Origin of the sequence: Rhizobium sp. 57MFTsu3.2 (genome assembly GCF_012932765.1) — a bacterium.
GTDB lineage: Bacteria > Pseudomonadota > Alphaproteobacteria > Rhizobiales > Rhizobiaceae > Rhizobium > Rhizobium altiplani.
The window spans coordinates 335677-510921 of the sequence record NZ_JDWI01000001.1 but is presented as its reverse complement, the minus strand read 5'-3'; the positions used below and the strand labels follow the sequence as shown (position 1 = coordinate 510921).

167 protein-coding genes, 3 tRNA genes, 1 other RNA gene and 1 pseudogene (1 of these 172 only partly in view) are annotated in these 175245 nt (G+C 60.8%); 86 read left to right on the top strand and 86 right to left on the bottom strand.

Annotated elements, in window-relative coordinates; genetic code table 11:
• Window positions 1–279 precede the first annotated feature (279 nt).
• The 4 genes and pseudogenes from AF71_RS02515 to AF71_RS02500 all read right to left on the bottom strand — a co-directional run bounded on the left by AF71_RS02515 (window position 280) and on the right by AF71_RS02500 (window position 3784).
• Complete coding sequence (locus AF71_RS02515; RefSeq protein ID WP_169679603.1) at window positions 280–1308, bottom strand: IS110 family transposase; 1029 nt, start codon at window positions 1306–1308, stop codon at window positions 280–282.
• A gap of 85 nt (window positions 1309–1393) precedes the next feature.
• Window positions 1394–2977: pseudogene (locus AF71_RS02510) on the bottom strand (IS66 family transposase); the annotation flags it as partial.
• Between the two features lie 53 nt (window positions 2978–3030).
• Entirely contained in the window at window positions 3031–3384 is a 354-nt protein-coding gene (tnpB, locus tag AF71_RS02505) for an IS66 family insertion sequence element accessory protein TnpB (RefSeq protein WP_169679590.1), read from the bottom strand.
• Window positions 3365–3784 carry a transposase gene (locus tag AF71_RS02500; protein ID WP_169679587.1) on the bottom strand — a complete coding sequence of 140 codons (420 nt, stop codon included), beginning with the start codon at window positions 3782–3784 and terminating at the stop codon, window positions 3365–3367. The genes tnpB and AF71_RS02500 overlap by 20 nt, the downstream gene beginning before the upstream one ends.
• 356 nt (window positions 3785–4140) lie before the next feature.
• Here AF71_RS02500 and AF71_RS02495 point away from each other — a divergent pair, with 356 nt between their 5' ends.
• The 10 genes from AF71_RS02495 (at window position 4141) to AF71_RS02450 (ending at window position 13714) form a co-directional block, all read left to right on the top strand.
• Window positions 4141–4617 (top strand): Gfo/Idh/MocA family oxidoreductase, encoded by a 477-nt coding sequence (locus AF71_RS02495; protein WP_169679584.1) that lies wholly within the window; start codon window positions 4141–4143, stop codon window positions 4615–4617.
• A gap of 2 nt (window positions 4618–4619) precedes the next feature.
• Window positions 4620–5174 (top strand): Gfo/Idh/MocA family oxidoreductase, encoded by a 555-nt coding sequence (locus AF71_RS02490; protein ID WP_169679582.1) that lies wholly within the window; start codon window positions 4620–4622, stop codon window positions 5172–5174.
• A 4-nt stretch (window positions 5175–5178) separates the two neighbouring features.
• On the top strand, window positions 5179–6195 hold the full coding sequence (locus AF71_RS02485; protein WP_169679580.1) for an NAD-dependent epimerase/dehydratase family protein: 1017 nt from the start codon (window positions 5179–5181) through the stop codon (window positions 6193–6195).
• A gap of 8 nt (window positions 6196–6203) precedes the next feature.
• Window positions 6204–7352, top strand: a complete 1149-nt coding sequence (locus AF71_RS02480; RefSeq protein ID WP_246733561.1) for a DegT/DnrJ/EryC1/StrS family aminotransferase — start codon at window positions 6204–6206, stop codon at window positions 7350–7352.
• Entirely contained in the window at window positions 7339–7830 is a 492-nt protein-coding gene (locus AF71_RS02475) for an acyltransferase (protein ID WP_018859728.1), read from the top strand. The genes AF71_RS02480 and AF71_RS02475 overlap by 14 nt, the downstream gene beginning before the upstream one ends.
• A complete protein-coding gene (locus tag AF71_RS02470) occupies window positions 7827–8948 on the top strand; it encodes a DegT/DnrJ/EryC1/StrS family aminotransferase (RefSeq protein ID WP_169679576.1) in 1122 nt (373 codons plus the stop codon). The genes AF71_RS02475 and AF71_RS02470 overlap by 4 nt, the downstream gene beginning before the upstream one ends.
• Window positions 8945–10597, top strand: coding sequence for a glycosyltransferase (locus AF71_RS02465; protein ID WP_169679574.1), 1653 nt, complete (start codon window positions 8945–8947; stop codon window positions 10595–10597). The genes AF71_RS02470 and AF71_RS02465 overlap by 4 nt, the downstream gene beginning before the upstream one ends.
• Window positions 10598–10709: 112 nt before the next feature.
• A complete protein-coding gene (locus AF71_RS02460; protein ID WP_169679572.1) occupies window positions 10710–11207 on the top strand; it encodes an acyltransferase in 498 nt (165 codons plus the stop codon).
• 711 nt (window positions 11208–11918) lie between these two features.
• Entirely contained in the window at window positions 11919–12623 is a 705-nt protein-coding gene (locus tag AF71_RS02455) for a GntR family transcriptional regulator (protein ID WP_018859731.1), read from the top strand.
• Window positions 12624–12751: 128 nt separating this feature from the next.
• A complete protein-coding gene (locus tag AF71_RS02450; RefSeq protein ID WP_018859732.1) occupies window positions 12752–13714 on the top strand; it encodes a dihydrodipicolinate synthase family protein in 963 nt (320 codons plus the stop codon).
• A gap of 76 nt (window positions 13715–13790) precedes the next feature.
• On the opposite strand, the gene AF71_RS02445 is transcribed toward AF71_RS02450, so the two are convergent.
• The gene (locus AF71_RS02445; RefSeq protein WP_169679570.1) at window positions 13791–14828 is read right to left on the bottom strand and encodes an Ldh family oxidoreductase; all 1038 of its coding nucleotides are present in this window, start codon (window positions 14826–14828) and stop codon (window positions 13791–13793) included.
• Between the two features lie 150 nt (window positions 14829–14978).
• Here AF71_RS02445 and AF71_RS02440 point away from each other — a divergent pair, with 150 nt between their 5' ends.
• The 9 genes from AF71_RS02440 (at window position 14979) to AF71_RS02400 (ending at window position 25236) form a co-directional block, all read left to right on the top strand.
• Complete coding sequence (locus AF71_RS02440) at window positions 14979–16496, top strand: aldehyde dehydrogenase (NADP(+)) (protein WP_169679568.1); 1518 nt, start codon at window positions 14979–14981, stop codon at window positions 16494–16496.
• Between the two features lie 184 nt (window positions 16497–16680).
• On the top strand, window positions 16681–17490 hold the full coding sequence (locus AF71_RS02435) for a transporter substrate-binding domain-containing protein (protein WP_018859735.1): 810 nt from the start codon (window positions 16681–16683) through the stop codon (window positions 17488–17490).
• A gap of 69 nt (window positions 17491–17559) precedes the next feature.
• Window positions 17560–18225, top strand: a complete 666-nt coding sequence (locus AF71_RS02430) for an amino acid ABC transporter permease (RefSeq protein ID WP_169679566.1) — start codon at window positions 17560–17562, stop codon at window positions 18223–18225.
• A 12-nt stretch (window positions 18226–18237) separates the two neighbouring features.
• Window positions 18238–18891, top strand: coding sequence for an amino acid ABC transporter permease (locus tag AF71_RS02425; protein WP_018859737.1), 654 nt, complete (start codon window positions 18238–18240; stop codon window positions 18889–18891).
• A complete protein-coding gene (locus AF71_RS02420) occupies window positions 18884–19606 on the top strand; it encodes an amino acid ABC transporter ATP-binding protein (protein WP_018859738.1) in 723 nt (240 codons plus the stop codon). Before AF71_RS02425 ends, AF71_RS02420 begins: the two co-directional genes overlap by 8 nt.
• Before the next feature lie 7 nt (window positions 19607–19613).
• A complete protein-coding gene (locus tag AF71_RS02415; RefSeq protein WP_018859739.1) occupies window positions 19614–20864 on the top strand; it encodes an FAD-binding oxidoreductase in 1251 nt (416 codons plus the stop codon).
• A gap of 84 nt (window positions 20865–20948) precedes the next feature.
• Window positions 20949–22640, top strand: coding sequence for an aconitase X (locus tag AF71_RS02410; protein ID WP_018859740.1), 1692 nt, complete (start codon window positions 20949–20951; stop codon window positions 22638–22640).
• A 9-nt stretch (window positions 22641–22649) separates the two neighbouring features.
• Complete coding sequence (locus tag AF71_RS02405) at window positions 22650–23678, top strand: proline racemase family protein (protein ID WP_112668097.1); 1029 nt, start codon at window positions 22650–22652, stop codon at window positions 23676–23678.
• A 100-nt stretch (window positions 23679–23778) separates the two neighbouring features.
• Window positions 23779–25236: a lytic transglycosylase F gene (locus tag AF71_RS02400; RefSeq protein WP_018859742.1), complete on the top strand. Its 1458-nt coding sequence runs from the start codon at window positions 23779–23781 to the stop codon at window positions 25234–25236.
• Window positions 25237–25316: 80 nt separating this feature from the next.
• Here the strand turns inward: AF71_RS02400 and AF71_RS02395 are convergent, their stop codons facing one another.
• Genes AF71_RS02395 through AF71_RS02375 form a run of 5 tightly spaced genes read right to left on the bottom strand, consistent with a single transcriptional unit; the run spans window position 25317 to window position 30768 of the window.
• On the bottom strand, window positions 25317–26300 hold the full coding sequence (locus tag AF71_RS02395) for an oligopeptide/dipeptide ABC transporter ATP-binding protein (protein ID WP_169679564.1): 984 nt from the start codon (window positions 26298–26300) through the stop codon (window positions 25317–25319).
• Complete coding sequence (locus tag AF71_RS02390; protein WP_113471369.1) at window positions 26293–27300, bottom strand: ABC transporter ATP-binding protein; 1008 nt, start codon at window positions 27298–27300, stop codon at window positions 26293–26295. Before AF71_RS02390 ends, AF71_RS02395 begins: the two co-directional genes overlap by 8 nt.
• Before the next feature lies 1 nt (window position 27301).
• Entirely contained in the window at window positions 27302–28219 is a 918-nt protein-coding gene (locus tag AF71_RS02385; protein WP_062375524.1) for an ABC transporter permease subunit, read from the bottom strand.
• Window positions 28216–29139: an ABC transporter permease subunit gene (locus tag AF71_RS02380; protein ID WP_169679562.1), complete on the bottom strand. Its 924-nt coding sequence runs from the start codon at window positions 29137–29139 to the stop codon at window positions 28216–28218. The genes AF71_RS02385 and AF71_RS02380 overlap by 4 nt, the downstream gene beginning before the upstream one ends.
• Before the next feature lie 48 nt (window positions 29140–29187).
• Entirely contained in the window at window positions 29188–30768 is a 1581-nt protein-coding gene (locus tag AF71_RS02375) for a peptide ABC transporter substrate-binding protein (protein ID WP_169679560.1), read from the bottom strand.
• A 665-nt stretch (window positions 30769–31433) separates the two neighbouring features.
• On the opposite strand from AF71_RS02375, the gene AF71_RS02370 reads away from it, so the two are divergent.
• On the top strand, window positions 31434–31889 hold the full coding sequence (locus tag AF71_RS02370) for a GFA family protein (RefSeq protein WP_018859749.1): 456 nt from the start codon (window positions 31434–31436) through the stop codon (window positions 31887–31889).
• Between the two features lie 63 nt (window positions 31890–31952).
• Here AF71_RS02370 and lepA read toward each other — a convergent pair whose 3' ends face one another.
• Window positions 31953–33785 carry a translation elongation factor 4 gene (gene lepA, locus AF71_RS02365; RefSeq protein WP_018859750.1) on the bottom strand — a complete coding sequence of 611 codons (1833 nt, stop codon included), beginning with the start codon at window positions 33783–33785 and terminating at the stop codon, window positions 31953–31955.
• Between the two features lie 140 nt (window positions 33786–33925).
• Between lepA and AF71_RS02360 the strand changes: the two genes are divergently transcribed.
• Together AF71_RS02360 and AF71_RS02355 are read left to right on the top strand one after the other, a co-directional pair.
• Window positions 33926–34492, top strand: coding sequence for an XRE family transcriptional regulator (locus tag AF71_RS02360; RefSeq protein ID WP_169679558.1), 567 nt, complete (start codon window positions 33926–33928; stop codon window positions 34490–34492).
• 21 nt (window positions 34493–34513) lie between these two features.
• Window positions 34514–35035, top strand: a complete 522-nt coding sequence (locus AF71_RS02355; protein WP_018859752.1) for a GNAT family N-acetyltransferase — start codon at window positions 34514–34516, stop codon at window positions 35033–35035.
• Between the two features lie 8 nt (window positions 35036–35043).
• On the opposite strand, the gene AF71_RS02350 is transcribed toward AF71_RS02355, so the two are convergent.
• From AF71_RS02350 to AF71_RS02340, 3 genes are all read right to left on the bottom strand, one after another.
• Window positions 35044–35511, bottom strand: coding sequence for a truncated hemoglobin (locus AF71_RS02350; protein WP_026372130.1), 468 nt, complete (start codon window positions 35509–35511; stop codon window positions 35044–35046).
• Window positions 35512–35605: 94 nt separating this feature from the next.
• Window positions 35606–36442: a carbon-nitrogen hydrolase family protein gene (locus AF71_RS02345; protein ID WP_169679556.1), complete on the bottom strand. Its 837-nt coding sequence runs from the start codon at window positions 36440–36442 to the stop codon at window positions 35606–35608.
• 97 nt (window positions 36443–36539) lie between these two features.
• The gene (locus tag AF71_RS02340) at window positions 36540–37253 is read right to left on the bottom strand and encodes an LssY C-terminal domain-containing protein (protein WP_026372131.1); all 714 of its coding nucleotides are present in this window, start codon (window positions 37251–37253) and stop codon (window positions 36540–36542) included.
• A gap of 158 nt (window positions 37254–37411) precedes the next feature.
• Here AF71_RS02340 and recF point away from each other — a divergent pair, with 158 nt between their 5' ends.
• The 3 genes from recF to AF71_RS02325 are packed head-to-tail and all read left to right on the top strand — an operon-like array spanning window position 37412 to window position 39827.
• Window positions 37412–38536: a DNA replication/repair protein RecF gene (recF, locus tag AF71_RS02335; protein ID WP_169679554.1), complete on the top strand. Its 1125-nt coding sequence runs from the start codon at window positions 37412–37414 to the stop codon at window positions 38534–38536.
• Window positions 38533–39357 carry a molybdopterin-synthase adenylyltransferase MoeB gene (locus AF71_RS02330; RefSeq protein ID WP_025659714.1) on the top strand — a complete coding sequence of 275 codons (825 nt, stop codon included), beginning with the start codon at window positions 38533–38535 and terminating at the stop codon, window positions 39355–39357. The genes recF and AF71_RS02330 overlap by 4 nt, the downstream gene beginning before the upstream one ends.
• A complete protein-coding gene (locus AF71_RS02325) occupies window positions 39354–39827 on the top strand; it encodes a GNAT family N-acetyltransferase (RefSeq protein WP_025659715.1) in 474 nt (157 codons plus the stop codon). The genes AF71_RS02330 and AF71_RS02325 overlap by 4 nt, the downstream gene beginning before the upstream one ends.
• Here AF71_RS02325 and AF71_RS02320 read toward each other — a convergent pair.
• Window positions 39824–40825 (bottom strand): D-glycerate dehydrogenase, encoded by a 1002-nt coding sequence (locus tag AF71_RS02320; protein WP_018859759.1) that lies wholly within the window; start codon window positions 40823–40825, stop codon window positions 39824–39826. The genes AF71_RS02325 and AF71_RS02320 overlap by 4 nt on opposite strands.
• A 181-nt stretch (window positions 40826–41006) precedes the next feature.
• On the opposite strand from AF71_RS02320, the gene AF71_RS02315 reads away from it, so the two are divergent.
• Entirely contained in the window at window positions 41007–41546 is a 540-nt protein-coding gene (locus AF71_RS02315) for an SH3 domain-containing protein (RefSeq protein WP_018859760.1), read from the top strand.
• On the opposite strand, the gene AF71_RS02310 is transcribed toward AF71_RS02315, so the two are convergent.
• From AF71_RS02310 to AF71_RS02295, 4 genes are all read right to left on the bottom strand, one after another.
• A complete protein-coding gene (locus AF71_RS02310; protein ID WP_018859761.1) occupies window positions 41539–42531 on the bottom strand; it encodes an adenosine kinase in 993 nt (330 codons plus the stop codon). The genes AF71_RS02315 and AF71_RS02310 overlap by 8 nt on opposite strands.
• Before the next feature lie 170 nt (window positions 42532–42701).
• The gene (locus AF71_RS02305; protein ID WP_062375539.1) at window positions 42702–42941 is read right to left on the bottom strand and encodes a hypothetical protein; all 240 of its coding nucleotides are present in this window, start codon (window positions 42939–42941) and stop codon (window positions 42702–42704) included.
• A gap of 352 nt (window positions 42942–43293) precedes the next feature.
• Window positions 43294–43833, bottom strand: a complete 540-nt coding sequence (locus AF71_RS02300) for a hypothetical protein (protein WP_018859763.1) — start codon at window positions 43831–43833, stop codon at window positions 43294–43296.
• Window positions 43834–43885: 52 nt separating this feature from the next.
• A complete protein-coding gene (locus tag AF71_RS02295) occupies window positions 43886–44095 on the bottom strand; it encodes a cold-shock protein (RefSeq protein ID WP_018859764.1) in 210 nt (69 codons plus the stop codon).
• Between the two features lie 298 nt (window positions 44096–44393).
• Between AF71_RS02295 and AF71_RS02290 the strand changes: the two genes are divergently transcribed.
• Window positions 44394–44630 (top strand): hypothetical protein, encoded by a 237-nt coding sequence (locus AF71_RS02290; RefSeq protein WP_156828811.1) that lies wholly within the window; start codon window positions 44394–44396, stop codon window positions 44628–44630.
• The gene (locus tag AF71_RS02285; RefSeq protein ID WP_018859765.1) at window positions 44588–45535 is read left to right on the top strand and encodes an AEC family transporter; all 948 of its coding nucleotides are present in this window, start codon (window positions 44588–44590) and stop codon (window positions 45533–45535) included. The genes AF71_RS02290 and AF71_RS02285 overlap by 43 nt, the downstream gene beginning before the upstream one ends.
• Before the next feature lie 59 nt (window positions 45536–45594).
• Here AF71_RS02285 and AF71_RS02280 read toward each other — a convergent pair whose 3' ends face one another.
• Complete coding sequence (locus AF71_RS02280) at window positions 45595–46170, bottom strand: cytochrome c family protein (protein ID WP_018859766.1); 576 nt, start codon at window positions 46168–46170, stop codon at window positions 45595–45597.
• 154 nt (window positions 46171–46324) lie between these two features.
• Here AF71_RS02280 and AF71_RS02275 point away from each other — a divergent pair, with 154 nt between their 5' ends.
• Window positions 46325–47080 (top strand): 3-deoxy-manno-octulosonate cytidylyltransferase, encoded by a 756-nt coding sequence (locus AF71_RS02275; RefSeq protein WP_018859767.1) that lies wholly within the window; start codon window positions 46325–46327, stop codon window positions 47078–47080.
• Window positions 47081–47090: 10 nt separating this feature from the next.
• A complete protein-coding gene (locus tag AF71_RS02270; protein ID WP_018859768.1) occupies window positions 47091–47951 on the top strand; it encodes a prephenate dehydratase in 861 nt (286 codons plus the stop codon).
• A gap of 35 nt (window positions 47952–47986) precedes the next feature.
• On the opposite strand, the gene AF71_RS02265 is transcribed toward AF71_RS02270, so the two are convergent.
• The 5 genes from AF71_RS02265 to AF71_RS02245 form a co-directional block, all read right to left on the bottom strand.
• On the bottom strand, window positions 47987–48355 hold the full coding sequence (locus AF71_RS02265) for a VOC family protein (RefSeq protein WP_018855404.1): 369 nt from the start codon (window positions 48353–48355) through the stop codon (window positions 47987–47989).
• 103 nt (window positions 48356–48458) lie between these two features.
• Window positions 48459–48683 (bottom strand): hypothetical protein, encoded by a 225-nt coding sequence (locus AF71_RS02260; RefSeq protein ID WP_246733558.1) that lies wholly within the window; start codon window positions 48681–48683, stop codon window positions 48459–48461.
• Between the two features lie 72 nt (window positions 48684–48755).
• Window positions 48756–49439 carry a YafY family protein gene (locus AF71_RS02255; protein WP_169679550.1) on the bottom strand — a complete coding sequence of 228 codons (684 nt, stop codon included), beginning with the start codon at window positions 49437–49439 and terminating at the stop codon, window positions 48756–48758.
• An 18-nt stretch (window positions 49440–49457) separates the two neighbouring features.
• Complete coding sequence (nudC, locus tag AF71_RS02250; protein WP_018855401.1) at window positions 49458–50426, bottom strand: NAD(+) diphosphatase; 969 nt, start codon at window positions 50424–50426, stop codon at window positions 49458–49460.
• A complete protein-coding gene (locus AF71_RS02245) occupies window positions 50423–50833 on the bottom strand; it encodes an HIT family protein (RefSeq protein ID WP_026371535.1) in 411 nt (136 codons plus the stop codon). The genes nudC and AF71_RS02245 overlap by 4 nt, the downstream gene beginning before the upstream one ends.
• 88 nt (window positions 50834–50921) lie before the next feature.
• Here AF71_RS02245 and ffs point away from each other — a divergent pair.
• The 4 genes from ffs to AF71_RS02225 all read left to right on the top strand — a co-directional run bounded on the left by ffs (window position 50922) and on the right by AF71_RS02225 (window position 53963).
• Window positions 50922–51018, top strand: an RNA gene (gene ffs / locus AF71_RS02240) — signal recognition particle sRNA small type.
• Window positions 51019–51064: 46 nt separating this feature from the next.
• Entirely contained in the window at window positions 51065–52933 is a 1869-nt protein-coding gene (locus AF71_RS02235) for a DNA polymerase III subunit gamma/tau (RefSeq protein WP_169679548.1), read from the top strand.
• Window positions 52934–52955: 22 nt separating this feature from the next.
• Complete coding sequence (locus tag AF71_RS02230) at window positions 52956–53279, top strand: YbaB/EbfC family nucleoid-associated protein (RefSeq protein ID WP_018855398.1); 324 nt, start codon at window positions 52956–52958, stop codon at window positions 53277–53279.
• 72 nt (window positions 53280–53351) lie between these two features.
• A complete protein-coding gene (locus tag AF71_RS02225) occupies window positions 53352–53963 on the top strand; it encodes a LysE family translocator (protein WP_018855397.1) in 612 nt (203 codons plus the stop codon).
• Window position 53964: 1 nt separating this feature from the next.
• Here the strand turns inward: AF71_RS02225 and AF71_RS02220 are convergent, their stop codons facing one another.
• Complete coding sequence (locus tag AF71_RS02220) at window positions 53965–54492, bottom strand: DUF992 domain-containing protein (protein ID WP_169679546.1); 528 nt, start codon at window positions 54490–54492, stop codon at window positions 53965–53967.
• A gap of 83 nt (window positions 54493–54575) precedes the next feature.
• The gene (locus AF71_RS02215; protein ID WP_169679543.1) at window positions 54576–55058 is read right to left on the bottom strand and encodes an Lrp/AsnC family transcriptional regulator; all 483 of its coding nucleotides are present in this window, start codon (window positions 55056–55058) and stop codon (window positions 54576–54578) included.
• A gap of 109 nt (window positions 55059–55167) precedes the next feature.
• On the opposite strand from AF71_RS02215, the gene AF71_RS02210 reads away from it, so the two are divergent.
• Window positions 55168–55704 (top strand): alpha/beta hydrolase, encoded by a 537-nt coding sequence (locus AF71_RS02210; RefSeq protein WP_113162066.1) that lies wholly within the window; start codon window positions 55168–55170, stop codon window positions 55702–55704.
• On the opposite strand, the gene AF71_RS02205 is transcribed toward AF71_RS02210, so the two are convergent.
• On the bottom strand, window positions 55701–56324 hold the full coding sequence (locus AF71_RS02205) for an MOSC domain-containing protein (RefSeq protein ID WP_113471381.1): 624 nt from the start codon (window positions 56322–56324) through the stop codon (window positions 55701–55703). The genes AF71_RS02210 and AF71_RS02205 overlap by 4 nt on opposite strands.
• Window positions 56325–56380: 56 nt before the next feature.
• On the opposite strand from AF71_RS02205, the gene recR reads away from it, so the two are divergent.
• Together recR and AF71_RS02195 are read left to right on the top strand one after the other, a co-directional pair.
• Entirely contained in the window at window positions 56381–56986 is a 606-nt protein-coding gene (recR, locus tag AF71_RS02200; RefSeq protein WP_112642260.1) for a recombination mediator RecR, read from the top strand.
• 8 nt (window positions 56987–56994) lie between these two features.
• Complete coding sequence (locus tag AF71_RS02195) at window positions 56995–58248, top strand: lytic murein transglycosylase (protein WP_169679541.1); 1254 nt, start codon at window positions 56995–56997, stop codon at window positions 58246–58248.
• A 7-nt stretch (window positions 58249–58255) separates the two neighbouring features.
• Here the strand turns inward: AF71_RS02195 and AF71_RS02190 are convergent, their stop codons facing one another.
• A complete protein-coding gene (locus AF71_RS02190; protein WP_169679539.1) occupies window positions 58256–58711 on the bottom strand; it encodes a GNAT family N-acetyltransferase in 456 nt (151 codons plus the stop codon).
• Between the two features lie 8 nt (window positions 58712–58719).
• Window positions 58720–60351: an MFS transporter gene (locus AF71_RS02185; protein ID WP_018855389.1), complete on the bottom strand. Its 1632-nt coding sequence runs from the start codon at window positions 60349–60351 to the stop codon at window positions 58720–58722.
• A gap of 228 nt (window positions 60352–60579) precedes the next feature.
• Between AF71_RS02185 and rimP the strand changes: the two genes are divergently transcribed.
• The 11 genes from rimP (at window position 60580) to AF71_RS02130 (ending at window position 73199) form a co-directional block, all read left to right on the top strand.
• Window positions 60580–61185 carry a ribosome maturation factor RimP gene (rimP, locus tag AF71_RS02180; RefSeq protein ID WP_018855388.1) on the top strand — a complete coding sequence of 202 codons (606 nt, stop codon included), beginning with the start codon at window positions 60580–60582 and terminating at the stop codon, window positions 61183–61185.
• Between the two features lie 60 nt (window positions 61186–61245).
• Window positions 61246–62850 carry a transcription termination factor NusA gene (gene nusA / locus AF71_RS02175; RefSeq protein WP_007798988.1) on the top strand — a complete coding sequence of 535 codons (1605 nt, stop codon included), beginning with the start codon at window positions 61246–61248 and terminating at the stop codon, window positions 62848–62850.
• Entirely contained in the window at window positions 62850–63539 is a 690-nt protein-coding gene (locus tag AF71_RS02170; protein ID WP_018855387.1) for an RNA-binding protein, read from the top strand. The genes nusA and AF71_RS02170 overlap by 1 nt, the downstream gene beginning before the upstream one ends.
• 101 nt (window positions 63540–63640) lie before the next feature.
• Window positions 63641–66364, top strand: a complete 2724-nt coding sequence (infB, locus tag AF71_RS02165) for a translation initiation factor IF-2 (protein WP_169679537.1) — start codon at window positions 63641–63643, stop codon at window positions 66362–66364.
• Window positions 66365–66439: 75 nt separating this feature from the next.
• Window positions 66440–66850 carry a 30S ribosome-binding factor RbfA gene (gene rbfA / locus AF71_RS02160; RefSeq protein ID WP_169679535.1) on the top strand — a complete coding sequence of 137 codons (411 nt, stop codon included), beginning with the start codon at window positions 66440–66442 and terminating at the stop codon, window positions 66848–66850.
• 12 nt (window positions 66851–66862) lie between these two features.
• Complete coding sequence (truB, locus tag AF71_RS02155) at window positions 66863–67795, top strand: tRNA pseudouridine(55) synthase TruB (protein ID WP_018855384.1); 933 nt, start codon at window positions 66863–66865, stop codon at window positions 67793–67795.
• 124 nt (window positions 67796–67919) lie between these two features.
• Window positions 67920–68771, top strand: a complete 852-nt coding sequence (locus AF71_RS02150) for an alpha/beta hydrolase (protein ID WP_169679533.1) — start codon at window positions 67920–67922, stop codon at window positions 68769–68771.
• 157 nt (window positions 68772–68928) lie between these two features.
• Complete coding sequence (gene rpsO, locus AF71_RS02145) at window positions 68929–69198, top strand: 30S ribosomal protein S15 (protein ID WP_025659731.1); 270 nt, start codon at window positions 68929–68931, stop codon at window positions 69196–69198.
• A gap of 319 nt (window positions 69199–69517) precedes the next feature.
• Window positions 69518–71668 carry a polyribonucleotide nucleotidyltransferase gene (gene pnp / locus AF71_RS02140; protein WP_018855381.1) on the top strand — a complete coding sequence of 717 codons (2151 nt, stop codon included), beginning with the start codon at window positions 69518–69520 and terminating at the stop codon, window positions 71666–71668.
• A 75-nt stretch (window positions 71669–71743) separates the two neighbouring features.
• Entirely contained in the window at window positions 71744–72760 is a 1017-nt protein-coding gene (locus tag AF71_RS02135; RefSeq protein WP_112666343.1) for a class I SAM-dependent methyltransferase, read from the top strand.
• A 31-nt stretch (window positions 72761–72791) separates the two neighbouring features.
• Window positions 72792–73199, top strand: coding sequence for a nuclear transport factor 2 family protein (locus AF71_RS02130; RefSeq protein ID WP_169679531.1), 408 nt, complete (start codon window positions 72792–72794; stop codon window positions 73197–73199).
• A 50-nt stretch (window positions 73200–73249) separates the two neighbouring features.
• Here the strand turns inward: AF71_RS02130 and fabI are convergent, their stop codons facing one another.
• From fabI to fabA, 3 genes are read right to left on the bottom strand one after another with little or no spacing between them, the layout of a single operon-like run.
• Entirely contained in the window at window positions 73250–74056 is an 807-nt protein-coding gene (fabI, locus tag AF71_RS02125) for an enoyl-ACP reductase FabI (protein ID WP_025659735.1), read from the bottom strand.
• A 4-nt stretch (window positions 74057–74060) separates the two neighbouring features.
• Entirely contained in the window at window positions 74061–75284 is a 1224-nt protein-coding gene (gene fabB / locus AF71_RS02120) for a beta-ketoacyl-ACP synthase I (protein ID WP_018855377.1), read from the bottom strand.
• A 58-nt stretch (window positions 75285–75342) separates the two neighbouring features.
• On the bottom strand, window positions 75343–75858 hold the full coding sequence (fabA, locus tag AF71_RS02115) for a 3-hydroxyacyl-[acyl-carrier-protein] dehydratase FabA (RefSeq protein WP_016552232.1): 516 nt from the start codon (window positions 75856–75858) through the stop codon (window positions 75343–75345).
• Between the two features lie 305 nt (window positions 75859–76163).
• On the opposite strand from fabA, the gene irrA reads away from it, so the two are divergent.
• Complete coding sequence (gene irrA / locus AF71_RS02110; RefSeq protein WP_018855376.1) at window positions 76164–76583, top strand: iron response transcriptional regulator IrrA; 420 nt, start codon at window positions 76164–76166, stop codon at window positions 76581–76583.
• Between the two features lie 2 nt (window positions 76584–76585).
• On the opposite strand, the gene AF71_RS02105 is transcribed toward irrA, so the two are convergent.
• The gene (locus AF71_RS02105; RefSeq protein ID WP_025659736.1) at window positions 76586–77221 is read right to left on the bottom strand and encodes a trimeric intracellular cation channel family protein; all 636 of its coding nucleotides are present in this window, start codon (window positions 77219–77221) and stop codon (window positions 76586–76588) included.
• A gap of 123 nt (window positions 77222–77344) precedes the next feature.
• Here AF71_RS02105 and AF71_RS02100 point away from each other — a divergent pair, with 123 nt between their 5' ends.
• Window positions 77345–77827 carry a hypothetical protein gene (locus AF71_RS02100; RefSeq protein WP_018855374.1) on the top strand — a complete coding sequence of 161 codons (483 nt, stop codon included), beginning with the start codon at window positions 77345–77347 and terminating at the stop codon, window positions 77825–77827.
• A gap of 5 nt (window positions 77828–77832) precedes the next feature.
• Here the strand turns inward: AF71_RS02100 and AF71_RS02095 are convergent, their stop codons facing one another.
• From AF71_RS02095 to AF71_RS02080, 4 genes are all read right to left on the bottom strand, one after another.
• Entirely contained in the window at window positions 77833–78618 is a 786-nt protein-coding gene (locus AF71_RS02095; RefSeq protein ID WP_169679529.1) for a YdcF family protein, read from the bottom strand.
• A 64-nt stretch (window positions 78619–78682) separates the two neighbouring features.
• Complete coding sequence (locus tag AF71_RS02090) at window positions 78683–79393, bottom strand: YoaK family protein (RefSeq protein WP_169679527.1); 711 nt, start codon at window positions 79391–79393, stop codon at window positions 78683–78685.
• 188 nt (window positions 79394–79581) lie between these two features.
• Window positions 79582–79657: transfer RNA gene (locus tag AF71_RS02085), tRNA-Ala, on the bottom strand.
• A 150-nt stretch (window positions 79658–79807) separates the two neighbouring features.
• Window positions 79808–80194 (bottom strand): TIGR02300 family protein, encoded by a 387-nt coding sequence (locus AF71_RS02080; RefSeq protein WP_169679525.1) that lies wholly within the window; start codon window positions 80192–80194, stop codon window positions 79808–79810.
• A 238-nt stretch (window positions 80195–80432) separates the two neighbouring features.
• Here AF71_RS02080 and AF71_RS02075 point away from each other — a divergent pair, with 238 nt between their 5' ends.
• The 3 genes from AF71_RS02075 (at window position 80433) to rpsA (ending at window position 83600) form a co-directional block, all read left to right on the top strand.
• On the top strand, window positions 80433–81074 hold the full coding sequence (locus AF71_RS02075; RefSeq protein WP_113162079.1) for an FMN-binding negative transcriptional regulator: 642 nt from the start codon (window positions 80433–80435) through the stop codon (window positions 81072–81074).
• Between the two features lie 8 nt (window positions 81075–81082).
• Window positions 81083–81730 carry a (d)CMP kinase gene (gene cmk, locus AF71_RS02070; RefSeq protein ID WP_169679523.1) on the top strand — a complete coding sequence of 216 codons (648 nt, stop codon included), beginning with the start codon at window positions 81083–81085 and terminating at the stop codon, window positions 81728–81730.
• Window positions 81731–81896: 166 nt separating this feature from the next.
• Window positions 81897–83600, top strand: a complete 1704-nt coding sequence (gene rpsA / locus AF71_RS02065; protein ID WP_018855368.1) for a 30S ribosomal protein S1 — start codon at window positions 81897–81899, stop codon at window positions 83598–83600.
• A gap of 84 nt (window positions 83601–83684) precedes the next feature.
• Here rpsA and AF71_RS02060 read toward each other — a convergent pair whose 3' ends face one another.
• The 3 genes from AF71_RS02060 to AF71_RS02050 form a co-directional block, all read right to left on the bottom strand.
• Complete coding sequence (locus tag AF71_RS02060; protein ID WP_169679521.1) at window positions 83685–85229, bottom strand: hypothetical protein; 1545 nt, start codon at window positions 85227–85229, stop codon at window positions 83685–83687.
• Window positions 85230–85458: 229 nt separating this feature from the next.
• Window positions 85459–86082: a ribonuclease D gene (locus tag AF71_RS02055; protein WP_025659742.1), complete on the bottom strand. Its 624-nt coding sequence runs from the start codon at window positions 86080–86082 to the stop codon at window positions 85459–85461.
• 73 nt (window positions 86083–86155) lie between these two features.
• Entirely contained in the window at window positions 86156–86962 is an 807-nt protein-coding gene (locus AF71_RS02050; RefSeq protein WP_169679519.1) for a MerR family transcriptional regulator, read from the bottom strand.
• 200 nt (window positions 86963–87162) lie between these two features.
• Here AF71_RS02050 and AF71_RS02045 point away from each other — a divergent pair, with 200 nt between their 5' ends.
• Both AF71_RS02045 and AF71_RS02040 read left to right on the top strand, forming a co-directional pair.
• Entirely contained in the window at window positions 87163–88440 is a 1278-nt protein-coding gene (locus tag AF71_RS02045; protein WP_062375558.1) for a 4-aminobutyrate--2-oxoglutarate transaminase, read from the top strand.
• 32 nt (window positions 88441–88472) lie between these two features.
• Entirely contained in the window at window positions 88473–89954 is a 1482-nt protein-coding gene (locus tag AF71_RS02040; RefSeq protein ID WP_025659745.1) for an NAD-dependent succinate-semialdehyde dehydrogenase, read from the top strand.
• Window positions 89955–90026: 72 nt separating this feature from the next.
• Here AF71_RS02040 and AF71_RS02035 read toward each other — a convergent pair whose 3' ends face one another.
• On the bottom strand, window positions 90027–90470 hold the full coding sequence (locus tag AF71_RS02035) for a PACE efflux transporter (protein ID WP_169679517.1): 444 nt from the start codon (window positions 90468–90470) through the stop codon (window positions 90027–90029).
• Between the two features lie 118 nt (window positions 90471–90588).
• Window positions 90589–90798, bottom strand: a complete 210-nt coding sequence (locus tag AF71_RS02030; RefSeq protein ID WP_112658148.1) for a SlyX family protein — start codon at window positions 90796–90798, stop codon at window positions 90589–90591.
• A gap of 181 nt (window positions 90799–90979) precedes the next feature.
• Here AF71_RS02030 and uxaC point away from each other — a divergent pair, with 181 nt between their 5' ends.
• Complete coding sequence (gene uxaC / locus AF71_RS02025; protein WP_169679515.1) at window positions 90980–92395, top strand: glucuronate isomerase; 1416 nt, start codon at window positions 90980–90982, stop codon at window positions 92393–92395.
• Window positions 92392–93846, top strand: a complete 1455-nt coding sequence (locus AF71_RS02020; RefSeq protein ID WP_169679513.1) for a mannitol dehydrogenase family protein — start codon at window positions 92392–92394, stop codon at window positions 93844–93846. The genes uxaC and AF71_RS02020 overlap by 4 nt, the downstream gene beginning before the upstream one ends.
• A 245-nt stretch (window positions 93847–94091) precedes the next feature.
• Here AF71_RS02020 and AF71_RS02015 read toward each other — a convergent pair whose 3' ends face one another.
• The 7 genes from AF71_RS02015 to AF71_RS01985 all read right to left on the bottom strand — a co-directional run bounded on the left by AF71_RS02015 (window position 94092) and on the right by AF71_RS01985 (window position 102810).
• Window positions 94092–96542 carry an FAD-dependent oxidoreductase gene (locus AF71_RS02015; protein WP_169679511.1) on the bottom strand — a complete coding sequence of 817 codons (2451 nt, stop codon included), beginning with the start codon at window positions 96540–96542 and terminating at the stop codon, window positions 94092–94094.
• A gap of 1 nt (window position 96543) precedes the next feature.
• Complete coding sequence (locus AF71_RS02010) at window positions 96544–97419, bottom strand: choline/ethanolamine kinase family protein (RefSeq protein ID WP_169679509.1); 876 nt, start codon at window positions 97417–97419, stop codon at window positions 96544–96546.
• Between the two features lie 66 nt (window positions 97420–97485).
• On the bottom strand, window positions 97486–98565 hold the full coding sequence (gene ugpC, locus AF71_RS02005) for a sn-glycerol-3-phosphate ABC transporter ATP-binding protein UgpC (RefSeq protein WP_169679507.1): 1080 nt from the start codon (window positions 98563–98565) through the stop codon (window positions 97486–97488).
• 24 nt (window positions 98566–98589) lie between these two features.
• Window positions 98590–99663 carry a Gfo/Idh/MocA family oxidoreductase gene (locus AF71_RS02000; protein ID WP_018855355.1) on the bottom strand — a complete coding sequence of 358 codons (1074 nt, stop codon included), beginning with the start codon at window positions 99661–99663 and terminating at the stop codon, window positions 98590–98592.
• Between the two features lie 21 nt (window positions 99664–99684).
• The gene (locus AF71_RS01995) at window positions 99685–100569 is read right to left on the bottom strand and encodes a carbohydrate ABC transporter permease (protein ID WP_018855354.1); all 885 of its coding nucleotides are present in this window, start codon (window positions 100567–100569) and stop codon (window positions 99685–99687) included.
• A complete protein-coding gene (locus AF71_RS01990) occupies window positions 100562–101518 on the bottom strand; it encodes a sugar ABC transporter permease (RefSeq protein WP_112658130.1) in 957 nt (318 codons plus the stop codon). The genes AF71_RS01995 and AF71_RS01990 overlap by 8 nt, the downstream gene beginning before the upstream one ends.
• A gap of 5 nt (window positions 101519–101523) precedes the next feature.
• A complete protein-coding gene (locus AF71_RS01985; protein WP_025659755.1) occupies window positions 101524–102810 on the bottom strand; it encodes an ABC transporter substrate-binding protein in 1287 nt (428 codons plus the stop codon).
• Between the two features lie 200 nt (window positions 102811–103010).
• On the opposite strand from AF71_RS01985, the gene AF71_RS01980 reads away from it, so the two are divergent.
• Window positions 103011–103688: a TetR/AcrR family transcriptional regulator gene (locus AF71_RS01980; protein ID WP_169679505.1), complete on the top strand. Its 678-nt coding sequence runs from the start codon at window positions 103011–103013 to the stop codon at window positions 103686–103688.
• 156 nt (window positions 103689–103844) lie between these two features.
• On the top strand, window positions 103845–105119 hold the full coding sequence (locus AF71_RS01975) for a Gfo/Idh/MocA family oxidoreductase (RefSeq protein ID WP_018855350.1): 1275 nt from the start codon (window positions 103845–103847) through the stop codon (window positions 105117–105119).
• Here AF71_RS01975 and AF71_RS01970 read toward each other — a convergent pair.
• The 3 genes from AF71_RS01970 to AF71_RS01960 are packed head-to-tail and all read right to left on the bottom strand — an operon-like array spanning window position 105116 to window position 109013.
• A complete protein-coding gene (locus tag AF71_RS01970) occupies window positions 105116–106126 on the bottom strand; it encodes a hydroxyacid dehydrogenase (protein ID WP_113488930.1) in 1011 nt (336 codons plus the stop codon). The genes AF71_RS01975 and AF71_RS01970 overlap by 4 nt on opposite strands.
• Entirely contained in the window at window positions 106123–107979 is a 1857-nt protein-coding gene (locus tag AF71_RS01965) for a DUF2264 domain-containing protein (RefSeq protein WP_169679503.1), read from the bottom strand. Before AF71_RS01965 ends, AF71_RS01970 begins: the two co-directional genes overlap by 4 nt.
• 14 nt (window positions 107980–107993) lie before the next feature.
• Window positions 107994–109013 carry a LacI family DNA-binding transcriptional regulator gene (locus AF71_RS01960; RefSeq protein ID WP_169679501.1) on the bottom strand — a complete coding sequence of 340 codons (1020 nt, stop codon included), beginning with the start codon at window positions 109011–109013 and terminating at the stop codon, window positions 107994–107996.
• A 140-nt stretch (window positions 109014–109153) separates the two neighbouring features.
• On the opposite strand from AF71_RS01960, the gene AF71_RS01955 reads away from it, so the two are divergent.
• From AF71_RS01955 to AF71_RS01930, 6 genes are all read left to right on the top strand, one after another.
• A complete protein-coding gene (locus tag AF71_RS01955; protein ID WP_018855346.1) occupies window positions 109154–110443 on the top strand; it encodes an ABC transporter substrate-binding protein in 1290 nt (429 codons plus the stop codon).
• Window positions 110444–110624: 181 nt separating this feature from the next.
• Window positions 110625–111647, top strand: coding sequence for a LacI family DNA-binding transcriptional regulator (locus tag AF71_RS01950; protein WP_169679499.1), 1023 nt, complete (start codon window positions 110625–110627; stop codon window positions 111645–111647).
• Between the two features lie 41 nt (window positions 111648–111688).
• Complete coding sequence (locus tag AF71_RS01945) at window positions 111689–112927, top strand: sugar ABC transporter substrate-binding protein (RefSeq protein WP_018855344.1); 1239 nt, start codon at window positions 111689–111691, stop codon at window positions 112925–112927.
• A gap of 74 nt (window positions 112928–113001) precedes the next feature.
• Window positions 113002–113916, top strand: coding sequence for a sugar ABC transporter permease (locus AF71_RS01940; RefSeq protein WP_018855343.1), 915 nt, complete (start codon window positions 113002–113004; stop codon window positions 113914–113916).
• Window positions 113916–114779 carry a carbohydrate ABC transporter permease gene (locus tag AF71_RS01935; protein WP_169679497.1) on the top strand — a complete coding sequence of 288 codons (864 nt, stop codon included), beginning with the start codon at window positions 113916–113918 and terminating at the stop codon, window positions 114777–114779. The genes AF71_RS01940 and AF71_RS01935 overlap by 1 nt, the downstream gene beginning before the upstream one ends.
• Window positions 114780–114804: 25 nt before the next feature.
• Window positions 114805–116718, top strand: coding sequence for a beta-L-arabinofuranosidase domain-containing protein (locus tag AF71_RS01930; RefSeq protein ID WP_113470612.1), 1914 nt, complete (start codon window positions 114805–114807; stop codon window positions 116716–116718).
• A gap of 27 nt (window positions 116719–116745) precedes the next feature.
• Here AF71_RS01930 and AF71_RS01925 read toward each other — a convergent pair whose 3' ends face one another.
• Window positions 116746–117483 carry a type 1 glutamine amidotransferase gene (locus AF71_RS01925; RefSeq protein WP_169679495.1) on the bottom strand — a complete coding sequence of 246 codons (738 nt, stop codon included), beginning with the start codon at window positions 117481–117483 and terminating at the stop codon, window positions 116746–116748.
• Window positions 117484–117602: 119 nt separating this feature from the next.
• Here AF71_RS01925 and AF71_RS01920 point away from each other — a divergent pair, with 119 nt between their 5' ends.
• The gene (locus AF71_RS01920) at window positions 117603–117899 is read left to right on the top strand and encodes a SelT/SelW/SelH family protein (RefSeq protein ID WP_018855339.1); all 297 of its coding nucleotides are present in this window, start codon (window positions 117603–117605) and stop codon (window positions 117897–117899) included.
• A 2-nt stretch (window positions 117900–117901) separates the two neighbouring features.
• Here AF71_RS01920 and AF71_RS01915 read toward each other — a convergent pair whose 3' ends face one another.
• Window positions 117902–118264 carry a BA14K family protein gene (locus AF71_RS01915; RefSeq protein ID WP_082728676.1) on the bottom strand — a complete coding sequence of 121 codons (363 nt, stop codon included), beginning with the start codon at window positions 118262–118264 and terminating at the stop codon, window positions 117902–117904.
• Between the two features lie 243 nt (window positions 118265–118507).
• Here AF71_RS01915 and AF71_RS01910 point away from each other — a divergent pair.
• Window positions 118508–118592 (top strand) — tRNA-Leu (locus AF71_RS01910).
• Between the two features lie 240 nt (window positions 118593–118832).
• Here AF71_RS01910 and AF71_RS01905 read toward each other — a convergent pair.
• A complete protein-coding gene (locus AF71_RS01905; RefSeq protein WP_026371533.1) occupies window positions 118833–119168 on the bottom strand; it encodes a hypothetical protein in 336 nt (111 codons plus the stop codon).
• A 348-nt stretch (window positions 119169–119516) separates the two neighbouring features.
• Here AF71_RS01905 and purU point away from each other — a divergent pair, with 348 nt between their 5' ends.
• The 8 genes from purU to AF71_RS01865 all read left to right on the top strand — a co-directional run bounded on the left by purU (window position 119517) and on the right by AF71_RS01865 (window position 130234).
• Entirely contained in the window at window positions 119517–120401 is an 885-nt protein-coding gene (gene purU, locus AF71_RS01900; protein WP_169679493.1) for a formyltetrahydrofolate deformylase, read from the top strand.
• A 109-nt stretch (window positions 120402–120510) separates the two neighbouring features.
• Window positions 120511–123438: an aminotransferase gene (locus AF71_RS01895; RefSeq protein ID WP_169679491.1), complete on the top strand. Its 2928-nt coding sequence runs from the start codon at window positions 120511–120513 to the stop codon at window positions 123436–123438.
• A 521-nt stretch (window positions 123439–123959) separates the two neighbouring features.
• Window positions 123960–124154, top strand: coding sequence for a hypothetical protein (locus AF71_RS01890; protein WP_007529092.1), 195 nt, complete (start codon window positions 123960–123962; stop codon window positions 124152–124154).
• Between the two features lie 117 nt (window positions 124155–124271).
• The gene (locus AF71_RS01885) at window positions 124272–125297 is read left to right on the top strand and encodes a P1 family peptidase (protein WP_113160376.1); all 1026 of its coding nucleotides are present in this window, start codon (window positions 124272–124274) and stop codon (window positions 125295–125297) included.
• A gap of 121 nt (window positions 125298–125418) precedes the next feature.
• Entirely contained in the window at window positions 125419–126948 is a 1530-nt protein-coding gene (locus AF71_RS01880; RefSeq protein WP_192240675.1) for an ABC transporter substrate-binding protein, read from the top strand.
• 47 nt (window positions 126949–126995) lie between these two features.
• Window positions 126996–127943, top strand: coding sequence for an ABC transporter permease (locus AF71_RS01875; RefSeq protein ID WP_018855332.1), 948 nt, complete (start codon window positions 126996–126998; stop codon window positions 127941–127943).
• 1 nt (window position 127944) lies between these two features.
• The gene (locus tag AF71_RS01870; protein ID WP_169679487.1) at window positions 127945–128835 is read left to right on the top strand and encodes an ABC transporter permease; all 891 of its coding nucleotides are present in this window, start codon (window positions 127945–127947) and stop codon (window positions 128833–128835) included.
• A gap of 7 nt (window positions 128836–128842) precedes the next feature.
• Window positions 128843–130234 (top strand): amidase, encoded by a 1392-nt coding sequence (locus AF71_RS01865; protein WP_112824818.1) that lies wholly within the window; start codon window positions 128843–128845, stop codon window positions 130232–130234.
• Here AF71_RS01865 and AF71_RS01860 read toward each other — a convergent pair.
• The 3 genes from AF71_RS01860 to AF71_RS01850 form a co-directional block, all read right to left on the bottom strand.
• Window positions 130227–131084 (bottom strand): NlpC/P60 family protein, encoded by an 858-nt coding sequence (locus tag AF71_RS01860; protein ID WP_169679485.1) that lies wholly within the window; start codon window positions 131082–131084, stop codon window positions 130227–130229. The two genes, AF71_RS01865 and AF71_RS01860, sit on opposite strands and share 8 nt — an antisense overlap.
• A 10-nt stretch (window positions 131085–131094) precedes the next feature.
• On the bottom strand, window positions 131095–131445 hold the full coding sequence (locus AF71_RS01855; protein WP_018855328.1) for a MarR family winged helix-turn-helix transcriptional regulator: 351 nt from the start codon (window positions 131443–131445) through the stop codon (window positions 131095–131097).
• Window positions 131446–131560: 115 nt separating this feature from the next.
• Window positions 131561–132949 carry a M17 family metallopeptidase gene (locus AF71_RS01850; RefSeq protein ID WP_113470488.1) on the bottom strand — a complete coding sequence of 463 codons (1389 nt, stop codon included), beginning with the start codon at window positions 132947–132949 and terminating at the stop codon, window positions 131561–131563.
• Between the two features lie 143 nt (window positions 132950–133092).
• Between AF71_RS01850 and AF71_RS01845 the strand changes: the two genes are divergently transcribed.
• Entirely contained in the window at window positions 133093–133920 is an 828-nt protein-coding gene (locus tag AF71_RS01845; RefSeq protein ID WP_169679483.1) for a tetratricopeptide repeat protein, read from the top strand.
• A 2-nt stretch (window positions 133921–133922) separates the two neighbouring features.
• Here AF71_RS01845 and AF71_RS01840 read toward each other — a convergent pair whose 3' ends face one another.
• The 10 genes from AF71_RS01840 to AF71_RS01795 all read right to left on the bottom strand — a co-directional run bounded on the left by AF71_RS01840 (window position 133923) and on the right by AF71_RS01795 (window position 143430).
• Window positions 133923–134555, bottom strand: coding sequence for a LysE family translocator (locus tag AF71_RS01840; protein WP_113470489.1), 633 nt, complete (start codon window positions 134553–134555; stop codon window positions 133923–133925).
• A gap of 74 nt (window positions 134556–134629) precedes the next feature.
• On the bottom strand, window positions 134630–135613 hold the full coding sequence (locus AF71_RS01835; protein WP_169679481.1) for a type II secretion system F family protein: 984 nt from the start codon (window positions 135611–135613) through the stop codon (window positions 134630–134632).
• A 12-nt stretch (window positions 135614–135625) separates the two neighbouring features.
• On the bottom strand, window positions 135626–136633 hold the full coding sequence (locus AF71_RS01830; protein ID WP_169679479.1) for a type II secretion system F family protein: 1008 nt from the start codon (window positions 136631–136633) through the stop codon (window positions 135626–135628).
• Between the two features lie 4 nt (window positions 136634–136637).
• Entirely contained in the window at window positions 136638–138107 is a 1470-nt protein-coding gene (locus AF71_RS01825; protein WP_169679477.1) for a CpaF family protein, read from the bottom strand.
• Between the two features lie 29 nt (window positions 138108–138136).
• Window positions 138137–139414 carry a CpaE family protein gene (locus AF71_RS01820; protein WP_025659783.1) on the bottom strand — a complete coding sequence of 426 codons (1278 nt, stop codon included), beginning with the start codon at window positions 139412–139414 and terminating at the stop codon, window positions 138137–138139.
• 18 nt (window positions 139415–139432) lie between these two features.
• Entirely contained in the window at window positions 139433–140185 is a 753-nt protein-coding gene (locus tag AF71_RS01815) for a CpaD family pilus assembly lipoprotein (protein WP_210258105.1), read from the bottom strand.
• A complete protein-coding gene (locus tag AF71_RS01810) occupies window positions 140182–141687 on the bottom strand; it encodes a type II and III secretion system protein family protein (protein WP_169679473.1) in 1506 nt (501 codons plus the stop codon). The genes AF71_RS01815 and AF71_RS01810 overlap by 4 nt, the downstream gene beginning before the upstream one ends.
• 11 nt (window positions 141688–141698) lie before the next feature.
• On the bottom strand, window positions 141699–142514 hold the full coding sequence (cpaB, locus tag AF71_RS01805; protein ID WP_169679471.1) for a Flp pilus assembly protein CpaB: 816 nt from the start codon (window positions 142512–142514) through the stop codon (window positions 141699–141701).
• Window positions 142515–142619: 105 nt separating this feature from the next.
• Window positions 142620–143132, bottom strand: a complete 513-nt coding sequence (locus AF71_RS01800) for a prepilin peptidase (RefSeq protein ID WP_169679470.1) — start codon at window positions 143130–143132, stop codon at window positions 142620–142622.
• A gap of 100 nt (window positions 143133–143232) precedes the next feature.
• Complete coding sequence (locus tag AF71_RS01795; RefSeq protein WP_112824809.1) at window positions 143233–143430, bottom strand: Flp family type IVb pilin; 198 nt, start codon at window positions 143428–143430, stop codon at window positions 143233–143235.
• Between the two features lie 399 nt (window positions 143431–143829).
• Between AF71_RS01795 and AF71_RS01790 the strand changes: the two genes are divergently transcribed.
• The 5 genes from AF71_RS01790 to AF71_RS01770 all read left to right on the top strand — a co-directional run bounded on the left by AF71_RS01790 (window position 143830) and on the right by AF71_RS01770 (window position 148091).
• A complete protein-coding gene (locus AF71_RS01790) occupies window positions 143830–144243 on the top strand; it encodes a pilus assembly protein N-terminal domain-containing protein (RefSeq protein ID WP_025659789.1) in 414 nt (137 codons plus the stop codon).
• Window positions 144244–144487: 244 nt separating this feature from the next.
• Window positions 144488–145708, top strand: a complete 1221-nt coding sequence (locus tag AF71_RS01785) for a phosphopentomutase (RefSeq protein WP_018855314.1) — start codon at window positions 144488–144490, stop codon at window positions 145706–145708.
• The gene (locus AF71_RS01780; protein ID WP_169679468.1) at window positions 145705–146673 is read left to right on the top strand and encodes an adenosine deaminase; all 969 of its coding nucleotides are present in this window, start codon (window positions 145705–145707) and stop codon (window positions 146671–146673) included. The genes AF71_RS01785 and AF71_RS01780 overlap by 4 nt, the downstream gene beginning before the upstream one ends.
• Before the next feature lie 109 nt (window positions 146674–146782).
• On the top strand, window positions 146783–147412 hold the full coding sequence (gene upp, locus AF71_RS01775) for a uracil phosphoribosyltransferase (protein ID WP_018855312.1): 630 nt from the start codon (window positions 146783–146785) through the stop codon (window positions 147410–147412).
• A 160-nt stretch (window positions 147413–147572) separates the two neighbouring features.
• Window positions 147573–148091, top strand: a complete 519-nt coding sequence (locus AF71_RS01770; protein ID WP_018855311.1) for a TIGR02281 family clan AA aspartic protease — start codon at window positions 147573–147575, stop codon at window positions 148089–148091.
• A 3-nt stretch (window positions 148092–148094) separates the two neighbouring features.
• Here AF71_RS01770 and AF71_RS01765 read toward each other — a convergent pair whose 3' ends face one another.
• From AF71_RS01765 to AF71_RS01710, 12 genes are all read right to left on the bottom strand, one after another.
• Entirely contained in the window at window positions 148095–148889 is a 795-nt protein-coding gene (locus AF71_RS01765; RefSeq protein WP_018855310.1) for an ATP-binding cassette domain-containing protein, read from the bottom strand.
• The gene (locus AF71_RS01760; RefSeq protein ID WP_018855309.1) at window positions 148882–151134 is read right to left on the bottom strand and encodes an ABC transporter permease; all 2253 of its coding nucleotides are present in this window, start codon (window positions 151132–151134) and stop codon (window positions 148882–148884) included. The genes AF71_RS01765 and AF71_RS01760 overlap by 8 nt, the downstream gene beginning before the upstream one ends.
• Before the next feature lie 77 nt (window positions 151135–151211).
• Window positions 151212–152294 carry a substrate-binding domain-containing protein gene (locus AF71_RS01755; RefSeq protein ID WP_018855308.1) on the bottom strand — a complete coding sequence of 361 codons (1083 nt, stop codon included), beginning with the start codon at window positions 152292–152294 and terminating at the stop codon, window positions 151212–151214.
• Between the two features lie 267 nt (window positions 152295–152561).
• Window positions 152562–153887, bottom strand: coding sequence for a thymidine phosphorylase (gene deoA, locus AF71_RS01750; RefSeq protein ID WP_169679467.1), 1326 nt, complete (start codon window positions 153885–153887; stop codon window positions 152562–152564).
• 1 nt (window position 153888) lies between these two features.
• Window positions 153889–154665 (bottom strand): deoxyribose-phosphate aldolase, encoded by a 777-nt coding sequence (deoC, locus tag AF71_RS01745; RefSeq protein WP_112666307.1) that lies wholly within the window; start codon window positions 154663–154665, stop codon window positions 153889–153891.
• The gene (locus AF71_RS01740; RefSeq protein ID WP_169679464.1) at window positions 154665–155465 is read right to left on the bottom strand and encodes a purine-nucleoside phosphorylase; all 801 of its coding nucleotides are present in this window, start codon (window positions 155463–155465) and stop codon (window positions 154665–154667) included. Before AF71_RS01740 ends, deoC begins: the two co-directional genes overlap by 1 nt.
• Complete coding sequence (locus tag AF71_RS01735; RefSeq protein ID WP_062375681.1) at window positions 155462–155851, bottom strand: cytidine deaminase; 390 nt, start codon at window positions 155849–155851, stop codon at window positions 155462–155464. The genes AF71_RS01740 and AF71_RS01735 overlap by 4 nt, the downstream gene beginning before the upstream one ends.
• Window positions 155852–155855: 4 nt before the next feature.
• Window positions 155856–156827: an ABC transporter permease gene (locus tag AF71_RS01730; protein WP_112666304.1), complete on the bottom strand. Its 972-nt coding sequence runs from the start codon at window positions 156825–156827 to the stop codon at window positions 155856–155858.
• A gap of 12 nt (window positions 156828–156839) precedes the next feature.
• The gene (locus AF71_RS01725; RefSeq protein ID WP_169679462.1) at window positions 156840–157943 is read right to left on the bottom strand and encodes an ABC transporter permease; all 1104 of its coding nucleotides are present in this window, start codon (window positions 157941–157943) and stop codon (window positions 156840–156842) included.
• 7 nt (window positions 157944–157950) lie between these two features.
• A complete protein-coding gene (locus AF71_RS01720) occupies window positions 157951–159462 on the bottom strand; it encodes an ABC transporter ATP-binding protein (RefSeq protein WP_025659799.1) in 1512 nt (503 codons plus the stop codon).
• A 68-nt stretch (window positions 159463–159530) separates the two neighbouring features.
• The gene (locus AF71_RS01715) at window positions 159531–160523 is read right to left on the bottom strand and encodes a BMP family ABC transporter substrate-binding protein (protein WP_169679460.1); all 993 of its coding nucleotides are present in this window, start codon (window positions 160521–160523) and stop codon (window positions 159531–159533) included.
• A 262-nt stretch (window positions 160524–160785) separates the two neighbouring features.
• A complete protein-coding gene (locus AF71_RS01710) occupies window positions 160786–161103 on the bottom strand; it encodes a hypothetical protein (RefSeq protein WP_018855299.1) in 318 nt (105 codons plus the stop codon).
• Window positions 161104–161332: 229 nt separating this feature from the next.
• Between AF71_RS01710 and AF71_RS01705 the strand changes: the two genes are divergently transcribed.
• Window positions 161333–161422, top strand: a tRNA-Ser gene (locus tag AF71_RS01705).
• Between the two features lie 255 nt (window positions 161423–161677).
• Here the strand turns inward: AF71_RS01705 and AF71_RS01700 are convergent.
• Window positions 161678–164878, bottom strand: coding sequence for a multidrug efflux RND transporter permease subunit (locus AF71_RS01700; protein ID WP_169679458.1), 3201 nt, complete (start codon window positions 164876–164878; stop codon window positions 161678–161680).
• Window positions 164875–166113, bottom strand: coding sequence for an efflux RND transporter periplasmic adaptor subunit (locus AF71_RS01695; protein ID WP_051085557.1), 1239 nt, complete (start codon window positions 166111–166113; stop codon window positions 164875–164877). The genes AF71_RS01700 and AF71_RS01695 overlap by 4 nt, the downstream gene beginning before the upstream one ends.
• 585 nt (window positions 166114–166698) lie before the next feature.
• Here AF71_RS01695 and AF71_RS01690 point away from each other — a divergent pair.
• The 3 genes from AF71_RS01690 (at window position 166699) to AF71_RS01680 (ending at window position 171164) form a co-directional block, all read left to right on the top strand.
• Window positions 166699–167601: a helix-turn-helix domain-containing protein gene (locus AF71_RS01690; protein WP_245267902.1), complete on the top strand. Its 903-nt coding sequence runs from the start codon at window positions 166699–166701 to the stop codon at window positions 167599–167601.
• Window positions 167602–167713: 112 nt separating this feature from the next.
• Entirely contained in the window at window positions 167714–169123 is a 1410-nt protein-coding gene (locus AF71_RS01685) for an aldehyde dehydrogenase family protein (RefSeq protein WP_169679456.1), read from the top strand.
• 40 nt (window positions 169124–169163) lie between these two features.
• Window positions 169164–171164, top strand: coding sequence for a tyramine oxidase (locus AF71_RS01680; protein ID WP_113470614.1), 2001 nt, complete (start codon window positions 169164–169166; stop codon window positions 171162–171164).
• A 148-nt stretch (window positions 171165–171312) separates the two neighbouring features.
• Here AF71_RS01680 and AF71_RS01675 read toward each other — a convergent pair whose 3' ends face one another.
• Window positions 171313–172899, bottom strand: a complete 1587-nt coding sequence (locus AF71_RS01675) for a DHA2 family efflux MFS transporter permease subunit (protein WP_169679454.1) — start codon at window positions 172897–172899, stop codon at window positions 171313–171315.
• The gene (locus AF71_RS01670) at window positions 172896–174011 is read right to left on the bottom strand and encodes an HlyD family secretion protein (RefSeq protein ID WP_169679452.1); all 1116 of its coding nucleotides are present in this window, start codon (window positions 174009–174011) and stop codon (window positions 172896–172898) included. Before AF71_RS01670 ends, AF71_RS01675 begins: the two co-directional genes overlap by 4 nt.
• Window positions 174012–174142: 131 nt before the next feature.
• On the opposite strand from AF71_RS01670, the gene AF71_RS01665 reads away from it, so the two are divergent.
• Window positions 174143–174832 carry a CerR family C-terminal domain-containing protein gene (locus AF71_RS01665; RefSeq protein WP_113470499.1) on the top strand — a complete coding sequence of 230 codons (690 nt, stop codon included), beginning with the start codon at window positions 174143–174145 and terminating at the stop codon, window positions 174830–174832.
• Window positions 174833–174953: 121 nt separating this feature from the next.
• Here AF71_RS01665 and AF71_RS31460 read toward each other — a convergent pair whose 3' ends face one another.
• Window positions 174954–175245, bottom strand: the final stretch of a protein-coding gene (locus tag AF71_RS31460; RefSeq protein WP_246733556.1) for a hypothetical protein. 494 nt of this gene lie beyond the right edge of the window; only the last 292 of its 786 coding nucleotides appear in the window; the start codon falls outside the window, past its right edge; it ends in the stop codon at window positions 174954–174956.

The following is a 175245-nucleotide window of genomic DNA, read 5'->3' as shown; positions in this document are numbered from 1 at the left end:
GACGTGTGTGGACGCTCCCTCGAATGCAAGCAAAATCTTCACTCAGTCTTGAACATTGGTCGGGTGCTGACGTGTGTCCGGCCTCTCGTTGCGACCGTAGTACGTCGCGGGCCCATATGGGAGTTCGCAGATCAGGTCCAACACGCTCACGCGCACTCGAGGTGCCGTCCGGCAGAACTGGTTTTCCTAATCCCGTCTCTTGACCGTTTGTCCATATCCTTCGTTCGACCTGCCTACACTCGCAATGGCGGATTAGAAATCCTCTCCGCCAGAGCTGATCTATGCCGACGCTAGCCTCTTTTCCTCGTAGCGGCCGCCGTTTGTCATAAGCGCCCAGGCAATCCGCCCCATCCGATTGGCGAGTGCAACGGTGATCAGCATTGGCGGCTTTTTGCCGATCATTCGCGACAACCAGGACCCTTCAACCGCTCCGCGCCTTGAAGCCCAGCGAACAACGGCTGATGCCCCAATGATCAACAGTCGTCGAAGATCTCGCTGCCCCATCTTCGAGGTCTTGCCGAGCCGCGGTTTGCCGCCAGACGAATGCTGACGCGGTGTCAAACCCATCCACGCAGAGAAATCTCGACCTCGTGTGAATGTCTCAGCTGGCGGCGCTAAGGCTTCGAGCGCCGTTGCGATGACAGGCCCAATTCCGGGAATGCTCATGAGCCGCCTGGCAACATCATCGTGCCGAGCCCTCCGGCCGATCTCCAGATCAAGTTCCTGAACCTTATCAATGAGCGCCCGTAATGCTAAAACCAATGCCAAGCAGGGTGCCCGTGCTGCCTCCGTCAAGTTTGAGCTATCGTCTTCAACGTGGCTGATGAGAATACCGACATGCGAAGGGCCTTGTGGAACGGTGATTCCGAACTCGGCCATTAGACCACGCAGGGCATTGATGATTTGGGTCTTTTGTCGCACGAGAAGGTCTCGTACCTTGAATACCGTCGCCGCGGCCTGCTTCTCTTCGCTTTTGACTGCGACAAAACGCATAGTCGGTCGCATTGCCGCTTCGCAGATGGCTTCAGCATCGGCCGCATCATTCTTCTGACGCTTGACGAACGGTTTGACGTAAATGGGTGCAATCAGCTTCACTTGATGACCAAGCTTGGCAATCTCGCGACCCCAATGGTGGCTCCCCGCGCAGGCTTCCATCGCAACGATACAAGGATCAAAGCCGGATAGGAACGCAAGCAACTTCTTGCTCGAGATCTTTCGCCGAGAAAGCACCGAGCCATCAACGCTTGCTGCGTGAACTTGAATTATGCTCTTGGCCAAATCCAGACCGATTATGCTAACCTTTTCCATGGGCGCTCTCCCTTGTGATGGTTCAGACACAACCATTCTGGCACGAAGATGCCGTTGAGTGGGAGCGTCCACCCCATCGCTCACAGGCGGGGGATGTTTTCGAGAAGTTGATTGGTAGCAGGTCGCCGATGTCGGCGTTGTCGTCGCGCTGCGGCAACTCAGTGAGCGCGTGTCGTAGCCAGATCAGCGGGTCGACGCCACAGGCGCGGCATGTCAGCATGAGACTGTAGATCACGGCGCTGGCCTTGGCTCCGTCAGCAGTGTCGCTGAACAGCCACGATTTTCTTCCGGTCGCAAAAACTCTGATGTCACGTTCCAGAATGTTGTTATCGATGGGCATCCTGCCATCGCTGATGTAGCGCGTCAGATAATCCCACTGGTTCAGAGTGTAGGACACGGCGTCGCCGAGCTTGGTATCGGGTGCGACCTTTGGCGCGATATCGTCGAGCCATGACTTGAGGGCGTTCAGCACAGGTAAGCTGTGCTGTTGGCGGAAGCAGCGAATGCAGTCGGCCTGCGTTTCATTGGCCTCGGGTATCTTGTCTCGCGCCTGCCTTTCGATCCGGTAGAGTTGTTCAAAGAACCTGAGGGCCTGCTCAGGCGGCCCGCCACCTTTCTTTCTGGTTTTGAGGGCGTCGACGAAGCGCCGCCTGGAATGGGCCATGCATCCGACATGGGTTGGGCCATCCAATGTGCGCCAGGCAGTGTAGCCATCGCTCATCAGTATGCCGCGGTAATCGCCGAGAAAGGTCTGCGGATGGATCTGGCCACGACCGGGCTGATAATCGAGCAGTACGATTGGCTGGTCACTGTCCTCGCCGCTTCGGTACGCCCACATATACGATGTGCTGGTGGCCTCCTTGTCCTTTTCCTTGAGGACTTGGACTGTCGTCTCATCGCCATGAATGAGAGGTTGCGATCGCAACCGCAGTTTCAGAGCGTCATAGATGCGGTGCAGATGCTTCTCGCTTGAGCCGATGACCCAGTGAGCGAGAGCGCCGCGGCTGATCGGAACACCAGCACGCTCAAATGTCTGAGCCACGCGGTAAAGCGGTGTGCCGTCGACGTATTTGTGAACGAGCGCGAAGGCTAACGTCGAGGCGGTGGCGATGCTGCCAGGCAGGGGCTGCGTCGGCATCGGTGCGATCACGACGGGCGTGTTGATCCCGGTGCGGTCGCAATGGCGGCAAGCGTACTTGAACCGCACATTCTGTAGGACCTTTGCCTTGACCTCGATATGGAGCTGCTCGGTAACAGCCTCGCCCATGCGATGCATCTGACCCTGGCAGNAGGGNCAAGACTTCTGATCGTCGGGGAGGTCATATTCGACNCGCTCGCGTGGCANGTCNTCCGGCAGAGGTCTGCGTCCACGCTTCTTTCCCGTTTGACCTTCTACCGCTGGCAGGCCGGTGTCCGGAAGCTCGACAACATCGNCTGCCTCGCNGTCATCCTCGACCGCAGCCTCTTCGGCCTCGTTGAAGAGACGATCAATGTGCTTTTCACTGCGNGGGGCAAAGCGATGNAGCTTTGCCAGTGCCAGCTCTTCTTCCAGCTTGACGACCCGCTGCGAGAGCGCTTCCTTCTCGGCTTTGAGCGCAGCGATTTCGGCAGCATGGGCCGCCAACTGCGCCATCAGCTCTGCAACACTGGGNTCGCCGGTTCGAGTCATCCTAGTTTTGAATCTGAACCGCTTCTCCGCGTCAACAGCTCAATTCGCCATCCTCAGCCGGCGATCTGATATTGNCGCACNGGATGGCGGATCATNGCNTCGATATCGATGCCATCGAGGATCCAGTGCAGTTGCTCTGTCGTCAGCATGACCACCGGCACCTCGCGACGGGGCCATCGGAACCTGTCCTCGGTCAACCGCTTCAGGACCATCACAAAGCCGGACCGATCAAAAAACAGGAGCTTCATTCGGTCGTGACGGCGATTGCAAAAGGCAAAGACTGCAGGCGCAAACGGGTCAAGCTCCATCGTCTCCTGGACCAGGACCGCAAGGCTGTTGATGCCGGCCCGAAAGTCGATCGGTTCGCGATGCAGGTAAACCTTGAGATCAGCGCCAAGTCTGAACATGACCCAGCGCTCCTATTATGGCAGTCAACCCATCNACATCACTGCATTCCACCGTCACGCTCACCCCGTTCGGCAGTGAAGCGCTCAGCTTGGCCGCACAAGACAGCCTCTTGACGCTTCTATCCAAGCTGCTGTGCTGCACTGCCAGGCTCCGATCGGNACCGACCTGAACCGGAACGAACGCCGGACCCCCAGGCACAGGATGACCAAGCCGCTTGGCCCTCTGTATCCATTTCCGCAGGAGATTGACATTCACGCCGTGTTCAAGCGCAAGCCGCGATACCGAAACCCCCGGTTCAAGGCAGGCTGCAACAAGACGATCTACCGAAGCTGGGTCATANCGACGGCGGCCGTCACTACCCACAAGCCGCACCCGCAGTCTTTGCTCATCTTCTTTCATGATTTGGTGTCCACCTATTTTGGTGGACACTTCATGCCTGAGAGCACTGCGCTTCAGAAGGTGCGCAGAAATTCGCGCTTACACAGAAAGCTCCTCCGCATAGGCGTCGAGGAGCTTTTTTTTTGGACTCCGTGTCGATTTCTCAAGCCGCCAGGTTCGCCCAAATTCGCATGTGTTTCAGCAGCGACACAACGCCCAGCCGAAGCCCAACACGAAGCTTTGCCGCTGACTGCGGAGCCGGAATACAAGTTTCACCTTCGATCGAGGATTAGAGTTCGCCTCAACAGTAACCGTCAGGCTGGGGCAAGATTGCACCACGATAAGTCATGCCGATTAAGTGTGAGGGTCTTGCTGGCATGATCAAGGTGGCTTTATGCGGCGTAGGTTACTGGGGGCGCAACCTGCTACGTGTCCTTTCCAGCAATCCTGGGATTCAGTTAGCCGCAATTGTTGACACGCGGCTGGAGGTTCGAGAACGACTGGCGCAATCGTTCCCGAGCGCCGCGATTTACGAAGACGCTTCGTCTGTCATTCTCGATCCAAATATTGATGCAATGGTCATCGCAACGCCGGTGTCCTCGCACTACTCGCTTGCTAAGGCCGGTTTGGACGCCGGCAAGCATGTGATGATCGAGAAGCCCATGTGCGGTTCAAGTGAAGAGGCGGAAGACCTGGTCGCGCGGGCCAAAGCCTATGGCTTAACTCTGATGGTTGATCACACCTTCCTCTTCCATCCTGCCGTTCGAAAGCTCCGAGATCTCGTTGCAAGCGGCACGCTCGGGCATATTTCCACTCCCAGCGCGTCAATTTGGGCCTTTTTCAACCGGACGTAAATGTGCTCTGGGATCTCGCTCCTCACGACCTATCGATCCTGGACTATCTGTTTGCGGCAGAGCCGGTTTCAGTGGAGGCCAGCGGGTATTGTCACGTCAACGACAAATCGCCCGATATCGCCTACATCACCTTGCATTACGAGAACTCTATGGTCGCGCACCTCAATCTGAGTTGGATGTCGCCGGTAAAAATGCGGCGGATTGCTCTTGGGGGCAGCAAGCAAATGGCTGTCTGGGATGATTTGAACCGCGATGAGCCGGTCAAGATCTATGATTCCGGCATCACTATCCATTCCAATCAGGATCGCGAGATCAATCTTCCGAATTACAGAATCGGCGCGGTGACATCCCCGCGCATTTCCGGCCCCGAGCCGCTTACAGAAGTGGTTGAACACCTCCGTCGCTCCATCCTCGGGCAGGAGCGTTGCCAAACTGATGGTGATTTCGGACTGAGGATTGTCAGAACGCTGGAGCGGGCGCAGTCGGCACTGGAGCGCAGCTTGCAGCAGGTCGCATGCAGTAAGCGCAACAGATTCAATATCATCGCGGCAGAGTGAGACGATGGAACAAAAGGTTAAACAATCGAACGCCTCAGATTTCCTAAGAGGGAAGCGCATTTTAGTAACCGGAGGCGCCGGCTTCATCGGCTCGCACATTGTCGATCAACTCATGGGCCACGAGGTTCAGGCCGTTGTGGCTGTCGATAATATGGTGCGTGGGAGGTCTGAGAATCTCTCCTCCGTTGCCGCCGACCCGCGCTTGCGGCTTGTAAACGGCGATATTCGTGACAATGCGCTCATGGACGAGCTGGTGCGAGACGCCGATATCGTATTCCATCAGGCCGCTTTGAGGATTACACATTGTGCCGCCGAACCCGCCGAGGCCTTTGAGGTTATGGGCCGCGCCACATTCGATCTTCTGCAGCTCTGCGTGAAACACAAAATTCAGAAGATCATCGCTGCGTCGTCCGCTTCAATCTATGGCTATGCTCCAGAATTTCCGACCACGGAGGCCGCAGCACCCTACGCCGATCGAACATTGTACGGCGGCCTGAAGCTCTTCAACGAAAAGCTGCTCCGATCATTCAACGATATGTACGGCCTTAACTACTGTGCGCTTCGTTACTTCAATGTCTATGGAACGCGCATGGATATCCACGGCCGCTATACGGAAGTCTTGATCCGGTGGATGGAGAGAATTGCTGCCAATCAACCTCCGATCATCTTTGGTGACGGCTTGCAAACCATGGATTTCGTGGAGGTTCGTGACGTCGCGTCTTCGAATATCGCGGCGGCTCTCTCTTCTGCTTCGGACGAAGTCTACAATGTCGCGTCAGGGGCCGAAGTTTCTCTAAAAGAATTGGCGCAGACGCTGCTCAAGATCATGGGACGGGAAAATCTCGGAATCCACCATGAACCTGCTCGCAACGTTAACCCAGTCGAGCGGCGGTTGGCCGATCCGTCAAAGGCGCGGGCGCAACTTGGTTTCCAAGTTTCGATCGGGCTGGAAGATGGATTGCGCGATCTGGTGCGATGGTGGCGGGATGAATGTGTCTCCGTGCTGGAGACGGCCAAGTGATCCCCCTTATGCGCCCAACGGTGGGTCCAGAAGAAGCAGACGCACTCGCTTCCGTCATCGCTTCCGGCTGGTTGACCCAGGGACCACAGGTTCTTGGGTTCGAGACGGAGTTCGCTGCAATGACCGGTGCCTCATATGCGTGCGCGGTTTCCAACTGTACGACAGCGCTTCATTTGGCACTGCTGGCTGTCGGTGTTGGACCGGGTGACGAGGTGATCACGGTCAGTCACAGCTTCATTGCGACAGCGAATGCCATCCATATGTGTGGTGCCGAGCCGGTCTTCGCCGACATCGGTGCAGGTAGCTACAACATGGATCCGACCAGTATTGAGGTGCTGATATCGTCGCGGACTAAAGCCGTGTTGTGTGTGGACCAAATTGGTATGCCGTGCGATTTGCAGGCGATTTGCGCGGTCGCTCATGCGTATGGGCTGGCAGTGGTGGAAGACGCCGCCTGCGCAAGCGGATCGATGATCCTGGTCGATGACCAATGGCACCGGATCGGTGGCGTGCTCTCCGACGTGGCATGCTTCTCATTTCATCCCCGCAAGGTTCTTACGACGGGTGAGGGCGGAATGATCACCACGAACAACCCCGAAATAGACGCGAAGTGCCGCCTTCTGAGGCAACATGGAATGTCTGTCTCCGACCTCGCCCGTCATGCATCCAATCGTGTTGTGATCGAGACCTACACCGAGACGGGTTTCAACTACCGCATGACCGACCTTCAGGCTGCGGTTGGACGAGAGCAGCTAAAGCGTCTCGATGGAATTGTTGCCGAAAGGCGGAAATTGGCGAAGCGTTACGGCGAACTCCTGATGCCCGTCAACGGTATAATCGTACCGCAAGAGCCGAACTGGGCGAAATCTAACTGGCAGAGCTATTCAATTGGGTTGCCTGAAGGTGCAGATCGCGAAGAGGTCATGCAGGAGATGCTCGACCGAAAAATAGCGACCCGACGTGCAGTCATGTCCAGCCACCTTGAGGCGCCCTGGCGCGGGGCTCGGCATGCAGGGCTTTCCCGATCCGAACATGTCAGCGCAGCTCATCTCATACTGCCACTTTTCTCCGGAATGACGGATGCCGAACAAGTCAGCGTGGTGACTGCCTTGTCAGAGATCCTTGCTGAAAAGGAGTGGCCCAATGCCCATCGCTGACAATGTCGTTTTTGAAGATGACGTACTGGTTTTCCATCCAGATCTCGTCAATTTGTATGGCTGCACAATCGGCCGTGGAACACGGATCGGCACCTTCGTGGAAATCCAATCGGATGTCCATGTCGGTGCAAAATGCAAGATCCAGTCCCATAGCTTCATCTGCTCTGGTGTCATCATTGAGGACGAGGTGTTCGTGGGCCATGGCGTCATGTTCACAAACGATCGTTATCCGGCTGCGACAAACGCTGACGGTGCATTGCAGGGCTCGGAAGATTGGGTCTGCCTTCCCACCCGTATCTGCTCCGGCGCATCGATCGGAAGTAATGCCACGATTCTACCGGACATTGTAATTGGACGAAGGGCTATGGTAGCAGCGGGGGCGGTGGTGACCAAAGACGTTCCCGAATATGCCATCGTCGCGGGCAATCCAGCACGTGTGATAGGGTCTACTCGCGACATGTCGGAGAGTGGGCGATGAGTTCACAGACAACGGTACCTTTCGTCGATCTCTCTATCCAATGGGAGCAGATTCGCCATAATGTCATGCCGGAGATCGAACGGCTGTTCGATGCGAGCGCTTTTTGCCTGGGGCCATGGGTTGACGAATTCGAAAAGGCCATCGCCTCCTATCTTGAAGTCGATCACGCCATTGCCGTCAGCAGTGGCAGTGCTGCCCTGCATCTGGCGGTCATTGCAGCGGGCATAGGCCCGAGAGACAAGGTTCTGGTACCGGCCCATAGCTTTATCGGCACCTTGTGGGGGGTGATCTATCAGGGTGCTGTTCCGGTTTTTTGTGATGTGGAACGTGCTACGGGTACGATCGACTTTGCGGATGCGGAAAGGCGTCTGGATGGCGATGTGAAAGCAGTCATTCCGGTTCATCTTTACGGTCAGCCCGCAAATATGAAGGCAGCGCTGGAGTTTTCCGAGCGTCACGGACTGACAATGATAGAAGATGTGGCCCAAGCAATCGGCGCTCGTTACAACGGTCGACCGCTCGGATCGATGGGGTCAATGGGCTGTTTCAGTTTCTACCCGGGCAAGAATCTCGGTGCAGCGGGTGAAGGCGGCCTCGTCGTCACGCAAGACGCCGACCTCGCTCAGCGGCTGAGGGCACTGAGAAATCACGGGCAGACGCAGCGTTATCTCCACGAACAGATCGGCTATAACTACCGCATGGATGGCCTGCAAGCGTTGGTCTTGAACAGCAAGCTAAGGCATCTTGATGATTGGACTGATCAGCGGAAGCGGGCCGCAGAACGGTATAGGGAGGGCTTGAAAGGCACGCCCCTTACGCTCCCTGATGTCGTGCATGGCGATCATGTTTACCATCTCTACGTCGTACGCACGGATCGGCGCGACGACCTACGGTCGCACCTTGATTCAAGAAGTATTCAGACCGGATTGCACTACCCCATTCCATTGCATCGGCAGCCTTGCTTGGCGCAAGTCGAAAGCGCCCAAAGTGAATTTCTTGCAACGGAAGAATTTGCCGGCCAGGGGCTGTCTTTGCCCATGTTCGCTGGCATAACCGCGGCGCAGCAGCAACAAGTCGTCGATGCAATTTGCTCATTTTTCGAAAAGGGTGAGAGATGACGGTGGCAACACAGCGCAGACGCGTTCTATGCGTGTTGCCGCAGCTCAATACGACCACAGCTCCAGTTCTCACAAATGTGGTCGACGAGTGGATTTACGCGCTTGCTCACCACTGCGAGGTTAGTGTTGTCGACCGCGATTTCGATTTCAAAGCCGTCTGCGATGAGCTGCAGCCCGATTTCGTCATATTTTCGGCAGTGCATTCCGGCAGACCACTACGGCTTAGCATCACAAACATTCATACCTACCCAGAGATACCGCGGGCGCTGTACTTCAATTGCGATCCACACGACCCGATGCGGCCACTCACGTTGAGCGCTCTCACTGAATACGGCATTGACACGATCTTCTGCTTCGGGCTGGAACATCTGCAGCATATGCCGGAGCTCTCGCAATTTGCCTGTTTCGTCATTCCGAAATTTGTCGATCCCGAGATATTCCATGACTATAACTTGGAAAAGATCATCCCCGTCAACATAATGAGTGGGCATCTATTCCCGAGTTTCTACCCGTGGCGGGCAAAGCTGACCCACGAGATTCAACACTTCTTTCCAACGCTAATTTATACTCATCCGGGCTATAGGCTACAGGACCGCAGGCCATTTGAGGTTCGTGACGCTAGATACGCTCAGCTAATTTCTCAAAGCTACTTTTCGGCTGCCGACACGACGCGACTGGACTACGTCGTTCGCAAGCACCTTGAGATACCAGCTTGCGGTACGGTTCTTCTTGCTCCTGACTCCGATCGTCTGAAAGAATACGGCTTTGTGGACATGCAAAACTGCATCATGGGCAGCGGAAAGGAGCTCTACCAAAAGATCAACGAGGTCAGCAAAGACCTCGATCTTTATTCCGACATCCGTAAAAAGGGTTATGAACTCGTCCACAGCCGCTATACGCGTCAGGCGTGGACTTATATTGCAGATTGGTACGAGTGCCGCCGCGCCGTTCGTTCAGGCGAAGTTGTCAGACAAATCAATTGGTTCGGCAAATTTGAGATCGTTCCAATGCAATCCCCTTCCGTAGTTTTCGTGAACGCGGCCGTTCCGGACAGCCCGATGTCCGCAGTGCTTCGTTCGGCCAGATCGGCAATTCTGGAGGGAGGAGATTTCAAGGAGGTCGCGCAGACCCTGAGAGAGCTAAGTACTTGGATTAGCCATATCGCCGAGCCATGGGTTCTGCTCGGCATTATCTCGCTGCTCGAGGGAGATGCAGGAGAGGCCGCCATTCTACTTAGTCGTCGTAGCAATCTCCAGGGCACATCGTCGCCGGCCTTGGCGCAGATGGATCCGGTCGAGATCGCTTGGCTTCTCCTCCTGAGTGATATCATTGGCGACAAGGATTTGAGGGTTTTCCTGCTTGAACAAGCCAAGACCGTCCCTCACGTTTCCATTAGGCGAACCAAATGGTTGATCGAAACAAACGAGCTTACGGATCTATCCAACGACGACTCGTTTGACGGACCGTTGCCTGGGGACTGCCTCTCGACTGCTTGGATTGGAAATGAGGACTTTGATAGTTGGCTTGATTTAATGGCGCGATTGTTCCGCGCAAATAGTCGCCACGATCGCGCACTCGATATCGAAGGTCTTCTTGCCATGCGTGTGAAATCGGTGGGGCGGACGACTACCGAAGCTGCAACGGTCTAGTCTTGGGCAAGAGCGATAGGTGGTGGAATATCACACGTGCGAGGCTACCGCGTCTTTGGCCCATTGTGGTGAGTTTATCTCAACGGTCAAAGTAGATAGAGCAAGTTCACTCATGATTGAAACATTGAGAGCACTTCAAAAAACGCTGCAACTCAAGAAGATCGCGCAATTCCAGCGGCGCGTGTCCTTCGGCGATTTGATAACTGATCGTTGGGAAAATGCGCGTGAATATGGATTTGGTGAGGGTACATCCTGTTATGACAGTGCCCTCGTTATGGGAGAGGTCCGTGTCGGTTGCCATACCTGGATTGGTCCTGGAACGGTATTGGATGGGACTGGCGGGCTTTCGATCGGTGACCACTGCTCAATCTCCACTGGTGTTCAGATCTATTCACATGACACTGTGCAAAGAAGCTTAACACTGGGAAAAGCGCCGATCGAATATTCTCCAACCAAGATTGGCAGCGGCGTCTACATCGGTCCCAACAGCGTTATTTCTCGTGGCGTGACGATTGGAGATGGTGCGGTGGTTGGCGCGATGTCTTTTGTTAATCACGATGTTCCAGCTGGAAGTAAAGTCTGGGGCTGTCCTGCTAGAATCCAGACGTAGTATTGGCGTTGGACTTTGATCTGAACCCCGTGATGCAGCCACCGGCCCGCGCTAGCCTTTTGACACGCTGAGCGGCAAACACCGCGTCCCTAAGCTATTTGGCGGTCGGCCGTATCAATGCATGGGATGATGGAGAGCCGTTTGTGTCATCGCTGATACTGTCGTCAAGCAACCGAAGAAAGAGAAATCGAACTGGCTACAGGTGCCGGACCGCTGCTTCTATATTTGCTCACTCGTCTGCATCGCCCAAAGAAAAAGTGCTCGACGTCCGCGGTGACCGCGCTTGGCGCAAAGCTGAAATTGTTGCCGCGAGGGTCGGCTTGAGGCCGAGACTTTACAAGTCTCCGTCCCATCAGGCCCTGCAACCGATACCTTCCCAGATACCCGAAACAATCGCAGCCAGATATCCCCGGCGGGCCAGAACCTCCGCGGCGACGGCCTTGCTAGAGCAGGGGCAAGCGAGTCGTAAAAGGCAATCTGCGCTTCCGAAAAGTCGATGCCGCCTCCATGGGACTTTCCCTTCTCTCCCTTGCAGGAACCAGAAGTCGAAAATTCCCGCTCCGACGGCTCAGCATGACAGGCTACGTCAGAATCGAAAATCGATTCCGATTTTAGAGGCCTTGCTCCGGGCATTTCACCCGCCCGAGTTGCCAGAGCTATTGACCAGCACGCGAGAAAAAGTATTCCTTTTGTCGACAAGAGGATACCGGCATGACTGATACCGACACGAAGTCCACTCCCGAACGCAAGCGAGGGTCCGGCGTCAAGATGGTTTACGACCTCTTGCGCGATGAGATCCTGGACCTGGTTTTACCGCCCGGCAGTCCGATCGATGAGGTGCAACTGGCCGAGCGTTTCAAGATGTCGCGCACGCCGATCCGCGAGGCGCTGGTGAGGTTGGCCGGCGAGGGCCTGATCGACACGCTGCCCAATCGCTCGACCATGGTATCGAATATCGATTTCCTCAATATGCATACCTTCTTCGATGCGCTGGTGCTGATGTATCGCGTGACCACCCGTCTGGCCGCCCAGTATCATCGCCTCGATGATCTGCAGGTGATCCGCGCGCATCAGGCCGACTTCGCCGCGGCGGTCGCGGCCCAGGACGCCCTGGCGATGATTGCCACCAACGCTGCCTTCCATTCAGCCATCGCCGAGGCAGGCCGCAACGCCTACTTCTCCGGTCTCTTCAATCGTCTCCTCGATGAGGGGCGACGCATCTTGCGGCTCTATTACCAGTCCTATGAAGACCGCTTGCCGCAACGTTTCGTCGACGAGCACGAAGACATTATCGCTGTCATCGCCGCGCGCGACAGCGAGGCCGCCGACCGCTTGGCGACGATCCATGCCGAGCAGATCGTGCAGCAAATACAGAAGCTTTTCGCGCGCGGCGGAAAACTGGATATCGCCCTCTGATCTGCTGCATAATTGTTGTCGACAAATAATATGCAAGTGATATAACCGCCGTCGAAGACACGGGGACCGGTGCCGGTGGAGGCGCGCGGCGATCCCTGCCCGTCCCGCCAGGCAATAGGAGTTTCGCAATGAAGGCCAAGATTTTCTCCGGTGTAATTCCGGCCCTGATGACCCCCTGCAAGGAAGACCGTACCCCCGACTACGACGCACTCGTCCGCAAGGGCCTGGAGTTGATCGCGCAGGGCATGTCGGCTGTCGTCTATTGCGGCTCCATGGGGGATTGGCCACTGCTGAGCGATGCACAGCGCATGGAAGGCGTGGAGCGTCTCGTGAAGGCTGGCATTCCGGTCATCGTAGGCACCGGCGCCGTCAACAGCGCCTCGGCTGTCGCGCATGCTGCCCATGCCCAGAAGGTCGGGGCACAGGGTCTGATGGTCATCCCGCGCGTCCTGTCGCGTGGTTCGGTAATCGCGGCCCAGAAGGCGCACTTCAAGGCAATCCTCTCGGCTGCCCCCGATCTTCCTGCTGTCATCTACAACAGCCCTTACTACGGCTTCGCCACGCGCGCGGACCTGTTCCTCGCACTGCGAGCCGAGCATCCGAACCTCGTCGGCTTCAAGGAATTCGGTGGCGCTGCAGACATGCGCTATGCAGCAGAGAATATCACCAGCCGCGATGATGGCGTTTCGCTGATGATCGGCGTCGACACGGCCGTCTTCCATGGCTTCGTCAATTGCGGTGCGACCGGAGCGATCACCGGCATCGGCAACGTGCTGCCGAAGGAAGTGCTGCACCTCTGCAACCTCGCCCAGGCCGCTGCTGCCGGCGACGCAGATGCCCGCCAGCGCGCGCTGGAGCTCGAGCAGGCACTGGCCGTCCTCTCGTCGTTCGACGAAGGCCCGGACCTCGTGCTGTTCTTCAAGCACATGATGGTATTGAAGGGCGACAAGGAATACACCCTCCATTTCTACGAAACCGACGCCCTGACCGATAGCCAGCGCGGTTACGTCGAAACTCAGTTCAAGCTCTTCAACACCTGGTACGCCGAATGGAGCAAGCTCCCGGGTGCCGTTGAGAAATACAAGGCCTGATTTTCAAAGGCTCTCAAATCGAAAGGCCCTCCGATTGGAGGGCCTTTTTGTATTGGCGGCGATTTCTGCCGGTGGCTCAAGCCACCGCCTCCAGGCCGAGCGCGAACAAACGCTCGAGCTGCTTGATTTCGGCGTCGGTCAGCGCGATGCCGTCGGCCTCCGATTTTGCGCGCGCCGCATACCGGCGCTGCGAGGGAAGGCGGGCGCCCTGGCCGACGATGGCCTCGAACAGGGTCTCTGCCCGCGCAAACGGATTGCCTGGCCGGCCGGCGGCGAAGGCTTCCGGCGAGAAGGCGATGATCAATTCGCCGTGGAAAGGGGCCAGCGTCGTCGTGCCGAGATAGTCCAGCACCTCGGGGCTTGTCAGGTCGCCGATCATGATTCCGGCCAGCAGCTCGATCATCGTCCCGATGGCCGAGCCCTTATGCCCGCCGAACGGCAGCATGGCGCCGGCAAGCGCAGCCTCCGGATCGGTCGTCGGATTGCCGTCGGCATCGATCGCCCAGCCCTCGGGCAGCGACTTTCCAGCCCGCCGGTGCAGTTCGATTTCCCCGCGCGCGGCAACCGACGTGGCAAAATCGAAGACGTAGGGCGGCTGGCCGACGCGCGGCCAGGCAAAGGCGAAGGGGTTGGTGCCGAGCAGCGGTTTGTTGCCGCCGGTCGGCGCAACGGTTGCATAGCTCGGGCACATGACCAGGCCGGCGAGGCCCTGTTCGGTCAGGGCTTCCGCTTCCGACCAGAGCGCGGAGAAATGCGTGCAGTCGTTGATGACGAGGGCTGCAAGCCCGCAGGATCGGGTGCGCTCCACGAGAGCCGGCAAGCCGAGTTCGAAGGCGGGATTGGCAAAGCCACCCTTGGCGTTGACCTTCACGATCGCGGAGCCCTCCTGCAGCATAAGTTCCGGCACCGCGTCCGGATTCACTTTGCCCGCTTTGACGGTCCGCAGCGCACCCTCGATCCTGTAGATGCCATGCGATTTGCAGGCATCCCGCTCTCCAGAGACGATTACGCGCGCGAGTGCGCCGGCCTGGATCTCGTTGAGGCCAGCCTTGCGGAAAATCGCATCGACCCGCTCCTGCAGGGCCGGTACGGTCAGGGTGGTGTTGTCGCTCATCTCGTGTCTCTCGTGAATGGCCCGGCCGCCGACGGCGATCGAGTGTTGATGTTATAAATACATAGAGTATACAAAGATCCGACATGCGCAATTCGCCTTTGGATGGATTTTCGCGTAAAGCACCACGGGCTCTCAAGAAAGGAATCGCAGATGGTCTTCACTCCCAATGGAAAACACCTCGTCGCGGGCGAATGGCTCGACGGAGCGGGTACTTTTGCATCCGCGCCGGCGCACGGTCCAGTCCACCAGTTTGCAGTCGGTACGGTAGATCTTGTCAATCGCGCCTGCGAGGCCGCCGAAGATGCGTTCTGGAGCTATGGCTACTCCACGCGCGCAGAACGCGCGGCGTTCTTGCGCGCCATCGCCGACGAGATCGAAGCTCGCGCCGAGGCGATCACCGAGATCGGTAGCCAGGAAACGGGCCTGCCGGAAGCTCGCCTGCAGGGCGAACGCGGCCGCACGACCGGTCAGCTACGGCTCTTCGCGGACCATATCGAAAAGGGCGAATATCTCGACCGCCGTCGTGATGCGGCACTGCCCGACCGCCAGCCCGCGGCACGGCCGGAAATCCGGCTTATCCAGCGCCCGGTCGGCCCGGTCGCCGTCTTCGGCGCTTCGAACTTCCCGCTGGCCTTCTCCACGGCCGGCGGTGATACCGCAGCCGCTCTGGCGGCAGGTTGCCCTGTTGTCGTCAAGGGTCACTCGGCGCATCCGGGAACCGGCGAAATCGTCGCGCAGGCGATCGAGGCCGCTATTCGCAAGACGGGTGTTCATCCCGGCGTCTTCTCGTTGATCCAGGGTGGCAACCGTGATGTCGGTCATGCACTCGTGCAGCATCCGCGGATCAAAGCTGTTGGCTTCACCGGTTCGCTCGCCGGCGGCCGCGCACTCTTCAATCTTTGCGCCGCGCGGCCGGAGCCGATCCCGTTCTTCGGTGAACTCGGTTCGGTCAATCCGATGTTCCTGCTGCCCGAGGCGCTGAAGGCACGCGCTGAAGCGCTCGGCCAGGGCTGGGCCGGGTCGCTGACGATGGGCGCCGGCCAGTTTTGCACCAACCCCGGCATTGCAGTTGTGACCGAAGGCGCCGAAGCCGATCGCTTCGTAGCCGCAACGGTCGAAGCGCTCGGCAAGGTCGCGCCGCAGACGATGCTGACGGATGGCATTGCGAAGGCCTTCCAGGATGGGCAGTCACGCTTTGCAACTCGCAATACGGTCAAATCGCTGTTCGCCAGCGAGTCCTCTGGCCGCTCAGCCGCTCCGAACCTGTTTGAGACAACCGGCGCACAGTTCCTCGCCGATCACGCCCTGGGCGAAGAGGTCTTTGGACCGCTCGGCCTTGTCGTGCGTGTCCAGACGATCGATGAGATGGAGAAGCTCGCTCGTGGCTTCGAAGGTCAGTTGACGGCGACGATCCATATGGATGCAGGTGACATTGCCGACGCCCGTCGTCTGCGCCCCGTGCTGGAACGCAAGGCAGGACGTGTCCTGGTCAACGGATTCCCGACCGGTGTCGAGGTGGTCGATTCGATGGTGCATGGCGGACCCTATCCGGCTTCGACCAACTTCGGCGCAACCAGCGTCGGCACAATGTCGATCCGGCGCTTCCTCCGCCCGGTTTCATACCAGAACATGCCGGAAGATCTGCTGCCGGAAGATTTTCTCGGCTGATTCCTATCAAGGGTAGAAAAGCAAAGGGCGGCCACGACTTGGCCGCCCTTTTTTGTCGACGTAGCCGCTATTCAACTTATACTTTTTGCATACTTCATGTATTTTAGCATTGATTTGCGCGCGCCGAAGGGGAATAGTGCGCCTCGCTGTCAATCGACAATCCAACTCTGGGAGAGAGAATAGAATGAAACCTTCGGTCCTCGCCTTCGGCCTTCTGGCTGCCGCAACCGTTCTGACCAGCCCGGCGAAGGCCGACAAGTTGGACGACATCATCGGCTCGGGCACGCTGCGCTGCGCGGTCGTACTGGACTTCCCACCGATGGGTTCGCGCGACGAGAATAACAACCCGATCGGCTTCGACGTGGACTATTGCAACGATCTGGCTAAGGCGCTGGGTGTAACCGCCGAAATCGTTGAGACCCCGTTCCCTGAGCGTATTCCGGCGCTGATGTCGGGTCGCGTTGATGTCGGCGTGGCCTCCACCTCCGACACGCTCGAGCGTGCCAAGACTGTCGGCATGACGGTTCCCTACTTCGCCTTCGAGATGGCGGTTACGGCCAACGAGAAGTCGGGCGTGAAGTCCTTCGAAGACATGAAGGGCAAGGTTGTCGGCGCAACCGCTGGCACTTACGAAGCGATCGCACTCGAACAGCAGGTCAAGGCCTGGGGCGTCGGTGAGTTCCGTCCTTACCAGACGCAAGCCGACGTATTCCTGGCGTTGAGCCAGGGCCAAATCGATGCCACCGTTTCGACCTCGACCGTTGCCCAGGCCAACGTCAAGACCGGCAAGTTCGCCGGCATCGCTGTGGTCGGCAAGGCACCGTTCGACATCGACTACGTCTCGCTCTTCACCAACCGTGAGGAATACGGCCTGATCAACTACCTGAACCTGTTCATTAACCAGCAGGTTCGCACCGGCCGCTACGCCGAGCTCTACAAGAAGTGGGTTGGTGGCGACCTGCCGTCGCTCGCGGTCAATGGCGTTTACCGCTAACCCGCACCGTTTCTCCCGCGGCGCGAGGCATGACCTCGCGCCGCAGCTTTATGACAAGGTGAGACGGTAATGTTCAACTACACCTTCCACTGGAACCAGGCACTCAAGGCATTGCCGCAGATGCTCGACGGTGCGCTGGTCACGATGCAGATTGCGCTCCTGTCCATGGTCATCGGACTGGCTTGTGCGATCGCGCTGACCTTGTTCCGGCTATCCGGCAACCGCATCCTTGGTGGCTTCGCCACGGCTTGGGTCGAGATCGCCCGAAATACGCCGGCGCTGTTCCAGATCTACATGGCTCATTTCGGACTCGGCAACTTTGGCATTCACCTCACGCCGTTTACCGCGCTCCTGGTTGGCATTGCCTTCAACAACGCTGGCTACCTGGCAGAAAATTTCCGCGGCGCGCTGAAGGCGATCCCGGACACGCAGACGCGCGCCGGACGCTCGCTCGGCATGACCTCGATGCAGGCCTTTCGCCTGATCGTCCTGCCGCAGATGCTGCGCGTGGCGTTTCTGCCGGCGACCAACCAGATGGTCTGGGCGGTCCTGATGACGTCGCTCGGCGTAACCGTCGGTATGAACACTGACCTTACCGGCGTGACGCAGGAACTGAATGCGCGCTCCTTCCGCACCTTTGAATTCTTCGCCTTGGCTGTCGTGATCTACTACGTCATCGCCAAGGTTCTGACCCTTGCCGCCCGGGCACTCGCCTGGCGCATGTTCCGTTATTGAGAGAGGTGAGAGATGTTTAGTACTGCCCTCACCTGGAGTGATCTGGCCTTTCTGGCGCAAGGCGCGGGAATGACGCTCGCGGTCACGGCCGTCTCGGTCGCTGCCGGAACCGTTCTCGGCATCTTCTTCGGGATGATCCGCGTCGAACTCGGACCTTACTGGTCCGCACCGCTGACCTTCGCGCTCGACGTCTTCCGCTCCGTGCCTTTGTTGATCCAGCTTGTGCTCGGAAATGCGCTGCAGTCCATCATGCGGCTTGGCTGGCCCCCATTCACGACCTCCTGCGTGGTGCTGTCGCTCTATACGGCTGCCTATTGCACGGAGATCGTCCGCGGTGGCATTTCCGCGGTGCCGCCGACCACGCGCCGTGCGGCTCGCTCGCTCGGCATGACCTGGTGGCAGGACATGCGCTATATTGTGGCCCCGCTCGCAACGCGCGTTTCGCTGCCGTCTTGGATCGGACTGACGCTCGGCGTCATGAAGGATTCCGCGCTGGTGCTCTGGCTCGGCCTGATCGAGTTGCTGCGCGCCTCGCAGATTCTCGTGACCCGGCTGCAGGAGCCGCTGTTCATCCTGATGATCTGCGGCACCGTCTACTTCATTATCAGCTTCCCCATCGCCCGGATTGGCGGGTATCTCGAAAAACGGTGGTCCCCCAATGATTGAGATTGAAAACGTCCGCAAATCCTTCGGCCCGTTGGAGGTTCTGAAGGGCATCAACCTCACTGTTCCGAAGGGCGAGGTGCTGACCATCATCGGTGGTTCCGGCTCGGGGAAGTCGACGCTGCTCACCTGCATCAATGGCCTTGAGGCCATCGACAGTGGCCGTATCGTTGTCGACGGCACGGATGTGCATGCCAAGGCGACCGACCTCAACAAGCTTCGCCGCAAGCTCGGCATCGTCTTCCAGCAGTGGAACGCTTTCCCGCATCTGACGGTGCTGGAAAACGTCATGCTTGCGCCGCGAAAAGTGCTCGGCCTTTCCAAGGCGGAAGCCGAGGCGATCGCGGTAAGGCAGCTCACCCACGTCGGCCTCGGGGAGAAGCTCAAGGTCTATCCTAACCGCATGTCGGGCGGCCAGCAGCAGCGCATGGCGATTGCGCGTGCGCTTGCCATGTCGCCAGAATACATGCTGTTCGACGAGGTCACCTCGGCGCTCGACCCACAGCTGGTTGGCGAAGTGCTCGACACACTGCGCATGCTGGCCTCCGAAGGCATGACGATGATCTGCGTCACGCACGAAATGAAGTTTGCGCGTGAGGTTTCAGACCGCGTCGCCTTCTTCCACAAGGGCGTGATGGCCGAGATCGCTCCCCCGGAAGAGCTGTTCGGTGCGCCGAAGGATCCGGAGTTGCAGGCTTTCCTCGCTGCCACCCATTGAGGCGATGATGAACGATCAAATTCAGACGGATGTCATCGTAATCGGCGCGGGGGTCGTTGGGCTATCCGCTGCAATCGCGGCACAGGCAAGGGGGCTTTCGGTGGTCGTACTCGACCGGGAGGGTCCCGCTGCCGGCGCCTCGGCTGGCAATGCCGGCGCCTTCGCCTTTACCGACATCCTGCCGCTTGCTTCGCCGGGCATCCTCAAGAAAGCACCTAAGTGGCTGCTCGATCCGCTCGGCCCGCTTTCGGTGCCGCCAGCCTATGCCTTGCAGATCGCGCCATGGATGTTCCGCTTCTGGCGCGCCTGCGCGCCGGGCCGTGTCGCCCATTCGACTGCGGCGCAAACCGCGCTGATGGACCTTTCGAAGGCGGAGCTTGAGCCGTTCCTGCAGCAGAGCGGCACCGTGGGCATGCTGCGCAAGGATGGCAATCTGCAGGTCTATGAGGGCGAAGCGGAACTGAAGGCTTCGCTTCCCGGCTGGAAAGCGCGGGAGGAGCATGGGATCGAGTTCCATCACCTCGATGCGGCCGGCATCAATGAGATCCAGCCTGGTATCGCGCCTCGCTTCACCCATGGCACCTTCACGCCTGGCTGGTACTCCATCGCCGATCCCAAGCTCTATACCCTTGCCCTGGCAGACCACTTCCGCGCCATCGGCGGCTCCATCGAGCGTGCGGAGGTCATCGCACTGCGTCCTGTTGATGGCGGCGTAGATGTCGTCAGTTCCGGCGGCGCTTCGCGACGGGCAGCACAGGTGGTCCTATCGGCGGGTGCATTTTCACATCAGGTGGCCCGTACGATCGGGGAGAATATCCCGCTCGAAACGGAAAGGGGCTACAATACCACGCTCCCTCCCGAGGCTTTCGATCTGCGCACGCAGATTACCTTCGGCGGGCACGGATTTGTCGTTACCCGGCTGTCGACAGGCATCCGCGTGGGCGGCGCCGTCGAGCTTGGGGGCTTGAAGCTTCCGCCGAACTTCCGTCGATCGGAGGCGATGCTGAAGAAGGCACAGAGCTTCCTGCCCGGCCTGAAGCCTCAGGGCGGCGTCCAGTGGATGGGGTTCCGCCCATCCTTGCCGGACAGCCTGCCCGCCGTCGGTCACGCCCGCGCCACGCAGCGCGTCGTCTATGCATTCGGTCACGGCCATCTTGGCCTGACTCAGTCGGCTGGCACCGCGCGCATCGTCGCGGATTTGCTCACGGGCAAGAAGCCGGCGATCGACATTGCATCCTTCTCACCCCAAAGGTTCTGATGGAGGCGGGAGCGCGCTCATGACAGTTGGCCGCATCAGCCCCCATTGGTGAATGACTCCCTCCGCTCAAGGCTTCGTGGTGAAATGAAAACCCTCGCACTCGATCGCAGCATTCTCGGCGGTACCGCGAATGGCCCCGTCATTGTCGCAAAGGAGGCATTGAGCTTCTGGGGCGGGGTCGATCCCGCTACTGGCTTGGTGATCGACGTCCACCACCCGCTTCACGGAAGCCGCCTCACCGGTTGCATTCTGATGATGCCCTCGAGCCGCGGATCCTGCACGGGTTCCGGCGTACTCCTCGACCTCGTCCTGACGGGTCGCGCACCGGCCGCCCTGGTTTTTTCCGAAGCCGAGGATGTGTTGACGCTCGGCGCGCTGATCGCGTCCGAAATGTTCGGCAAGCCTCTGCCCGTCGTACGGCTTGGGCCGGAGGCCTTTGCGGCGCTCTCCCGCGCGAAGACCGCCGAGATCAGCGATACGGCGGTTGTCGCAGACGAGGTGGAGATTCCGATCGCTCCTCCGGCAACCGCTGCGCTCGACCTCAACGATGCAGATCGCGCCATGCTTGACGGGCAGCAGGGCATCGCCGTGCAGCAGGCCATGCGCATCATCTGCGCCATGGCGGCGCAGCAGGGCGCGCGCGGCCTCGTGGATGTCACGCAGGGCCATATCGACGGCTGCATCTATGCGAGCCCCGCCAATCTCACCTTTGCGGAAAAGATGGCTGATATGGGCGCACAGGTCCGCGTGCCGACGACTATGAACGCCATTTCCGTCGACCGCGCCAATTGGCAAGCGCAAGGCGTTCCGGAAAGCTTCGGCGACCCGGCTGCACGGCTTGCCGATGCCTATGTGCGCATGGGCTGTCGCCCGACCTTCACCTGCTCTCCCTATCTGCTGGATAGCGCACCGCAGGCGGGCGAATCGATTGCATGGGCAGAGTCCAACGCAGTGATCTTCGCCAATACCGTGCTCGGCGCGCGGACGGCAAAACACCCCGATTTCCTCGATCTCTGCATCGCGCTAACGGGACGTGCGCCGCTGTCCGGCGTTTATCTCGACGAGCATCGCAAGGCACGACGGATCATTGATGTCGAATTGCCCGAGCGCGTCGATGACGCTTTCTGGCCGCTCATCGGTTATCTCGCAGGTCGCGCGGCGCCGGATCGCATCCCGCTATTGCGCGGCCTAAGCTCCGCGCGGCCTTCGCAGGACGACCTGAAGGCGCTGTGCGCCGCTTTTGGCACCACGTCAGCAGCACCCATGCTGCATGTGGAGGGCGTTACGCCCGAAGCTGCCGGCTCGGCCCGCGACGATGCCGATCGGGTTGTCATCTCGCGCGCCGACATGGCTGCGGCCTGGACGGTTCTAAACGAGGGGCCGGAAGAGGTGGAACTCGTTGCCATTGGCAGCCCGCATGCCTCCCTGACCGAATGTCGAGCCTTGGAAGAAGCGCTTGCCGGCCGCAGCCGGCACGCGGATGTCACGGTAATCGTGACCGCCGGTCGCCAGGTCATCAGCGAAGCGCGCAACGAAGGCCTGTTGAAGAGATTGGAGGATGCAGGCGTGCAGGTCCTGCCCGATCTCTGCTGGTGTTCGATTTCCGAGCCCGTGTTCCCGACGCGAACCCGCTCCCTGATGACGAACTCGGGCAAATATGCCCACTATGGCCCCGGCCTTTCCGGTCGTGCCGTTCGCTTCGGCAGCCTTGCCGATTGCGTCACCGCCGCTCTGACTGGGCGCGTTCCGCCCCAGTTGCCCGATTGGCTTTCCTGAGGAGGTATCATGCACAGCACCAAGACCATCCATGTCGTTTCCGCCCATGCCGAGGGCGAAGTGGGCGATGTCATCGTCGGCGGTGTGACGCCGCCGCCCGGCGAAACGATCTGGGAGCAAAGCCGCTGGATTGCGCAAGACGGGACGTTGCGCAATTTCGTGCTGAACGAACCGCGCGGCGGCGTTTTCCGGCACGTCAATTTGCTGGTGCCACCGAAGCATCCCGACGCCGATGCCGCATTCATCATCATGGAGCCGGAAGATACGCCACCCATGTCGGGATCGAATTCGATCTGCGTATCCACGGTGCTGCTGGACAGCGGCATCCTGCCGATGCAGGAGCCGATCACCGAGATCACCCTCGAAGCGCCCGGCGGGCTCGTCCGTGTGCGCGCCGAGTGCCGCAACGGCAAGGCCGAGCGCATCTTCGTGCAGAACCTACCAAGCTTCGCGGAACGACTGGATGCGAAGCTGGAAGTCGAGGGCGTGGGTACGCTGACCGTCGATACCGCCTATGGCGGTGACAGCTTTGTCATCGTCGATGCGGCGGCGATGGGCTTCAGCCTGTCGCCCGACGAGGCCCATGACATTGCGAAGCTCGGCGTGCGCATTACCAATGCCGCCAACGCCGCGCTCGGATTTCATCACCCGGAAAATCCGGACTGGAATCATTTCTCCTTCTGCCTCTTTGCAGGGCCGGTGGAGCGTACCGCCGAAGGTCTACGTGCGGGTGCAGCCGTCGCGATCCAGCCCGGCAAGGTCGATCGCTCGCCCACGGGAACGGCGCTGTCGGCCCGCATGGCCGTATTGCACGCGCGTGGACAAATGACGCTCGAAGATCGTCTGACTGCGGTGTCGTTGATCGGCTCCACGTTCTCTGGCCGCATTCTAGGCACGACCGATGTTGGCGGTCGCCCGGCCATCCTGCCTGAGATCTCCGGCCGCGCCTGGATTACCGGTACCCATCAGCACATGCTCGATCCGTCCGACCCCTGGCCGGAAGGCTATCGGTTGACCGATACCTGGGGTGCCCGCTGATTGCCTGACCAGCCTTGAGCGGTACGGATAATCTCCGCTCAAGGCGCCTGCGATTGTGCAACAGACGTGGTACGCTCGCAGCATCAGCTGGGGGCAAGTCATGCGACGTCTTCTTTTCAGCATAGTGCTTGCAATCATCACCATTCTGTTCGGTCAGGTTGCTGCGTTCGCCCAAACGAATGTCGAGGTCGGCGGGATCATGCCGAAGCCGAATACGGGCGATCTCGATGCTATGACCAAGATCCGCCTCGTTCGAATCCTGGTGCCCTACAGCAAGACCATCTATTTCATCGACAAGGGACGCCAGTTCGGAACCGCGGTGGAGTTTGGGACGGCCCTGGAGGCCGAGCTCAACAAGGGCAGGAAAAAAGCGATCGAACACATCCGCGTCGCCTTCATTCCGACCGGGCGAGATCGATTGATTCCAGCCCTCAAGGAAGGGCTCGGCGACATCATCATGGCCAACTTGACGGTCACCCCTGCGCGGCTTCAGGACGTCGATTTCAGCGCGCCGATCTACAGCGACGCGAGCGAGGTGCTGGTATCAGGGCCATCCGCGGAGGCGGTTACCAACATCGCCCATCTGGCAGGCAAGGAAATCCGCGTCCGTCAGACGAGCAGCTACTACGAGCATCTTCTGTCGCTCAACGAGCAATTGAAGAAGGACGGAAAGCCGGAGATCCAAGTCAAGCCGATCGACGAGAACCTTGAGGACGAGGATCTCATGGAGATGGTGAATGCCGGCCTCCTGCCCTGGACGGTGGTCGATGGATACAAGGCCGACATATGGGCGAAGGTGTTCACGGAATTGAAGGTCCATCCTGATGTCGCCGTGGCCACTCACGGGCAGATCGCCTGGGCGATCCGCAAGAATAGTCCGCAGTTGAAAGCCGTCCTCGACAAGTTCGCCGAGCAGCACAAGGTTGGCACGACCTTCGGCAATCTGCTGCGCAACCGCTATTTCAAGAGCGATACGATTCTGCGGCGTGCCTATTCGCCTGCCGATGTCGATCGCTTCAAGGAACTGGTCGAAATCTTCCGCAAGCATGCGGGCACGTACTCGTTCGACTATCTGATGCTGATGGCGCAGGGCTATCAGGAATCCCAGCTTGACCAGTCGCGGCGTAGTCCAAGGGGCGCCGTCGGCGTGATGCAACTGCTTCCTGCCACGGCGGCGGGCAAGGAGATCGGCATAACCGGCATCGCCAAGAGCGAGAATCTCAATGTCGAGGCCGGCGCGAAATACTTACGCTATCTGGTTGAAGTCTCCATCAAGGGGGAGGGTGTTTCGCCGCGCGACCAGCAGCTGATGGCGTTTGCCGCCTACAATGCGGGTCCGGGAAATCTCCGGAAGTTTCGCGCCAAGGCAAAGGACATGGGGCTCGATCCCAATGTCTGGTTCGGAAACGTCGAGAATGCCGCAGCTGCCATCGTCGGCCGGGAAACGGTCCAATATGTCAGCAACATCTTCAAATACTACATCGCCTACAGCCTGCTGATGGAGCGGGTCGAAGCACAGCGCGCCTCGATGAGCACGACCACACCTGCCAAGAACTAGCGACTATGCCTTCGGTGTCGAATAGGTCAAACGGCCGGCTGGAAAACGGGCGGGCCGTTTGCAGTTCTGTCGATGCCGGCTTACCGGTCCATGTGATAGCAGGCGGCGGTTTGCTCGGGCCTGACCTGCTCCGTTGGCGGCATCTCCGTGCGGCAGATGTCCGTGGCCTTCCAGCAACGCGGAGAGAAGACACAGCCGGGCGGCGGATTGAGCGGCGAGGGCGGGTCGCCCTGAAGCCGGATACGCTGCCGGTTGCGTGCAAGCTTCGGATCGGGCACTGGCGCGGCCGAGAAGAGCGCCTGCGTGTAGGGATGCGCCGGGCTGTCGAACACGGTGGCGCAATTGCCAGCCTCGACCACCTTGCCGAGATAGAGCACCAGCACATCGTCTGAGATCAGACGTACGACCGAAAGGTCGTGGCTGATGAAGATCAGCGTCAGCCCGAACTCCTTGCGAAGCTTGCGCAAGAGCGTGATGACCTGCCCCTGGATCGACACGTCGAGCGCCGAAACCGGCTCGTCGCAGATGATCAGCTTCGGCCGTGTTACGACTGCGCGGGCAATGCCGATGCGCTGTGCCTGGCCGCCCGAGAACTCGTGCGGATAGCGGTTGATCATTTCAGGCACGAGGCCGACGGCACCCATGATCTCCTGTACGCGCGCCACGCGTTCCGCTTTTGTAAGCTTCGGCTCGAAGACGGTGAGCGGTTCGGCGATAATGTCGCCGACCGTCATGCGCGGATCGAGGGAGGCAATCGGATCCTGGAAGATGATCTGCATGTCGCGGCGAGCCGCGCGCATTTCCTCATCCGACAGGTCGAGCAGATTGCGCCCCTGCCAGAGAATGCGGCCTTTCTGCGATTTCAACAGACGCAGGATCGAGCGGCCAAGTGTGGACTTGCCGCAACCGGACTCTCCGACGATCCCCAGCGTCCGGCCTTCTCTGAGGTCGAAGCTGACATTGTTCACCGCAGTCAGCGTCATCGGCGGTTTGAAGAAGCTCTTCGACGGAATTTCGAACTGGGTGGTGAGGTTCTCGACCCTTAGGAGTGATCGTTCAGCCATGGTTCAAAACCTCCTCGCGGCGGGGGAAGGGATGGAAGCAGGCCGCGGAATGGCCTTTCGCCAACATCTCAAGTTTCGGCGACGCGTCGATACAATCGTTCTGGACCATTGGACAGCGCGGCGAGAAGCTGCAGCCTTTCGGCAGGTGCTGCAGATTGGGCGGGCGGCCGGGAATGACGGCGAGCTGATCGACGTCCTGGTCCGGCCGCGGGATCGAAGCGTGCAGCGCAGCGGTATAGGGATGCGCCGGTACCTCGAAGAGCTCGTCGACTGGCGCTTCCTCGACGATCCGCCCGGCATACATGACGGCCACGCGATCCGCGAGGCCCGCGACGACGCCCAGATCATGCGTGATCATGACGAGCGCCGTGTTCATTTCCGCCGTCAGGTCGTTGAAGAGATCGAGGATCTGCGCTTGGATCGTCACGTCAAGCGCCGTCGTCGGCTCGTCGGCAATGAGCAGCTTCGGTTTCGTCAACAGCGCCATGGCAATGACGATGCGCTGGCGCATGCCGCCCGACAGCTCGTGCGGGTAGAGGCTGAAGCGCCGCGTCGGGTCGGGGATACCGACGCGCTTTAGCATATCGAGCGCCTCGTTGGAGGCAGCCCGCGCGGTGAAGCCGCGGTGAACCTCAAGCTGCTCCGTCAATTGCCGGGAAATCCGCAGAGACGGATTGAGCGCGGTCATCGGGTCCTGGAACACCATGGCCATGTCCTTGCCGCGGACATGGTCGAGCTCGCGCGGCCGTAGCGCCAGCACATCCTTGCCCTCGAGTAGTGCTTGGCCGCTGGTGCGGCCGTTCTTGGCAAGCAGACCCATGACGCCGAGGAAGGTCTGGCTCTTGCCCGAGCCGGACTCGCCGACGATCGCCACGCGCTCGCCGCGCCGGATCGACAGGTTCATGTTCGAGACGGCCTTCACCTCGCCATCCGGCGTCGCAAAGGTGATCGAATAGTCCTTCAGTTCGAGAAGCGTATCGTTTTTGGTTTCGTGTTGCATTCTATCGATCCTTCGGGTCGAACGCATCGCGCAGGCCGTCGCCGATGAAAAGCAGGCTCATCAGCAGGGCGACGAGGAAGCAGGCCGGGAAGGCCAAGAGCCACGGCATGCTTTCCATGGCGTCGGTGCCCTCGGCGATCAGCGTCCCGAGTGATGTCAGCGGTTCCTGAACACCGAAGCCGAGGTAGGACAGGAAGCTTTCGGTCGCGATGATTTCAGGAACGGTCAACGCGGCGAAAATCACCACTGGGCCGACCAGGTTCGGAATGATGTGCTTGAGGATGATCTTGAACGGTTTCTGGCCGGATGCACGTGCCGCCTCGATGAACTCGCGCTGCTTTATCGAGAGTGTTTGCCCGCGCACGATGCGAGCCATGGTCAGCCACTCCAGCGCGCCGATTGCCGCAAAAAGCAGGTAGACGTTTCGGCCGAACACCACCATCAGCAGGATGACGAAGAGGATGTAAGGCAGCGCATACATGATATCGACGAAGCGCATCATGAGCGCGTCGAGTCTGCCGCCGATGTATCCGGAGATCGCTCCATAGAGCACCCCGATGACCACCGAAACGATCGTGGCAGTTGCCGCAACCGCAAGCGAGACGCGGGTGCCGTAGAGCACGCGCGCAAGCAGGTCGCGGCCATTTGGATCTGTTCCGAAATAATGGCCGCTTTCCATATCCGGCGGCATGCGAAACGCCGCCCAATCCGGTTCCTCGTAGTCGAACGGGATCAGGTACGGGCCGATGAATGCGACCAGTATCAGGAGCAGCAACACGATGATGGCGACGACTGCTGCCTTGTTGCGGGAGAGACGACGCAGCGCATCGCTGGTCAGCGAGCGGCTCTTGTGCGAAAGCCCTTCGGCCTCGAGAAGCTCGGCCGCGAGCAGCTCTCTCTTTGCTGGATTGAGGATCATCGGTTTCTCACTTTCGGATCGAGCCATGCATAGGCAATGTCGACGAGAAGGTTCAGAAAGACGATCAGCACCATGTAGAAGATGACCGTGCCGAGAACCATGCCGTAGTCGCGGTTCAGCGCTGCGTTGACGAAGTAGCGGCCGATGCCCGGCAGTCCGAAGATGCTCTCGACAACCAGCGAGCCGGTGAGAAGGTAGCTTGCCGCCGGACCGAGATAGGAAACGACAGGCATCATGGCGGGCTTTAGCGCGTGACGAATAACGGTTAGCCGTGGGCCGATGCCCTTGGCCTTGGCGGTCCGGATGTAGTTCTGGTTCATCACCTCGATCATCGAGCCGCGGGTCATGCGCGAGATGCGGCCCGCATGTGGCAAAGCCAGCACAACGATCGGAATGACGAGATAGCGGAACGAGCCGTCACCCCATCCGCCGACAGGCAGCCAGCCGAGATGGATACCGAAGACCAGCTGCAGGATAGGCGCAATCAGAAAGTTCGGAAGAACGAGGCCAACGAGAACGAGCAGCCCGAGGAGGTAGTCAGGCGCTTTATTCTGATAAAGTGCCCCAAGACAGCCGACTGTCACGCCGATAAGGATGGCAAAAATGAAGGCGAGGCCCCCGATCGTGAACGTGTAAGGCACGCCGATCATGATTTGCTGGGCAACGCTGAAATCTTCGTTGGCGAACGACGGGCCTAGATCACCCTTCAACACGTCGAAGACGTAGATCAGGTATTGTTCGACCAGCGGCTTGTCGAGATTGTAGTGAGCCGCGAGGTTCTTCAGGATCACCGGCGGCAATGGCCTCTCGCCATCGAACGGGCCGCCGGGAGCAAGGCGCAAGACAAAAAAGCTGAGTGTCACGGCGATCCACATCACGGGGATCGTCGACAGCAGGCGACGGAGTGCATATTTGATCATGGTCGTGGATCGGCCCTTCCCACATTCAGCGGGAAGGGCCGGTGTTCCTTATTCTTTGACCGACAGCCAGCGCGTGCGATGGATGTCCTGAATATTGTCGACGAAGCCCTGGACCTTCGGCGAGACCACGTTCTTCGAGACATAGTAATAAAGCGGAATGGCGGCGCTGTCGTCGAGCGCAAGCTGTTCGGCCTGCTTGAAGATCTCGGCGCGCTTCTTCAGGTCGGTTTGAGCGTTTGCTTCCTTGACGAGCTTGTCGAAGTCGGCATTGCTCCAGCGGCCATAGTTCATCGAAACGCCGGAAACGAGTAGACCCAGGAAGTTATCAGGATCGTTGTAGTCCGCGATCCAGCCTGCGCGGCCGATTTCGACCTGACCGTGCTGCATCTCGTCATAGTGGACCTTGGTTTCGGTGTTGTAGAGCTCGATCTGTACGCCGAGCGGCTTCCACATCGAGGCGATCGCCACAGCTACGCGCTTGTGGTTGTCATTGGTGTTGTAGCGGAGCTGTGCCTTCAGCGGGTGGTCAGGTCCGAAGCCTGCTTCCTTGAGCAGCTTTTTCGCCTCTTCCACCTTTTCCTTGTAGGGCATGTCCTTCCAGCTCACATAGGCCGGCTCACCATAATTCGCGGTGCCCGGCGGTACCCAGGAATAGGCCGGCAGTTCGCCGGTGCCGAGGATCTTCGGGCCGATGACTTCACGGTTGACGGCCATCGAGAGGGCCTGACGAACGCGCTTGTCGTCGAACGGCGGCTTCGTGGCGTTGAGGACGTAGTAGTAGCTGGCGAGGAACGGCGTGACATGGGCCTGGCCCGGCAGGTTCTTCTTCATCCATTCATACTGATCCGTCGGGAAGTCGGTCATGATGTCGAATTCGCCGGCGCGAAAGCGCTTCAGAGCCGCTTCCTGATCCTCGAGCGTGAAGAACTTCACGCCATCGATCTTCAGGTCCTTCTCGCCGTAGTAATGGTCGTTCTTGACTGTCGTGACGGACGCGCCCGGAATCCACTCGGTCGGCTTGTACGGGCCGTTGGTGACGATGTTGCCGATCTTCACCCAGTCATTGCCCTTGGCTTCAACCACATGCTTCGGCAGCGGATAGGCGGTGTAGTGCATCAGCGAATTGATGAAATAGGGGGTCGGGTTCTCAAGCGTGATCTCGAGCGTCTTGTCGTCGATCGCCTTGACGCCGAGCTGGCTGAAATCGGTGATTTCGCCCTTGTTGATCTTTTCCGCGTTCTTGATGGTGAATTGCAGATAGGCGTATTCCGCGGCGTTCTTCGGATCGACAAGGCGCTGGAAGGCGAAGACGAAGTCGCCGGCCGTCACCGGCTGCCCATCCGACCACTTGATGCCGTCGCGAAGCTTGAAGGTATAAACCTTGCCGTCCTGCGAGACGGTCCAGCTTTCAGCCTGTCCCGGGATCGGATCGTCCTTCGGGTCTTCGGTGACGAGGCCCTCGAAGATGTCGCCAGCAATGCGGTTCTCATAGTCGCTCGACAGCTTCTGCGGGTCGAGGGACTGCGGGTCGCCGCCATTGTGGATGTTGAGTGTCGCGGCGTGCGCGGTCACGGCCAGCAGTGAGCCAAGCACGGCTGAAGCCAGGAATTTTTTCGTGAGAAAGTTCATATGGGGGCCACCTTTCTAGGCTTTTCGCCTTTATTAGTCGTTTGTTCCCATGACCAGTTACGTTCAGGTCAGCGCACAACCTATCGTAAAGGCCTGCCGTTGCAAGTCCCCAAATGAAGCAGCGAGCGACACTCCTTGCCGCCGCGAAAATTTCTAGTCTGTAGCCGCCCGGCCTGCCGCAGAAGGAGGGATTTCGCCCGTGCTGTGCCGTTTCGTACGATGGGCAAGCTTCAATGCATTCAATCAATGATTGCATATACCGAGGGTAGCCGGCTCATCTTTTGATGCCTTTGCGGCGAATTACGTTGACTATTCAATGACGGATAGGCTCGTTTGCGACATCTTGCCGCCGTCTGTTTTTGAAATGCTGCGTTGTCCCGCGATTTCGGGGAACGACTGGATTAGGTGGCACCGGTCTTCGCCCGTGGCTTGCAGACGCTGACGGAAAACGGTGCGTTGATTCTGGTCGACAAGCGGGCCGGTGCGGAGGTGGGCCAGTGTGCACTCGATCCAAAGGTCGCTATCGCTTGGTCGCTGCCAGTGGCGCGAATATCCGCGCGATCATGGCTTTCCGATTCCTAGGAGGCGATGCCGGTTTGCCTGCAGCCGACAGTTTGACGCCGCGCCGCCTGCCGCTAGATTGAGCATGACGAAGGGAGGTCGCGATGACCGAAGTAAATCTACCTTGGACCGGTGGCTGCCGATGCGGCCGCGTGCGATTGAAGATCCGCGCCAAGCCGCTTTTGACCATGGCGTGCCATTGCACAGGGTGCCAGAAGATGTCGTCGAGCGCCTTTTCGCTGAGTGCCGCGATCCCGGCGGAGGCCTTCGAAATCACCGAAGGAGAGCCCGTCATCGGTGGGCTGCACGGCGTCGAGGCGCACCACTATTTCTGCGGCCACTGCATGACCTGGATGTTCACGCGATCGGACGGGATGGATTGGTTCGTCAACCTGCGTCCGACGATGCTGGACGATCCGCGCTGGTTCCGGCCGTTCATCGAGACCTGGACCCGCGAAAAACTGCCCTTCGCCGAAACCGGCGCGGTCCGCAGCTACGAGGCGCTGCCGTCGATGGACGCCTATCAAGGGCTGGTGAAGGAATACATGGCCTGCAGTTGAGGCAGCGCAGGATCAAAAAGCCCGGCCATGCGTCGTGCGCCGGCCGGGCTGAAAATGATGCTTTTATTCGTCGCCCATCTTGAGCGCGGCGATGAAGGCTTCCTGTGGAATCTCCACCTTTCCGAACTGGCGCATGCGCTTCTTGCCTTCCTTCTGCTTGTCCAGAAGTTTGCGCTTTCGGGTGGCGTCGCCGCCGTAGCACTTGGCCGTCACGTCCTTGCGCAGCGCCGAGATGGTCTCGCGGGCAATCACGTTGCCGCCGATCGCTGCCTGGATTGGGATCTTGAACATGTGCTTCGGGATCAGTTCCTTCAGCCGCTCGCACATGTCGCGGCCACGCTTCTCGGCAGACGCGCGGTGGACGAGCATGGAGAGCGCATCGACAGGCTCTCCATTGACGAGGATCGACAGCTTGACGAGGTTACCTTCGCGGTAGCCTTCGAGGTGATAGTCGAAGGAGGCGTAGCCCTTCGAAATCGACTTCAGCCGGTCGTAGAAGTCGAAGACAACTTCATTGAGCGGCAACTCGTAGGTCACCATTGCGCGGGTGCCGACATAGGTGAGTTCCGTCTGGATGCCGCGACGATCCTGGCAGAGCTTGAGAATGCCGCCGAGGTAATCATCAGGCGTCATGATCGTCGCCTTGATCCAGGGCTCGCGGATCTCGTCGATCTTGACGACATCGGGCATGTCAGCCGGATTGTGCAGTTCGCGCTCGCTGCCGTCGGTCATCGTCAGCTGGTAGACGACCGAAGGCGCAGTGGCGATCAGGTCGAGGTCGAATTCGCGCTCAAGGCGTTCCTGGATGATCTCAAGGTGCAGCAGGCCAAGGAAGCCGCAACGGAAGCCGAAGCCGAGTGCGGCGGATGATTCCATTTCGAAGGAGAAGGAGGCATCATTCAGGCGAAGCTTGCCCATCGCCGCGCGCAGATCCTCGAAATCCGCGGCATCGACGGGGAAGAGACCGCAGAACACGACCGGTTGTGCCGGCTTGAAGCCCGGCAAGGCCTGCGTCGTTGGGCGCTTGTCCTCGGTGATGGTATCGCCGACGCGCGTATCGGCCACTTCCTTGATGGAGGCGGTGATGAAGCCGATTTCGCCAGGCCCGAGACTGTCGACATTGACCATCTTTGGCGTCAGCACGCCGACGCGTTCCACCTGGTACTTGGCGTCCGTGCCCATCATGCGGATCGTCTGGCCCTTGGTCAGCACGCCGTCGATGACGCGGACGAGGACCATGACGCCGAGATAGGTGTCGTACCAGCTGTCAACGAGCAGCGCCTTCAGCGGTGCCTTTTCACCGCCGGGGCTCTTCGGCGCCGGTAACTTCTGAACGATTGCCTCGAGGACATCGGGGATGCCGAGGCCGGTCTTTGCCGAAATCAACACGGCTTCCGAGGCATCGATACCGATCACTTCCTCGATCTGTTCCTTGATGCGATCAGGTTCGGCGGCTGGCAGGTCGATCTTGTTGAGGACGGTGACAAGCTCGTGGTTGTTGTCGATCGCCTGGTAGACGTTGGCGAGCGTCTGGGCTTCCACGCCTTGGCTGGCGTCAACGACGAGCAGCGAACCTTCGCAGGCCGAGAGCGAGCGCGAGACCTCATAGGCGAAGTCGACGTGTCCGGGCGTGTCGATCAAATTCAGGATATAGGTCTCGCCATCCTTGGCCTTGTAGTGCAGACGCACCGTCTGGGCCTTGATGGTGATGCCGCGCTCGCGCTCGATATCCATGTTGTCAAGCACCTGCTCGGACATCTCGCGCTCTGCCAGGCCGCCGGTCGATTGGATCAGGCGGTCGGCAAGCGTCGATTTGCCGTGGTCGATGTGGGCCACGATCGAGAAATTGCGGATATGGGAAAGCGGAGTCGTCGAATTGGTGCTCATGCGCGCCATATAGCAGCGCCGACCCTTGCCGCAAAGCGGAAAAGCAGGGGTTCGTTTACGATAAGTCGCCGTTTCGCGGACCGAAACATGATACTTGATTCTATTATCAGATCGTGAAAGTCTATTATAATAGAAAATCGGATCCAATGATGGAACAAGAACTCGAAACGGCGATCGGCCTTCGCATCCGCAGACTGCGGATCGAGCGGAATTTGACGCTGGAAGACCTGGCCAACGCCTCCGGCGTCAGCCGGGCGATGATCTCCCGCATCGAGCGCGGCGAAGCGAGCCCGACGGCCCCGCTCCTCGCCAGGATTTGCGCAGCGCTCGGCCTGTCGCTGTCGGCCTTCTTTGCCGAGGACGGCGAGGTCTCGCCGCTGTCGCGCCGTCAGGACCAGCAGGTCTGGCGGGATCCGGAGACCGGTTACGTCAGGCGCTCCGTCTCCCCGCCGGGAGCCGCTTCGTCTGTCGATATCGTCGATGTCGAATTCCCGCCAGGCGGTCGCGTTAGTTTCCCGCCGCACGCAGCCAGCAACGGCATGACACAGCATGTCTGGCTGTTCGATGGCGAAATGGAAATGACGACGGGCGACACCGTCTACCGACTGCTGCCTGGCGACTGCCTGTTCTTGCCGGTCGGCGAAGGCCATGTTTTTCATAACCCCGGCAACATTCCCGCCCGCTATTGCGTCGTACTCGATCGGCGCGGGCGCTAATTCATTTCAGGAGAAAAAGTGATGACAGCTACGATCCGCCTTCTTGATGCGGCAGAAGCCCGTGCGGCGATCCCCGACCTCTGCGACGTGCTGACCGATTGCGTCAACGGCGGCGCCTCGGTCGGCTTCATGCAGCCTTATGGCAACGCGGATGCCGAGCCTTACTGGCAGGGCGTCGCCGATGCCGTCGCGTCCGGTGCAACGCTGCTCCTCGTGGCGGAGATCGACGGCAGAGCCGTTGGCACGGTGCAGGTCGGTGCCGCACAGATGCCGAATCAGCCGCATCGCGGCGATCTGAAGAAGCTGTTGGTGCATCGCTCGGCCCGGGGCAAGGGCCTTGCACGTCTGCTGATGGATGCTGCGGAACGAGAAGCCGCCGTCCGCGGCAAGACGCTCCTCGTGCTTGACACGGCAACCGGCAGCGATGCCGAGGCGATCTACCCCAGGCTGGGCTGGGAGCCGGTCGGTGTCATCCCGGATTATGCGCTGTGGCCGGAGGGCGGCCTCTGCGCCACCACATTTTTCTACAAGCGTGTCGCCTGAAGTGACGCTCAGGCGGGTTTGGCCTGGGGCGCGTCGAGTGCTGGATTGTAGAACAGCGACAGCGTCAGGCTCTTGGCGATGCGTTCAGCGGTCGTCATGAACCAGGCCTTGGCCTCAGGGTTCGGCGCGATATCGCTGAGCGTCGCGGAAAACAGTGCCAGCCATTGCGGGAAGAGATCGGGCGTCAGGTTCGCGACGCCCGTGTGCGCCTGCACCGGCTTGCCGCCATAAGCGCCGTTGCGAAAGGCAATTGATGACCAGAAGCTCTTCATCTTCTGCATATGGTCGGACCAGCGGCCGGAAAGCCGGGCATCAAACACGGGTCCAAGCGTCGCATGCTGCAGCACACGGGCGTAGAACGTCTCGACCAACCGATCGATGAACGCCTCGTCGACGCCCATCGCCTTCATCTCGGCTTCGGCACGCTCGCGTATGGCGGCGACATGTGCCGCGCGGCCCTGAATTTCTGTATCCATCGTCAACTCCGGCGCGTCGCAATCCGCGACAGCGCTCATATAGGCCATCTGCGTCTCGAGATGAAGGGACCGCGACGCAAGGCAGCATTGCGCGTCAGTAGCCGCTTCTGTCTTCGCTTCGGGGATCGTCCGCCATCCTCTCGCGATAGATATCACCCTGTCGCGCCTTGAGCCGCCACGGTCGGGCCTTCTGCAGCGGAATGTCGTATGCCGGGTCGTCTCGGTTCAACACCGCGGTTGCCAGGCCTGGTTCGGGAGTGGCAGCACACTGCGCCACCCATTTTCCATCCGGGCCGATGATGCCGGCCGGCCCCTTGGCGGCCTTCTGCACCGGCGTTGCAGCGCCGATCCAGATGCAGTTCAGCCCCGCATGCGCGCGCAGCGCAATCTGGAAATATTCGGGAATGCCATAGGAGGAGAAGAGCACGGCATCGACGCCGAGATTGGCATACTCCTGGAATACCTCCGGAAACGTAGCTTCGATGCAGATCGCGCAACCGAATCGGTAGCCGTTGATATCGAAAGTGATCGGCGCGGTGCCGGGAGAGTACCAGCCGCCAAGTTCGCTGTTCGACAGAAACCTCTTGTCATAGCGGGTAAGCAGCGCTCCGGTTTCGGAAAAGACATACAGGCTGTTGTGCGGGGGGTAGCCCTCCGCCAGCCGATGTGCTCCGCCGACAACCGCAAAGATGCGAAGATCACCACAGAGATCGGCGATTGCCCGAAGCTCGGCCTCCTGCTGCCGCCAATCGAAGCTGGCCCAGTCCTCGGGATGCAAGATCTGTGATTTCGAATATCCCGAAAGTGCGCCTTCGCAGAAATTGATGACCCGCGCGCCATCAGCAGCGGTGGCCGCAATCATGCTCCGGATTGTTCGGCCATTCGCGGTAATGTCAGGCGAAACGATGGTCTGTGCTGCGGCTATCTTCAACGGCGCACCTCTGGCGATTCGGCCCGCATTTTTCAACTATTCGACGCTATTTGGAACCGCAAATTGGCGACGATGAAGGTGCGCGAGGCGAAGCGCGTTAAGGGGCGCCGACAGCGCGCAGCACGCCGATCAGCGCCTTTCCATCGGTGAAATAGGGGTCGCCGCCACCGTTGCGGCCGGTCCTCGTGGCGCCGATGCCCGCGATCTCGTAAGTCGACGACAATTGCCCGGCTGCCTGAAGATCGCCGATAACAAGATCTCGCTCAGCGTCGACATCAGGCGCGATGTGATGGGTGATCTGGCCGGTATCGTGGCTGAAGCCTACCCCGCGATCAAAACTCGCCGATCCAAGCCACAGCGGTTGCCCATCTGCACCGCTGCTCTTGGTTTGCCAGAAACGAACGTGGTGGCGCTCGTCGGCGCTCTTGCCCACGGCCTTTTCAAATGCCAGATCCTGCTGGCGGCCCTCGAACAGCAATGGGCTCACGGGAGCGTCGAGGTCGGGCCGATCGAGCACGACGCTCAAGCCGATTTCGGCTGATGTCCGCAGCGTGATCTTGTCGGCCGGGTCCCACCCAGCCGATGCAAATGCCCGAAGCACGTTCTCCTTCGAACCGACGAGCCCAACATTGATGGGGTCGCCGGGAATATCCTGCTTGGTGGTCGTCACCATTGGACCGAATTCCGCAATACGGCTGGCGTCGCGATGGATCCATATTTCGGGAATGAGGAAATAAGTGACAAGCAGATAGGCGACCAACAAGACCGCCACACCGCCGATCGCCATCCGTGTTTTCGTCAAACGTCTCATCGAAGTCCCCCCAACCTCGACGTCATCATACGATTCTCCAGTCATGTGGCCAACATCCAGGTGCGCACCCATGCATCATCGGCATCCGACTACACCCGCACCCTTGCCATCCGGCCCCGTTGCGCTTAGCTCTCGGGCACCACGAATCCGGATATCTAATGCCGCACAAGGTCTCCCTGTCCCGTCTCAAGCTGACCGACTTTCGCAACTACGCGTCTGTCTCGCTGTCGCTCGACGGTCGGCATGTGGTGCTGACGGGGGACAATGGCGCCGGCAAGACCAATCTGATGGAGGCCGTATCCTTCCTGTCGCCGGGCCGCGGCCTGCGTCGTGCCACCTATGGCGATGTCACCCGTGTCGGTGCGACGGCCGGATTTTCGATCTTCGCGGAGCTCGATGGCATGGACGGCGAGGTGGAAATCGGCACGGGTGTCGATACCACCGACGACAGCATTTCCCGCCGCCTGCGGATCAACGGCACGCCTGCAAAGTCGGCCGATGAACTGACCGACCATCTCCGTCTCCTGTGGCTGACGCCCTCGATGGATGGCCTCTTCACCGGTGGTTCGTCCGAGCGCCGCCGTTTGCTTGATCGGCTCGTGCTGTCGCTCGATCCGGCCCATGGCCGCCGTGCCAGCGATTTCGAGCGCGCCATGCGCAGCCGCAACAAGCTGCTCGACGAGCGTCGCTTCGATCCCGCCTGGCTCTCCGGCCTCGAACAGCAGATGGCAAGCCTCGGCATTGCCATGGCGATGGCACGCCAGGAGATGCTCGGTCTTCTTGCCCGCCTCATCGACGAGACGCACGAAACCTCGCCCTTTCCCGCCGCAGCGCTGGAACTTGCCGGCTTTATGGATGGTCAGTTCTCGCGCCCCGCCGTTGATCTTGAGGATGACTATGCGGCTATGCTTGCGGAGAGCCGCTACCGCGATGCCGCGGCCGGCCGCACGCTCGACGGCCCCCATCGCGCAGATCTGCTTGTTCGCCACCGGCAAAAGCAGATGGAAGCATCGCGCTGTTCCACCGGCGAGCAGAAGGCGCTGCTGGTCGGACTGATTCTTGCCCATGCCCGTCTGGTGGCCAATCTCACGGGCCATGCGCCGATTCTCTTGCTTGATGAGATTGCCGCGCATCTCGACGAAGGCAGGCGTGCTGCGCTCTTCGACCTCATTGACGCGCTCGGCGGCCAGGCCTTCATGACAGGCACGGACTGCGCCATGTTTTCCGCTCTCGGCGAGCGCGCGCAATTCTTCACCGTTGCCGATGGAAAGGTTTTCGAATGACCGATGCCGCTTCCCCCTCAACCAAAGGCCATGCTAGCATCGCGCCCATGGAACCGCTCAGCCCGGAAGAAATCGCGCGATATCAGCGCCATATCCTGCTTCCCGAGATCGGTGGCGCAGGCCAGCAGAAACTGAAATCCGCCCGCATGCTTGTCATCGGTGCCGGTGGGCTGGGAGCGCCGGTCCTGCAATATCTCGCAGCCGCCGGCGTCGGCACGCTCGGTATCGCCGATGACGACCGCGTTTCGCTTTCCAACCTGCAGCGGCAGGTGATCCACGATTCCGGCACGATCGGCGAACTGAAGACGCAGAGTGCCGCCTTCGCGATTGCAAGGTTGAACCCGCACGTCAACGTGATCCGCTTCGAAGAGCGCTTCTCGCCTGACACGGCGCGCCGCCATCTCTCAGGCTTCGATCTGCTGATCGACGGCTCCGACAATTTTGATACGCGCTATACGGCGGCCGACGCTGCCGAGACTGCGCAAATCCCCTTGGTGACAGGCGCGGTTGGTCGCTTCGATGGCTCCGTCACAGTGCTCAAGCCCTACGAGACGGCGGAGGATGGCACACCGAACCCAACCTATCGCGATCTCTTCCCCGAGAAGCCGCCGGCTGGTCTGATCCCGGCCTGTGCGGAGACCGGCATCATCGGTGCGCTGACCGGCGTGATCGGCACGCTGATGGCAATGGAAGCGATCAAGCTCGTCACCGGCACGGGCGAACCGCTGATTGGACGGCTGCTGCTCTATGATGCGCTTGCCGCCCGCTTCGACACGATCCGCTACAAGAGGCGTCGCCAGAAACAGAGCCCGGCGTCATGAACATCATTCGGATCGATGAAGACTTTCAACGCTGGGAGGAGTTGCTGGCGCTAGTCCTATCGTCGTTCGCCTATATGAACGACCGGATCGATCCGCCATCCTCCGCCTTGAAGCTCACGCCGACGACGCTTGCCGATAAGGCGCGTTCTGAAATCGCGTATGCGGCAATGGAAGGCGATGCTTTATGTGGCTGCGTCTTTCTGCGACCAGAAGAAGCCTGCCTCTATGTCGGCAAGCTGGCGATCGCGCCCGACGCGCAGGGCCGGGGTATCGGCCGTCGGCTGCTGGCGGTCTCGGAAGAGGTGGCGCGGTCCCACTCCCTGCCATCACTGAGGCTCGAAACGCGCATCGAGCTTGTCGAAAACCACGATGTCTTTATCCGCTGGGGATTTGAGAAGACCGCTGAAAATGCCCATCCCGGATTCACCAGGACGACATCGATCGAGATGCGTAAGCCTGTTCCGGCCTAGCGGCCCGGCAGCACACGGTTCGGCGGGCGATGGCCATCGATAAAGGTGCGGATGTTGATGATCACCTTGTCGCCCATGTCGATGCGGCCTTCGATCGTCGCCGAGCTCATGTGCGGCAGAAGTACGACCTTGCCTTCATTTGCGAGCTTGACGAGCTTCGGATTGACCGCCGGTTCATTCTCGAAGACGTCGAGACCGGCGCCCGCCAGCTTTCCCTCCCGCAGACTCTTGATCAGTGCCGCTTCGTCGATCACGTCGCCGCGGGCGGTGTTGACGAGGTAGGCCGTCGGCTGCAGCAGCGCCAGACGGCGGGCCGACAACAGATGGAACGTTGCCGGTGTCGAGGGGCAATTGACAGAAACGATGTCGACGCGGGCGAGCATCTGGTCGAGGCTCTCCCAGTAGGTCGCCTCCAGCTCATCTTCGGTCGCCGGGTTGACGCGCTTGCGGTTGTGATAGTGGATCGAGAGGCCGAAAGCCTTGGCGCGGCGCGCAACGGCGGTGCCGATCCGCCCCATGCCGACGATGCCGATGCGCTTGCCGTGAATCCGTCGCCCGAGCATCCAGGTCGGCGACCAGCCGGGCCACTCGCCGGGATGGTCGGTCAGCACCCGCGCGCCTTCACCCAAGCGGCGCGGAACGGCGAGGATCAGCGCCATGGTCATGTCGGCGGTGTCTTCGGTCAGCACGTTCGGCGTATTGGTGACGGTGATGCCTTTGCGAGCCGCCGCCTCGACGTCGATGTGATCGGTGCCGTTCGAGAAGCTGGCGATCAATTTCAGCTGCGGCCCGGCCTCCTCGATCACCGTGGCATCGATCCGGTCGGTGACGGTCGGAACGAGCACGTCGGCGCTTTTGACGGCGGCGATCAGCTCGGCTTTGGAGCGCGGTGCATCGTCGATATTGAGTTCCGCGTCGAAGAGTTCGCGCATGCGCGTCTCGACCGCATCGGGCAGCTTCCGCGTGATGTAGACCTTCGGTTTTTTCTTCGTCGTCATGTGCGCCGGCGCTAACTTGTTCAGAGGTCCTTAACCAAGACGCGGGATAATTTTCCCGTTCCGGGGAATTTCTACCAGACCCGCGCGCGAAGACAAACAAAACTCGCTCAGCGTGCGCAGGAATGTCGAATTCCCGGAATCAGGCAGCAGTCCTGCCCTCCTCTGAGCAAACGGAAGTCCCATGCATAGCAAAGTCCTGAAATCTTGCCTCGCCCTTGCGATCGGTTTCGTGCTTTCTGCGGGAACGGCTGAAATGGCCTCCGCACAGGCTGCAAAGGGACCGAGTGGCCTGCCGCTGCCGCGCTTCGTCACGCTCAAGTCCAAGCGCGTCAACCTGCGCATCGGCCCTGGCACCGACTATGCGGCCTCATGGATGTATCTGAAGGCCGGCCTGCCGGTCGAAATCATTCAGGAATACGACAACTGGCGCCAGATCCGCGATGCCGACGGCACCGAGGGTTGGGTCAACCAATCGCTGCTGTCGGGCTCGCGTGCGGCAATCGCCGCCCCGTGGATGAAGGGCAAGGGTAAGTCTGTCTACGTCAACATGCGCCGCGATGCCCAGCCGTCGGCAAGCGTCGTCGCCAAGCTCGAGCCCGGCGTCATGATGAACATCGGCGAGTGCAATGGCGACTGGTGCTTTGCCAAGATAGACGGCGCCGAAGGATGGGTGGCGCAGTCGGAAATCTGGGGCGCTTATCCAGGCGAAGCCTTTAAATAAGGTTCGCCTGCTTGCCGGCCTCGGCCAGCGACTTCATCGGCCGCGGGCCGATCTGCTGGATCACGATGCCAGCCGCGAGGCAGCCGAGCTTGCCGCAGTCTTCCAGCGTCCGACCCTGTGTGTAGCCATAGAGGAAGCCGGCGGCAAAGAGATCGCCCGCGCCTGTGGTGTCGACCAGTTCCCTGATCTTGATAGCATCCACGTAGAAGCGCTCGCTGCCCTTGAGAATCACGGCGCCGTTCTCGCTCATCGTTACGGCCGCGATCTTGCAGTCCTTGGCGATAAGGATCAGCGCTTCTTCGAAGTCGTCGGTTTCATAGAGCGCCAGCGCTTCCTGACGATTGGCGAAGACGATGTCGACGGTGCCGGAGCGCATCAGGTCGAGGAATTCGCCGCGATAGCGGTTGACGCAGAAGCTGTCGGAAAGCGTCATCGACATCTCACGGCCGTTCTCGTGGGCGATACGGGCGCATTCGCGGATCGCTTCCTTGGCGCGCGGCGGATCCCAGAGGTAGCCTTCGAAATAGGTGACCTTGGACTGGGCGACGACATCGGCCTCGACGTCTTCGGGCCCGAGCTCGACGCAGGCGCCGAGGTAGGTATTCATCGAGCGTTCGCCGTCTTCGGTGACGAAGATCATCGAGCGCGCGGTCGGCGGGAATGTCCCCTTCGGCTGTGTCTGATAGTGAACACCCTGCGCATGGATATCGTGCGCGAAGATTTCGCCGAGCTGGTCTTCCGCGACCTTGCCGAAATAGGCGGCCTTGCCGCCGAAGCTCGCCACACCCGCGGCCGTGTTGCCGGCGCTGCCGCCGGAGGCCTCCACCGCCGGTCCCATGCGCGCATAGAGAAGTTCTGCGCGCTCGGCATCGATGAGGTTCATCGCGGCCTTGGTGATCTCATTGTCAATGAGGAACTGGTCGTCGCAACGCGCGATGATATCGACGATCGCGTTGCCGACAGTCAGAACATCGAATTTGGTCATGAAAGGGAAGGTCCCGGGTTAGGTGATAGCCGGTGACCGGTCTTAGCGAATTTTCGCCGCATGGGAAGCGGAAATGCCGCTGGGCCGTCTATCTCATCGCAAAAATGCACTGTGACGGGTCAAATGTCGCCGGCCGCCCCCCCGTGACCGCGGCGTTCAAAAGGCGCGTCTCAAGCAGCGGCAGCATAGATCAGGTCGGGCTTTACGAGCCACTCGTTCTTGCGCAAGGCAGTGACATCGAGCCTGCCACGTCGATCACGACGGGCAATTCCAACAAAACGATAGCGGCTGCCCCTGGTGTCGACTACGCGAGCGGGGATCGGTGTGCCGTCGATATGGCCGATAACCGGTCCGTCGGAACGTGCGCCGTTGAGGAAGAAATACTCATGGGGGAGGTTCCTGCTTACCATCCTAATTTACTATCTTTCGTCGTTTGGTCGTGTGCCCTGCGCAGCCTCGCGGGCGCGCTTTTCGTCGTCGGGGCTGGCTTTCTCCAAATGAAAGTCGCTTTTTGATGGCGACCCTGGAAAAAGACGACGTGTTTTCTTGATCTCCACGACAAATGGCTTCCTTTGGGGATGCATGTACGTTTCCTGCTGGTTGGCAAACAGGTCACGTGAATATGCCCTCGACGGGCGGCCGGAGTTCATGACCTGTCGTCACAGGATGCGGACAAAGCCATAGCCGTTCCATTCGGACGACGGGCCTCCGACATTAAAATCTCATATCATCTGATAAGGGCGCATGGCCGACGGCGGCGAGCTAGTGTTCGATCTGCTGCTCTGCCACGGTGCTGGCGATGATCTGATCGGAACCCTTTGCATAGAGCGGGAGCGTCAAAGTGATCGCCTCGCTGCGCCCGTTGATGGTGGCGGTATATCGCTTGTAAACGCGATCCTGCCCTTGCTCTTCACCCGCCGAGACAGCGTTCACCTTCTCGACCAGCGCTTTCTCGAAAACATCCGCGTCGACGTCCCCCAGTGCCACCGTGCAGCCTTCGACGGTTTTGCCGCCGACATCCGCCCGCGAGACCACCAGCGCTTGAAAGCTCTCAGCTTCGCCGCCGCTGACGATCCATCCTTCCAGCGCTTCCGGATTCTCCATCGGGGTGAAGGTCAGCGCCATATCCTCTGCCATCGAAGGCCATTCGTCGGCTTTCGCACGCTCAGCCGTGCGCTCGAAGTCCGGGCCAGAGGAAACGCAGCTGTCGTAAAAAAATGAAAGTTTGGAACTCGCGTCATCGGCAAATGATGGCCCGGCGGCAAAGAGAATGACGAGGCAGGCAGCCAAAGTACGCTTCATGTCGTCTCCGAGCGGCGGAGTCAGTGCGGCCCTTCGGCCGCACTGACCGTTTTCAAACTTGCCGGACATTGTCGGCAGACGTTCTGCCCGTTCGACGGTCCTGCGCGACTTCGAACGCTATGCCCATTCCTTCTTTCACGGTGTCGATCCCGCCTCGTTGAGCGGCCGTGATGTGAAGAAAGACGTCGGTTCCGCCGTCATCCGGAGTGATGAATCCGAAGCCCTTGTCCTGGTTGAACCACTTGACTTTACCTGTTGGCAAAATTTACCCCCATGTTGGTCTCCCCAGCCGGCATCGGACATCGCACGATTTTGCCCGTGGGCACAAGAGCATTTGAAAATACAGCGGGACACCGCGTTGCTCTGGTGGCCGTGGCCGACTTCTGAGCTTGCGCATGCCAAGACGACACGGTTGCGTCCCACCTATAAGCGTGCGGCTGGTGGTCCCTCGCATTTCATATAGCGGGAATCCGTCATCCGCATGTCATTTCCCCGTCCTATAAGCATCCTCAATGACATTGGCATGAGCGGCTTCCGAGCGGCAGCCAATGAAGAAGGGAATGACGCCCTTCGACGATACCGGAGTAACGCTGACCACGGATGAACTGGCAGCATTGCAGACCGGCTATCCGGCAGGACCGGATGCGGAAAAGCGGGCAGAGCCCGCTTTTTTTGCTTTTATGTTTTGGCGGTTTGTCATCACGGCCGTTTTGCTGCTAGGCATGCTTATTCCCTCGCAAGGCAGCCGCATTGAATGTCAGCCATCATCTTCGACGTCCTTCCCATCTTTATCATGATCCTTATCGGCTGGCTGACCGTGAAACTACGGCTGATGAAGGCGGAGATCGGCGATGCGCTGAGCGAGTTCGTCTTCAAGATCGCCGTGCCGCTGTTGTTGTTCCGCACGATCGCCAACGCCGATTTTCACGGTGCCTCGCCCTTCCGTCTCTGGATCGCCTATTTCTCGGGCGTCGGAGTGACTTGGGTCGCGGCCCATATCGCCGCGACGCGCTTCTTCGGGCGCGATGACCGCATTGGCGTGCTTGCCGGTGTATCGTCAGCCTTCGCCAACACCATCTTCATCGGACTGCCGCTCGTTCAGCGCACGGTCGGTGACAAGGGGCTCGTGCCGCTCTCGATTCTGATCGCGGTCCATCTGCCTGTGATGATGATTATCGGAACCATCCTGATGGAGCGCGCCGAGCACAAGATCGCCGGCAAGAAGGAGCGCAGCATCGCCAAAGTGGTGCGCCAGATCGCCCACAATCTCGTCAAAAACCCGCTGGTGATCGGCTTGGCCGGCGGTGCTGCCATGCACCTGTTAGGGCTCACCATGCCGGGACCGGTAGGCGCCATAATCGATCAGATCGCCGGTGTCGCCGGGCCGGTCGCGCTGATTTCGCTCGGCATGGCGCTTGAGAAATACGGCATTTCAGGCAACGCCGGCATCGCCAGCGTCACCTCCGCCTTCAAGTTGTTGCTGTTGCCGGCCTGCGTCTGGGCGGCGAGCCATCTGGTCGGGCTTGCCAGTGACTGGACGGCGGCCCTGGTGCTGATTTCGTCGGTTCCAACGGGCGTCAACGCCTGGCTGATCGCCAACCGTTTCGGTGTCGGCCACAGCCTGGCAGCTTCGACGATCACGCTAACGACGGCGCTTGGCGCCATCTCCGTTTCGTTCTGGGCCTTTTTGCTCGGCGGCTAGGCAAAGAAAAAGCCCGGCGTCAGCCGGGCTTCGATTTTCGTCTGGAACCGAGCAGCGACTTACTGCGTCGCGCTATCCGGTGCGTTCGGATCCGGAAGCGGAACCGGCGAATCGGCCAGCGTGTGAAGGTAAAGGATGACGTTGGCGCGATCCGTGTCCTTCGGAAGACCGGCAAAGCCCATTGCCGTGCCGGCAACGTACTTCTTCGGTGCTGCCAGGAAGTGGTTCAGATGATCGAAGGTCCACTTCTCGCTGCCGCCCTTGGAGAAGTCCTTCATGCCCGACGAGTAGGCAAAGCCTTCATGCGTGGCGATCGGACGATCGACGAGACCGAAGAGGTTCGGACCAACCTTGTTCGGTCCCCCCTTGGTCGCGTCATGACAGGCCTGACACTTCTTGAAAACAGCCTCGCCAGCCTTGGCGTCCGCCTTTGCAAGTAGCTGTGCGATCGGAACGGCTGCAGCCGGTGCGGCCTCGCCGCCACCAGCGGCAGCGGCCTCTTCGGCGACGATCGCGAAACCTTCCTTCTCCGGGCTCTCCGAATGAAAGATTCCCTCCGACGCGATGGAGACGGTCATCAGAACGAAAACCGTTCCGAGCAGTGCCCCCACAGCCATATTCACGTATGAATTCATCTGCAATGCTCCCCTTGCAGCCGGCAGACATAAAACCGGACCATCTTGAAATCGCGCGGAACCTATGTCTTTTGGCTATTCGTTGCAACAGTCTAAATGGCCTGTTGCGTGAGACTTTTTGACACCGTTCCGCCCGGATTAGAAGGCCCGAACAATGACCAGTCCAAATTTAGATGACGTGCTCGTGCTGATCCCGGCCCGCATGGCATCGACCCGTCTTCCAGGCAAGCCGCTCGCCGATATTTGCGGGCTGCCGATGATCGTGCAGGTGGCGCTGCGGGCGAAGGAAGCCGAAATTGGCCGCGTCGTTGTCGCGGTTGATGACCAACAGGTCCATGATGTCGTGGCCGCGGCAGGCTTTGAAGTCATCATGACCAGCAAGGATCATCAGTCCGGTTCGGATCGCATTTACGAGGCGCTCATGAAGGTGGATCCGGAGGGGAAAGCCAAGTTCGTCGTCAACGTGCAGGGCGATCTGCCGACGATCGAGCCGGAAACCGTTCGCGCCGCGCTGCGCCCGCTGGAGGATCCGAGCGTCGACATCGCAACACTGACGATCGAGATCGAGGACGAGGCCGACAAGACGGCACCGCATATCGTCAAGGTCGTCGGCTCGCCGATCTCGGAAAGCCGCCTGAAGGCGCTCTACTTCACCCGCACGACGGCACCCTACGGTGATGGACCGCTTTATCACCATATCGGCCTCTATGCTTACCGCCGCTCGGCCTTGGAGCGTTTCGTTACGCTCGGACCATCGGTCTTGGAAAAGCGCGAGTCGCTGGAGCAGCTGCGCGCGCTGGAAGCCGGCATGCGCATCGATGTCGAGATCGTTGACACGGTTCCGCTCGGTGTCGATACTCCCGCCGACCTTGAAAAGGCGCGGCGCATTCTCTCCGCAAGAACGAAGTGACGGATTTTCCATGAACATCACCACCAACAGGATCGCCTTCCAGGGTGAGTTCGGCGCGAACTCCGACATGGCGTGCCGTGACATGTTTCCGACCATGGAGCCGCTGCCGTGCCAGACGTTCGAGGATGCCTTCGTGGCGGTCGAGAATGGCGATGCCGATATCGGAATGATCCCGATCGAGAACACGATCGCTGGCCGCGTCGCCGACATTCATCACTTGCTGCCGGAGTCGCGCCTGCACATCATCGGCGAGTATTTCATGCCGATCCGCTTCCAGTTGATGGTGCTCCCGGGCGTCACCAAGGATGAGATCCGCACGGTTCACAGCCACATCCACGCCCTTGGGCAGTGCCGCAAGATCGTGCGTTCGCACGGCTGGAAGCCGGTGATCGCTGGCGACACGGCAGGTGCTGCAAAGCTCGTCAAGGAAACCGGGGACCGCTCGATGGCGGCGCTGGCGCCGCGCCTTGCCGCCGATCTCTACGGTCTCGACATCGTTGCCGAGAATGTCGAGGACACGGAAAACAATGTCACCCGCTTCGTCATCCTTTCACGCGACGAGGAATGGGCGCATCGCGGCTCGGCCGAGGAGAAGCTCGTCACGACGTTTGTCTTCAACGTCCGAAACATCCCGGCCGCACTCTACAAGGCGCTTGGCGGCTTTGCGACCAACACCATCAACATGACCAAGCTGGAGAGCTATCAGCTCGGCGGCAAGTTCGTCGCAACGCAGTTCTATGCTGACATTGAGGGTCACCCGAACGATCCGAATGTCCGGCGTGCATTGGAGGAGCTGCGCTTCTTTTCCGAGAAGGTGCGCATCCTCGGCGTCTACAAGGGCCACCCAATGCGGGGCCAACTGCAGAAATGAAAAAGGGCGCCTGCGGGCGCCCTTTTCTTTGTGATTTACTTGTCCGGCTCACACACCCGCAGGCGATGGCCGTCCGGGTCGAGCACGACGAAGGTCGGGCCGAAATCCATGTCCGTAAGGTCCTGCGCGATCGGCAACTGGCGCTTGCGCCAATCCTCGTAAAGCGTCGACACGCCGTTCTCGCCGGGAACCATGAAGGCGATCTCGGCGCGGCTGCCCGTAGCGGACGGCTGCGGGGTAACCTTGCTCAGCCGCCAGAGGCCGAGCGTGAAGCCGCCATCAAGCGCGAAGGCGACAAAGTTCGGGGCTTCGGCGACAGGCTCTCGGCCGAGCAAGGACCGGTAGAAACCGGCACTTGTGGCCGGGTCCTTGACGTAGAGAATGATGAGGTTCGGGCTGTTCATCGGGTCGTCCTCGTTGTGACAGGGTGGCAGGCGAAGAAACGCCACTGCCTCGTTGACAGCGGCGGCGGTCGGTCATGCGTCTTGGGAGTTGTGTCGTGTGCGGCTAGCCTTCGTGGCAGGGGCTGCCCCAATCGACGAAGCCGAGATCGCGTTTCTTCCACTCCGGCATGGTGTCCGGATCGAGGCGCGAACACCTGCGATGCGCCATCTGGCGCGACGCGTTCAGCATCATGCGCAGCAGCGTGGATTGCGGATATCCTGCATCGGAAGAGGTCTCGTCGACAGCATGGTTGCCGCACGTAGATCGGCTCAGGTTCAGGCTCATCATCATCGGTCCTCCTATTGGATTGGTACCGATAATAGCGCTGACCACTGTCAGTTTATGGCAGTAGTGTCGCGGTCAGGGTGCAATATCTTGCTGGTCTCGCCATTCCTTGAGCAGGACCGCGCGCCGGCGCGGATAACGGCCGTCCTGAGGGATCATTTCGACGATCCGGTCGGTGCGGAAGTGGCGGTAATCCTGACGCAATTCACACCAGGCAACGACAACCCGCACCTGCTCGAAATAGCTCAGCGCGAAAGGCCAGATATTGCGGACGGAGACGGTTCCGCCCTCATCCGAGTAGGTCAACTTGAGGATTCGTTCGGCGCGAATCGCCTTGCGAATGGCACTGAGATCAGCCTTGTCGGCAACGGGCGGTCGGAGATGGACGAGCAGCGTCGAGGTCTCGATCTCGTCTCGCATCTCCTGCGGCAGCACGTCGGCGATCTTGGCGAGGGCATCGGCGCCGGCGGCGGCAAGGCGTGGATCGGCGGCACGCGCAACCCATCGCGAACCGAGGACGAGCGCCTCGATCTCGTCCTGCGAAAACATCATCGGTGGCAGCATGAAACCCGGCTTCAACACGTAGCCGAGACCTGGCTCTCCTTCGATCAAGGCGCCCTGTGCCTGCAGGCTCGAAATATCGCGATAAAGCGTGCGGATGCTGACGCCAGTTTCGGTGGCAAGCACAGCGCCGCTGACCGGCCGGCGATAGCGCCGCAGGGTTTGCAGCAACGTCAGAAGGCGTTCGGAGCGTGCCATGTCAGGGGCCTCGTTCTGTCAGGCCTTATTGCTTTTCCACTCTATCCAATCGCGCATCAGCCGATGGGCGATCGCCCCCTTGGGCGGTGGTGCCTTGCCGGTCACGCCGGGGCGTTCAAGCATCTCAAGCGTTTCTTCACGCGTGAACCAGCGGCAGTCCTCCAGCTCCTGGGTATCGTACTTGACGTCCTTGGACTTGGCTTCGGCGAAGCAGCCAAGCATCAGCGTATGGGGCATCGGCCAGGGTTGCGAAGCGTGATAGCGGATCCGTCCGGTATGAATTCCGGATTCTTCCAGCGTCTCACGGCGCACAGCGTTCTCGATCGTCTCACCCGGTTCTACGAAACCGGCAAGACAGGAATACATGCCCGGAGCGAAATGCGGGCTGCGGCCAAGAAGGCAGAGATCGCGCTCCTCGTCGATCGTGAGCATGATGACGACGGGGTCGGTGCGCGGGAAGATTTCATGTCCGCAGGCTGTGCAGACGCGCTTGTAGCCGCCGATATGGATCTCCATGGTCGAGCCGCAGCGGCCGCAGAACTTGTTGTCGCGGTTCCAGCGGATGAGGCTCGCTCCCTGCGCAAACTCCCCGAGTAGAACCTCGTCGATCAGCATCTCGCGAAATAGCGAACGGCCATCCGAAGGCTTGTAATGGCTGGCCAACTCTTCTTCCGGAACACCCACCGGCACGGCAAGGCGCGGCTCCCCGGTTTTTCGATAGCCGAGCAGGACGGTCTCATCCCAGTTGGGCCGCAGGTCCTTCAGCTCGTAGCGTGCAAACAGCGGATCAAGCACCTGCCCGTCATGCTTCAAGACCAGCTTGTCGCCGGCAAAGGCGAAGATATGCGTTCCTTCCTTGGCAAGCGCCTTGTCGACGGATGTCTCGTCGCGATGTTCGGAATCACGGATCAGGTCATTGGCTGCGAAGGCAGTCAGGCTACTGGGTTCCGGATGCGGAACATCCGAATCGAAAAGCGAACGGCTCATGATGAAAGGGCTTCCCGCAACTTCTCTATAAGGTCATCTCTCTTATCCGCCGCGTAAGGTTCAGCCTTGCCAAAACCCCAGACGGGATTTGGCCAATTGGCATCGCCTTCGAAGCGGGCAATGACATGAACATGAAGCTGACGGACGATGTTGCCAAGGGCCCCAATATTGATTTTTGTGGCGCCGGTGATCTTCTTCAGGGCGGAGGCGACCATCTCCGTCTCGAATGTCAGCAACACCTGATCGAGGGGCGTCAGTTCGAAGACTTCGCTGATATCCGTTCTGCGTGGCACGAGAATCAGCCACGGCCAGCGGGCGTCCTTCGACAGCCTGAGATCGCAGAGCCCGGTCTGAATAACTCGGTCGCTATCGCTCTCCAGCCGACGGTCGAGTTTGAATTCGTCCAACAGGCATTCCTCCATGTTTTCCTGAGGCTAGCAGTTTTTTTTGAGCTTGGCTTGCTTTTGATGGCGATATTGCCGATATGTGCATCCGGGAGGTTGGTGGTGGACGAGCCACTCGCCAACCGGGTCAGGTCCGGAAGGAAGCAGCCCTAACGAGCCCGGCACGGGTCATCGTGCCAGCCTCCCACCTTTCTCTCCATTCTTGCTCGGGCAGTCCGGGTGATAAGCAGGGCGATGAGCGACACCGAGCGACAGTCACAAGATGCCGCCTCGACGGGCACCGGATACCGGGTGCTGGCACGCAAATACCGCCCCAAGGATTTCACGGATCTGATGGTCGGCCAGGAGCCGATGGTTCAGACCCTGACCAACGCCTTCGAGACCGGCCGTATTGCCCAAGCCTACATGCTGACCGGCGTGCGCGGGGTCGGCAAGACGACGACCGCCCGCATCCTCGCTCGCGCGCTGAATTACAAGACCGCTGACATCGACAAGCCGACGATCGATCTGCGGATCCCGGGTGAGCATTGCCAGGCGATCATGGAAGGCCGGCATGTCGACGTCATCGAGATGGACGCTGCATCCCACACGGGTATCGACGATATCCGCGAGATCATCGAGCAGGTGCGCTATCGCCCGGTTTCGGCGCGCTACAAGGTCTACATCATCGACGAAGTGCACATGCTCTCGACACAGGCCTTCAACGGCCTGCTGAAGACGCTCGAAGAGCCGCCGGAGCATGTGAAGTTCATCTTCGCTACCACCGAAATCCGCAAGGTCCCGATCACCGTCCTGTCGCGCTGCCAGCGTTTCGACTTGCGCCGCATCAGTGCCTCCGATCTCGTTGGGCTCTTTACCACGATCGCATCGAAGGAAGGCATCGAGGCGGAGCCGGATGCGCTGGCGATGATTGCCCGTGCCGCCGAAGGTTCGGCGCGCGACGGTCTCTCGCTGCTCGACCAGGCGATCGCCCATGGCGGCGGCGCGGTGCTGGCGGAAACGGTGCGCGGGATGCTCGGCCTTGCCGACCGCGCCCGCATCGTCGATCTCTTTCATCATATCGTAAAAGGTGATGTCGCAGCAGCGCTCGGCGAATTCGAAAGCCAGTATGAAGCCGGTGCCAATCCCGTTGCCGTGCTGACCGATCTCGCTGATTTCACGCATCTGGTCACGCGGTTGAAATACGTGCCGGATGCCGCGAACGATCCTTCGCTCAGCGAAATCGAACGTACCAAGGCCGCCGAATTCGCGCAGAGCGTGGCGGTAACGACGCTGTCGCGCATCTGGCAGATGTTACTGAAGGGCATTCCGGAAGCCGAAGGCTCCTCGCGCCCGGCCGGCGCCGCTGAGATGGTGCTGATCCGACTGACACATGCCGCCCATCTGCCGGCGCCGGAAGACGCCGCCCGTCGCCTCGCGGAGTTTTCCGAGGCGAACGGTGGCGGCCGTCCATCCGTCCCATCGGGCAACGGCGGTGGCGGCGCAACGGTGAACTATCAACGCAATTTGGCGGCACGATCGACCGAGTCGATCCCGCGCCCGCAGCCCGCCGGCCCGACCGCGATGCTGCGCGCCGTCCCTAATCCCGACCCGCAGAACGTGCCGGTCGGCCGCGTCGAGACGAAGCCGGCCGAGGCGCCGAAACCACTGGTTTCGGTAAACTCGATCACCGATATCGCCAATCTGGCCGGTGAAAAGCGCGATGTGAAGGTCAAGGCGCTGGTGCGCAACTTCGTACGCCCGGTTCGCATCGAGCCCGGCCGCCTCGACGTCAATCTGACCGAAGGCGCCCCCGGTACGCTGCTGAACGAACTGGCTGTCAAGCTCAAGGACTGGACAGGCATCCATTGGATCGTCAGCCTCAGCCGCGAGGAAGCTCAGCCGACGATCGTCGAGGCCGAAGCCAACGCCAAGGCGCAGCAGGTCAGCGACGCGCGCCAAGATCCGGATGTGGCGGCGATCCTCGCCCAGTTTCCGGGCGCCAAGATCATCGACGTCCGCGTAAGGGCGCCCGAGCCGGAAGAGGAAGAGGAAGTCAAGGCGCCTGCCGCTGCCGAATCCGAAGAGGGCGACATCCTGCCCGGCGACGACATAATTTTCTAGAGTATCGAGAAGGAGCGAGACGATGCGCGACATCATGGGCATGATGGGCAAAGTCAAGGAAATGCAGGCCAAGATGGAGAAGATGCAGGCGGAGATCGCCGAACTCCAGGCGGAAGGCAAGTCGGGTGGCGGTCTCGTCACCGTGATCCTCAATGGCAAGGGCGAGATGCAGAGCCTGAAGATCGACCCGTCCCTCTTCAAGGAAGACGATGTCGAAATCCTCGAAGACCTGATCGTTGCCGCGCATAAGGATGCCAAGGACAAGGCGGAAGCCGCCGCTGCCGAAAAGACCAAGGCGCTGACCGCCGGCCTGCCGATTCCTCCTGGCTTCAAGATGCCGTTCTGACCAGCCGGTAGACCAAGAGAGCGGTGTCAGCTGCGCTGGCATCGCTTCCGTCACGCAACAGGAGGATTGCCGATGACGTTGACCAGTCTGTTTGTCTTTGCCTGCGCATTGTTCGTGGCCGCCGGCTCTCCTGGTCCGAGCGTTGCCGCACTCGTCGCCCGGGTGATTTCCAAGGGCGCCCGTGACGTTCTGCCTTTCCTGTCAGCTATGTGGCTCGGCGAAGCAATTTGGCTGACCTGCGCCGTCGCCGGCTTGGCGGCGATCGCCGAAACCTTCCACTATGCCTTCGTTGCCATCAAGTGGCTCGGCGTCTGCTACCTGCTCTATCTTGCCTGGAAAATGTGGTTCGCGTCGCCCGATAGTGATGGCGAAGCGTTGCCCGAGGCGCAATCACCCACAAGGCTTTTCCTCGCCGGCATGACGGTGACGCTCGGCAACCCGAAGATCATGATGTTCTACATGGCGCTGCTGCCCTCGATCATCGACGTTCGCGGGGTAACGATCGTCGGTTGGGCAGAACTCGTGGCCACCATGCTCTTCGTGCTGATCTTCATCGACTTCAGTTGGACGCTGCTTGCTGCCAAAGCCCGGCGCTTCCTGAGGAGCCGTCGTGCTATTCGCGCGGCCAACCGCGCCAGCGCCGGAACGATGGCCGGCGCCGCTTTGGCGATCGCGATGCGCTAGGCTATCGCTGTGACACATGCCGCCTGGGAGCTGGTGGCGGTGGTGCCGGCGGCACCCAGGTCAGGATCATATTGGCAACGCCTGCCGCGATGTTGAGACCGGACGTGCCCTCAGCCGAGACAGGTTGCAGAGCAATCGAGCCCTCGAAACCGCCGATCAGGACATTCGCCCCGACGCCGAGGCCGACCGTCGCATTGGCTGCGACGCCGGAGTAGCTGCCCTGCAGGGCGCCGTCGAGCCGGTTTGTCGGCGCGTAGACGAGCCAGATCAATCCGCCGCCAGCGAGAGCGCCGATATCGACACCAAACTTGGTGATCGTGCCGGTGTAGCGTTCGCTTGGTCGATCGGGCGAGGACGGCGTGAATATGCAGTTTAGCGTCCGTTTCGAGCCGATGATGACGCCGAATCCGGGAGAAATATCACAGCCCAACGAGCCGACCTTGACGCGGGCTGAAGCCGGCGTTGCTGATAGGAAGGTAGTGGCCGTTGCGGCGATGACTGCCGCCGCGATAAGTCTTGCGATGGACATGCGAGCCTCCTTCGATTTGCACCCCGTGGATGAAAAACTAGGAGGCTCCTTCTCGTCAGCAAGTGGCAGCCGTTGAAATCACCTCAGAGGTGGTTTCGCGCCAATTTCATCAGTTCGCGACCGACGGGTTTGGTCGGCTCCCCACGCAAGACGAGCGAGGTGGTGACTGCACCATAGCGCGCGATGCTATCGACGATGACTTCAAGCTCGGAGGGCGAGGGGACGAGGACTTTCAAGACGAAGCAATCCTCTCCTGTCAGCCTGAGAACTTCGATGATCTGCGGCATGTCGGCAAATTGCTTGAGGCAGGTGCGGATATGTTCGTGGGTGGTGCGTAGCCGGATCACGGCCATCATGCCCAGCCCGAGCGCCGCGGTATTGATACGGGCGCCGTAGCCTTTGATGATCCCCCGTTCCTCCAGGCGTTTCAGCCGCTCGGAGGCTGCCGGCTGCGACAGGCCGACCTTGCGCCCCAGCTCGGAAACGGAAATGCGCCCATCAGCCTGCATGATCTCGATAATCATCATGTCAGTTGGGTCGAGTTGTCGGCTCATGAAATCGGCCATGAATGTCCGCCTTTAATCTATCGGCTGAGTGATGACTTTGCCGATGATTTCTTATGTCATTTGCGGCCCCTCTCGCGCAACTTGTCCGTCGAGCAACAGGAAGGAAGCGATGAGAGAAATCATCACGGTGCCCGGCATTGGCGGGTCTGGCGAAACCCATTGGCAGTCCCGATGGGAGACGGCCGACCGTCGCATTCGGCGCTTTTCACCCTCGAGTTGGGATCAGCCGGACCTTGAGGACTGGATTGAGGCGCTGGACAGGGCAGTCGGGCAGGCGGAGGCCGAACCGCTTCTCGTTGCCCATAGTCTCTCTTGCCTGCTGGTGGCGCATTGGGCACGGCGGGCCAGGCATCGCGCCAGCGGCGCCTTGCTCGTCGCGCCGCCGGACCCGCGCGCCGCAGCCTACCCGCCGGAAGCAGCCGGCTTTGCCGAAACACCTCTCGGGGCGCTTCCGTTCCCCTCGCTTGTCGTAGCCAGCAGCGACGACCCGTACGGTTCGCTCGACTACGCACGTGCCAGGGCTGATGAGTGGGGTAGCCAATTCACAAATATTGGTGCCCGCGGTCACATCAACGGAGCCAGTGGGCTTGGCGATTGGCCGGAGGGACGGGCGGCTTTGGCGGCCCTTGAGGTGCGCTTGCGCTAGGCGCCGGCCTGCACTTCCAGAATATTCCGAAGTTTGTAGTGGATCGGAGCCGCCAGATAGCGGTTGCGATCTTGGGCGGCGAGGGTCTTGCCAAAGGTGGCGATCATCTCCGGCATCGTAACCTTTTCGCCGTCATAAGGCTGATAGTCGACCGTTGATCTGGCGGTGATTGCTCCACCGTGAAGCACCCGGCAATAGATGCCCGGCCGGGCAGCTCGCGCGTAGCGCTTGGCGAACCGCGGGTCGCCCATCCGGGCGGCAAAGGTCGCACAGGGAATGCGCGCACTGGTAACCTCCAGAACAAGATCGCCGGCTATGAATCGATCGCCGACCGAAACGGAGCGGTTGTCGAGACCGTCGATCACCAGGTTTTCTCCGAATGTGCCTGGCACGATCGGCCGCCCAAGCTCTTTCGACCACCAGTCGAGCGTCAGCGACCCCTCGAGATAGACGGCCTGGTCGACGCCGCCATGATGCTTCCGGTTGCAGATCGCATCACCGACCACGCCCTCCGCATCGACGAGCACGCTGCCGGTGATGGGATGCTTGTAGATGCCCGTCTTGTAGCTCTTGCCGGGCAGCCGCTCGGCACTGCCGATGCAGACGGCGAGGATTTTCATCAAGCGGCGCTCCCAACATGTTTCCGTTTTTGCAGCATATGGGCTAATAACCGCTCATGGCAAAGCGAGTCACCGGCCCCGAAATCGAAAAACTGATCCAGCTTCTGGCAAAGGTCCCCGGCCTCGGTCCGCGGTCCGCGCGCCGCGCTGCCTTGCATCTCATCAAGAAGAAAGACCAACTGCTCGGCCCGCTGTCGAACGCGATGGGCGAGGCCTACGACAAGGTCAAGATCTGCTCTCTCTGCGGCAATGTCGATACGGTAGATCCCTGCACGGTCTGCACGGACGACCGGCGCGACCAGTCCGTCATCATCGTCGTCGAAGATGTCTCCGACCTATGGGCGTTGGAGCGCGCCGGCGCGCTGAACGCCGCCTATCATGTCCTCGGTGGCACCTTGTCTCCCTTGGATGGCGTCGGCCCGGATGATCTCAACATTCGCGGCCTGATCGAGCGCGTCACGGCCGGCGGCATCCGCGAACTGATCATCGCGGTCAACGCCACCGTCGAGGGGCAGACAACAGCACACTATATAACCGACCAGCTGACCGGACTGGACGTCAAGATCACGCGCCTTGCCCATGGCGTCCCGGTCGGTGGCGAACTCGACTATCTCGATGAAGGAACGCTGCAGGCGGCGCTCAGAGCCCGCACGGCAATCTAGGGGGAAGCATGAGCAAGCGCATTTTCGGGCGCCTCTTGATCGCGACGGCGGCGCTGCTGGCACTGTCAGGCCCGCCAGCTTTTTCCGCTTCCAAGGCCGATGTTGAAGCGCAGTTCGAAAAGTGGGTCAGGGCCGATCTCTGGCCGGAGGCGCAGCGCAATGGCATTTCCGAGAAGGCGTTTCAAGCAGCCTTTGCGGGCGTCGAGCTGAACTGGACCTTGACCGATCTCGCCCCTCCCGGCTTCCCACCTGCCAAGGAACAGAAGCAGACGCAGGCCGAATTCTCCTCGCCCGCGCCGTACTTCAACGAGGATCGGCTGAAGCGGCTGGGGAGCACCGGCCGCGGCTTTGCCGCGCAATATGCCTCGACGCTGAAGAAGATTGAAAAAGCCTACGGGGTTCCCGGCTCGATCGTCCTTGCCGTCTGGGGGCGCGAAACCGGCTTCGGGGCTGCCAAGATCCCGAATTCCGCCATCGAGGTGCTGGCGACCAAGGCCTTTATGTCGACGCGCAAGGACATGTTCCGCACCGAATTGCTCGCCGCTCTGCATATCATCGATCGCGGTGACGCGACGCCGGCCGAATTCAAGGGGTCATCTGCCGGCGCGCTCGGCCAGCCGCAGTTCATGCCGACCAGCTATCTGAAATATGCGGTCGATTTCGATGGCGACGGCCACCCCAACATCTGGACATCGGTTCCCGATACGCTTGCTTCTATTGCGAACTTCCTTGCCCAGAAGAGCTGGCAGCGCGGTCGTGGCTGGGGATACGAAGTGAGCATCCCCGATGGCGTATCCTGCGCGCAAGAGGGGCCGGACCTCGCCAAGCCCGTGTCGCACTGGGCCTCACTCGGTATCACGCGCATATCAGGCAAGGCTTTCCCTTCCGGCGAGGGCAAGGCGTCCGGCATGATGCTCGTCCCTGCTGGGCGCGACGGTCCGGAGTTTGTCGTCACGCCGAACTTCTACGTGCTGAAGGAATACAACAACTCCGACCTCTATGCGCTTTTTATCGGCAACCTGGCCGATCGCATCGCCTATGGGGCCGGGGCTTTCCAGGGGCCGTGGGGCGATGTCGGCAAAATGCTGCGCTCCGACGTCGCGACGATGCAGAAGGCGCTGGAGAAAAAGGGATACGACGTCGGCGGCTCCGATGGTCTCCCCGGCTACAAGACCCGCCGTTCCATCGGCCAGTGGCAGGAGAAGAACGGCTTGACGCCGACCTGCTATCCCGAGGCATCGATGATCGGAAGGTTGAAGTAGCTAGATCCTAGAGGTTGCGCTTCAACCCCTCGTGGCTCGAGACAAATCCCAGTTTCTCGTAGAAACGGATGGCGTCGCGCCGTGATTTGTCCGAGGTCAGCTGTACCAAACCGCAACCGCGCTCGGCGCAGCGTGCAACAGCCCACTCAATGAAATCGGAGCCTAGGCCCGTGCAACGCGCGCTCTTGGCGACGCGCACGCTTTCGATCTGCCCACGCCAAACACCTGTTCGGGACAGGCCGGGAATGAAAGTCAGCTGCAAGCAGCCGAGGACGCGATCGCGCCCATCCACCGCGACCGCCAGCAACTGATTGGCGTCGGCTTCGATGGCATCGAACGCAGCGACATATCTCGCATCCGGCGGATCCGAAACGATTTCGCGCGCGCTGCCGAGGTCGTCCTCGGCGAGCAAGCCAATGATATCAGCCAGATCCGAACGGCGCGCGGGGCGGAAGGAATGCATGTCTTGCCTCAATGATGCAGGTCGATCGGTGCCTTGTAGAAGACGTCATCGCTGGGCGGAATGGCCTGGCGCTCGATCAGTCGATGCACCTGCGGCAGTTCTTCGCCCCGGTGGAGCGCCCGCAACTGTTCGATATTTTCCGCATCGGCCTGCGTGCGGCGCTGATTGTGCCTGATGTATTCGACCCAGGTCGGCGCGTGGTAGGTCTCCGTCCACCGGCCCGGTTTTTCGAGATCGCGCATCAGCGCCCAATTGCGCGCGCCGTCGCGAATGCGGATGCGCCGCCGCTCGCCCATCAGGGCCAGAAAGTCTGCAATGTCCGCGTCTGCGATTTCGTAATCGATCTGGACGACGATTGGACCGCTGCGCGGCGTGATATCGAGGCCGAGCGCCGGTTCGATGAAGCGGTTCAGCGGGTCCAGGTTGAGCGAGGCAAAGGCCGGCATGGCAAAGCGCAGGCCGATGACGATGCCGAAGAGCATGACGAAGGCCGAGATGAGCAGGGCATTGGCAACGCCATAGCGGTCGGCTGCCGCGCCCCAGAGCCAGCTGCCGCCGGCAATGCCGCCGAAGGTCACCGTCTGATAGAGCGACAGGGCGCGGCCGACGACCCAACGCGGCGTCGACAGCTGCACGATCGTATTGAACAGCGAGAGCGCCAGCACCCAACATGCGCCTGCGATCACCAGCCCGGCACAGGTCAGCGCGGCAATCGGACTGGAAGCGGCGATCACTGCGCTCAGCGCAAAGCCGGTAAAGGAAATCCGCACGATCGCCTCGCTCGAAAAGCGTTCGCGCAGCCGGTCGTTCAGGATAGCCCCGCCGATGGCGCCGATGCCGAAAGAGCCGAGCATGAGGCCGTAGGTCAGCGGACCGCCGACAACAAGGTTGATCGCCACGATCGGCAGCAGTGCGAGGATCGAGCTGGCGCTGATCCCGAAGACGAGCCCGCGCAGCAGCACCTTTTGCAGGTTGGGCGACATCGACACGTAACGAAGGCCGGCAAAGACGGCGCTGCCGAGCGTCTCCCTCGGGAGGGTCGAGGCCGGCGGGGTCGGCTTCCAGCGCCGCAGCGCATAGATCAGCGCGAAGTAGCTCACTGTATTGACGGCAAAGGCTGCAGCCGCGCCGGCAGCGGCGACGATGGCGCCGCCGATCGCGGGTCCGACACTGCGGGTGATATTGAAGCCGACGCTGTTCAACGTCACCGCACCCGGCAGATCCACGCGCGGCACCATGTCGCCGACCGAGGCTTGCCAGGACGGGTTGTTCAACGCCGTGCCGCAGCCGATGAGGAAGGTGAAAAAGAGGAGCAGCCAGGGCGAAAGCCAGCCGAAGTAGGCGGAGATGCTGAGCACGGCCGAAACCGCAAACATGAAGTATTGCGCAATCAGCATCACCCGACGGCGATCAAAGCTGTCTGCAAGGGCGCCCGATGCAAGCGAAAAGAGCATGATTGGCAGTGCCGTCGATGTCTGCACGAGCGCAACCATATTGTCCGATGCCGTGATGGTCGTCATCATCCAGGCGGCGCCGACCGCCTGGATCAGTCCCCCGAAGTTCGAAGCGAGGCTTGCAAACCAGATCCTTCGGTAGGTTTCGTGCCGTAGCGGCGCCAGTGTCGACGAAGTGTAAGGCACGATCCCTCCCGATGACGGTCCTCGGAGCCAATATATGCTGAATGACGCCGCTGGCTACCTCGGGCGCCCGTTAGGCCGAAGGTTGGCGACGGACCTTGCAATTTTTTGAAAACGGGCCTATATGGCTCTCAAATCTTGATCGTTTTGATGAAGAGTGGGCCGCAAGGACCCGCTCTTTTTTATTACCGCGATCATCCAAAAAGCATGAAATTGCGAGGAGCGTATCGCTTGTCGGATCCGACGAAAGCAGACAATGAACTTGAGCCGCGGCTGATCACCGAGACCGGTCTCGACCAGCGCCTTGCCGACATCGTCGAGCCTGTGCTCATCGACCTGGGTTATCGCCTGGTCCGTGTACGCATGCTCAACCAGAACGGCGCCACCATGCAGATCATGGCCGAACGCAATGATGGAACGATGGATGTCGAAGGCTGCGAAGAGGTCTCGATGGCCGTTTCTCCGGTTCTCGATGTGGAAGATCCGATCGATAGAGAGTATCATCTCGAAGTGTCTTCGCCGGGTATCGACCGCCCGATGGTGCGGAAATCCGATTTCGTGCGCTGGCAGGGACACCTTCTGAAGTGCGAAACGTCGATCATGGTCGGCAACCGCAAGCGCTTCCGTGGCAAGATCGTTGCGACCGACGCAGACGGTTTCACGCTCGAGCGTGACCAGGTTTCCGAGGGTGAAGAGCAGAATATCGTTATTCCGTTCACGGCTCTCGCCGATGCAAAGCTCATTCTGACCGACGATCTGATCCGTGATGCCCTGCGCGCCGACAAGCTGGCGAAGGCAGAGGCCGCGAACCAGAACGAAGCGGAAGACGAAGAATAACCGATCAACTTGTGGCTCCAGGGACGGGAACCCGGGACGCCAAGACGGAGAGATAAGACAATGGCAGTCAGTGCGAACCGGCTCGAACTTCTGCAGATCGCAGATGCAGTGGCGCGCGAAAAGGTCATCGACCGCGAGATCGTACTTGCCGCAATGGCAGACGCGATCCAGAAGGCAGCGCGCTCCCGCTACGGCACCGAGTCCAACATCCGCGCCGACATCAACCCGAAGACCGGCGAAATCCGTCTTCAGCGTCTGCTCGAAGTTGTCGACAAGGCCGAAGACTATTCGACCCAGATTCCACTTGAGCTGGCCCGCGACCGCAACCCGGATGCAGCCCTTGGCGATTTCATTGCCGATCCGCTGCCGCCGATGGATTTCGGCCGTATCGCTGCTCAGTCCGCCAAGCAGGTTATCGTTCAGAAGGTTCGTGAAGCCGAGCGCGACCGCCAGTTCGACGAGTTCAAGGATCGCGTCGGCGAAATCGTCAACGGCACCGTCAAGCGCGTCGAATATGGCAACGTCATCGTCGACCTCGGCCGCGGCGAAGGCATCATCCGCCGCGACGAAATGATCCCGCGCGAGAACGTCCGCTATGGCGATCGCGTCCGCGCATACGTATATGATGTTCGTCGTGAACAGCGCGGCCCGCAGATCTTCCTGTCGCGCACGCATCCGCAGTTCATGGTCAAGCTCTTCACGATGGAAGTGCCTGAAATCTACGACGGCATCATCCAGGTGAAGTCGGTTGCCCGCGATCCGGGTTCGCGCGCCAAGATCGCCGTGATCTCGAACGACAGCTCGATCGATCCGGTCGGCGCCTGCGTCGGTATGCGCGGTTCGCGTGTTCAGGCCGTCGTCGGCGAACTCCAAGGCGAAAAGATCGACATCATTCCGTGGTCGCAGGACCCGGCGACCTTCGTCGTCAACGCCCTGCAGCCGGCTGAAGTCGCCAAGGTCGTTCTCGACGAAGATGCAGAGCGCATTGAAGTCGTGGTTCCGGACGAGCAGCTGTCGCTGGCCATCGGCCGCCGCGGCCAGAACGTCCGCCTGGCATCGCAGCTGACTGGCTGGGACATCGATATCATGACGGAAGCCGAGGAATCCGAGCGCCGTCAGAAGGAATTCAACGAGCGCACCAACCTGTTCATGGATTCGCTCGACGTTGACGAAATGGTCGGCCAGGTTCTGGCGTCGGAAGGCTTTGCGGCAGTTGAAGAACTGGCTTACGTCGATCTCGACGAAATTGCCTCGATCGACGGTTTTGACGAAGACACCGCACAGGAAATCCAGACGCGCGCCCGCGAATATCTGGAGCGCCTGGAAGCCGAAATGGACGAGAAGCGCAAGGCGCTCGGTGTTTCCGACGAACTGCGTCAAATCGACGGCATGACCGCTCAGATGATGGTCGCGCTCGGCGAAGACGGCATCAAGACGATCGAGGACTTCGCCGGCTGCGCCGCTGACGATCTCGTCGGCTGGAGCGAGCGCAAGAACGGCGAGACCAAGAAGTTCGAAGGCCTGTTCTCCAAGTTCGACGTTTCGCGCGTCGAGGCCGAGCAGATGGTTGTCCAGGCCCGCCTCGCGGCTGGTTGGATCACCGAGGAGGACCTCGCAAAGGACGCGGAAGCTGAAGAAGCTCCCGAGGCCGAGCAGGAAGTATAATGTCCGCGCGTGAGCCGAGCGTCTCTCCTGAGGACGACGATCTTGCAGGATATGACGTGAATGGTCGCATGTGCATCGTGACGCGCGAAAGCGGATCGCAGGATGAGCTGATCCGCTTCGTTGCTGCTCCTGATGGGACTGTGGTCGCCGACCTGAAGCGCCAGCTTCCGGGACGCGGCTGTTGGGTCAAGATCGATCGCTCGCTGGTCGACAAGGCCGTGGCGAAGAAGCTCTTTGCGCGTGCCTTGAAAGCGGATGTGAAGGCGGCAGCCGAGCTCGGCGAAACCGTCGATACGCTGCTCGTGCAGCAGCTGATGCAGATGATGAACATGGCTCGCAAGGCGGGGCAGTTCGTTACCGGCTCCGCGAAAGTGGATGCCGCAGTCAGGAGTGGAGCCGCGATCGCCGTGTTCCACGCAACGAATGCCGCCGAAGATGGCGTGAGAAAAATCGACCAGGCCCGCAAGGCCTGGCACCTCGGAATGGAGACCGAGGAGGAAGTACCTTCCTACCGTCTCTTCTCGGAGAGCGAAATGGAAGGCCTGATGGGCCAGAACGCTTTTATCCATGCTGCAGTGCTTGCAGGGCAGGCGGGTGAGGGTGTAGTGAAGCGCGCAAAGATGCTCGAACAGTACCGCAATGGCGGTCAGTCCCGGGCAGCGGGCGGCGCTGGCCGGCAAAAACAATGATGCGGTCACCGGACTTGTCCGGTCCCCAGATCATTGATCGACATATTTGATTGACAGGGCCTGATGACGTCATCGCTCCCTGTCCGAAGGAACGGGAACGAATGACCGATAGCAATGACGACAAGACACTGAACGGACCGGGCAAGAAGACTCTGACCCTGAAGCCGTCGGGCATGAGCCAGGGCACCGTGCGCCAGGATATGGGCCGCGGCCGCACCAAGGCGGTCGTTGTCGAGACCCGCAAGCGGCGTCCGATGCGTCCGGAAGACGAGCGCCCGATTACGCCGGGCACTGCGGCGGCGCCCGCCCGTGCCGCCGAGCCGGTCCCGGTCGCGCATCAGCCGCGCGCACCGCAGGCCCCTGCCCCACGCATTCATCCGTCCGGTGGCCAGCAGTCACGTCCGCAGCAGCCGTCTTCGCAGCCGCGCCAGCAGGATCGTCCGCGTCCGGTAGTCTTGAACCACCTCTCGCCGGAAGAAATGGATGCCCGCCGGCGCGCGCTTGCCATGGCACAAGTTCGCGATGCCGAGGATGCGGTTCGCCGCGCCGAGGAAGAAAAGCGCCGCGCCGCCGAAGAGGCTGTGCGCCAGGCCGCGGAAGCGGAAGAGGCTAAGCGTCGCGCTGCCGAAGAGGCTCAGCGCGTTGCCGAAGCTGCCACGGCCGTTGCAACTCCCGCACCCGCTGCGGTCGAGGCGCGCACTGAAGCGCCGCGTGTTCAGGCCCAGACTCCGCCCGCACGCCGCCCCGATGCGGCGCCGTCCGCGGCTCCCGCGAGGCCGTCTCCGGCCGCGGCCGCAGCGCCGGGCGCTCGTCGCCGTGACAGCGAAGATGAGGACCGCGGCGCCCCGCGCGGCGTACCCGCTCGTGGTCGCGTCGTACGCCCGGAACCGGCAAAGCCGGTGACGACACGTCCAAAGACCGACGACGAACGTCGCCGCGGGAAGCTGACGATCGGTACTGCCGGCGTCGACGAAGATGGCACGGCACGTGGCCGTTCCATGGCCGCCATGCGCCGCCGCCAGGAAAAGTTCCGCCGCAGCCAGATGCAGGAAACCCGCGAAAAGGTTGTTCGCGAAGTCATCCTGCCGGAGACCATCACCATCCAGGAACTGTCGCAGCGCATGTCCGAACGTGCGGTCGACGTTATCAAGTACCTGATGAAGGAAGGCCAGATGATGAAGCCGGGCGACGTCATCGACGCCGACCTCGCTGAACTCATCGCCGGCGAATTCGGCCACACCGTCAAGCGCGTTTCGGAATCCGACGTCGAACTTGGTATCTTCAACGTTGCCGACGAAGAGGGCGATCGCGTTTCGCGTCCGCCTGTTGTGACCATCATGGGCCACGTTGACCACGGCAAGACCTCGTTGCTCGACGCCATCCGCCATGCCAACGTGGTTGCCGGCGAAGCTGGCGGCATCACGCAGCATATCGGCGCCTATCAGGTCGAGCAGAACGGTCAGAAGATCACCTTCATCGACACCCCCGGCCACGCCGCCTTCACGGCGATGCGTGCCCGTGGTGCGCAGGCGACCGACATTGCGATCCTGGTCGTCGCCGCTGACGACAGCGTCATGCCGCAGACGATTGAATCGATCAACCACGCCAAGGCCGCTGGTGTTCCGATCATCGTGGCGATCAACAAGGTCGACAAGCCGACCGCCGATCCGCAGAAGGTGCGCACGCAACTCCTGCAGCACGAAGTCTTCGTGGAATCGATGGGCGGTGAAGTTCTTGACGTCGAAGTTTCCGCCAAGACGGGCCTGAACCTCGACAAGCTGCTGGAAGCCATCCTGCTGCAGGCCGAAATCCTGGACCTCAAGGCCAACCCGAACCGCACCGCGGAAGGCACGGTCATCGAAGCCCAGCTCGACCGCGGCCGTGGTTCGGTTGCCACCGTTCTGGTTCAGAACGGTACGCTTAAGCCCGGCCAGATCATCGTTGCCGGCGATGTCTGGGGTCGTGTCCGCGCTCTCGTCACCGACAAGGGCGATCATGTCAAGGAAGCCCCGCCGGCCATGCCGGTCGAGGTGCTCGGCCTTTCCGGCACGCCGCAGGCAGGTGACAAGTTCGCCGTCGTCGAAAACGAAAGCCGCGCCCGCGAGATCTCGGAATATCGTCAGCGCCTCGCTCGCGACAAGGCTGCCGCCCGCCATTCGGGCCAGCGCGGCTCGCTGGAACAGATGATGACGCAGCTGCAGTCTGCAGGCGTCAAGGAGTTCCCGCTGGTCATCAAGGGCGACGTGCAGGGTTCGATTGAAGCGATCGCCGGCGCACTCGAAAAGCTCGGTACGGACGAAGTTCGTGCCCGCATCGTTCACTCGGCTGTCGGCGGTGTGACGGAATCGGATATCTCGCTTGCCGAGGCGTCTGGCGCCGCGATCATCGGCTTCAACGTCCGTGCGAACGCACAGGCTCGTACGCTGGCAGAGCGCCAGGGCATCGAAATCCGCTACTACAACATCATCTACGATCTGGTGGATGACGTGAAGGCAGCGATGTCGGGCCTGCTGTCGCCAGAGCGTCGCGAAACCTTCCTCGGCAATGCCGAGATCCTCGAGGTGTTCAACATCACGAAGGTCGGCAAGGTCGCGGGTTGCCGCGTTACCGAAGGCAAGGTCGAACGTGGTGTCGGCGTTCGCCTCGTCCGCGACCACGTCGTCATCCACGAAGGCAAGCTCAAGACGCTCAAGCGCTTCAAGGATGAAGTCTCGGAAGTGCATTCCGGCCAGGAATGCGGTATGGCTTTCGAGAATTACGAAGACATCCGCGCCGGCGACACGATCGAGTGCTTCCGCGTCGAGCACATCACCCGTACGCTCTGATCGTGTGATATTGGAAATTTGGACGGGCGCCGGATCAACTGAGGCCGGCGCCCGAACCTTTTGAGGCAAAGAAAAATGGCAACAAGACCAACAACCTCCGCACCTTCGCAGCGCATGCTGCGCGTCGGCGAGCAGGTTCGCGCCGCGATCACGCAGGTTCTGCAGCGCGGCGAAGTGCGCGATGACGTGATCGAGAAGACCGTCATTTCCATCTCCGAAGTCCGCATGTCGCCCGATCTGAAGATCGCGACGGCCTATGTGACGCCACTTGGTGTGACGGATCATGATGCGGTGATTGGCGCGCTGAACCGCAATGCAAAATACATTCGCGGCCGCCTCGGGTCCCAGCTTCGGCAGATGAAGTACATGCCGGAGGTCCGCTTCCGCGACGATACGAGCTTCGACAATTACAAGAAGATCGACGAGTTGCTGCGCTCGCCTGAGGTGAGCCGCGATCTCGATCACGGCGATACCGAAGAAGATTAGTAGAAGAGACTGATGTCCAAACCACGTAAACCGAAGGGCCGCCCGATCTCGGGTTGGCTGATCCTTGATAAGCCGGTCGATTTCGGCTCCACCGAAGCCGTTTCCAAGATCAAATGGCTGTTCAAGGCGCAGAAATGCGGTCACGCCGGCACGCTTGACCCGCTGGCCTCGGGCATGCTGCCAATCGCCCTTGGCGATGCGACAAAGACCGTTCCCTACGTGATGGACGGTCGCAAGATCTACGAATTCACCGTGACCTGGGGCGAGGAGCGCGCAACCGACGATCTTGAGGGCGATGTAACGCAGAGCTCCGACAAGCGCCCGAGCGAACAGCAGATCCGCGACCTCCTGCCGAAGTACACAGGTGTGATCAGCCAGGTTCCGCCGCAGTTTTCCGCCATCAAGATATCAGGCGAGCGCGCCTACGATCTGGCGCGCGACGGTGAGGCAGTGGAAATCCCCTCTCGCGAAGTCGAGATCTTCCGCCTGACGCTGCTGTCCTGCCAGGATGCCAATACGGCGCATTTCGAAGTCGAATGCGGCAAGGGTACCTATGTGCGTGCGCTGGCGCGCGATTTCGGCCGCGAGCTCGGCTGCTATGGCCATATCTCCGGCCTGCGTCGCAGCTTTGTCGCGCCCTTTGCCGAAGAGACCATGATACCGCTTGCCGATCTCGTCGCGATCGAGGCAGTCGAAGACGCGGACGAACGGCTTGCAGCGCTGGATGCCCTGCTGATCGACACCAGCGAAGCGCTCTCCTCACTGCCGCACCTCGTTGTCAATGACGACCAGGCGCATCGTTTGAAGATGGGCAATCCGATCCTCGTGCGGGGTCGCGATGCGCCGGTTGCCGAAAGCGAAGCCTATGCCACGTCCCGCGGCAAGCTGATCGCGATCGGCGAGATCGGTCAGGGCGAGTTCCGCCCAAAGCGGGTCTTTGGCTGAGGGTCGTTAAACCTCCGGTTTTGCGGTGGGTCGGCCAAACCACAGATAGCAATTGTCAATGTTCGGCATTGGGATATGTTTCCCTGATCTGGGCCGTCGGGTCCTTCAGATCAGGGAGACAGTTATGCGCAGACTTGCAGCCGGCATCCTGATGTTCTTCTCGGCGGTTTTGATAGCCGCCAACGCTTATTCCTCGGAGCGCTGGGCAACGTTGCCAGCCTTCCCGCCAATGCCGACCGCAAAGACGAGCGGCATGGCCCCCGTCAACGACATCAAGATGTACTACGCCGAATACGGCGAGGGTGAGCCGATGCTGTTCATCCACGGCGGACTCGGCAGCGCCGATGTCTGGGGCTATCAAGTGGCCGAGTTTGCCAAGGATCATTTGGTGATCGTCGCCGACAGCCGCGGGCATGGCCGCTCGACGCGCAGCGAGCAGCCGTTCGGGTATGATCTGATGACTTCCGACTATGTCGCTCTGCTCGATTATCTGAAGCTAAACAAGGTGACCCTGGTCGGCTGGTCTGATGGCGGCATCATCGGCATCGACATGGCGATGAAGAACCCGGAGAAGCTGACGCGCGTGATCGCGCAGGCGGCGAATGTGACGACGGACGGCGTCAAAGCCGACGTCATGACCAACAAGACCTTCAGCGGTTACATCGATGCGGCCGGCGAGACCTACAAGAAGCTGTCGCCGACGCCGAACGAGTATGATGCTTTCGTCACCCAGATCTCCGCGATGTGGGGAAGCCAGCCTGCCTGGACAGCCGACGACCTCGGCAAGATCAAGGTACCCGTCACCTTGACGATCGGCGACCACGACGAGGCAATCAAGCTCGACCATACCGAGATGATGGCCAAACAAATTCCAGGTTCGAAGCTGGTGATCCTCAAGGACGCAAGCCACTTCGCCATGCTGCAGGATCCAGAGGGCTACAATGCCATGATCCGCGATGCCATAGCTGGAAAGTGACGAATCGGCCATCTGCGGCATGCCTCTTTCAATTGCAGCGCATTTGGTTTATACGCAGCGCCAGCAATCGGGCTCTGCCCGGATGCATTCGCGGCCGAAGCTGGACGACATCCCGGCTTTTGGCGACCTAATCTCCTCTCATAGAAAGGAACATCCGATGTCGATTACTGCTGAGCGCAAGACGGCTCTGATCAAGGAATACGCAACGTTCGAAGGCGACACCGGTTCTCCGGAAGTTCAAGTTGCCATCCTGACCGAGCGTATCAACAACCTGACCGGCCACTTCAAGGACCACAAGAAGGATAACCATTCCCGACGTGGTCTGCTGACGATGGTTTCCAGCCGCCGCTCGCTTCTTGACTACCTCAAGAAGAAGAACGAAGGCCGTTACACCAAGCTGATCACCAGCCTGGGTATCCGCCGCTAAGGCTTTTTTCGGCGGGCGTTCCCCTTGGGACGCCCGCCGGATTTTTTCGGGGAGAGACTTCCCCATCCCGCCACGCGTGGCGGATTGCCCGGCAGACCCGGATGGGCCGGTTCTGCTAAACCAACCGTTGACCTGTCATGGGGCAGGATTGCCGGATGCTTTTGGCCAGAGCCTCACAAGCTTTGGCCCGGTCTCTTATGGACCGATGAATGTAAAGCCTCCCGTTGTCTTGCCCATGATGCGTCACACCGATTGCGGTTGACCGTGCACCGTGCCTTGGAAGGCGAGGCGCATGTTCCCGCATTGAAGGACAAGACATATGTTCGATACTCATAGTGTGGAAATCGAGTGGGCAGGCCGCCCGCTGAAGCTCGAGACCGGCAAGATCGCCCGTCAGGCTGACGGTGCCGTTCTCGCGACCTACGGCGAAACCGTGGTTCTCGCCACCGTCGTTTCCGCCAAGGCGCCGAAGCCGGGCCAGGACTTCTTCCCGCTGACCGTCAACTACCAGGAAAAGACCTACGCAGCCGGCAAGATCCCCGGCGGCTACTTCAAGCGCGAAGGCCGTCCGTCGGAAAACGAAACCCTCGTTTCCCGCCTGATCGACCGCCCGATCCGTCCGCTCTTCCCGGAAGGCTACAAGAACGACACGCAGGTCGTCGTCACCGTCATCCAGCATGACCTTGAAAACAACCCCGACGTCCTGTCGATGGTTGCTGCGTCGGCAGCTCTGACGCTGTCGGGCGTTCCCTTCATGGGCCCGGTCGGTGGCGCCCGCGTCGGCTACATCAACGGCGAATACGTTCTGAACCCGCATCTCGACGAGATGGAAGAGTCGATCCTCGACCTCGTTGTAGCAGGTACGCACGACGCCGTTCTGATGGTTGAATCCGAAGCCAAGGAACTTAATGAAGAAGTCATGCTCGGCGCCGTCATGTTCGGCCACCGGGGCTTCCAGCCGGTCCTCGATGCGATCATCAAGCTCGCTGAAGTGGCTGCCAAGGAACCGCGTGACTTCCAGCCGGAAGACTACTCCGAACTCGAAGGCGAGATGCTGAAGCATTTCGAAGCCGAGCTTCGCACCGCCTACAAGAACACGCAGAAGGCTGAACGCTACGCTGCCGTCGACGCCGTCAAGGCGAAGGTCAAGGCACACTTCCTGCCGGAAGAAGGCGAAGCCAAGTACACGGCCGAAGAAGTCGGCGCGATCTTCAAGCACCTGCAGGCGAAGATCGTTCGTTGGAACATCCTCGACACCAAGAGCCGTATCGACGGCCGCGACCTCGAAACCGTTCGTCCGATCGTCTCGGAAGTCGGCCTCCTGCCGCGCACTCACGGTTCGGCGCTCTTCACCCGCGGTGAAACGCAGGCGATCGTCGTTGCCACGCTCGGCACCGGCGAAGACGAGCAGTACGTCGACAGCCTGACGGGCATGTACAAGGAGCGCTTCCTGCTCCATTACAACTTCCCGCCCTACTCGGTTGGCGAAACCGGCCGCATGGGTTCCCCAGGTCGCCGCGAAATCGGTCACGGCAAGCTCGCGTGGCGCGCCATCCGTCCGATGCTGCCGTCTGCTGAGCAGTTCCCTTACACCCTGCGCGTCGTCTCCGAGATCACCGAATCGAATGGCTCGTCCTCGATGGCGACCGTTTGCGGCACATCGCTTGCACTCATGGACGCTGGTGTTCCGCTCGCCAAGCCGGTTGCCGGTATCGCCATGGGCCTGATCCTCGAAGGCGACCGCTTCGCGGTTCTCTCCGACATCCTCGGTGACGAAGACCACCTCGGCGACATGGACTTCAAGGTTGCGGGTACCGCAGACGGCATCACCTCGCTGCAGATGGACATCAAGATCGCTGGTATCACCGAAGAGATCATGAAGGTCGCTCTCGGCCAGGCTCAGGGTGGCCGCGCCCACATCCTCGGCGAAATGGCCAAGGCCATCACCGAGAGCCGTGGCCAGCTCGGCGAGTTTGCACCGCGCATCGAAGTCATGAACATTCCAGTCGACAAGATCCGCGAAGTCATCGGCTCCGGCGGCAAGGTCATCCGCGAAATCGTCGAAAAGACCGGCGCGAAGATCAACATCGAAGACGACGGCACGGTCAAGATCGCGTCCTCGTCCGGCAAGGAAATCGAAGCGGCCCGCAAGTGGATCCACTCGATCGTTGCTGAACCGGAAGTTGGCCAGATCTACGAAGGCACGGTCGTCAAGACCGCCGACTTCGGCGCCTTCGTCAACTTCTTCGGCGCCCGCGATGGCCTCGTCCACATCTCGCAGCTTGCATCCGAGCGCGTTGCCAAGACGCAGGACGTCGTCAAGGAGGGCCAGAAGGTCTGGGTCAAGCTCCTCGGCTTCGACGAGCGTGGCAAGGTCCGCCTGTCGATGAAGGTTGTCGACCAGGCAACTGGCCAGGAACTCCCGGCTGCCGAAAAGTCCGACAAGAAGAAGGAGGAAGCGGCTGAATAAGCCGCGCCTTTCAAACCGTTCGAGGGCGTGGGAGTTTTCCCGCGCCCTTTTTGTATCCGAAGGCGAGAAGAGATCATGAGCCGCGAAACCCTGAAGACCCTGTTCCATCCCTTTGCCAGCGGTACCGTTGAAGCGCCCGGCGAGGGCGAGCGTGTGCTCTTCCTCGGCGCCGAGGCAGGCTTTGCCCTGCCGGAGGGCTTTGCCGCCTCGCTGAGCGCCGTACAGGGCTTCCGGCCGCTGTTTAGGCAACTCCTCTCGCAGCGGATCGAAACCACGCCTGAGATCGAAGGCGAGGACTACGATGCCGCGCTGGTTCTCTGCAACAAGCACAAGGGCGAGAACGAGGCGAACATCGCTGCCGCGCTTCAGCACGTGAAGGTGGGCGGCCTGATCGTCATCGCCGGCGGCAAGGAGGATGGCGTCCAGTCGCTCCGTAAGCGTATGGAGGGCTTCGGCCTCGAGATCGAACACATGCCGAAATATCACGGCGTGGCGCTCTGGTTCGGACGGCCGGCCGACGTTGGTGAGGTCGTCAGCAAGTTTTCCAAGCCGTCCGTGCGCGTGGATGGCCGTTTCCTGGCCGCGGCCGGCATGTTCTCGCACGACCGCGTCGATGATGGCTCGGAGTTGCTCGCCTCGCGTCTGCCTGCCGATTTCACCGGCGATGTCGCCGACTTTGGCGCCGGCTGGGGTTATCTGTCCGTCGAACTGGCGGAGCGCTCGCCGGGTGTCAGTCGCCTCGACCTCTACGAGGCCAATCACGCGACTCTTGAAGCCGCCAAGGGCAACATGGCGGAGAACTGCCCCGACGTGCCGGCGCGCTTCTTCTGGCATGACCTGGCGAGCGAACCGGTCAAGGACAGGTACGACCTCATCATCATGAACCCGCCCTTCCATGAAGGACATGCGGCGGAGCCGTCACTCGGTCAGGCGATGATCAAGACCGCTGCCTCAGCGCTGCGCGGAGGCGGGCGTCTCTTGCTGGTTGCCAATCGCGGATTGCCCTACGAGCCGGTGCTTGCAGCAAACTTCAAGGAGAGCGGCGAAACTTGCCGCAATGCGCGCTTCAAGGTGCTGTGGGCGAAGAAGTAGCCGCGGAACAGCCCAAAGGGGAGGGGGAGCTATGGATGCGGAAGCAAACAAGCAACTCGTGACGGCCTATGTCGAGGCGTTCAACCGCTTCGACATGGCGGCGTTGCGCGAGCTTTTTGCCGCCGATGCACGGATTTACGGTGTTCTGGGATATGGCGGTCTCGATGAGGTCGAGCCTATCTGGCGTGAGCTCCACGAGGGGATGAACATCAACCTCGAGATCCTCGATATCGCCGCCGAGGGGAAGAACGTCGTCGTCCGCTACCGGGAAAGCGGGCGTTATTCCGGCTTCTTCCGCGGTCTCGTGGGTCACGACCCGACTGACAAGAGCTACGAGCTCACCGCGATGGAGTGGTTTGTCGTCGAAAACGGAAAGATTGCGACCCGCTGGGGCGCCAGAGATTCGGCTGCTATTCTGCGGCAGGTCACGCATCCCTAGGGGATGCGTTTCGGAAAAGCCGGGCTCGTTTCCAAGCCCGGCTTCGGTCCTTATTCCACGTCTGCCGTGCGCAGTGCGTCCAGTGTCGGCATCGAGGTGATGTTGAAGCCTGCATCTACGAAATGGATTTCGCCGGTAACGCCTGCCGACAGGTCCGACAGCAGATAAAGGGCGGAATTGCCGACCTGATCGATCGTCACCGTCTTGCGCAGCGGCGAGTTCCGCTGGTTCCAGGAGAGGATTGCGCGTGCATCGGAAATGCCAGCGCCCGCAAGCGTCCGGATCGGGCCAGCAGAGATCGCATTGACGCGGATCCCGCTCGGCCCGTAATCCGCAGCCAGATAACGCACCGACGCCTCGAGAGCAGCCTTTGCAACACCCATGACGTTGTAGTTCGGGATGACGCGCGTCGAGCCATTGTAGGTCAGCGTCAGCATCGAACCGCCGGCATTCATGAGCGGCGCGCAGCGCTTGGCGATCTCGGTGAAGGAGAAACAGGAGATCACCATCGTGCGGCTGAAATTGTCGCGCGTGGTGTCGGCGTAAAGGCCCTTCAGCTCGTTCTTGTCGGAAAAGCCGATGGCGTGAACGACGAAGTCCAGTGTGCCCCAGCGCTCCTTGATGGCATCGACGGTGGCGTCGACCGAGGCGATGTCCTCGACGTCGCACGGCAGAACGAATTCTGAACCGACTTCGGCGGCCAGCGGCTTGACACGCTTGCCGAGAGCATCGCCCTGATAGGTGAAGGCAAGTTCCGCTCCCTGTGCTGCCAGCGCCTTCGAAATTCCCCAGGCGATGGAATGGTTGTTCGCGACACCCATGATGAGGCCGCGCTTACCCTGCATGATTCCCGTCATATTATTATCCGTTGTAGCGCTGGAAGACGAGCGTGGCGTTGGTGCCGCCGAAGCCGAAGGAGTTGGAAAGGGCAATGTCGATCTTGGCATCGTCGATGCGCTTGCGAACGATCGGAACGCCGTCGAATTCAGGGTCGAGCTCGGTGATATGCGCGCTTTCGCCGATGAACCCGGCCTGCATCATCAGCAGCGAGTAGATCGATTCCTGCACGCCGGCTGCGCCCAGCGAATGGCCCGTCAGCGACTTGGTCGACTGGATGTGCGGGATCTTGTCGCCGAAGACTTCGCGGATTGCACCGATTTCCTTGCTGTCGCCAACAGGGGTCGAGGTGCCGTGCGTGTTGATGTAGTCGACATCGCCCTTCACCGTCGCGAGCGCCTGGCGCATGCAGCGGATCGCGCCTTCGCCCGACGGAGCGACCATGTCGTAACCATCCGAGGTCGCGCCGTAGCCGACGATTTCAGCGTAGATCTTTGCACCGCGCGCCTTGGCACGCTCCAGCTCTTCCAGGACGAGAACGCCCGCGCCGCCGGCGATGACAAAGCCGTCGCGGCTGACATCATAGGCACGCGACGCCGTTGCCGGCGTCTCGTTGTACTTGGAGGACATGGCGCCCATGGCATCGAAGAGGTTCGACATCGTCCAGTCAAGGTCTTCGTGGCCGCCAGCGAACATCACGTCCTGCTTGCCCCACTGGATCATCTCTGCGGCATTGCCGATGCAGTGTGCCGAGGTCGAGCAGGCCGACGAGATCGAGTAGTTGACGCCGTGGATCTTGAACCAGGTGGCGAGCGTTGCCGATGCCGTCGAGGACATCGCCTTCGGCACGGCAAACGGGCCGATGCGCTTCGGGCTGTTGTTCTTGATGGTGATCTCGGCAGCTTCGATCAGCGTGCGCGTCGAAGGTCCGCCGGAGCCCATGATGATGCCGGTGCGCTCGTTGTTGCTGATGTCGCTCTCTTCCAGACCGGAATCGGCGATCGCCTGCTTCATTGCCACATGGTTCCAGGCGCCGCCCTGACTCAGGAAGCGCATGGCGCGGCGGTCGACCAGATCCGTCGGATCAAGCGATGGGCGACCCCAGACCTGGCACTTGAAGCCGTGCTCAGCAAAATCGTTGGAGAAGGAAATGCCGGACTTGGCGTCGCGCAGCGACGCAGTGACCTCGGCGGCATCATTGCCGATCGAGGAGACAACACCCAGACCCGTAACAACTACCCGTCTCATGTGTTTCGACCTTTTCGTTTTTTCTAACTTGGAAACCGGGCAACTACGCCCGGTGCAATCAGGCTTCTTTGTCCTTGGACAGGCCGACGCGCAGGTCGGTTGCCTGGTAGATGGTTTCGCCGTCGGCCTTCAGCCAGCCATCGGCGGTGCCGAGAACCAGGCGGCCGCGCATGACGCGCTTGAAATCGATGCCGTACTCAAGCAGCTTCGTGGTCGGGCGGATCATGCCCTTGAACTTCACTTCGCCGGTTGAAAGCGCCATGCCGCGGCCGGGCTCGCCCAGCCAGCCGAGGAAGAAGCCGGTCAGCTGCCACATGCCGTCAAGGCCGAGGCAGCCGGGCATGATCGGGTTACCCTGGAAGTGGCAGGGAAAATACCAGTCGTCGGGTTTCACGTCGTATTCAGCGCGAATGTAGCCCTTGTCGAAGGCGCCACCGGTTTCGGAAATGTCGGTAATGCGATGAACCATCAACATCGGCGGGAGAGGAAGCTGTGCGTTGCCCGGACCGAACAGTTCGCCGCGGCCGCAGGCCAGAATTTCCTCGTAGTTGAAGCTGGATTGTTTCGTCGCCATGAAAACTCTAATTCCCCCCGCAACTATGCCGATGGATGTGAACGTTTAGTCCAAGTTCAGCGGAAAATGAAGCATAAGCATGACTGAGCTTCATCCAACCTCCGGAGGACCGGCTGCGCGCCTTATTTGGTGGTCGCATACAGGAAGGCCAAGCCCCCGGCCAGCACTAATTGCGCCAAAAGCCCGATTTTGCGGCGTTTTCGCACTCTTTGTCCCCATTGAAACTATTGAAACGCTTTTGCGCAAAAGTTATATGGCTAATGAAACCTGATTGCTTGACGCTAGATTAAACCGGAGTTCGTCGGATGGTGGCAGAGGCCCCGCTTACCATTGAGGCACGGCTGAGACACGCCGGCCTTCGTCCGACGCGCCAGCGCGTCGCGCTCGGTGACCTGCTTTTCGCCAAAGGCGATCGGCACCTGACGGTCGAGGAACTCCACGAGGAGGCCGTGCAGGCGGGAGTGCCGGTGTCGCTGGCGACCGTCTACAACACACTGCACCAGTTTACCGAAGCAGGGATGATCCGCGTTCTCGCGGTCGAAAGCGCCAAGACCTATTTCGACACCAACGTCTCCGACCACCATCACTTCTTCGTCGAAGGCGAAAACGACGTGCTGGATATCCCGGTCAGTAATCTGACGATCGGCAATCTGCCGGAGCCGCCGGAAGGGCTGGAAATCGCCCACGTCGACGTCGTGATCCGCCTGCGCGCGAAGCGGCGCTGATTTCACATCACATCATCAGGATGCCGGCCGGGCTTTGCCTTGTAGGTCGGAAAGGTCCAACCGAAATAGAGTGCGCCGCCGCGCACTGAGAATGCCGCGACGACACCGACGGCAGAGGCCGCATAGAGCGGCAGGTCGAGCGCGTTCGCAGCCGTAAATATGCCGCCGCCGACCAGTGCTGCCGTGATGTAGATTTCGGGCCGCAACAGCACGGACGGCTCGTTGGCCAGTAGATCGCGCAGGATGCCACCGAAGGTCGCCGTCAACGTCCCGGTCACGATGCCGATCGTTGGCGAGCCCGTGGCGGCGAGGCCCTTCGCGGCACCCATCACGCAGTAAGCCGACAGCCCTACGGCATCGAGCCAGATCAGCAAGCGATAGCGCGATTCAACGAGGTGGGCGGTAAAGAACACCAGGACGCCGATGGCGCAGCAGACGATGACGTAAGTCGGGTTCAGAACCCAGAACACCGGCACACGGCCAAGGACAATGTCGCGCACCGTACCGCCACCCGTCCCCGTGACGATGGAGAAGAACAGGAAGCCGATCAGGTCAAGCTGTTTCCGCGAGGCCGCGAGCGCGCCTGTTGCCGCAAAAAGCGCAACGCCGGCATAATCCACATAGACGAACAGCGGCATGCAGTCCTCCAGAACCGGCGCGTATCTTTCGAATATGAATCACGGCGGCAAGGGCGGCGCAAGCCGGATCAAGCAAACTGTCCGGCCAACAGCGTCCTTATTCGACCAAAAGAGAAACCCTTCGTGAAAACGCTCCTGATCGCTCTGAACCTTGCCGCGCTACTCGTCGCCCCAGTTGCGGCCTTCGCACAGCAATCGCTTATCTCGGATCCGGAGGTCTATGAGAAGAAGCACTTTCAGGAGCAGTGCACCAAGGCGGAATTTTCGGACGGCTTCGTCCTCCGCCAGGATATCAACAATGACGGCCTGATCGACGCCGTCGTCAACGAGGGTGAGCTCACCTGCGACGGCGAGAAGGGTCCGCAGTGCAATGATGACGGCTGCACTTATAATTTCTATCTGCAGGTCGCCGAGGGTGGCTATTTCATGATCGCGACTGCCCAGGTCTACGGTTATGACTTCGTGAAGCGCTTCGGCAACATGGTGCTGGCAATGAAGATGCACCCGCGTTTCTGCGATCGTCCGGATGCCGACAAGGCGAAGGAGCCTTGTGTCGTCACAGCCCGTGTGCGCGGCACCAAGTTCGTGACGATCTCCAAGAAATAGCTAGTTCAGCCCGGATAGAGCTCTGAAGTGCGGCCGGCGAGGTAGTAGCCGACGAGCCCGAACCATTCGCGGATTGCCGTTGCCAGGTTCTGGGAATTCCGGCTCGGCTGCGTGAAATCGAAGCCAAGGCTTTCTCGCCCGTCAGTGCGGTAGTCCGTCGGCCACGGCACGACGTCGATTCCAAGTTTACGGAAGATGCCGACCGATCGCGGCATATGGTAGCCGGAGGTGATCAGCAGGCAGTTCGAAAGACCTTGGCTTGCCAGAAGCTCCTTGGTGTTCATCGCGTTTTCGAAGGTCGTGCGCGATGTCGTTTCTTCGACCAGGCGGTCTCGGCCAATGCCGAACATCGGGAAGAAGCGCGCCGATATCGCCGCGTCACCTTCGTAGATGCCGGAGATCGACCCATCGCCGCCGGAAATCAGGATTCGCGTCTGCGGAAATTTCTGCGCCAGGCGCAGCGCTTCGACGAAGCGATCGGCCCCGGCATTGAGCTCTATTCCGTGGCGGGCGGTATTCACCTCGTTCTCGAATGCACCGCCCAAGACGATCATGCACTGCAGGCTTGCCGGATCCTGCGGTTTGACAAACCGATCCTCGAGACCCTGCAGAAGGTAGTTGCCGACGGTGGTGTAGAGCGTGACGAACAAAATCAGGCCCGCAATCGCCGAGGAAACGAGACTTGTCGCACGCCAGCGGACAAGGCCCGTCACCAGGGCAAACAGGACGAAAAGGAAAGCGAGCGACAATGGCTGCCCGAAGATCCAGATGAGCTTTGAAAAGAGAAACAAGGATGTCTTCCTTCAGCGGTTTCCGCCCGCCATCTATCTGATTCGATAGGCTTCTATTGCGACTTCATTTCGTGCGCACCGCCGAACGTGGCGTGGCGTTAAAACGACGTTGCAGGCGTTTGGGGATGAGCAGAGAGGCGAGCGCAACCAGCATCGCAAAGACGGCAATCACCCACAGGGCCGCCGCACCCGCGATCTGTGTGAGCAGCGCGCCCATCACCGCGCCCGCAAACATGCCGGCCCACGGTACGATCTGGATCGTCCACTCCAATCGCTTGTCGCCGATAATCCAGCGCCCAAGGCCACGCCCAAAACGCGAGAGCGCTCCGGTCACATAGGTCAGCCCGATCGGCAGCCCCTCGATCTGCTCCACGGCCGCGTTCACCATCCCCATCGAAGCGACGATGAGATAGAAGCGCGGCATCGCCACGCTCTCGCCCATCATGAGAGAGGCGGTAGCCAGCGCGATGCTGACGCAGGAAAGCACGGCGAAGGTGCGCCGGTCCGCGAAATGCGCGATCACGATCCCGGCCGCATTGCCAAGCACGAAGACCATGATCGCCGAGAGTAGAATGGCCGCATGCCGTAGATCGCCGCCGCCGAGCGACAGGGCGGCGCGCGTTGTATTGCCCGTCATGAACGACACGAAATCACCGGTCAGCGCCAGTCCGGTCGCATCGGTCATACCCGCCAGAAAGGAAATCGCGCCGGCAAGCACCAGGCCGGTCGTCGTTCTGCGCGTGTGTATGACGCGCCGCCGTCTTTCTCGTGTCATTGAACCAAGGCTCCAGGCTGCCGATCAGTCGGCATCGGAACCATACATACCCGCAGTTGCTAAAAATTTGGCAAAGCAGTGTATGAGGAAATGACCGCGAGCGAACAGTCCTCGGGCGCGACAGCCGTTAAGACGAAAGTGGTTCCAAACGCGTCGAACAGCCAGTGTTATTCGTGTAGGGAGAAATTTGGTGGAGCTAAGCGGGATCGAACCGCTGACCTCTTGCATGCCATGCAAGCGCTCTCCCAGCTGAGCTATAGCCCCATCAAGGCGGTCCGGCTAGGCCGGTCCTGGGATGCTTCGCGAAGCGCTTGCCTCGCGGAGTGGCGGCTTCTTACTTCCGGTTTTTGGAGATAGCAAGCCAAAAAAATCGGCCCGGCGAAATTTTCTCGTCCGGGCCGAGACTTAATCCGATCAGACTTCGTCTTCGTCGCCGGTGACGCCGATGATGTCGCTCATGTCGTCGTCATCGTCGTCTTCGTCGGCTTCGAGGAAGGTGTCGTCGTCGTCGCCTTCGATTTCGACGTCGTCATCACCCATATCTGGAATCTCGTCGCCGGATGCGCCTTCTTCTGCGTCCTCGAGCGACACCAGTTCGACTTCCGTGCTTTCGGTATCGACTTCTGCCACTTCCTCTTCATCCTGGGCTTCAGCCGCTGCGGCAGCAGAGGTTTCCTCGAAGAAGGAGAGCGGATAGGACTTGCCCGTATAGGGAGAAACGATCGGATCCCGGTTCAGGTCGTAGAACTTCTTGCCGGTTTCCGGATCGGTACGCTTCGTTCCAAGTTCAGCTTTCGCCACTGTTAGCCTCGTGAGAATGGCCGAATCAAGATTCGGCAAATGCCGTGAAACCCGGCGTTCTATTCGGAATTTATAAGCCGGTCCCCATAATCGTTGCAGCACGGCATGTCAAAGCCAAACTTCATGCATCGCTCATGCGCGCCAGATGACCGGCGCCGCCATTTGTGATAGTGAGCCGGCGATTGTTCATTTGCAGGGTAGATCGGCGCGTGGCCGGCTGCCGGGATAGGTGCGAGAAATGTACCAGCCGCCGCATTTTCGTGAGGAAGACTTGGGTGTCCAGCACGCCTTGATCCGGGCACATCCGCTCGGCATGCTGATCACTGCGGGTGCTTCCGGCTTGATGGCGAATTCGGTCCCTTTCCATCTGGATGCCGCAGCCTCCGAAAAGGGGATCTTGCGCCTTCACCTCGCCAAGGCCAATCCGCAGTGGCGCGATATCGACGCCGGCGCGGATGTGCTCGCCGTCTTCCAGGGCGCCGATGCCTACATCACGCCATCCTGGTACCAGACGAAGCAGGAGACCGGTAAAGTCGTGCCGACCTGGAACTACGCGATCGTACAGGTCAGGGGCAGGGCCCGTGTCATCGACGACGCGGACTGGCTGCTTCAGCAGATCAACGCGATCACCACGCAACAGGAAGGCCCACGCGACAGGCCTTGGGCAGTGGGTGATGCGCCTGATGATTTCATCCGCGCGCAGATGAAAGGCATCATCGGCGTCGAAATCGAGATTGCAGCGATTGAAGGCAAGTGGAAGGTCAGCCAGAACCGACCGGTTGCTGATCGCGAAGGTGTTGTTGCCGGTCTCGGTGAAGAGTCCGGTCGGGAAGACATGGTCGATCTCGTCCGCCGCTACGGCGGATTGGCGGAGAAATGAACGGACAGATGAGCTCCAAACAGTTTACGATCGCCATCGATGGACCCGCAGCCGCAGGAAAGGGAACGCTCTCGCGCCGCATCGCGGAGACCTACGGCTTTCATCATCTCGACACGGGGCTGACCTACCGCGCGACGGCAAAGGCTTTGCTCGATGCCGGCCTGACGCTCGACGACGAGGCGGTGGCAGAAAAGATGGCGCGCGAGGTTGAACTGGCCGGTCTCGATCGCGATATACTTTCGAAGCATGAGATTGGCGAGGCGGCCTCGAAGATCGCGGTCATGCCTTCGGTGCGGCGTGCACTGGTGGAGGCGCAGCGGCGGTTTTCTGAAATGGCGCCCGGAACGGTGCTCGACGGCCGTGATATCGGAACCGTCGTCTGCCCGGCGGCGCCGGTAAAGCTCTATGTAACGGCAAGTCCCGAGGTTCGGGCTAAACGCCGCTACGACGAAATAACAGGCAAGGGAGGAATTGCCGATTTCGATGCCATTTTCGACGACGTCAAGCGCCGCGACGAACGCGACATGGGACGGGCCGACAGCCCTTTGAAACCAGCCGAAGACGCGCACTTGCTTGATACGTCGGAAATGAGTATAGAGGCCGCGTTTCAAGCTGCGAAATCGATCATCGATGCAGCTTTGAGCCGAAATACCTAATTCGAGCGATTTGCCCAAGCTTTGCCTGGGCTGCTTCCGAAGACTAAGCCTGAAATTCCGTCCAAGCGCCGGATTGCTTCCCGACAGGAAGCGGACTGGGTTCAGGCCCGTTCAACACGAACCAACCGGCGCATACGTATCCGGATTCGGATATGCAGGAGATTACATGTCAGTAGCTACTCCCTCTCGCGAAGATTTCGCGGCCCTTCTCGAAGAATCCTTTGCCAAGCACGACCTGGCTGAAGGCTATGTCACCAAGGGCATCGTAACGGCAATCGAGAAGGACTCTGCCGTTGTCGACGTCGGCCTCAAGGTCGAAGGTCGCATCCTACTCAAGGAATTCGGCGCCAAGGCCAAGGACGGCTCGCTCAAGGTCGGCGACGAAGTCGAAGTTTACGTCGAGCGCATCGAAAACGCTCTTGGCGAAGCAGTTCTGTCGCGCGAGAAGGCTCGCCGCGAAGAAAGCTGGGTCAAGCTCGAAGCCAAGTTTGAAGCTGGTGAGCGCGTTGAAGGCGTTATCTTCAACCAGGTCAAGGGCGGCTTCACGGTTGACCTCGACGGCGCGATTGCCTTCCTGCCGCGTTCGCAGGTCGACATCCGTCCGATCCGCGACGTTACCCCGCTGATGCACAACCCGCAGCCCTTCGAAATCCTCAAGATGGACAAGCGCCGCGGCAACATCGTCGTTTCGCGTCGTACGGTTCTGGAAGAATCCCGTGCCGAGCAGCGTTCTGAAATCGTTCAGAACCTCGAAGAAGGCCAGGTTGTTGACGGCGTCGTCAAGAACATCACCGATTACGGTGCGTTCGTTGACCTCGGCGGCATTGACGGCCTGCTGCACGTCACCGACATGGCATGGCGCCGTGTGAACCATCCGTCGGAAATCCTGTCCATTGGCCAGCAGGTCAAGGTTCAGATCATCCGCATCAACCAGGAAACCCACCGCATCTCGCTCGGCATGAAGCAGCTCGAGTCGGATCCGTGGGATGGCATCCAGGCCAAGTATCCGGAAGGCAAGAAGATTTCCGGTACCGTCACGAACATCACCGACTACGGTGCGTTCGTCGAGCTGGAGCCGGGCATCGAAGGCCTGATCCACATTTCGGAAATGTCCTGGACCAAGAAGAACGTACACCCCGGCAAGATCCTGTCCACGAGCCAGGAAGTCGAAGTCGTCGTTCTCGAAGTCGATCCGTCCAAGCGCCGTATTTCGCTCGGCCTCAAGCAGACGCTGGAAAATCCGTGGGCGGCATTCGCTCGCAACCATCCGGCTGGCACTGAAGTCGAAGGCGAAGTCAAGAACAAGACCGAATTCGGCCTGTTCATCGGCCTCGACGGCGATGTTGACGGCATGGTGCACCTCTCCGACCTCGACTGGAACCGTCCGGGCGAACAGGTCATCGAAGAGTTCAACAAGGGCGACGTCGTTAAGGCCGTCGTTCTCGATGTTGACGTCGAAAAGGAGCGCATCTCGCTCGGCATCAAGCAGCTCGGCAAGGACGCTGTCGGCGAAGCCGCAGCTTCGGGCGACCTGCGCAAGAATGCAGTCGTTTCCTGCGAAGTCATCGCAGTCAACGACGGTGGCATCGAAGTGAAGCTCGTCGACCACGAAGACATCACGTCGTTCATCCGCCGCGCAGACCTGTCACGCGACCGCGACGAGCAGCGTCCGGAACGCTTCTCGGTTGGCCAGGTTGTTGACGCCCGCGTCACCAACTTCTCCAAGAAGGACCGCAAGATCATGCTGTCCATCAAGGCTCTGGAAATCGCGGAAGAGAAGGAAGCTGTTGCTCAGTTCGGTTCGTCCGACAGCGGCGCTTCGCTCGGCGACATTCTCGGCGCGGCTCTGAAGAACCGCGGCGGCGAATAATCGCCAGCAGGCTTGAAGAACAAAAGAACCCGCCGGAGCGATCCGGCGGGTTCTTCGTTTCTGTACTGTCGTTGCAATGGCGAGCTATTCCCAGTCGACCTTGCGTCGGTAGAGCGAATAGGCTTCGTCGCCACTCACGGCGATTGGCAGGGCCGGCGCCGGGCGGTGAGGCGGCGTGCCGGCCTTGATCAGACTTTCTCGGGCGGCAATCGCTGCAGCCGCCTCACTGTCCATCAGGATGTCCGTTTCGTCGTCGTCCGACGGCTCGCCCTGCCGCTCTTCCTCTTCCGACGGCTCGCCGCCGTTGTGGTCCTCGCGGTACATCGCGTGGGCGCCACTATCGTCGGCCTCGTCCTTCGAGAACTCGTAAGGCTGCGTGGCGTACGGCACGCCCTCGACGATTTTCATGAGCACCGGCGCATAGGTCTCGTCGATCGCCTGCTGCACCGTCAAGGGTGCTGGCGGTTCCGCGGCAGGGTGTCTTTTTGCAGCCGCTGCGGCCGCTTCGGTTGCCGGTTGTTCCGCGATGAGGGGCGATTGGCGCGCAATGCCCTCCGGCAATGGATGCAGATCGGGCAGGGTGGTCAATTCTTCCGGCAGATCGGCGAGGACCGTTTCGTCGAGGATGATATCGATCTCGACCGCAGGATCGGGATCGGCGGCTTCCAGCAGCACTTCTGTTTCCTGGTCCCGAATGATTGTAACGATCAGCTTCGTGGTATCGTTCGACAGCGAGGCTGATATCGCCGGCCAGCTCTTCGGAATGATCGGGTCGCCCTTGGACGTTGTCCGAGCGGTCTCGGCTTGCACGGTTTCCCGTGCCGGATCCGCGGCGTGCCTGGGCGGCACGCTCTCCGGCACATCTTGATTAGGCTCCGCGAGCGTTTCTTCGGCGGACGCCTTGGCGGTCGGATTGACGATCGGTTCGTCAGCGACTGCATCGTTCTTGATGCGTTCGGTCCACTCGTCGCCGCCATCGATATGGGCCGCGGCAACCAGTGCGGTCTGCGGCCGTGCAGATTCCGGTTCCTGCTTTGTCGGCAGAGGTACCTGCGCAGTCCCAGCAAGATTGTCCCGATGGATGCGAATTTCCGTCCGCTGTTCCTGGCGCGTCGGCGAGGCGTCGTTCTGGCCGTAGGAGCGAACCACGGCGCGGGCGGCGAGATCGCGATCCTTGTCGCGGATCGTTTCAAGATAGGTGGCGATGCGGGCAGCCTCCGGTCCAGCCGGGTTCCGGAGCGCCTCTGCAAGCAGGCGAAGCGGAACTGCGTGGCCTTGCATCGCAAGCTGTCGCTCGACTTTTTCGATCTTCGCCGGCGGCAGCTTCTCGATCGCAGCTGCCATGCGGGAGGCAAAGGCTAGGTCGGTTTCGTCGTCCTCGCGCGGGATCGCAAGCGCCTCGCTCGTGGCACTGAGCACATCGAGAAGAGCGTCGACCATCCGCGCCCGGACAGCTAGCAGAAGAATGCTGAGCTTGCCGGAAACAGAAGAATTGAGATCGGCGCCCTGAATCTGATGCACGGGAGCAACGGCGCTGGCCGCGCGCACCAGGCCATCGGTACTGACGGCCGCGGTCTGGCTCTGGGAGGAAAGGCTTCCATTTGACGCTGCACGAACCGGAGACAACATGTCATGCTCCTTCTTTCGTAAAGTGCGGTGAAGGCAGGCTACAAGAAGGCCGCGCTCATCCGGCCCGTTGCATTCCCCGGCAGTTCGGTCTGCCTGACGCGGCGCTCCATCGCGCCGTCGAATGCATAAAAATTGGCAAATAATCTATCGAAGCGGCGTTAACGAATTACTAATGGCCGGTACGCGCATCGCCGCGCCCGGTTCAATACGTGCAAAATCCAGAAACGTCTTAGCTGTGGGCGAAAATGTCGGCTTCTTCCCAGCCGAGCAGATCGAGCTTGGCGCGCGTCGGAAGGAATTGGAAGCAGGCGTTGGCATGATCGATGCGGCCGTCTCGCACCAGCCGCTCGGTCAGCTTGTCGCGCAGCGCGTGCAGGTAAAGCACGTCAGAGGCCGCGTATTCCAGCTGCGCAGGGGACAAAGTTGCGGCAGCCCAGTCGGAGGATTGCTGCGTCTTGGAAATATCGACGTCGAGCATTTCCTTGAGATTGTCCTTCAGTCCATGCCGATCGGTATAGGTTCGGCAGAGACGTGAGGCGATCTTGGTGCAGAACACCGGCTGCATGGTGACGCCGAAGGTGTGGAACAAGACGGCAATGTCGAAGCGGCCATAGTGGAAGATCTTCTGTTGCCCATTGGCAAGCAGCGCCACGAGGTTCGGCGCTTCCTTCTGCCCGGCGGCGATGCGGATCACGTCGGCCGTGCCGTCGCCCGGTGAAAGTTGCACCACGCACAGCCGGTCGCGGCGCGGCACAAGGCCCAGCGTTTCGGTGTCGATGGCAATCGCTCCGGTATAGCGGGCGGCATCTGCCGCGGAAATATCACCTTCATGGTAACGTATGATGGCTGCCATCGATCTCATCTCACACTCGAACTGTCACTTGTGGCCTATAGCGCAAAGCCATGGCGGGCGATACCGCCAAGGCTCAGAATGTCGGCGGTGTATTGATCCAGATGAGGACGGTTTCGCCATCGTGACGGTTGCGCCAGGAGTGATAGCGACGGCTTTCGAAATAGAGCGAATCGCCGGGTCCGAGATCGAAGAACTGATCGGAATCGAGGACCAGCTCCAGCCTCCCGGAGAGTACGTGCATGAACTCCTCCCCTTCGTGTCGGTAGGCGCCTTCGCTCGCCGCACCGGGTGCGAGCACGAAACGGTGGCAATCCATCATCGTGCGGCCCTCGGCCAGAAGCTGCACCGTGACACCTGGCGTCGTTTCCGGCCATGTGCGCCAAGCGCCGGCGCGGACGACCTCGGGCATGTCGTCGCGCTCTTCCCCAGAAAGCCTGGAAACCGTGGTGCCATAATATGCCGCAAGGTCGTGCAACGTCTTGAAACTCACCCCCTGGGAGGTGCGTTCGAGCGTCGACAGTGTCGAGGCAGCAATGCCAACGTCACCGGCAACCTGATCCAGTGTCTTGCCGGCGCCGTGGCGCAGACTGCGCAGCCGCCGACCTAGATCCGAGGCGTCAGACGCATCCGAATTTTCAGATGGTTCCTCGCTTTCCAATGCCTCGCGAATGGCGGCCGGATTGAGTCCGCGCTCGGTTCGATACCAGGCTATCTTTTTTAACCGTGCGACGTCCTCGGCGCTGTATTGCCGGTGCCCGGTTTCCGACCGGTCCGGAACGACGAGGCCCTGGCTTTCCCAAAGGCGCAAGGTCGATGCGGAAACGCCTGCTGATTTTGCCGCCTCCGCCACTTTGTAGCGCACGGGCGTACCGTTGTTCATAAGCCAAATAATCCCGGTTCGTCTGTCTTCTTCAGGCCTTATCCGACCCCGATTTTTCTTGAACGACCATCGCTGAAAACGACAGCAGTTTGAAGCGGCAAATGCCGCTTGATTTCTTGCAGGAAAAATGTAGGAATTTTCTACATGTCTTGCCGAAGTTTTGCAAGATAGTTCATCCATTCCAGAGCAGGAACGCACCGATGGCCGCGACCACCCTCACAGACCGAAAGAATGCCGCAATCTCGCGTGGCGTTGGCATGACGACGCAGATCTATGCCGATCGCGCAGAAAATGCCGAGATCTGGGATAAGGAAGGTCGACGCTATATCGACTTCGCGGCCGGCATTGCCGTCCTCAACACCGGTCACCGTCACCCGCGCGTGATCGCCGCCGTCAAGGATCAGCTCGATCATTTCACCCATACCTGCCACCAGGTGGTGCCTTACGAGAGTTACGTGCATCTGGCCGAGCGCTTGAATGCGCTGACGCCCGGCAACTTCGAGAAGAAGACGATCTTCGTCACAACAGGTGCCGAAGCCGTCGAGAATGCGGTGAAGATCGCCCGTGCCGCGACCGGCCGCTCCGCCGTGATTGCCTTTGGCGGCGGTTTCCATGGCCGCACCTTCATGGGTATGGCGCTGACCGGCAAGGTCGTGCCCTACAAGGTCGGTTTCGGCGCAATGCCGGGCGATGTCTTCCATGTCCCGTTCCCGGTCGAGCTGCATGGCGTGACGCCGGATCAGTCGCTGGCCGCGCTGAAGAAGCTGTTTGCCGCCGATGTCGATCCGCAGCGCGTTGCCGCCATCATTATCGAGCCAGTTCAGGGCGAGGGTGGTTTCTACCCGGCGCCGGTCGCCTTCATGAAGGCGCTGCGCGAACTCTGCGACCAACACGGCATCCTCCTGATCGCCGATGAGGTGCAGACCGGCTTTGCTCGTACCGGCAAGATGTTCGCGATGGATCATCATGAGGTCGCACCCGACCTGATGACGATGGCAAAGAGCCTCGCTGGTGGATTCCCGCTGGCCGCCGTCACGGGTCGTGCCGAGATCATGGATGCGCCCGGACCGGGCGGTCTCGGCGGTACCTATGGCGGCAATCCTCTTGGCATCGCTGCGGCTCACGCAGTCCTCGACGTCATCAAGGACGAAGATCTCTGCGATCGCGCCAATCAGCTTGGCAACCGGTTGAAGCAGCGCCTGGAATCACTGCGCGAAAAGGTGCCAGAAATCGTCGATATCCGCGGTCCGGGTTTCATGAACGCTGTCGAGTTCAACGACAAGACGACGAAGCTGCCGAGCGCCGATTTCGCCAACAAGGTTCGCCTGATTGCGCTTGAGAAAGGCCTGATCCTGCTGACGTGCGGCGTGCATGGAAACGTCATCCGTTTCCTCGCCCCGATCACGATCCAGGATAGTGTCTTTGGCGAAGCGCTCGACATTTTGGAAGCATCGATCCTCGAAGCAAGCGGTAAGTAGGGCCAGCCCTTCTTTGCCTGGAGTTACATGACATGGCATTCACGACTGCATTGACAAAACACGTTCCCTTTTCCTCGCCGTTCCTGCGCGATGCCGGCTATATCAACGGTAGCTGGACGGCCGGCGGCGCGACCAAGACCTTTGACGTCCTCAATCCTGCCACCGGCGAGGTTCTCGCCTCGCTGCCCGACATGGGGGCTGCCGAGACGCGGGAAGCAATCGACGCCGCCTACGCTGCTCAGCCGGCCTGGGCCGCGCGGCCCGCAAAGGAGCGCGCCGGGATTCTGCGCAAATGGCATGACCTGATGGTCGCTCATGCCGATGAACTGGCCGCCATCCTGACCGCTGAAATGGGCAAGCCTTTCCCCGAGGCCCGCGGCGAGATCCTTTACGCTGCAGCCTATGTCGAATGGTATGCGGAAGAGGCCAAACGCATCTATGGCGAGACAATCCCTGCGCCGTCGAGCGACAAGCGCATGATCGTCATCAAGCAGCCGGTTGGCGTCGTCGGCACGATCACGCCTTGGAATTTTCCGGCCGCGATGATCACTCGCAAGATCGCCCCGGCGCTGGCTGTCGGCTGCGCGGTCGTCTCAAAGCCTGCCGAGCAGACGCCGCTGTCGGCGCTGGCACTTGCCGTTCTCGCCGAGCAGGCCGGTATTCCGGCCGGCGTCTTCAACGTCATCGTCGGAGAAGACGGCCCGGCAATCGGCAAGGAGCTTTGCGGCAACGACAAGGTGCGCAAGATCAGCTTCACCGGATCGACGGAGGTCGGCCGCATTCTGATGCGCCAGTGCGCCGATCAGATCAAGAAGATCAGCCTCGAGCTTGGCGGCAACGCGCCCTTCATCGTCTTTGACGATGCGGATCTGGACGCAGCGGTCGAGGGCGCTCTGGCGTCCAAGTATCGCAATGCCGGCCAGACCTGCGTCTGCGCAAACCGCCTTTATGTCCAGTCAGGAGTCTATGATGCCTTCGCCGCCAAACTTGCGGCCAAAGTCGAGACGATGGCCGTCGGTGACGGTTTCAAGGCTGGCGTGACGATCGGCCCGTTGATCGACGAGCAGGGCCTATCCAAAGTGGAGAGCCACGTTGCAGATGCTGTTTCGAGGGGAGCGAGGATTCTGACGGGCGGCAAGCGCGTCGAGGGTGCCGGCACCTTCTTCACACCGACCGTGCTCACCGGCGTCACCCGCGAGATGAAGGTCGCGCGCGAAGAAACGTTCGGTCCCGTCGCGCCGCTCTTCCGCTTCGATACGGTCGAGGATGTGATCGCCCAGGCCAACGACACCGAGTTCGGCCTCGCCGCCTACTTCTTCGCCGGCGACCTGAAAAAGGTCTGGCGTGTCGCAGAGGCGCTGGAATACGGCATGGTCGGAATCAATACCGGCCTGATGTCGACGGAAACGGCACCCTTCGGCGGCATCAAGCAGTCTGGCCTCGGCCGCGAAGGCTCGCGCCACGGTGCCGATGACTATCTGGAGATGAAGTATCTCTGCATGGGCAATGTCTGAGCGACACGTCGCTCACGACAGTTGAGGCATTGCAAACGGGATCGCCGGCCGCGGCGGTCCCGTCTTTTTCGGTTAGCTTTGCTGTGCTTGCCCTCCCAGCTGCCAATCCGGCAGCGGGAAGATGCGATCATAGGCCCAGTTGAAAACGAACGCGTATACCACGTAGAAAAGCGCGAAGGACACATCCATCGTCAGCGCCTGGATGACGCTGATGTCGAGGTACCAGGCGATCATCGGCAGTAGCGCGAGCAGCAACCCGACCTCAAACATGACCGCATGCAGGACGCGGACCGCAACACTCTTTTGCGTGCCGCCGGTGAGGTATTGCATCAGATGGTCGAAGCCGAGATTGTAGAGATAGTTCCAGGCTGTCGCGAGCGTCGCGCCGGCGACGCCGATCACGCCGATATCGGCCATAGGCATGCCGAAGGCCAGCGCGCCGAGCGGCGTGACAAGGGAAAGTCCAATGATTTCGAAGCTGATGGCGTGACGGACACGGTCTGCGGTTTTACGCATGGTCTACCCTTAGTGGGAATGTTCGGGTCGTCCCGAGTTGATGCCCATAGAGGGGGAGGTCGTCCTCACTCCCTTTTAATAGGTATTCTGGCAGCCGAAGACAAGGGCGGCACCCTGCTCAGTAGTGCGGCGGCCGTGTATTCGCCGGCGCTTCCAGCGATTGCTCCTCAAGCGACAGAAACCGTTCCGTCAGCCTGTCCAGCTTGGCCCGCGTCTGCTCCACGGCCTTCCATTGTTCGGCCAGCTGGTCGGACAGCTCCTCAATCGTCTTTGCCTGATGGGCAACGATTTCCTCGAGCTTTGTAATGCGGTTCGTCTCTTCGGACATGGAACCTCCTCGCCGCAACCGGCCAATGTCATGCCATCTGAAAAGCGGAAATAGTCCGCGCGGTCAATCGTTTCGAGGGCGGTGACGTGCGATTTGCAAAAGTGAACCGTTTGGTTACTAAAAGCCCTTGCCGCGCCCCACGTTGTGGGGTAGGGCGGTAGCCCTTCAGGGAGGAATTCTCATGGATCTTGGTAACGGCTTTCTTCATCCAGACCGGCTCTTTCCGGCCGATCCGGCAACCCGCACGGTCGCGCGGGACCTCTACGAGACGGTTCGGGCCCTGCCGATCGTAAGCCCACACGGGCATACGGAACCCTCGTGGTTTGCCGACGACAAGCCGTTCGAGGATGCGTCCTCGCTGCTTGTCATTCCGGACCATTATCTCTTCCGGATGCTGCACAGCGTTGGCGTCAAACTCGACGATCTCGGCGTGCCTCGCCTCGACGGCAAGCCGGTTGCCAAGGGCCGTGACATCTGGCGCGCTTTCGCCGCGCAATACCATCTCTTCCGCGGTACGCCCTCCAGCCTCTGGGTCGATCATGCGATGTCGGCCGTCCTCGGCTGTGAAGAGCCGCTAACGCCTGAAAATGCGGATGCGCTTTACGACCATATCAATGCGCAGCTGGCGCTGCCGGAGTTCCGCCCGCGCGCCCTGCACAAGCGCTTCGGTATCGAGACGATCGCCACGACCGAGGGCGCGCTCGACCCGCTGGTGCATCACCAGAAGATGGCGGAAGACGGCTGGATCGGCCGCGTCCGCACCACCTACCGGCCGGACAGCGTCACCGACCCGGATGCCGTCGGCTTCCGCGAAAACCTGGTTCGGCTTGGCGAACTGACCGATTGCGACGTGACAAAGTGGGATGGGCTGATCGATGCCCACCGCAAGCGCCGCGCCTATTTCCGCCAGTACGGCGCGACTGCCACCGACCATGGCGTGCCGACGGCCTTCACGGCCGACCTGCCGCTGGCTGACAAGCAGCGCTTGCTCGACAAGGCGCACAAGGGGACGCTGAGCGCCGAGGAAACGGAACTTTACCGCGGCCAGATGCTGACCGAAATGGCCGGGCTTTCAGCCGAAGACGGCATGACGATGCAGATCCATGCCGGCTCGCGCCGCAACACCGATCGCGAACTGTTCCAGACCCGCGGCCCGAACATGGGCGCGGATATCCCGACGCCGACCGATTGGGTCGGCGGGCTTTCAGCAATGCTCGCCAAGTATGGCAATGCGCCGGGCCTGCGAGTGCTCCTCTTCACTCTCGACGAGACGACCTATGCCCGCGAGCTGGCACCGATGGCCGGCCATTGGTCCTGCCTGATGATCGGTCCGCCCTGGTGGTTCCACGACAGCCCGAACGGCATTCGCCGCTATCTCGACCAGGTGGTGGAGACGGCCGGTTTCGCCAACCTGGCGGGCTTCAACGACGATACGCGCGCGCTTCTGTCGATCCCGGCGCGCCACGATGTCTGGCGCCGCGAGGTCTGCCGCTTCCTGGCGCAGTTCGTGACCGAACACCGCATGTCTCGCAAGGAAGCCGAGATCGTCGCCGGCGAGCTCTCCTACGGAAATGCGAAGAAGGCATACAAGCTGTGACCGAACGTCTGACGAGCCTTTCCGACCTCGCGCCGACTGCCAAGCTTCCCGGCTATAATCGCAACGGGTTGAAGCCGGGTATCCTGCATCTCGGTCCCGGCGCATTCTTTCGCGCCCATTTCGCGCCGTTCACGGATGCCGCGATTGCGGCCGCCGGTGGCGATTGGGGCATCGAGGTTGCGAGCCTGCGGACAGCCGACGTCGCCGATCACCTGAATGAGCAGAACGGCCTCTATACGATGCTCGTGCGCGATACATCGGGCACGACGGCGAATGTCATCGGTCCGATCCTGCGCGCGCATGTGGCGACCCGCAATCCCGGCGATCTCCTTGCCCGGCTTGAGGATCCCGCGATCAAGATCGTCAGTCTGACGGTCACGGAGAAGGCTTATGGCTTCGATTCCGCGACCGGCGGCTTGGACTTGAAGCATCCCGACATTGCCGCCGACCTTGCCAACCGCCATGCGCCCCGTGGCGTCATCGGCTACATCGTCGAGGGGCTTGCACGCCGCCGCGCCAAGGGTATCGCGCCGTTCACACCGCTCAGCTGCGATAACCTGCCGAGCAACGGCGCCGTCCTGAAGCGGCTCGTGCTCGAGTTCGCCGCTTGCATCGATCCGGAGCTTCGCGAGTGGATCGAAAAGAACGTGCCCTTCCCATCGACCATGGTCGATCGCATCACGCCGGCAAGTACCGATGCCACCTATCGCGATGCCGAAAGACTCACCGGCAGGCAGGATCTGGTGGCGATCGAGACCGAACCCTTCACGCAATGGGTGATCGAGGATCACTTCGCCAACGGCCGTCCGGAGTGGGAAAAGGCCGGCGCGCTGATGGTCGAGGAAGTCTCCGCTTACGAAAAGATGAAGCTGCGGATGCTGAACGGCGCGCACTCGCTGCTCGCCTATCTCGGTTACATAGGCGGCTATGAATTTATCCGCGACGTCATGGATGACGTCGGCCTTGCGGCGCTTGCGCGCCGCCACATGAACGCGGCCGCCGCCACGCTCGATCCCGTGCCCGGTATCGATCTTGAAGTCTATGCCGACGAGTTGATAGCGCGCTTTGCGAACAAGGCGATTGCCCACCGCACCTATCAGATCGCCATGGACGGCACGCAGAAGCTGCCGCAGCGCCTCCTCGAGCCGGCCGCCGAAGCCTTGGCGAACGGCAGCAAGGCGGAAACCTATGCGATCGCAGTGGCTGCCTGGATGCGCTATGTCCTTGGCGTTAACCGGGATGGCGAACGCTACGAATTGCGCGACCCGCGCGCGGGGGAAATTGCTGCGCTCCTGGCCGACGTGCCGCGCAATGGCGGCGCGGTGTCGAAAGCCCTGTTCGGGCTGGCGGGCCTTTTCCCGGCGGCGCTGACTGGCAATATCGGCTGGACCGAGGATGTGGCGAACAAGCTTGAGATCCTGATCCAGGACAACAAGCTGCCGCTGTTCTAAGGAAGGGTGCTGCGACGGTGCGGGCCGTCGCAGTATGGATTTTCGAGGCCCTTCCATCTGTGGCGAGGGCTGGGTTTTAGCGCGTTGCCCTCCCATAACCCGTCATCCCTGTGCTTGTCACAGGGATCCAGCGCCCAAGTCCTTGGGCGCAGGAGATTCTTTTCCACGAGTTATGGTCATTCACCGCGCCGGCCGGTGGCTGGATTCCTGTGACAAGCACAGGAACGACGGCCTGGGCTCAGTGCCTATCCCTTCACGCGCGCCATATCGGGATCGTAAAGCGGTTTCAGCGAGACCTGACAGGGCACGCGCTCGCGCGCCACGTCGAGTTCGTAGCTACCGGACAGCACGAAGTCTTCGCTCACACCGCCCGGGTTGCGCACATAGCCGTAGCCGATCGGCTTCCCGATCGTGTAGCCGAAGCCGCCGCTGGAAAGCCAACCCACACGCTTGCCGTCGCGATAGATGGTCTCGCGGCCAAGCAGCACGATATCGGGATCCTCGGGCACGAAGCAGGCGAGCATCTTCTTGACGCCCGACGCGAGCTGCCGTTCGATCGCCTCGCGGCCACGAAACGGCGTGTTCTTCCTCGTCTTCACGGCCCAGCCAAGCCCGGCTTCAACAGGTGTATGATCCGGACCGATATCCGAGCCCCAGGCGCGATAGCCCTTCTCAAGACGGCAGCTCTCGATGGCGCGATAGCCGGCATTGACAAGCTGTAGCGGACCGCCCGCCGCCATCAGCGCATCATAAACGGTCGTCGCATATTCAATCGGCATATGAAGTTCGTAGCCGAGTTCGCCGACATAGGTGATGCGCAGCGCCCGGACCGGGCAGCCCGCAATGCCGATCGTCTTGACGCGGCCGAACGGGAACGCCGCGTTGGAAACATCGCTGCTGGTCACCTTCTCCAACACTGCGCGCGCATTCGGCCCCATCAGAGACAGCACGGAGTAGGCTGAGGTGACATCGACAAGTTCCGCATGCATTCCGCTCGGAATACTGCGCGCTATCCAATCGAAATCGTGGGTCGCAAAGCCAGTGCCGGTGACGATGTAGTATTCGTCGTTGGCGATGCGCGCACAGGTCAGGTCGCATTCGATGCCGCCCTTGTCGTTCAGCATCTGCGTGTAAATCAGCGATCCGATCGGTTTGGCAACATCGTTGGAGGCGATCCACGACAGCGCCGCCTCGGCATCGCGCCCCTTCAGCACGAACTTGGCGAAGGAGGTCTGGTCGAAGATGACGGCGGCCTCGCGCACAGCCTCGTGCTCGCGGCCGACGGCATCATACCAGTTCTGGCGGCCATAGGTGTAGACATCCTTCGGTTCCTCGTTGGCGAAGAGATCGGCAAACCAGTTTGGCCTTTCCCAGCCAAGCTTTTCGCCGAAGCAGGCGCCCTGTGCCTTGAGCCGGTCGTAGAGCGGCGATTTGCGGCACGGCCGGCCGCTCGAATATTCCTCGAAGGGGAAGGCCAGCGTGTAATGCTTGCCATAGGCCTCGAGCGTGCGGGTTCGCACCCAGTCGGTATCGAAATGCGGCCTGCCGAAGCGGCGGAGATCGACCGGCCAGAGATCGTAGGGCGGCTCGCCCCTGGCGACCCATTCGGCCAGCGCCATGCCGGCACCACCGCCGGATGCGATGCCAAAGGCATTGAAGCCGGCACCGACGAAGAAATTCTTCAGCTCCGGGGCCTCGCCGAGAATGAAGTTGCCATCAGGCGTAAAGCTCTCCGGTCCGTTCAGCAGCTGCTTGACACCGACAGACTCGAGCGCCGGAACGCGGCCAAGCGCCTGCTCCATGATCTGCTCGAAATGGTCGAAATTGCTGTCGAGCAGGGTGTAGTGGAAACCCTCGGGAATGCCCTTCACCGCCCAGGGGATAGGGTTCGGCTCATATCCGCCCATGACGATGCCGCCGACTTCTTCCTTGTAATAGGTCAGCCGGTCCGGATCGCGCAGCGTCGGCAGGTTCGACGGAACGCCGAAGGATTCGGTGATGATATATTGGTGCTCGACGGAGACGAGCGGCACGTTGACGCCGAAGCGCGCAGCAAAGGATCGCGTCCACTGGCCAGCGCATACAACGACGCGCTCGCACTCGATCCGCCCGTGCTCGGTGATCACGGCGCGGATCCGGCCCTTGTCTATCTCGAGATCGAGAACCTCGGTATCCTCGAATGTCGAGACGCCCGACATGCGTGCGCCCTTGGCAAGCGCCTGCGTGATATCGGACGGATTGGCCTGGCCATCGGTCGGCAGGTAGGCGGCGCCGACGAGGTCGTCTATCGTCATCAGCGGCCAGAGGTCGAAAGCCTCTTGCGGTGTCAGCAGCTGCATATCGAGCCCAAAGGATTGCGCCGTTGTCGCCTGCCGTTTGACTTCGGTCCAGCGTTCCTCGTTGCAGGCAAGCCTGAGACCGCCATTCATTTTCCAGCCGGTGCCCAACCCCGTCTCGGCTTCCAGTTTCTTGTAGAGATCGACGGAATAGCCGAGCAGCTGGGTGATGTTGGCGCTGGTGCGCAGCTGGCCGACGAGGCCGGCGGCATGAAAGGTCGTACCCGAGGTCAGCTTCTTGCGCTCGAGGAGAACCGTGTCCGTCCAACCGAGCTTGCCGAGATGGTAGGCCGTCGAGCAGCCGATGATGCCGCCGCCGATGACGACCGCCTTGGCGGTCTTTGGCAATTCCTTCGTCATATTATCGATCCTGTTCAAAAAGGTCGTAGGCGCGCTCGAAGCGCGCAAGATTCTCGGCCGTATAGCCGGCATAGTCGAAATCGATGGTGGAATGGATCTCGGAGACCATGCTCCACAGCGTCTCACGCAGCAGCGAAGCGCATTTCATCGCCGTGTAGCGGTACCGGAGATCGCTCGTCACTGCCTGACCGAAGTAGATCTCCAGCATTTGGTGTTCGTCCTCCTCGCCAAGCTGGTTGTTGGAGGCGAGCCCCCCGAGATCGAAGAGCGGTGTATTGAAGCCGGCATAGTCCCAATCGATCAGCCAGAGGCGCTTGCCGTCATCGAGGAAGTTTGCCGCAAGTAGATCGTTGTGGCCGAAGGCTATGTCAAAGGGACCGGCCGCGTTCTCGAGCCGCTCCGCTTTTTCAAGCACGGCTGGCAGGCGCGCAACATAGGTGCTGCCGGTGGCATCGAGATGCGCCGCATAATCTCGAATGACGTGAAACACCCAGAAGATTGCGGCGGGGCCGCGGAAGTGTCGGGCGATCTCCCGATGACAAGCGTGCACGAGCGGCACCACGCGCTTGAGCATTGCGGGATTCTTTATGTCGTCGGGTGTCAGCGCCCTGGCTTCGATGAAATCAAGGACCAGTACGCCGGGCTGATGATGGATTACGGCCGGCGAAAGCCCGGCTGCGTGTGCGGCGTGGCTGGCGGCAAGCTCGTTTTGCCGGCTGATGTGATGAACGGGAATGTCTTCTCCGAGCCGAACGACACGGCGAACCGCGCGATCCCGCACCAGATAATTCCGGTTGGTGATGCCGCCGGTGATAGGCTCAATCTCGATCGGACCCTGCCAGATGCCGAGTGCATAAATCCGATCTTCAGGCGTCACGCTAGTCTCCCCTCGCGGCCTATCCTATTGAAATCATGGCCAGAGCGGGATCGGCTGTCAAGCGTGCTAGATGGTAGCACCCGAGGCGTCGAAGACGTGACACCGCGCCGGGTCGAACGAGGCCTTCACGTTCGTCCCCCGTTCGACCTTCTGCTGCCCGTCGAGCGCGATCGTCAGTTGCTGCCCATCCGGCGTCGTTGCATAGAGCATCGTCGCGCCGCCGAGGTTCTCGACAAGATCCACGTTGACGGTCGCGAGCGTGATACCGCTGTTTTCAAGCACGGAGAGATGCTCCGGGCGGATGCCGAAAGTGACGGTTTGTCCGGCCTCGGCGTTGAGCCTGCGCGGCAGGCGAACGGAATTGCCGCAGACGTTGATGGTCGTCTCGGCTTCGCCGACCTGCTCGACGCGCGCCTGCAGGAAGTTCATCTTCGGGCTGCCGATAAAGCCTGCCACGAAACGGTTGGCCGGATTGTTGTAGAGATCGAGCGGTGCACCGACCTGCTCGATGCGGCCAGCGTTCAGCACGACGATCTTGTCGGCCATGGTCATGGCTTCCACCTGATCGTGGGTGACGTAGATCATCGTGTTGCCGAGGCTGCGGTGCAGCCGGGAAATCTCCACACGCATCTGCACGCGCAGTTCCGCGTCGAGGTTGGAGAGCGGTTCGTCGAATAGGAAGATGCGCGGCTCGCGGACGATCGCGCGGCCGATCGCCACGCGCTGGCGTTGGCCGCCGGAGAGTGCCTTCGGCTTGCGCTCCAACAGCTTTTCGATCTGCAGGATTTCGGCGGCGCGCTTCACCTTCGGCTGGATTTCGGCTTTCTTGTAGCCAGCAGTCTCCAATCCAAAGGCAAGGTTCTTGTAAACCGACATATGGGGATAGAGGGCATACGACTGGAAGACCATCGCGATGCCGCGCTTGGCCGGCGCCACTTCATTCATCCGCTCGTTGTCGAGCAGAAGTGCGCCGCCGCTAATCTCCTCGAGCCCCGCGATCATGCGCAGCAGGGTGGACTTGCCACAGCCTGACGGGCCGACGAAGACCGCGAACTCGCCGGGATCGATCTTCAGGTCGATACCGTGAATGACGTCCAGGGAGCCGTACCGCTTCTCGACCTTCTGGAGAACGACGCTTGTTGCCATGATCTCAGGATCCTCCCTGGTCCATTATTTCGTGCGAGCACGCCAGTCGGCGTACTTCGGGCTGTCCGATCCGATTGGCAGGATGACTTCGCTGCCGGTATCGGACGATTGGTAGATGGCGGTCACGAGTTCCAGCGCGCGGCGCGCGTCCCCTGTTGTCACCGGCAGCGGTCCATTGCCGCTGAGAAAGGCGTGGAAATGCTCCATCTGCGTGGTAAAGCGCGGCGCGACCGGTCGCCAATGACCGATGATGGCATTGATGCGCGCCTGCACATCGTCATTCGCGGCGATGATCTTCCATGGATCTTTGCCTGGCGAGTAAGGTTCATGATTGCTTTCGAAGGTGACGTTTTCAAAGTGCAGCCGCAAACGGCTGATCTCCTCCTGGGAGCCCAGCGTGCAGGAGAGAGACACGAAGGCGCCGCTCTGCATCAATAGGCTTGCCGACGCACAGTCCTCGACCTCGATGTCGTTGACGCGAGTTGCAACGCGACCGAACACCTTCGATACCGGCCCCATCAGATGCAACAGCATATCGTGCAGGTGCAGCGCATGGGTTACCAACACGCCCCCAAGCTCTGTCGCCCATTTGCCGCGCCAGGGCACGGAGTAATATTCGGGCATTCGGCGCCAGAAAGTCTCCACCGAGCCCAGATAAGGCCTGCCCGCGATACCCGCCTCGATGATCCGCTTCGCCTTCTCGATGCCGTCGCCGTAGCGATACTGGAAGATCGGCATCAGCGTGCCCTTGGCCGTCTTCTCCGCCTCCATGATCGTGTCGACGCCGGAAAGCGATCCGGTTAGCGGCTTCTCGCAGATGACGTGCTTGCCGGCGGCGAGAGCTGCCACCACCTGCTCAAGGTGAATGCCGGGCGGAGTGCAGATATCGACGATGTCGACACTCGCGTCATCAAGCACATCGGCAAACGAGGTCGTGCGCTTGGCGATGTCGAATTCGTCGCCGATTTCCCGCAGGCGTTCCTCGTTCAGGTCGCAGATCGCCACGACCTTGAACTTGTCGGGATGCGGCAGGTAGCCTTCGACGATGTGTGAACGGCCGATGCCGCAGCCGACGATCGCAACTCGCTTGATACTCATTGACCTATGTCCGTAATTGCATCAGCGCTTCATGCCGGTCGTGGCGATGCCCTCGATCAGCAGGCGCTGGAAGAATAGGAAGAAGAAGAACACCGGCACCAGCGTCAGCGTGGACATGGCGAACAGGCCGCCCCAATCCGATGCGCTGGTCGAGTCGACGAATGTGCGCAGACCGAGCTGGATCGTGTAGGTGTTCATATCGTTGAGGTAGATCAATGGCCCGAAGAAGTCGTCCCAGGTCCAGATGAAGGAGAAGATCGCGGCGGTCGCAAGCACCGGCAGCGACAGCGGCAGCATGATCTTCCAATAGATGCGCCAGGCGCTGCAGCCGTCCATCATGGCGGCCTCATCGAGCTCGCGCGGGATACCGCGGAAGAACTGAACCATCAGGAAGATGAAGAAGGCATCGCTTGCCAGGAACTTCGGCACGACAAGCGGCAGGATGGTGTTCACCCACCCGAGGTTGAGGAACAGCACATACTGCGGAATGAGCGTCACGTGATACGGGATCATCAGCGTGCCGAGCATGATCGCAAACCAGAAGTTCCGGCCGGCAAAGCGCAGGCGTGCAAAGGCATAGGCTGCCAGCGAGCAGGCAACGACATTGCCGATGACTGTCAAAATCGAGATGACGAGCGAGTTCCAGAAGAAGCGGCCGAAAGTGATGTCGAGCCCGATCCAGCCGCGCAGGTAGGACGAGAAGTCGATCGACGACGGAATAAGCGACGTAGACGAGAAGATCTCGTTTTCTGGGCGGACCGAAGCGGACACCATCCACAGCAGCGGATAGAGCATCAGCAGCGAACCAAGGATCAGCAGCGTGTGGATCGCGATTGACGTCGGAAAGCTGCGCTTGGTGATATCAGACGGCGGCGCCGTGACAGCAGTGGTGATCCCGTTAGTCATCGTAGTGCACCCAATAACGCGAGGTCAGGAAGGAGAAGGCAGTGAAGATCGCGATGATCAGCACGAGGATCCAGGCAAGCGCCGAGGCGTAGCCCATGCGGAAATTTCCGAAAGCCTCCTGATAGAGATAGAGCGTGTAGAACAGCGTCGAATTGATCGGCCCGCCCGTCCCACCCGAGATGATGAAGGCCGGCGTGAAGGCCTTGAAGGCGTCGATCGTCTGGACGACGGCATTGAAGAAGATGACAGGCGTCAGGAGCGGCAGGGTGATCTTGTAGAACTGCCGGAACTTGGATGCTCCGTCGAGGCTGGCCGCCTCATACATGTCGGTCGGAATCTGCCGCAGACCAGCCAGGAAGATGATCATCGGAGAGCCGAACTGCCAGACGCTGAGTGCCACGAGCGTGTAGAGCGAGTAGCTCGGATGCGAGATCCAGCTCGGTCCCTGGATGCCCAAGTGGGCAAGTGCGGCATTGACCAGTCCGTCGCCGGCAAACAGCTGCCGCCAGAGGACGGCGATCGCCACGCTGCCGCCCAACAACGACGGCAGATAGAAGATCGCGCGGTAGAGCGGCAGGCCGCGAACGCCCTTGTTAAGGGCCATTGCGACCAATAGCGCGAAGGTCAGCTTGAAGGGCACCGACAGCACCACATAAGTCAGCGTGACCCGCATCGCTGCGGCAAATTTCGGGTCGGCGGTTGCGATGCGCACGTAGTTTGCCGCGCCCACCCACTCGGCCGACCGGATCATGTCGAAATCCGTGAACGAGAGGTAGAGCGAGATGACGGCCGGTCCGAGCGTCAGCCCGAAGAAGCCGATCAGCCACGGCAAAAGGAAGAGATAGCCTGGGGCGTTGGCGGTCCAGAGGCGTTTGAAACGCCCCTGGGCTGCCGCCCCATATTCACTCTTGATACCGTCCGGGGCGGTCGTGCGCATCACATCACTCATCCGCGTCAGCCTTTGGCGAGAATGCGGCTGAGTTCGTCGACCAACTGCTTGCCACCGTCGCTCGGCGAAAGCTGGCCGAAGGCAATCTGCTCTGCGATCGTGCGAAGCACGACCTGGCCTTCACCGGCACCGGAGGGCGGCGGCGGCGGCAACTTGCCGGCAAGGTCACCAAGGCCGCTGACATAGTCGAGCGCGATCTTGCCTGTTGCATCAAGCTTGGCAGCCACGACGTCGCGCATCGCCTTCGATTCCGGAATACCGCGTTCGACGTCGAGCGCGAGAGCGGCATCGGGGTTGGTGACGAAGAAGTTGACGTAGTCGACAGCTTGGTCGATCACCTTCGACTGCGAGGATACGGAGAAGAACATCGACGGCTTGCGGTAGTGGCCGCCCTTCGAATCCGACTTAATGCGCGGATAGTTGTTCAGCGCCAGCTTGTCCTTGCTGACGGCCTGGAAGCCGACGAACTGGTTACTGTGCGCGTAGTCGGCAGCAGCCTTGCCGAGCGTGACCGGGCTAGTGTCGATCGTATCCTTGTAGAGCGCCTGGACATCAGGTGGCACGCAGGCGTTCGCTTCGCGGAACTTGCTCCACATGTCGAACCATTCAGAAGCGTCCTCTGCGCCGAAGGCGACCTTGGAATCGGCCGTGTAGAGTGCCTTGCCGCGCTGTCTGAGATAGTTTTCCAAGAGCGGTTCGTTGCCACTGCCGTCGGCAAAGCCGAAGAAGCCCTTGCGCTTGCCGGCCTTGGTAATCTCGGCACCGATCTTGCCAAACTCTTCCCAGGTGGTTGCCTGCGTCGGCAGATCGACGCCAGCTTCCTGGAACGCGGTGGTGTTCAGAACGGTCGCTGCGGCGTTGGCGCCGAGGCTGACGCCGTAGAAGTGCCCGTCAACGCTGCCGCCCTCGATCTGCGCCGGGTCGAAATCGCCAAGATTGAGCTTCGACGGCATGTAGGACTCGAGCGGGGCGAGCGCGCCGCGCCGCGCATATTCAACGATATAGCGGTAGTCCATCTGGATGACGTCGGGCGCATTGCGGCCGGCGACCTGCGTCGCCAGGCGTGGCCAATAGTCGCCCCATCCGAGGAATTCACCGGTGATCGACGTTCCCGCATTCTTTGTCTGATAGAGTTGCGAGACCTTGTTGGTGCGGTCGGCGCGGGGCTGCGAACCCCACCATAGAAGCCGCAAGCGGGTGTCGGCGGCAAAAGCCTTGGATCCCAGTGCCGACAGTGAAAGAAGCGTTGCTCCCCCCGCCATGAAGTTACGTCTGCTTACGCGTAGTGTCATCTGTTCTCCTCCTCCCTTGGGGAGCGCCTCCACACGCTCCTTGCTGGTTTCTCTTGCAACAAATAACTAATTGGTTACAAGCTATGGAGAAGCGTTGAGGCTGTCAAGCGCTGATGTGATAGCCCTCCTCTCGCTTCTCGTTTTTACAATCTGTTCTCAACGTATTATGAGCGCAATGGGGAAATTAGAAAGGTGAGCCGATGGAAGGCGCCAGCGGAAATGGGGAAAAGAAGAGAGTAAGGCGGCAATCGCCCGAGCGTGTACTGCAACGCGATCCGGAACGGACTCGTGCAGCAATCCTCGAGGCCGCGACCAAGGAATTCGCCGAGAACGGCATGGGCGGGGCTCGTGTCGATGCCATCGCCGAGCGTGCCGGGACAAACAAGCGGATGCTCTACCATTACTTCGGCGACAAGGAGCAGCTGTATCTCAGGGTGCTCGAGGAGGCCTATGTTGGTATCCGCACCGCCGAGCGCGAGCTGCATATCGGCGACCGGACGCCGCAGGAAGGCATTGGCGAACTGGCGCTGTTTACCTGGCGGTATTTTCTGAAGCATCCCGAATTCCTCAGCCTGCTCGGGACCGAGAACCTTCACCGCGCGCGCTGGCTGCGCCAATCCGTCCGGCTCAAGGAGCTGCATTCGCATCTGATTGGAGAACTCTCCGACGTGCTGGAGCGCGGCAAGAAGGCCGGTGTCTTCATCGCAAACGCCGATCCGCTCAATGTCTATCTGACGATTGCCTCGCTCGGATATTTCTACCTGTCCAATCAGTACACGCTTTCGACGATTTTCGGCCGCGACCTGGTCGAGCCCGGCAATCTCGATGCCTGGGAACGCCACATCGTCCACGTGACCCTCGCATCGATTTCTGCCTGATCCGCGAAATTCGAGATCGGCTATTGACAGGAAACCATCTCTGCCGTCAGGTAACCGTTTAGTTACAGCCTTGCCATGAGCCGCGAGGGGGGCGCGGTTTTTGTCGGCCAGGCGTCAGGACGCTGTTCGTTTCATACGCATGAGGAGGATCATTCGATGGAGAAACGTCGCTTTGCCTTGATTGGAACGGGAAACCGCGGCACCACCATGTGGGGCAAGGAACTGCTTGCCGGCTGGCGCGAGCATGTGGATCTCGTCGCGATCGTGGATACCAACTCGCTGCGGGCCGAGCGAGCCCGCACGATGATCGGCAGCAATGCGCCGATCTACGAAAACATCGATGCCATGCTCGCCGAGCAGCAGGTCGATCTCGTCATCGTCTGCACGCCCGACTATACGCATGACGATATCGTCGTGCGCGCGCTGGAAGCGGGCATCGACGTCATCACCGAAAAGCCGATGACCACAGCGGTCGACAAAATCCGCCGTATCCTCGATGCGGAGAAGCGCAGCGGCAAGCGGGTGGATGTCTCGTTCAATTATCGCTATTCGCCGACGGCCGCCAGGATCAAGGAACTGCTGAACGCCGGCGAGATCGGCCGCGTCACTTCGGTCGACTTCCACTGGTACCTCGACACCAAGCACGGTGCGGACTACTTCCGCCGCTGGCACGCCTACACGGAAAATTCCGGCAGCCTCTTCGTGCACAAGGCGACCCACCACTTCGACCTTTTGAACTGGTATCTGGATAGCGATCCGGATGCCGTCACCTCCTTTGCCGACCTGCAGAACTACGGGCGCAAGGGCCCCTTCCGTGGTCCACGCTGCAAGCTCTGTCCGCATTCGGGTGAGTGCGACTACTTCCTCGACCTCGAGGCCGATCCCTTCCTCGACACGCTCTACGAGGATCCGTCGAAGATTGACGGCTACTTCCGAGACGGCTGCGTCTATCGCGAGGATATCGACATCCCCGACACCATGGTCGTCAGCATCCGCTACAAGAACGACGTCCACGTTTCCTACTCGCTGAACACCTTCCAGCCGATCGAAGGTCACCACATCGCCTTCAACGGCACGCATGGGCGTATCGAACTCAGGCAATACGAGAAGCAGCCATGGGAGACGCCTGACGAGGACACGATCCTGCTCGTCCGCAATTTCCCGAAGGACAAGCCGGCCGTCGAACGCATCGTCGTGCCGCATTCTTCGGGCGGCCACTACGGCGGCGACGACCGGATGCGCAACATGATCTTCAAGCAGGGCATGGAAGACAAGCTTGGTCAGCGTGCCGGGACGCGCGCCGGCGCCATGTCCGTGCTGTGCGGCATTGCTGCTCTGACGAGCTCGCGCAGCGGCAAGGTTGTCAAGATCGCCGACCTGATGCCTGAGATCGTCGCGGGCGGCGCTTCGACGAATCTGAAAGCCGGCTAAGCAATCAGGGCGAGGTCGCGACGCAGGATCTGATAGAGGAGCGGTTCGCCTTTGGTGAACCGCTCTATTTCATCGACTGCCATATCCCCGAGCCGCCCGCGCTCCAGCCCTACCGCGCCGGCGATATGCGGCGTCAGGAACACATTCGGCAGGTCATAGAAGGCCGATGCCGTCTCCGGGACTTCAGGATCCGTTACGTCGATGATCGCGTCGATCCGCCCGGTGCTGAGCGTCTCCAGCAGCGCGGCTTCGTCGATCAAGGCGCCACGCGCCGTATTGATCAGCGTCGCTCCTTCTTTCATCAGCGACAGCTCCCGGGCCCCGATCATATGGCGCGTCGATGGCAGCGACGGTGCGTGCACGGAGACGATGTCGGACTGCGTCATCAGTGTCGGCAGATCTGCCTTCTCGGTTCCGAGGCTGATTGCCTCGATCGCATCGACGGTGGGGTCGAAAAGAAGGACGCGATATTCGAACGGTCGCAAGAGCTCGATCACTCGTCGGCCGATGCGTGAGGCGCCGATGATGCCGACCGTGCGATGATAGTTGCCGATCGCCAACCGTTGCATCGGGTGCGTCCGGTCGCGATTGCGATCCGCCAGATAGAGGTCGCGGAAGCGAAATACCTGCTTGCCGGCGAAGATGATTGCCGCAAGCGTGAACTCCGCAACGGGAACCGAATTTGCCTCGGCGGCGTGCGTCACGGCTATGCCGGCATCGAAGATCTGCTCGTCGACAATTCCCTTAACTGTTCCGGCCGCATGGGCGATCAGGCGCAGCCGTGGGGCCGCCGCAACTACCTCGCGCCCGACATAGGGCGATCCCCAACCCGTGATGAGAATGTCAGTCTCGGCGAGAATGCGCCGGGCGCGATCGTCGCTAAAACTCCGGAGCGGTTGAGGATCGAGAAGTTGGCCGATCTCGGCAAGCCGGTGCAGGGCCTCCGCGGTGAGGACATGCTCCGTTCGCGAAGGCTGCATCGCAAGTGCGATGGAGGGGCGCTTCATGGCATCTGCCCTGGCGCCTCGATGGCGCTGACCCTGATGCCCGCGCTCGCAACAAGCGCTTCAAGCTCCGCAACGTCAGGAGCCTTTGGGGGAGTGGTCCAAGCGCCGGTTACAGTGCCCGCGTCGTTGGCGGCGAGGACGGCGGTCATCAGGATCGTTTGGCCTGCCGGAATTTCACCACGCAGTTGCGGCACCAGCGTTTTCGCAACGATCATGTTGGTATTCGGCGGAGCCTTCTGCGTGAGACCGGCGCGCGGCGTCAGGGAGCCGATATCGGTGATCCCGCTGAAATCGGCTTCGCCGATCGCATAGGCGCTTGAGCCATTCGCGAAAAGCGTATCGAGCTCGAAATCCCGGCGTGCGATCGCAAAGCCACCCTCCGCCGTCTGCAGCGGCCGGGGCGTGTTGATGCGGTGGACGCGGATGTGCCATGGCGCCGCCGGCACCAGCCAGGTTTCGACATCCACATCCCGGAATGGCGACCACTTGGAATAAAGAACATCACCCGCAAGCTTGGCTTCGCGGTTGGTCTCGCGAACGCGGTAGTGCAGGCCATCATCACTGAAGGCGAGGGCGGAATCGAAGGCCGCGCCGGCGAAGTTGCGCTCGTCGGATTCGACGCTGAAACCGTAGCGGCTGGAATAGGCGAACTTCGCGTATTTCTCCGTGCCGAACCGCATCTGCAGGTTCTCCTGGCCAGAGGACAGCGCGACGACGTCGCCGCCATTGCGCATGAGCACCATACCGGGATGGCGTTGCGGCAGGACGCTTACAGTTTCCAAAGGCGGCCTTTCCTCAGCCGTCCAGAAAGGGTGATCTTCGGCCAGGGCCAGCGGCAGGAACGCCTTGAACGCCCAGTAGGGCGAACCAGCCGAATTGTAATTTTCCGACATCAGCAGGTTGGGATAGCCGAAGCCGATCGACAGAATGCCGTCGCGGTCGGTCATCGGCTTGTCCTTCCACCAGCGCAGGTGCTGCAGGCAAAGGCTCTTGATTTCGCCCCAGGGCAGCGCTTCAAGATTGGCGAAGGCGAGGGCCGACCAGAAGCCGGCGCAGGCGAAGCGGTAAGTCAGGCTGCGGCCGAAGGGAATCGTCGCGCCATCCGAGCCGAACCAATGCTTGAAGTCGTTTGCAAAGAGGAGAGCGCGTTCTCGGTAACGCTGTGCGTAGTCGTCATCGACGAGCTTGGAATAGATCAGCCCATAGAAGTGCATGGCGAACGGAATGTAATGGTCGATCCGGCGAACATTGCCGTCGCGGTACCAGCCGTCGCCGAGATAGAAGCCCTCAAGCTCCTCGAGATACTGCTTGGTCAGGCTCCGGTCGAAATTGGCGCCGACGCAGTCGAGCGCGATGTCGACGAAGATGCGGAAGAATTTCCAGTTGTTATCGGCGTAGTCGAATTGCCGGGCATGCTTGAGATAGGCGACCACGTTGTCGCGCGCCCGGCCGCCAAGCGGCTCCCAGACCTTCTCCGGCACAAGCGCCAAGGCAAATCCGAGCGCCGCAAGCTCGACCATGCGCTGGTCTCGGCCGTTGACCGTGCCCCAATATTCCGGATGCTTTGGGTCCGTACCGTTGGCGATACCCTCGGCAATACGATGCCATTCGGCAAAGTCGCCGCCACCGGCGCCAAACGGCGCCAATCCCCAGAGCGGCCGCGCAAAGCCTTCGAGATCCGCTGCCGCGCGGTCGAAATGCGCAGCTGCGCCGTCAAGGCGGACGCGGGCATTGCCGGCCGAGAAATAGGGGAGCAGCGGATCGAAGAGGTCGCGAAGCGCGCGCGACATGTCCTCGCGCGTCTTCAGCGGATTGTTGGCAAGCGGATTTGAACTGGCGGGATCATAGGTCATCGGCATTGCTCATGTCAGGGGTTCGGAACGGTGCCGCCGGCAATCGGAACGACGGCATGGCAAATCTGGCGGGCGGGGGCGTTGCGGTCCCTGAATCGCGCCACGATGAGACTGACCGCCTCCCTGCCAAGCGCCACGCGATCGACACGCATGGTCGATAGCGGCGGGTTGGTCATCAGCGCGCAGGGAAGATCGTCGAAGCCGACGATGGCGAAATCCTCGGGCACCCGAAGCCCGGCTTCGGTGACGGCTTCGAGAACGCCGACGGCGATGAAGTCGTTCATGCAGAACGCGGCGGTAAAGCCGGCCTTCTCCGCGAGTACTGCGGACGTCAGCTCGTGCGCCTCATGAATTGCGCTGCCCTGGAAGCTCATCGACACAAGGCGCCCTTCCGCACCGTCCGCGTCGGTGATCGCGGCCTTGAAGCCGCGCACACGCTCGCGGATGGTGTTTCGATGCGATCCCGTCAGATGCAGGATCTTGCGGTGGCCGGCATCCAGCAGTCGGGTCGTCGCTTCATATGCGCCGAAGAAGTTGGAGGGTGACGCGCCGTCGAGCCTGAGCTTCGGATCGGTGCCATTGACCAGCACCGTCGGGATTGCCGCGTCCTCTAACCAGGCGCGCAACTCGGCGCTTGAATCGATCCCGACCAGGAACAAGCCGCCGGCGCCGGCCGTCTGCATGTACTCGTGGACCACATCAGGCGTGGCCCTGTTCTCGCGGATCAGCCGCACCTCGAAGGGGACACCGGCATCGAGCGCCCCGGCGCGCAAGCCTTCGACGATCCCTTCGTAGAAGACGCTAAGCCCGCCCGTCACCCCGTCGCTCGCAATCAGGGCGAGGGTGCCACGAAGCGCGCCGGTTGCGGTGCGCGCCGAGTAGCCGTTTTCGGCCGCCACCTTGAGAATGTGCTGGCGGACGCTTTCGCTGATGCCGGGCTCATTGGCGAGCACGCGGGAAACGGTGGATACGGAAACCCCCGCCATGGTGGCAATGTCGGCCTGTCGCAGTCTCTTGGTCTTGATCTCGTTCATACGGCGAAGATTATGCAAATAACGCAAATTTGCAAGCAAAAGATAATTTGTTGCATTGATGAATTTTTTGCGTAATCTACGCCGCATAAGCCCGTAGAGCTGTTGGAGGATGGCGGGGCAATGAAAGAGGAGGATGAAACATGCAGGTCAATCGCCGTTCATTTCTGATGGGTTCGGCAGGCGTCGCTGCCGGGCTGGCCTTTGGTGCCACAAGCTCAATTCCGGCCTTTGCGGAAGATGCCAAGCTGCGCGCCATGTGGTGGGGATCGAACGATCGCGCCAAACGCACGCTTGATGTCGCCAGGCTCTATGAAAGCGAGAACCCCGGCGTATCGATCGTCGGCGAATCGCTTGACGGCAACGGCTACTGGACAAAGCTCGCCACCCAGATGGCCGGCCGCGCCGTGCCCGACGTCTTCCAGCTCGAACCGAGCACGATCTCCGACTATTCGAAGCGCGGCGCATGCCTGCCGCTCGACGAATTCGTGCCTTCGACGCTGAAGGTCGACTCGTTCGGCAAGGATATGTTGAAGCTGACGACGGTCGACGGCAAGCTCTACGGCATCGGCCTCGGCCTCAACTCCTTCGCGCTGTTCTTCGACCAGACGGCCTTTGAAAAGGCAGGCATTCCGGTACCGACGGCGGATTTGACCTGGGACGAGTACGCCAAGATCGCAGTCGAGCTGACGAAGGCCGGCGGCAAGAACAATTACTGGGGCGGCCCTTATGGCGCGCGCTACACCTACGTCTTCGATGCCTGGCTGCGCCAGCGCGGCAAGAGCCTCTATGCCGACGGCAAGCTCGGCTTCAATGCCGACGATGCAACGGCGTGGTACACGTTCTGGGAAGATCTGCGCAAGAAGGGCGGCACGGTCGCTGCCGACGTTCAGACGCTCGACCAGAACACCATCGACACGAACGCACTCGCGCTCGGCAAGTCGGCGATGGGCATGGCCTATTCCAATCAGCTCGTCGGCTACCAGTTGATTTCCAAGAACAAGCTTGCGATCACGCTCCTGCCGCGCGAAAAGAAGGGTGGTCCTTCCGGCCACTACTATCGCCCGGCGTTGATCTGGAGCGTCGGCGGAGCCACGAAGAACGGTGAGGCTGCCGCCAAGTTCATCGATTTCTTCGTCAATAACGTCGAGGCCGGCAAGATCCTTGGCGTGGAGCGCGGCGTGCCTATGTCGCCTACCGTGCGCGAGGCGATTCTTCCGCAACTCAATCCAGCCGAACAGGCTACCGTGCAGTATGTAAACCTGCTGAAGGATCAGGTGGGCGAGTACCCTGCTCCTGCGCCGCTCGGTTCGACGCAATTCGACCAGCGCGTCTTCCGCCCGATTGCCGATGAGCTTGCATTCGAGCGGACGACGCCTGCCGAAGCGGCCGCCCGTCTGCTGGAAGAAGGCAAGGAGACGATCAAAGGCTGATCGAAGCTCACATCGCTCAAGCTTTGGATCGCGGCGGGCATGGCCTGCCGCGATTTTCGTTACTCGCGGCCGCTCCTGAGGCGCTGATGGCAATTGTATGATTTTTGCTTGAGAAAACCTTTTCTCACTTGACGCTTCGGTTGGGAAAAGCTTTTCTCATCTGCAAATGGGGAGAAGCGCGGTGAACGTCGCGGGAGGAAAAAGAGGCCGGATTACCATCCACGACGTCGCGGCGGCGGCGGGGGTCAGTATTTCCACCGCCTCGAAGGCGCTGAACGAAACCGGTCGGATGAGCGTCGAAACCCGGGAGCGGGTAAAGCGCATTGCCGGCGAGGTCGGTTTCCGCCCGAATGCGCTCGCCCGGGGCCTCTTGAGCAAGCGCAGTTTCACTATCGGGCTGCTGACCAACGATACCTACGGGCGCTTCACGCTGCCGGTCATGGCCGGTATTTCCGAAGCGCTCGTCGATCACGGCGTGTCGGTTTTTCTCTGCGCCATCGAAGACGATCCGGCGCTCGGTCAGACCCATGTCGATGCCATGCTGGAAAAGCAGGTGGATGGCATTATCGCCACCGGCAAGCGATTGGACCGGCAGCTTCCGGTCGATCTGTCGAACCTGCATGTCCCCGTGGTCTACGCCTTCACCGAAGGGACGCCGACGAGCGTCACCTTCCGCTCCGACGACGCGCAGGGTGCGCGATTGGCGGTGGAGTGGCTGGTGAAGATGGGCCGTCGACGGATCGCGCATATCACGGGGCCGGAGGATTTCTTCTCGGTTCGCGAGCGCGCGGGTGCCTACCGCAATGTTATCGGCGGGGAGGGGATCGTCATGTTCGGCCGGTGGGCGGAAGCCTGGGGCCACGAGGCCGTCGCGCTGATATGGAGCCGTCAGGACGAAAAGCCGGACGCGATCTTCTGCGGAAACGATCAGATCGCGCGTGGTGCTGTCGATGCGTTGCGCGAGCGCGGTATTCGGGTGCCGGAAGATGTTTCCGTAGTCGGATTCGACAATTGGGAGATTGTCGCCGGCCAGACGCGGCCACCGCTCACTTCCGTCGACATGGAGTTGAAGGAGCTGGGGCGCCAGGCCGGATTGACGATTCTGGCGCTGGCCGAGGGACGCCCAGTGGAGCCGGGCGTCAGGAAATTGCCGTGCCGCCTCGTGGTGCGGCAGTCATGCGGGGCCCAAAGCCCCAGGAGATGAGGAACCGGCGCGGAGGAGTGCGCCAATTTGGGAGGAGTGCCATGATTAAGCGTCTGTTGGCTGCGACAAGCGTTGCCACCCTATGCCTGGTGTCCGGAGCATCGGCCGCCGAGAAAGTCGAAATGTGGGTTCGTTCCGGTATCGGCGAATCCTTCAAGAAGGTTGTCGAAGCCTACAACTCCAGCCACGAGAACCAGGTCGTCGCGACCGAGGTGCCGTTCTCGGAGCTTGTCCAGAAATACGCCACCGCCATCGCTGGCGGCCAGGCGCCGGATGCGTTGTCGATGGACCTCATCTATAACCCGGCCTTTGCTGCTGCGGGACAGCTGGAAGACCTGACAGACTGGGCAAAGAAGCTGCCTTATTTCAATTCGCTGTCGCCGTCGCACGTCCGCCTCGGCACCTATCAGGACCGCGTCTACGGCCTGCCGCTGTCGGTCGAAACCTCGGTCTTCGCCTGGAACAAGGACCTCTACAAGAAGGCGGGACTTGATCCTGAAAAGGCGCCCGCGACCTGGGAGGAAATCACCGCCAACGCCGAGAAGATCCGCAGGGTCGGTGACGATACCTACGGTTTCTATTTCTCCGGCGGCGGCTGCGGCGGCTGCATGATCTTCACGTTTACGCCGCTCACCTGGGGTGCAGGTGCCGATATCCTGTCGGCCGACGGCAAGACGGCGACGCTCGACACCCCGCAGATGCGCAAGGCGGTCGATTATTATCGCGACATGGTGAAGAAGGACCTCGTCCCGGCAAGTGCCGCCAGCGACAACGGTGCCAACTTCCTGAGCTTCACCAACGGCAAGATTGGCCAGCAGAGCCTTGGCGCCTTCGCGATCGGCACTCTGGTGACCGAGCATCCCGACATCAACTTCGGCGTGACGCTCATCCCGGGCGTTGACGGCAATCCGTCCTCCTTTGCCGGCGGTGACAACTTCGTCATCACCAAGGGCACCAAGAAGATCGACGCAGTGAAGGAATTCCTCGAATATATCTATTCGATGGACGGCCAGAAGATCATGGCGAAGTACGGTAGCCTGCCGACCCGTGGTGATATCGCCGACAAGGTGCTCGAGGGCCTCGATCCGAGGTTGCAGGTCGGCCTGAAGGCCATCTCGGTCGCCAAGACACCTTACACGCTGCAGTTCAACGATCTGATCAACAGCGCCAACGGTCCGTGGGCGACCTTTACCAATGCGGCCATCTTCGGTGACGACGTCGACGGCGCCTTCAAGAATGCACAGTCGGAGATGCAGTCGATCATCGACAGCGGCCAATAATCTCCCAGAGGCCGTGGCCGGAGGGTGTGGCAGTCCTCCGGCCGATTTTACTAGGAATGATGCGGAGTGTTTCGATGACCGTGACGGGTCGAAAGCAGACAGCATGCGTGCGCAGACGTGCCCCACGACCGGAATGGACGGGCCTCCTCTATATCGCTCCGGCGATGCTTCTGGTGATCATGTTCTTCGTGCTGCCGGTCGGATTTACCGCCTGGATGAGCCTTCACAACTGGCCGCTGATGGGTGCCCAGCGGTGGATCGGCTTCAACAACTACTTCCGCATGTTCAATGACGGCCGCTTCGTCGCGGCGCTGAACTTCACCGCCTACTATACGGTCATCGTGACGATCCTGATCTTCGCGGTCGCCTTTCCGCTTGCTCTTTTCGTCGAGCGGCAGCGGGCCTTCGTCAGCACCTATCGCACCGTCATCTTCCTGCCCGTCGTCGTCGGTCTGGCCTCTGCATCGCTGCTGTGGGTGTGGCTGGCCAATGTCGACAGCGGTTTCATCGGTCCTGCCTTGAAGGCGCTCGGACTTGTCGAAAAGAGCCCCAATCTGCTTGCCACCTTCGACAGCGCATTCCTGACGATCTGCGTCATGGTCGTGTGGAAGATAGCCGGCTTTACAATGATCATCCTGCTGACCGGGCTGCAGGCGATCCCGACCGATCTGACGGAGGCCGCCGTCGTCGATGGCGCCAATTGGTGGCAGCGCTTCCGCTTTCTGACGCTGCCGTTGATGCGCAGGACGATCGCACTCGCGCTGATCATCTCCGTGACCGGCTCGATCCTCGCCTTCGATCAGTTCTACATCATGACCTCAGGCGGGCCGCAAAACCGAATGATCTCTGTCGTCTACTATATCTTCAACCAGTCCTTCGTGTCCTTCAATCTCGGGTACGGCGCGGCGCTGTCGATTGCGCTTCTGGCCATTCTCGTGGTCATCAGTGTCGTGCAGCTTTGGCTGCTGCGTGTCGGGGAGGAGCGCTGATGAGCCTCGTCACCGGTCGCAAGCGAAGCCGTGTAATCCGTGGGCAGGCCGCCTATCACGGCACCGGCATAGCTATTGCCATCTTCTTTCTCGCTCCCTTTGTCATCACACTGCTGGCCTCACTCCGGCATGGCACGGAGGCGCGGCTGCCACCGCTGCCGCCATGGCCGACGAACGGTATCAGCTTCGATTCCTATCGCTCGCTCGACAGTTTCGGTGCCGGCATCTGGCAGCACACACTCAATTCGCTCATCGTGTCGGTTGCGACCGTGGTGCTGACCGTGGTCATCAGCCTGCTCGCCGGTTACGGTTTCTCGCGCTATCGCTTTCCGATGAAGAATGTCTTCTTCATCCTGATCATCGCGACGCTGATGATCCCCTTCCAGTCGATCCTCACGCCACTCTTCATCATCCTCGCCAGGCTCGGGCTCAACAACTCGCTCTTCGGCCTGACGCTGGTCTACGTGACGCTGCAGCTGCCGTTCTCGGTGTTCATGATGCGCAACGCCTTTGACGCGGTGCCGAAAGAGATCGAGGAGGCCGCGCGCATCGACGGCGCCCATGACCTGAAGATGCTCGTGCTGGTTCTGCTGCCGCTTGTGCTGCCGGGCGTCGCGACCGTGGCGATCTTTGCCTTCCTCAATGCCTGGAACGAATTTCTGGCCGCGCTCGTGCTGCTCTCCAGCAACGAGAAATACACGCTGCCCGTCCTGATGATGGCGGTGCGCGCCGGCCGTCTCGGGGCGATCAACTGGGGCGCCGTGCAGGCAGGTGTCGCCGTCATGACGATCCCCTGCCTCATCGTTTTCCTGCTTCTGCAACGCTACTACATGCGCGGGCTGATGGCCGGCGCGGTGAAATGACTTCTGAAGAAAGATGGATCAAGCCATGAACAAGTTGAAAAGAGACCGCCAGTTTCGCCCGCTTCCCGTGCCGGATGTCGATGTGCACGGGCTGTTCGGGGAGCGCCAGGACGCGATCTGCGACAGCACTGCTGAAACGCTGCTCGACCGTTGCGTCGCGGCGGGTATGCTGCAGGCGATCGACGTCACCAAGCCGAGCCCCGGCGTCGTGATCCCCATCGGTCCCTGGGGCGGCTCGACGCAGATGTTCTGGGATAGCGACCTCGGCAAATCGATCGAGACAGTGGCCTATTCGCTCTATCGCCGGGCCAATCCGGAGCTCGAAGCCCGGGTCGACGCCATCGTCGACATGTATGAGAAACTGCAGGACAAGGACGGCTATGTGAATGCCTGGTTCCAGCGGGTTCAGCCCGAGCGTCGCTGGACCAACCTGCGTGACCACCACGAACTCTATTGCGCCGGCCACTTGATGGAAGGCGCCGTCGCCTACTATCAGGCCACCGGCAAGCGCAAGCTGCTCGACATCATGTGCCGCTTTGCCGATTACATGATTACGGTCTTCGGTCATGGCCCGGGCAAGATTCCCGGCTATTGCGGCCACGAGGAAGTCGAGCTGGCACTGGTCAAGCTTGCCCGCGCGACCGGCGAGAAGAAGTATCTGGACCTTGCCAAGTTCTTCGTCGATGAGCGCGGAACCGAGCCGCACTTCTTCACCGACGAGGCGAACCGCGACGGCCGCAGTGCAGCGGATTTTCACCAGAAGACCTATGAGTATGGCCAAGCTCATCAGCCGGTTCGCGAGCAGAAAAAGGTCGTCGGCCACGCCGTTCGTGCCATGTACCTCTATTCCGGCATGGCCGACATCGCGACGGAATATAACGATGACAGCCTGACCGGCGCCCTAGAAACCTTGTGGGACGATCTGACGACCAAGCAGATGTATGTCACCGGCGGCATCGGGCCGGCGGCCGCCAATGAGGGCTTCACCGACTATTATGATCTGCCGAACGAAAGCGCCTATGCCGAGACCTGCGCTTCCGTCGGTCTGGTGTTCTGGGCAAACCGCATGCTCGGCCGCGGCCCGAACCGGCGCTATGCGGATATCATGGAGCAGGCACTCTACAACGGCGCGATGGCCGGGCTCTCGCTCGACGGCAAGATGTTCTTCTACGAGAACCCGCTGGAAAGTGCCGGCAAGCATCATCGCTGGGTCTGGCACCATTGCCCCTGCTGCCCGCCGAACATTGCCCGCCTGCTCGCCTCTATCGGTTCCTACATGTATGGCGTCGCGGATGACGAGATCGCCGTCCACCTCTATGGCGAAGGACGCGCGCGGTTCAAGATCGCGGATGCCAATGTCGAGATGACGCAAAAGACCCGCTATCCCTGGCACGGGGCCGTCCACTTCGACATCAAGACGAGCAAGCAGGCACGCTTTGCGGTTTCGCTGCGCATCCCGGAATGGGCAAAGGGGACGACACTTGCCGTCAACGGTGAGACAATCGATCTCGGCTCGGTCGAACTCGATGGTTACGCCCGCATCGAACGCGAATGGCGCGATGGCGACAAGATCGACCTGAACATTCCGCTCGAAGCACGCGCTCTCTGGGCAAACCCGCTGGTGCGCCAAGATGCCGGACGGACTGCCCTGATGCGTGGCCCGCTCGTCTATTGCGTCGAGGCGACGGATAACGGCGCAGGCCTGAACGGAATCAGGCTCGGCGAGGATATATCCGCGAAGACGGCTGAGATCGCCGAACTCGGTGGTGCGGTGGCTCTCGATATCGCTGTGACCAAGGATGAGTCGGATTGGGGTGCGACACTCTATCGGACCAAGCCGCCGGCAGCCGGAACGGGTACGGCCCGCTTTGTGCCTTACCATCTGTGGGACAACCGCGCCCCCGGCGAAATGCTCGTCTGGATCCGCTCCGCCACCTAAGCCGGCTAGGGATGTCAGGTCGCCGGCTTAAACGCCGGCGACCATGGGCTGTGATCGGACTTCCGCTCGGATCATGCGGACCCAATTGCGGCCAATGGCAAGGCCGGTGGCATCTGATGCCGCGGCGTGCGCGGAGGCAAGCGCCGCGTAGCGTTCATGCCAGCCCGGCTCCATCTGTTCGATCGATTCCGCAAACTCGCCCTTCCAGCTATCGATGACAGATGCGCTGGCCTCGAAATGGAACTGAGTGCCGTAGGCCGCGCGCCCGATACGAAACGCCTGGTTCTGAGTAAGCTCGCTCACTGCAAGACGCGTCGCACCCTGCGGCAGTGTGAAGGTGTCGCTGTGCCACTGGAATGTCGTGAAATCCGCCTCGAGGTTGGAGAGCAACGGATCCGCGTGCCCATCCTCGGACTTGCTGACCGAGTGCCAGCCAAACTCCAGTCCGGCATTCAGCTGGTTCTCCGCACCGTAGGCGCGCGCCAGGATCTGCGCCCCAAGACAGATGCCGAGCACCGCCTTGTCGGCCTCGGCGAAGTCGCGCATGAGCTGTGCAAGTCCTGGCAGGTAGGGATAGTTCGCGTCGTCGATCGCATTCTGCTCGCCGCCGAGCACCACCAGGGCGTCATGATCGGCAATGCCTGCCGGTAGCTTGCCGTCGATCCAGGGATAGAAGTGCTCGATCTCGGCCTTGGCTTCCGCCAGCGCCGGCCCCAGCGAGCCGAGCGGCGTGCTTTTCATGTTTTCGATGACGGCGACCCGCATCAGCATCTCCAGTACGATTTCTGGCTCCGAGAGGAACACCAAGCGCCTGGTGATTGCAATACGGATTGCGCCACGCCACGGCAGTTCTTAAATCGGAGTGACGAAAGGAAGCCCCTGATATGAGCGACAAGAAAGCCCGCGTGACGATCCTCTACTGTACCCAATGCAACTGGCTGCTGCGCGCCGGCTGGATGGCGCAGGAGCTTCTGCAGACCTTCACCGACAGTCTCGGCGAAGTGGCGCTCGTTCCCGGCACCGGCGGCAATTTCGAAATCCGGGTCGATGGCGACCTGATTTGGGAGCGCAAGCGCGATGGCGGCTTTCCCGGTCCGAAGGAGTTGAAGCAGCGCGTGCGCGACATCATCGAACCCGGCCGGGATCTCGGCCATGTCGATCGCACTTCGCTGGAAAGCTGAGCCTAGTCGTAAGGCGAATTGCAGGTCTTGTAGATACCCTCATAGGTCAGGAACCGATCAGTCTTCGGATTGTAGGTCCGGTACTGGTTACGGCACCAATCCACATGGAACTGTTGTCCCTGTGCCTTCGGCTGCACCGTGCGCACGGGCGGGGGATCGTAATAGAGCGGTCCGCGACCTCGCGCAGCCGGCCGATAGTAGGTCGGACCGGTGGCCGTCGGCGGCCGATAGTTCGGCTGCACATAGGACGGGCGGAACGATTGGACCGGCCCGAAAGTGAAGCAGCCGCGCGCGTCACACATCGTCGACCCAACACGGATGATGTCCGATGCGCCGGCGGCGGGCGGAGACACGCCGAGCGGCATCGCAAACGCCGTGTAGGGCAGCAGGGTGAAGAGCGCGATCAGGCAAAAATTACGAGAGCCGGCCATCAGACGATCCTTTCTGCTGTGTATATAGGACGCCTTTGCAGCAATCGCTATCGCGGCCGCCTCAGATTGCAACCGCGCTGGCGAAGAGTGGCATCAACGACTTTTTTGCTGCCTGTCAGGAAAACTTCAAAAACCCTGTTGACAGCAAGGGGCCGCCCCCGTACATGGCTCTCCGTCGCCCAGATGGCGGAATTGGTAGACGCGCAGGTTTCAGGTACCTGTGCCGCGAGGCGTGGAGGTTCGAGTCCTCTTCTGGGCACCATTTCCCTAAGAAATGCAAAGTGAAGGCCGATATAAGGTCTTCCCATTTCTTCCCCCAAAGACATTAGCAGCGCAGGTAAAGACGTCCGATCAGGCTGCTGATTGCGGTTGCGATCAGGACTTGGGCGCGCTGTCGCCAGCGAGCTGTCGTTCGGACATTGCTGGGCGTAAAATCCGGCTGCACGGGCTCCCGAACACTCATAATGCGCAGTAGGGGCGACCGCCTGGGCAGCCCAACGGGTCAGCGGACCGGCTGATAGTGTCCGCGCAGCGGCACCTGCGTGCCGACACTTTCCACGCCGTCACGATCGCAGACGTAGACGAGGGTTGGCAGCCCGCCGGTCCGGAAGATTTTGTCATATCCGCGGCGCAGCGGCCGTGTCTCCGTCCGGCAGCTATACTGTTCCTCGTCCTTTGGATCCGGCTGCGCCTTGACGCCCGGCAGGTTTGCATAGGGATAGATCGACTGGACCTGCGGCTCGCCGGCTCGCCGCCAATCCGCGGCAAAGCTCGCGCCGGGCGCCAAACTTGCGCCGGTTGCTGCCAAGGCTATCAACCACACTCTTGCGAACCGCATATCGCCGGATCCGTCGTATTACATCTCTATTGTCGATGTAGGCGCGGCGTCGGCTTCCATCAAGCGAGCGCTTCGCTCGGTTGGCCGTCATCTCGAAAACGTGACTTCGTCGAAGGGGCCGCGCAAGTGCGGCCCACGGCGGGGATACGCGTCTTGACGACGCAAGCGGAACGGAGTTTTGCACGCTCTGCCGTAAGTTGATCGCGACGGGGAGGCGCCAGGAACCTGAAAGCTTCTGATGGCGTCTCTTGCAAATAGTTGCACGAATGAAGGCGCGGTGCTCTATCCGTGACTTTCTCTTTGATCTAAGCAGCCGGCCGACAGGCGGCGCGAGAAGGACGGAAACAGATGACGAGCTATGTATTGACGGTGACGTGCAAGTCGACGCGCGGGATCGTGGCGGCGATCGCGAACTACCTGGCCGATCAGGGCTGCAACATCGTCGATTCGTCGCAGTTCGACGATCTCGATACCGGCAAGTTCTTCACCCGTGTCAGCTTCATTTCAGAAGAAGGCGTCGGTCTTGCGGCACTCAAGGAAGGCTTCAAGCCGGTCGCAGAGAAATTCGACATGGAAGCCGAAATCCATGATGGCGCCAGCCGCATGAAGGTGCTTTTGATGGTGTCGCGCTTCGGCCACTGTTTGAACGACTTGCTCTACCGCTGGAAGATCGGTGCGCTGCCGATCGAAATCGTCGGCGTGGTCTCCAATCACTTCGATTATCAGAAGGTCGTGGTGAACCACGATATTCCGTTCCACCACATCAAGGTGACGAAGGAAAACAAGCCGCAGGCCGAGGCTCAGCTCCTTGATCTCGTGGACCAGACCGGCACCGAACTGATTGTGCTCGCCCGCTACATGCAGGTCCTTTCCGATGCCATGTGCCGCAAGATGTCCGGCAGGATCATTAATATCCATCACTCCTTCCTGCCGAGCTTCAAGGGCGCCAACCCCTACAAGCAGGCCTATGAGCGCGGCGTGAAGCTCATTGGCGCCACGGCGCATTATGTGACGGCCGATCTCGATGAGGGGCCAATCATCGAGCAGGATACCGCCCGCATCACCCACGCTCAGAGCGCCGACGATTACGTCTCCATCGGCCGCGACGTGGAGAGCCAGGTGCTGGCACGCGCCATCCATGCGCATATCCATCGCCGCGTCTTCCTGAACGGCAACCGCACGATCGTATTTCCCGCAAGTCCGGGCAGCTACGCATCGGAACGCATGGGCTGATCGCCGCGGCGGCTTTGCCGTCGATCGACCGCGATCTCCTCGCTTGCCGGTGGCAAGGATTCGATTATCTGCGTAGTCTGCGAAATCGAATCATGCCGCGGGGGATGCCATGACTGACGAGACGCTTGCCGATCGCGCGACGTTGCCACGCCCTGACGTGACCGCTGCGGAAGCCGGCGACATCCTTCAGTCGCGTTATGGCCTGTCAGGAGCGATCACCGAGCTCGGCAGCCAGCAGGATCGCAACTATCGCCTCGATACCGGCGAACGAAGCTACGTGCTCAAGATATGCCATGTGACCTATGAGACGGTGGAGCTCGAGGCGCAGAACGCAGCCATCCGCCACATCGGCACGAAAGAGGATGCGCCGCGCGTTCCTCACGTCATCCCATCGACGGACGGGCAGGACATCGTCGCTGTCACCGTGCGCGACCAGACCTTTCAGGTTCGACTGCTGGAGTATCTTGAAGGCGAGGGGCTGACGCACCGCAAGCACCTGCCGAAAGAGTCGGTGGCGGCACTGGGAGCTCTCTGCGCCCGCCTGGCGCAGTCGCTGGCCGACTTCACGCATCCTGGTCTCGACCGCAGCCTGCAATGGGACCTGCGCCGCGCCGGTCCGGTCGCGGTCCAGTTGTTGTCGGCGATCACCGACAGCGCCGCACGTGATCGCATCGCCAAGACGATGGTGTCAGCCGTGAGGCGAATCCAACCCCTGGCGCCGTCCTTGCGGCTACAGGCCGTGCACCATGACGTGACCGGCGACAACGTTGTCAGCCGTCGTGATGAGCGGGGCCATCTGGTCCCTGACGGCGTCATCGATTTCGGCGACATCATTCGCGGCTGGCTGATCGGCGATCTGGCGGTCACCTGCGCCTCGCTGCTACATCAGGCTGATGGCGATCCGCAGTACATTCTTCCTGCAGTGAAGGCATATCACGAGGTCTATCCGCTCACCGAGGAGGAGCTGCGCGCGCTCTGGCCGCTCGTCGTTGCCCGCGCGGTCATTTTGGTCGCCAGCAGCGAGCAGCAGATCTCGATCGATCCCGAGAACGACTATGTTCGCGGCAATCTCGAGCTCGAACGCCGCATATTCGATATGGCGGTATCCGTTCCATTCGAACTCATGGAAGTCGCGGTCCTGAAGGCGGTGGGCATCGAAACGGCCGCGGTTTCGATGGAGGACTGGCGTCCATTGTTGCCCGACATCGACCCGGCGACCATATCCTTCGTCGATCTCGGTGTCCAAAGCCCGCATTTCGCTGCGGGAAACTGGGCGCAGTCCGACATGGATTGGCGCCTGCTCGCGCGCGCGGCAGCCGAGACGGGCACTGCGGCCACGCGTTACGGCGAATACCGATTGTCGCGCTCGAAGCCTCGGAGCGCCACCCCATCCGCAACCTTCACGCTGCATTCCGACGTCTGTCTTGCGGGCGGCAGCACGGTTGCTGCTCCATTCGCGGGGAAGGTCATTCGGAAGGATCACCATTTCGTTCTGGCAGGCGAGGGTGTCAGCCTTCATCTCGACGGGATTGAGCCGTCGCTTGAAAACGAAGCCGAGGTCGAGCCCGGGCAACCGCTCGGGACCATATCCGGTGAGAGCGGATCTCTCGGCGGGCTGCGCGTACAACTCTCCACCTTGCCAGGCGTCGAACCGCCGCTGTTCTGCACTCCGCAGGAGGCCATGGCCTGGTCGGAACTATGTCCATCGCCGGCTGCCCTTCTGGGCGTTGGCGTCAATGCGCCGAAGCCGGCGTCGGCAGCGTTGTTCGCGCTCAGGCAGGCCCATCTCGCAAGGCCGCAGAAGAACTACTACGAAATACCGCCGCAAATGGAGCGCGGCTGGCAGGAGCATATGTTCGATGTCGAGGGCCGTGCCTATCTCGACATGCTGAACAACGTCACCATTCTGGGGCATGGCCACCCGCGCCTGGCGGAGGCGGTCAGCGAACAGTGGCTGCGGCTGAACACCAATTCACGCTTTCACTATGGCTCCATTGCGGAATTTTCCGAGCGCCTGACCTCCCTGGCGCCGGAAGGGCTGGATGCGGTGTTCCTCGTCAACAGCGGATCGGAAGCCAACGACCTCGCCCTGCGACTAGCTTGGGCGCACACGGGCGCCAAGCATATGCTCAGCCTTCTCGAAGCCTACCACGGCTGGTCGGTTGCGAGCGATGCGGTGTCCACCTCGATCGCCGACAATCCGGAGGCTTTGACGACGCGGCCCGACTGGGTGCACGCCGTCCTCTCGCCCAATACCTATCGTGGTGCGTTCCGCGGTTCGGAATCGACGATTGGTTACGTGGAGGCCGTCGTCGACGCCCTTGAAGCCGTCGATGCACGGGGCGAGGGGTTGGCCGGCTTCATCGCCGAGCCGGTCTACGGGAATGCCGGCGGAATATCGCTGCCGGACGGATACCTTGCCGCAGTCTACAGGCAGGTGCGGGCCCGCGGCGGCGTCTGCATCGCCGACGAAGTACAGGTGGGCTACGGTCGGCTTGGGCACCATTTCTGGGGCTTCGAGCAACAGGGCGTCGTCCCCGACATCATCACGGTAGCGAAAGGCATGGGCAATGGACATCCGCTCGGCGCTGTGATCACGACCAGGGCCATTGCCGATTCGCTGGAGAAGGAAGGTTATTTCTTCTCGTCCGCTGGCGGCAGTCCGGTCAGTTCTGTGGTGGGTATGACCGTCCTCGATATCATGGCCGATGAAGAACTGCAGGCGAATGCGCGCGATGTTGGCGATCATCTCAAGAGCCGTCTGGTCGCGCTGATCGACCGCTATCCGATCGTCGGCGCGGTGCACGGCATGGGACTTTACCTCGGGCTCGAACTCGTCCGCGACAGAACGACGCTGGAACCCGCGAGCGAAGAGACAGCGGCAATCTGCGGCCGCCTGCTCGATCTCGGGGTCTTGATGCAGCCGACCGGCGATCACCTCAATGTGTTGAAGATCAAGCCTCCCCTTTGCCTGACAGTGGAGAGCGCCGATTTCTTCGTCGACATGCTGGAAAAGGTGCTCTCCGAGGGGTGGTAGGCTGTTTTTTGCCCGCGTTAACCATTTCGGTCATTTCGAGGCTTTCCCGTTTTTTCATCAGATGCCCATTGCCGGAATCAGCGGGACTTCCTATCTCTGCGCCGTGATCGAAAGAGACCGTCGGACTGTCACGCGAATTGCACAAAGACTTGATAGAGTTCTTTCAGTCAATTCGATCTTAATGGAATGAAATTTTCCGAATGGTCGATATTTTGACACGTTTCGGAATATGTTTCTTGTAGGCTGCTAGCTATAGTCTACCAACAAAGTAGATTAATAGCGCGGCCGTCGTCGGTCTTGGAACACCAGGGCCTCAAACAAGCGCAACGCCAGAGAAAGGAACGAGACATGACTGACATCGACACTCTCGCCAATTTCCCTGGGCGATCTGTGCTTGGCAATGACCGTCCGGGCGCTCTCTCCCGCCCGAACTGTCGAATGTGACCTTCGTCCACCCTTAACGGAATCAGACAAGTCAATTCGCCATCGCCAGCGCATACCGCGCGGCAGGAGTTCTACGCATGAAAAAAGAAGTAATCGAATACGCAGGCGTTCCCGTCGGGATCGTCATCCCGGATGAGAACCGGTTGAAGTTCATCGCAGTGAAATTTCACGTTCACGATCTGGACGAGCAGCATTTCAGCTCGCCGGCTGAGGTGAAGCTCGCGATCCATGATCTGATGACCCGCCGTCACCCGAAGCCTATCCATGCCTGAGGGCATGAAGCACGGCCCAACCAGCCCTGACAGATTTCAGACCGGTCTTGCCAAAGGTGAGGCCGGTCTTGTGTTTTGACCGCCATTGCGGTCCTATCGCGCTCTTGCTCAACAAGGGTGGCGCGCTTGCTCAATCTGATTACCGACATTGATGGCGTCTCGGTCGGAAACGCGACGGATCTGAGGCTCGGCTCAGGTGTGACCGCGATCGTCTTCGACGAACCGGCAACGGCCTCCGCTGTGGTTCTCGGAGGCGCTCCGGGCGGTCGTGACACGGCGCTTCTCGATCCGTCGATGACGGTCGGCGCAGTCGATGCCTTCGTGCTGTCAGGTGGCTCGGCCTTCGGCCTTGACGCGGCTGGCGGCGTTCAGGCTGGACTTCGGGAAGCCGGGCGAGGTTTTCCCGTCGGCGACGTGAAGGTGCCGATCGTTCCGCAGGCGATTCTGATGGACCTGCTGAACGGCGGCGACAAGGATTGGGGGCTGCAGTCGCCCTATCGCGACATGGGCTATCAAGCCTTCAAGACATCGGCGAAAGGGCCGTTTACCCTCGGTTCCGTCGGTGCGGGAGCCGGTGCCACAACCGCGACCGTCAAAGGTGGGCTCGGTTCGGCAAGTGGCGAGACCAGCACCGGCCTGCGGATTGGAGCGATCGTCGCCGTCAATGCGCTTGGCTCGGCGACAGTGGGCGAGGGGCCGCATTTCTGGTCGGCGCCGTTCGAGCAGGGCCGGGAGTTTGGCGGCCTCGGCTTGCCCGCGCCGATCTCACAAGCCGACATCCGCATGCGGCTAAAGGGCATGAACACGATAGCGACAACGATTGGCGCCATCGTTACCGACGCCGAATTGACCAAGCAGGAGGCGCACCGTCTCGCGATCATGGCCCATGACGGTTTCGCCCGCGCCCTGCTGCCGGCGCACCTGCCTTTCGACGGCGACACTGTCTTTGCTGCCTCGACGGGCAGGAGGCCCCGACCGGATTTGCCCGCCTTTTTCGAACTCTGCCATCTCGCCACGATGGTCATGGCACGCGCCATTGCGCGGGGAGTCTTTGAGGCCACCGCACTGCCAGTCGCTGGCGCCCAGCAGGCTTGGCGAGACCGCTACCCTGATCGCGCAAGTTCGTCTAAACAAGGCGCCTAAATCGACGGAGACCCCGAATGCAGATCCCGGCCTTAATTCGCGCCAGGCGGTGTGCGTTTTGGGAGTGACAAGTTGGCTCATAAAAGTCATCGCCACGGCGGCGGGCAGACAGGGGAATAAATTGATGAAGGTTTCGCGTGCGCCGTCGGCGCTGTTGGCTCGGCGATTTTATCTCGGTGCGGCGGTTTCAGTTGGCCTCGTGCTGCTGGGGCAGACCCCCGCGGAAGCCGCCAAGACCACGCTGACCCTTGGCATGACGGTGGAGCCAACCGGCCTTGATCCGACGATCGCAGCCCCTGTCGCGATCGGCCAGGTCACCTGGCAGAACGTTTTCGAAGGCCTTGTAACGATTGACGAGACCGGGAAGATCCAGCCACAGCTCGCCAAGAGCTGGGAGGTTTCCCCGGACGGTCTAACCTATACGTTCAAGCTGCAGAGCGGCGTCAAATTCCATGATGGCGAGGCTTTCGATTCCGCTGCAGCGAAATTTGCGCTCGATCGCGCGCGCGGTGCTGACTCGGTAAACCCGCAAAAGCGCTTCTTCGCCTCGATCACTTCCATAGAGACACCGGACCCGGAAACGCTCGTCCTGCATCTCTCGGCTCCAACAGGCAGTCTCCTCTACTGGCTCGGCTGGCCGGCCTCGGTGATGGTCGGCCCGAAGTCTGCCGCCGGGGATAAGACGACGCCCGTTGGCACCGGCCCGTTCAAGTTCGTGAATTGGGCAAAGGGCGACAAGGTCGAGCTCGCAAGGAACGCCGACTATTGGAGCAGGGACGCCGCGGCAAAGCTCGACAAGGTGACCTTCCGCTTCATCGCCGATCCGCAGGCCCAGGCCGCGGCCTTGAAGTCGGGCGATGTCGACGCCATTCCGGAATTCGCGGCGCCTGAGCTGATGAGTTCGTTTGACGGCGATGCGAAGCTTACGACCAAGATCGGCAATACCGAGCTGAAGGTTGTCGCCGGCATGAACAACGCGAAGAAGCCTTTCGACGACAAACGCGTCCGTCAGGCGTTGATGATGGCGATCGACCGGAAGACGGTCATTGACGGCGCCTGGTCGGGGCTAGGTACGGCGATCGGCAGCCACTACACGCCGAACGACCCCGGCTACGTCGATCTCACCGGCGCCCTGCCCTATGATCCCGAAAAGGCGAAGGCGCTGCTTGCCGAAGCCGGCTATCCTGATGGTTTCACCTTCACGATCAAGTCGCCGCAAATGGCTTATGCGCCACGTAGCGCGCAGGTCATGCAGGCGATGCTGGCTGAAATCGGCGTAACCATGAACATCGAACCGACGGAATTCCCGGCCAAGTGGGTGCAGGATGTCATGAAGGACCGCGCCTACGAAATGACGATCGTAGCGCACGCCGAACCGCTCGACATCGACATCTACGCCCGTGATCCGTACTACTTCAACTACAAGAATCCCGCGTTCAACGACCTGATGAAGAAGGTGCAGGAGACCTCGGATCCTGTAGCGCAAGCGAAGATCTTCGGCGACGCCCAGAAGATTCTGGCCGAGGATGTGCCGGCGCTCTATCTCTTCGTCATGCCCAAGCTGGGCGTCTGGGACAAGAAGCTGAAGGGTCTCTGGGAGAATGAACCCATTCCCTCGAACGTCCTTACGAACGTTTCCTGGGAAGACTGATTACGGGCTGATGATATGGTGAGGCGGCGGATCGTACCGGACGTGAAATGATAACGCTTCTGTCTCGTCGCCTTGTCGGTCTGATCGTCACGCTCGCTGTCGTCTCGCTGCTGATTTTTGCGGTGATGGATCTGCTGCCGGGCGATCAGGCCTCCATCATGCTGGGCACGTCAGCCGCACCGGAAACGCTCGCAAGCCTGCGTCACGAGCTTGGGCTCGATCAGCCGCTCCTGTGGCGCTATGGAGAATGGCTCGCTGGCGTATTCCGTGGAAACCTCGGCCAATCCTACACCTACGGTGTGCCGGTTGCCGGCCTGATTCTTGAGAGACTGGCGGTTACGCTTCCGCTGGCGCTGATGGCGATCATGCTTTCCGTCGCCATCGCGATCCCTCTCGGTGCCCTAGCGGCGGCGCATCGAGGCGGATTGCCTGACGCTGTCGCTTCGATATTTTCGCAGATGGGCATCGCCGTTCCGGGCTTCTGGGTGGCTCTACTGCTGATCATGCTGTTTTCGACGGCGCTCGGCTGGATGCCGGCCGGAGGTTTCCCGGGTTGGAACGCCGGCTTCCTGCCAGCCCTCAAAGCGCTTCTTATGCCCGCGGTGGCGCTCGCATTACCGCAAGCGGCGGTCCTGACACGCGTCACGCGTTCTGCCGTTCTGGAAACCCTGCATGAGGATTTCACGAGGACAGCCCTTGCCAAGGGATTGTCGAAGCGGCGCGTCCTGTGGCGGCACTCGGTGCCGAACGCCCTCGTTCCCGTTCTGACGATCCTCGGCCTGCAGTTCACCTTCCTGGTTGCTGGCGCGGTTTTGGTCGAGAATGTCTTCAACCTTCCGGGCCTCGGTCGCCTTGCCTACCAGGCGCTGTCGCAGCGCGACATCATCGTCATGCAGGATGTCGTCCTGCTCTTTGCTGGGCTCGTTATCGTCATGAACTTCATCGTCGATCTCTCCTATCTGGCGATCGACCCGCGCCTGCGGAAAGGCATTTGACATGGCGCCGATCGCCTCCAATCCAATAGGCCTCAAGCGCCGGCGATTTGACATTAGCCGGAGAATGAATTTGGTCGTCGGCGGCGGTGTCATCACCCTTCTTGTCGCCGTCGCGGTGCTGTCGCTGGTCTGGACGCCGCTGCCGCCAGCGAAGATGCAGATCATTCACAAGCTGCAGCCCCCTTTCGCGTTCGGCGTTCTCGGCACGGACCAATTCGGCCGAGATGTCCTCTCGATGCTGATGGTCGGCTGCTGGAATTCCCTTTCCATCGCCGTTGCCGCCGTGGCGATCGGTGGGACGCTCGGTTCGATCGCCGGTATCTCGGCCGCTGCCGTGCGGGGCGTGTTCGAAACGTTGCTGATGCGCGCCTGCGACGTCGTTTTCGCGCTGCCGCCGATTCTTTCGGCGATGATGCTGGGCGCCTTTCTCGGTCCGGGCCGGCTTACTGCGATCGTTGCCATTGCAACGTTCATGATTCCCGTCTTTGCCCGCGTCACGCTTGCCACGGCCCTCCAAGCCTGGAGCCGGGACTACGTGCTCGCTGCCCGCGCAATCGGAAACAGCCGCTTCGCGATCTCCGTCCGCCACGTGCTCCCGAACATCATGAGCCAGATCATTGTCCAAGTGACGATCCAGTTGGGCTTGGCCGTGCTGACGGAGGCCGGGCTCAGCTTCCTTGGCCTCGGGATCGCACCACCCGCCCCGACCTGGGGCCGTATGCTGGCCGACGCGCAAACCTACCTGCCGCTCGCGCCATGGCTGGCCATCCTGCCCGGCCTTGCCATCGCACTCTGCGTCTTCGGCTTCAACATGCTTGGCGATGGGCTGCGCGACATGCTCGACCCGCGCGAGACGAGTGCCGTCAGTGTTCGAAACCACAGGTCCGGATGAGAGTGCCATGTCCGAAACCGACTTGACGATCCACGAATTGAGGCGGCGCTTCGCCGATCGAAGCCTGTCTCCGCTTGAATATTGGCTGGCGCTGGAACGACACATTGAAGCGTGGGAGCCTGCCATCTGCGCGCTCTACGCCTATGACCCGGAGGCGGCGCGCAACCAGGCGCAAGCGTCAAGCGACCGATGGATGAGGGGAGCAACGCTTGGGCTCCTCGATGGCATCCCGGCGACGCTGAAGGAACTGATCGCTACCAAGGGGCAGCCGGTGCCGCTCGGGACCAAGGCGGTCGAACTGCAGCCTGCGACCGAGGATGCGCCGGCCGCGGCCAGGTTGCGCGAGGACGGCGCGGTGCTCTTTGCGAAGACGACCTGCCCCGATTACGGGATGCTTTCCTCGGGTCTTTCCAGCTTCCACCCCCTAAGCCGCAATCCTTGGGATACCACGCAGAATCCCGGAGGATCGAGCGCCGGGGCGTCCGCTGCGGCCGCTGCGGGCTATGGGCCCCTGCACATCGGTACCGACATCGGTGGTTCGGTGCGCTTGCCGGCAGGCTGGACAGGGATCTTCGGCTTCAAGCCGAGCCACGGTCGCATCCCGATCGATCCGTTCTATGTCGGCCGTTGCGCCGGACCGATGACACGTACCGTCGAAGACGCGGCCCACGCGATGGCGACGCTCTCGCGTCCGGACTGGCGCGATGGCACCAGCCTGCCTCCAGCGGATCTCGATTGGATGGATCTTGAGATCGATGTTCGCGGATTGAAGATTGGGCTGATGCTTGATGCCGGCTGTGGCCTCGCGGTCGAGGACGAGGTGCGGGCGGCCGTTGAGGCTGCCGGCCGACGTTTTGAGGAGGCCGGCGCGATTGTCATCCCTGTTCAGCCTGTTCTGACGCGGGAGATGCTGGACGGGTTGGATAGCTTCTGGCGTGCGCGCTTCTGGGGCGAAATCGAGAAGCTAAGCCGTGAGCGCAGAAACAGCATCCTCCCCTACATTTACGCCTGGGCCGAGGGCGGCGCTTCCGTAAGCGGCGTGGACGCCGTCAGGGGCTTCAATCAGACGATCGAGATGCGCAGGAGTTGCGGTAGACTGTTCACGAAGGTCGACGCCGTGATTTCGCCAACCAACCCTATCGTCTCCTATCCGGCCGAATGGGCTTCGCCGACGAACGATCCCGCGCGTCCCTTCGAGCACATCTGCTTCACGGTGCCGTGGAACTTGTCCGAGCAGCCCGCCGCCTCGATCAATTGCGGCTTTTCGCGATCAGGGATGCCGATCGGGCTGCAGATCGTCGGCCCCCGCTTCAATGACATGTTTGTCTTGAAGCTGTCGAAGGCTTTCGAAACGTGGACGGGCGGGATCAGGTCATGGCCGAAGCCGCCGGTCAGATGACCGGGCGGCGATAGCCTGTCGGTTGCTCGTAGAGCCAGCCGATGCGTTTGATGGCATCCTGGAGGTTTTCGCGAGCCACGGTCATTGTATGGCCGTTGGCGTGGATGATCGTTTCCGGATCTTCCAGGATGGCAACGTGCCCCTTCCAGAAGACCAGATCGCCTCGGCGCAGGTCGGCCCTGTCGATCGGCTCGCCAAGGCCCGCCGCCTGCATGTCGGTGTCGCGCGGCACGCTTCGTCCCATCATCAGCATCGAGAGCTGAACGAGGCCCGAACAGTCGATGCCAAGTCCGGAGCGACCACCCCAGAGGTAGGGGGTCTCAAGAAACCGGCTTGCGACGTCGACATAGTCGCCACCTTGAGCTTCGCCGATCGGCCGCACGTGCTTTGCGAAGATCGCCGTGCCGTCTTCCAGCATCACATAGTGGTTGCCGCGTGTTTCTGCCTCACCGACAATCCGGACCCGGCTGCCCATGGATAGGATGGATTGGTACGGTTTGCGCAGCTCCGCCTCTTGATAGAGGAAAGTCCGCTGGACCGTGACGACATGTGTCGGCGCAACAAGCACGTCCGAAAGGGCGGTCGCCGGCAGATAGCCGACATAGTTGTCGCCGCTGGCCTTGACCCAGCACCATCCGTCGGCGCGATCGTAGACGGTGACCTCCTCTCCGAGGAGCAGTTCCGTATCGATTCCCTTGGCGAGATCGGGCACTGGCCGCAAACCGATGACCGGCACGGCTACCCGGGCCGGTGTGCCGGCAACGAAGCGCAGGGCTTCCACACGTCCTTCCAGCCCCGCCTCGGCGAGATCCGGTCGGTAGGCATGCAAGCGGCGATCAAGCATCGTCATTGTATCCCTTTCACGGCGTCAGGCGGCGACCTTGGTCGCGCACGAGATCGCCAAGCTTTTCCAGATAGAGCGCCCCTCCGACGGTACGCTTTATCACGACATTTCGCCGGTCGCGTTCGTCGCGCACACGGTCGACCAGACCCATTTCCCCCATCGTATCCAATGCCCGGGTGATGACAGGCTTGGTCACGTTGAGCGTCGCAGCTAGGCCGCGCACGGTATGCGGCGGCGGCACGAGATAGATATGCAGCAGGATCGCCATCTGGCGCAACGTCAAATCGCGATCATCGAGTCTGACCTGATCGAGCGTCACACCATGCCACAGGCCCAATGCCTGCGAAGCCGTCAGTGCGATCGGCATGGCTCCTCCGGAAACTCGTTACGCCCCGCGTTCCATTTTCCGGCACGTGGTCGCGCAACGCAATGGGGCGGCAAATCTGCCGCCCCAAAGGGTGAATAAAATTTTAACGATCGCGTTAACGCACACTTTGCCGGATGTGGTGATAGAGCGCACGAATGGCCTGCGCCTCGCCGCCGCCGGGGGAGTGCGGTCGTTCCGATGGCGCCCAGCCGTAGATATCGAAATGCGCCCAGCTCGTGGCGCTGGAGACGAAGCGCTTGAGGAACAGGGCAGCGGTGATTGCACCGGCCATGCCGCCTGCCGGCGCATTGGTGATGTCGGCAAACTTGGTGCGGATATCCTTTTCATAGCCGGCATAGAGCGGCAGTCGCCACAGGGGGTCGTCCGTCTCAAGGCTTGCTTCGGTCAAGTCCTGGGCGAGTTCGGCATCGTCGGTAAAGAAGGGCGGCAGGTCAGGACCGAGAGCCACGCGCGCCGCACCCGTCAGCGTCGCCATGTCGATCAGGAGGTCGGGAGCATCCTCGTCAGCGTATGCAAGCGCATCTGCGAGGATCAACCGGCCTTCGGCATCGGTATTGTCGATCTGTACCGTCAGCCCCTTGCGGCTCCGGTAGATGTCGCCCGGGCGGAAGGCGTTGGAGGAGATCGAGTTTTCGACGACGGGAATGATAACCCTGAGATCGACCTTGAGCTTGGCGTCCATGATCATCAGCGCCAGCCCCATGACATTTGCCGCGCCGCCCATGTCCTTCTTCATCAGCAGCATCGAAGACGCTGGCTTGATGTCGAGACCGCCGGTGTCGAAGCAGACACCCTTGCCGACGAGCGTGATCTTGCGGTGACCCTTCTTGCCCCAGCGCATTTCGAGCAGGCGCGGCGCATCGGCGCTCGCGCGGCCGACCGTATGGACCAGAGGGAAGTTCTGCCGGAGATCGTCACCGCTGACGACATTGATTTCCGCCTTGTAATGGGCGGCAAGCCCGCGGAAGGCGGCTTCCAGTTCGTTCGGTCCCATGTCGTTAGTCGGCGTGTTGATCAGGTCGCGCGCCAGGAAGACGCCGGCAAGCTGTCGCTTGATATCCGCTCCGTCAGCATCGCGCGGGATCATCAGCGTTGGAGCGGACGCCTTCTCCGACTTGTACCGGTCGAAGCGATAGCTGCCGAGGCCGAAGCCAAGCGAGAGACGGTTGGCCGTCAGCGGTGCGGTTTCGATGTGCCAATCGCCGGCCGGCAGCGTGCGCGCAAGCTTACCGGTAATGTAAGGTTGCTCGGACGGATTGGTGCCGAGCCCGAACAACGCGCCCCCGAGATGACCGTCCTCTGTCGGAATGAGCAGCAGTGAGCCGCTTTCGGCCTTATATCCCGCCTTCTTGGCCCAATCGAGCGCGATGGGATCGATCGTGCCGGTTTCAATATGCGCCGGGGTGACGGCAAAGATCGGCAGGGTCGAGCCGCCCTTGGTGTTGAACGGGGTCGGTCTCTCGATGAACTGATAGGGTGCCATGTGTTTCCTTCGAGGCAAGTCCGGGAATCGCGTCTTAACGGTATGTTAGGGTTAACAGACTATTGCTGGAGTGAAGATTGCGTCAAAGCCTTTCCCTGTTCCGCTTTGAGGTCAGACGCCGATTCGGATCTCAGGGACACATGATGCCTGCTTCGGCCAATACTTCGCTCAAAACTCGGGTTTTTCAGGGCGCTGCGACCGCGCTCGTCGCGCTGGCACTCGCCGGCTGCACGACAACCAAGGATCGGATGACGACGGGATCGGTGCGGACCCTCGCCAAGCCGGTCGAAGCGATGAACGAAGCCGAGCTACGCAGCTCGTCCGAGCGTGTCGGACAGGCCTACGAAAAGAACCCGCGCGATGCCGTCAACGGCATGAACTATGCCAACCTCTTGCGCATGCAGGGCCGCGACGCCCAGGCGCTGGCGGTCATGCAGCAGGTTGCCATTGCCAACCCAACCGATCGAACAGTGCTCGCGGCCTACGGAAAGGCCCAGGCTGCTGCCGGTCAACTACAGCAGGCGCTTGATACGATCGGTCGCGCTCAGACGCCGGATCGTCCGGACTGGAAGCTCACATCGGCGGAGGGCGCGATCCTCGATCAGCTCGGCCGCTCTGCCGAAGCGCGCCAGCGCTATCGCGAAGCGCTCGGCATCCAGCCAAACGAAGCATCGATCCTGTCGAACCTCGGTATGTCTTATGTGCTGACCGGTGACCTCCGAACGGCCGAGACCTATCTGCGTCAGGCCGCAGGCCAGCCCACCGCCGATAGTCGGGTCCGTCAGAATCTGGCGCTCGCCATTGGCCTTCAAGGCCGGTTCCCTGAAGCGGAAAAGATTGCGCGTGGCGAGCTTTCGCAAGAACAGGCCGACGCCAACGTCGCCTATCTGCGCTCGATGCTGTCACAGCAGAATTCCTGGCAAAAGCTTGCGGCCAAGGATAGCGGTAGCGGTCCCACCGCCACGAACTGACGCTAGCGGCCGGCTAGCCCCGAGGTGACAAGCTGCACGCCGAGGCCGGCCATGACCGTCCCTGCCAGGCGATCGATCCACGTCTTCGCAGCGAGGTAAAGCCGCCTCGGATGGCTGGCCGAGAATGCGAGCGCGACGATCGTGTACCAGCCGGCTTCGACGGCAAACACGCCGATCGGCAGCGAAAAAATCAGTCCAAGCGGAACCGTCTTCGGCAACAAGGCTGCGAAGATACTGGCGTAAACGACGATCGCCTTTGGGTTGCTGAGCTGTGTCAGCAGAGCGGTGATGAAGCTGCGGGCGAGTGAGCGATGGTCGCTTGCCGCGTCGCCGATATGGATCGGCTCGCCTGCGCCACGCCAGATCTTGAGGGCGATGTAGACGAGATAGGCGCCGCCCGCCACCTTCAGCGCCAGATAAAGCCACTCGAATTGCGCAAGCAGTGCCGTCAGCCCCGCCAGCGCTAACGCGCTGAAGGCAACGCCGCCAATGCCCATGCCGAGTGCTGCCGCAAGCCCGTCCAGACGTGAACGCGACATTGCAATGCGTGAAACGAGGACAAAGCTCGGACCGGGGCTCATCGCCCCTATCGAAAGGGCGGCAATGATACTCAGGAAGATGCTTACAGACGACATCGCGGGCTCCAGCTGACTCGGAAAACGCCCGACCCTATGCCCAATGCGTGTAGATCGCCAGCCTCGTCGAAATACTAGAAGCGATCCGCGACCTGGATGCCAGCTGGCCCGAGGATGACGGCGACGAGAACCGGCAGGAAGAACAGGATCATCGGCACCGTGAGCTTCGGGGGAAGTGCCGCAGCCTTCTTCTCTGCCTCGTTCATGCGCTCGTCGCGGCCTTCCTGTGCGAGGACGCGCAGCGCCTGGGAAACCGGCGTGCCGTAGCGATCCGCCTGGATCAGGGCCTGGGTGACGGACTGCACCAGTGGGATCTGCGTGCGCAGGCCGAGGTTCTCAAGCGCAACCCGCCGATCGGGAAGGAAGGAAAGCTCGGCGGTCGTCAGAATCATCTCTTCCGCCAGCGCCGGCGAGGCCTCGCCGAGTTCTTCGGATACACGACGCATGGCGGCCTCGATCGAAATACCGGACTCGACGCAGATTAGCATCAGGTCGAGCGCGTCGGGCCAGGCACGCTTGATCGAGTGCTGGCGCTTTGACATGCGATTGGAGATGAAAATGTTCGGTGCATAGAAGCCCAAATAGGCGATGCCGAGCGTCACCAGGAAGCGCATCGTCGTTGGCTTGTCGGCCAGATGATCGAGACCAAAGACCCAGAAAACTGCAAAGCCGAAGAACAGGAACGGCAACAGGAAACGCGCGACAAGGAACATGTTCAAGGCATTTTCGGAACGAAACCCGGCTGCCCGGAGCTTGTTCATGGTGTTCTCGTCGACCAGTGCCTCGCGAAGGTTGAACTTCTCCACGATCTGTCGCACTGAGCGGTTGTTCTGGGTACGAAGGGAAGCTTTCCCGGCGGAATCGGTGTTCATGCGCGCGCGTTCGCGAGCGCGAATCTGCTCGCGCTCCGTCGATACGGCCTTCATGCGCTTGTTGAGGTCGCCGCGCTCGAAGAACGGGACAGCGATTGTATACAGGCTGGCGAAGACAGCGATCGCCACGAACACTGCGATCAGCATGGAGGGGTCTGTCAGTTTGGTCGCGAGGTCAGATGACACGCCCGTTCTCCACTAGATGTCGAAATTGACCATGTTGCGCATGACGAAAATGCCGATCGACATCCAGACCGCCGATATACCCATGATCAGGTGGCCGCGAGGGTCGGTGAAGAGGATCAGCATGTATTCCGGCGATGTCAGATAGACGAGGGTTGCAACGATGAACGGCAGCGCGCCGATGATGACGGCCGACGCCTTTGCTTCCATCGACAGTGCCTTGACCTTCGCCTTCATCTTCTTTCTGTCGCGCAGGACCTTTGCGAGGTTGCCGATGGCTTCAGAAAGGTTGCCGCCTGCCTGCGACTGGATCGCAATAACGATTGCAAAGAAGCTGACCTCCTGCAGAGGCATGAAATTGCTCATACGTGCACAGGCATCCGGTACACTGAGGCCTACCTGCTGCGATTCGACGACGCGGCGAAATTCGCTCTTCACGGGATCCTTGCCCTCATTGGCGATGAGCCGGATGGCATCGTTCAAGGGCAGGCCTGATTTGATCGAGCGTACGATGACGTCGAGAGCGTTGGGAAACTCATCGAGAAACTTGTTCTGGCGCCGCTTGATCAGGAAGCCCAGTACCCAGCGCGGCATGCCAAGTCCCGCAATGATGGGCAGACCGAGCACGACCATGACAGGCGCATCGGCAAGGAAGGCAACGAACATCAAGACAAGGCCAACAATGGCGCTGAACATGTAAAACCGTCCCGGCGTGGTCTTGAGGCCGGCCTGGGTCAGCCGCGCCTTCAGCGACAGCTTCCTCTTGGTGTTTTCCTGCTGGCGCTTCTCAAGGTCCTTCAGGTTGTCCTGCACCGATTTCCGGCGCTTCGACATTTCCTGGACGCGGTCGCGGGCTGCCTTGACGCCGGCCTTGTCAGCCTCCGCCGAAGCGACGCGGTTGACGCGATTGGCCGACTTCTTTTCGGTTTCCATCCGCGTGAAGAGAAGGCCATAGCAAACGGCGCCAGCCGCAATGGCGGCAAGCGCGACAATGGCCAACACAACAGGATCGAACCCGAACATCTCACTAATCCTTGGATTTCGCTTCCATTTCGTCGAGTGCCGCGGCAAGGCGCTTTTCTTCGTTGAAGTAGCGTGCGCGATCCCAGAAATGCGGCTTACCGATACCGGTCGACTTGTGCCTGCCGATCAGCTTACCCGACGCATCCTCGCCGTCGATTTCGTAGCGCATCAGGTCCTGGGTGATGATGACGTCGCCTTCCATCCCGATCACCTCGGTAATCTGCGTGATGCGACGAGAGCCGTCTCGCAGGCGGGCCGCCTGGACGATAATATCGATCGAACCGGAGATGATCTCGCGTACGGTCTTTGCCGGCAAAGTGAAACCGCCCATTGCGATCATCGACTCGATACGGCTGAGGCATTCGCGCGGCGAGTTCGAGTGGATCGTGCCCATCGAGCCGTCGTGACCGGTGTTCATTGCCTGCAACAGGTCAAAAACCTCCGGTCCGCGCACTTCGCCGACGATGATCCGCTCCGGACGCATACGCAGGCAGTTCTTGACGAGATCGCGCATGGTGATCTCGCCTTCGCCTTCGATGTTCGGTGGCCGGGTTTCGAGGCGTACCACGTGCGGCTGCTGCAGCTGCAGTTCTGCCGTGTCTTCGCAAGTGATGACGCGCTCGTCCACGTCGATGTAGCGGGTGAGGCAGTTGAGCAGCGTCGTCTTGCCCGAACCGGTACCGCCCGAAATGACGACGTTGCAGCGGACGCGGCCGATGATCTGGAGAAGCGTCGCTCCCTCAGGCGTGATGGCGCCGAAGCGAACGAGCTGTTCGAGGTTCAGCTTGTCCTTCTTGAACTTACGGATGGTGAGTGCCGGCCCGTCGATCGCGAGCGGAGGCGCAATGACGTTGACACGGGAGCCGTCGGGCAGACGGGCGTCGCAGATCGGACTTGATTCATCAACACGGCGGCCGACCTGGCTAACGATGCGCTGGCAGATCGACAGCAGCTGCGAATTGTCGCGGAAGCGGATTTCGGATTCGATGGTCTTGCCGCCGACTTCGATGAAGGTCTGGCCGGCGCCGTTGACCATGATGTCGGCGATATCGTCGCGGGCGAGCAGCGGCTCGAGCGGACCGTAACCGAGAACGTCGTTGCAGATGTCTTCGAGCAGTTCTTCCTGCTCGGAAATCGACATCGCGAAGTTCTTGATCGTGATGATGTCGTTGACGATGTCGCGGATTTCTTCGCGCGCGCTTTCTCCGTCGAGCTTGGCAAGCTGCGACAGATCGATCGTATCGATCAGCGCCGAGAAGACCTGCGCTTTCGTGTCGTAATATTCATCCGTGCGGGTCGGGCGCTTGCGCTGCGGCGTCTGCATCGGCGGCGGCGGAACCTGCTGGCGCGGGGGCTCGCGCTGCGGCTCGACCAGAATCGCAGGGGCAGACGGGGAGGGATGTGGAACCGGCGGAGGCGGCGCGATGGTGCCGCCCGCCTTGCCAAAACCCTCGTTTCCGCGTTTTCCGAACATGCCTTATTCCAATCCGATCTTGGCGGGCGTCATTTGCGCTTCAGCAGGCCGAGCAATCCGCCCTTGCGTGCTTTCTTGATGGCAATCCGCCCGGTCACGATGTGCGATATCTGCGAGAATGTTTCTGCCGTCGGTGACTTTGCATCCATCTCCGAAATCATCCGGCCACTGTTGGCCGCGTTGCCGAACAGGTTGGCATCGAAGGGGATGATTGCGATCGGATCGGTTTCCAGCGGACCGCAGAAATCGGCCGGACTGATCTCCGGCCGCTTCGGCATCCCGACCTGATTGAGGATCAGATGCGGCATCTTGTCGTTGGGCCGCATCTTGCGCAGCGCATCCATCATGTTCTTGGTGTTGCGCAGGTTGGCAAGATCGGGAGAGGCGCAGATGACGACCTCGTCCACGCTGGCCAGCACCGAGCGTGTCCATTCCGACCAGGCATGCGGTACGTCGAGCACGGTGATGGGGGCGTTGCGCTGCAGGACCTCAAGCACGGGCTGGAACGCCTGTCCTTCGAAATCATAGGCGCGGTCGAGGAGGGAGGGGGCCGCAAGCAGCGACAGGTGCTCGGAGCACTTCGTCAGCAGGCGATCGAGAAACACCTCGTCCAGGCGTTCCGGCGCATAGACCGCTTCCGCGATGCCCTGCGTCGGGTCCTGGTCGAAATCGATATTGGCCGTGCCGTAGGGCAGGTCGAGGTCAGCCAGGATCGTTTCGGTCGAAAACAGATTGGAGATGCCGAAGGCGCAATTATGAGCGATCGTTGAGGAACCGACGCCGCCCTTGGCGCCGATGAAGGCGATGCTGCGGCCGAGCGGCTCGGCATCAGGGTCGACGAAGATCGTCGCCATCGCCATCATGATATCGGGCATGGCGACGGGCTGGACCATATACTCGGAAATGCCGTTGCGCACGAGTTCGCGATAGAGCGCGATGTCGTTGTGATAGCCGACAATGATGACCTTGGTGGACGGGTCGCAGACGGCGGCAAGCGGCGCCAGCTCGTTCAGCACACTTGCAGATACCGTCCTGGTTTCGAGAATGATCAGATTGGGCGTTGGCGCCGTGGCGAACATGTTCGCGGCCGCCGCAATGCCGCCGCTGGTGATGCGCAGGCTGACCTTCGACATGCGGCGGTCATGGCTGCAACGCTCCATGACACGCTGCAGTTCTTCGCTTTCGCAGAAGGCGTGGACCGATATGCGGGGCAAGGGCCGCATGTTCTCGAGCTCGGCCATACGAACGGCGTCTTCTGCGTTGCGCAGCTCCGTCGTATTCTTGATCTCGTATTCGACTGTACTCATCGTTCGGTCCTAAACTGATCAGAAGCTGTTGGAGCTGCTGGTGACGTCTTCAATCGTGCTTGTCGTTTCGCGATACTCTTTGATTGCGGCGTTGCGGCGGGCCGCATCAATCGGGGTCATGCCGCGAGGCGCGATCAGGTCTTCCGGGTTGGCCACTTGTGCAGCCAGGTTGTTCTGCGTTGCACAACCAAAATTGTAGTAATTCTGGTTGGTGAAATCGTTGATGATGTCTCTCGGCCATTGACCGCACTGCGACGTCATTGCTGTCGTGCCGACGAAAGTCAGGCGAATGGGCGCTGCGTCACCCGCGCCGGCCGCTCCGTAGGAACTGTTGACGATCTTGGAACTTGCGATGCCGCGGGCGGAAAGCTCAGCGCGTACCTGACCCCGCAGCTGCCGTGCTGCCGCCGCATTCGGCGATCCCTCGGGCGTCAGCAGATAGACCGGCCCGGTTGCCCGCGACGCGTAATTCTGCGCGAAGCCGCGGATCATGTCGCGCTGGGCGATGTTGAGGCGGCGGTCTGTCGACGCGACCGGGATATCGACCGATTGCTCGGCTTCGGCAACCACGATCGGGTGTCGCTGGCGATAGTCGTCAGGAATACCGCCGGTCGTCAGTTGGTCGTGCGAGGCGCAGCCGGAAAGCAGGGCCGCCGCCACCGCGACCAAGGTCAGCAGCGATTTCGAGCGGCGGGAATCAAGTGCGGTGTTCTGCATGTGGGCCATCGGCTGATCTCTGTATTGTGCCATTGCTGATCCTGCCGCGCTCATTTGTAGATGAACCCGATGGAGCCATGGAATTGCGCGTCGGCGACGGGCGTTTTACGGCCGCCGTAAACCTTGTTGACGCGATTGAGCAGGAAGGTTGCCGCGTCGTTTTCCGGGCTGAAGTTGTCGTCCGGGCGACTGAGCTGATCGCGAGCAACCGGGCGAACGAGATAGGGCGTTGCAATGATGACAAGTTCGGTCTCATCACGCTCGACAGTGCGCTGCCGGAACAATGTGCCAAGCAGAGGGATCTTGTTGACGCCCGGCGTGCCGTTCGAGGTCTGCAATACGTTGTCGCGGATCAGCCCAGCAAGCGCGATGGAGCCACCCGAGGGAAGCTCGACGGAGGTCTCGGCCGAACGGCGCTGGTAGGTTGGCGTTGAGCCGGAAACGGAAGGGGCGGGCTCCGATACGTTCGTCTTGATTTCCAGGCTGATGCGGCCGGAGGACAGGACGACCGGCTTGAAGGCGAGATTGATGCCGTAGTTGTAAGGAACGATCGTGACGTTGCCGTCATTGTCCGTCGTCGAATAAAGCACCTGGCCGCCGGAATTGAAGGTCGCTGCCTGGCCGGAAATCGCCGTCAGTGTCGGCTCGGCCAGCGTCTTCACGACCTTCGCTTGTTCAAGCGCGTTGAGATAGGTCGAGATATCGTATTTTCCGATCGAGCTCTTGAAGAGGGCCGCTAGGCCGCCGCCAACGATTGCGGCGGCGCTGTCGGAGCTCGGGGAGCCGAGCTGGGCAACCGAGAGACCCTTGGAATTGGAAACGAGATTGTTGAAGCCAAGCTGCTTCAGTACCTCTCTGCGAACTTCCGCGATGGTGACCTTCAGCGTGACCTGGTCTTCGCCCTGGATCTGCAGCAGATTGACGACCTGTGAGGTCTGGCGGCCTTCTGCGAAAAGGGCCACCGAACCGTCTCCACCAGAAGCGCTGGCTGTTTCCGTACGCGTTGTTGCTTCGCCACCTTTCAGGAAGGCTTGCGCGAGGTCTGCGGCTTGTGCCGCGTCTTGCGGCGTGCGAACTGTGCCGGTTAGCACGATATTGTCGGACACGATCTCGACTTTGATGCAGGAGTCGGGGATGAAGCGCCGGAGATTGGCCTCCAGGCCGGCGACGTCGCGTTCGATCGCGATATCGAGACTGACGATCTGCTGCCCATCGGCGCCGAAAATGAATATGTTCGTCTGGCCAACCTGCTTGCCGAACAGATAGATGCGCCGCGAGCTACGGGTGACCGCGTCGGCCATGGAAGGGTCCGAGACGAGGATGTCATGTGCATCGACCGGAAGGTCAACGACAATCGCCTTCTTCAAACCGAGCTTCAGGCTGCGGTGTGCGCCAGGTCCAGCCTGGGTGATGTTAACGATCCCATCGGAAACCGCGTACGCAGCTCTTGCACCGAGAACAGGAGCGAGAACGCCCGGAGCGGCGCCCGAGAATGCGATCGCAAAGGACAAGCAACCTGCCATCAAGGGCTTTGTGTAGCGCTTCAAATTGCCCATTCCCATTTCCTTTACTCGGCCTTCGGCGCACTGCTGCTGTCTGTGACGATTGAGCCTGATTTGATGACTTGCACGATGGCGCTGCCATTATCGCCGCTGAGGAGGTAGTCAGCAGCGCTCGTATCCTGTTCCTGGGCGTCGGCAACGGAACGCAATGCCAGCGACAGCCGATCAGCCATTTGCTGGGCAACCGCCAGCACCTTGGTCTGGTCGGGGGTTAGCTCAAGCGTTGCGGTGGTCCCGACCACGGCTTTCGAGCCGTCTTCCTTTTCCTGGATCTGCTGGTCGATCGCGAGTACGCGCACATTGCTGAGCACAGTCTCGGTCAGATATTTGTCGGCTTCCTTCGATTTGCGGACCATGATCACGTCGACGCGGTCATTCGGCAGGATGAAGCCGCCGGCACCTGTCGAAACCGAAATCTCGGTTGCGACGGCACGTTTTCCGGAGGGCAGGAGGGAGGACAGGATGCGGCTGTTCGAATCCGCGATCTTTTCCGCGCGGATGGGCTCGCCCTCGAAAATCGGCAGGCGAACGACAGCGCCCTGCAGGTCTTTCAGGGCATCTGGCTTGTCGGTTTCGGTAATGAAGCCCTGGACGACGCCGGTCTGCGGCCAGGCCATCCAGTGAACGGCTTTATCATCCAATCGTGCGCCGACCGGGAGGTTGGAACCGGAGACCAGTATTTTGACGGTCGGCTCTTTCTCGACGACTGATTTGACCTGGGTGACAACGGAGCCACGACCCGCGAGGCTCATCGCCAGCACGCCAGCAAGGCCGGCCGCAACGACGGCGACTCCTAGTATCAAAAGGCGGGCGGGCTTCATTAATCGTTCCTCGGGGATTCGCAATACCCGAAGAATGGCCTGCAATTGGTATAATTATAGTTAATGAAAGCCTTCGATTTTAAGTTAACGGATGGTTAAGTCCCGCTAATTCAGGCTTTGCAATGCCGCAGTGAAAAGAGGGGAGGAGGGAAAAGCAATAAAGCCGCCCGCGGCAATAGCAATGCCATAGGGGATCTTCTTGGCAAGAAGAATGGAACTAGGAACCGGTAGTCCGACGGCAAGTATGACATGGGCTTGCGTACGGATCAGAAGAATCAAAAAAGTCGCGATGCCGCCAAATAGGCTGACATAAATTAGAAACTCAACAAGAGCGGGACTGAAGCCAAACCAGAGAGATGCCACGGCGAGTAGTTTTGCATCGCCGCCGCCCATGATGCTCAAGGCGAAAAGACCAAAGCAGACGACGAGAACCGAAAATGCGGCTGCGAGATGCGTACCGATCACAACGAGGGGCATTCCTGCCAGCGTCGCGATTCCCAAAAATGCGACGGCAAGAATTATCGACACGCGGTTTGGAATCGTCATCGTAATCAGGTCCGAGGACGCTGCGATGGCAAGGCAGAGCGGGAAAATCACAAAGACGGCTGCTGCGATCATTCCGTAGATCCCGTGATTAAAAAGGCCCACAGTATGACCTGTGAGCCTGGTTCATACTGGCGAGACGCGGTTCCCTTCGTCTGGCCATTATGTTCGTCAATTACTCGATGGTAGCCGGAGCCTTTTTGCCTGCCTCGTCCATCGTTACCGAAAGGTTATTGAACATAATGTTCAGTTTGCTGCCCAGTGCGGTTGCGCCGGTGATCAGCGCAACAGAGATAAGCGCTGCGATCAGGCCATATTCAATTGCGGTCGCGCCGGATTCGTCCTTGAGAAAACGGCTAACAAGCTTGGTCATGGTAACTCCTAACTCCAGTTGATGTTCAGCAGTCCGCCAACTGTTGCCGTTGATCGGATTGCATCAATTTAGCGTGACCCTGTTTCTATCAACTTAAAGAGTTAGGTTACCGTCCGGTAAATTCTGGCCGATGCCTAAGGATGGTAAGTATTCCCTATCGCAATTGTTTAGAATTTTATAGAAAAGTCCCGCGCGCCGGGTAGTAAAGGCATTCGCTGCTAGTGAATGTCCTCGTGCCGATATTCAATGGCGGTGAACAGGATAATACCCTCGAAGCCCCTGTCGCAATATGGCGCATAAAACTGGCGTCTTCGATAAACCATAATAGGCTTAAGACTTCATTCACCAATTTTTCTCATGCTGTTTTGCAAAAATCGCCGTAACCCGAGAGAGAATCAAATGTCGCCGAGTGGCAAGAGGATCATCCTGGCCAGCTTTTTTACCGCCCTCGGCCTTGGCGGATCCGCGCTCGCTCAACAGGACATTCTGCGGGTCTACATGGATCAAGCCCGCGTTTTGAAACTCGATCGGCCGGTGAGCAAGGTCATCGTCGGAAACGCCAAGGTTGCCGACGCAACCGTGGCGGATTCCAAGACGATCGTCCTGACCGGGCGCAGTTTCGGAACGACCAATCTTGTGCTGCTCGATGCGGATGGCAACGCAATACTGGATGAAAGCATCCTCGTGTCGATTGATGAGGCCAACACTGTCCGCGTCTTTCGCCAAACGGAGCGCTCTGTTCTTTCTTGTACTCCGAATTGCGAACAGCATAGCCAACAAGGCACAGAGACCGCAACGGCAAGCCAGCAATAGCTGCTGAGTATCTCTGCGAATTCCGTTAGACTTCTGATCCGGCTCAACGCACCCAACTTGCTGCCGAACGGCAGCACGATCACGATCAGCCACAGTCATTTCTTTCTACCCCGCGGGAGCACCACGATAGCGTGCGGCGATTGCTGACGCGTCAGCCTCGTTTGCCAAGTCCGCTCGGCCGTTATAAGGCTTGAGAAGTGGCCCGCGATGCGCGGGACGTCAATTTCCTGTCGCTAGGTGGTGCATGGCGCGAGCCTTTCTTTTCGTTCTGGATTCCTTTGGCGTCGGCGGCGCGCCGGATGCGGCAGCCTATGGCGACGAAGGCGCTGACACGCTGGGGCATATCGCGGAATTCTGCGCTGCCGGTGCGGGCGATCGCGAGGGATTGCGCTCAGGCCCGCTCCAGCTTCCGAATATGTCGGCTCTTGGCCTCGTCCATCTCGCCAAGGCGGCGTCTGGCAGGTTTCCGGCCGGAATGCCGGTGCCGGAGAAGGTGTACGCGATGTACGGTTCCGCCAGCGAGGTCTCGCGTGGCAAGGACACTCCGTCCGGTCATTGGGAAATCGCCGGGACGCCGGTAACGTTTGACTGGGGTTACTTTCCGACAGAAGGCGATGCCTTTCCACCGCAGCTTGTCGAGGCGCTCTGCAGGGCGGCCGACATTCCCGGGATACTCGGCAACTGCCACGCCTCTGGTACCGACATCATTGCCCGCCACGGCGAAGAGCATATCCGGACCGGAAAGCCGATCTGCTACACCTCGTCCGACTCTGTCTTCCAGGTTGCCGCGCATGAGACGCATTTCGGCCTCGACCGGCTCATGACCTTCTGCACGATCGCCCGGGCGCTGCTCGATGATTACAATATCGGCCGCGTCATCGCACGACCATTCGTCGGCGAAACCGCTTCCAAGTTTCAGCGCACCGGAAACCGTCGCGACTTTTCGGTGCCGCCGCCGGAACCGACGCTTCTCGACCGGCTGGTCAAGGAAGGGCGCAAGGTCCATGCCATCGGCAAGATCGGCGACATCTTCGCGCATAAGGGCGTCTCGCGGGTGATCAAGGCCAATGGCAATGAGGCTTTGATGGACGCCAGCCTTGCGGCGATGGATTCCGCCGAGGATGGCGAACTGGTTTTCACCAATTTTGTAGATTTCGACATGGTCTATGGCCATCGCCGGGATGTCGCCGGCTATGCCGCAGCGCTTGAGGCCTTTGATAGCAGGCTTCCCGAAGTGGGTGGCAAGTTGAAGCCCGGCGACCTCGTCATCCTGACCGCCGACCACGGCTGCGATCCGACGTGGCGCGGCACCGATCACACGCGCGAGCGCGTGCCGATCATTGCCTACGGGCCGGGACTGCGTTCCCGCGATATTGGCATTCGCGCCACTTATGCGGATATCGGCGAGACGATTGCCCGCCATCTGCGCATTCCGGCGGGCGCGCACGGGAGAAGCTTTCTATGACGTCGCATTTGAAGAAAGTCGAGCTGCACTGCCATCTGGAAGGAGCGGCGCCGCCGACGCTCACCGTGGCGCAGGCTCGCAAGTATAACATCGACATCAGCCCCTACCTCGCTGACGGCACCTATGTCTGGCATGATTTCGCGAGCTTTCTGGAGTGTTACGACAAGGTCTCGGAGGTCTACAAGACCGAGGAAGACTACGCACTGCTGACGGAAACCTATCTCGATGAGCTTGCCGCGATCGGAACGATCTACAGCGAGCTGATCGTCTCCCCCGATCACGGCAAGCGGATCGGGCTTGGAGCGGATGCCTACATCGAGGGCGTGTGCGAAGGCATGCGTCGTGCAAAGGCGAAAAGCGACATCGAGGCACGCCTGATTGTCACCGGAGAGCGTCATTTCGGCCCGGAGAGTGTCATCGGCGCTGCCGAATATGCTGCGAACGCGAAGAATCCGCTTATCACTGGCTTCAATCTTGCAGGGGAGGAACGGATGGGTCGGGTTGCCGATTATGCGCGCGCCTTCGACATCGCGCGCGATGCAGGCCTCGGCCTCACCATTCACGCCGGCGAGGTGTGCGGTGCGTTCAGCGTCGCCGATGCGCTCGACGTTGTCAGGCCTTCCCGGATCGGCCATGGCGTCCGGGCGATCGAGGACCTTGATCTCGTCAAGCGGCTCGCCGATCTCGGAACGGTGCTGGAGGTATGCCCCGGCTCCAATATTGCGCTAAACGTCTTTCCAGATTTCGCTTCTCATCCGTTGCGAAAGCTCAAGGAGTCAGGTGTTCGCGTGACGATCAGTTCGGACGACCCGCCCTTCTTCCATACTTCGCTGAAACGCGAGTACGAATTGGCTGCCGACGCCTTCGGTTTCAGCGATGCTGCGATCAACGAGATGACCCGCACGGGAATTGAGGCAGCTTTCGTCGACGAGCCGACGCGGCAGGCGCTCTTCGCCCGGATGTAATCCGGCTAGCCCTGGGGATCGATGCTGCAAAATTGCCTCCGCTCTTGCGGTGAGGGCAATTTCCATGGAAGAAACATCCGATAAGAACAACGATAGGAAGGGCTCGGCCATGGACGGCGTAACGGTCATCGATCACCCGCTTGTGCAGCACAAACTCACGATCATGCGGCGTAAGGAGACATCGACCGGGAGTTTCCGTCGGCTCCTGCGCGAAATCTCCACCTTGCTCTGCTACGAAGTGACCCGTGATCTCGAACTCACCATGGAGACCATCGAGACGCCCCTGCAGACGATGGAGTCGCCGATCCTGGAAGGCAAGAAGCTCGTCTTTGCTTCGATCCTCCGTGCCGGCAACGGCCTTCTCGAAGGCATGCTCGACCTTGTGCCGTCGGCGCGCGTTTCGCATATCGGCGTCTACCGTGACCATGAAACGTTGCAGCCGGTCGAGTATTACTTCAAGGCTCCCGAGGATATCTCCGAACGCTTGATCATCGTCGTCGACCCGATGCTCGCCACCGGCAACTCGTCGATCGCGGCGATCGACAAGCTCAAGGAGCGCGGCGCCCATAACATTCGCTTCCTCTGCCTTCTTGCGGCGCCAGAGGGCATCAAGAATTTCCGCGAGGCGCATCCAGATGTGCCCGTCTTCACCGCTTCGATCGATAGCCATCTGAACGAGAAGGGCTACATCATGCCTGGTCTCGGCGATGCCGGCGATCGCATGTACGGCACGAAGTAATTCGTCATCTGTTTACCATTCGGATGCAGTCGATGGTCCGGACACGCGTGCCGGACCATTTGCTTTGCAGGCATTAGCAACTTGTCAGCGATTAGGGAGTAGGACGTGTAAGCATGGCCACGCATGACGCGGGGTTTATACAGGAAGGATTTCTGTCCCGATGCTCGTGCGTACCGTCATTTTTGCAAGCGTGGCTGCGGTGCTTGCAACACAGATACCGACCCTCATGGGAAAACGCAGCGGCGAAATGGTCGCCTCGGCCAATTTCGTAACCGACAATGCAGAACAGGGGCGAGCCGCGGCAAGTGGCGGCACAATGCGCCTGCGGGCTGATGCTCAAGGCCACTATTCCGGCGATTTCAGAATCAATGGTCGTCAGGTGCAGGGCCTGATCGATACCGGCGCGACCTACGTCGCTCTGAATGAGAGCTTCGCTCGACGCCTGGGTTATACGGGCAATCAGCTTGATTTCCGCTACTCGGTCGACACAGCCAACGGGAAGACGAAGGCAGCGCACGTGACATTGGATCGGGTGGAGATTGGCGGCATCCGCGTGCGTGATGTGGAGGCCTTTGTGCTGAAGGATGGCGCCCTGTCCTCCACGCTCGTCGGCATGAGCTTCCTGCGCAAGCTCGCTTCCTATTCCGTTGCCGATGGATCGCTCAGTTTGAAGCAATAGGCGTCAGGGCGCCGATGGCCGGTTTCTTGCCTCGTCGGCCGTCAGCGCGCTCTCCCGGGTGCCGGAGACAATTATCTCCAGGACCTCGTGCTCGTCGGTGTTCTTGACGTAGCGGTCACCGACATATTCACCGCGCTTGAGGACCATGACGCGATCGCCGACGGCGAAAATGTCGACGAGGCGGTGTGAGATGATGATCTGGGCAACGCCTTGTTTCTTCAACTCCAGCATGGTTTCGAGCAGCCGCTCGGTCGCCATGACCGAAAGATTGGCGGTCGGCTCGTCGAGAATGACGACGCGCGGCTCGAAGGAGATCGCGCGGGCGATCGCCACGGACTGCTGGCGGCCGCCCGACAGGCTCTCGACCTTCTGATAGACGGAATTCACGTCGACCTTGAGCCGCTTCAACACGTTGTCCGCTTCGGCATACATTTTTTGCCGATCGACGAAGGGGCCTCTGAGAGGCCAGCGGCCGAGAAAAATGTTCTGGCCGACATCCATGTTCCCGCAGAGCGCGAAGTCCTGATAGATCATCTCGATCCCTGCGTCGCGGCTCTCGTGCGGGCTTTTGAAAGAGACCGGCTGCCCCGCGACCAGGATTTCGCCGGAGTCGCGCTGATAGGCGCCTGTCAGGATCTTCATCAGCGTCGACTTTCCGGCAGAGTTGTCCCCGACCAGGCCAAGAATCTCCCCGGGATAGAGCACGAGATCGACCTTGCGGAGCGCCTGCACGGCTCCGAAAGCCTTTTCGATGCCCCGCATTTCCACAATCGGCCGCGAAGGCGTCACGTCAGCCATGGATGGCTTCTCCCGTTCGTGCTGCTGTCGTGAAACGGCCGCGCAGGCGCGCAAAGATATTCGCCTGCCGCACCCATATGTCGATCAGCACTGCCACAATGAGGATGACCCCGATGAAGACATTGATCCAGTGCTGGGGCATGCTGAAGCCTTGGACATTGAGTTGCAGGAGCGCGCGGACAAGTGTTATTACAGCCGCGCCTGCAAGCGAGCCGATCATCGTGCCGTAGCCGCCGAAGATTGATCCGCCGCCGATGATCACGGAGGCAATGGCGTCAAGCTCGCGGAACTGGCCGGCAACCGGGTTGAAGCTGCGGAAATAAGCGACGTTGATGATCCCGGCCATGGTTGCGCAGAACGCGGACAGTACTAGTGCAATGAAGCGAACACGGTTGGTATTGATGCCGGCGTAGGCGGCAGCGCGGACATTGCCGCCTGCTGCACAGACCTTCAGCCCAAATGGTGTGTAGGCAAGCACGATGCCGGCGATGAGGGCGACGAAAAACATGAAGATCGTCTGGATGCTGACGACCTCGGCTACCGTACGGATCATCCCCGGGGGCAGCGAAACACCGAAATGCAGGAAAATGTCGTTCACCTTGCGGCCAAGCAGGTTGTAGCCTTCCGGCCAGCCGGTCAGCTGCTGGCCGGCGACAAACCAAGCGGCAAGACCTCGGGCAATGTAGAACATGCCGAGCGTGGCAATGAAGGCGGGCAGCTTGAAGCCGACGGTGATGACGGCATTGACAAGGCCGGCAGCCGTCCCCGCAAGCAGACCCATCGCCACGGCAGTGAATGGATCGGCGCCCAGCACCTTGAGGAAATAGGCGGCCGTGCTGCCGGCGAGCGCAAGCACCGAGCCAACGGAGAGATCGATATCACCGGCCGCAATGACATAGGTGAGCCCGACGGTAACGAGCGCCAGCTCTGTGTAGTTGAGCAGGATCGCGAAGGTGTTGGGCAGGTTCCACCAGTAGTCCGGCCTTAGCGCCAGGCCGGTCAGCCAGAGCAGCACCGTCAGGATGATGGCGAGTGCGTCGCGCCGTGCAAGGAACTTGCCGAGCCCCGTGGCCGAGAGCGCCATGTCGGCCGCCATCGCCCCTTTGGTCTGCACGCCTTCCAGAGCGACGCCGCCGGTTTCGTAGGCCGGCGGCGGTGGCCGACCGCGGAGCCAGGCCCAGAACCGGGCCGCGATCTGGCGTCGAATGAGGAAGGGCTCGATCAGCACGGCCACGACCAGAAGCAGCCCCAGGAAGACCATGACGGCACCGGCTGGCAAGGTGAACCTGGCGCCGACGGCAACGCTCTCTCCATCGATGATGACGGTCCGCGTGATCGGCCAACCTTCGCGCAGCACCTTGTCGATCAGCACAACGACTGTCGCGCCAAGGCAGGACCCGAGCACGCGCCCGCGCCCGCCAAGGATCGACGCACCGCCGATGACGACAGATGCGATCACGGTAAGCTCCCAGCCGACGCCGTAAAGAGGGGTGACGCCCTTGTCCTGCGCCGCAGCCAGAAGACCGGAAAGGGTCGCGCAGAGCGACGAGATCAGGTAGGCGCGAATTCGCACCCACTGGGTGTTGATGCCGGCATAGGCTGCGGCCTGCTCGTTGCCGCCGGTCGCGAAGGTCTCATAGCCCCAGCGGGTCTTGGCAAGCACATAGGCGCCGATGACAGCTACGAGGAGGAAGATCGCGATCTGGTTATTGAAGCCGAGAGCGTTGATCTCTCCGAGATGAAAGAAGAGCGGATAGTCTGCCGCCTTGCCGGAGTAGTAGATCGCTTGGCCATGCGTGAGCGCAAGAACGAAGCCTCGACCGATAAAGAGCATCGTCAGCGTTGCAATGAACGCGGGCACTTTCAGCATCGTCACGAGGACGCCGTTGACGAGGCCAATCACCGTGCCGAGCAGCACACAGAAGATCACCGACTCGATGACGCCGAAGTCGAGAACATCAGACGCAAAGAGCCTCGCAAAAACGACGGCGATCAGGCCGTAGGTCGAGCCGACCGAAAGATCCAGGTCCTTGTTGGCGATGACAAAGGTCATTCCGACCGCGATTATCCCGACACGGGACGTGTCGCGAAGTAGCGCCAACAGGGCCTCCGTTGATCCAAAGAAGGCCGGATTGACGATAGCCCCGCCGAGGTAGAGCAAGGCGAGGAAGATCAGCAGCCCAGCCTCCCAGCCGCCGACGAGCTGGGGCGGCGCACGGCCTAGCGATGTCGTCGTGGGCGCCATGGTGTCTGCCGATCAATCTCGCCGTCGCGATGCGGGAGGCTTGCACCTCCCGCGTCGATTTCAGGCGTTTCGGAGCGTTAGTTTTCGAAGCGCTTGCCAACCTTTGCGACGTTCTCCTTCGTCACCAACTGGGCACGCGTGTCCAGGTTGGCGGCGGAAATGCCGCGATCGATCTGCAGGTAAAGCTGCATGACAGGCCAGAAGCCCTGCAGGAAGGGTTGCTGTCCCAGCGAACCGGTCAGGTTTCCGGCGGCGATTCCCTCCTGCTGTGCCGGGCCGAGGTCGAACCCGAATGCGCAGAGCTTGCCGGTCTTGCCCATCTGTGCGACGGCCTTGACGAGCGGTGGCGTGAAGACGTTGTTGGCGGTGAAGGCACCGACCACGTCACCACGGGATTCGAAGAGCGAAACAAGCGCGTTGACCGGATCGTTGGGGTTCGTGTCGATGCCGACGTTCTCCGGTCCAGCGTCAACCTTGAAAGCGTCAAGCTTGCCGGCCTCCTTCAATGTTTTGACGATGGCGTTGAAAGCGGAGGTGACCCGGTTGTTGACCTCGATGTTGCCCATCGCGGTTGACGACGGCAACAGAATCGAGCCGCTGGTTGCGCCGCTCGCAATCACACAATTGGCAAGAGCCTCGCCGCCGATTGCCGCGGCCGATGCGTCCTGACCAGTATGGCTGATGGCACTGCGATGCAGGATGGTTGCATCGAATGAGTTGGTTGTGGCGATCGGTATGCCGGCCGCCTCGGCAGCTTTGACGATGTCGTTGTAGGCGCCGACCTGCGGCGTCGTCATTATGATGCCGTCGATCGTCGGATCCTGGACGATCTGGTTGAGGATCTCGATTGCGCGCGCCGGATCGTCAACTGGCGATTCCGAGCCGAGCAGCAGGATCTTGGCGCCGATCATGTTGCCGGCGACGGTTGCGCCGACATAGACGGGATCAAAAAAGCCATTGCCTGCCGTATGAGTCACGATCGCGAAGGTCAAATGACCGTCCGCCGAATGGAAGTTCTTCGTGTTGGGATCTTCCTTGGCAGCTTCGGCAAAATTATAGCCGCCAACTGCTTTCTCGACGCTGCCCGACTGCGCAAATGCATGCGAGACGCCGAGCGATAGTAGCGCGGCTGACACCGCGTACAGCAAAGTCCGCCTCATGATTAGTCCTCCCTTGAGTCAAGGAAGGAAAGCCGTTCGAGCGCAATTTACAGAGAGTGAGGGCCGAAGGCTTCCTCCCATACGCTAATATTCTGCGCAATTCCGATGCAAGTAAACGGCGAACTCATCGTAAGGGCGAAATTGTTTGCCTCCCAAACCTCCCCTGGTTGTTTTTGATGACAAATAGCCGTTGAGGTCGTGGTTACTGGCTCTCAGGGGATGGATGCGCTTCCTGGCGAAGCCTGCCTCCTTTTCGGAACGCGATCCTTAGCTTGCTGAAAGAGCCACGATGCGCTCGTAAATGACGGCGGGGGTTGCAGGCTGGTGTTCGTCGATCCGGTAATGTTTGGCGAGGGCGGCAACCGCCGCATCTGCTGAATCCGCGCTTGAGGCATGCACAAGCGCGATGGGGTCGCCTTTCTCTACACGCGTGCCAAGCGGCAGAATGTCTGATATCCCGACGCGATGATCGATCCTGTCGGCGGGATGACGCCGTCCGCCGCCGAGGTCGACGACGGTCATGCCGATCTCCCGTACGTCGCAGCCGGAAAGCCAACCGGACCGAGGCGCGGGGACAGGTTTCGTCAGCGGCGCCTCGACGAGGTACTTGTCCGGCGCCTCCAACAGATCCGAGGGGCCGCCGAGGCGGCTGACCATGCGGGCAAAGCTTTCGGCGGCCTTGCCCGTAGAAAGCGCGTCCACGGCTCTTGCCTCACCGTCCTCAAGTGACGACGCCACGCCTGACTTCGCCAGCATCTCGGCTGCGAAGGCCAGCACGGCAGCCTCCAAGCGGGTGTTCTTCTTTTTACCCGCTAGAAAATCCAGACAGTTTCGGATCTCGACGGCGTTTCCGGCAGCATCCGCCAGCGGCTGGTTCATGTCGGTAATCAGGGCCGATGTCCTGACGCCTGCACTGTTGGCGACATCGACAAGGGCGCGGGCCAGCATCTCGGCATCGTCAGGCTCGGCCATGAACGCGCCCGTGCCGACCTTGACGTCGAGCACCAGCGTCTGCAGTCCGGCCGCAAGCTTCTTCGAAAGGATCGAGGCGGTGATGAGGGGAATCGAGTCAACGGTCGCCGTCACATCCCGGACAGCGTAAAGCTTGCCGTCGGCTGGAGCGAGGGAGCCGGTTTGGCCGATGATGGCGCAGCCGACATCCTTCACGACCTTGCGGAAAACTGTTGCGTCAGGGGTGATGGTATAGCCAGGAATGGCTTCGAGCTTATCCAGCGTCCCGCCGGTATGGCCGAGACCACGCCCTGATATCATCGGAACGGCGAGGCCGCACGCTGCCGCGATCGGTGCGAGCATCAGGGAAACATTGTCCCCGACCCCGCCTGTCGAGTGCTTGTCGGCAATAGGTCTGTCTATGTCTGCCCAGTTCAGTGTGTCGCCCGAGCGGGCCATTGCCAGCGTCAGCGCCACGACCTCGTCGCGCGACATACCCTTGAACCAGACCGCCATGGCGAAGGCACCGATCTGCCCCTCGGAGAGCTGACCGGCCACAAGTGCGGCAATGAACGATTGGATATCCTCTTCGGAAAGCGTTCCGCCATTTCGCTTCTGGCGGATGATCTCCTGGGGGATCATCTCAATAGCTCGATGCAGCGGCGGGCGCGGACTGCGTGCCGCTGAGCACGGCAAGAATGTCGTCGAGCAATCCGGACGCGCCGAAGCGGAACGTGGATGGCATTGGCCAGTCCGGCGCCATGATCGTTTCTGCAAGGCTCAGGTAAAGCGCTGCGTCTGCCACCGAACCGATGCCACCCGCCGGCTTGAAGCCGACCTTGCGGCCGCTCTGGCGAATGACCCGCAGCATGATGTCGGCAGCTTCCAGGGTCGCATTGACGGCGACCTTGCCGGTGGAGGTCTTGATGAAGTCGGCACCCGCCTCGATGGCGAGTTCGGAGGCACGACGGATCAGCGCCGCATCCTTTATCTCGCCGGTCTCGAGAATGACCTTCAGCAGGATCGGGTCCTTGCACTCGGCTCGGACCGCCGCAACCATGTCGGTGACAGCCTTGCCGCTACCGGTCATGAATTTGCGATAGGGGATGACGAGGTCGATTTCGTCGGCGCCGTCGGCGATCGCCTCGCGTGTTTCGGCGGCAACGTCGGCCACTTCCATATCGCCCGACGGGAAATTGACCACAGTCGCAATCCGCACCGGATGACCCGTGCCGAGAACTGCGCGAGCGCGGGCAACGAAGCGCGGCCAGATGCAGATCGCTGCCGTGTTGCCATAGGGGGTTTGGGCGCGCGCACACAGCGCGTCGATCTGCGCCTCGGTGCAGTCATCCTTGAGGTTGGTAAGATCGAGGAGGGAGAGGGCGACGGCGGCCGTTTCCTTGCTGGAATGGTTGGTCATTATTCGCGTTCTCCTGCAATCATTTCCTTCAGTATGGCGGCGAGGCGCGCACCGCCGATCGGAGCCATATCCTTGGTCTCCTCATGGCTCAGTTCGCCGCCGGTCATGCCGGCTCCATAGTTGGTGATTACGGACGCCGCCGCAACCCTTAAGCCAAGCATTCGCGCGATAATCACTTCCGGCACGGTCGACATGCCGACGGCATCGGCGCCGAGGATACGGGCCATGCGGATTTCGGCGGGTGTTTCGAAGCTTGGGCCTGAGAACCACATGTAGACGCCTTGCGACAAGGCGATACCGAGCTTCTCCGCAGCATTGCGCATCCTGTCGGCGAGAGCTGCATCATAAGCACTCGTCATGCCGACAAAACGACGATCGCTTTCCTCGCCGATCAGCGGATTCATGCCGGAATAGTTAATGTGATCGCTAATCTGCATCACCGAGCCAGGAGGCATGTCGTCTCGGAGCGACCCTGCGGAATTGGTCAGGACTAGAGTCTCGACCCCTAGACCTTTGAGCACCTCGATCGGCAGCCGCATCGCGCTGGCATCGCCCTTCTCGTAGAAATGGACGCGACCGGACAGCATGATGACGGGCACACCGCCAAGCAAACCCGCGACGACTTCTCCGGCGTGGCCCGAAACCGCGCTGACAGGAAAGCCCGGCAAGTCGTGATAAGGGATGCGATGCGCATCAGTCATCTCGCCGACCAGCGAGCCGAGACCGGAACCAAGCACGATGCCGTAGCGCGGCGAAAGGCCGCCGAGCCTTCCGGCAAGCACGTCGAGAACGGCACTCATCCGAGTTCGGTCTCGAAGCTGAACGGCAGCAACTCTTCCATGGTCATCGTCTTCTTCACGCCGACCTCATCGCAGAGGTAGATCTTCGTGTCCTTGGAGGCGAACTCCGAGATCTTCTGCCGGCAGCCGCCGCAGGGCGGGCAGAGTGGCAGCTTTTCGGCGATCACGGCCATTTCGACGATCTTCTTGGCGCCGGCCATGATCATGGCGCTGATGGCGGTCGGCTCCGCACACCAGCCTTGCGGGAAAGACAGGTTCTCGATATTGGCGCCGGTGTAGACCTTGCCGTCCTCGGCGCGGATCGCGGCGCCGACGGGGAACTTCGAGTAGGGGGCATGAGCGAAAGCCATGGCACCGCGAGCGGCCTCGAAAAGATCGTGGGACATGTTCTCAGCGTTCCTTCGTATAGGGGACACCACCCGCTTTCGGCGGGATTGCCACGCCGATGAAGCCGGCGAGCAGGATGCAGGTCAGGATATAGGGCAATGCCTGGAAGATCTGTACGGGCACTTCGCCGATCAGCGGAACGTGCTTGCCCTGCATGAAGTTTGCCAGCGCATCGAGGAAGCCGAAGAGCAGGCAGGCGAACATGACGGGCACCGGTCTCCACTTCGCAAAGACCAGTGCCGCAAGTGCAATGTAGCCCTTGCCGGCCGACATATCCTTGATGAAGGCAGCCGACTGCGCGATCGACAGATAGGTCCCCGAGAAGCCGCAGAGGATGCCGGCGCACATGACCGCGCGATAGCGCAGCCAGCCCACCGAAATGCCGGCCGTATCGACCGCGCCCGGATTTTCGCCGACGGCGCGCAGCCGCAGGCCGAAGCGGGTGCGATAGAGGATCCACCAAGAAAGCGGAACTGCGAGAAAGGCGAGGTAGGTCAGGATATTGTTGCCTGAGATCACGTTCGCGTAGAGCGGGCCAATGATCGGAACTTCACGGACGGCATCGGCGCCCGGCAGCACGATCGGCGCAAAGCGGGCTTCCTGAGTTAGCTGCGGCGTACGGCCGCCCTGGCCGAACCAGGCGCCCCCAAGGACGATTGTGATACCGGCGACGAAGAAGTTGATCGCAACGCCCGAGATGATCTGGTTGCCGCGATTGGTGATCGAGGCGAAACCGTGGACGAGGCTGAGCGCCACGGAGCAAATGATGCCAGCACCGAGGCCGAGCCATGCCGAGTCCGTCAGGTAGGCGACGCAGGCTGCCGCAAAGGCAGAGCCGAGCATTTTACCCTCGAGGCCGATATCGAAGATGCCGGCGCGTTCGGAGAACAGACCAGCCAGCGCCGTGAAGATCAGCGGGATCGACAGACGGATCGTGGAGCTCAGAACGCTGATGAAGATGTCATAATAATCCATCGTCCGTTCCCCTCACGCGGCCTTGAACTGTTGATAGACGCGAACCATCGCGGGGCGGAACATGTATTCGAGCGCACCGGCGAAGAGGATAACAAGACCCTGAATGACCAGGATCATTTCGCGCGTGATGTTGGGCATCTCGAAGGAGATCCAATCGCCACCCTGATAGAGGATGCCAAAGAGGATCGCCGAGAAGATGATCCCGACCGGATGATTTCTCCCCATCAGCGACACGGCGATGCCTACGAAACCGGCGCCGCCCACGAACTCGACCTGCAGGCGGGCCGAGGATCCCATGACCGGGTTCAACGCCATCATGCCGGCAAGCGCCCCCGACAGCAGCATCGCGGTCATGACGATGCGGGCGTACGGGATGCCGGCATAGGCCGCCGCGCTGTGGCTGACGCCAAGGGTGCGCATTTCGAAGCCGAGCTTGGTGCGCCAGATCAGCAGCCAGACGAAATAGGAGGCAGCGAGGGCAATGAGGAACGAGACGTTGAACGGTGCTGCGCCGAGCTTGGCACCGAACAGGTTCATCAGCCAGCCGAGTTTCGGCAACTGGCCGCCTTCCAGGAAGGTGCGGGTTTCCGGCGCCATCTTGCCGGGGACGATCAGAACGTGCACCAGCAGATACACCATCAGCGCCGCGCCGATATAGTTGAACATGATGGTGGTGATGACGATGTGGCTGCCGCGCTTTGCCTGCAGGAAGGCGGGGATGAAGGCCCAGGCGGCGCCAAACAGGCCGGCACCCACCACGGCCACCGGCATGGTGACATACCAGGGGACATAGTGGTCGAGCGCCAGCGCAACCAACGCGCAGCCGAGACCGCCAAGATACGCCTGCCCTTCCGAACCGATGTTGAACAGGCCAGCATGAATGGCGACCGCCACGGAGAGCCCGGTGAAGATGAAGCTCGTCGCATAATAGAGCGTAAAACCAATGCCTTCGCCGCTGCCGAGTGCGCCCTCGATCAGCAGCGACAGGGCCGCAAGCGGGCTTTCGCCGATCAGCCAGACGACGAAGCCGGAGATCAGGAAGGCGACAAGCAGATTCAACAGCGGAATGAGGCCGTAGTTGATCCAATTTGGAAGTGGAACTGAAGCAGTGCTCATCAAGGCCTCACGCGGCAATGCCGGCCATCATCAGGCCGAGGGTCTGTTCACCGGCATCGGGCGTCTTCTCGCCGACGACATGGCCGGCAAACATGACAAGGATACGGTCTGAAAGGGCGCGGATTTCGTCGAGCTCGACGGAGACGAGCAGGATCGCCTTGCCTGCATCGCGCATCTCGATGATCCGGCGGTGGATGAATTCGATGGCGCCGATATCGACGCCGCGCGTCGGCTGGCCGATGATCAGCGCCGTCGGATCGCGCTCGATTTCGCGGGCGACGACGATCTTCTGCTGGTTGCCACCGGAGAAGTTCGCGGTCTTCAGCCGCGGGTTCGGCGGGCGGATGTCGTATTTTTCGATCTTCTCCATGGCGTCCCTGCGGATCGCGTCGAGATCGAGCAGCGGGCCCTTGCTGTAGCCGGGATTGCGGTGGTAGCCGAGAACGGAATTCTCGTACTCCTCGAACTTCAGCACCAGCCCCATGTGATGCCGGTCCTCGGGGATGTGGGCTAGGCCGAGCTCGCGCAACCGCGCCGGATCGGCTTTGTCGATCGGCTGACCGTCGAGGAAGATCTCGCCGGAATGCGGCTTGCGGATTCCTGCTATCGCCTCCAGCAATTCGGACTGCCCATTGCCGGCGACGCCGGCAATGCCGACGATCTCGCCGGCACGGACGTCGAAGGATACGTTGTCGACCATGATGACGCCGCGGTTGTCCTTGACCGTGAGATTGCGAACCGACAGGATCACCTTACCCGGATTGGCTTCACCCTTCTGCACGCGCAGCAGGACGCGGCGACCGACCATCAGTTCGGCAAGCTCCTCGACCGTGGTTTCGGAGGTCTTGCGGGTCGCCACCATCTCGCCGCGGCGCATGACCGACACCGTGTCGGTGATCGCCATAATCTCGCGCAGCTTGTGGGTGATCAGAATGACGGTCTTGCCCTGGTCGCGAAGGACGCGAAGGATCTTGAAAAGATGGTCCGCTTCAGCAGGTGTCAGCACGCCCGTCGGCTCGTCGAGGATCAGGATTTCGGCGCCGCGGTACATGGCCTTGAGGATCTCGACGCGTTGCTGTAGCCCGACCGGAAGCTCTTCGATCAGCGCATCCGGGTTCACTTCGAGGCCGTAGTCCTTCTCCAGGCGGCGCAGCTCGGCGCGCGCGGAAGAAACGCCCCTGGCGAGCAGCGCGCCGCCTTCGGCGCCAAGCATGACGTTCTCAAGCACGGTAAAATTATCGACCAGCATGAAGTGCTGGTGCACCATCCCGATCCCGGCTGCGATTGCAGCCTGGCTGTCCTTGATGGTGACGGGATTGCCGTTGACGCGGATCTCGCCGCTATCGGCATGGTAGAAACCATAGATGATCGACATCAAGGTCGATTTGCCGGCACCGTTTTCCCCGATGATGCCGTGAATCGTACCCTTGGCGACGGTAAGATTGATGTCCTTGTTGGCGTGAACGGCACCGAATTTCTTGTCGATGCCCACAAGTTCGATAGCGGGCGTGTCTGTCACAGCAGGCTCCAAATACGAAAAGGGCGTATGACGGAGCGACTCCGCCATACGCCCGTCTCAGTCACGGATCACTTCGGGCAAGCATTGTCCGTCGTGTAGTCGTGAACCTTGATGGTTCCCGCAATGATGCCTTCCTTGGCCTTGTCGAGCGCGGCCTGCATGTCAGGCGTGATCAGCGCCTTGTTGTTGTCGTCCATGGCGGCGGCAACGCCGTCTTCCTTGACGCCGAGCGCCAGGACGCCGGCCGTGAACTTGTCGCCCTTGACGTCGCTGAAGCCGTTGTAGACGGCAAGGTCGACGCGCTTGACCATCGAGGTCAGGACGGAGCCCGGATGCAGGTGGTTCTGGTTGCTGTCGACGCCGATCGAGAGCTTCTTGTTGTCAGCGGCCGTCTGCAACACGCCGAGGCCCGTCGCACCTGCTGCCGCGTAGATGACATCAGCGCCCTGATCGATCTGGTTCTTGGTGAGTTCGCCACCACGGACCGGGTCGTTCCAGGCAGCGCCCGTCGTGCCGGTCATGTTCTGGAACACCTCGATATCGGTTTTGACGGAGCGTGCGCCCTGCTCGTAGCCGCATTCGAACTTGCGGATCAGCGGGATGTCCATGCCACCGACGAAGCCGACCTTGCCGGACTTCGATGCGAGGCCTGCGAGAGTGCCAACGAGGAAGGAGCCTTCTTCTTCCTTGTAAACGACCGAACGAACGTTTGGCTTGTCGACGACGGCGTCAACGATGACGAACTTCGTGTCGGGGAATTCAGCTGCGACCTTCTCGATGGCCGAGGTCCAGGCGAAGGAGACGGCAATAACCGGGTTGAAGCCACGGCTTGCGAAGTTGCGGATTGCCTGCTCGCCCTGCGTGTCACCGGTCGGCTCGAAGTCGCGATAGGCGATACCGGTTTCTTTCTTGAACTTCTCAGCGCCATTAAAGGCTGCTTCGTTAAAAGACTTATCGAACTTCCCGCCGGTGCCGTAAACGAGCGCCGGCTTGACGTCCGCGGCCAGCGCCGTCGTGGACATGGCAGCCACGGCCAGGAGAGTCAGAAGGGATTTTTTCATGAGTTGCAGCCCTATTGTTTCTATTTGTTTGGGTCCTCCCGCAAGCCTGTTTCAGGCATGTCTGCGGAACCACCGACCTCCCCCCGGAGGCCTGGCTGGGCGCATCCTTGCATGGCTCAAAAAAAAATTCACGAGAAATTTTTCGACTGGTAAAAATTTGCCGCAATTGCCAAAAATCAGCTCAGGCGGGCTGTTTTTTGCACAAAATCATCGTTGGGTTGCGATTTTTCTAGCCAACCCCGGAACTGGTCGACGCTATTTGTTATGCTGCAAATCGGCCAGCCGCAGGCGATCTCTTGTAGCCTGCCATCCACAACAGCAGCGACAACACCAGGAACACGGCGAATGCTGGCTGAAGCATCAGCCATTGGAAGGCAAGCGTGTAAAAGCGCGGGTGGATATAATAGGCGATGCTCGATTGCAGGCTTTCCAGCGAGGAGGGGCTGAGGTCCTGCCATGCGTCGCCCATGGGGGTAATGACCACGGAAGAGGCGGCAACGGACTGGATGGAATCGACCGTTCCGGCGATGACGGCAACGGCCAGCGCGACAAGACTCGTCAAACGCAAAAGGAAACGCATCGAACTCTCCGGCGATCAAACATGGCAGGCATTTTCCCGGCCAGCCGCGCCATTCGTCAACCTCTACAAAAGATAGTGATGGAGGGGTGGAGCTGCAATGGAGGGCGTGAGCGCACTTTTACCGGAAGAAGTCAAAAAACTGTTAGATTTGGGTTGATCGACAGAAATTCATCGGTATATATCGCGGCCGTTCCGACGATTTGCATCTTCGCCGATGCAGACCGCCAAAGGACAGGTGGCCGAGTGGTTGAAGGCGCACGCCTGGAACGCGTGTGTACGTGAAAGCGTACCGAGGGTTCGAATCCCTCTCTGTCCGCCAAATATCTTCTGAAGATACTTGTTTTTACTGGAATAGTTTCTTTGGCGTCCGTCAGGTCCGCCGTTCAGCCCGCGGCCGGTCCACGGCTGAGTTTGTCGCTACCTGCGTCGACAGAGCTGCCGCTTCGCTAATGCGGACAGAGCGCCTCGCTCCGTTGGAGCAAACGCGTCGCCCCCCGTTAACGTAGAATTCCAGCAGGGAAGAGGGCCACCCAGCGACCAGCGTTCATGGGCTGCCATCGGAATCAGCTATCTTCTAATCGCCGTCGGAGCCCGCCGAGGTAACCCTTGCCTCGGTTTCCGAGGAGGCGGTTGACGCCGGCGCTGGAGCTTTGCGACGCTTGAGGTATTCCTCGAAGCGCTGAAGAACGACATAGAAGGAAGGCACGAAGAGGACTGCAAGGCAGGTCGAGGCAAGCATGCCGCTGAACACGGAGATGCCGATCGACCGGCGCGCGTTGGCGCCCGCGCCTGTAGCAAGGACCAGCGGAAGCACCCCGAGGATGAAGGCGAAGGATGTCATCAAGATCGGGCGGAAGCGCAGGCGCGCCGCCTCCACGGCTGCTTCCAGGATTTCCATCCCCTGCATGCGTTGCTCGCGGGCATACTCAACGATCAGGATCGCGTTCTTGGAGGCGAGCGCAATCAGCAGGATAACGCCGATCTGGGTATAGAGGTTATTGGCAACGCCGATCGCCATGAGTGCGCCGACCGTACCAAGTAGCGCCAGAGGCACCGCCAGCAGCACAGCGAGGGGCAGGATCCAGCTTTCATATTGGCCGGCGAGCACGAAATAGACGAGCAGTATGGCGAGTGCGAAGACGAAGTAGATCTGCGAACCGACGGCCTTTTCCTGGTAGGACATTGCCGTCCAGTCGAAGCCAGCGGTCGGTGGCAGTGTATTGCTGGCGATCTGCTCCATCACATCGAGCGCCTGGCCGGAGCTAAACCCCGTCGCCGCCCCGCCAACGATCGTGGCGCTGGGATAGAGGTTGTAGAGACTGATCAGGGACGGGCCCTGCATGGGAGTGACGTCGACCACGGTTCCTAGCGGCACCATGGTGCCGTTGCCCGCCTTGACCATCAGCCTGCGGATGTCCTCAGGGCTGACCCGCGCGTCGGGCGAGGCCTGCACATAGACCTGGAAGGTGCGACCGAATTTGCTGAACTGCGTCACATAGCTGGATCCCACATAGCCGGAAAGCGCGGAGAAGACCTGGCCGACTTCAATGCCAAGGGTCTCGGCCTTGATCCGATCAACGGTGACCGCCAATTGCGGCACGCCTGCGCGGAAGCTGGTGCTCAGCCGTTGTAGAGCGGACTGGCTGTTGCCGTTGCTGACGATGCTGTTGGCCAGAGATTCGAGGAGGGGGTAGTCGAAATCGCCATTGCGGATCTCCACCTGCATGGTGAAGCCGCTGGCATTGCCGATGCCCTGGATGGGGGGCGGCACGAGCACAAGTGTATTGGCGTTGAGCACCTCCTTCAGCGCGCCGTTCAGATGCTCGTAGATCGACAGTAGGTCCTGCCCCCTCTCCTTCTCGCGCGCGCCCCAATCCTTCAGTACGACATAGACAACGCCTGCGTTCGGCAGGCTGGCATTGTTATCGAGCACCGAAATGCCGCTGATGGTCAGTACGTTTTCGACCCCCGGTGTCGCCGCGGCGATCGTGCCGACCTGTTGCATGACTTGATCGGTCCGCTCCTTGGAGGCTCCGTCGGGCAACTGAGCGCCGATGAGCACATAGCCCTGATCCTCGACCGGCAGGAAGGCGGTCGGCAGGCGGGCCAGACCCCAGCCAGCCACCGCGATTAGCGCGAGCGCTATCACGACCATCAGGCCGCTGCGGTGCACCATCCGGCCGATCAGGCCGGCGTAACGGCGCTCGATCGGATCGTAGGCGCGGTTGAAGGCCCGGTAGAGGAAGTTGCGCTGTTCCGGCGGGACGGGTGGCCGCAGCCAAAGGGCACACTGCGTCGGCTTCAGCGTCATGGCGTTGATGGCGCTGATCAGGGCGGTGGCGGCAATTACAAGGGCGAATTGCCGATAGAGCTGCCCGGTTAGACCCGGCAGGAACGCTGCGGGAATGAAGACCGACATCAGCACCAGCGTGATGCCGATCACCGGCCCTAACAGCTCATCCATCGCTTTCTCGGCGGCTTCGCGACCCGGCAGGCCCCTCTCGACGTGGCGAGCGACGCCTTCGACGATAACGATGGCGTCGTCGACGACGATGCCGATGGCAAGGACGATGGCAAAGAGGGTCGACAGATTGACGGTGAAGCCGAGGGCGGCCATGGCCGCGAAGGCGCCGATGATCGTCACCGGCACCGTGGTTGCCGGCACAAGCGTCGCCCGCCAGTCCTGCAGGAAAACGAGAATGACGATCAGCACCAGAACACCCGCCTCGATAAGCGTCTTGTAGACTTCGTCGATCGAGGCAGTGACGAACTTTGTGGTGTCGAAGGGCATCTGGTATTGCAATCCCGGCGGAAAGCTCTTGGAGAGCTCGGCCATCTTGACGCCCACCTCCTGGGCGACGGTAAGAGCATTGGCTTCCGGCAGCTGGAATATGCCGATGCCGGTCGCGGGATGACCGTTCTGCATGAAGGTCTGGCTGTAGGTCTGGGCACCCAGCTCGACCCGACCGATGTCCCGGATGCGCGTAATGCGGCCACCGTTCTCGGCATCGACCTTGACGATGATGTTTTCGAAGTCGGGCGCCTCGCTGAGGCGGCCATTGACGTTCAGCGTGTATTGGAAATCCTGGCCGGTCGGCACCGGCGGTATGCCGATCTGGCCGGCCGCCACCTCCTGGCTCTGTTGCTGCACGACGGAGATCACGTCGTTCGGCGTCAGGCCCCGTGCCTGCAGAAGATTGGGATCCATCCAGATGCGCATCGCGTACTGGCCCGCGCCGAAAACCGTGACGCTGCCGACGCCCGGTAGACGCGAGAGCTCGCTTTGCAGGTTGATGACCGCATAGTTGGAGAGGAAGAGACTGTCGAAGCGGTTGTCCGGCGAGGTCAGAGTGACGAAGCCGAGGATGGACGTCGATTTCTTCTGCGTGGTTACACCCTGCAGCTGCACGGCCTGCGGCAGCGACGACATGGCGATTGCCACGCGGTTTTGGACGAGCACCTGCGCCTGGTCTGGATCGGTGCCGATGGCAAAGGTGACGTTCAACGAGTAGGTGCCGTCGCTGGCGCTCGTCGATTGCATGTAGATCATGTCTTGAACGCCGTTCACCTGCTGCTCGATCGGCAATGCGACGGTATCGACGAGCGTCTTGGCGCTGGCGCCGGGATAGCGCGTCGTCACCGATACGGTCGGCGGAACGACGTTCGGATATTGCGCGACGGGCAGCTGGATCAACGCCACGGCGCCGATCAGCACCATGACCAGAGCGAGAACGTTGGCCAGTACCGGCCGCTCGATGAAAAAGCGCGAGATCATGGCTTGGCTGCTTCCGCAGCAGAGGGTGCAGGCGTATCGGTCCGGGGCACGACTGTTGCATGGGGAGCAGAGGTTGCGTCCTCGCCGGGATCCAGTTTGACCTTCTCCGGCGCGACTTTCGCGCCTGGAATTGCCCGCTGAATACCTTCGGCGACCACCCAGTCACCGGGATCGAGACCCTCCTCGATCACCCGTAATCTTCCCTGCCGCTGGCCAGTCTTGACTTGGCGTTGCTCGATGACGTCATCCTTGCCGAGAACCAGCACGTAGCTGCCCTGCTGGTTGGAACCGATCGATTCGTCGCGGACGTATATGCCGCCGTCGCGATGGCCGACCGGGACCCGCACGCGGGCGAAAAAGCCAGGCAGCAGGGCGCGGTCCTTGTTGTCGAGCAAGCCGCGGACCTGCAGCGTACCTGTCGAGGCATCGACCTGTGGCGCCGCATAATCAAGGCGACCCTTATGCGGATAGCCGTCTTCGCCCTGCAGGCCGATCTCGACAGGAACATTCGGAAGGTCGACTTCGCGGAATGTCTTGCCCTGCCGTGCCAAATCCTGCTTGATCGCCAGGACCTGCGGTTCGCTGACGTTGAAATAGACATAAATCGGATCTAGCTGGACGATCGTGGCAAGCTTGGTCGGTCCGGCAACGCCGACAAGCGCGCCGACATCCACGAGATGAGCGCTCACCACGCCGTCGAAAGGCGCCAGAACACGGGTATAGCCGAGATTGATCTCCGCCAGTTGCAGGCTCGCCTGGGCGTTGAGGATGTTCGCGTTCGCTTCATCATAGGCGGCCGTCGCGGTGTCCACATTGGTCTGGGTGGTGGCCTGCTGCTTTATGAGCGCCAGCTGTCGTTGGTACTCCTGCTGACGCCCGACCTGGGAGGCTTTCGCGGAAGTCAGCGATGCCTGCGCCTGATCGCGCTGCGCCGTATAGGTATTGCTCTGGATCGAGAAGAGCTGATCACCCTGTTTGACCGACGCGCCATCACGGTAGTCGATCGTGTCGAGGAACCCTTGGACGCGTGCCTCGATGTCGACGCTGTTAAAGGCAGCGGTATTGCCGGTCAGCTCGAAATAGGTGGTTACCGGCTGCACCAGCGGCTGGGCCACATGGACCACCGGCGGTGGTGGCGGAACGTATTCGTTCTTGCTGCCGTCACACGCGGATAGTGCTGCCGTTGCAGCAAGCGTGATCGATAATTGTAGGCTTCGATACAATTTACCACGCATTTTGCCGCCTCAACCGCTTCAACGCCTCAGCTGTAATGCACGTGCGCCTCGCCTATGAACGACCAGTATCTCCCCCGGCGAAGTAGACACTAATATTCCTGTAGATCGCTGAAGTTGCAATAGCTTAAACACGGCGGCTGCTAAGGCGTGCCCAGGAGTGCTGCCAGCCGGTTGCACTGCCGTCTCGCCTGGCCACCGTGTCCACCCAAAAGAGGCCATCCAGTCCCGACACGATCGAAGGGGGTGAAAGTGGGAGAGTCGCGGCCGTACCCAAGGGTGAGCATCAATCACATTCGAAAGCCGGCTCCAGTAGAAAGTACTTGCATCAACCGACCGGTCAGTCAATTATGGGCCGTACGCGGGAGGAAATCCGCATCGAGACTATGTTCTACCGTCACCGGGCGCCGCTGGAAGCGGCATTGCCGGCCGCTTGGGCGTGGCTTCTGGCGGAGATGGCCGGCAGGGGGTGGAGGCATATCCAGCGCCCGCGACGGGTAACGTGATACGATCCCATGCAAGCCATCTGCAAAGGCCAGGGAGGGCATGATGCAGTCACTGATAACACCAGTCCATAAACCGGTTCCGGTGGAAATTCTGCAGGCGGAGCTGCGCAAGGTTTGCGGTGCCTTCGATCTCGAGCCGATGGGCCGCGACGGTACCATGGCCGGTGATGTTGCGAGCCGCCGCATCGGCTACTTCGAGACGGCCGTGGTCGGGCTCGACGCGCGCCATGTCAGCCGCAGCACCCGCTCGATCCGGCAGGACCCAGGCGAGCATCTCTTCCTTCTGATCCAGGACGAGGGCCACTGCCGCGTCGAGCAGAGCGAAAAGACGGCCACACTTTTGCCCGGCGATATGTTCCTTGTCGATTCCGTACTGCCGTCCTCCTTTGTCTATGACGGCGTACGCTCCAGCCAGGTGTCGCTGCACATGCCGCGCCACGAAATGCTGCACCGCTTTGGCAAGGAATGCACCGGTGGCGTCGCGATCAGCCGCGACGACCCGCTGTGGGTCGCCATGCGCGCGGTGCTGACGAAAATGCTCGCCGAGCCGGGCGCGACGACGCAGCTCGGCGAAGCCTTCTTCTGCCTGATGGGCGCGTATCTCCAGGGTATCCGGACCCAGGAGAAAGCGCGGCCGGCCGAAACGCTGCTGTCGCGGGCGCTCGCCCTGATCGATCGCCACTGCGCCGATCCTGGTTTCGGCCCGAGCGAACTTGCCCGCCGCCTCAATGTCTCCGAACGCATGCTGCAGCGGCATTTCCAGACGCTCGGCGAGACGCCCGGCCACCGGCTGCTCGGTCGCCGGCTGGAGCTTGCGCGTGCGCGCCTTGGCGCGCCGCAGCAAGGCCAGGGCGGGCAGGGGATCGCGGGCATCGCCTTCGATGCCGGCTTTAACGACCTTTCCTACTTCTACCGCGAGTTCCGCAAAAAATACGGCATCACGCCGGGCGCAGTTGTCCGCAGCCCTGTCGAGCGCTGCCATTGACGGATTTGTCCAATGCGCTGGACGGCCCCGTCCAAGTGGGGCTCGAGCACTTCGTATAGGCTATCCCGCCAATAGTCCTGCATGAGGTGGGGCTTGAAGGGAGGAGGCGATCATGACGCTGCACAGCGCGACGATCAACGGTAAGCCGGTCAACGGCCAAAAGACTTTCAGCGTATTGAACCCGGCGACGGGCGAGGAAGTGGGTCGCGCGCCGAACATGGGTGCGGCCGAGCTTGACGCCGCCGTCTCCGCCGCCAAGGCCGCGTTTCCGGCCTGGTCGGTCAAGAGCGACGAAGAATTGCAGGCCGCCTGTGCCGCCGTCACCGCCCGCATCGAAGCGCATGCCGGAGAACTCGCGGAACTTCTGACCCGCGAACAGGGCAAGCCGCTGAACGGCCTGGGCTCGCGCTGGGAACTCGGCGGCACGGTTGCTTGGGCCGGCTACACGACCGGGCTTTCGCTGCCCGTCAAGGTGCTTCAGGACAACGAGCAGGGCCGCGTGGAGCTGCACCGCAAGCCCCTCGGTGTCGTGGGGTCCATCACGCCATGGAACTTCCCTGTCATGATCGCGATCTGGCATATCATGCCGGCGCTGCGCACCGGCAACACGGTGGTTGTCAAGCCGTCGCCGCTGACCCCACTTTCGACGCTGCGCCTCGTCGAGATCATGAACGAAGTGCTGCCGGCCGGCGTGCTCAACGTCGTTACCGGCGACGATACGGGCGAATTCAACCTCGGCGGCGCCATGGCAGCCCATTCGGACATCCGCAAAGTCGTCTTCACCGGCTCCTGCGCCACCGGCCAGAAGGTCATGCGCTCGGCTGCCGAAACGATGAAGCGCCTGACGCTGGAACTTGGCGGCAACGACGCCGGCATCGTGCTGCCGGACGCCGATCCGGCGGCAATCGCCGAAGGTCTGTTCTGGGGCGCCTTCATCAACAACGGCCAGACCTGCGCCGCCATGAAGCGCCTCTATGTGCATGAGTCCATCCACGACGCCGTCTGCGAGGCGCTGGTCGCCTATGCGAAGAATATCCCGGTCGGTAACGGCCTTGAAGAAACGAGCGTTCTCGGGCCGATCCAGAACCGCATGCAGTTCGACAAGGTGAGCCGCCTCGTCGCCGACGCCAAGGGCCGCGGCAAGGTGCTGCTCGGCGGTGAAGCGGGCGAGGGCCTGTTCTTCCCGCCGACCATCGTCTCGGGCCTTTCGAACGGCGATGCGCTGGTCGACGAGGAGCAGTTCGGCCCGGCGCTGCCGGTGATCAAGTATTCGGACATCGAGGATGCGATCCGTATGGCCAATGACAGCCCGAACGGCCTCGGCGGCTCGGTCTGGTCCTCCGACCTCACCGCCGCCAAGAAGGTCGCGGCTCGCATGGAATGCGGTTCGGTCTGGATCAACAAGCATGGCGCAATCCAGCCGAACGCGCCCTTCGGCGGCGTCAAGGCCTCCGGCTTCGGCGTCGAGTTCGCCGTAGAGGGGCTAGAGGAATACACGGACATCCAGGTGGTGTTCGCTTGAGCATGCAAGTCCTGAGATAACAAGGGAGGAGATTATGACAATGAAGCGATATCTGGCTTCGGCCAGCCTCGTGCTGGCGCTTGGCGCACCCGCTGCCTTCGCCCATCCGCTGGATGGCCTGACGGCGGAGGAATACCAGAAGATCAACAAGATCCTGCGCGACGAGAAGGTGGTGGACGACAATACGCTCTACCCGCTGATCGAGCTTAAGGAGCCGGCCAAGGCCGACGTGCTTTCCTGGAAGGACGGCGACAAGCCGCTCGACCGCGAGGCGAAGGTACAGCTGACGAGCCCGCAGGGCTTCAAGGAAGCCGTCGTCAACATCACCACCGGCAAGGTCGAAAGCACGACGCCGATCAAGGGCCAGCCGATGGTCCTCTTCACCGAATTCATGGACGCGCTGGCCGGCGCGCTGCAGAATCCGGACATGGTGGCGGGCCTGAAGAAGCGCGGCCTGACGCCGGAGCAGGCCTTCTGCCTGCCCCTGACGGCCGGCAACTTCTTCACCGAGGAATACAAGAATTCCCGCCTGATGAAGGTGCCCTGCTATCGTGTGCCGGATGGCTCCAACTACTACGCAAAGCCGATTGAAGGTCTCTTCGCCGTCTACGACATCGGCAAGAAGAAAGTGCTGAAGGTCATAGACAACGGTGCCATCGAAGGCCCGAGGGACAATTGGGGTTATACCGAGAAGGAAGTGGAGGCTCGCGAGCCGCTGCGCCCGAAGATGAACATGGCCACGCTCTCCCAGGAAGGCGGCCCGAACTACAAGATCACAGGCAGCCATCTCGAATGGGACCTGTGGCGCTTCAACTTCCGCGTCGACAAGCGTCCGGGCCTGGTGCTTTCCAACCTCGACGTCAAGGACGGCGACAAGTGGCGTTCGGTTATCTACCAGTCGCACCTGTCGGAAGTCTTCGTGCCCTACATGGACCCGACCGAAGGCTGGTACTGGCGCACCTACATGGATAGCGGGGAATACGGATTCGGCCTGTTCCTGAGCCCGCTGCGTGCCGGCGTCGACTGCCCGAGCTACGCTACCTTCCTGCCGGCGACGATTGCTGACGACAAGGGCAATCCACTGACGATCCCGGATGCGATCTGCGTCTTCGAGCGCTCGATCGGTGATCCGGCCTGGCGTCACTTCGAGGTCTTCGCCCAGACGCCCGAAAAGCCGCTTCCGGCTGAAGGCCGCCCGGCCACCGAGCTGGTCGTGCGTACGGCTTCTGAAGTCGGCAACTACGACTACCTGATGGACTATCGCTTGCAGCAGGACGGCCAGATCCGCATCATGATCGGCGCAACCGGCCTTGATGCGGTGAAGGGTGTCGCATCGACCTCGATGAACGATCCGACCGCCGCTGCGGACACCGCCCACGGCACGCTGATCGCGCCCAACCTTGTGGCCGCCAACCACGACCACTACTTCAACTTCCGCATCGACTTCGACGTCGACCAGCCGGCCAACCACTTCGGCACCATGGACATCGTTCCCTCCAAGGTCGACCCGAAGAACCCGCGCCGGTCGATGTGGGAAGTGCAACACACCATGCCGAAGACGGAGATGGAAGCTCGCTATCAGCTCTCGGCGATGAAGCCGCGCTATTTCATGATCTCCGATCCGTCCCGCGAAGGCTATCTCGGCCAGGAACCGGGCTGGATGGTCCATCACGGCGACGTGGCCTACGGTCCCTTCGATTTCGCCAAGGACCCGCCGATGAAGCGCAATGCCTACATCGAGTACTCGGTTTGGAATACGGTCTACAATGCGGACCAGCAGTATGCCGGCGGCAAGTTTGCCATGCAGAGCGACGGCTCCGACACGCTGCCGGAATGGGTGAAGGCGAACAAGCCCCTGATGGGCAAGGATGTCGTGACCTGGTTCACTGCAGGCTTCCACCACATCCCGCGCATGGAAGACTGGCCGGTCATGTCAACCGAGTGGAAGACCATCCACATCGAGCCGCACAACTTCTTCGCCCACAACCCGGCGCTGACGATCCGCAACGTTCCGCCTGCGATCCAGAACGCCCAACAGTAAGCGAACATACGATGACGAAGGGGCGCCCACTGGGCGCCCCTTTTCCTCTGCCTTGCCCATTCACCGAGTACGATCCTTGTGATGGATCGAACCGCAGTCTTGAGCTTGCCAATCGGCGCGACACTGCGATGTCGCGCGCATGACATATTCAGTGTCCAGCGACGAGCCCCGCCGCAGCGGTCTTCTTGGGTTGCCGCAGCAGCAAGACGACAGGCGTCATCGCGATGATCATAACGCCCATCAGCCAGAAGCAATCGCTATAGGTCATAACGAGCGCGTTGCGTTCGATGAGGCTCGACAGCTGCGATATTGCGCGAAGCTTCGCCGTGGCCGCATCGATGCCTTGGCTGACCCCGCTCACTGCAAGGCGCGCTTGGCCGGCGATCGAATTTGCCGTGAGCGCCTCGCGTATGGTGTCCGAATGGGCAGCGCTGCGCTGGTCGATGACGACGCCGCTCAAGGCAAGACCCATCGAGCCCCCGAGATTGCGGGCCATGCTGTAGATACCCGCGCCGTCGGCCGCATTTTCGCGTCCGATAGCGGCCATGGAGACCTGGTTGAGCGGCATCGCAGCCAGGATCTGTCCCACGCCCCGCAGCAATTGCGAGATGGTGAAATCACCTCCGGCGCTATCCGGACTAAGCCCGATGTCGACGAAGCAGCTTGCCGCGAAGAAGACCAGGCCGAGCGCGACCATGATCCGCGCGTCGAAACGGCCGACGACACGGGGAAGGATCGGAACGAGCAACAGCACTGGAACTGCGGACAAGGCCATGATGCCGCCCGCCTGTCTTGGATTGTATCCTGCGATCGTGCTCAGGAACTGCGGAAGGATGAAGGTCGCGCCGTAGGTGGCTGCCCCCACGGCGAGGGCGATCAGCGTAGCGCTGGCGAAGGCACCGTTCCGGAGCAGCGAGAGCTTGATGACCGGGTCGACACTGGTCTTCTGGGTCACGAACAGCACGACGAACCCGAGGAGCGAGGCGAGGCTCAGCTGCACGATCATCGGAGACTCGAACCAGGCCTCGCGTTGCCCCTCTTCGAACACGACCGTCAGGCAGCTGAACGCCAACGTCATGCCCGCGATTCCCCACCAATCCGCCTTGGCCAACAGCCCAAGGTTTGGACTTTGGCGCGGCAGGCCGACAAGCAGCAGAACAGCGAGCGCGATGCCGACAGGCAAATTGAGGAAGAAGCACCATCTCCAGGTGATCTCTTCGGCGAGATATCCTCCGAGCACCGGTCCGAGGATCGGCCCGATGAGCACGATGACGCCGAAGATGCTCATTCCGACAGGCATCTGGTGGGGCGGCAGCCGGGTTCTGACGATGACCTGCGCGGTCGGTATCAAGGCGCCGCCGAAAAATCCTTGCCCGACGCGCCCGATGATCATCGCGAGCAGGCTGTCGGACAGGCCGCAGAACATGGAGAATAGAACGAATGCCGTGGTCGTCACCAGAAGCAATGTTCGCAGCCCCAACAGACGCGTGAACCATGCGGTCAGGGGGATCATGATGACCTCGGCAACGAGGTATCCCGTGCCTATCCAGGTCCCCTCTGTGCCGCTGGCTCCGATGGCTCCCTGGATTTGCGGCAGCGCGGTGTTGGTGATCGAGATGTCGAGCGTGGCCATCAGCGCGCCGATCGCGCCGGCGACGACGGCGACCCAGTCGGTGAGGCTCGCGGCATCCGGCTGAGGCGCAGCCGCCTGGACCGATATCGATTGCGCGCTCATTGCACCGACGCCACCTTGTCGAAGGTCGAAACCTTGGTGTTGACCGAGACTTCAATGGAGAGGCCGGGCAGCAGCGGCGGCATCTTCTGTCCCGTCTCCAGCTTGATGCGGACCGGAACACGCTGGACGATCTTTGTGAAGTTGCCCGTCGCGTTCTCCGGAGGCAGCAGGGCGAATTGCGCGCCTGTTCCCGGCGCGAAGCTGTCGACGACACCTGTGACCTTGAAATTGGGATAGGCGTCGATCGTGATCGTGGCGGGTTGCCCTGCTCGCATGTCCCCGATCTGCGTTTCTTTGAAGTTGGCCACAAGGTAGATGTCGTCGGTTGGAACGACCGTCATCAGCTGCGTGCCCGGCTGGACGAACTGTCCGACCTGGACCGTGCGATCGCCGATCCTGCCGGAGATCGCACTACGAAGCACCGTGTCGTCGAGATCAATTTCTGCCTTGCCGAGGCTCTCTTGGGCGGCAACCAGTTGCGCATGGGCCTGTTCGACCTGCGCCTTCAGGGCGGTCGTCTGCTGCCGGGCCGCAGCAAGGACAGCCTGCTTCAGACGAACAACGGATTTCGCCTGTTCGAGCGCGCTCCTCGCCTGCTCGCCCTTGTGCTGGCTCTCGATGCCGCGGGCGGCGAGGGGCGACGTCCGGTCGAAGTCCTTCTGGGCGAGTTCGGCATTCTCGGTCGCGTTTTCGAGGTCGGCCGCAGCCTGTGCAATCACAGAGTCCTGCTGCTTGATGTCGGCCTCGCTCTTGGCGACGTCCGCCTGGCGGGCGTTGACGGTGGCCTTGGCCTCGCGGACCGCCATTTCGTAGCGGCGGGGATCGATCTTGACGAGCGGCTGGCCCGCCGTGACCGTCTGGTTATCGGAGACATATACCTCCGCGATCTGCCCGGAAAGCACGGGGGCCATCGAGACCTGATCGGCGCGAAGATAAGCATTGTCGGTGCTCTCGATAAAGCGTCCGTTCTTATGCCAGTCGTAGCCATAATAACCGCCGCCGATGGCGACAATGGCTCCAATGGTGGCCAGCGCATATCGCGCGCGGCTGCGCTTCGTTTGTATTTTTGCTTCCGGCAAGGAAGCGGTTTTTGGGGAGACAATAGCGTCCATGGTCAAGTCGCTTGGTGTTCGTTGAATTGCGTGAATTATTACACGCGTAATAATTCTGTCAACTGGAAGAATTTTTACAGATGGAATAAATTTTATCGTCATGGTATTGTCCGCTGGACAAGGAGTGATTGATGACGAGTTTGAGACGACGCAATGCCGAGAGCGGCTACCCAAGGGGTGACGAAACCAAGGCGAGGATCATCAAGACGGCAATCTCGTTGTTCGGTGAGAACGGATTTGCTGGCGTTTCCGCCCGGGAGATCGCCAGCGCGGCAGGCGTGCCGGCACCGTCCTTGCAGTATTATTTTGAGAACAAGGAAGGTCTTTACGAGGCCTGCATCGCGGACATTCATGCCTCCGCTTGGGAAGCTATCGGACCTGTCACGTGTGAGGTCGAGGAACTCCTCACGGCCAAAGCGGACGCGGACAAGGTCATCGACGGTTATTGCAGAATTCTGGAGGCTCTCGCGGATTTTCTGTTCGCGATGCCGGATGCGGCCAGCCGCGCGTTGTTCGTGGCCCAGCATCGTTCGCCGTCAAATTCGCCGACCAGTAAATCGAGCGGCAAAAGTGCCACGGGCAGGCGAATTCAGGAGTGTTGCGCTGCCATCGTCGCTCGCGTCTCCAGAAATCGTCTAACCGACGAGGAGATCGGCATGGTGTGTACCACGATCAACGGGCAGCTGATTATCGTCCATCTTGCTCGGGAGCATGTGGAAGACATGATGGGCTGGCAGGAGATCACACCCGAGAGGATCGAGGCCCTGAAATCGGTCGTGAGAAAACACACAACCGTCATCCTGAATTCCTATCGATCATGACGTCTTGAGGGAACCTGGGCACGGACACGGCGGGGCAAGCGTACACGCCAATCTTCCGTTTGCTCGTCCCCGTTCTGGGTCACCAGAATAAGCCCCTTCGACCTCAAGCAGTGCTCTGAGTTCACGGCGCAACATCGGACCCGTCGCTCCCTTGAGGCGAGGAAGGGGAGAGCCACCAATAATTGGCTGCCAACAGGGCTACAAATGCCAGAACGCTTAAGACAATGTCGATGACGTTCAAGTCAGGCTTGAGCATTTTGCGGGCCACGACAAACGCGAGCAGCTCCAGTATCGCCCTGAGGTCGTGAGTGACGAGCGTGCGGACGAGTTCTATGGCGATCACCAGCAACAACACCCGATAGATCAACTCATAGAATGTGTCCGTCTGCCCCCAACTCATCGCTAAAAGAGTC

Excerpts from the sequence above, each read along its gene's own strand:
- AF71_RS02515 (WP_169679603.1), bottom strand. The coding sequence starts at position 1,308 with ATGGAAAAGGTTAGCATAATCGGTCTGGATTTGGCCAAGAGCATAATT.
- AF71_RS02495 (WP_169679584.1), top strand. The coding sequence starts at position 4,141 with ATGATCAAGGTGGCTTTATGCGGCGTAGGTTACTGGGGGCGCAACCTG.
- AF71_RS02485 (WP_169679580.1), top strand. The coding sequence starts at position 5,179 with ATGGAACAAAAGGTTAAACAATCGAACGCCTCAGATTTCCTAAGAGGG.
- AF71_RS02480 (WP_246733561.1), top strand. The coding sequence starts at position 6,204 with ATGCGCCCAACGGTGGGTCCAGAAGAAGCAGACGCACTCGCTTCCGTC.
- AF71_RS02475 (WP_018859728.1), top strand. The coding sequence starts at position 7,339 with ATGCCCATCGCTGACAATGTCGTTTTTGAAGATGACGTACTGGTTTTC.
- AF71_RS02470 (WP_169679576.1), top strand. The coding sequence starts at position 7,827 with ATGAGTTCACAGACAACGGTACCTTTCGTCGATCTCTCTATCCAATGG.
- AF71_RS02465 (WP_169679574.1), top strand. The coding sequence starts at position 8,945 with ATGACGGTGGCAACACAGCGCAGACGCGTTCTATGCGTGTTGCCGCAG.
- AF71_RS02460 (WP_169679572.1), top strand. The coding sequence starts at position 10,710 with ATGATTGAAACATTGAGAGCACTTCAAAAAACGCTGCAACTCAAGAAG.
- AF71_RS02455 (WP_018859731.1), top strand. The coding sequence starts at position 11,919 with ATGACTGATACCGACACGAAGTCCACTCCCGAACGCAAGCGAGGGTCC.
- AF71_RS02450 (WP_018859732.1), top strand. The coding sequence starts at position 12,752 with ATGAAGGCCAAGATTTTCTCCGGTGTAATTCCGGCCCTGATGACCCCC.
- AF71_RS02445 (WP_169679570.1), bottom strand. The coding sequence starts at position 14,828 with ATGAGCGACAACACCACCCTGACCGTACCGGCCCTGCAGGAGCGGGTC.
- AF71_RS02440 (WP_169679568.1), top strand. The coding sequence starts at position 14,979 with ATGGTCTTCACTCCCAATGGAAAACACCTCGTCGCGGGCGAATGGCTC.
- AF71_RS02435 (WP_018859735.1), top strand. The coding sequence starts at position 16,681 with ATGAAACCTTCGGTCCTCGCCTTCGGCCTTCTGGCTGCCGCAACCGTT.
- AF71_RS02430 (WP_169679566.1), top strand. The coding sequence starts at position 17,560 with ATGTTCAACTACACCTTCCACTGGAACCAGGCACTCAAGGCATTGCCG.
- AF71_RS02425 (WP_018859737.1), top strand. The coding sequence starts at position 18,238 with ATGTTTAGTACTGCCCTCACCTGGAGTGATCTGGCCTTTCTGGCGCAA.
- AF71_RS02420 (WP_018859738.1), top strand. The coding sequence starts at position 18,884 with ATGATTGAGATTGAAAACGTCCGCAAATCCTTCGGCCCGTTGGAGGTT.
- AF71_RS02415 (WP_018859739.1), top strand. The coding sequence starts at position 19,614 with ATGAACGATCAAATTCAGACGGATGTCATCGTAATCGGCGCGGGGGTC.
- AF71_RS02410 (WP_018859740.1), top strand. The coding sequence starts at position 20,949 with ATGAAAACCCTCGCACTCGATCGCAGCATTCTCGGCGGTACCGCGAAT.
- AF71_RS02405 (WP_112668097.1), top strand. The coding sequence starts at position 22,650 with ATGCACAGCACCAAGACCATCCATGTCGTTTCCGCCCATGCCGAGGGC.
- AF71_RS02400 (WP_018859742.1), top strand. The coding sequence starts at position 23,779 with ATGCGACGTCTTCTTTTCAGCATAGTGCTTGCAATCATCACCATTCTG.
- AF71_RS02395 (WP_169679564.1), bottom strand. The coding sequence starts at position 26,300 with ATGGCTGAACGATCACTCCTAAGGGTCGAGAACCTCACCACCCAGTTC.
- AF71_RS02390 (WP_113471369.1), bottom strand. The coding sequence starts at position 27,300 with ATGCAACACGAAACCAAAAACGATACGCTTCTCGAACTGAAGGACTAT.
- AF71_RS02385 (WP_062375524.1), bottom strand. The coding sequence starts at position 28,219 with ATGATCCTCAATCCAGCAAAGAGAGAGCTGCTCGCGGCCGAGCTTCTC.
- AF71_RS02380 (WP_169679562.1), bottom strand. The coding sequence starts at position 29,139 with ATGATCAAATATGCACTCCGTCGCCTGCTGTCGACGATCCCCGTGATG.
- AF71_RS02375 (WP_169679560.1), bottom strand. The coding sequence starts at position 30,768 with ATGAACTTTCTCACGAAAAAATTCCTGGCTTCAGCCGTGCTTGGCTCA.
- AF71_RS02370 (WP_018859749.1), top strand. The coding sequence starts at position 31,434 with ATGACCGAAGTAAATCTACCTTGGACCGGTGGCTGCCGATGCGGCCGC.
- lepA (WP_018859750.1), bottom strand. The coding sequence starts at position 33,785 with ATGGCGCGCATGAGCACCAATTCGACGACTCCGCTTTCCCATATCCGC.
- AF71_RS02360 (WP_169679558.1), top strand. The coding sequence starts at position 33,926 with ATGGAACAAGAACTCGAAACGGCGATCGGCCTTCGCATCCGCAGACTG.
- AF71_RS02355 (WP_018859752.1), top strand. The coding sequence starts at position 34,514 with ATGACAGCTACGATCCGCCTTCTTGATGCGGCAGAAGCCCGTGCGGCG.
- AF71_RS02350 (WP_026372130.1), bottom strand. The coding sequence starts at position 35,511 with ATGGATACAGAAATTCAGGGCCGCGCGGCACATGTCGCCGCCATACGC.
- AF71_RS02340 (WP_026372131.1), bottom strand. The coding sequence starts at position 37,253 with ATGAGACGTTTGACGAAAACACGGATGGCGATCGGCGGTGTGGCGGTC.
- recF (WP_169679554.1), top strand. The coding sequence starts at position 37,412 with ATGCCGCACAAGGTCTCCCTGTCCCGTCTCAAGCTGACCGACTTTCGC.
- AF71_RS02330 (WP_025659714.1), top strand. The coding sequence starts at position 38,533 with ATGACCGATGCCGCTTCCCCCTCAACCAAAGGCCATGCTAGCATCGCG.
- AF71_RS02325 (WP_025659715.1), top strand. The coding sequence starts at position 39,354 with ATGAACATCATTCGGATCGATGAAGACTTTCAACGCTGGGAGGAGTTG.
- AF71_RS02320 (WP_018859759.1), bottom strand. The coding sequence starts at position 40,825 with ATGACGACGAAGAAAAAACCGAAGGTCTACATCACGCGGAAGCTGCCC.
- AF71_RS02315 (WP_018859760.1), top strand. The coding sequence starts at position 41,007 with ATGCATAGCAAAGTCCTGAAATCTTGCCTCGCCCTTGCGATCGGTTTC.
- AF71_RS02310 (WP_018859761.1), bottom strand. The coding sequence starts at position 42,531 with ATGACCAAATTCGATGTTCTGACTGTCGGCAACGCGATCGTCGATATC.
- AF71_RS02305 (WP_062375539.1), bottom strand. The coding sequence starts at position 42,941 with ATGGTAAGCAGGAACCTCCCCCATGAGTATTTCTTCCTCAACGGCGCA.
- AF71_RS02300 (WP_018859763.1), bottom strand. The coding sequence starts at position 43,833 with ATGAAGCGTACTTTGGCTGCCTGCCTCGTCATTCTCTTTGCCGCCGGG.
- AF71_RS02290 (WP_156828811.1), top strand. The coding sequence starts at position 44,394 with ATGACGCCCTTCGACGATACCGGAGTAACGCTGACCACGGATGAACTG.
- AF71_RS02285 (WP_018859765.1), top strand. The coding sequence starts at position 44,588 with ATGTCAGCCATCATCTTCGACGTCCTTCCCATCTTTATCATGATCCTT.
- AF71_RS02280 (WP_018859766.1), bottom strand. The coding sequence starts at position 46,170 with ATGAATTCATACGTGAATATGGCTGTGGGGGCACTGCTCGGAACGGTT.
- AF71_RS02275 (WP_018859767.1), top strand. The coding sequence starts at position 46,325 with ATGACCAGTCCAAATTTAGATGACGTGCTCGTGCTGATCCCGGCCCGC.
- AF71_RS02270 (WP_018859768.1), top strand. The coding sequence starts at position 47,091 with ATGAACATCACCACCAACAGGATCGCCTTCCAGGGTGAGTTCGGCGCG.
- AF71_RS02265 (WP_018855404.1), bottom strand. The coding sequence starts at position 48,355 with ATGAACAGCCCGAACCTCATCATTCTCTACGTCAAGGACCCGGCCACA.
- AF71_RS02260 (WP_246733558.1), bottom strand. The coding sequence starts at position 48,683 with ATGATGAGCCTGAACCTGAGCCGATCTACGTGCGGCAACCATGCTGTC.
- AF71_RS02255 (WP_169679550.1), bottom strand. The coding sequence starts at position 49,439 with ATGGCACGCTCCGAACGCCTTCTGACGTTGCTGCAAACCCTGCGGCGC.
- nudC (WP_018855401.1), bottom strand. The coding sequence starts at position 50,426 with ATGAGCCGTTCGCTTTTCGATTCGGATGTTCCGCATCCGGAACCCAGT.
- AF71_RS02235 (WP_169679548.1), top strand. The coding sequence starts at position 51,065 with ATGAGCGACACCGAGCGACAGTCACAAGATGCCGCCTCGACGGGCACC.
- AF71_RS02230 (WP_018855398.1), top strand. The coding sequence starts at position 52,956 with ATGCGCGACATCATGGGCATGATGGGCAAAGTCAAGGAAATGCAGGCC.
- AF71_RS02225 (WP_018855397.1), top strand. The coding sequence starts at position 53,352 with ATGACGTTGACCAGTCTGTTTGTCTTTGCCTGCGCATTGTTCGTGGCC.
- AF71_RS02220 (WP_169679546.1), bottom strand. The coding sequence starts at position 54,492 with ATGTCCATCGCAAGACTTATCGCGGCGGCAGTCATCGCCGCAACGGCC.
- AF71_RS02215 (WP_169679543.1), bottom strand. The coding sequence starts at position 55,058 with ATGGCCGATTTCATGAGCCGACAACTCGACCCAACTGACATGATGATT.
- AF71_RS02210 (WP_113162066.1), top strand. The coding sequence starts at position 55,168 with ATGAGAGAAATCATCACGGTGCCCGGCATTGGCGGGTCTGGCGAAACC.
- AF71_RS02205 (WP_113471381.1), bottom strand. The coding sequence starts at position 56,324 with ATGAAAATCCTCGCCGTCTGCATCGGCAGTGCCGAGCGGCTGCCCGGC.
- recR (WP_112642260.1), top strand. The coding sequence starts at position 56,381 with ATGGCAAAGCGAGTCACCGGCCCCGAAATCGAAAAACTGATCCAGCTT.
- AF71_RS02195 (WP_169679541.1), top strand. The coding sequence starts at position 56,995 with ATGAGCAAGCGCATTTTCGGGCGCCTCTTGATCGCGACGGCGGCGCTG.
- AF71_RS02190 (WP_169679539.1), bottom strand. The coding sequence starts at position 58,711 with ATGCATTCCTTCCGCCCCGCGCGCCGTTCGGATCTGGCTGATATCATT.
- nusA (WP_007798988.1), top strand. The coding sequence starts at position 61,246 with ATGGCAGTCAGTGCGAACCGGCTCGAACTTCTGCAGATCGCAGATGCA.
- AF71_RS02170 (WP_018855387.1), top strand. The coding sequence starts at position 62,850 with ATGTCCGCGCGTGAGCCGAGCGTCTCTCCTGAGGACGACGATCTTGCA.
- infB (WP_169679537.1), top strand. The coding sequence starts at position 63,641 with ATGACCGATAGCAATGACGACAAGACACTGAACGGACCGGGCAAGAAG.
- rbfA (WP_169679535.1), top strand. The coding sequence starts at position 66,440 with ATGGCAACAAGACCAACAACCTCCGCACCTTCGCAGCGCATGCTGCGC.
- truB (WP_018855384.1), top strand. The coding sequence starts at position 66,863 with ATGTCCAAACCACGTAAACCGAAGGGCCGCCCGATCTCGGGTTGGCTG.
- AF71_RS02150 (WP_169679533.1), top strand. The coding sequence starts at position 67,920 with ATGCGCAGACTTGCAGCCGGCATCCTGATGTTCTTCTCGGCGGTTTTG.
- rpsO (WP_025659731.1), top strand. The coding sequence starts at position 68,929 with ATGTCGATTACTGCTGAGCGCAAGACGGCTCTGATCAAGGAATACGCA.
- pnp (WP_018855381.1), top strand. The coding sequence starts at position 69,518 with ATGTTCGATACTCATAGTGTGGAAATCGAGTGGGCAGGCCGCCCGCTG.
- AF71_RS02135 (WP_112666343.1), top strand. The coding sequence starts at position 71,744 with ATGAGCCGCGAAACCCTGAAGACCCTGTTCCATCCCTTTGCCAGCGGT.
- AF71_RS02130 (WP_169679531.1), top strand. The coding sequence starts at position 72,792 with ATGGATGCGGAAGCAAACAAGCAACTCGTGACGGCCTATGTCGAGGCG.
- fabI (WP_025659735.1), bottom strand. The coding sequence starts at position 74,056 with ATGACGGGAATCATGCAGGGTAAGCGCGGCCTCATCATGGGTGTCGCG.
- fabB (WP_018855377.1), bottom strand. The coding sequence starts at position 75,284 with ATGAGACGGGTAGTTGTTACGGGTCTGGGTGTTGTCTCCTCGATCGGC.
- fabA (WP_016552232.1), bottom strand. The coding sequence starts at position 75,858 with ATGGCGACGAAACAATCCAGCTTCAACTACGAGGAAATTCTGGCCTGC.
- irrA (WP_018855376.1), top strand. The coding sequence starts at position 76,164 with ATGGTGGCAGAGGCCCCGCTTACCATTGAGGCACGGCTGAGACACGCC.
- AF71_RS02105 (WP_025659736.1), bottom strand. The coding sequence starts at position 77,221 with ATGCCGCTGTTCGTCTATGTGGATTATGCCGGCGTTGCGCTTTTTGCG.
- AF71_RS02090 (WP_169679527.1), bottom strand. The coding sequence starts at position 79,393 with ATGACACGAGAAAGACGGCGGCGCGTCATACACACGCGCAGAACGACG.
- AF71_RS02075 (WP_113162079.1), top strand. The coding sequence starts at position 80,433 with ATGTACCAGCCGCCGCATTTTCGTGAGGAAGACTTGGGTGTCCAGCAC.
- cmk (WP_169679523.1), top strand. The coding sequence starts at position 81,083 with ATGAGCTCCAAACAGTTTACGATCGCCATCGATGGACCCGCAGCCGCA.
- rpsA (WP_018855368.1), top strand. The coding sequence starts at position 81,897 with ATGTCAGTAGCTACTCCCTCTCGCGAAGATTTCGCGGCCCTTCTCGAA.
- AF71_RS02060 (WP_169679521.1), bottom strand. The coding sequence starts at position 85,229 with ATGTTGTCTCCGGTTCGTGCAGCGTCAAATGGAAGCCTTTCCTCCCAG.
- AF71_RS02055 (WP_025659742.1), bottom strand. The coding sequence starts at position 86,082 with ATGGCAGCCATCATACGTTACCATGAAGGTGATATTTCCGCGGCAGAT.
- AF71_RS02050 (WP_169679519.1), bottom strand. The coding sequence starts at position 86,962 with ATGAACAACGGTACGCCCGTGCGCTACAAAGTGGCGGAGGCGGCAAAA.
- AF71_RS02045 (WP_062375558.1), top strand. The coding sequence starts at position 87,163 with ATGGCCGCGACCACCCTCACAGACCGAAAGAATGCCGCAATCTCGCGT.
- AF71_RS02040 (WP_025659745.1), top strand. The coding sequence starts at position 88,473 with ATGGCATTCACGACTGCATTGACAAAACACGTTCCCTTTTCCTCGCCG.
- AF71_RS02035 (WP_169679517.1), bottom strand. The coding sequence starts at position 90,470 with ATGCGTAAAACCGCAGACCGTGTCCGTCACGCCATCAGCTTCGAAATC.
- AF71_RS02030 (WP_112658148.1), bottom strand. The coding sequence starts at position 90,798 with ATGTCCGAAGAGACGAACCGCATTACAAAGCTCGAGGAAATCGTTGCC.
- uxaC (WP_169679515.1), top strand. The coding sequence starts at position 90,980 with ATGGATCTTGGTAACGGCTTTCTTCATCCAGACCGGCTCTTTCCGGCC.
- AF71_RS02015 (WP_169679511.1), bottom strand. The coding sequence starts at position 96,542 with ATGACGAAGGAATTGCCAAAGACCGCCAAGGCGGTCGTCATCGGCGGC.
- ugpC (WP_169679507.1), bottom strand. The coding sequence starts at position 98,565 with ATGGCAACAAGCGTCGTTCTCCAGAAGGTCGAGAAGCGGTACGGCTCC.
- AF71_RS02000 (WP_018855355.1), bottom strand. The coding sequence starts at position 99,663 with ATGAGTATCAAGCGAGTTGCGATCGTCGGCTGCGGCATCGGCCGTTCA.
- AF71_RS01995 (WP_018855354.1), bottom strand. The coding sequence starts at position 100,569 with ATGACTAACGGGATCACCACTGCTGTCACGGCGCCGCCGTCTGATATC.
- AF71_RS01990 (WP_112658130.1), bottom strand. The coding sequence starts at position 101,518 with ATGAGTGATGTGATGCGCACGACCGCCCCGGACGGTATCAAGAGTGAA.
- AF71_RS01985 (WP_025659755.1), bottom strand. The coding sequence starts at position 102,810 with ATGACACTACGCGTAAGCAGACGTAACTTCATGGCGGGGGGAGCAACG.
- AF71_RS01980 (WP_169679505.1), top strand. The coding sequence starts at position 103,011 with ATGGAAGGCGCCAGCGGAAATGGGGAAAAGAAGAGAGTAAGGCGGCAA.
- AF71_RS01975 (WP_018855350.1), top strand. The coding sequence starts at position 103,845 with ATGGAGAAACGTCGCTTTGCCTTGATTGGAACGGGAAACCGCGGCACC.
- AF71_RS01970 (WP_113488930.1), bottom strand. The coding sequence starts at position 106,126 with ATGAAGCGCCCCTCCATCGCACTTGCGATGCAGCCTTCGCGAACGGAG.
- AF71_RS01965 (WP_169679503.1), bottom strand. The coding sequence starts at position 107,979 with ATGACCTATGATCCCGCCAGTTCAAATCCGCTTGCCAACAATCCGCTG.
- AF71_RS01960 (WP_169679501.1), bottom strand. The coding sequence starts at position 109,013 with ATGAACGAGATCAAGACCAAGAGACTGCGACAGGCCGACATTGCCACC.
- AF71_RS01955 (WP_018855346.1), top strand. The coding sequence starts at position 109,154 with ATGCAGGTCAATCGCCGTTCATTTCTGATGGGTTCGGCAGGCGTCGCT.
- AF71_RS01945 (WP_018855344.1), top strand. The coding sequence starts at position 111,689 with ATGATTAAGCGTCTGTTGGCTGCGACAAGCGTTGCCACCCTATGCCTG.
- AF71_RS01940 (WP_018855343.1), top strand. The coding sequence starts at position 113,002 with ATGACCGTGACGGGTCGAAAGCAGACAGCATGCGTGCGCAGACGTGCC.
- AF71_RS01935 (WP_169679497.1), top strand. The coding sequence starts at position 113,916 with ATGAGCCTCGTCACCGGTCGCAAGCGAAGCCGTGTAATCCGTGGGCAG.
- AF71_RS01930 (WP_113470612.1), top strand. The coding sequence starts at position 114,805 with ATGAACAAGTTGAAAAGAGACCGCCAGTTTCGCCCGCTTCCCGTGCCG.
- AF71_RS01925 (WP_169679495.1), bottom strand. The coding sequence starts at position 117,483 with ATGCGGGTCGCCGTCATCGAAAACATGAAAAGCACGCCGCTCGGCTCG.
- AF71_RS01920 (WP_018855339.1), top strand. The coding sequence starts at position 117,603 with ATGAGCGACAAGAAAGCCCGCGTGACGATCCTCTACTGTACCCAATGC.
- AF71_RS01915 (WP_082728676.1), bottom strand. The coding sequence starts at position 118,264 with ATGCCGCTCGGCGTGTCTCCGCCCGCCGCCGGCGCATCGGACATCATC.
- AF71_RS01905 (WP_026371533.1), bottom strand. The coding sequence starts at position 119,168 with ATGCGGTTCGCAAGAGTGTGGTTGATAGCCTTGGCAGCAACCGGCGCA.
- purU (WP_169679493.1), top strand. The coding sequence starts at position 119,517 with ATGACGAGCTATGTATTGACGGTGACGTGCAAGTCGACGCGCGGGATC.
- AF71_RS01895 (WP_169679491.1), top strand. The coding sequence starts at position 120,511 with ATGACTGACGAGACGCTTGCCGATCGCGCGACGTTGCCACGCCCTGAC.
- AF71_RS01890 (WP_007529092.1), top strand. The coding sequence starts at position 123,960 with ATGAAAAAAGAAGTAATCGAATACGCAGGCGTTCCCGTCGGGATCGTC.
- AF71_RS01875 (WP_018855332.1), top strand. The coding sequence starts at position 126,996 with ATGATAACGCTTCTGTCTCGTCGCCTTGTCGGTCTGATCGTCACGCTC.
- AF71_RS01870 (WP_169679487.1), top strand. The coding sequence starts at position 127,945 with ATGGCGCCGATCGCCTCCAATCCAATAGGCCTCAAGCGCCGGCGATTT.
- AF71_RS01865 (WP_112824818.1), top strand. The coding sequence starts at position 128,843 with ATGTCCGAAACCGACTTGACGATCCACGAATTGAGGCGGCGCTTCGCC.
- AF71_RS01860 (WP_169679485.1), bottom strand. The coding sequence starts at position 131,084 with ATGACGATGCTTGATCGCCGCTTGCATGCCTACCGACCGGATCTCGCC.
- AF71_RS01855 (WP_018855328.1), bottom strand. The coding sequence starts at position 131,445 with ATGCCGATCGCACTGACGGCTTCGCAGGCATTGGGCCTGTGGCATGGT.
- AF71_RS01850 (WP_113470488.1), bottom strand. The coding sequence starts at position 132,949 with ATGGCACCCTATCAGTTCATCGAGAGACCGACCCCGTTCAACACCAAG.
- AF71_RS01845 (WP_169679483.1), top strand. The coding sequence starts at position 133,093 with ATGCCTGCTTCGGCCAATACTTCGCTCAAAACTCGGGTTTTTCAGGGC.
- AF71_RS01840 (WP_113470489.1), bottom strand. The coding sequence starts at position 134,555 with ATGTCGTCTGTAAGCATCTTCCTGAGTATCATTGCCGCCCTTTCGATA.
- AF71_RS01830 (WP_169679479.1), bottom strand. The coding sequence starts at position 136,633 with ATGTTCGGGTTCGATCCTGTTGTGTTGGCCATTGTCGCGCTTGCCGCC.
- AF71_RS01825 (WP_169679477.1), bottom strand. The coding sequence starts at position 138,107 with ATGTTCGGAAAACGCGGAAACGAGGGTTTTGGCAAGGCGGGCGGCACC.
- AF71_RS01820 (WP_025659783.1), bottom strand. The coding sequence starts at position 139,414 with ATGAGTACAGTCGAATACGAGATCAAGAATACGACGGAGCTGCGCAAC.
- AF71_RS01815 (WP_210258105.1), bottom strand. The coding sequence starts at position 140,185 with ATGAGCGCGGCAGGATCAGCAATGGCACAATACAGAGATCAGCCGATG.
- AF71_RS01810 (WP_169679473.1), bottom strand. The coding sequence starts at position 141,687 with ATGGGCAATTTGAAGCGCTACACAAAGCCCTTGATGGCAGGTTGCTTG.
- cpaB (WP_169679471.1), bottom strand. The coding sequence starts at position 142,514 with ATGAAGCCCGCCCGCCTTTTGATACTAGGAGTCGCCGTCGTTGCGGCC.
- AF71_RS01800 (WP_169679470.1), bottom strand. The coding sequence starts at position 143,132 with ATGATCGCAGCAGCCGTCTTTGTGATTTTCCCGCTCTGCCTTGCCATC.
- AF71_RS01795 (WP_112824809.1), bottom strand. The coding sequence starts at position 143,430 with ATGACCAAGCTTGTTAGCCGTTTTCTCAAGGACGAATCCGGCGCGACC.
- AF71_RS01790 (WP_025659789.1), top strand. The coding sequence starts at position 143,830 with ATGTCGCCGAGTGGCAAGAGGATCATCCTGGCCAGCTTTTTTACCGCC.
- AF71_RS01785 (WP_018855314.1), top strand. The coding sequence starts at position 144,488 with ATGGCGCGAGCCTTTCTTTTCGTTCTGGATTCCTTTGGCGTCGGCGGC.
- AF71_RS01780 (WP_169679468.1), top strand. The coding sequence starts at position 145,705 with ATGACGTCGCATTTGAAGAAAGTCGAGCTGCACTGCCATCTGGAAGGA.
- upp (WP_018855312.1), top strand. The coding sequence starts at position 146,783 with ATGGACGGCGTAACGGTCATCGATCACCCGCTTGTGCAGCACAAACTC.
- AF71_RS01770 (WP_018855311.1), top strand. The coding sequence starts at position 147,573 with ATGCTCGTGCGTACCGTCATTTTTGCAAGCGTGGCTGCGGTGCTTGCA.
- AF71_RS01765 (WP_018855310.1), bottom strand. The coding sequence starts at position 148,889 with ATGGCTGACGTGACGCCTTCGCGGCCGATTGTGGAAATGCGGGGCATC.
- AF71_RS01760 (WP_018855309.1), bottom strand. The coding sequence starts at position 151,134 with ATGGCGCCCACGACGACATCGCTAGGCCGTGCGCCGCCCCAGCTCGTC.
- AF71_RS01755 (WP_018855308.1), bottom strand. The coding sequence starts at position 152,294 with ATGAGGCGGACTTTGCTGTACGCGGTGTCAGCCGCGCTACTATCGCTC.
- deoA (WP_169679467.1), bottom strand. The coding sequence starts at position 153,887 with ATGATCCCCCAGGAGATCATCCGCCAGAAGCGAAATGGCGGAACGCTT.
- deoC (WP_112666307.1), bottom strand. The coding sequence starts at position 154,665 with ATGACCAACCATTCCAGCAAGGAAACGGCCGCCGTCGCCCTCTCCCTC.
- AF71_RS01740 (WP_169679464.1), bottom strand. The coding sequence starts at position 155,465 with ATGAGTGCCGTTCTCGACGTGCTTGCCGGAAGGCTCGGCGGCCTTTCG.
- AF71_RS01735 (WP_062375681.1), bottom strand. The coding sequence starts at position 155,851 with ATGTCCCACGATCTTTTCGAGGCCGCTCGCGGTGCCATGGCTTTCGCT.
- AF71_RS01730 (WP_112666304.1), bottom strand. The coding sequence starts at position 156,827 with ATGGATTATTATGACATCTTCATCAGCGTTCTGAGCTCCACGATCCGT.
- AF71_RS01725 (WP_169679462.1), bottom strand. The coding sequence starts at position 157,943 with ATGAGCACTGCTTCAGTTCCACTTCCAAATTGGATCAACTACGGCCTC.
- AF71_RS01715 (WP_169679460.1), bottom strand. The coding sequence starts at position 160,523 with ATGAAAAAATCCCTTCTGACTCTCCTGGCCGTGGCTGCCATGTCCACG.
- AF71_RS01710 (WP_018855299.1), bottom strand. The coding sequence starts at position 161,103 with ATGCGTTTCCTTTTGCGTTTGACGAGTCTTGTCGCGCTGGCCGTTGCC.
- AF71_RS01700 (WP_169679458.1), bottom strand. The coding sequence starts at position 164,878 with ATGATCTCGCGCTTTTTCATCGAGCGGCCGGTACTGGCCAACGTTCTC.
- AF71_RS01695 (WP_051085557.1), bottom strand. The coding sequence starts at position 166,113 with ATGCGTGGTAAATTGTATCGAAGCCTACAATTATCGATCACGCTTGCT.
- AF71_RS01685 (WP_169679456.1), top strand. The coding sequence starts at position 167,714 with ATGACGCTGCACAGCGCGACGATCAACGGTAAGCCGGTCAACGGCCAA.
- AF71_RS01680 (WP_113470614.1), top strand. The coding sequence starts at position 169,164 with ATGAAGCGATATCTGGCTTCGGCCAGCCTCGTGCTGGCGCTTGGCGCA.
- AF71_RS01675 (WP_169679454.1), bottom strand. The coding sequence starts at position 172,899 with ATGAGCGCGCAATCGATATCGGTCCAGGCGGCTGCGCCTCAGCCGGAT.
- AF71_RS01670 (WP_169679452.1), bottom strand. The coding sequence starts at position 174,011 with ATGGACGCTATTGTCTCCCCAAAAACCGCTTCCTTGCCGGAAGCAAAA.
- AF71_RS01665 (WP_113470499.1), top strand. The coding sequence starts at position 174,143 with ATGACGAGTTTGAGACGACGCAATGCCGAGAGCGGCTACCCAAGGGGT.